General features: G+C 65.6%; 198 protein-coding genes, 2 pseudogenes and 1 riboswitch. Of the genes and pseudogenes, 123 read left to right on the forward strand and 77 right to left on the reverse strand.

The features are described 5' to 3' along the window. Nucleotides 1-12: 12 nt before the first annotated feature. From arsC to ligD, 9 genes are all read right to left on the reverse strand, one after another. Nucleotides 13-432 carry an arsenate reductase (glutaredoxin) gene (gene arsC, locus HN018_RS01710; protein WP_171836135.1) on the reverse strand — a complete coding sequence of 140 codons (420 nt, stop codon included), beginning with the start codon at nucleotides 430-432 and terminating at the stop codon, nucleotides 13-15. A gap of 8 nt (nucleotides 433-440) precedes the next feature. Beyond that, nucleotides 441-794: an ArsR/SmtB family transcription factor gene (locus HN018_RS01715; RefSeq protein ID WP_171836134.1), complete on the reverse strand. Its 354-nt coding sequence runs from the start codon at nucleotides 792-794 to the stop codon at nucleotides 441-443. Nucleotides 795-966: 172 nt separating this feature from the next. Next, nucleotides 967-2181, reverse strand: a complete 1215-nt coding sequence (locus tag HN018_RS01720; RefSeq protein WP_171836133.1) for an acetate/propionate family kinase — start codon at nucleotides 2179-2181, stop codon at nucleotides 967-969. Further along, nucleotides 2178-4538: a phosphoketolase family protein gene (locus HN018_RS01725; RefSeq protein ID WP_239478938.1), complete on the reverse strand. Its 2361-nt coding sequence runs from the start codon at nucleotides 4536-4538 to the stop codon at nucleotides 2178-2180. Before HN018_RS01725 ends, HN018_RS01720 begins: the two co-directional genes overlap by 4 nt. A gap of 139 nt (nucleotides 4539-4677) precedes the next feature. Beyond that, nucleotides 4678-5103, reverse strand: coding sequence for a hypothetical protein (locus HN018_RS01730; RefSeq protein WP_171836131.1), 426 nt, complete (start codon nucleotides 5101-5103; stop codon nucleotides 4678-4680). A gap of 539 nt (nucleotides 5104-5642) precedes the next feature. Then, nucleotides 5643-6311, reverse strand: a complete 669-nt coding sequence (locus HN018_RS01735) for a hypothetical protein (protein WP_171836130.1) — start codon at nucleotides 6309-6311, stop codon at nucleotides 5643-5645. Then, nucleotides 6311-7621, reverse strand: coding sequence for a hypothetical protein (locus HN018_RS01740; protein ID WP_171836129.1), 1311 nt, complete (start codon nucleotides 7619-7621; stop codon nucleotides 6311-6313). Before HN018_RS01740 ends, HN018_RS01735 begins: the two co-directional genes overlap by 1 nt. Nucleotides 7622-7774: 153 nt before the next feature. Further along, nucleotides 7775-8668 (reverse strand): non-homologous end joining protein Ku, encoded by an 894-nt coding sequence (gene ku / locus HN018_RS01745; protein ID WP_171836128.1) that lies wholly within the window; start codon nucleotides 8666-8668, stop codon nucleotides 7775-7777. A 4-nt stretch (nucleotides 8669-8672) separates the two neighbouring features. After that, the gene (gene ligD, locus HN018_RS01750) at nucleotides 8673-11219 is read right to left on the reverse strand and encodes a DNA ligase D (protein ID WP_171836127.1); all 2547 of its coding nucleotides are present in this window, start codon (nucleotides 11217-11219) and stop codon (nucleotides 8673-8675) included. A gap of 181 nt (nucleotides 11220-11400) precedes the next feature. Between ligD and HN018_RS01755 the strand changes: the two genes are divergently transcribed. From HN018_RS01755 to HN018_RS01765, 3 genes are all read left to right on the forward strand, one after another. Further along, nucleotides 11401-13617 (forward strand): amylo-alpha-1,6-glucosidase, encoded by a 2217-nt coding sequence (locus tag HN018_RS01755; RefSeq protein WP_239478939.1) that lies wholly within the window; start codon nucleotides 11401-11403, stop codon nucleotides 13615-13617. Nucleotides 13618-13966: 349 nt separating this feature from the next. Beyond that, complete coding sequence (locus HN018_RS01760; protein WP_171836126.1) at nucleotides 13967-14215, forward strand: type II toxin-antitoxin system CcdA family antitoxin; 249 nt, start codon at nucleotides 13967-13969, stop codon at nucleotides 14213-14215. Further along, on the forward strand, nucleotides 14215-14517 hold the full coding sequence (locus HN018_RS01765; RefSeq protein WP_171836125.1) for a CcdB family protein: 303 nt from the start codon (nucleotides 14215-14217) through the stop codon (nucleotides 14515-14517). The genes HN018_RS01760 and HN018_RS01765 overlap by 1 nt, the downstream gene beginning before the upstream one ends. A gap of 1200 nt (nucleotides 14518-15717) precedes the next feature. On the opposite strand, the gene HN018_RS01770 is transcribed toward HN018_RS01765, so the two are convergent. Beyond that, nucleotides 15718-17454 (reverse strand): bifunctional protein-serine/threonine kinase/phosphatase, encoded by a 1737-nt coding sequence (locus HN018_RS01770; RefSeq protein ID WP_171836124.1) that lies wholly within the window; start codon nucleotides 17452-17454, stop codon nucleotides 15718-15720. A 152-nt stretch (nucleotides 17455-17606) separates the two neighbouring features. Between HN018_RS01770 and HN018_RS01775 the strand changes: the two genes are divergently transcribed. The 9 genes from HN018_RS01775 (at nucleotide 17607) to cyoB (ending at nucleotide 30147) form a co-directional block, all read left to right on the forward strand. Next, a complete protein-coding gene (locus HN018_RS01775) occupies nucleotides 17607-18818 on the forward strand; it encodes a nitrate/nitrite transporter (RefSeq protein ID WP_171836123.1) in 1212 nt (403 codons plus the stop codon). Beyond that, nucleotides 18818-20971 carry a molybdopterin oxidoreductase family protein gene (locus HN018_RS01780; RefSeq protein ID WP_171836122.1) on the forward strand — a complete coding sequence of 718 codons (2154 nt, stop codon included), beginning with the start codon at nucleotides 18818-18820 and terminating at the stop codon, nucleotides 20969-20971. Before HN018_RS01775 ends, HN018_RS01780 begins: the two co-directional genes overlap by 1 nt. A 27-nt stretch (nucleotides 20972-20998) precedes the next feature. Next, the gene (locus HN018_RS01785; protein WP_204259638.1) at nucleotides 20999-21349 is read left to right on the forward strand and encodes a hypothetical protein; all 351 of its coding nucleotides are present in this window, start codon (nucleotides 20999-21001) and stop codon (nucleotides 21347-21349) included. Nucleotides 21350-21360: 11 nt separating this feature from the next. Continuing rightward, nucleotides 21361-23823, forward strand: a complete 2463-nt coding sequence (nirB, locus tag HN018_RS01790; protein WP_171836121.1) for a nitrite reductase large subunit NirB — start codon at nucleotides 21361-21363, stop codon at nucleotides 23821-23823. Further along, nucleotides 23823-24131 carry a Rieske 2Fe-2S domain-containing protein gene (locus tag HN018_RS01795; RefSeq protein WP_171836120.1) on the forward strand — a complete coding sequence of 103 codons (309 nt, stop codon included), beginning with the start codon at nucleotides 23823-23825 and terminating at the stop codon, nucleotides 24129-24131. The genes nirB and HN018_RS01795 overlap by 1 nt, the downstream gene beginning before the upstream one ends. Before the next feature lie 241 nt (nucleotides 24132-24372). Continuing rightward, nucleotides 24373-26067: an Hsp70 family protein gene (locus tag HN018_RS01800; RefSeq protein WP_171836119.1), complete on the forward strand. Its 1695-nt coding sequence runs from the start codon at nucleotides 24373-24375 to the stop codon at nucleotides 26065-26067. Next, nucleotides 26064-27311 carry a J domain-containing protein gene (locus HN018_RS01805; protein WP_171836118.1) on the forward strand — a complete coding sequence of 416 codons (1248 nt, stop codon included), beginning with the start codon at nucleotides 26064-26066 and terminating at the stop codon, nucleotides 27309-27311. The genes HN018_RS01800 and HN018_RS01805 overlap by 4 nt, the downstream gene beginning before the upstream one ends. Further along, nucleotides 27308-28075, forward strand: a complete 768-nt coding sequence (locus HN018_RS01810; protein ID WP_171836117.1) for a DUF1266 domain-containing protein — start codon at nucleotides 27308-27310, stop codon at nucleotides 28073-28075. The genes HN018_RS01805 and HN018_RS01810 overlap by 4 nt, the downstream gene beginning before the upstream one ends. 83 nt (nucleotides 28076-28158) lie before the next feature. Then, on the forward strand, nucleotides 28159-30147 hold the full coding sequence (cyoB, locus tag HN018_RS01815) for a cytochrome o ubiquinol oxidase subunit I (protein ID WP_171836116.1): 1989 nt from the start codon (nucleotides 28159-28161) through the stop codon (nucleotides 30145-30147). Here the strand turns inward: cyoB and HN018_RS01820 are convergent. Further along, nucleotides 30127-30873: a Crp/Fnr family transcriptional regulator gene (locus HN018_RS01820; protein WP_171836115.1), complete on the reverse strand. Its 747-nt coding sequence runs from the start codon at nucleotides 30871-30873 to the stop codon at nucleotides 30127-30129. The two genes, cyoB and HN018_RS01820, sit on opposite strands and share 21 nt — an antisense overlap. 158 nt (nucleotides 30874-31031) lie before the next feature. Here HN018_RS01820 and HN018_RS01825 point away from each other — a divergent pair, with 158 nt between their 5' ends. Beyond that, complete coding sequence (locus HN018_RS01825) at nucleotides 31032-31700, forward strand: OmpW/AlkL family protein (RefSeq protein WP_171836114.1); 669 nt, start codon at nucleotides 31032-31034, stop codon at nucleotides 31698-31700. Between the two features lies 1 nt (nucleotide 31701). Then, nucleotides 31702-32400 carry a 2OG-Fe(II) oxygenase gene (locus HN018_RS01830; protein ID WP_171836113.1) on the forward strand — a complete coding sequence of 233 codons (699 nt, stop codon included), beginning with the start codon at nucleotides 31702-31704 and terminating at the stop codon, nucleotides 32398-32400. Here HN018_RS01830 and HN018_RS01835 read toward each other — a convergent pair. Together HN018_RS01835 and HN018_RS01840 are read right to left on the reverse strand one after the other, a co-directional pair. Then, nucleotides 32360-33187, reverse strand: coding sequence for an ABC transporter ATP-binding protein (locus tag HN018_RS01835; protein ID WP_171836112.1), 828 nt, complete (start codon nucleotides 33185-33187; stop codon nucleotides 32360-32362). The two genes, HN018_RS01830 and HN018_RS01835, sit on opposite strands and share 41 nt — an antisense overlap. A 4-nt stretch (nucleotides 33188-33191) precedes the next feature. After that, entirely contained in the window at nucleotides 33192-34175 is a 984-nt protein-coding gene (locus HN018_RS01840) for an ABC transporter permease (protein WP_239478940.1), read from the reverse strand. Between the two features lie 224 nt (nucleotides 34176-34399). On the opposite strand from HN018_RS01840, the gene HN018_RS01845 reads away from it, so the two are divergent. After that, the gene (locus HN018_RS01845; protein ID WP_171836111.1) at nucleotides 34400-35971 is read left to right on the forward strand and encodes a lytic transglycosylase domain-containing protein; all 1572 of its coding nucleotides are present in this window, start codon (nucleotides 34400-34402) and stop codon (nucleotides 35969-35971) included. Next, nucleotides 35958-36521, forward strand: a complete 564-nt coding sequence (locus HN018_RS01850) for a peroxiredoxin (RefSeq protein ID WP_171836110.1) — start codon at nucleotides 35958-35960, stop codon at nucleotides 36519-36521. The genes HN018_RS01845 and HN018_RS01850 overlap by 14 nt, the downstream gene beginning before the upstream one ends. 345 nt (nucleotides 36522-36866) lie before the next feature. Here the strand turns inward: HN018_RS01850 and HN018_RS01855 are convergent, their stop codons facing one another. Next, the gene (locus tag HN018_RS01855; RefSeq protein WP_239478942.1) at nucleotides 36867-37055 is read right to left on the reverse strand and encodes an entericidin; all 189 of its coding nucleotides are present in this window, start codon (nucleotides 37053-37055) and stop codon (nucleotides 36867-36869) included. A 266-nt stretch (nucleotides 37056-37321) separates the two neighbouring features. Here HN018_RS01855 and HN018_RS01860 point away from each other — a divergent pair, with 266 nt between their 5' ends. From HN018_RS01860 to HN018_RS01895, 8 genes are all read left to right on the forward strand, one after another. After that, a complete protein-coding gene (locus HN018_RS01860) occupies nucleotides 37322-38347 on the forward strand; it encodes an iron ABC transporter substrate-binding protein (protein WP_171836109.1) in 1026 nt (341 codons plus the stop codon). A 30-nt stretch (nucleotides 38348-38377) separates the two neighbouring features. Further along, complete coding sequence (locus HN018_RS01865) at nucleotides 38378-39973, forward strand: ABC transporter permease (RefSeq protein ID WP_171836108.1); 1596 nt, start codon at nucleotides 38378-38380, stop codon at nucleotides 39971-39973. An 8-nt stretch (nucleotides 39974-39981) separates the two neighbouring features. Further along, nucleotides 39982-41034 carry an ABC transporter ATP-binding protein gene (locus HN018_RS01870; protein WP_171836107.1) on the forward strand — a complete coding sequence of 351 codons (1053 nt, stop codon included), beginning with the start codon at nucleotides 39982-39984 and terminating at the stop codon, nucleotides 41032-41034. Nucleotides 41035-41342: 308 nt separating this feature from the next. Beyond that, complete coding sequence (locus HN018_RS01875) at nucleotides 41343-42704, forward strand: sensor histidine kinase (protein ID WP_171836106.1); 1362 nt, start codon at nucleotides 41343-41345, stop codon at nucleotides 42702-42704. A gap of 34 nt (nucleotides 42705-42738) precedes the next feature. Continuing rightward, on the forward strand, nucleotides 42739-43140 hold the full coding sequence (locus HN018_RS01880; protein WP_204259639.1) for a response regulator: 402 nt from the start codon (nucleotides 42739-42741) through the stop codon (nucleotides 43138-43140). Nucleotides 43141-43242: 102 nt separating this feature from the next. Beyond that, nucleotides 43243-44025: a hypothetical protein gene (locus tag HN018_RS01885; protein WP_171836105.1), complete on the forward strand. Its 783-nt coding sequence runs from the start codon at nucleotides 43243-43245 to the stop codon at nucleotides 44023-44025. A 25-nt stretch (nucleotides 44026-44050) separates the two neighbouring features. Beyond that, the gene (locus tag HN018_RS01890) at nucleotides 44051-44812 is read left to right on the forward strand and encodes a DUF72 domain-containing protein (protein WP_171836104.1); all 762 of its coding nucleotides are present in this window, start codon (nucleotides 44051-44053) and stop codon (nucleotides 44810-44812) included. 146 nt (nucleotides 44813-44958) lie between these two features. Continuing rightward, on the forward strand, nucleotides 44959-47127 hold the full coding sequence (locus HN018_RS01895) for a TonB-dependent receptor (protein ID WP_171836103.1): 2169 nt from the start codon (nucleotides 44959-44961) through the stop codon (nucleotides 47125-47127). A gap of 112 nt (nucleotides 47128-47239) precedes the next feature. Here the strand turns inward: HN018_RS01895 and HN018_RS01900 are convergent, their stop codons facing one another. Next, on the reverse strand, nucleotides 47240-48346 hold the full coding sequence (locus HN018_RS01900) for an LLM class flavin-dependent oxidoreductase (protein ID WP_171836102.1): 1107 nt from the start codon (nucleotides 48344-48346) through the stop codon (nucleotides 47240-47242). 192 nt (nucleotides 48347-48538) lie between these two features. Further along, the gene (locus tag HN018_RS01905; RefSeq protein ID WP_171836101.1) at nucleotides 48539-49162 is read right to left on the reverse strand and encodes a riboflavin synthase subunit alpha; all 624 of its coding nucleotides are present in this window, start codon (nucleotides 49160-49162) and stop codon (nucleotides 48539-48541) included. A 307-nt stretch (nucleotides 49163-49469) separates the two neighbouring features. Beyond that, nucleotides 49470-49637: riboswitch (FMN riboswitch) on the forward strand. An 85-nt stretch (nucleotides 49638-49722) separates the two neighbouring features. Between HN018_RS01905 and ribD the strand changes: the two genes are divergently transcribed. From ribD to HN018_RS01935, 6 genes are all read left to right on the forward strand, one after another. Continuing rightward, entirely contained in the window at nucleotides 49723-50820 is a 1098-nt protein-coding gene (gene ribD, locus HN018_RS01910; RefSeq protein WP_171836192.1) for a bifunctional diaminohydroxyphosphoribosylaminopyrimidine deaminase/5-amino-6-(5-phosphoribosylamino)uracil reductase RibD, read from the forward strand. Continuing rightward, nucleotides 50817-52094 (forward strand): 3,4-dihydroxy-2-butanone-4-phosphate synthase, encoded by a 1278-nt coding sequence (gene ribB / locus HN018_RS01915; protein ID WP_275434167.1) that lies wholly within the window; start codon nucleotides 50817-50819, stop codon nucleotides 52092-52094. The genes ribD and ribB overlap by 4 nt, the downstream gene beginning before the upstream one ends. Nucleotides 52095-52104: 10 nt before the next feature. Beyond that, nucleotides 52105-52587: a 6,7-dimethyl-8-ribityllumazine synthase gene (ribH, locus tag HN018_RS01920; RefSeq protein WP_171836100.1), complete on the forward strand. Its 483-nt coding sequence runs from the start codon at nucleotides 52105-52107 to the stop codon at nucleotides 52585-52587. A 125-nt stretch (nucleotides 52588-52712) separates the two neighbouring features. After that, a complete protein-coding gene (locus HN018_RS01925; protein ID WP_171836099.1) occupies nucleotides 52713-52856 on the forward strand; it encodes a hypothetical protein in 144 nt (47 codons plus the stop codon). A 177-nt stretch (nucleotides 52857-53033) separates the two neighbouring features. Next, nucleotides 53034-53270 carry a hypothetical protein gene (locus HN018_RS01930; RefSeq protein WP_171836098.1) on the forward strand — a complete coding sequence of 79 codons (237 nt, stop codon included), beginning with the start codon at nucleotides 53034-53036 and terminating at the stop codon, nucleotides 53268-53270. Further along, a complete protein-coding gene (locus HN018_RS01935; protein ID WP_275434318.1) occupies nucleotides 53267-53776 on the forward strand; it encodes a GGDEF domain-containing protein in 510 nt (169 codons plus the stop codon). The genes HN018_RS01930 and HN018_RS01935 overlap by 4 nt, the downstream gene beginning before the upstream one ends. 22 nt (nucleotides 53777-53798) lie before the next feature. Here HN018_RS01935 and HN018_RS01940 read toward each other — a convergent pair whose 3' ends face one another. Further along, nucleotides 53799-55421, reverse strand: coding sequence for a S53 family peptidase (locus HN018_RS01940; protein WP_171836097.1), 1623 nt, complete (start codon nucleotides 55419-55421; stop codon nucleotides 53799-53801). Between the two features lie 306 nt (nucleotides 55422-55727). Here HN018_RS01940 and HN018_RS01945 point away from each other — a divergent pair, with 306 nt between their 5' ends. The 5 genes from HN018_RS01945 to HN018_RS01965 all read left to right on the forward strand — a co-directional run bounded on the left by HN018_RS01945 (nucleotide 55728) and on the right by HN018_RS01965 (nucleotide 61464). Continuing rightward, entirely contained in the window at nucleotides 55728-56966 is a 1239-nt protein-coding gene (locus HN018_RS01945; RefSeq protein ID WP_171836096.1) for an MFS transporter, read from the forward strand. A gap of 139 nt (nucleotides 56967-57105) precedes the next feature. Next, nucleotides 57106-58815, forward strand: a complete 1710-nt coding sequence (gene treF, locus HN018_RS01950) for an alpha,alpha-trehalase TreF (protein WP_171836095.1) — start codon at nucleotides 57106-57108, stop codon at nucleotides 58813-58815. Between the two features lie 141 nt (nucleotides 58816-58956). Beyond that, nucleotides 58957-60066: a YihY/virulence factor BrkB family protein gene (locus tag HN018_RS01955; RefSeq protein ID WP_171836094.1), complete on the forward strand. Its 1110-nt coding sequence runs from the start codon at nucleotides 58957-58959 to the stop codon at nucleotides 60064-60066. Between the two features lie 101 nt (nucleotides 60067-60167). Beyond that, a complete protein-coding gene (locus HN018_RS01960; protein WP_172443420.1) occupies nucleotides 60168-60596 on the forward strand; it encodes a DUF2382 domain-containing protein in 429 nt (142 codons plus the stop codon). Then, on the forward strand, nucleotides 60589-61464 hold the full coding sequence (locus HN018_RS01965) for a YsnF/AvaK domain-containing protein (protein ID WP_171836092.1): 876 nt from the start codon (nucleotides 60589-60591) through the stop codon (nucleotides 61462-61464). The genes HN018_RS01960 and HN018_RS01965 overlap by 8 nt, the downstream gene beginning before the upstream one ends. A gap of 65 nt (nucleotides 61465-61529) precedes the next feature. Here HN018_RS01965 and HN018_RS01970 read toward each other — a convergent pair whose 3' ends face one another. Next, a complete protein-coding gene (locus HN018_RS01970; protein WP_275434168.1) occupies nucleotides 61530-62636 on the reverse strand; it encodes a 2-aminoethylphosphonate--pyruvate transaminase in 1107 nt (368 codons plus the stop codon). A gap of 119 nt (nucleotides 62637-62755) precedes the next feature. On the opposite strand from HN018_RS01970, the gene HN018_RS01975 reads away from it, so the two are divergent. Genes HN018_RS01975 through HN018_RS01990 form a run of 4 tightly spaced genes read left to right on the forward strand, consistent with a single transcriptional unit; the run spans nucleotide 62756 to nucleotide 68162 of the window. Further along, complete coding sequence (locus HN018_RS01975; protein WP_171836091.1) at nucleotides 62756-63847, forward strand: lysylphosphatidylglycerol synthase domain-containing protein; 1092 nt, start codon at nucleotides 62756-62758, stop codon at nucleotides 63845-63847. After that, a complete protein-coding gene (locus HN018_RS01980; protein WP_171836090.1) occupies nucleotides 63844-64488 on the forward strand; it encodes a CDP-alcohol phosphatidyltransferase family protein in 645 nt (214 codons plus the stop codon). Before HN018_RS01975 ends, HN018_RS01980 begins: the two co-directional genes overlap by 4 nt. Before the next feature lie 6 nt (nucleotides 64489-64494). Beyond that, on the forward strand, nucleotides 64495-67089 hold the full coding sequence (locus HN018_RS01985; RefSeq protein WP_171836089.1) for an MMPL family transporter: 2595 nt from the start codon (nucleotides 64495-64497) through the stop codon (nucleotides 67087-67089). After that, nucleotides 67089-68162: a purine nucleoside permease gene (locus HN018_RS01990; protein WP_171836188.1), complete on the forward strand. Its 1074-nt coding sequence runs from the start codon at nucleotides 67089-67091 to the stop codon at nucleotides 68160-68162. Before HN018_RS01985 ends, HN018_RS01990 begins: the two co-directional genes overlap by 1 nt. Here HN018_RS01990 and HN018_RS01995 read toward each other — a convergent pair. Further along, a complete protein-coding gene (locus HN018_RS01995; protein WP_171836088.1) occupies nucleotides 68126-68362 on the reverse strand; it encodes a hypothetical protein in 237 nt (78 codons plus the stop codon). The two genes, HN018_RS01990 and HN018_RS01995, sit on opposite strands and share 37 nt — an antisense overlap. Nucleotides 68363-68456: 94 nt before the next feature. Next, nucleotides 68457-69716: a PepSY-associated TM helix domain-containing protein gene (locus tag HN018_RS02000; RefSeq protein ID WP_171836087.1), complete on the reverse strand. Its 1260-nt coding sequence runs from the start codon at nucleotides 69714-69716 to the stop codon at nucleotides 68457-68459. 26 nt (nucleotides 69717-69742) lie between these two features. On the opposite strand from HN018_RS02000, the gene HN018_RS02005 reads away from it, so the two are divergent. Further along, nucleotides 69743-70945, forward strand: a complete 1203-nt coding sequence (locus HN018_RS02005; RefSeq protein WP_171836086.1) for a multidrug effflux MFS transporter — start codon at nucleotides 69743-69745, stop codon at nucleotides 70943-70945. A 25-nt stretch (nucleotides 70946-70970) separates the two neighbouring features. Here HN018_RS02005 and HN018_RS02010 read toward each other — a convergent pair whose 3' ends face one another. The 3 genes from HN018_RS02010 to HN018_RS02020 are packed head-to-tail and all read right to left on the reverse strand — an operon-like array spanning nucleotide 70971 to nucleotide 74579. Continuing rightward, nucleotides 70971-71867 carry an alpha/beta fold hydrolase gene (locus HN018_RS02010; RefSeq protein WP_171836085.1) on the reverse strand — a complete coding sequence of 299 codons (897 nt, stop codon included), beginning with the start codon at nucleotides 71865-71867 and terminating at the stop codon, nucleotides 70971-70973. Then, nucleotides 71864-73342 (reverse strand): UdgX family uracil-DNA binding protein, encoded by a 1479-nt coding sequence (locus HN018_RS02015; protein WP_171836084.1) that lies wholly within the window; start codon nucleotides 73340-73342, stop codon nucleotides 71864-71866. Before HN018_RS02015 ends, HN018_RS02010 begins: the two co-directional genes overlap by 4 nt. 7 nt (nucleotides 73343-73349) lie before the next feature. Then, complete coding sequence (locus HN018_RS02020; protein ID WP_171836187.1) at nucleotides 73350-74579, reverse strand: putative DNA modification/repair radical SAM protein; 1230 nt, start codon at nucleotides 74577-74579, stop codon at nucleotides 73350-73352. Nucleotides 74580-74777: 198 nt separating this feature from the next. On the opposite strand from HN018_RS02020, the gene HN018_RS02025 reads away from it, so the two are divergent. Next, the gene (locus tag HN018_RS02025) at nucleotides 74778-75920 is read left to right on the forward strand and encodes an AGE family epimerase/isomerase (protein ID WP_171836083.1); all 1143 of its coding nucleotides are present in this window, start codon (nucleotides 74778-74780) and stop codon (nucleotides 75918-75920) included. Here the strand turns inward: HN018_RS02025 and HN018_RS02030 are convergent, their stop codons facing one another. Further along, nucleotides 75921-76520, reverse strand: a complete 600-nt coding sequence (locus HN018_RS02030; RefSeq protein WP_171836082.1) for a DUF2939 domain-containing protein — start codon at nucleotides 76518-76520, stop codon at nucleotides 75921-75923. Between the two features lie 173 nt (nucleotides 76521-76693). Here HN018_RS02030 and moeB point away from each other — a divergent pair, with 173 nt between their 5' ends. From moeB to HN018_RS02060, 6 genes are all read left to right on the forward strand, one after another. Beyond that, nucleotides 76694-77485 (forward strand): molybdopterin-synthase adenylyltransferase MoeB, encoded by a 792-nt coding sequence (moeB, locus tag HN018_RS02035; RefSeq protein WP_171836081.1) that lies wholly within the window; start codon nucleotides 76694-76696, stop codon nucleotides 77483-77485. Between the two features lie 10 nt (nucleotides 77486-77495). Further along, entirely contained in the window at nucleotides 77496-77873 is a 378-nt protein-coding gene (locus HN018_RS02040; RefSeq protein ID WP_171836080.1) for a hypothetical protein, read from the forward strand. A gap of 77 nt (nucleotides 77874-77950) precedes the next feature. After that, nucleotides 77951-78829, forward strand: coding sequence for an SH3 domain-containing protein (locus HN018_RS02045; protein WP_171836079.1), 879 nt, complete (start codon nucleotides 77951-77953; stop codon nucleotides 78827-78829). 71 nt (nucleotides 78830-78900) lie between these two features. Continuing rightward, nucleotides 78901-80331, forward strand: coding sequence for a pyruvate kinase (pyk, locus tag HN018_RS02050; protein WP_171836078.1), 1431 nt, complete (start codon nucleotides 78901-78903; stop codon nucleotides 80329-80331). Next, nucleotides 80331-80774 carry a hypothetical protein gene (locus tag HN018_RS02055; protein WP_171836077.1) on the forward strand — a complete coding sequence of 148 codons (444 nt, stop codon included), beginning with the start codon at nucleotides 80331-80333 and terminating at the stop codon, nucleotides 80772-80774. Before pyk ends, HN018_RS02055 begins: the two co-directional genes overlap by 1 nt. 132 nt (nucleotides 80775-80906) lie before the next feature. Then, entirely contained in the window at nucleotides 80907-83336 is a 2430-nt protein-coding gene (locus HN018_RS02060; RefSeq protein WP_171836076.1) for a hypothetical protein, read from the forward strand. Here HN018_RS02060 and HN018_RS02065 read toward each other — a convergent pair. Genes HN018_RS02065 through HN018_RS02080 form a run of 4 tightly spaced genes read right to left on the reverse strand, consistent with a single transcriptional unit; the run spans nucleotide 83324 to nucleotide 87431 of the window. Continuing rightward, complete coding sequence (locus HN018_RS02065; protein WP_171836075.1) at nucleotides 83324-84580, reverse strand: D-amino acid dehydrogenase; 1257 nt, start codon at nucleotides 84578-84580, stop codon at nucleotides 83324-83326. The two genes, HN018_RS02060 and HN018_RS02065, sit on opposite strands and share 13 nt — an antisense overlap. Nucleotides 84581-84626: 46 nt before the next feature. Further along, nucleotides 84627-85259, reverse strand: coding sequence for a glutathione S-transferase family protein (locus tag HN018_RS02070; protein ID WP_171836074.1), 633 nt, complete (start codon nucleotides 85257-85259; stop codon nucleotides 84627-84629). Nucleotides 85260-85290: 31 nt separating this feature from the next. Then, complete coding sequence (gene alr / locus HN018_RS02075; RefSeq protein ID WP_171836073.1) at nucleotides 85291-86421, reverse strand: alanine racemase; 1131 nt, start codon at nucleotides 86419-86421, stop codon at nucleotides 85291-85293. After that, nucleotides 86418-87431, reverse strand: coding sequence for an NAD(P)/FAD-dependent oxidoreductase (locus HN018_RS02080; protein WP_171836072.1), 1014 nt, complete (start codon nucleotides 87429-87431; stop codon nucleotides 86418-86420). The genes alr and HN018_RS02080 overlap by 4 nt, the downstream gene beginning before the upstream one ends. Before the next feature lie 93 nt (nucleotides 87432-87524). Here HN018_RS02080 and tsaE point away from each other — a divergent pair, with 93 nt between their 5' ends. From tsaE to trxA, 5 genes are all read left to right on the forward strand, one after another. After that, nucleotides 87525-88031, forward strand: coding sequence for a tRNA (adenosine(37)-N6)-threonylcarbamoyltransferase complex ATPase subunit type 1 TsaE (tsaE, locus tag HN018_RS02085; protein WP_171836071.1), 507 nt, complete (start codon nucleotides 87525-87527; stop codon nucleotides 88029-88031). Continuing rightward, a complete protein-coding gene (locus HN018_RS02090; RefSeq protein ID WP_239478946.1) occupies nucleotides 88028-88786 on the forward strand; it encodes a nucleotidyltransferase family protein in 759 nt (252 codons plus the stop codon). Before tsaE ends, HN018_RS02090 begins: the two co-directional genes overlap by 4 nt. Nucleotides 88787-88798: 12 nt before the next feature. Next, nucleotides 88799-91774, forward strand: a complete 2976-nt coding sequence (addB, locus tag HN018_RS02095) for a double-strand break repair protein AddB (protein ID WP_171836070.1) — start codon at nucleotides 88799-88801, stop codon at nucleotides 91772-91774. After that, nucleotides 91771-95427 (forward strand): double-strand break repair helicase AddA, encoded by a 3657-nt coding sequence (gene addA, locus HN018_RS02100; RefSeq protein ID WP_171836069.1) that lies wholly within the window; start codon nucleotides 91771-91773, stop codon nucleotides 95425-95427. The genes addB and addA overlap by 4 nt, the downstream gene beginning before the upstream one ends. A gap of 91 nt (nucleotides 95428-95518) precedes the next feature. Next, entirely contained in the window at nucleotides 95519-95863 is a 345-nt protein-coding gene (gene trxA, locus HN018_RS02105; protein WP_171836068.1) for a thioredoxin TrxA, read from the forward strand. A 15-nt stretch (nucleotides 95864-95878) separates the two neighbouring features. On the opposite strand, the gene HN018_RS02110 is transcribed toward trxA, so the two are convergent. From HN018_RS02110 to dxs, 7 genes are all read right to left on the reverse strand, one after another. Beyond that, on the reverse strand, nucleotides 95879-96712 hold the full coding sequence (locus HN018_RS02110) for a CHAD domain-containing protein (RefSeq protein WP_171836067.1): 834 nt from the start codon (nucleotides 96710-96712) through the stop codon (nucleotides 95879-95881). Between the two features lie 198 nt (nucleotides 96713-96910). Continuing rightward, nucleotides 96911-97261, reverse strand: coding sequence for a VOC family protein (locus tag HN018_RS02115; protein WP_171836066.1), 351 nt, complete (start codon nucleotides 97259-97261; stop codon nucleotides 96911-96913). Nucleotides 97262-97366: 105 nt separating this feature from the next. Beyond that, complete coding sequence (gene hpnK / locus HN018_RS02120) at nucleotides 97367-98200, reverse strand: hopanoid biosynthesis-associated protein HpnK (protein ID WP_171836065.1); 834 nt, start codon at nucleotides 98198-98200, stop codon at nucleotides 97367-97369. A gap of 36 nt (nucleotides 98201-98236) precedes the next feature. Next, nucleotides 98237-99661 carry a hopanoid biosynthesis associated radical SAM protein HpnJ gene (hpnJ, locus tag HN018_RS02125; protein ID WP_171836064.1) on the reverse strand — a complete coding sequence of 475 codons (1425 nt, stop codon included), beginning with the start codon at nucleotides 99659-99661 and terminating at the stop codon, nucleotides 98237-98239. 115 nt (nucleotides 99662-99776) lie between these two features. Beyond that, the gene (gene hpnI / locus HN018_RS02130) at nucleotides 99777-100994 is read right to left on the reverse strand and encodes a bacteriohopanetetrol glucosamine biosynthesis glycosyltransferase HpnI (RefSeq protein ID WP_171836063.1); all 1218 of its coding nucleotides are present in this window, start codon (nucleotides 100992-100994) and stop codon (nucleotides 99777-99779) included. Nucleotides 100995-101046: 52 nt separating this feature from the next. Then, nucleotides 101047-101697 carry an ABC transporter substrate-binding protein gene (locus tag HN018_RS02135; protein ID WP_171836062.1) on the reverse strand — a complete coding sequence of 217 codons (651 nt, stop codon included), beginning with the start codon at nucleotides 101695-101697 and terminating at the stop codon, nucleotides 101047-101049. 5 nt (nucleotides 101698-101702) lie between these two features. Beyond that, complete coding sequence (gene dxs / locus HN018_RS02140; protein WP_408886739.1) at nucleotides 101703-103727, reverse strand: 1-deoxy-D-xylulose-5-phosphate synthase; 2025 nt, start codon at nucleotides 103725-103727, stop codon at nucleotides 101703-101705. Between the two features lie 420 nt (nucleotides 103728-104147). Here dxs and hpnH point away from each other — a divergent pair, with 420 nt between their 5' ends. Then, entirely contained in the window at nucleotides 104148-105302 is a 1155-nt protein-coding gene (hpnH, locus tag HN018_RS02145) for an adenosyl-hopene transferase HpnH (RefSeq protein ID WP_171836733.1), read from the forward strand. Nucleotides 105303-105350: 48 nt separating this feature from the next. Here the strand turns inward: hpnH and HN018_RS02150 are convergent, their stop codons facing one another. After that, the gene (locus HN018_RS02150) at nucleotides 105351-106244 is read right to left on the reverse strand and encodes an NAD(P)-dependent oxidoreductase (RefSeq protein ID WP_171836734.1); all 894 of its coding nucleotides are present in this window, start codon (nucleotides 106242-106244) and stop codon (nucleotides 105351-105353) included. 36 nt (nucleotides 106245-106280) lie between these two features. Continuing rightward, on the reverse strand, nucleotides 106281-107315 hold the full coding sequence (locus tag HN018_RS02155) for a LacI family DNA-binding transcriptional regulator (RefSeq protein ID WP_171836735.1): 1035 nt from the start codon (nucleotides 107313-107315) through the stop codon (nucleotides 106281-106283). Between the two features lie 186 nt (nucleotides 107316-107501). On the opposite strand from HN018_RS02155, the gene HN018_RS02160 reads away from it, so the two are divergent. Genes HN018_RS02160 through HN018_RS02185 form a run of 6 tightly spaced genes read left to right on the forward strand, consistent with a single transcriptional unit; the run spans nucleotide 107502 to nucleotide 113814 of the window. Further along, the gene (locus tag HN018_RS02160; protein WP_171836736.1) at nucleotides 107502-109058 is read left to right on the forward strand and encodes a sugar ABC transporter ATP-binding protein; all 1557 of its coding nucleotides are present in this window, start codon (nucleotides 107502-107504) and stop codon (nucleotides 109056-109058) included. Then, complete coding sequence (locus HN018_RS02165; RefSeq protein WP_171836737.1) at nucleotides 109055-110086, forward strand: ABC transporter permease; 1032 nt, start codon at nucleotides 109055-109057, stop codon at nucleotides 110084-110086. Before HN018_RS02160 ends, HN018_RS02165 begins: the two co-directional genes overlap by 4 nt. Further along, nucleotides 110083-111120, forward strand: a complete 1038-nt coding sequence (locus HN018_RS02170) for an ABC transporter permease (RefSeq protein ID WP_171836738.1) — start codon at nucleotides 110083-110085, stop codon at nucleotides 111118-111120. The genes HN018_RS02165 and HN018_RS02170 overlap by 4 nt, the downstream gene beginning before the upstream one ends. 39 nt (nucleotides 111121-111159) lie before the next feature. Then, nucleotides 111160-112173, forward strand: coding sequence for an autoinducer 2 ABC transporter substrate-binding protein (locus tag HN018_RS02175; RefSeq protein ID WP_171836739.1), 1014 nt, complete (start codon nucleotides 111160-111162; stop codon nucleotides 112171-112173). A 20-nt stretch (nucleotides 112174-112193) separates the two neighbouring features. Beyond that, nucleotides 112194-113090, forward strand: a complete 897-nt coding sequence (locus tag HN018_RS02180) for an NAD-dependent epimerase/dehydratase family protein (protein WP_171836740.1) — start codon at nucleotides 112194-112196, stop codon at nucleotides 113088-113090. A gap of 31 nt (nucleotides 113091-113121) precedes the next feature. Then, entirely contained in the window at nucleotides 113122-113814 is a 693-nt protein-coding gene (locus HN018_RS02185; protein ID WP_171836741.1) for an aspartate/glutamate racemase family protein, read from the forward strand. Nucleotides 113815-114043: 229 nt separating this feature from the next. Here HN018_RS02185 and otnC read toward each other — a convergent pair whose 3' ends face one another. Continuing rightward, a complete protein-coding gene (otnC, locus tag HN018_RS02190) occupies nucleotides 114044-114679 on the reverse strand; it encodes a 3-oxo-tetronate 4-phosphate decarboxylase (protein WP_171836742.1) in 636 nt (211 codons plus the stop codon). A 119-nt stretch (nucleotides 114680-114798) separates the two neighbouring features. Here otnC and ltnD point away from each other — a divergent pair, with 119 nt between their 5' ends. Genes ltnD through otnK form a run of 3 tightly spaced genes read left to right on the forward strand, consistent with a single transcriptional unit; the run spans nucleotide 114799 to nucleotide 117821 of the window. Next, nucleotides 114799-115719 carry an L-threonate dehydrogenase gene (gene ltnD, locus HN018_RS02195; protein WP_171836743.1) on the forward strand — a complete coding sequence of 307 codons (921 nt, stop codon included), beginning with the start codon at nucleotides 114799-114801 and terminating at the stop codon, nucleotides 115717-115719. A 9-nt stretch (nucleotides 115720-115728) separates the two neighbouring features. Then, on the forward strand, nucleotides 115729-116532 hold the full coding sequence (gene otnI, locus HN018_RS02200) for a 2-oxo-tetronate isomerase (protein WP_171836744.1): 804 nt from the start codon (nucleotides 115729-115731) through the stop codon (nucleotides 116530-116532). Then, on the forward strand, nucleotides 116529-117821 hold the full coding sequence (gene otnK, locus HN018_RS02205) for a 3-oxo-tetronate kinase (RefSeq protein ID WP_171836745.1): 1293 nt from the start codon (nucleotides 116529-116531) through the stop codon (nucleotides 117819-117821). Before otnI ends, otnK begins: the two co-directional genes overlap by 4 nt. A 373-nt stretch (nucleotides 117822-118194) precedes the next feature. On the opposite strand, the gene HN018_RS02210 is transcribed toward otnK, so the two are convergent. From HN018_RS02210 to HN018_RS02270, 13 genes are all read right to left on the reverse strand, one after another. After that, a complete protein-coding gene (locus HN018_RS02210; RefSeq protein ID WP_171836746.1) occupies nucleotides 118195-119391 on the reverse strand; it encodes a TadE/TadG family type IV pilus assembly protein in 1197 nt (398 codons plus the stop codon). 7 nt (nucleotides 119392-119398) lie between these two features. Further along, a complete protein-coding gene (locus HN018_RS02215; protein WP_275434170.1) occupies nucleotides 119399-119914 on the reverse strand; it encodes a hypothetical protein in 516 nt (171 codons plus the stop codon). Nucleotides 119915-119982: 68 nt separating this feature from the next. Continuing rightward, nucleotides 119983-120525 (reverse strand): TadE/TadG family type IV pilus assembly protein, encoded by a 543-nt coding sequence (locus HN018_RS02220; RefSeq protein ID WP_275434171.1) that lies wholly within the window; start codon nucleotides 120523-120525, stop codon nucleotides 119983-119985. Next, nucleotides 120515-121351, reverse strand: coding sequence for a tetratricopeptide repeat protein (locus HN018_RS02225; protein ID WP_171836749.1), 837 nt, complete (start codon nucleotides 121349-121351; stop codon nucleotides 120515-120517). The genes HN018_RS02220 and HN018_RS02225 overlap by 11 nt, the downstream gene beginning before the upstream one ends. Further along, nucleotides 121351-122301, reverse strand: coding sequence for a type II secretion system F family protein (locus tag HN018_RS02230; RefSeq protein WP_171836750.1), 951 nt, complete (start codon nucleotides 122299-122301; stop codon nucleotides 121351-121353). The genes HN018_RS02225 and HN018_RS02230 overlap by 1 nt, the downstream gene beginning before the upstream one ends. Then, the gene (locus tag HN018_RS02235) at nucleotides 122298-123260 is read right to left on the reverse strand and encodes a type II secretion system F family protein (RefSeq protein WP_171836751.1); all 963 of its coding nucleotides are present in this window, start codon (nucleotides 123258-123260) and stop codon (nucleotides 122298-122300) included. The genes HN018_RS02230 and HN018_RS02235 overlap by 4 nt, the downstream gene beginning before the upstream one ends. After that, entirely contained in the window at nucleotides 123257-124741 is a 1485-nt protein-coding gene (locus HN018_RS02240; protein ID WP_171836752.1) for a CpaF family protein, read from the reverse strand. Before HN018_RS02240 ends, HN018_RS02235 begins: the two co-directional genes overlap by 4 nt. Then, nucleotides 124738-126087 (reverse strand): AAA family ATPase, encoded by a 1350-nt coding sequence (locus tag HN018_RS02245; protein ID WP_171836753.1) that lies wholly within the window; start codon nucleotides 126085-126087, stop codon nucleotides 124738-124740. Before HN018_RS02245 ends, HN018_RS02240 begins: the two co-directional genes overlap by 4 nt. Further along, a complete protein-coding gene (locus tag HN018_RS02250) occupies nucleotides 126084-126386 on the reverse strand; it encodes a hypothetical protein (RefSeq protein ID WP_171836754.1) in 303 nt (100 codons plus the stop codon). The genes HN018_RS02245 and HN018_RS02250 overlap by 4 nt, the downstream gene beginning before the upstream one ends. Further along, entirely contained in the window at nucleotides 126383-127744 is a 1362-nt protein-coding gene (locus HN018_RS02255; RefSeq protein ID WP_171836755.1) for a type II and III secretion system protein family protein, read from the reverse strand. The genes HN018_RS02250 and HN018_RS02255 overlap by 4 nt, the downstream gene beginning before the upstream one ends. Further along, nucleotides 127744-128628, reverse strand: coding sequence for a Flp pilus assembly protein CpaB (gene cpaB, locus HN018_RS02260; protein WP_171836756.1), 885 nt, complete (start codon nucleotides 128626-128628; stop codon nucleotides 127744-127746). The genes HN018_RS02255 and cpaB overlap by 1 nt, the downstream gene beginning before the upstream one ends. Beyond that, nucleotides 128625-129125, reverse strand: a complete 501-nt coding sequence (locus tag HN018_RS02265) for an A24 family peptidase (protein WP_171836757.1) — start codon at nucleotides 129123-129125, stop codon at nucleotides 128625-128627. The genes cpaB and HN018_RS02265 overlap by 4 nt, the downstream gene beginning before the upstream one ends. Before the next feature lie 94 nt (nucleotides 129126-129219). Next, the gene (locus HN018_RS02270) at nucleotides 129220-129411 is read right to left on the reverse strand and encodes a Flp family type IVb pilin (RefSeq protein WP_171836758.1); all 192 of its coding nucleotides are present in this window, start codon (nucleotides 129409-129411) and stop codon (nucleotides 129220-129222) included. A 236-nt stretch (nucleotides 129412-129647) separates the two neighbouring features. On the opposite strand from HN018_RS02270, the gene HN018_RS02275 reads away from it, so the two are divergent. Then, the gene (locus tag HN018_RS02275) at nucleotides 129648-130982 is read left to right on the forward strand and encodes a glycosyltransferase family 87 protein (RefSeq protein ID WP_171836759.1); all 1335 of its coding nucleotides are present in this window, start codon (nucleotides 129648-129650) and stop codon (nucleotides 130980-130982) included. Here HN018_RS02275 and HN018_RS02280 read toward each other — a convergent pair. Further along, nucleotides 130972-131598 (reverse strand): transglycosylase SLT domain-containing protein, encoded by a 627-nt coding sequence (locus HN018_RS02280; protein ID WP_171836760.1) that lies wholly within the window; start codon nucleotides 131596-131598, stop codon nucleotides 130972-130974. The two genes, HN018_RS02275 and HN018_RS02280, sit on opposite strands and share 11 nt — an antisense overlap. 262 nt (nucleotides 131599-131860) lie before the next feature. Between HN018_RS02280 and HN018_RS02285 the strand changes: the two genes are divergently transcribed. After that, nucleotides 131861-132205 (forward strand): hypothetical protein, encoded by a 345-nt coding sequence (locus HN018_RS02285; protein ID WP_171836761.1) that lies wholly within the window; start codon nucleotides 131861-131863, stop codon nucleotides 132203-132205. A gap of 237 nt (nucleotides 132206-132442) precedes the next feature. Here HN018_RS02285 and HN018_RS02290 read toward each other — a convergent pair whose 3' ends face one another. The 3 genes from HN018_RS02290 to ccmA form a co-directional block, all read right to left on the reverse strand. Then, entirely contained in the window at nucleotides 132443-132874 is a 432-nt protein-coding gene (locus HN018_RS02290) for a CBS domain-containing protein (RefSeq protein ID WP_171836762.1), read from the reverse strand. A gap of 133 nt (nucleotides 132875-133007) precedes the next feature. Next, on the reverse strand, nucleotides 133008-133676 hold the full coding sequence (ccmB, locus tag HN018_RS02295) for a heme exporter protein CcmB (protein WP_171836834.1): 669 nt from the start codon (nucleotides 133674-133676) through the stop codon (nucleotides 133008-133010). Nucleotides 133677-133690: 14 nt separating this feature from the next. Further along, the gene (gene ccmA / locus HN018_RS02300; protein WP_408886779.1) at nucleotides 133691-134368 is read right to left on the reverse strand and encodes a heme ABC exporter ATP-binding protein CcmA; all 678 of its coding nucleotides are present in this window, start codon (nucleotides 134366-134368) and stop codon (nucleotides 133691-133693) included. 115 nt (nucleotides 134369-134483) lie between these two features. Here ccmA and acnA point away from each other — a divergent pair, with 115 nt between their 5' ends. The 3 genes from acnA (at nucleotide 134484) to HN018_RS02315 (ending at nucleotide 139535) form a co-directional block, all read left to right on the forward strand. Beyond that, a complete protein-coding gene (gene acnA, locus HN018_RS02305; protein ID WP_171836764.1) occupies nucleotides 134484-137177 on the forward strand; it encodes an aconitate hydratase AcnA in 2694 nt (897 codons plus the stop codon). 118 nt (nucleotides 137178-137295) lie between these two features. Next, the gene (locus HN018_RS02310) at nucleotides 137296-138039 is read left to right on the forward strand and encodes an amino acid ABC transporter ATP-binding protein (RefSeq protein WP_204259640.1); all 744 of its coding nucleotides are present in this window, start codon (nucleotides 137296-137298) and stop codon (nucleotides 138037-138039) included. A gap of 29 nt (nucleotides 138040-138068) precedes the next feature. Next, on the forward strand, nucleotides 138069-139535 hold the full coding sequence (locus HN018_RS02315) for an ABC transporter substrate-binding protein/permease (RefSeq protein ID WP_171836835.1): 1467 nt from the start codon (nucleotides 138069-138071) through the stop codon (nucleotides 139533-139535). 94 nt (nucleotides 139536-139629) lie between these two features. Here HN018_RS02315 and HN018_RS02320 read toward each other — a convergent pair whose 3' ends face one another. Further along, nucleotides 139630-140079 carry a MarR family winged helix-turn-helix transcriptional regulator gene (locus HN018_RS02320; RefSeq protein WP_171836765.1) on the reverse strand — a complete coding sequence of 150 codons (450 nt, stop codon included), beginning with the start codon at nucleotides 140077-140079 and terminating at the stop codon, nucleotides 139630-139632. 169 nt (nucleotides 140080-140248) lie between these two features. Between HN018_RS02320 and HN018_RS02325 the strand changes: the two genes are divergently transcribed. Further along, nucleotides 140249-140674 carry an organic hydroperoxide resistance protein gene (locus HN018_RS02325; RefSeq protein WP_171836766.1) on the forward strand — a complete coding sequence of 142 codons (426 nt, stop codon included), beginning with the start codon at nucleotides 140249-140251 and terminating at the stop codon, nucleotides 140672-140674. Nucleotides 140675-140728: 54 nt separating this feature from the next. On the opposite strand, the gene HN018_RS02330 is transcribed toward HN018_RS02325, so the two are convergent. The 4 genes from HN018_RS02330 to HN018_RS02345 form a co-directional block, all read right to left on the reverse strand. Beyond that, on the reverse strand, nucleotides 140729-142192 hold the full coding sequence (locus tag HN018_RS02330; RefSeq protein WP_171836767.1) for a flippase: 1464 nt from the start codon (nucleotides 142190-142192) through the stop codon (nucleotides 140729-140731). Between the two features lie 243 nt (nucleotides 142193-142435). After that, nucleotides 142436-143485: an SDR family oxidoreductase gene (locus tag HN018_RS02335; RefSeq protein ID WP_171836768.1), complete on the reverse strand. Its 1050-nt coding sequence runs from the start codon at nucleotides 143483-143485 to the stop codon at nucleotides 142436-142438. A 4-nt stretch (nucleotides 143486-143489) separates the two neighbouring features. Next, nucleotides 143490-144890, reverse strand: a complete 1401-nt coding sequence (locus HN018_RS02340) for an NAD-dependent succinate-semialdehyde dehydrogenase (protein ID WP_171836769.1) — start codon at nucleotides 144888-144890, stop codon at nucleotides 143490-143492. Between the two features lie 51 nt (nucleotides 144891-144941). Continuing rightward, complete coding sequence (locus HN018_RS02345) at nucleotides 144942-145430, reverse strand: GFA family protein (protein WP_171836770.1); 489 nt, start codon at nucleotides 145428-145430, stop codon at nucleotides 144942-144944. A gap of 116 nt (nucleotides 145431-145546) precedes the next feature. Here HN018_RS02345 and HN018_RS02350 point away from each other — a divergent pair, with 116 nt between their 5' ends. The 16 genes from HN018_RS02350 to HN018_RS02425 all read left to right on the forward strand — a co-directional run bounded on the left by HN018_RS02350 (nucleotide 145547) and on the right by HN018_RS02425 (nucleotide 166313). Beyond that, nucleotides 145547-146479: a 2-hydroxyacid dehydrogenase gene (locus HN018_RS02350; protein WP_171836771.1), complete on the forward strand. Its 933-nt coding sequence runs from the start codon at nucleotides 145547-145549 to the stop codon at nucleotides 146477-146479. A gap of 95 nt (nucleotides 146480-146574) precedes the next feature. Continuing rightward, nucleotides 146575-147285: a ribosome maturation factor RimP gene (gene rimP, locus HN018_RS28535; protein ID WP_171836772.1), complete on the forward strand. Its 711-nt coding sequence runs from the start codon at nucleotides 146575-146577 to the stop codon at nucleotides 147283-147285. A gap of 31 nt (nucleotides 147286-147316) precedes the next feature. Next, on the forward strand, nucleotides 147317-148939 hold the full coding sequence (nusA, locus tag HN018_RS02360; protein ID WP_171836773.1) for a transcription termination factor NusA: 1623 nt from the start codon (nucleotides 147317-147319) through the stop codon (nucleotides 148937-148939). A gap of 40 nt (nucleotides 148940-148979) precedes the next feature. After that, nucleotides 148980-149660, forward strand: coding sequence for an RNA-binding protein (locus HN018_RS02365; RefSeq protein ID WP_408886740.1), 681 nt, complete (start codon nucleotides 148980-148982; stop codon nucleotides 149658-149660). After that, nucleotides 149657-152344, forward strand: a complete 2688-nt coding sequence (gene infB / locus HN018_RS02370; protein WP_171836775.1) for a translation initiation factor IF-2 — start codon at nucleotides 149657-149659, stop codon at nucleotides 152342-152344. Before HN018_RS02365 ends, infB begins: the two co-directional genes overlap by 4 nt. Beyond that, nucleotides 152341-152814 (forward strand): 30S ribosome-binding factor RbfA, encoded by a 474-nt coding sequence (gene rbfA / locus HN018_RS02375; protein WP_171836776.1) that lies wholly within the window; start codon nucleotides 152341-152343, stop codon nucleotides 152812-152814. The genes infB and rbfA overlap by 4 nt, the downstream gene beginning before the upstream one ends. A 216-nt stretch (nucleotides 152815-153030) precedes the next feature. Next, nucleotides 153031-153900 carry an alpha/beta fold hydrolase gene (locus tag HN018_RS02380; RefSeq protein ID WP_204259641.1) on the forward strand — a complete coding sequence of 290 codons (870 nt, stop codon included), beginning with the start codon at nucleotides 153031-153033 and terminating at the stop codon, nucleotides 153898-153900. 439 nt (nucleotides 153901-154339) lie between these two features. Continuing rightward, nucleotides 154340-155677, forward strand: a complete 1338-nt coding sequence (locus HN018_RS02385) for an alpha/beta hydrolase (protein WP_171836777.1) — start codon at nucleotides 154340-154342, stop codon at nucleotides 155675-155677. Between the two features lie 1222 nt (nucleotides 155678-156899). Next, on the forward strand, nucleotides 156900-158177 hold the full coding sequence (locus HN018_RS02390; protein ID WP_171836778.1) for an L-fuconate dehydratase: 1278 nt from the start codon (nucleotides 156900-156902) through the stop codon (nucleotides 158175-158177). 15 nt (nucleotides 158178-158192) lie between these two features. Then, complete coding sequence (locus HN018_RS02395) at nucleotides 158193-158969, forward strand: L-fucose dehydrogenase (RefSeq protein ID WP_171836779.1); 777 nt, start codon at nucleotides 158193-158195, stop codon at nucleotides 158967-158969. Nucleotides 158970-159049: 80 nt separating this feature from the next. Continuing rightward, the gene (locus HN018_RS02400; protein ID WP_171836780.1) at nucleotides 159050-160639 is read left to right on the forward strand and encodes a sugar ABC transporter ATP-binding protein; all 1590 of its coding nucleotides are present in this window, start codon (nucleotides 159050-159052) and stop codon (nucleotides 160637-160639) included. Then, nucleotides 160636-161622: an ABC transporter permease gene (locus tag HN018_RS02405; RefSeq protein WP_171836781.1), complete on the forward strand. Its 987-nt coding sequence runs from the start codon at nucleotides 160636-160638 to the stop codon at nucleotides 161620-161622. Before HN018_RS02400 ends, HN018_RS02405 begins: the two co-directional genes overlap by 4 nt. 76 nt (nucleotides 161623-161698) lie before the next feature. Next, on the forward strand, nucleotides 161699-162652 hold the full coding sequence (locus HN018_RS02410; RefSeq protein WP_171836782.1) for an ABC transporter substrate-binding protein: 954 nt from the start codon (nucleotides 161699-161701) through the stop codon (nucleotides 162650-162652). Between the two features lie 41 nt (nucleotides 162653-162693). Continuing rightward, nucleotides 162694-163509, forward strand: a complete 816-nt coding sequence (locus HN018_RS02415; protein WP_171836783.1) for an amidohydrolase family protein — start codon at nucleotides 162694-162696, stop codon at nucleotides 163507-163509. A 72-nt stretch (nucleotides 163510-163581) separates the two neighbouring features. After that, nucleotides 163582-164007 carry an RbsD/FucU family protein gene (locus HN018_RS02420; RefSeq protein ID WP_171836784.1) on the forward strand — a complete coding sequence of 142 codons (426 nt, stop codon included), beginning with the start codon at nucleotides 163582-163584 and terminating at the stop codon, nucleotides 164005-164007. 182 nt (nucleotides 164008-164189) lie between these two features. Further along, nucleotides 164190-166313, forward strand: coding sequence for a M3 family metallopeptidase (locus HN018_RS02425; protein ID WP_171836785.1), 2124 nt, complete (start codon nucleotides 164190-164192; stop codon nucleotides 166311-166313). A gap of 52 nt (nucleotides 166314-166365) precedes the next feature. Here the strand turns inward: HN018_RS02425 and HN018_RS02430 are convergent, their stop codons facing one another. Next, nucleotides 166366-166863 carry a hypothetical protein gene (locus tag HN018_RS02430; RefSeq protein WP_171836786.1) on the reverse strand — a complete coding sequence of 166 codons (498 nt, stop codon included), beginning with the start codon at nucleotides 166861-166863 and terminating at the stop codon, nucleotides 166366-166368. 308 nt (nucleotides 166864-167171) lie between these two features. Between HN018_RS02430 and HN018_RS02435 the strand changes: the two genes are divergently transcribed. Beyond that, the gene (locus HN018_RS02435; RefSeq protein ID WP_239478947.1) at nucleotides 167172-167387 is read left to right on the forward strand and encodes a hypothetical protein; all 216 of its coding nucleotides are present in this window, start codon (nucleotides 167172-167174) and stop codon (nucleotides 167385-167387) included. A gap of 117 nt (nucleotides 167388-167504) precedes the next feature. Here HN018_RS02435 and HN018_RS02440 read toward each other — a convergent pair whose 3' ends face one another. Next, on the reverse strand, nucleotides 167505-168980 hold the full coding sequence (locus HN018_RS02440) for a peptide MFS transporter (RefSeq protein ID WP_171836787.1): 1476 nt from the start codon (nucleotides 168978-168980) through the stop codon (nucleotides 167505-167507). A gap of 163 nt (nucleotides 168981-169143) precedes the next feature. Here HN018_RS02440 and HN018_RS02445 point away from each other — a divergent pair, with 163 nt between their 5' ends. The 17 genes from HN018_RS02445 to HN018_RS02525 all read left to right on the forward strand — a co-directional run bounded on the left by HN018_RS02445 (nucleotide 169144) and on the right by HN018_RS02525 (nucleotide 192848). After that, nucleotides 169144-169590, forward strand: a complete 447-nt coding sequence (locus HN018_RS02445; protein WP_171836788.1) for a hypothetical protein — start codon at nucleotides 169144-169146, stop codon at nucleotides 169588-169590. A 63-nt stretch (nucleotides 169591-169653) separates the two neighbouring features. Beyond that, nucleotides 169654-171921, forward strand: coding sequence for a TonB-dependent receptor family protein (locus HN018_RS02450; RefSeq protein WP_239478948.1), 2268 nt, complete (start codon nucleotides 169654-169656; stop codon nucleotides 171919-171921). Next, complete coding sequence (locus tag HN018_RS02455) at nucleotides 171921-173387, forward strand: PepSY-associated TM helix domain-containing protein (protein ID WP_204259642.1); 1467 nt, start codon at nucleotides 171921-171923, stop codon at nucleotides 173385-173387. Before HN018_RS02450 ends, HN018_RS02455 begins: the two co-directional genes overlap by 1 nt. Nucleotides 173388-174001: 614 nt before the next feature. Next, nucleotides 174002-174616, forward strand: coding sequence for a GGDEF domain-containing protein (locus tag HN018_RS02460; protein ID WP_171836790.1), 615 nt, complete (start codon nucleotides 174002-174004; stop codon nucleotides 174614-174616). Between the two features lie 1064 nt (nucleotides 174617-175680). After that, nucleotides 175681-176583 carry an aldo/keto reductase gene (locus HN018_RS02465; protein WP_171836791.1) on the forward strand — a complete coding sequence of 301 codons (903 nt, stop codon included), beginning with the start codon at nucleotides 175681-175683 and terminating at the stop codon, nucleotides 176581-176583. A gap of 271 nt (nucleotides 176584-176854) precedes the next feature. Beyond that, on the forward strand, nucleotides 176855-179467 hold the full coding sequence (locus HN018_RS02470; protein ID WP_239478949.1) for a penicillin-binding protein 1A: 2613 nt from the start codon (nucleotides 176855-176857) through the stop codon (nucleotides 179465-179467). Nucleotides 179468-179526: 59 nt separating this feature from the next. Then, a protein-coding gene (prfB, locus tag HN018_RS02475) for a peptide chain release factor 2 (protein WP_171836793.1) occupies nucleotides 179527-180658 on the forward strand; the annotation gives its coding sequence in 2 pieces (ribosomal slippage) (nucleotides 179527-179595 and nucleotides 179597-180658; 1131 coding nt in all). A 492-nt stretch (nucleotides 180659-181150) separates the two neighbouring features. Next, on the forward strand, nucleotides 181151-181777 hold the full coding sequence (locus HN018_RS02480) for an energy transducer TonB (protein WP_239478955.1): 627 nt from the start codon (nucleotides 181151-181153) through the stop codon (nucleotides 181775-181777). Between the two features lie 94 nt (nucleotides 181778-181871). Further along, complete coding sequence (locus HN018_RS02485) at nucleotides 181872-182963, forward strand: MotA/TolQ/ExbB proton channel family protein (protein ID WP_171836795.1); 1092 nt, start codon at nucleotides 181872-181874, stop codon at nucleotides 182961-182963. Nucleotides 182964-182966: 3 nt separating this feature from the next. Further along, nucleotides 182967-183395, forward strand: coding sequence for an ExbD/TolR family protein (locus HN018_RS02490; RefSeq protein ID WP_171836796.1), 429 nt, complete (start codon nucleotides 182967-182969; stop codon nucleotides 183393-183395). Nucleotides 183396-183525: 130 nt separating this feature from the next. Then, on the forward strand, nucleotides 183526-183963 hold the full coding sequence (locus HN018_RS02495) for an ExbD/TolR family protein (protein ID WP_171836797.1): 438 nt from the start codon (nucleotides 183526-183528) through the stop codon (nucleotides 183961-183963). A 4-nt stretch (nucleotides 183964-183967) separates the two neighbouring features. Further along, on the forward strand, nucleotides 183968-185233 hold the full coding sequence (locus tag HN018_RS02500; protein WP_239478956.1) for a hypothetical protein: 1266 nt from the start codon (nucleotides 183968-183970) through the stop codon (nucleotides 185231-185233). 76 nt (nucleotides 185234-185309) lie between these two features. After that, nucleotides 185310-186035, forward strand: a complete 726-nt coding sequence (locus HN018_RS02505; protein WP_171836798.1) for a response regulator transcription factor — start codon at nucleotides 185310-185312, stop codon at nucleotides 186033-186035. Nucleotides 186036-186053: 18 nt separating this feature from the next. Continuing rightward, entirely contained in the window at nucleotides 186054-187385 is a 1332-nt protein-coding gene (locus HN018_RS02510) for an ATP-binding protein (protein ID WP_171836799.1), read from the forward strand. Between the two features lie 130 nt (nucleotides 187386-187515). After that, entirely contained in the window at nucleotides 187516-190287 is a 2772-nt protein-coding gene (locus HN018_RS02515; RefSeq protein ID WP_239478958.1) for a TonB-dependent receptor, read from the forward strand. 294 nt (nucleotides 190288-190581) lie between these two features. After that, nucleotides 190582-191298 (forward strand): carbonic anhydrase, encoded by a 717-nt coding sequence (locus HN018_RS02520; protein ID WP_171836800.1) that lies wholly within the window; start codon nucleotides 190582-190584, stop codon nucleotides 191296-191298. Next, on the forward strand, nucleotides 191295-192848 hold the full coding sequence (locus tag HN018_RS02525) for a SulP family inorganic anion transporter (RefSeq protein WP_171836801.1): 1554 nt from the start codon (nucleotides 191295-191297) through the stop codon (nucleotides 192846-192848). Before HN018_RS02520 ends, HN018_RS02525 begins: the two co-directional genes overlap by 4 nt. Nucleotides 192849-192899: 51 nt before the next feature. Here HN018_RS02525 and HN018_RS02530 read toward each other — a convergent pair whose 3' ends face one another. Further along, nucleotides 192900-193862 (reverse strand): SDR family NAD(P)-dependent oxidoreductase, encoded by a 963-nt coding sequence (locus HN018_RS02530; RefSeq protein WP_171836802.1) that lies wholly within the window; start codon nucleotides 193860-193862, stop codon nucleotides 192900-192902. Nucleotides 193863-194091: 229 nt separating this feature from the next. On the opposite strand from HN018_RS02530, the pseudogene HN018_RS28540 reads away from it, so the two are divergent. Continuing rightward, nucleotides 194092-194628: pseudogene (locus HN018_RS28540) on the forward strand (TetR/AcrR family transcriptional regulator); the annotation flags it as partial. A gap of 57 nt (nucleotides 194629-194685) precedes the next feature. Here HN018_RS28540 and HN018_RS02535 read toward each other — a convergent pair. Then, complete coding sequence (locus HN018_RS02535; protein WP_171836803.1) at nucleotides 194686-195669, reverse strand: YVTN family beta-propeller repeat protein; 984 nt, start codon at nucleotides 195667-195669, stop codon at nucleotides 194686-194688. A 246-nt stretch (nucleotides 195670-195915) separates the two neighbouring features. On the opposite strand from HN018_RS02535, the gene HN018_RS02540 reads away from it, so the two are divergent. From HN018_RS02540 to HN018_RS02555, 4 genes are read left to right on the forward strand one after another with little or no spacing between them, the layout of a single operon-like run. Continuing rightward, nucleotides 195916-196473, forward strand: a complete 558-nt coding sequence (locus tag HN018_RS02540; protein ID WP_171836804.1) for a NifU family protein — start codon at nucleotides 195916-195918, stop codon at nucleotides 196471-196473. A gap of 35 nt (nucleotides 196474-196508) precedes the next feature. Next, nucleotides 196509-197237, forward strand: coding sequence for a malonic semialdehyde reductase (locus HN018_RS02545; RefSeq protein WP_171836805.1), 729 nt, complete (start codon nucleotides 196509-196511; stop codon nucleotides 197235-197237). A 12-nt stretch (nucleotides 197238-197249) separates the two neighbouring features. Beyond that, nucleotides 197250-197945 carry a tRNA threonylcarbamoyladenosine biosynthesis protein TsaB gene (locus HN018_RS02550; RefSeq protein WP_171836806.1) on the forward strand — a complete coding sequence of 232 codons (696 nt, stop codon included), beginning with the start codon at nucleotides 197250-197252 and terminating at the stop codon, nucleotides 197943-197945. Beyond that, nucleotides 197942-198397 carry a GNAT family N-acetyltransferase gene (locus HN018_RS02555; RefSeq protein ID WP_239478963.1) on the forward strand — a complete coding sequence of 152 codons (456 nt, stop codon included), beginning with the start codon at nucleotides 197942-197944 and terminating at the stop codon, nucleotides 198395-198397. The genes HN018_RS02550 and HN018_RS02555 overlap by 4 nt, the downstream gene beginning before the upstream one ends. Here HN018_RS02555 and HN018_RS02560 read toward each other — a convergent pair. Beyond that, nucleotides 198384-198629 carry a sulfurtransferase TusA family protein gene (locus HN018_RS02560; protein WP_408886741.1) on the reverse strand — a complete coding sequence of 82 codons (246 nt, stop codon included), beginning with the start codon at nucleotides 198627-198629 and terminating at the stop codon, nucleotides 198384-198386. The two genes, HN018_RS02555 and HN018_RS02560, sit on opposite strands and share 14 nt — an antisense overlap. An 87-nt stretch (nucleotides 198630-198716) precedes the next feature. On the opposite strand from HN018_RS02560, the gene HN018_RS02565 reads away from it, so the two are divergent. From HN018_RS02565 to HN018_RS02585, 5 genes are all read left to right on the forward strand, one after another. Then, on the forward strand, nucleotides 198717-199121 hold the full coding sequence (locus HN018_RS02565) for a MucR family transcriptional regulator (RefSeq protein ID WP_171836807.1): 405 nt from the start codon (nucleotides 198717-198719) through the stop codon (nucleotides 199119-199121). A 126-nt stretch (nucleotides 199122-199247) separates the two neighbouring features. Continuing rightward, nucleotides 199248-199754: a Fur family transcriptional regulator gene (locus HN018_RS02570; RefSeq protein ID WP_171836808.1), complete on the forward strand. Its 507-nt coding sequence runs from the start codon at nucleotides 199248-199250 to the stop codon at nucleotides 199752-199754. A gap of 47 nt (nucleotides 199755-199801) precedes the next feature. After that, nucleotides 199802-200599, forward strand: a complete 798-nt coding sequence (locus tag HN018_RS02575) for a GNAT family N-acetyltransferase (protein ID WP_171836844.1) — start codon at nucleotides 199802-199804, stop codon at nucleotides 200597-200599. 137 nt (nucleotides 200600-200736) lie between these two features. Further along, nucleotides 200737-202272 (forward strand): apolipoprotein N-acyltransferase, encoded by a 1536-nt coding sequence (gene lnt, locus HN018_RS02580; RefSeq protein ID WP_171836809.1) that lies wholly within the window; start codon nucleotides 200737-200739, stop codon nucleotides 202270-202272. Between the two features lie 195 nt (nucleotides 202273-202467). Then, nucleotides 202468-202986, forward strand: coding sequence for a helix-turn-helix domain-containing protein (locus HN018_RS02585; RefSeq protein WP_171836810.1), 519 nt, complete (start codon nucleotides 202468-202470; stop codon nucleotides 202984-202986). 13 nt (nucleotides 202987-202999) lie between these two features. Here HN018_RS02585 and HN018_RS02590 read toward each other — a convergent pair whose 3' ends face one another. From HN018_RS02590 to HN018_RS02625, 8 genes are all read right to left on the reverse strand, one after another. Then, complete coding sequence (locus tag HN018_RS02590) at nucleotides 203000-203662, reverse strand: protein-tyrosine phosphatase family protein (protein WP_171836811.1); 663 nt, start codon at nucleotides 203660-203662, stop codon at nucleotides 203000-203002. 26 nt (nucleotides 203663-203688) lie between these two features. Then, the gene (locus HN018_RS02595; RefSeq protein WP_171836812.1) at nucleotides 203689-204471 is read right to left on the reverse strand and encodes a succinate dehydrogenase iron-sulfur subunit; all 783 of its coding nucleotides are present in this window, start codon (nucleotides 204469-204471) and stop codon (nucleotides 203689-203691) included. 128 nt (nucleotides 204472-204599) lie between these two features. Next, the gene (gene sdhA / locus HN018_RS02600) at nucleotides 204600-206411 is read right to left on the reverse strand and encodes a succinate dehydrogenase flavoprotein subunit (protein WP_171836813.1); all 1812 of its coding nucleotides are present in this window, start codon (nucleotides 206409-206411) and stop codon (nucleotides 204600-204602) included. Between the two features lie 81 nt (nucleotides 206412-206492). Beyond that, nucleotides 206493-206906: a succinate dehydrogenase, hydrophobic membrane anchor protein gene (sdhD, locus tag HN018_RS02605; RefSeq protein ID WP_171836814.1), complete on the reverse strand. Its 414-nt coding sequence runs from the start codon at nucleotides 206904-206906 to the stop codon at nucleotides 206493-206495. 4 nt (nucleotides 206907-206910) lie between these two features. Then, a complete protein-coding gene (gene sdhC / locus HN018_RS02610) occupies nucleotides 206911-207381 on the reverse strand; it encodes a succinate dehydrogenase, cytochrome b556 subunit (RefSeq protein ID WP_171836815.1) in 471 nt (156 codons plus the stop codon). A gap of 136 nt (nucleotides 207382-207517) precedes the next feature. Continuing rightward, nucleotides 207518-208861, reverse strand: a complete 1344-nt coding sequence (locus tag HN018_RS02615; protein ID WP_171836816.1) for a DNA-processing protein DprA — start codon at nucleotides 208859-208861, stop codon at nucleotides 207518-207520. 56 nt (nucleotides 208862-208917) lie between these two features. Further along, nucleotides 208918-209220 (reverse strand): hypothetical protein, encoded by a 303-nt coding sequence (locus HN018_RS02620; RefSeq protein ID WP_171836817.1) that lies wholly within the window; start codon nucleotides 209218-209220, stop codon nucleotides 208918-208920. Nucleotides 209221-209321: 101 nt separating this feature from the next. Beyond that, nucleotides 209322-210353, reverse strand: a complete 1032-nt coding sequence (locus tag HN018_RS02625) for an aspartate-semialdehyde dehydrogenase (protein WP_171836818.1) — start codon at nucleotides 210351-210353, stop codon at nucleotides 209322-209324. A 231-nt stretch (nucleotides 210354-210584) separates the two neighbouring features. Here HN018_RS02625 and HN018_RS02630 point away from each other — a divergent pair, with 231 nt between their 5' ends. Next, entirely contained in the window at nucleotides 210585-212804 is a 2220-nt protein-coding gene (locus HN018_RS02630) for a glucan 1,4-alpha-glucosidase (protein ID WP_171836819.1), read from the forward strand. A 54-nt stretch (nucleotides 212805-212858) separates the two neighbouring features. After that, the gene (zwf, locus tag HN018_RS02635) at nucleotides 212859-214403 is read left to right on the forward strand and encodes a glucose-6-phosphate dehydrogenase (RefSeq protein ID WP_171836820.1); all 1545 of its coding nucleotides are present in this window, start codon (nucleotides 212859-212861) and stop codon (nucleotides 214401-214403) included. A gap of 54 nt (nucleotides 214404-214457) precedes the next feature. Here zwf and HN018_RS02640 read toward each other — a convergent pair whose 3' ends face one another. Both HN018_RS02640 and HN018_RS02645 read right to left on the reverse strand, forming a co-directional pair. Next, nucleotides 214458-215126 (reverse strand): 2OG-Fe(II) oxygenase family protein, encoded by a 669-nt coding sequence (locus HN018_RS02640; protein ID WP_239478965.1) that lies wholly within the window; start codon nucleotides 215124-215126, stop codon nucleotides 214458-214460. Nucleotides 215127-215202: 76 nt separating this feature from the next. Further along, entirely contained in the window at nucleotides 215203-215475 is a 273-nt protein-coding gene (locus HN018_RS02645; protein ID WP_171836821.1) for a hypothetical protein, read from the reverse strand. 300 nt (nucleotides 215476-215775) lie between these two features. Between HN018_RS02645 and zapE the strand changes: the two genes are divergently transcribed. From zapE to HN018_RS02690, 9 genes are all read left to right on the forward strand, one after another. Next, nucleotides 215776-216936, forward strand: coding sequence for a cell division protein ZapE (gene zapE / locus HN018_RS02650; protein ID WP_408886780.1), 1161 nt, complete (start codon nucleotides 215776-215778; stop codon nucleotides 216934-216936). A 163-nt stretch (nucleotides 216937-217099) separates the two neighbouring features. Further along, nucleotides 217100-218053: a malate dehydrogenase gene (gene mdh, locus HN018_RS02655; protein WP_171836823.1), complete on the forward strand. Its 954-nt coding sequence runs from the start codon at nucleotides 217100-217102 to the stop codon at nucleotides 218051-218053. A 260-nt stretch (nucleotides 218054-218313) separates the two neighbouring features. Continuing rightward, nucleotides 218314-221271, forward strand: a complete 2958-nt coding sequence (locus HN018_RS02660; RefSeq protein ID WP_171836824.1) for a 2-oxoglutarate dehydrogenase E1 component — start codon at nucleotides 218314-218316, stop codon at nucleotides 221269-221271. A 148-nt stretch (nucleotides 221272-221419) separates the two neighbouring features. Further along, nucleotides 221420-222721, forward strand: coding sequence for a 2-oxoglutarate dehydrogenase complex dihydrolipoyllysine-residue succinyltransferase (odhB, locus tag HN018_RS02665; protein ID WP_171836825.1), 1302 nt, complete (start codon nucleotides 221420-221422; stop codon nucleotides 222719-222721). Nucleotides 222722-222773: 52 nt separating this feature from the next. Beyond that, the gene (lpdA, locus tag HN018_RS02670; RefSeq protein ID WP_171836826.1) at nucleotides 222774-224627 is read left to right on the forward strand and encodes a dihydrolipoyl dehydrogenase; all 1854 of its coding nucleotides are present in this window, start codon (nucleotides 222774-222776) and stop codon (nucleotides 224625-224627) included. A gap of 77 nt (nucleotides 224628-224704) precedes the next feature. Next, nucleotides 224705-225691, forward strand: a complete 987-nt coding sequence (gene pdxA / locus HN018_RS02675; protein WP_171836827.1) for a 4-hydroxythreonine-4-phosphate dehydrogenase PdxA — start codon at nucleotides 224705-224707, stop codon at nucleotides 225689-225691. A 5-nt stretch (nucleotides 225692-225696) separates the two neighbouring features. Then, nucleotides 225697-226410, forward strand: coding sequence for a pyridoxine 5'-phosphate synthase (locus HN018_RS02680; RefSeq protein ID WP_204259733.1), 714 nt, complete (start codon nucleotides 225697-225699; stop codon nucleotides 226408-226410). A gap of 16 nt (nucleotides 226411-226426) precedes the next feature. Further along, complete coding sequence (locus HN018_RS02685; protein ID WP_171836829.1) at nucleotides 226427-227407, forward strand: aldo/keto reductase; 981 nt, start codon at nucleotides 226427-226429, stop codon at nucleotides 227405-227407. A 39-nt stretch (nucleotides 227408-227446) separates the two neighbouring features. Beyond that, on the forward strand, nucleotides 227447-227941 hold the full coding sequence (locus HN018_RS02690; RefSeq protein WP_171836830.1) for a metallophosphoesterase: 495 nt from the start codon (nucleotides 227447-227449) through the stop codon (nucleotides 227939-227941). A gap of 6 nt (nucleotides 227942-227947) precedes the next feature. Here the strand turns inward: HN018_RS02690 and HN018_RS02695 are convergent, their stop codons facing one another. Next, entirely contained in the window at nucleotides 227948-229336 is a 1389-nt protein-coding gene (locus HN018_RS02695) for an MFS transporter (protein ID WP_171836831.1), read from the reverse strand. 121 nt (nucleotides 229337-229457) lie between these two features. Further along, nucleotides 229458-230627: pseudogene (locus HN018_RS02700) on the reverse strand (iron-containing alcohol dehydrogenase). Nucleotides 230628-230686: the final 59 nt, after the last annotated feature.

Below are 230686 nucleotides of genomic sequence, written 5' to 3' on the forward strand. Positions count from 1 at the left end.
TTCGGGCCGGGGTCAGGCCACCCGGTGGCCAGCCACGTCCGCGACCTGTTCGCCGTCCTCTTTTGCAAAGGCCCCCTGCTGGTCTGGCAGAATGTCGAGAACAACCTCCGATGGACGACACAACTTCACGCCGAGCGGTGTCACCACCAGTGGACGGTTGATGAGGATGGGATGCGCCATCATTGCGTCGATGAGCTGCTCGTCGGTGAGGCTTGGATCACCAAGACCCAGCACGGCATAAGGCGTACCCTTCTCGCGAAGCAGGGTCCTCGGCGTCAGTCCGGCACGCTCGATGAGCTGAAGCAGAAGCACCCGGGACGGCGGTGTCTTCAGGTATTCGATGACATGCGGCTCGATGCCCGCGTTGCGGATCATCGCCAGCGTGTTCCGCGACGTGCCGCAGTCCGGGTTGTGATAGATGACGGCGTCCATCTCGGCTCTCATGGCAGTGTTTTCTCGCCGGAACAGCAGGGGATCAGTTCGGCCACCAGCGGCGCGCACATTTCTGGACGGCTCCCGCAGCAGTCCTCAGCCAGGAACAGCATCATCTCGCGCAAGCCCTGCATTTCCGCACGGTAGATAATCGTCCGACTTTGACGTTCTGACCGTAACAGCCCCGCGCGGGCCAAGGTCGCCAGATGCGCCGACATCGTGTTTTGAGGGATGTCGAGTCGACGTGCGATCTCGCCGGCTGCGAGCCCAACCGGCTCATTGCGCACCAGCAGCCGGAACGTCTCCAGGCGCGTCGTCTGAGCCAGGGCACCAAGGGCAAGGATCGCCAGTGAACTATCCATATATCCAAGTTTACAGATACATTGAGGCTTGTCCATGGGCTGAGGGATCGGTCCCCCGCGATCTCTGAGCAGAAGGGGCAGATGTTATCGAACCGGTTGGGCAGTCCGGAGACGTCCAGTTGTGATCAAAAGGACAAACAGTCCTACGTTCATATGCCTCGATCGGGACGCCCTATATCCCGGCGCATAGGTCCAGAGTGTGATGGGCGATCATGCTTTCCTCGTCGGTCGGCACCACCCGGATCTCGACCCGGCTGTCGGCCGTGCTGATAATGTCCTTGCCGGCCTCGTTGGCCATGTCGTTCATCTCGGCGCCAAGCCATACCAGTCGTTCGCACACAAGGGCACGTACCTTCGCCGCGTGTTCGCCGATGCCGCCGGTGAACACGATGCCGTCGACGCCGCCGAGTGTGCTCGCCATCGCCCCGGCTTCGCGGGCGACGTGGTATACGAACAACTCGACCGCCTCCGCCGCCTTCGGGTCGTCGCTGTCGAGCAGGACGCGCATGTCGCTCGATAATCCGGACACGCCGAGCAGGCCGGAGCGGCGGTCGAGCAAATTCTCGACCTGATCCGCATCCATTCCCTGTTCGCGCAGCAGATACAGGATGGCGCCGGGATCGATGCTGCCGCAGCGTGTGCCCATCACCAGCCCGTCTAGCGGCGTGAAGCTCATCGTCGTGTCCTGGCTCTGCCCGTTCGCCATCGCGCACAGGCTGGCGCCGTTGCCGAGATGGGCGACGATCACCCGGCCTGCCGCGATGCCGGGCGACAACACTCGCAGGCGGCGAGTGATGTATTCGTAGGACAATCCATGAAACCCGTAGCGGCGCAGGCCCAGTGCCTCGAACTCGCGTGGCAGCGCGATCCGGGCAGCAACCATCGGCATGGCGTGGTGGAACGCGGTGTCGAAACACGCGACCTGGCTGAGCCCCGGCCGGATCGCCTCGACTGCGCGGATAGGCGCCAGATTATGCGGCTGGTGCAATGGCGCCAGCGGCACCAGGGCTTCGAGCGACGCCAGCAGGTCGGCCGTCACCAGCGCCGGCCGGTCATGGTCGCGGCCACCATGCACGACGCGATGACCGACCGCGACCAACCGGTCCGGTCCGAGATGCGCCACGATCCAGTCCAGCAGGAACTGGAGCAGATCCTCCTGGAACCGGGCGTCGTCGGTCCAGGCCTGTTCCCCCAGCCTGTTCCCCTCGGGATCCGCAGCCCGGAACCTGGGCGCCGTACCGATCCCGTCGATCTGGCCACGGACTGCGACCATGATATCCGCGTCCACGATCCGGAACAGGGCGAACTTGATGCTGGACGAGCCCGCGTTCAGGGTCAGGATCGCGTCCGCCGCTGGCGGTGAAGTCGGCCCGGCGGAGTGGCTCACGGCGCGCCGGCCTTCCAGCGCCAGCCCAAGACCTCCGGCATGTCGATGCCGTGCGTGGTGACGTAGCGCTGGTGCTCGACGAGCTTGTCGCGGATCGCCTGCTTGGCGTAGGCGGCAGCCGGCCCGAGCGACGGCACCCGGTCGATCACGTCCGCCATCAGGTGGTAGCGGTCGAGCCGGTTTCGCACCGCCATGTCGAACGGGGTGGTGGTGGAGCCTTCCTCGATGAAGCCGTGCACATGCATGTTGGCGTGGTTGGCACGACGATAGACCAGCCGGTGGATCAGGGTCGGATAGCCGTGGAACGCGAAGATCACCGGCCGGTCGAGGGTGAACAGCGTATCGAAATCGCTGTCCGACAGCCCGTGCGGATGCTCCGAGTTCGGCTGCAGCGTCATCAGGTCCACGACATTGACGACGCGTATCTTCAGCTGCGGCAGATGCCGGCGGAGCATGTCCACTGCCGCCATGGTCTCGAGCGTCGGCACGTCGCCGGCGCACGCCATCACCACGTCCGGCAGCCCGCCGCGATCGTTGCTGGCCCACTCCCAGATGCCGATGCCGGCGGTGCAGTGGGTGATCGCCGCATCCATGTCGAGCCATTGCAGCTCGGGCTGCTTGCCGGCGACGATGACGTTGATGCGGTCCCAGCTGCGCAGGCAATGGTCGGTCACCCAGAGCAGGGTGTTGGCGTCGGGCGGCAGATAGACGCGCGCTACGTCGGCCTTCTTGCTGACCACGTGATCGATGAAGCCCGGATCCTGGTGGCTGAAGCCGTTATGGTCCTGGCGCCACACATGCGAGGTGAGCAGGTAGTTCAGCGACGCGATCGGCCGGCGCCACGCGATCTCGCGGCTGGTCTTGAGCCATTTCGCATGCTGGTTGAGCATCGAGTCGACGATGTGGATGAACGCCTCGTAGCACGAGAACAGCCCGTGCCGGCCGGTGAGCAGGTAGCCCTCGAGCCAGCCCTGGCAGGTGTGCTCGGACAAAATCTCCATCACCCGTCCGTCCGGCGCGAGATGGTCGTCGTCGGGCAGGGTCTCGGTGTTCCAGGCGCGGTTGGTGACTTCCAGCACCGCGCCCAGCCGGTTCGAGTTGTTCTCGTCCGGCGAGAACACCCGGAAGTTCCGGGCGTCGGCGTTCAGCCGCATGACATCGCGCAGGAAGTTGCCCATCAGCCGGGTCGCTTCCGCGGTGATCGTGCCCGGCTCGGCGACCGGCGTCGCGTAGCTGGTAAAATTGGGCATGCGCAGTGGGCGCATCAACAGGCCGCCATTGGCATGCGGGTTGGCGCTCATCCGCTTGTCGCCGTGCGGTGCCAGGGCGGCTATTTCGGGCCGGAGCCGCCCTTCCGGGGTGAACAGCGTCTCGGGCCTATACGAATGCATCCACGTCTCGAGCAGGCCGAGATGCTCCGGCTTCTCCATGGTGAACGGCACCTGGTGCGAGCGCCACGACCCCTCGGTCTTGAGGCCGTCGACGGTCTTCGGCCCGGTCCAGCCTTTCGGGCTGCGCAGCACGATCATCGGCCAGCGCGGACGCTCGGTGACGCCGGACCGGGCGCGCTGCTGGATCGCCGCGATATCGGCGACCACATAATCCAGCGTGCGCGCCATGAGGTCGTGCATCTTCTCCGGGTCGTCGCCCTCGACGAAATAGGGCACGTAGCCGTAGCCCTCCATCAGGCTGCGCAACTCGTCGTTGCCGATGCGGGCCAGCACGGTCGGGTTGGCGATCTTGTAGCCGTTGAGATGCAGGATCGGCAGCACCGCCCCGTCGGTCGCGGCATCGATGAACTTGTTGCCGTGCCACGAGGTGGCCAGCGGGCCGGTCTCGGCCTCACCGTCGCCGACCACGCAGGCGACCAGCAGGTCCGGGTTGTCGAGCACCGCGCCGAACGAATGCGACAGCGAGTAGCCGAGCTCGCCACCCTCGTGGATCGAGCCGGGCGTATCCGGCGCGGCGTGGCTGGGGATACCGCCCGGAAAGGAGAACTGCCGGAACAGGCGGCGCATGCCCTCCCTGTCCTGCGACACCTCCGGATAGATTTCGCTGTAGGTGCCTTCGAGCCAGGTGTTGGCGACCAGCCCGGGCGCGCCATGGCCGGGCCCGGCAACGAAGACGATGTTGAGGTCGCGCTCGCGGATGACCCGGTTCAGATGGACGTAGACGAAGTTGAGGCCCGGCGTGGTGCCCCAGTGGCCGAGCAGGCGCGGCTTGACGTGCGATCGGGTAAGCGGCTCGTCCAGCAGTGGGTTGTCGAGCAGATAGACCTGTCCGACCGACAGGTAGTTAGCGGCATGCCACCAGGCATGCATCAGCGCGAGCTGCTCTCTGGGGATCTGACTATCCATTCCGGCACCTGCAACAGGATCATTCATGCTGGTGTTCTATCCCGTCTGGCAGACTGGCCTGTTGATCGAGATCAACAGGCCTCGACTTATCATGCCTACAACGTCAGGGCGTGCGGATTGCTGAATTTTGCATGACGGATCAGGCCCGCCGTAGCGCAAACCATGCGGCGACCGCGATCCCGGGCAGCAGCGTCACCGCCACCAGCTCGCCGCCGATACCGGCGGAGAGGCACCAGAGCAGTGCCACCAGCCACCAGCTTTTCCCCGGGCGCGGTCGCAGCAGCACCAGAATGAGTCCCCCCAGGCAAGGCGCCGACTGCAGCGCAGCATGCATTGCCACCGGCAGCGGCGCCATGACGATGGCGGAGTAGGGCGGCAATCCACTGCCGCCACCGGCCCGAAGCAGCGTGCTTGCCCAGGTCATGAGCATCCCAAACAGCACGAGCAGCCCGTGTGCAAGGCTGTCGAACAGCACCATCAGCAGCACGAGCAGCAACGGCAGCGCCAGGATCGACAGGGCGCCGAGCCCGGACAGGAAGGCGACGACGACCGCGACGGGGTGCATACGACTGTCTGATCGAGAAAGACGATCCGGAGCTTCCATCTATCCTTGCATGCCGATGCCTATCGCGCCTTTTTCAGGAAACCGGGTTGACCCAGACCTTCTTCACCTGGCCCGGTTTCAAACTGACACTTTCAGGGTTGAACGGCTCGACCTTCTCGAGAAACGCGGTGAAACCGGATGCGATTGCGGTCCGTGACGTTCATGATCAACGAAATAGATGTCGCCGATGGTTGGGCCGGATATCGCGATACCGATGTAGTTCCGCCCTCCGCATAGGCAATCGGGAGGATATCGTCGCCGATGTCCTGTCTGAGAAGGTCTCGCTCGTATATCAGGCGATCAGCGGTAATGAATGCACTGATCCCGGAATCGATGCTGTCTGAAACCTTGAAAATTCTAGATTCCAGCCTTCCGGCCTCGCGATTCGTGAGAATCTTAAGTAATCGCCCAATAGGGCATGTGGTAGAAGGGTCTAGATTTACTGATCTCTTTACCTGTACGTAATCTTTTTACATGACGTGCAGTTATTATCATGAACTTTAGGGGGATAGAGCAGCAAGCGCGTCAACCAGCGCTTGGAATCGCTTGAGATAAAATCCCTTATCAGAAGTCCGCATTATTTCTGTGTAGACGTCGACGAGATACTTGTAGTCAGCCCGTCCGACAAGTTTCGCGACGATCAGGCCAGTGGTGCAGCGAAAATAGGGGACACCACGATTGGAGTTGTATTCGAGCGGCTTGGTATTGAGCTCCCTATCTATCTCGGCCAAGACATCAAACCTTTTGAAATACGATAGAGCGAAATTAGAGAAGGCATCCAAGATTAAGCTGCACACCTGGGGAACTTCATCTATCGAATTGACTGGAAATTCAGATTCGTCGCGACTGACACCTGTCAGATAATTCAGAGAACTTCCGATAGTCGCCGTGTCCGACTGATATTTTTGGTCAAAATTAGACGTCTGGTGGAAAATTTCCTCCACCTTCTCGACGCGGACTGCGATGCTCAGCTTGATACGCCAGCCTGGCTTGTCGTCTATCTTGTTGTCGAGGAAGATGAGCTGGAACATGTCGGTCACGCCGTCATGCTGCCGTCGGAAGGTTTCCTTCGCTGCTTTCAGCTTGAAGCCATGGTCGACGAGCTGCGGTTTCAGATGCTCGAAAATCTCGAGCTTCAACCGCTTTTGTTCGGTGATCTTAATCAGCATCAGAAGTCTCCCGGCCGAAGAACGTCGACGTTTGTTGGCGGGATTTGAAAACCTGCCGGGTAATCTGCACCACCCCCGTTTCCGACGACCTGCCCGCCATTATTACCGAGAAGCGGGTAGCCTGTGGTCTGCCTGGGCGTCAAGCCTGCTGATTCGGACGATTTGAAGTCAGTTAGCCGGAGGGTATTAGTGTCGTCCCGGCTGATCGCATCCAGCCTTACACGGTAATCAGCTAGATCACCGTTATCCAAATACGGGCGGACGCTGACTTGGTCTTGGATGTTTGTCTGGGTAGTCTCCAGATGCTCCAACCCCTGAGCCTCGAAGGCCTTTCCCTTCGCCGCGTTCTCGGTCACCGTCGGACCCCTGGCGGCTTTTCCGCCGACGCCTTGCCCCCGGTTGGGATTGACCGTCTGCTCAGGAGGCTCGTCGGGCGCACCGCCGCCTGACGCTTCACCGCCGCCACTGGTAGCCCGCTTGGCCATTTTGGTGATCAGCATCGTCACGAACAGCACGCCAAGGACGGCAAGTGCTTCGGCGGCGCTGTCGGCGGCGGCATCCAGCGTGGCGTCGCTGGTGGCGCGCGCTGCCTTGACGCAGGCGCCGCTGAGCTCGACCAGGGCGATCATTCCGCTCCAGCCGGCGGCCCGGATCGCCATCGCCACCAGAACCGCATCGACGACCTCGCCGACGCCGAACCCTTGAGCGATGATGAGTGCCAGCAGCCCGGCATCCAGCAGCAGGAGGTTCTCCGGGGTCAGCATGCCCTGGATCTGGCGGCCTACCTCGCCCGGGATCCGCTTGAAGGCGCGCCCGGCCATCGTGGTGAGCCGTTTCCGGGTGCTCCAGTGACCGACATCCGCTGCCACCCCGACCGGCTGCGGCTTCGCCGCAACTTTGGCGCCCGGTCCGGCGTCCCGAGGTGCCGCCGCCGCGTGCGATCCGCCCGCGGTCAGGGTGAGCTGGGCCGGATGCGGCGTCATGACGTCGCAGGCGATCATGCCGAGCCGATGCTCGACGAGGGACCGGCGCAGCGCCTCGATGATGGCGGTATCGGTCAGCGGTCCCATCGCACCGGCCACATGGTGGCGAGCCAGGTAGCCGCGCAACGCGTTCATTTGACCGGCATCGCGTGACACCCAGCCGAGTGCCGCCCGGGCCTGCATGTCTGCCGCTTGCTCGAAATGACCTCCAAGCACGGTAAGCGTGCGCAAGGACGCTAAGCCGCGATCGTCCAGCGGTCCGAGAAACAGCGTGGTCATCGGCGTGCGCAGCGTCAGCACATCCGCCGGCATCTGTGCCTGCCCCACCTCGTTCCCCCACGCCCGGAACCGCGCGCCGCACGGTGCAGGCCGGGCGCCGACAAGGTCAAGCGGTCGTGACCATCCACGCGGCTGGCGGCTCTGCGGGATTGTCCGTCACTGGCCGCCAATCCCGACGCGTTTCTGGTCGTGCGCCCCGCTTCAGGCGGTCTTGCGCCTGGGTGCTGGCTTCTTCGGCGGTGCTTTTCCGGCGGCTTGCTTCTTCGCCAGCTTGTCATCCGATGCAGTTTTTCCCCCGGTCGCCCCCTTGGGTTCGCCGAGGCTCTTGCGCAGCGCGCTCATCAGGTCGACCACGTTGTCGCGCTCGGGTTCCTCGGACGGCGCCTGCACATCCTCGCCGGCAAGCTTGGCGTCGATCACCTCGCGCAACCGTGCCTCGTAACGATCTTCCATGTCGCCCGGCTGGAATTTTGCGGTCTGCCTGTCGATCAGCTGCACCGCCAGCGCCACCATTTCCGTGTCGGCGGGCGCGTCCGAAATATCCTCGAACAGCTTGTCCGGTGCGGTGATCTCGCGCGTGTCGTTCAGCGTGTGCAGCACGATGCCGCGTCCCATGGGCATCAACGCGACCGCCCGCTCGCGACGCGACATCACCAGGCGGGACAGCGCTACCCGGCCTGTCTTGGCGATCGCCTCGCGCAGCACTACGAACACGTCGTCGGCGGCATCGCGGCCGCTGCCATCCGGAACCAGGTAATAACTGCTGTCGAAATAGATCGGATCGATGCTGTCGGCGCGAACGAACTTGTCGATCGATAGCACCGACGAGCTGTCGATCCGGGCCCGTTCGAAATCCTCGTCGTCGAGCAGGACGTAATGGTCCTTCTTGAACTCGTAGCCGCGCTGCAGATCCTTGCGCGACAGCTCCTCGTCGGTCTCGGAATCCTGCGTCACCATGCGCACGCGGTTTCCGGTCTTCGGATTGATGAAGTGGAAATGCAACTCCTGGCTTGGCTGTCGCACGCTGTAGAGCGCGATCGGGCAGGAGACGAGGGCGAGGCGGAGCTGCCCGCGCCAGATTGGACGATCGGCCATTTTTTCAGCTCTTCTTCTTGCGGGCGGGTTTATCGGAAATCCCCGGCAGGTCGCGCGCCTCGTCGGCGAAACCTTCCCAGGGATCGGCTTTCTGCCTGGCCAACCGGGCCGGGATCGTGCGCAGGTTGAACACCTGCGGATCGAGCGTCTCGGTCACTTCGCGCCAGGCCAGCGGCGTGGCGACGCCGGCTCCCGGGCGCGCACGTGGTGAGAACGAGGCGATCGCCGTCGAGCCGAGCCCGTTGCGCAACCAGTCGACCAGGATCTTGCCGTCGCGGTCCTTCTTGCGGGTGGTGGAGATGAACCGGCCCGGCGCATCTGCTTCCATCGCCTCCGCGAATGCCCGGCACCAGGCCCGCACCTGGTCCCAGCCTGCCTTGGTTCGCACCGGCGCCACCACATGCAGCCCCTTGCCGCCGGAGGTGCGGCAGAACGCGGCAAGGCCGGCTGCCTCGAGGCGCTGCTTCACCTCGCGGGCCGCCTGCACGATGGTCGGCATGGTCACCCCGTCGCCGGGATCGAGGTCGAATACCAGCCGATCGGCATGGACCGGATCGGCCTCGCTCGATCCCCAGCTATGCAACTCGACCGCAGCGATCTGTGCTGCCGCGACGAGCCCCGACGCGTCGGCGAACGCCACGTAGGGCGCCCCATCCGCTTCCGCCTCGTGCAGCGCTTCGGGCATGCCGCGCCCCAGATGCTTCTGGAAGAACTGCTCGCCGCCGATCCCGTCCGGGCAGCGCACGAAGGCCAATGGACGGCCGACGATGCCGGGCGCAGCCTGTTCGCCGACCGTCTGCCAATACAGTGCCAGATCTTGCTTGGTCAGCGCGGGACCATTCGCATCTTCCGGCCAGAGCGGCCGGTCGGCATGGCTGATCCGGACACCGCCGATCTCGGCGGCACCGCGCTCGGTCTTGCGTGCGACGACGATGGTGGCGCGGCTGGCGGTGGGCTTCGGGTCGGCCTTGCTCTCTCTCGACGGCCCCGGCTGCTTTTCTGCAGTCCCAAGCTGGGTCCGCTTGGCATCGGAGGGTGGGATCGGCCGCACCACCTCGTCGGCCGGCTTGTCCTCGCGCAGCCCCTGGAAGCTCGCGTGCCGCAACATCCCGCCACCAGTAAAGCCCGCATACGTCAGCTCGGCCACCAGCTCCGGCTTTACCCAAATCGTGTCGCGCTGCGGCTTCTCGGTGCCGAGCATGCTCAAGGGCGTGTCGATCCGCAGCACCTCAAGCCGTTCGGTCAGCGTGCGCAGGATGCGCGCGGAAAATCCGGTGCCGCAGCCGCCGATGAAATAGAGCTGGCCGCCATCGTCGCGAAACCCGAGCTGCAACGACCCAAGCCCCTGGCGCGAGCCGGCCGGCGGCGTGTAGCCGAGGATGATGAACTCCTCGCGGTTCTCGCACTTGACCTTGACCCAGTCGCCACCGCGACCGGGCCGGTATGGCGCATCGAGCCGTTTGCAGATGATCCCTTCCAGTCCGATCGCGCACACCTCCTGCTTCACCCGCGCGGTGTCCGACTCCAGATGCTCGCTGAACCGCAGCGGCCCCGCCTTGGGCACGTCCTGCATCAGCTGCTCGAGCGCCGTGCGACGTGCCGAAAGCGGCTGCGGCCGAAGATCGGTCCCGTCCAGATGCAGCAGGTCGAACACGTAGTAGGACAAGGACCTGGTCCGTCCGGTCGAGAACGCGTCCTGCAGCCCGGCGAAGCTGGAGATGCCGTTCTTGCCGAGTGCGACCAATTCGCCGTCCAGCATCAGCGTCCGGGGTTCCATCGCGGCAACGGCGGCGGCCAGGTCGGGCAGGCGTTCGGTCCAGTCGAGGCCATTACGCGTGATGATTCGCACCTGGTCGCCGTCCTTGCGCGCCAGCATTCGATAGCCGTCGAACTTGACCTCGCTGACCCAGCCTTCGCCGGCGGGTGGGGTGCGCACCAGCTGGGCGAGCTGTGGCGCCTGGGTCTCCGGAAGCTCGGCATCCCCCTTGCGTTTCGCGGGTGCCTTCTTCTTCGACGCTCTCGCCGGTTTGGCAGCACCGAGCTTGCGTTCTTCCAATGCGGCGGCATCCGCTCCCTCGCGCTCGAACTCGTCGTGCTCCTTGATGAGCAGCCAGCTTTCGGACTTCTCGCGCGGCCGGGGCTTCAGCCTGATCAGCACGAAGCCACCCTGGAGGCGCTCGCCGTCCAGCCGGAACTTGAACTCGCCCTTGGCGAGCGCCGCCTCGGCATCACCGTTGATCGGCGCCCAGGTGCCGCGATCCCAGATCTCGACCGTGCCGGCGCCGTAGTTGCCCTTCGGGATGGTGCCCTCGAACGCCGCGTAGTCGACCGGATGATCCTCGACATGCATCGCCAGCCGTTTGTGGTGCGGGTCCAGCGACGGACCTTTCGGCACCGCCCAGCTCCACAGCACGCCGCCATGCTCCAGCCGGAAGTCCCAGTGCAGGCGGCTCGCGTCGTGCTTCTGCACCACGAACAACGGTTTACCCTCTGCGGATGCCCCCTTCGAAGGCCCCGGACCCGGCTCCGGGGTGCGCGTGAAGTCGCGCATCTCCCCATAGACTCGTTTCGATTGGGTTGTGTCGCTCGCCCGATCTGCCATCACCCGACGCAACGTGCTCGCCTATCGGCCGGTTGCGGACTTGCGGAGGGTGGAGTTCTCTCTGGATAGAGCCACCTGAGCATGCTCGCTCGCACAGGCCCGGGCATGATCGCCCGCAAAGGATAGTCGCTTGGATAACCAGCCGGACCTACCGACCGCACAGCCCGCATCCGACGCCGTATCCGACCCGGCGGCCCCGCAGGACGGCTATCCGGTCTCCGCCAGCTCGGTCATGGCTGTGCGACGGCTGCATACGCTGAAATACGGCGACCTTTTCGGGGTGTTCGACCAGAACGGCAACATCCTGTCCGGACCCGGCATCGCCGACGGGCTCTATTATCTCGATACGCGCCATCTCTCGTCTCTATCGTTGTCGATCAACGGCACCCAGCCGATCCTGCTGAGCGCCACCCTGCGTGAGAACAACGCGACTCTGTCCTGCGACCTCACCAACTCCGACATCCAGATCGACGGCAAGACCCTGGATCACGACCTGTTGCATCTGCGCCGGACAGTGTTCCTGCGCGAGCAGACCTCCTACGAGCGGCTGCAGGTACGGAACTATGACGTCATCGCCCGCACCGTGGTCATCGAGCTGTCGTTCAAGGCCGACTTTGCCGACCTGTTCGAGGCCCGCGGGACGAAGCGGCTGCGTCACGGCACCCTGCGGGCCCCGACGGTCAGCGACGATACCGTCCTGATCGCCTATGACGGGCTCGACAACCGGCTGCGCACCACCCGGCTGCGCTTCGGGCCCAAGCCGGACCGCCTCACCGCGACCAGCGCCCGCTTCACCCTCACGCTGCAGCCCGGCCAGCGCCAGCTGATCCATATCGAGACCGCCTGCGACCCGACCGATACCCCGGAACGCCCGGTGTCCGAGGCGTACCTGGTGGCGATGGTGGAGGCACGACGCAGCCTGCGGCATGCCTCCTCGCGGGCGGCCGGCATCGCCTCGTCGAACGAGATCTTCAACGAGGCGATCCGTCGCTGCATCTGCGACATCTATATGCTGCTGACCGACAAGCCGGACGGGCCGTATCCGTATGCCGGCGTCCCCTGGTACAGCACCGCGTTCGGCCGCGACGCGCTGATCACCGCGATGCAGACGCTCTGGCTGGACCCGGCGATCGCCCGCGGCGTGCTGGGCTACCTGGCCCGTCACCAGGCCGAGACCGAGGATCCGGTCGCCGATGCCGAGCCGGGCAAGATCCTGCACGAAGTACGCCACGGCGAGATGGCCGAGCTTGGCGAGGTGCCGTTCCGCCACTATTACGGCAGCGTCGATTCAACGCCGCTGTTCGTCATGCTGGCAGGCGAATACCTGGACCGCACCGGCGACGTGTCGATGATCGCGCGCCTGTGGCCGAACATCGAGCGGGCGATCGAGTGGATCGACAAGTACGGCGACCGCGATGCGGACGGCTTCGTCGAGTATGGCCGGCGCAACGAGAACGGTTTGGTCAACCAGGGCTGGAAGGACAGCTTCGACTCGATCTTCCATGCCGACGGCACGCTGGCGGAAGGCCCGATCGCGCTGTGCGAAGTGCAGGGCTACGTGTATGCCGCCAAGCGCGCCGCCGCGATGATCGGCCGCCGGCTCGGTCATGCCGTGTTCGCCGAACGCATGGACGAGGAAGCCGAGGCGCTGCGCGCAGCGTTCAACACTGCCTTCTGGGTCGAGGAACTCGGCACCTACGCGATCGCGCTGGACGGCAAGAAGCGCCCTTGCAAGGTGCGCTCCTCCAATGCAGGCCAATTGCTCATGTCGGGGATCGTCCCGCACGACCGGGCGGCCCGGATCGTCGCCGGCCTGATGAGCCGCACCTTCTTCACCGGCTGGGGCATCCGCACCATTCCGGCCGGCGAAGCCCGCTACAATCCGATGGCGTATCATAACGGGTCGGTCTGGCCGCACGACAACGCCCTGATCGCCATCGGCATGGCCCGCTACGGCTTCAAGGACGAAGCCGCGCGCGTGTTCACCGGCCTGTTCGACGCGTCGCTCTATGCCGACCTGCGTCGTCTGCCCGAGCTGTTCTGCGGCTTTGCTCGCCAGCGTGGCGAGGGTCCGGTGCGTTATCCGGTCGCCTGCAGCCCGCAGGCCTGGGCCGCCGCCACTATCCCGTCGCTGATCCAGTCGACGCTGGGTCTGCGCTTCGATCCCGCGACCGCAACCGTGCATTTCGAAAGGCCGCAACTGCCGGCGTTCCTCGATGAGCTGACCCTGTTCAACCTCGAGATCGCCGGCGGCCGCGCCACCGTCCATCTGCAACGTCTCGGCACCGAGGTCGCGCTGAACGTGATCGAGCGTCATGGGCCGATCAAGGTGCAGCTGACGAGCTAGCGAGCCGACATATTGAACGAGCAGTTGATTATTGTCGGAAATGCATGTGTTCGGCTTACGGTTCGTGATCTCAACCTTCGATCATGAACCGGCGCATGTTCATCTCAACCGATGCCGGTTGGGCAAAGATCGACAAGTCGGACATCATAAGCGGCGCGGTCCGATGCACGTTGGATGGTAGCATGACAGCCGCGTGCTCAGCTTGTGAAACGTCACCCCGAAGAATTCAGAGCGCCGCGAAGCCGGCTCCAGAAGGGCGCTCAGCTAGCCGCAGGCTCCAGAGTAGCCTGTGTACCTTGCATGCGCATACACTATGGGCATATGGTCGGGGGTATTGATGGAGATCTCGATGCCGCGATCTATCGCACCTGCTTCCGGATCCCGGCGCGCTACAAACGTGACGTTGCCTGAGACACTGCTGCGGGAGGCACGCGATCTTGGGATCAACCTGTCGCAAGCCTGTGAGCGCGGCCTGGCTGCAGAGGTTGCTTCCCTTAGAAGACAGCGCTGGCTCGAGCAGAACCAAGACGCCATCCAGTCTTACAATGAACAGGTTGCGCAGAACGGTCTGCCACTTGCTGCTTATAGGCAGTTCTGATGGCGCGCCTGGACGTACATCCGATGCCGGGTGAGGGCGAAGGGTATGTCGTCGACGTTCAAGCCGAATTGCTTGCCCATCTTAGTACTCGGGTTGTCGTGCCACTGATGCCTGAAGAAAAGGCAACCCGACCGATCAGCGAGCTAAACCCAATCTTCGAGATCAAGGGCAAGCCGCACGTCATGGTGACGCAGGCACTCAGCGCCGTTTCCGGCCGTGAGTTGAAGCGTGCCGTTGCATCACTCGATGCGCAGCACGATAGAATCACTCGCGCGCTCGACCTGCTGCTCGTGGGGTTCTAACGGGCTTGACCTGACCTAGAGCGACTATCCATTTTCGCGGTGACGACCTAACGATGAGGACGAGGGCGATTGCCTGATGACGTCTTCAAAAGATCGTAGTTCGCTGTTTTTTTATTAAAACCATTATGTGCTGGTCGAGACGGCGATGCTGGTCATCGCGGGCTTAGGCTGGAAATGGCGGGTCAGCCAAGCCAAGCGGTAGGCCCCGCGTAGATCCGGATGCCGATCAGGATCGCCCCGAGCCCAAGAGTAACGACGCTCAACAGGATTGCCGAACCGCGTTTGCGCGGGTAGCCGACGAGCGAGCCGGCCCATAGAAGTATCTGGGCTTAGGCGAATGCGACGACGCACCCGACGATGTCGAGCGGCAGACTGTATTCAGCCAGACCGGTCACCAGGGCGCAAGTTCCAAGGGCTATCAAGGCATACGCTCAAGTCTTAGTTGTCGCTGTCGTCGTCATCTCTGAATCGCCCGGCGCTTAACTTCGATCTGATATCGTCGCCATTGCTCCGTATCATGTGCCGCATCACTCGCTGAGGCTCTAGAGAGGCTGCCCGGAATTGCAGAGCCAGCGGCCGCAAGTCCGGCTCCGACAACGGCTTTGCCGATAATTTTGACGCGGACTGCGTTAGTGCTTTGCTGGCGACGCGTGTTGCTGCAAGCGCTACGGCTCCTTCAACAAGTTCTTTCGGGAGAGCCACCGCCACCGCTGCGCCGAAGACGATTGGAGCAACAAGCTTGGCGACGTCGCGCCCCAACGCATGCCAATAGCCGGGCGGCTAATAAGTCGTCTACCCAATCAGGCGACGAAATGTGCGCGCTGAGCATCCGGCCAGTACGCGGGCGATAGGCAAATACGGTCAACGTGAGCGCGGTTCAAAAACATTTAACTAAATCAAGGTTTTACAAAACGACTACCCGCCACTCGCTGCATGGTGGCAATTCAATCCCACCGAATGCGGAGACTCTGAAAGAAACGACGGATAGCCGGTGATCTCGCTGTCGAACTCCTCCCGCGCGTCAGGTCATTCCAGCCTTGGTCATCAATGCGGCTTCTGGACCAACGTCGGCGTCAAGCGGGTCTTGAGCGGCAAGATGATTGGATGAGGTTGGTCAATCGTGGCGTGCCACAGCCATCAATCAATTCTCGCTGCCCTGCGGTAGAAGCTTGCCGGATAGGTTCAGCAAGATATCGACAATCACCAGTCTGCCTGCCTCAACACAAGGCTCAACAAAACCAGGACCAGCAGCAACGATACCGCCTGCCAGAACCGCACCGGATTGCGCGTCAGCAACGTCAGGCGGTCGTGCAGGAACACCCCAGGCATTTCGGCGCCGTGTTCCAGTTCCAGGATCAGTTCGATCACATCGTCCTGGCGGTCTTCCGGACGCACCGCGACTGCACGGGTGAGCACCGCGCCGAGCCAGCGCGGCAGGTCCGGCCGATACGTCGCCAGCGGGGTCGGGCGCCCGAACTGCGGTCGCTGGAACGGCTCGATCTCGCCATACGGCCAGGCGCCCGACCAGGCCCGATACAGCGTGACCCCTAGCGCGAACAGATCGCTGCGTGCATCACCGGAGCTGCTTCCGGCCAGTAGCTCGGGCGCCATGTAGCTGGCCGTCCCCGGCACGCCTGGTGAACTTCCGTCTCGTGCGGTCTGATCCGCCAATCCGCTCACCAGCGCCACGCCCAGATCGAGCAGCCTGACCCCGCCGCTGAGGTCGAGTTGCACGTTCTCCGGCTTAATATCACGATGGATCACGCCTGCGCGGTGCAGCGTCGCGACCGCCTTGCCGAGCTTTGTAGCGATCGCCAGCCCGGCGCCGAGCGACAGCGGCGGTGATCGCCGCAGCCTTTGGTCGAGCGTTCCGCCGGAATGGTACGCCTGCACGGCATAGAGCATCGTTCGCCGATCCGCCGGCAGCGGAACAGGCGCCGCCAGCCACGGCGAACGCACCCGTAGCCCGATCCATTCCTCCCGAAGCACCATCCGGCGCGCCGTCTCGTCCGGTCCCGCCGGGAACTTCAGCACGACGTCGCCGAACTCCCCGAGCAGGTCCAGCGCCACGAACACCCATGCGTGGCGGCCACGTGCCAGCAACCGCACCAGCCGGAAGCCGTCCACCTCCTGTCCGGCCTGCGGATCGGCCAGCCTGTCCAGGCCGGACAGTGCCAGGATCAGCTCGTCCTGCTGCACCGGTGGCAGCGCCTCGACGTCCAACACCGCGACGCTGACATTGTCGGTGCTGCGGGCGCCAAGCGCTGCCTGCACCAGCCGCTCCGCCGCCAGTGCCGGGTCACCCCGGGTCAGCACCGCCACGATCTCGGTATCCGACAGCACCCCGTGCACCCCATCCGTGCACAGCAGGAACCGGTCGTGCACGTGAACCGGCTCGGTGGCGGTGGCGATCGCCAGCTCGTTCGACAGCCCGATCGCGCGGGTCAGCATATGCGTCTGGCCCGGCCGCTCAGATGCGTGATCCGTGGTCAGGCGGAACAGCCGCCCATCCCGCAGGCAATAAAGCCGGCTGTCTCCGACATGTACGATATGCGCGACCCGGCCAAGCATGATCAGTCCGGTGAAGGTGGTGGCCATCCCGTCCAGCGCCTCGTCGGTCCGGCCGACTGCGTGGATCCACTGGTTCATCGCGTTCAGCGCCAGGGCTGCGCGTTCACGCATACTCCGCAATGGGCTCTGGCTGCTCTGTGCATCGATGAAGCCACGCACCGTGGTTTCGGCAGCTTCGCGACCGCCCAGATGCCCGCCGACACCATCCGCAATAGCTGCCACGAAACCTTGATCCGCAAGCATGGCGATGTCGCCGCCGCGAAACGCGACGAAATCCTCGTTGCGTCCACGTCGTCCCTGGACGCTGCACCAGCCGAAGGCGAGTGCAGGGACAGCCGTCCCGTCGCCGCAACGCTCCGTCTGCATCAACTCCGCCTATTCCGCAGCAGCCCGGAATTATAACTTAAATAATATGCCTTTTTTGACATCATCAAGAGCGTAGGGGCTGACACCGGCTCAGTATTTGCACAGGATGCGCGCTTATGGGGCGGTTGGTCTCGAACCTGGAAGGGTGATTGATGATCAATAGGGCATTTCTCAAGGCGGGCCATCTTCCGACCCTGTTCTCGGCCTTCTTCTATTTCGACATGGCGTTCATGGTCTGGGTGCTGCTCGGCCCGCTCGGCGTGCAGATCGCCCACGCCCTTCACCTCAACCCGGCGCAGAAGGGCCTGATGGTCGCGGTGCCGATCCTGTCCGGCGCGCTGCTTCGTGTGGTTGCCGGATTACTGGTCGATCGTTTGCGTCCGAAGCGTACCGGCATCATCGCCCAGTGCATCGTCCTGGTGACGCTGCTTGCAGTCTGGCTGTTCGGCATCCCGTCCTACTCCGCGGTGCTGATCCTCGGCATGCTGCTCGGCGTGGCCGGCGCTTCCTTTGCCGTTGCCCTGCCGCTGGCATCCCGGTGGTATCCCCCGCAATACCAGGGTATCGCACTCGGCATCGCCGGGGCCGGTAATTCGGGCACGGTGTTCGCCGCCTTGTTCGCACCGCTGCTTGCCGCCAGGTTCGGCTGGACCACGGTGTTCGGCCTGGCCGCCATCCCTGTGGCGATCGCTTTCGTGACCTACCTGGTCCTGGCCCGCGACGCGCCGAACCCGCCGGCCCCGCGCCACCTGCATCAATATGCCGACGTGCTGCGCGACCGCGACGCCTGGTGGTTCATGCTGTTCTATGGCGTGACCTTCGGCGGCTTCTCCGGCCTGGCCTCCTCGCTCACCATCTATTTCAACGCCGATTACGGGCTCGGTCCGGTGCTCGCCGGCGAATGCACCGCCGCCTGCGTGTTCGCCGGCTCGATGGTCCGTCCGCTGGGCGGGGCCCTTGCCGACCGGATCGGCGGCATCCGGTCCCTGTCGGTCATGTATGGCGTGGCAGCGGTCGCGCTGCTCATCGTGTCCACCCACCTGCCGACGCTGGGTGCGGCACTGGTCGTGTTCATCGTCGCCATGCTGGCGTTCGGCATGGGCAATGGTGCGGTGTTCCAGCTGGTCCCGCAGCGTTTCGCGCGCGAGATCGGCGTGATGACCGGGCTTGTCGGCATGGCCGGTGGTGTCGGCGGATTCCTGCTTGCCTTCTCGCTCGGCACCGCCCGCCAGTATGCCGGCGCCTACGGGCCCGGCTTCCTGATCTTCGCGGTGCTGGCCCTGGTCGCCCTGTTCGGACTGATGTCCGTGAAAAGCCGCTGGCGCACCACCTGGGGCGCTCTTCCCGGCGTCGCCCGGATCTGATGGCGGATAGCGCCGCCCTCGATCGTGTGATCACGGCGCCCTTGAGCAGCGTGACGGCCGGAACCGCGACGCACTGCCCATACTGCGCCCTGCAGTGCGGGATGATGCTGAACCAGGACCGGGACGGCGCCTGGAGCGTGTCGGCGCGCGACTTCCCGACCAACAAGGGCGGCCTGTGCCGCAAGGGCTGGACTTCGGCGGCACTGCTCGATCACCCCGAGCGCCTGACCACGCCGCTGGTCCGTGACAGCAAGGGCGGCCCGTTGCGCCCGGCGAGCTGGGACGAGGCGCTGGACCGGATCGTCGCCGGCATCCAGCGCATCCAGTCTGCGCACGGCGCCAATGCCATGGCGGTTTTCGGCGGTGGCGGCCTCACCAACGAGAAGGCGTACCTGCTCGGCAAGTTCGCGCGCCTCGCCCTGCGCACCGGCAACATCGACTATAATGGCCGCTTCTGCATGGCCTCGGCAGCGGCCGCCGGGCTGCGCGCATTCGGTGTCGATCGCGGCCTGCCGTTCCCGCTCGAGGACATCCCCGGCGCCGAGACGATCCTGATCGCCGGCTCCAACCCGGCCGAAACCATGCCGCCGATCATGCAGTATTTCGAGGCGCAGCGGGCGCGTGGCGGCAAGCTGATCGTGTCGGACCCACGACGCACCGCAACCGCCAAGCTCGCCGACCTGCATCTGGCGCTGACCCCCGGGACCGATGCGGCGCTGGCCAACGGCATCCTGAACGCCGCGATCCATGCCAAGCTGATCGACCCGATCTTCATCGACGAGCGCACCACCGGCTGGCCCGCCACCCGCCGCTCCGTCGCGTCCTACTGGCCCGATCGCGTCGAGCGCCTGACCGGCGTGCCCGCCCGCGATATCGAGCGCGCTGCCCACATGCTCGGCGAGGCCGCCACCGCGATGATCCTGAGCGGCCGCGGTCCGGAACAGCAGAGCCAGGGCACCAACAACGCGCTGGCGTTCATCAATCTCGCGCTGGCGCTTGGGCAGGCCGGCCGCAAGCATTGCGGCTGGGGCTGCATGACCGGGCAGGGCAACGGCCAGGGCGGCCGCGAACACGGCCAGAAGAACGACCAGCTCCCCGGCTATCGCAAGCTCGACGATCCCGGCCACCGTGCCGCCGTGGCCAGGGTCTGGGGCGTCGATCCCGATACGCTGCCGATGCCCGGCATGCCGGCAGTCGCGATGCTGAGATCGCTTGGCCAGCCTGGCGGCGTACAGGGATTGCTGGTCGCCGCGAGCAACCTCGTCGTTTCCGCACCCGATGCCGCCAGTCTGTCCGCCCGACTGTCGGGCCTGGACATGTTCGTGGCCCTCGACCTGTTCCTGACCGAGACCTCCTCCCTCGCGGACATCGTGCTGCCGGTGCCGCAATGGGCGGAGGAGGGCGGCACCATGACCAACCTCGAGGGCCGGGTGATCCAGCGCGTCCAAGCCCGCACTCCGCCGCCTGGCGTGTGGTCGGAGCCGCGGATCCTGTCCGAACTGGCGTCCCGGCTCGGGTGCACGGCAGCATTTCCGTCCGAGCCGGCCGAGGTGTTCACCGAACTCAGGCGTGCCAGCGCCGGCGGCGTCGCCGACTATGCCGGCATGGCGCCCGATCGGCTTGCCGCGCGGGACGGCCTGTTCTGGCCCTGTCCAGACGAGAGTCATCCCGGCACGCCGCGGCTGTTCCTGGACCGCTTCGGCCATCCGGACGGCCGCGCCCGCTTCCATCCGGTCGAACGGCGCCTGTCCGCCGAGGAGCCCGACGATGCCTATCCGCTCTACCTCACCACCGGCCGCGTGCTGACCCACTACCAGAGCGGTGCGCAGACCAGGCGCGTGGCCGAACTGCAGGATGCCGAGCCGGCGGCGTTCGTCGAACTGCATCCCGATGCTGCGCGACCGCTCGGCATCCGTCCGGGCATGCTGGTCCAGGTCAGTACCCGTCGCGGCAGCGTGACGCTGGCGGCCCGCGTCACCGCCGACATCAGGCGCGACACGCTGTTCGTGCCGTTCCATTGGGGCGACGCATCCAACGCCAACCTGCTCACCATCGATGCCGTCGACCCGATCTCGCGCATGCCGGAACTGAAGATCTGCGCCGCCCGGATCGCCGTCGCACCCGCCGAAGCCGCGCCGGTCGCGGCATCATGACCCACCCACCATGAGGATTATTGCCCCATGATCGAAAGCACGCCGCGCATCATCACCGGAACGTTCGCTTTCATTGGCGCCGGACTGCAGCAACCCACCGCACTGGCCGGTGCGCCGACCTACACCGTGCCGGCCGACCGCCGCGCACAACTGATCTATCTGCGGGCCGGCAACTCGGCCGATGCGCTGGTGACGCTGGTCCTGCTGCGCGACGGCAAGCCGATGCGCCTGTTCCCGCTCGGCGCCAGGTCCGGCCAGCACGTGCCGCTTTCGGTGGTCGAGGATTTGTTCCCGGAGACCGTGATCGAGGTGCAGGTCGCCGCACCCGAAGGCATCGCCGGATACGTGGTGCTCGACATGGGCCTGATGGAAGTCTGAGGAGCATGACCATGTCAGATATCATTCGCACGAAACAGACGCTCGTCGTCATCGGCAACGGCATGGCCGGTGCGCGGGCCGTCGAGGAGGTGCTCGCACGCGGCGGCGCCGAGATGTTCGACATCGTCATGTTCGGAGACGAGCCCTACGGCAACTACAACCGGATCATGCTGTCCAACGTGCTGTGCGGCGTGCAGGACCCCGGCGACATCTACATCAACCCGCTCGACTGGTACACCGACAACGACATCCGCCTGCATAGCGGTGCGCGGGTCACCACCATCGACCGCACCGCACGCGTGGTGACCGCCGAGAACGGCGTGCAGGAGCGCTACGACGTGCTGCTGATCGCCACCGGCAGCCGATCCTTCATTCCGCCGATGGACAACATCCGAGACGAGACCCGAGAACTTCGCCGCGGCGTGTTCGGCTTCCGTACGCTGGACGATTGCAACGCCATGGCCGCCATGGCCAAGGACAGCACCAACGTGGTCGTGCTCGGTGGCGGATTGCTCGGGCTCGAGGCCGCGCGCGGGCTGATGACGCACGGGCCGTCCGTGCATGTCGTGCATCTGGCGCAGCATCTGATGAACGCCCAGCTCGACATCGAGGGCGGCGCGATCCTGCGCAGCGCCATGGAGGCGATGGGCGTCACCATCCATGGCGGGCAGCGCTCCACCGGTATCGAACTGGATCCGAATGGCCACGTCGCCGGTGTGCGCTTCAAGGACGACAGCGTCATCGCCTGCCAGATGGTGGTAGTGGCCGCCGGCATCCGCCCGAATGTCGAGCTGGCCCAGCGTGCCGGCCTGACCGTCGAGCGTGCCATCGTGGTCGACAATCACATGCGCTGCCTCGACGACCGCCGCATCTTCGTGGTCGGCGAGTGCGCACAGCATCGCGGCCAGGTCTATGGGCTGGTGGCGCCGCTCTGGGACCAGGCCAAGGTGTTCGCCGACCACGTCACCGAGCGCAATATCGAAAGCGCCTATCACGGCTCCAAGCTCGCCACGAAGCTCAAGGTCATGGGTGTCGAGCTCGCCTCCATGGGTATCACCGAGCCGCAGGAGGAGCGCGACGAGGTCATTCGTTTTACCGAAACCCGCAACGGCACCTACAAGAAACTCATCGTGCGCGATGGCCGCCTGGTCGGTGGGATCCTGATGGGCGACATCTCCAAGGCTGCCTACCTGATGCAGGCGTTCGACCGCGACAGCCCGTTGCCCGAGGAACGCCTGTCGCTGCTGTTCGATCTCGGCACCCCGTCGCAGAAGATCACCCTCGACGAGATGCCGGCCGACACCCAGGTCTGCAACGGCGTCACCAAGGGCGCGATCGGCGCCTGCGTCACCGCCGGAAAACGCACCACCAAGTCGGTCATGGACGCGACGCGGGCCGGCATGGGCTGCGGTTCCTGCAAGACCCTGGTCGGCGAAGTGGTCGAGTGGTTCTGCGGTGGGGCAGTCGAGGAAGACCCGTCGATCCACTACTACGTGCCCACCATCCCGATGGCCAAGCCCGAGCTGGTCGCAGCGGTGAAAACACAGGGGCTGCGGTCGGTATCGTCGGTGTTCGCGGCCCTCGGCGGCGGTCACGAGGATGCGGGCTCCAAGCCGGCGCTCGCCTCGCTGCTGGTCACCATATGGGCGGACGAATACATCGACGAGCGCGACGCCCGCTTCATCAACGATCGTGTGCACGCCAACATCCAGAAGGACGGCACCTTCTCGGTCATTCCGGAGATGCCCGGTGGCGTCACCACCCCGGCCGACCTGATCCGCATTGCCCAGGTGGCGATCAAGTACAATGTGCCGCTGGTCAAGCTCACCGGCGGCCAGCGCATCGATCTGGTCGGCGTGTCCAAGGAGGACCTGCCGAAAATGTGGGCCGACCTCGGCATGCCGTCCGGCCATGCCTACGGAAAAAGCTATCGCACCTGCAAGAGCTGCATCGGCACCGAGTATTGCCGCTTTGGCCTCGGCGACTCGATGGGCCTTGCCGCGCAGATCGAGAAGCGGTTCCGCGGCGTCGACAGTCCGGCCAAGCTCAAGCTCGCCACCGCCGGCTGCCCGCGCAACTGTTCAGAGGCGCTCGTCAAGGATATCGGCGCCGTCGCGATCGGCAACGACAAGTGGGAAATCTACATTGGCGGCGCGGCCGGTGCGCACATCCGCAAGGGCGACCTGCTCTGCACCGTCGACGGCGAGGCGGCCGTGATGACCATCACCGCGCGCTTCATGCAGTACTACCGCGAGAACGCGAAATGGAAGGAGCGCACCTACACCTTCGTTCCGCGCGTCGGACTGGAGCGCATCCGCGCCATTGTGGTCGAGGACAGCGACGGCATCGTGGCAGACCTAGATGCAGCCATGGAGAAATCCATCGCCGCCGCCTACGACCCCTGGCAGGAAGCCAACACGCCCAAAACCGCCAACCAGTTCGCGGACATCGTTGTCCCGGAAGGAGTGTCGTGATGATCGACAGCCACAGCATCGGTCCGCTGAGCCAGATCCCCGTCGGCGAAGGCCGCAACATGGTCGTCGGCGACCGTACCCTGGCCGTGTTCCACCTGCATGGCGGCGAGGTGTATGCGACCCAGCCGACCTGCCCGCACCGGGGCGGCCCGCTAGCGGACGGACTGACCGGAACCCATACAATCATGTGCCCGCTGCACGACCGGGTGTTCGACCTGCGTACCGGGGCCGGGCCGGACTGCTCGATCACCGTCGTGCCGGTCAGGGTGCAGGACGGGATGATGGTCGTCGAGATGGCGATGGCATAGGAGGCATAAATCGAGACGCGGATCGCCGCATGATGTCCGTGGCTGGTTCCTGAGCCACGCCCGACCGGACACGCGGCGGAGAAGCCAGGCCGGCAAATGACGATAGGCGTCACGACATGGCAGGCACTGAAGCGTTATCCTGCCGATAATGTCGAGTAGCATGGTATGTCTCTCGCTAGGGAGACGTTGCAATGCAAAGGAATCCAGGCACCCGGGATCGCTTAACGGTGTCTAGAACACGATGATCGTCGGCATCGATCTTGGAACGACTAACAGCCTGGCGTCGGTCTGGCAGGACGGGCGAGCGACGCTGGTGCCCAATTCACTCGGCAGGTTCCTGACCCCATCGGTGGTCAGCCTCGATACGACCGGGGAGATACTGGTCGGGGAACCGGCCCGGGAACGCCTGGCGAGCCACCCCCTGTCCACTGTGGCAGCGTTCAAGCGAAGCATGGGCACGGGTCGCTCGATGATGCTGGGCGACCGGTCGTTCAGGCCGGAAGAATTGTCGTCCTTCGTGCTGCGGGCGTTGAAGGCGGATGCGGAAGCATTTCTCGGCATCCCGGTCGATGAGGCGGTCATTACCGTTCCGGCTTATTTCAGTGATTCCCAACGACAGGCTACGCGGGTCGCAGGTGAGCTAGCCGATCTGCGCGTCGAACGGCTGCTGAACGAACCCACTGCGGCAGCCCTTGCCTACGGCCTGCACGAGCACAAGGAGGGGCGTGAGGGCGAAATCCTCGTGTTCGATCTCGGCGGCGGTACTTTCGACGTGTCGGTGATCGACCTGTTCGATGGTGTCATCGAGGTTCGGGCAACCGCCGGCGATAATTTCCTGGGCGGCGAGGATTTCGACACGGCGATCATGGCATGGTTTGCAAGAACCACTGGATTGCCATTGCCGGATGCCACCGATCCCGCGCTCGCGCCGCTCTCGGCGCGGCTGCGAAACCAGGTGGAAGCCGCGCGGCGCGGTCTTTCCGTTTCGGATCAAGTGGAGCTCCGGATCGACAGCGGCGGCCGAAGCTTCAGCGCGACGCTCGACGCCGAAGCCTTCATGGCCGTCGGCAAGCCGCTGTTCGACAGGCTCCGCCAGCCCGTGGCGCGTGCGCTCGCCGATAGCCGGATCAGGGCGGAAAACCTGGCAGCCGTGGTCCTGGTCGGAGGTGCGACGCGCATGCCGAGCGTGCGGCGTCTTGCGGCCACCTTGTTCGGGCGCCTGCCGCTGCAGACGATCGATCCCGATCAGGCGGTCGCACTTGGCGCTGCCGTACAGGCCGGTCTGAAGATGCGGGACTCCGCGCTCGACGATGTTGTGTTGACGGATGTCGCTCCCTACACCCTTGGCATCGAGGTGGTGGAGGGAAGCGGGGCCGGCCGTCTGCTGCCGGTCATCGAACGCAACACTGTTGTTCCGGTCAGCCGCACCCAGACGGTGTCGCCGGTTGCCGATTTCCAGCGTCGTGTCGTGGTCCGGATCTACCAGGGGGAAAGCCGGCTGGTGAAAGACAACATCCGGCTCGGCGACCTGACCCTCGAGCTCGCGCCGCGCAAGTCCCGGGACCAGGAAATCGAGGTGCGGTTCACCTACGACATCAACGGTCTGCTGGAAGTTACGGCCCGAAGCGTCGTCGACAACGTCATGGAGCGCGTGGTGATCGAGCAGCATGCTGGCGTGCTGAATGCCGAGCAGGTGAAGGAACATTTGCTGGCTCTTGCACCGCTAAAGCTCGCGCCGCGCGACGCGATGGGGAACCGCCTGCTGCTGGCGCGCGCCGAGCGGCTGCATGAGGCCTCCCTTGGAACCGTGCGAAAGGGGCTGGCCGAGGCCACCGCCGCATTCGACGCGGCATTGGCGAGCCAGGATAGCGGGAGGATCCTGACTACGGCTGCAGCACTTGCCCATGAGGTGGCGGCCGCGGAAAACCCGACATGACGAACCCTACGATGGAAGCGTCCTGGAGCCGGCTCGGCATCGAACCGACGGACGATACGGTGGCAATACGCAAGGCCTACGCCAGGGCCTTGAGGGCAGCCGATCCGGAACGCGACCCTGAAGGCTTCCAGATCCTTAGGCGCGCATTCGAGACGCTTATGGAAGCACGTTCTGCAGCGGCGGGGCCGAATAATGCGCACGGCGATGATGCGGAAAATCGTGCCGACGCCTTCGAACAGGCGTTGCGCGCACATCGTGTGGCCGGCGACGGACCGGGTGCGATCGCTCTCGTCGATCGGTTGTTCGACGATCATCTTCCCGGGTCCGCGGTCATCGAGGCGGCGGACAGTATGCTGTTCCAAAAGGTCGCGCTTGATCGGGCGCTCGGCGCGGCCCTGTTCAACCACCTGGCCACGCGGTTCGACTGGCGCGACGCAACCGGGCCGTCGGCGCGTGCCGATCCGGAGAAGCACGCGATCCTCTCTGCCCGGATCGCTGCCGAGGATTGGCTTGCGAACCTGCAGGTTGCGGCAGACATACCCGGTTCGATCGCAGCATCGTTGCTGCGCTCGGGTCCGCAGCCGCCGGTGCCGCTGCTCGATCCTGCCGGCAAGGACGAGGCCCGCGCCCTGATGCAGGCGCTGCTCCTGCATGGCCAGTTCGTGCTCGACCGCTTCGATGCGCGCAGCCTTGCCGCTGTGCGCGAAGGCGTGGAGGGCGAACCGCTCGTTGTCCGCCAACCGGCTCCCGTTCCGCAGGCACCCTCTAACTCCGCCCCCAAGCCTGCTTGGGGATGGCGGCGTCAGGCAGTGCGGCTGACCCGTCGAACACGCACGTTCGCCATGCTGATCGGTGCCGGTGGTGCTTCCCTGGTTCTTGCCTATCAGACACTGACCGCGCCGCCGGCTCCGGTACCAGGCTTGATCGAGGCGCGCGAGGTGCTGGATACCACTGAAGATCGATGGATCATGCTGCAACGCGCAGATGGCCACCTGTCGGTAGATTTCTCCAGGCTGATCGGCAGCGACGTTGCACTGAAGTCCGTGCATTACGGTCTGGACGATGCGCCGCTGACGCAGGAGTTTCCGCTACCGCACATTCGTGCCTATCCCCAACCGATCCAGCCGGAGACGGTGAGGACAATCGAAGTTCCGGAAACGTTGAAAACCATTACCGTACAGCTGACCTATGCCGACGGATCGATGTCGCCGGTGCAGAGCTACAGCGTCGAGGAGGGTAAGTGACGGCGCTGAAACCCCACATGGCAGCGTCCTACTCGATCATATCGAAAAAGGATCCGGCGTGGAGCGACGTCCGGCAATGGGCATACGCGATCGGTGCGCCATACCACGTGCAACACCGACTACCTGTAGACTCGATCCCGATCGATGCCGAACAACGGCTGAGCGCGACGAAGCTGTGCAACCAGGCATGGGGGATCGAGACCGCCCGGGAGCTTGCCGCCTCGCTCGACGGTCTGGCCAGCGGTGGGCACCGCACTCCGTTCCGGTATCGCATCCGACAATACAGCCTGATGCGACGCCCGGCGATTGCGGCCCGGCGAGAGGAACTTCGGGAGGCCGGGCCGGAAAATCCCTCGGCATTGAACGAGTTGTGGCGGCTCGATGCGGTGCAGTCCGATTGGCACGGCATCCGTGGCGGCAACCTTCTGGCATTCGACGCCGCCCGGGCCGTGATGCTGGTACGGTGCGGGCTGGTGCTCGACTGGCTGTGCCAGGACGACGCATGGCGGTACCTCACCGATATGGCTGCCGATGTTCAGCGTAGTTTCGGGTCATGGGTCGATTTTGCAACCGATTATAAATTGTCGCGCGCCGTCTGGGCGGGTGACGGCCTGCACGACCAGACTGATGACATCGTGACGCAGCTTCTTGAAGAAGCATCCAGTCCGTGGCGCAGGCTTTCCTGGACAATCGGCGGCCTCGAGGTCCCCAGACCGGTCGCTCAGCCGGTAGCCGGGGCGCCGGTCTGGTCGCTGGAGCGCTGACGGCGGGCTCTCTGGTCCGGTGTTGATCTGGATCAAGGCGCACATTGAGCCAGCATGGTTCACCTCCCCGACAGGAGTGGACCATGCTCGGCAAGCTTACCCTTTCGGATGTTCCCTACGACCAGCCCATCATCATGGGCGCGGCGGTCTTCATGGGCCTGCTTGTCGCCGCCGTGCTGGCGGCGATCACCTGGTTCCGCCAGTGGCGCTACCTCTGGACCGAGTGGATCACCTCGGTGGACCACAAGCGCATCGGCGTGATGTACATCATCGTCGCGATCCTGATGCTGGTGCGTGGCTTTTCCGACGCCATCATGATGCGCATGCAGCAGGCCATGGCGCACGACGGCGCCCCAGGCTTCCTGCCGCCGCATCATTACGACCAGATATTCACCGCACACGGCACAATCATGATCTTCTTCATGGCGATGCCGTTCATGATCGGGCTGATGAACGTCGCCATGCCGCTGCAGATCGGCGCCCGCGACGTCGCATTCCCATTCCTCAATTCGCTGTCGTTCTGGCTGACCGCGGCCGGCGCGATCCTGGTCAACGTGTCGCTGGTGATCGGCGAGTTCGGCCAGGTCGGCTGGCTCGCCTATCCACCGCTGTCCGAACTGAAGTTCAGCCCGGGGGTCGGCGTAGATTATTATTTGTGGAGCCTGCAGCTCACCGGCCTCGGCACGTTGCTGACCGGCGTGAACTTCTTTGTCACCATCGTGAAGATGCGCGCACCCGGCATGACCTGGATGCGCATGCCGGTCTTCACCTGGACCACCTTCTGCTCGGTCATCCTGATCCTGGCGACGTTTCCGATCCTGACCGCCACCTTTGCGATGCTCGCCCTCGACCGCTATCTCGGCATGCACTTCTTTACCAATGATCTTGGCGGCAACCCGATGATGTACGTCAACCTCATCTGGGCCTGGGGCCATCCCGAGGTGTACATCCTGGTCCTGCCGGCCTTCGGCATCTATTCCGAGATCGTCCCGACCTTCAGTCGCAAGCGTCTGTTCGGCTACAAGGCGATGGTCTACGCGACCATCTCGATCACCGTATTGTCGCTGATCGTCTGGCTGCACCATTTCTTCACGATGGGGTCGGGCGCCAACGTAAATGCGTTCTTCGGGATCACCACCATGATGATCGCCATCCCGACCGGGGTGAAGATCTTCAACTGGCTGTTCACCATGTATCGCGGCAGCATCCGCTATAACTCCATGATGCTCTGGGTGCTCGGCTTCATGGTGACCTTCACCATCGGCGGCATGACCGGCGTCATGCTGGCGATCCCGGCCTCGGACTTCGTGCTGCATAACAGCCTGTTCCTGATCGCCCACTTCCATAACGTCATCATCGGCGGCGTAGTGTTCGGCTACCTCGCGGGCCTCACCTACTGGTTTCCCAAGGTGTTCGGTTTCAAGCTGCACGAGGGCTGGGGCAAGGCCACCTTCTGGTGCTGGCTGATCGGCTTCACGGTCGCCTTCATGCCGCTCTATGCGCTCGGCTTCATGGGCATGACGCGCCGCATGAACCATTACGACAACCCGGCCTGGACGCCCTACCTGCAGGTAGCCCTGGTCGGCGCTGTAATCGTGGCGTGCGGCATCCTGTGCACCGTCATCGGACTGGTGGTGAGCATCATCGAGCGCAACAGCAACCTCGACATCACCGGCGATCCCTGGGACGGCCGCACGCTGGAATGGTCGACCTCCTCCCCGCCGCCTTTCTACAACTTCGCCGTATTGCCGAGGATCAGCGGGCTGGACGCGTTCAACGAGGTCAAGAAGCGCGGCCTGGAGGCTCGCGAAACCCCGGTCTATGCGGACATCCACATGCCCCGAAACACGCCCGCCGGCTTCATCATCGGGGTGCTGCTGGGATTCACCGGGTTCGGCCTCGTCTGGAACATCTGGTGGATGGTGGCGCTGACCCTGTTCGCCGCCATCGCGACCTTCATCGTCCGGTCCTGCAACGACGATATCGGCTACATCGTGCCGAAGGCGGAGGTTGCCCGCATCGAGCGGCGGCATCGCCTGCGCGTGATGGCGCTAGCCCCGGTCGGTGAGTGAAGACGATGCTGAGCCCGCGCCGGACGCGATCGAGTCCAGCCGGTTGCGCTGCAGGATGGTCAGGCTGTGATCGGCATGGACCTCGATAAGCCCGTCGCCGCGCAGGCGGGTCAGCGTCCGGCTGACCGTCTCGATCGTCAGCCCGAGATAATCGGCAATGTCGGCGCGTGTCATCGGCAGCGCCACCCGGTCGGTCGGCGCCGGGCAGTTGGCCACGATGTCCGCCCGCATCGACAGGAAGCTCGCCACACGCTCGCGCGCGGTCTTGCGCCCGAGCAGCAGCATCTGTTCCTGCGCCGTGACGAGTTCGCTGGAGGCAGCTTCCAGCAGCCGCTCTTCCATCTGCGGTGCATCCTGCATGAAGGTCCGCAGCCGGGTTCGTGAGAAACGGCAGGCGGTCACGTCGTCGATCGCTTCCGCGCTGAACCCGTAGTTCTTCCCGGCGGCGAGACCTAGGAAAAGTCCGGCGTCTGCAAAGCCGGTGATTTGTCGCCGGCCATCGGCCAGCAGCTTGAACAGTTTGACCGTACCGGACGTGATGTTGAAGAAGTCGCTCGCCGGTTCGCCTTCACCGATGAAACTCTGGCCGGCCGGGATCTTCGTCGCCACGGCGAGTGCCGCCAACCGCGTCAGGTCGTGCTCCTCGATCGCGCTGCAGACGCTGACGAGGCGCGTCTCGCAGGCATGACACGCCCCGAGCCGGCCGATCGGTATGATAACGGCCATCCGTCGCAGCAAAGCTGTTCCTGGCACTGAACTTCTCCGATCCCGTTCGGAGGATAGCGCATCCGTGATCGTCGGCGTTAGCGTCTTGGCTTGATCCAGGTCAACGCATCCGCACGCCGTCGATGATCTGTTCCGGATGTGTTCCGAAAGATCAATCGATGTCCTGCCGATCCGTTCTGCTCTCGATGGCGTTGCTCTCCGCTGTCATTACCGGGCTGTCTAGTTTGGTCCATGCAGCCGACCTGAACGACCCCGCGCCGATCGGCAAGCACGCCGGCACTTTCATGGTCCGGCTGCGTGCGATCGGCGTGCTGCCCGAAAACCTTTCCAGCGCCACCAGTCTCGGCGGCTCCGTGCATGCCAGCAACCAGGTTGCCCCGGAGGTGGACCTCTCCTACTTCCTGACCGACCACCTGGCGCTCGAACTGATCGCCGCCAGCACCCGCCACGAGGTGTCGGCGTCGGCCACGGTGCTCGGGCATGTCGATGTCGGCAGCACCTATGTCCTGCCGCCGACGCTGACCCTGCAATACCACTTCATGCCGCACGGCCGCTTCAGCCCGTATGTCGGTGCCGGCCTGACCGTGGCCTGGTTCTACGACACGTCGCCGTCGCGTCCGACCGTCGCCAAGGTCGGGTTCGAGACCACCGTCGGTCCCACTGTGCAGATCGGCGCCGACTACAACCTGACCGGGCACTGGTTCCTGAATGTCGATGCCAAGCAGATGTTCCTGAACACCCGTGCGCGGATCAACGGCGGCGCGATCCGTGCGCGGACGTCGCTGGATCCGACGGTCGTCGGCGTGGGCATCGGCTACCGGTTCTGACATGTCCATCGCCCTGACGCTGACCAGCGCCGACCGCATCGCCGCGGCGATCGCGCAGTCGGAACCGCGACCGTATCCCTTCCGGCATTGGCTTTTGACCGAGATCCTGCCGCCGGATCTCTGCCGCCATTTCGCCGCGTGGCCGCAGGCTCACGATGCTCCGGTCGCGAGCGGCCGGCGCGAAACGGTGAACCCTACGCGGCAATTCCTCGACATGGCCGCAATGGCGCGCGATCCCTGCGCCGCCGACCTGGGCCGTGCCTTCGAGAGCGCATATACCCGGTCCGCGATCGCCAGCCTGTCCGGCGCCAAGCTCGACGGTACCCATCTGCGGATCGAGCATGCGATCGACCGCGACGGCTTCTGGCTGGAGCCGCATACCGACATCGGCGCCAAGCGGCTGACCCTGCTGGTGTTCCTGTCCGACGCCCCGGGTTGCACGAACTGGGGTACGGACCTGTACGACGGTAGAGGCCGCCCGGTCGCCCGTGCCGATGCCCGGGTGAATAGCGGCCTGTTGTTCGTCCCCGGCAAGGACACCTGGCACGGGTTCGAGAAACGTCCGATCCGCGGCATGCGCCGGACCCTGATCGTCAACTACGTGGATGATACCTGGAAGGCCCGGCATGAGTTGCTGCATGGCGCGATAGGGGCAGGCGTCAGAGAGCAGGCACCGCGGCGGCTGCATACCGCTCCATGATCTCGTCGACCGGACCGTCTGCCACGATGCGCCCGGCCTGGAGCCAGATCAGCCGGGTACACCAGGTTTTCAGCACCGACGGCATGTGCGAGGTCAGCACCATGATCTCGGCGCCGCGCACCACGGTCTCGAGCCTGGAATGCGCCTTGTCACGGAAGCGGGCATCGCCAGCCATGAACCATTCGTCCATCAGCAGTACCTGCGGTGCGATTGCCGTTGCCAGCCCGAACCCGAGCCTGACCACCATCCCGGAAGAATAGACCCGGACCGGGAGCTCGAGGAACGGACCGAGTGCCGCGAACGCCTCGACGTCCGCTTCCAGCGCTCGCATGCCCTCGCGCGACAGCCCGACGTAGCGGCCGCGCAACGCGATGTTCTCGCGCCCGGTCAGATCAAGGTTCATCCCGAAATTGGTGTCGAGCAGCGTGTTGATGCTGCCGCCGACATGCACCTGTCCCGCGACCGGCTCGTAGATGCCGCCGAGCACGCGCAACAGGCTCGACTTGCCGGCGCCGTTGTGACCGACGATGCCGAGCCGCTCGCCGGAGGTCAGCCGGAAGGTGATGTTCCGAAGCGCCTGCACCACGACGCGGTGGCTGCGGTCCTCGCCGACCTTGCCGCCGGTGGTGCCGGCCACCCGCTTGGATGCCATCGACAGCATGGTCTTTTTCAGCGAGCGGGCGCCGCCGTGATAGAGCGGAAAGTCCAGCGACAGATCGTCCACATGGATGAACGCGTCGGCAAGCGGCTGCTTCAGGCCCGCCGGGTTCACAGCAACCACGTCCATCGCCCTAGACCCAGAACGCGATGCGGGATCGCGCCCGCACGAAGATCATCCACGCGACGATCCACAAAACCGCGCTGTAACCGAGTGCCGTTCCCCAGATCAGCAGGGTCGGGACCTGCCCGAGCAACGGTTCGCGAACCACCTCGAGCAATGGATAGAAGGGGTTGAGCGGCAGCCACCAGCCGCGTGCTCCGAGCTGCGACGGCTTCCAGATGACCGGGGTGATGTAATAGGCGATCTGCATCACCGAGCCGATGATCGGCGGTATGTCGCGGAACCGGGCGCATACGCTGCCGAGCAGGTAGCAGGCGGCCGCGCCGTCCAGCAGCCACAACGCCAGGCCGGGCAGGGATATCAAGGCGTGGAAGCCGGGCCAGGCGCCGAAAATCGCGAACACCGCCAGCGGCACCACCACGTTGTGGCCGAGCACGATGACGTTGCTGACCACTGTACGCAGCACCTGCACGGTGAACGGCATGCGCATCGACCGGATGGTCTGCTCGGCATTCAGGAAGCTGTTGCAGGCCTCGCTTGCCACGGCCCCGATTCCGGCTTGCCAGAGGATCACCGACACCGCCAGGAACGGCAGGTAGTCGCGCAGCACCGTGTGGAACAGCATGCTGTAGATGTAGCCCATCGAGCCGATCATCACGGCGCTCGACAGGGTCAGCCAGAATGGCCCAAGGGCGGAACCACGGTAGCGCAGCTTGATGTCGAGCCAGCCAAGCGACAGCGCCAGCCGCCACAGTCGCAGCCCGTCGCGTATGTCGGCCCGTGCCGCGGAGGAACGCGATGAGCGACCGGTGCGGGCATCGAGCAGCAGGTCGTGGGGCAGGTTCCGGAATGCCTCGGTCGTTCGGCCGGTCCATGACCGGTCGGTGGCCGCGCGTTCCGCTTCCTGGTCCAGACGCTCCGACGCAGGCGGGAGGGCGTTCATTCGGGCGGCGTAGCCGATCCGGCTGGTTGCGGCAACTCGATTGGGTTCCACGGTGCGCAGATCCAGTGCAGGATCCGGTTCATGTTGCGGCAGAGATGGATGCGCGGTAATGACTTAGGGGAGGTTCCTGCGTGAGTGTCTGAGGTTCCGCCTCAATCCGACTGTCGAGCCGAATGCGGCTTGCTTACCGGCATGATGGTGGGGCCCGATGGCCGAGGCAGCACCCTCGATCTGACCGCCTGGTCCCGACCAGGCACGCCGGAGATATGCGACTTATGACGCTGTGCGCCGATACCCAAGACGACAACCCTGGCGAGCCGATCCGGCCAGTCGTCGCTGTCAGCGTTCGTTCGCTGGCGGGTATCCTATCCTCGGCGTCGTTACTGACCCTGCTGGCCGCCTGCGCCGGAACGCCCAACCGTCCCGATATCCCGGTCGCGCAGGAAGCTGCGGTCTATCGCTCCCATGCGCGCACCTACTACGCCCCGCCGGGCCCCGCCGACGATCCGTGGCGTCCGTATATCAATGAGGCGTCCAGGCGCTTCGATGTGCCGGATGCGTGGATCCGTGCGGTGATGCACCAGGAGTCGGGCGGCCACCAGTTCATTGCCGGCACCCTGACGACGTCGCCGGTCGGAGCGATGGGGCTGATGCAGCTCATGCCGCCGACCTACGACGACATGCGTGTCCAGTATAGCCTCGGTCCAGACGCGTTCGAGCCGCACGACAACATCATGGCCGGCACCGCCTACGTCCGGCAGATGTACGACATCTACGGATCGCCCGGCTTTCTCGCCGCCTACAATACCGGTCCGGGACGCCTCGACGACTTCCTGACCCGGAACCGTCCGCTGCCCCGGGAGACACGGCAGTACGTGTCGATCATCGGACCGCAGATCGCCGGGATCTGGCCGAGCAACCGGTCGCAGACCGATCTGCTGGTCGCCAGCCATGCCGGTAATTCCGGCGTCATGTATGCTTCCACGCAAAGCACCGACCAGACCCATTCGGTCCAGATGGCCTGGACGCAGCGTCGTGACCTGAACCAGGGCGCCGACCAGCCGGTGCAGGTCGCGGAAGCTCCCGCGAGCGGTGCCGCCATGCCGGCACCAGCCTACACCCAGGCCTGGAATAGCGTGCCGATCGCCCGTCCTGCCGATCCGACACCCGAGGCGATCGCTGCCGCCAGGGCGCGTCCGGTCCTGCCGCCCGCACCGATTGCTATGGCTCAGGCCGACCCGGCACCGCTTGCTTCCAGCGTCAGTGCCGCCTGGGCTGCCCGTAACGGAACCGCGCCCGATCCGTCGTCCGCCGCAGCGCCGATGGCAGCCCCGGTCGCCGTGGCCGCACTGGTCCCGATCCAGCGCTGGACGCCGGCCCCAACGCCGATCCAGGCTGGTGGCGCGCTGCCCGACCCTATCCCGGCAACCGTGGCGGCTCCGGCTCCGAACCCTGTGGCGGAAGCTCCTGCCCCGGTGCAGGTCGCCTCGGTCGCCGCTCCCGTTCGGCGCCACGAGCGCTTCCACCTGATCCGCCCGGCCATGGCCGAGACGGCACCGTTGTTGAGCGACGCCGGACGCGTCAGCGCCGCACGCAACTGGTCGATCCAGGTCGGTGCGTTCGGCACCGAGGCGCAAGCGAACCAGGCGGCCGACGCCGCACAATCGCACGCGCCGAGCCTGTCGCATGCCCGCGCTGAAATCGCCGGCGTCAAGCAACAGCGCGGCGGCAAGGTCTATCGTGCAAGGCTGATCGGTCTATCCCGTGGCGATGCGCAGCTGGCATGCGAGCGCCTGAGCCTCGGCCGAGGCGATTGCATGGTGGTATCGCCCGATGCGCGTTCATAAATCCTTCGCCTGCCTGGCTCTTGGGCTAGGACTGCTTGGCGTATCCTCGGCGCAGGCGGCACTTGCACCCGGTGCGCGAGCGCCGGACTTCAGCGCTCGTGCAACGCTGGGCGGCAAGGAGTTCGACGCATCGCTGGCCGCGATGCTGAAGAAGGGTCCGGTCGTGGTGTATTTCTACCCGGCCGCCTTCACCAGCGGATGCACGGTCGAGGCGCACGACTTTGCCGAGGCGGTCCCCGAGTTCGAGAAGCTGGGCGCCCACGTGATCGGCGTGTCCGAGGACGGGATCGCCAAGCTCGACAAGTTTTCGGTGAGCGCCTGCCAGAGCAAGTTCCCGGTCGCTTCGGATGCGGATGGCACCATCGCACATGCTTACGATGCCGCAATGATGCTGTTGCCCGGCCATGCCAGTCGCACGTCTTATGCAATCGCACCGAACGGCACGATCCTGGCCGCCTATAATGCGATGGATCCGGACGGGCATGTCTCGCGCATGCTGGATGCCGTGAAGGCCTGGGCATCGACGGCGGCGCACGCCAACCAGGGCTGACGGCGCCGCCTGTTCAAGATCAGGACGAGCCGGTGCCGGGATTCGTGGTCGACGATGAGGTGTGAGGCGATTTTCGGTTCTGTTGTCTGGGCACGACGGGCCTGACCTGAACACGTTGCGTCGCGCGCAGCGGCTTGTAGTTCTCAGTCGCGTTGTTCTCGCCGAACTGGCCGTGATTGCCAGGCAGTTGATGGCCCGAACTCTGGGCTGGACGTCGCATTGTCAGCTCCGGTGTTTGTGGTTCCCCCACGCACTACCATGCGCCTGACTGCCGCTCGGTTCCAGCCTTTCAGCAGATACCAGGCCCGAATTCCGCCGGAGCTTCGGCTCCGGCGGAGAACAGGATTAGTGGGTGGCGAGACCGGTGTTGCTGGTCACGGCATTCTGGGTGGCGCCTGCGCCTTTCGAGACGTCGTGTCCGACGGCAGCGGCGTCCTGGCCCATGCCACTGACGGTGTTGCAGGCGGACAAGCCAACTGTAGCCGCCATCAGGAACCCGACAGTGGCAATGACGCGGGAGGGAACGGAAATCATCTTCTTCATCTCCAGGAGGTTTCGCCCACAACGGACGGTGGCGTCAAACGGTTGCACTCTAATGTCACTCTCGCAGTTCCTTGTGGCGATCCTGCCACTCCCGCCGGCTCATGGCGGATGCACGGTGACGAGTCTGCCTGATCAATAACCGAACGAAACAACGTTGCCGGCAGTCTGGTTTGACGCGCGTTCCGCTTGAAGTTAAGAACAAGTCGCAATTCGATCCACGCCGTGTTCGTCGCGGCCCGTTCATAGGACCAGGTTCCATGCGTCTACCGTCGACCAAGGCCTCCTCACCGCTCATGTGCGCCTTGCTGGCATCGATAGCCCTCGGCACGCTCGGCGGCGGAGTTGCCCTGGCCGAGACGCTCACGCTCTACAGCGCGCAGCACGAGCAGATGGTCAACCAGATCACCGATGCCTTCACCAAGCAGACCGGCATCAAGGTCCGTACCCGCTTCGGCGAGGCGCCCGAGATCGCCAGCCAGATCGTGCAGGAGGGCAAGGCCTCGCCGGCCGATATCTACTTTACCGAGAACTCGCCCGAACTGGTGCTGCTCGATGGAAAGAACCTGCTGTCGCCTGTCGATGCCACAACGCTCGCCGACATGCCGAGCCGCTATAATGCGGAGACCGGGCACTGGCTCGGTGTGCTCGTGCGCGAGAACGTGCTGGCGTTCAACCCATCGATGATCGCTGCCGACAAGCTGCCGGTCTCTCTGCTCGATCTGGCTCGTCCGGCCTGGAAAGGCCGTGTCGCGATCGCGCCGGCGGACGCCGACTTCCTGCCCCTGGTCGAGGCCATCGTGAAGCTGAAGAACCGTGCCACCGCCCTGGCCTGGCTCAAGGCGCTCAAGGTCAACGCCCAGGTGTTCGACGATGACGAGGCCGTGGTCGCCGCCGTCGATCGTGGCGCAGTGGCGACCGGGATCATCAACAACTACTACTGGGCGCGCCTGCACCAGGAGAAGGGTGCGGCTACCAAGAGCGAGATCCATCACTTCGCCGGCGGCGATGTCGGTGCGCTGATCAACGTGTCCGGCGCGGCCGTACTCAAGACCTCGAAGCACCAGGCAGCTTCCCAGAAGTTCCTGGCGTTCCTGATCAGCAAGCCGATCCAGACCATGCTCGGCAGCGGCAATGTCGATTTCGAATATCCGCTGGCCAAGGGCGTGAAGGCAAACCCGATCCTGAAGCCGTTCGACCAGCTCCAGCCGCCCGCCATCTCGATTAAGGATCTCGGCGACGACCAGGATGCGGCGCTGCTGCTGCGTGAGGCCGGCCTGCTCTAGACAGCGGTCCGACCCGGCACGTCGGGCACGATGCATCGACTTATCCTTGGCGCGGCACTGCGGCGGCGGCGGCAGGGCCTTCGTCGCGCACCGGCGCTGCTTCTGGCCTGCGCCACCGTCGGTGCTCTGCTCGTCCTGCTGCCGCTGGCGGTCACGGTGCTGGAAGCAACCGGCGTCGCGGGGTCCGAAGCGGTCTCGCTCCTGTGGCGACCGCTGGTCGGCGAGCTGCTGCTCAACACGATCGGGCTCGTGTTTGCGTCGGTGGTGGTCACGTCGGTGGTCGGCGTGACCTGCGCCTGGCTGGTCGAGCGCACCGACCTGCCGGGACGGCGTGCCTTCGCGGTGCTGGCGGCGGTGCCGCTGGCGATCCCGCCCTTCATCACCAGCTACGCCTGGGTGTCGCTCAGCTCGAACCTGCAGGATTTCACCGGCGCGCTTCTGGTAGTGGGGTCGGCCTACATGCCGCTGGTCTATCTTCCGGTCGCCGCCGCGCTGCGCGGCATGGACCCGGCGATCGAGGAGAGTGGCCGCGTGCTGGGCCTGGGTCCCTGGCGCTGCTTCATCCGCCTGGTCATGCCGCAGCTGCGGCCGGCGCTGCTTGGCGGCATGCTGCTGGTGGCCCTGAACGTGCTGGTGGAGTTCGGTGCCTTCGCGCTGCTCCGCTACCGGACCTTCACCACCCAGCTCTACGCCCAATATCGGACCGGCCTGGCCGGTCCCAGTTCGGCGTTGCTGGCGACGGTCCTGATCCTGCTGTGCCTGCTGTGCCTCGCGCTGGAGCTGAAGGTGCGCGGTGGCAGCACCTACGCATCGCTCACCCGCGGCGCACGCCGGTCGCCATCCCGCTACCATCTGGGGTGGACCATGCTGCCGGCCTTGCTGTTCTTCGTGGCGCTGGCCTTCGCCACGATCGGTGTGCCGCTCGGCATGATCGTGTTCTGGCTGACCCAGCATAATTCGGCAGCAACCTCGGCTGCCGGCGTCTCCTGGCCGTTGCTGCTGCAGGCGACCGCCGGCTCGCTGTCGCTGGCCCTGGCGGGAGCGGCGCTGACCCTCCTCCTCGCATTGCCGCTCGGCTTCCTGTCGGTGCGCTATCCCGGCCGTGCCGCGACCGTTCTGGAACGCATCGCCTATCTCGGCCAGGGCGTGCCGGGGATCGTGGTGGCGCTGGCGCTGGTGACGCTGGCGATCAACCTGCTGCAACCGCTGTATCAGAGCGCGCCGCTGCTGGTCGTGGCCTACGCGATCCTGTTCCTGCCGCTGGCGCTGGTCAGCGTAAGGGCGGCATTCACCCAGGCGCAATCCAGGCTGGAGGATGCCGGCCGGGTGCTCGGGCTCGGACCGTTCGCTGTGGCCCGGCGTATCGTGCTGCCGCTGGCCGCACCCGGCCTCGGGGCGGCCGGCGCGCTGGTGTTCGTGGCGATCGTCACCGAGCTGACCACCACCCTGCTGCTATCGCCGATCGGCACCCAGACCCTGGCGACGCAGGTCTGGGCCGACACCACCACGCTCGCCTTCGCGGCCGCGGCACCCTATGCGGCGACGATGGTGGCACTCTCGCTGATCTCGACCTGGATCCTGGCGCGTCGGTTCGGCAGAAGTGCCGGCATTATCCCGGTGGGATAGGGTCGCCCATGTCCGCGCTCGCGATCCGGGGCCTGTCCAAATCGTTCGGCGACGTGCCGGTTCTGCACCAGCTCGAGCTCGAGGTGGAGCAGGGCAGCCTGGTTGCCATCCTGGGTGCATCCGGTGGCGGCAAGACCACGCTGCTGCGGCTGATCTGCGGCTTCGAGCGCCAGGATGCAGGCACCATCTCGATCGGCGGCCAGTTGGCGTCCGGCCCGGATCTGCATCGCCGGCCGGAGCAGCGGCTCATCGGCTATGTGGCGCAGGACGGCGCCTTGTTCCCGCATCTGTCGGTGGGCCGCAACATCCTGTTCGGGCTCGACCGGAACGCCCGTCGCGAACACCGCCGGGCCGAGGCGCTGCTCGAGCTGGTGGGCCTGCCGATTTCCTATGCCGCGCGGCCGCCGCAGGAATTGTCCGGTGGCGAGCAGCAGCGGGTGGCACTGGCCCGGGCGCTGGCGCCGGCACCCAGCCTGGTCCTGCTCGACGAACCGTTCTCGGCGCTCGATGCCGCCTTGAGGGCCGGCACCCGGCGCGCGGTCGCCGATGCGCTGTCCCGCGCCGGTGCCACCGCGCTGCTGGTGACGCACGACCAGTCCGAGGCGCTGTCGATGGGCGACCGGGTCGGCGTGCTGCGACACGGGCGACTTGTGCAGATTGCTGCCCCGTCCGAGCTCTATTGCCATCCGGTCGACGCCGAACTGGCTCGTTTCGTTGGCGAAGCCGTGCTGATGGAGGGTCATGTCACCGGACCCAGTGTCGCGTGCGCGCTCGGTCGCCTGGTCCTGGCTTCGGCCACGCCGGATGGCCCGGTCATGGTCATGGTGCGGCCGGAACAGATCGTCGTCGGCCCGCTATCCGGTTCCGGCTGCGACGCACGCATCGCGTCGGTTTCCTATTACGGTCACGATGCCAGCCTCGGCCTCGTGCTGCCGATGCTAGAGACGCCGTTGCTGGCCCGGGTCGGCGGTGCGCAGGCGCTGTCATTCCGGGATGGCGATGCGGTGCGCCTGTCGGTCGAGGGTACGGTGGTGGCGTTCCCGCGAACCCCTGGACAGTGATGGTCCGGTACTCCGGCGCTTGGTCGGTCCGGAACGCTGCTTGAAGTCATCACGAAATAATTGATCCGGTCGTTCAAGTCGTCATGAACCGGCTCAAGATCTCCGGCCGAACAGGTGATGTAATTCCCATCATCGTGATGACGGCATCTGGTTGTAGGGGGCCGTTCTGCGGCTACAGTGCGCCGACGCCAGGCCCATCGCATCTGGAGCGCTCCCTTTGGCGCTCACGCCGGTTCGAAGGCACCGCTGCGCCGGAGACGCCACGAAACCAGCGATCAGGTGAACGAACCAGGATGCGGCCTCCCGATATGCGCGAATCGTTCGAGTGCGTTGCCGACAGCGTCACTGCGTTTGCGATCTTCACACAGGACCGGGCCGGCATCGTCACAAGCTGGAATATGGGTGCCGAGCGCCTAACCGGCTATCGGGATGCGGAAATCCTGGGCCGGATCTCGAACGTGATCTTCACGCCGGAAGATAATGCTGCCGGCATACCGGAGGCCGAGCGGGCCCAGGCCATGCTGGACGGGCGGGCCGAGGATGAGCGCTGGCATTTGCGCAAGAACGGCTCGCGCTTCTGGGGATCAGGGCTGCTGATCCCGCTCGCCGGTCCGGATGCCGGCTTCGTCAAGATCCTGCGCGATCTGACCGAGCGGCACGTCACGGCAAAGCGGCTGCGCGAGAACGAGGAATTGTTCCGCGTGCTTGCGACCAACGTGCCGCAACTGGTGTTCCGAACCCGGACAACGGGCGATCGCACCTGGGGCAGCCCGCAATGGATCGAGTTTACCGGACTGGACCTCGAGCACAGCCTGAAGTTCGGCTGGCTGAGCGCGATTCACCCGGACGATCGCGAGGCGACGGTCGCCGCCTGGAGTGCAGCGCAGGAAGGCGGCGACTACAGTATCGAGCACCGTATTCGCCGGGCAGTCGACGGTGCGTATCGCTGGCACCAGACCCGAGCGAGGCAGATCGAAAGTGGCGATGCCGTCGCCGGTGAAATGGTCGGCACGTCCACCGATATCCACGATATGCGGAACCTCCGCGAGCGGCAGGAAATTCTGCTGGCCGAGCTTCAGCATCGCACGCGCAACCTGCTGGCCGTGGTGCGCTCGATCGCCGGGCAGACGCTGCGTGCGAGCGCCTCGCTTCAGGAATTCGATGCCGAATTCGGCGAGAGGCTGGCAGCGCTCGGTCGGGTGCAGGGCCTGCTTGCGCGGACCGACCATCAGGCCCTGGACCTGGGCACGTTGGTCGAAGCCGAACTCGCGGCTCATGCCGATGGCCGCCGGGCCGCGGACAAGGTACATATCGAGGGGCCCCCGGCGGTCGTGTCGGCCGGAGCGGCGCAGGCGCTCACACTGGCCCTGCACGAGCTTGCCACCAATGCGGTGAAGTATGGCGCGCTGGGGCAGCCATCGGGACAGCTCTCGGTCACATGGCGCACGGAGGGAGTCGACGCGAAACGGATCGTGCTCGACTGGCGCGAGAGCGGCGTCGTCATGCCGGCCGGCGAGCCACGAAGGAAAGGTTATGGCAGCGAATTGATCGAGCGCGCGCTGCCCTACCAGTTGCGGGCCCACACGAGACTGCAGTTTGGCCCGGACGGCGTTCACTGCCATATCTCTGTACCGGTTGCAGCGACCGGGACGGGGGCGGGCCTTGACTGAACCGGCAAGCTCACTCCTTTCGGGTCGCCGGCTGATGGTCGTCGAGGACGACTACCTGGTCGCTATCGAGGTCGCCGGCGCGCTCGAGGATTGCGGCGCCCAGATCGTGGGAATGGCGGGCTCCATCAAGGATGCGCAGGCGCTGATCGCCGCCGAACATCATCGGCTGGACGGCGCGGTGCTCGACGTGAACCTCGACGGCGACCGTGTCTATCCGGTTGCCGACACGCTGATGGAACTGGGGATTCCGTTCGTTTTCGCCACCGGCTATGATTTGTGGATCATCCCCGACACCTATGCCGCCATTCCCCGGTGCGAGAAGCCGATCCGCGTGGCGGCCCTGACGCGCCTGCTTGCCGCGCAGATCGCCAAATCACACCTGCCCGTGGCGCGATCGACCCTGCCTCCGATCACATCGGGCACGGAGAGGGTCTGACAGCGACACCGGGCGCCACGACCGCCGGGAACACCCGACCGGGTTGCACATCGAAACATCGCGCCGATTGCCTGCGTGCCGGGCGGCTTCTACAGCATCTCCATGTCGTCACGCCTCACCCCGTTCGCGGGCCGCCGCCGCGTTGCGCAGGCGGCCATACTAGCGCTCGTCCTTCTTGAAACCACCGCCAATACCGCAAGCGATCCGGCCTGGGGCCAGACACCCTCGACCAGCCAGGCCCCGGCAGGGGGCGTGACCCTGAGCGTTCCGGTCGAGGGCGGTTACGATTTCCATTCGTCCGGTCCGCCATCGCCGGCAAGTCGGCTCAGGAATGCACCGCTGCCCGATCCGTCGACCGTTCCCAAGGTCGACAACAGCCTGCATGACCCCAATACCGGTGCCGACACCACCGCGTTCGGCAGCGCCTACTCCTATCCCAATCCGAATTTTGGCACCGCTGCGGGTGAAAACTCGGTCGGCAATGCCGCCAGCAAATCGGCCAACGTGCCACAGCGGACCGGCTTCGGGCTCGTGCTGTTCGAGTGGGGCTATCCGCCGAAGCCGATGCCGAAGGTGCCCGGCGAGGACCTTACCGCGGCACCGCCGCCGGTTCCCCTGATGCGGCTGGCCGTGCAGGCGAACGACGAGACCGTGCTCGATCCGAAGTCGCTTTGGGTCGTCCAGCGGGCGGTGCAGGCCTACGGCCGCGTCGGCCTCATCGAGATCGCCATCGAACTGCCGGCGGACCGGCCCGGCTGCTGCAAGCGCTTCCCCGACCTGCTGAGGACGGAGCTGATCCGAAGCGGCCTGGGTCCCGGTACGCGCGGAATGCTGGATGGCCACAGGATCAGGCTGGTGCTGGCGGGGCTGCCCGGATCAAGATGAGTTCGAACGCGAAGCGAGGCCCGGTATGGCGAAGAATGCGAACAAGGCCGGCACGGTCCGGACCGGCATTGGTGGCTGGGTCTATCCGGCGTGGCGGGAGACCTTCTACCCGCCCTCGGTGAAGCCCGCCGAGCAGCTTGCCTATGCGTCCTCGAACCTCGCCACGATCGAGATCAACGGGACGTTCTACCGGACCCAGACACCTGCGAGCTTCGCGAAATGGCGGGATGAAACACCGGACGGGTTCTTGTTCTCGGTGAAGGCGGCGCGCGGTGCGGCGCAGCGCAAGGACCCGGCCGAGGCCGCGCCCTCGATCACCCGGTTCCTGGAGTCGGGCCTTACCGAACTGGGCGACAAGCTTGGCCCGATCCTGTGGCAGCTGCCGCCCACGCGGGTTTTCGATGCTGGGGTCGTCGCGCAGTATCTCGATCTGTTGCCGGAAACGCTCGGCGGGCTGCGTCTGCGCCACGTGATCGAGGCGCAGCACGCGAGCTTCGCGTCGCCCGAGGCGCTGGCACTTCTGACCGAGCGGGGTATCGCGCGCGCGATGGTCGAGACGAGCAAGAGCGACCTGGTCGAGGCCATCACCGCCGGGTTCGTCTATCTGCGGCTGGAACGCACCGAGGATGCCGAGCCGGCCGGTTACGCGCCGGCCGACCTGGATCGCTGGGCCAGCCGCCTGGCCGACTTCTCCGCCGATGGGCGCGACGTGTTCGCCTATGTCATTTCCGGCGCCAAGCATCGCGCACCGGCTGCCGCGATGGCGCTCGCGGAGCGGCTCGCCTGACGACCTCGCGTAATCGGCGTGGCGACGACCGACGATAACCGGTCCCGGCGCCGATCGGTCGCGCATGTCGAAACCCCGCGCAAAATGCGGCGGAATCATCAAACCATCACATGGCGAACCATCGGCTCCGGGATAAAGCCTCGGCGATGCAGACCTCGCTCCTGGCCGCCGGCATCCTCCTGACGACCATCGGGACGGCCGCGCTGCAGCTTTCCCCCGCCTCTGCCGATGAACCCACCGAAATCGTCATGGTGCACCCGGACGATGCCGGCGCTGCGGCCATCGATGTCCCGAGCATGCAGAAGGCGGATGCGAGCGAACCCGCTTCCGTGGTCGGCCGCGCGGCGCTCGATCGCTACGTCGCCCCGACCGGCAACTACGCCGATGCGGTCCGGCTGACGCCTTCGGTCATGGATGTCTCCCCCAATGGTCCCGGACTCGGAGAGGCGCAGATCCTGACGATACGCGGTTTTACCGACGGCCAGTACAACGTGACCTACGACGGCATCCCGTTCGCCGACAGCGACGATTTCACCCATCATAGTTCGGCCTATTTCACGATGCGCGACTTATCCAGCGTCACGGTCGATCGCGGGCCGGGCGATGCCGCGACGATCGGCGATGCGACGTTCGGCGGCACCGTCGCGCTCCGCTCGCTGGGCACGTCCGGCCCAGGCACGATCGCGCCCGCCGGGTCCCTCGGATCTTTCGCTACACGGACCGGCGGCCTGTTGCTGAAGTCGGGAGCGGGGAGCCTGCCTGGCGGCGCGTCGGGCGTGTTCGATGTCGAGGCAGTGCAGAGCAAGGGTGCGCTCGACGGCGCTGCGCAACGGCGCGCCACCGTGTTCGGGAAGCTCGTCGTGCCGCTGGCGCCATCGGTCACGCTGACGCTCGTCGGCAATGCCGGCCGTACGGTCCAGAACGAGCCGCCCGGTGCGACGCGCGAGCAGATCGCGGTATTCGGGCCGGCTACGGCGCTGAACGACGATCCGCGGTCGCAGGCCTATGGGGGCTATAGCGGCTCGGCGTATCGCACCGACATGTCCTATGCGGCACTCGATGTCGCGCTGCCGGACGGGTCCACCCTGACCGATACGCTCTACAGCTACGGTCTCGACCGACATCTCGGCCATGGGCTCGATCCGAACGGCGAGACGCCGAACGGCACCGCGCTCGGGATCGACCACGTGCCCGGGCAGATGGGCCGCATCGGGTTGCGTGCCTGGGGCGACGTGCTCCATGCGACCAGGAGGCTTTCGACCGGCCTGTCGCTGGATGCGGGTGCCTGGATCGAGCGGCAGACCAATGCCCGCAGTCTGGTCGAGGTCGACGAGACCGAAGGCGGCGCGCTCAACCCGGTGCTGGCGGTCGTTCGGGGTGTGCCGGGTTCGGGCGCGATCGACCGGATGCAGCGGGAAACGCTTCTCACGCTGCAACCCTATGCCCAGCTCGACTGGCAGGTGCGCCGATGGCTCGACATCACGGCCGGCCTCAAAGGCGCATGGTTCGATCGTGATATTGCGGCAGACGTCATGCAGGGTACCCGCCAGCCGACCCGGGTCGACCGTGCGTTCGGTGCGGTCCTGCCATCCGTCACCGCACGGGCTCGCCTCGACCCGGAACTGAGCCTTTACGCGCAGGTGGCAAGGGGATTCCTGGCGCCGCAACTCCAGCTGTTCGATGTCAGCAACCCGCGGACGGCGGCTATATCGCCGGAGAATACCTGGAATTTCCAGGTCGGCGCGACGTGGTCCGGACCGGGACTGGCGATCGCGGCCGACCTCTACGAGATCGTTTTCGACAATGCCGTGGGCGTACGGACTGTGGGCGGAGAGAGCGAGGATTTCGCGGAAGGGCGCATCGTCTATCGCGGCATCGAGGCGGAGGGCTCCCGTCAGCTCGGGTTCGGACTGAGCCTGTATGGAAGCGGTTCGCTCAACCAGGCACATCAATCTGCGAGCGCCGGCGGTGTCTCGGGTCCGGCGCCGACGACACCCCAGGCAACGCTTGCCGCCGGATTGACCTATGCCCGCAACGGGGTGAGCGCGTCGGTCATCGATCGCTGGGTCGGCGGCTCCTATGGCGATGTCGGGCGTGCGCAATGGATCGACCCCACCAACCAGCTCGATATTTCCGCCGCCACGACCCTGGCTCGCCGGGGTGCCGCACCGATCGAGATCAAGGCACAGATTTTCAACCTGCTCGACAGCCGCAGGATCAATGGTCTGGCGGGCTACACTGTCGCCGCCAACATGCCGTTGTTCTGGACGCAGCCCGAACGCTCGATATTCCTAGGTGCCGGAGTCAAGTTCTAGAACGGAATTGCTTCGAAGATCGGAGACCGAAGAAGGGATCTTATTAAACTGCCGACCATTCCGATCATGTAATCGAACGACAGGGTGCAGGGGGGGCGCATCAGGCTTCCAGTCATTGACCGAACCGGGCATGCAGCGCCGGCAGGATCGTGGCGCCGAAGCGGGCGAGCCCGTCCAGGTAGTCCGGAAAGATCAGCATCATGCCGTCCAGGTCGCAATGCTCGATCAGCTCGGTCATACGGCGGGTGATCGTCTCAGGGCTGCCCGCGGCATGCGGCGCGGTGATGCCGGTGCGGGCCCGCGCGGTGAACGCGTTCTCGCGGCCGATCTCGGCGTCGATCATGCCGTAGGAGCGCATCATCCCGTAGAATGCTTCTTCGTCGAAGCCGTCGCGGAACCGGGCGATGGTCGCCTCCGCTTCGGCATCGCTATCCTCGATCACCAGGATCAGCATGGCGTAGGTGCGCAGCCGGCGGCCGGCTTCATGCGCCATTTCCTTGGCGCGCAGGCTGGTCGCGCGGAGCTCGTCATCGTCGCGGCCGCCGATGAAGATCGCATCGGTTTCCTCGATCGCGAACCGCATGCCGCGCTCGGACATTCCGGCGGCTACGATGAACGGCCGTGGCGACTGCACCGGCTTTGGATCGGAGTGGCAATCCTCGAGATTGAAGTACCGCCCGCGTTGCGTCGTCGAAGGCTGGGTCCACAGGCTCTTGACCGCCCGCAGCCATTCGCTGGCAAGCTCGTAGCGGTCGTCATGATTCACGTTATCGGGCCAGGCGCCCATCTGCGCGAACTCGCCCTTGAAGGCGCCCGGAACCACGTTGAGCCCGGCGCGGCCATGGCTCACCTGGTCGAGGGTCGCAATCATCTTGGCGGCAACCGCGGGGTTCTGCAGCAGGGTGTGGAAGGTGGTCCAGATTTTTACCCGGCTGGTCTGTGCCGCAAGCGCCGACATCAGCACCGTGCTGTCGAGGGAGGTGCGCCAATGATCGGTCCTGCCGCCGTAGCCACGAAACTTCGCCATCGACATGACGAAGTCGAGGCCGATCGCTTCGGCCAGCAATGCGGCCCTGCGGTTGTATTCGTACGATCCGTCGATGACCGGCGTGGTGGAGGACAGGATCCACCCACCGTTGGCAACCGGCAGGAACAGGCCGAAATCCTTCGCCCCCGTATCGGAGGGCAGTCCGAACCGGGTCGGCTGGGGGATGTTCATGGCGCGCGGGTCCCGTGATGCTCGCGAAGAGTCGGCGTGATTTCGGCCTGCTGGTCGACATTCCGACATATCTAGCGTGGACAGGCCATCGTCACCGATCCCGGCCGCGACGAGACCCGTTCGGTCCGTAGAGCAGCAGGAACCGCCGGGAGGCCGTCCGGGACTGTGCCAGGCGCGCGAAAGAGCGGTTCGTCAGCTGCGCTGGAGCGACTGGCGGATGCACCGCTCGATCGTGTCGACCATGATCTGGGTCTGCAGTTCGATCTCGTAGTTGATGCGATCGCCCACCCGGTAGTCGGCCAGGCTGGTTTGGCGCACCGTCTCCGGGATCAGGTTGATCTTCACTTCGCCGGTGGCCTCGTCAGCCTCGGCAACCGTCAGGCTGCAGCCGTTAAGCGCCAGGTAACCCCGCACGAACACGTATTTGCGGTGCGCCTCCGGGATCGCGACCCGCAGATACAGCGCCCCGGTGCCGGTATTGATGCCGGTAATCGGAGCGGTGCCGGTGATATGGCCGGTTACCGCATGGCCGCCATTCTCCTCGCCACTCTTCAGCGAGCGTTCGACGTTGACCCGGCTGCCGACGGCGCGGTCACCCAGGTTGGTGATCGCCATGGTGCCGTCGGAGACGTCGAACGAAACCAGGTCATGGTCGATGGTGACCGCACTCAGGCAGACCCCGTCGATGTTGACGCTGGCGCCGAGCTTCAATCCCTCAAGCAACGGCTCGGGCAGGCGCAGCACGTAGCTGGTGCTGCCGTCGCCGGGCGTACGCTCCATCACCGGAACCACGGCCTGTGAAATCCCGCTATACATCCGGCCTGCTCTCCACCATCGCGGCTAAATCCGGTCCGTCCGCATACGAACATGCGCCATCGGCCTGCACCCGACAGGACATGGTGGCGCCGGCACCGATCCGCCAGCGGTCGACCTTGTCGCCTTGCAGGCCCGACAGGCACGCGCGCCCGGATCATTGTCAGGGACGCCACGCCGTCCGCGACCGCTGCCGCAGCGAGATCGTCCCGTTGGAGAGGCTGATCCCGGTCCCGCGGTCCCAGCGCCTACACGCGGGAGTAGGTGGCCCACTTGGCGATCGGCGCCGGACTATCCATAATCGCACCAGAGATGTTCTCAGGGCGGGGTGAAATTCCCCACCGGCGGTATTTGAAGGCAGGCGGTCTGACCGTTTGTTTCATCAGCCCGCGAGCGCCTGCTGGGCTACGCAGCAGGGTCGAGCAGATCCGGTGAGATCCCGGAGCCGACGGTATAGTCCGGATGGGAGAGAACGCTGACGAGACTGCCGTTCCGGCAACGGAGTGGCATGACCGGAAAGCTGTGCCCTGAGTCACGTCCGTCAGGACGGGATTCGATTGATTATGCTTGCGGCGCCGCTGTCACGACCTCCACCGCTAGGCCCGGGTTCGGATGCCTCGCAACGACCACCTGGAGTCGAAGCCGGCTTCCGGGCGGCGATAGAGGCGGCGTGCGCGTTCATCGGTGCCACCACGCCCAATCCGCCGGTCGGCTGCGCCATCCTGGATGCGACCGGCCGCGTCCTGGTGGCAGCCGCACATCAGCGTGCCGGCGGTTCCCATGCCGAGGCCCAGGCGCTGCGCCTGCTCGAACAGGCCGGCCTGACGGCGCAGGCGGCCGCGCTCGTTGTCACGCTCGAGCCCTGCAATCATACCGGCCGCACCGGTCCATGCACCGAGGCCATCCTCGCCAGCCCGGTCCGCACCGTCTGGATCGGCAGCGCCGACCCCAATCCGTTGGTGACCGGCCATGGTGCCGAACGGCTGCGCGATGCCGGCATCGCCGTCCACATGCTGAACGGTCCGGACGATGCGCTGTCCCGTGCCTGCCAGGCCCTCATCGCGCCGTTCCGGTGCCGTGCGATCACCGGCCACCCCTGGATCACCGTCAAGCAGGCGCTCGACGCGTCGGGAAGCATGATCCCTCCGCGCGGCGCCAGCACCTTCACCTCGTCGGCCTCGCTGCGTCTGGCGCATCGGCTGCGTCGCTGCACCGATGCGATCATCACCGGCACCGGCACCATCCTCGCCGACGATCCATCCTTTACCGTTCGCCATCTGCCCGACCACCCCGGCCGGCGCCGGATCCTGGCGATACTCGGGCGCGGCGACCGGGTGTCCGCCGAGACCATCCAGGCGGCCGGCGCGCGTGGCTTCGACGTGCGGTCGATCCGCTCGCTCGATGAAGTGCTGCCGACGCTGGGCGAGGCCGGCGTGATGTGGGCGATGGTCGAGGCCGGCCCATCCGTGCTGGCCAGCCTGCGCGAAGCCGGGCTCTGGGACGACTGGCTGACGATCACCCAGGCGGACCCGACCCGGCATGATCCGGTCGACCGGCTCGATGTCAGCCTGTCGCCCCGGCGGGCAGGCGAGGTGTCGCCGCTGTCGCTGCTGCCCGAGCTTTCAGATACTTCGAACACCCAGTGGGATGATGACGCATGACCTCGAAACCCCTGACACCGTCCATCGAAGCGGCCATCGAGGCGCTGCGTGCCGGCCGCATGGTCATCATGACCGACGACCTGGATCGCGAGAACGAGGGCGACCTGGTCATCGCGGCGGAGTTCGCGACCCCGGAGGCCATCAACTTCATGGTCACCCATGCCCGCGGACTGGTCTGCCTGGCGCTCGAAGAGGCTCGGGTCGAGCAGCTTGCCCTGCCGATGATGGTCGTCGACAACCGGGCGCCCCGGACCACCGCCTTCACCGTCTCGATCGAAGCCACCGAAGGCGTCACCACCGGCATCTCCGCGCATGACCGCGCCCGCACCATCCAGGCGGCGGTCGCAGCCGAGGCCGTGCCGGGCGACCTGATCTCGCCCGGTCACGTGTTCCCGTTGCGCGCCGTGAAGGGGGGGGTGCTGGCCCGGACCGGCCACACCGAGGGCTCGATCGACCTGGCGCGCCTGGCAGGATTGCGGCCGGCGGCGGTGATCTGCGAGGTCATGAGCGCCGGCGGCGACATGGCGCGGATGCCCGAGCTACGCGCGTTCGGCATCGAGCATGGCATGCCGATCGTGACCATCGCCGAACTCGTCGAATATCTGTCCGAGCCGGTCGTTACCCATATCGCCACCACCAGCCTGCCGGTCGGGTCGTTCGGGACCGATGGTACCGCCGTCTTCGAGATGCATGCGTTCCGCGATACGGCCGGCGCCGAGCATCTGGCGCTGGTCAAGGGCAATCCCGGCCAGGCTCCGGCCACTCGCCCGCCGCTGGTCCGGCTGCACTCCGAGTGCGTGACCGGCGACGTGTTCGGCTCGCTCCGGTGTGACTGCGGATCGCAACTGCATGCGGCGATGGACCGCATCTCCAGCGCCGACTCCGGCGTGCTGGTCTATCTGCGCGACCAGGAAGGCCGGGGCATCGGCCTCGCCAACAAGGTCCGTGCCTATGAGCTGCAGGATCAGGGCCTGGACACGATCGAGGCCAACCATCGGCTGGGCTTCGCGGCCGACGCACGCGACTGGACGGTCGCCGCCGCGATCCTGCGTCACCTCGGGGTGCAGACGCTGGCCCTGCTGACCAACAACCCTGCCAAGATCACCGCTCTCGAGGAACGCGGCTTCACCGTCGCCGCAAGTCCGTCGCTCGAAACCGCGCCCACCGCCTACAACCAGGCCTATCTGCGGACCAAGCGCGACCGGATGGGACACACACTGCATGCGGAGATGTCATCCGCTGCACAGAACGACCTCCCGCACGCAGCCGAATAGAGTCCGCGCCATGAGCACCAATGCCCCCGCCGCCCTGCCTGATTTCCGGTTCGCCACCCCACCGCGGATCGCCCTCGTGGTCAGTCGGTTCAACGAAGACATCACCGGCGGCCTCCGCAAGGGCGCGCTGGAATGGCTCGGCGAGCATGCGATCAGCGTCGCCGACGCCGACCTGATCGCCGCTCCTGGCGCGTTCGAGCTGCCCTTGATCGCCCAGGCGCTGGCCCGGACCGGCCGCTACCACGGGGTGATCTGCCTCGGCTGCGTCATCAAGGGCGACACCGCGCATTTCGAATTCATCAGCCTGGGCGCAGCAACCGGTCTGATGCAGGCCTCGCTGGCAACCGGCGTGCCTATCGCGTTCGGCATCCTCACCACCTACACCGAGGAGCAGGCCATCGTCCGCTCACGCCCCGATGCCCACAACAAGGGACGCGAGGCCGCCGCCGCCTGCGTCGAGAGCATCGCCATCCTGCAAGCGATCGCTTCTTGATATAACAACAGAAAATCGAGACGGAGCGCACTTTCCAACCTACCCGGCGTTATCCCTGCATCGTAAGGAGTTCTTCGCCGAAATTGTTCGGCGGAATCCCGGGCGCGATGGGGAAGGGCGGTTCGATGGTCGACGAAATCCTGACCTTTGCCGTCGCGCATTACGTGCTGTTCGGTCTGATCGCGTTATCCGCCGGGATCGGCCTCAACCTACTCGTGAGCTGCGGTCCGGACCTGATCGAGGCGATCCGCCATCCGCGACTGCACTGAGTGGTGATCCGGCCAGTTTTTCACGCTTCGGCTTGCTTATAATTTGGCCAGTATCTCATTAACCTGCCCAACGCTGAATTCTCTTGAGCGCAGTTCATCACCGTTGCAAACACCGCCATCGCCGACATCTCGAGCGACCGTCTTCTGACGCATCGTCTCGAGCTCGAAAGTAGTTTGATGCTGGCGAGGCACCTCCCTCGCCAGGCCCGTTATCTTGCCGAGACCATGCTGACGATCGGGAACCGCATCGGCAACCACGAAAGCGTCGTGGGTGGATACCTCACGCTTTCGATGGTTCATGAACAGATCGGCGCATTCGAGCAGGCTCTCGGCTGCTTCAGGCAGTATCATGTCTTGCAGGCGCAGTTCGCCGCCGAGATCGTGAAATCGTTCGAACTGCTGGAGCGGCGCTGACCGAGGACACGCCGCGCGACGCACTGATCGGTATCGGCAACCGCCGTCACCTCGATGACAGCTTGCGGACTCTCGGTATGCTGGACAGCCGGGAATACGTGATCGTCATGATCGACTTGGACCATTTCAAATCGATCAACGACCGCTTTTTCCATGTCGTCGGCAACAAGGTTCTGGTCAGGATCGCACAGGAGATTGTCGCGGGCAGCCGGCCCGGCGATCTGGCGGCGCGCTACAGTGGCGAGGAGTTCGTCCTGGTGATGTCCGACATCGACGACACGGCAGCCCGGACCGTCTGCGACCGGATCTGCCGCGCCATCCATGTCATCGATTGGAGCTTCTATTCATCGGACCTTACGCTGACCGCGAGCCTTGGCTTGGCGTCCTCCACCGAGGTATCCGGCGGTCCGCTCGACGTTCTGTCTCTTGCCGACCGCTACCTCTACCTCGCCAAGCAGGCCGGCCGGGATTGCGTCATGGGAGCCGACCCGCGACCTGCGTCGTGACCCGGCCCCGGCGCCCGAGGCCTCAGACGGTCGCGGTTGCAGTTCGTGCGGTCAGTGCGGCAAACAATGCCTTGCCGTCCGGCCGGCCGAGCCCGGTGCAGGCGTTCCAGACCGGACCGGCCGCGTAGCCGAGCGCCGAGCCCTCGGGCTTGTTGTCGCCTGTGGTGATCTCCACCGTCAGCGCCTTGCCTGCCTTCACCTGCGGATACAGGAAGTCCGGCAGGAAGCCGACCGGCACCCTCGCCTTCTGGTTGATCAGCGCGGTCAGTCCGGCCCAGAGCGGAGCCACCGCGCTGGTGCCGCCGACCACCTCTTTTTTGCCGCCGACCACCACCAGGTAGCCGCTGCCGGGTGCCGCATCGCCGGCCACGTCCGGGACGCCGCGCCCCTTGCGCCCGCCATTCACGCTGGCGGGAAGGGCGATCCCGGCCTGGAAGGTGGGGATGTCGAACAGGTCGCTGATGCCGCCACCGGTTCCGCCGCCGCCGGCCGCGCCGTCGTTCCACACCACCTCGCTGCTGACCGCGCTGCCGCTGACGTCGATGTGGGTGCCGCCGCAGCCGATCGCGTATGGCGAGGATGCCGGGAAATCGACATGCGCCTTGCCGTCATCGACCCCGTCGGTCGCCAGGCTATCGCCGGACGCGACATAGACCGAGATACCGAGCCCGCTCGCGTCCTGCAGCACCGAATTCATGGTGGCGACCGACTGCGAGGTCCAGCTGCTTTCGGGCCCGCCCCACGAGATCGAGATCACCGACGGCTTGTTGGTGGTGTCGTGCACCGCCTGGCTGATCGCGTCGGAAAACCCGGCATCGGTGTTGGGTGCGAAATAGACCGCGAGTTCGGCGCCCGGGGCCAGACCGCCGGCGACCTGGATATCGAGCGCCACCTCGCCATCCGCATCGGAGCCGGTGGTGTTGAGGCCGCCATCGACCGAGACCGCGATCACCCGCGGCACCTTCAGCCCCATCGCCTTGAACGCGGCGGTATTATCCGATGCGCTGAAGCCGCCGCCGAGCTCGATCAGCGCAATGGTCACGCCGGTGCCGTCCACCCCGGTCGGAAAATCGTACAGCACCGCGAGCTTGTTCGGCTCCAGCCCGTTCGGCTGCGCCTGATGCGGACGCACGATCCTTGTGTGCGCGACGGCACGGCTGTCCAGCCCCAGCACGGATTCGACCAGCGCATGCAGATGCTCGGGAAGCTGGATATCGCCGTCATGGCCACGGAACTCGGTGCTGCCGTTCCGGTACAGCGACAGCTTGGTGCCGAACGCCGCCTCGATCGCCGAGGGGCTGCCGGCGACCCTGATCAGCCGTCTGGCTGGAGCCAGCAGGGTCACGGTCAGGCCGTGCAAGGTCGCATAGTCCGACACCTCCCGCATGTCGCCGCGGTAGAGCTCGGTGCGCGCATCGGACAGCGCGCTCCGGCGTGCGTCCGGATCGGCGATGGCGGCGAGCCTGGCGGTGATTGCTGCTTCGTCGCGCGGCTGCAGATAGATGCTGGCCTCGATAATATGGTCCGCCGGAACGTCGCCGGCGTGCTGGCTACCCTCCGGCAATGCGCGGCAACTGCCGTTTATAGTGCGGAAACCGGTCCGGGCGGCACGGCCGGTTGAAGCGGAGTGTCTGGTCTCGGTCATCGCACCCTCGGCAATCTGTCGGAAAAACCTACCGGGAAGACTGGCCTGCTCAGGCGGTTCCGTCCAGCAGCCTAGGCAGCAACATCCGTGCCTCCGCAGTGGTACCGGGTCGGAGGTTTGCCGGCTTGGCGGTGCCTGGCTGCTGTGGGGATACGGGATCAGCCTCAGCATCGCGCTGCTGATGCAGCACCGCCGGGGTCGGGTAACCACCGCGGCCATGGAGCCGGGCTGACGGTTGGCCCGACCTGTGCTTGTCGTCCCGGGCTGCCGTTCTCCGAAGGTCGGCGGTGCCGGGGGAAGATACTCATGGATCGCAGCTCCGACGCGTCGCGGACGGTGGTGGGTTGCCTGCTCGCCACGGTGGTGAGCAGCACGCCGGTGGTGAACGCCACCTTCGGCGTGTTCCTGGTGCCGATCTCGCGCGACTTGCACTGGCCCCGCGCACGCGTGTCGCTGGTGCTGATCATCATGGCGGTGCTCTGTGCGGCAACCTATCCGCTGGTCGGCCGGCTGGCAGACCGGATCGGCGTGCGCCGCGTGGCACTGGTGGGCAACCTGCTGTTCGCTGCCAGCGTGGCGTCGCTCTCCTTCACCGGCGGCAGCGCGTTTCGCACCTACATGCTGTTCGCTCTGCTCGGCATCGCCTCGGCGATCCCGAGCGCCATGCTCTACGCCAAGCTGGTCTCCGCGTGGTTCAGCCAGCGACGCGGCCTCCTGCTCGGCCTGGTCGGCGGCGTCGGCAATGGCGTCGGCTGCACACTGATGCCGATGCTGGCAGGTGCGGCGGTCGCCGGATGGGGCTGGCGCAATGCCTACCTGGCGCTCGGCCTCGTGGTGCTGTGCGTCGGCCTGCCGGCGATCGTGCTGCTCCTGCGCGACCCGCCGGCAGGCCCGGCCGCAACATCCGGCCCGTCGCCCGAGGCGGACGGGCTGACCCTGGCCCGATCGATGCGCACCGTGCGGTTCTGGTCGATCCTGGGGGTCATGGCGCTGGGAGCCGGATCGCTGACCGCGGTGTTCACCCATGTGGTCGCAATGCTCACCGATCGCGGCATCGGCCTGCCGATCGCCACGCTGTCGGTCGGCGTCATCGCCATGACCGGATCGTTCTGGCAACTCGTGCTCGGTACCGTGCTGGACCGCACCGGCAGCCCGCGCATCATGGCGCCGTTCTTTCTGCTGGCGGCAGCCGGGCTCGCGATCCTCGGCACCGCGATCAGTCCTGCAGCGCTGCTGGCCGGCGCGTTCCTGATCGGGCTCGGCATCGGCACCGACTATGGCGCCATCCCCTACCTGGTCGGCCGATATTTCGGACTGCGCGCGTATGGCGCGATCTGCGGCATGATCTTCGGGATCAATGTGATCGTGCTGGGCATCTCGCCGTTCCTGACCGACTTGGTCTATGACCGCACCGGCTCCTATACCCTCGCCCTCCTGGCAATCGGCGCATGCCTGGTGCTATGTGCCGCACTCTGCCTGACCTTGCCGCGCTACGGGCAGGCGCGCCGGATGCCGACGCTCCGGGTTCAGGAACTGCACTGCTGATCGGGGCCGCCATCCGAAATCCCGGTCGACAGGGCGCCATCGCCCGTCGGGGCGTGCCGGGCAATGCCGGGCCGTTTCCCGCCAAACGTGATCGCCGCGATCGCGTTCCGTCCACCGAACCATGGTTAGGAGCCCTTGTATGGCAGGCCAGGTCGCGCACCGCTTCCGCCTCTTCGCCGGTGGCTACCTGCCATACGCCGCAATCCTGTGCGTCTCCCTGCTGTGTGGCACAGCAATCGCGGAAACCGTATCGCGCGTCCCGGCGCATACCGCGACAGCGCCGGCGCCGGTCGTGCTGCAACCGCCGTCGATCCTGTTCGGCGAACTCTATCGCGAGGTCGAGATGCAGCGCGTGTTCCCCGACCAGAAGACCTTTGCCGACGCGATCCCGCGACGGGCGCCCGATGCGATCATGGCCGACTACCGTGCCGAGAGCACAAAGCCCGGCTTCACGCTGACTTCGTTCGTCGCGGCGAATTTCAGCCTGCCGCGTCTGCGACAAATCGGGTTCCGGCCGCAGGTCATGCAGCCGATCACCGACTATATATCCGAGATGTGGGCGGTGCTGACGCGCACGCCGGATGCCACGGAACCGTTCTCGTCGCTGCTGCCGCTCCGTTATCCCTATGTCGTTCCCGGCGGACGTTTCACCGAGATCTATTACTGGGACAGCTACTTCACCATGCTTGGGCTCGAGCAGGACGGCCGGCACGACATCGCCACCGACATGATCCGCAACATGGCGTCGCTGATCGACCGCTACGGCCACATCCCGAACGGCAACCGCACCTATTACCTGAGCCGGTCCGAGCCGCCCTTCTTCGCCTGCATGATCGACCTCATGGCGGTGCATGACGGCAACCAGGCCTACCTCACCTATCTGCCGGAGTTGCAGCGCGAGTACGACTACTGGATGGAAGGCGAGGCAACGTTGCGTCCGGGCGAGGCGCACCGTCATCTGGTGAGGCTCGCCGACGGCACGTTGCTCAATCGCTACTGGGACGATCGCGACGTGCCGAGGGACGAATCCTATCGCGAGGATGTCGAGACGGCCAAGGCAAGCGGACGCCCGCCTGCCGAAATTTACCGCGAGCTGCGCGCCGGCGGCGAGACCGGCTGGGACTTCAGTTCGCGCTGGCTGGGCGACGGCAAGACGCTGGCGACCATACGCGTGACCCATCTGCTGCCGATCGATCTCAACAGCCTGATCGCGCATATGGAACAGACCCTTTCCTATGCCTATGCGCTGAAGGGCGACGCGGCCGCGTCGGCCCGCTACGAGACCCGTGCGGACACGCGTATCGCCGCGATCCGGCGCCTGATGTGGGACGAGCAGTCCGGGACGTTCACCGACTATGACTGGACCCAGGCAAAACGCACCGGGCAGGTCACCGCGGCAATGACGGTGCCGCTGTTCTTCCATCTCGCCACCGCCGCGCAGGGCCGGCGAATCGCCGACCTGATCCGCGCGCAGTTGCTGAAGCCGGGCGGACTGACCACGAGCCTGGAGCGGAACGGCCAGCAATGGGACAGTCCGAATGGCTGGGCGCCGATGCAGTGGATGACGGTGATGGGCCTGCGCGGTTATGGCGAAAACGAGCTGGCGGGCATGATCGCGCAGCGCTGGATCGAGCGCGAGGTCGCGGCCTACGCGCAGTCGGGCGTACTGCTCGAGAAGTATAACGTCCGGACGGTCGAGGCCGACGCGACTGCCGGTGGAGGGGGTGAGTATCCATTGCAGGTCGGCTTCGGCTGGACCAACGGCGTGCTCGTGAGCCTGATGCATCTGTATCCGCGAAACACGCAGGCAAGTCTGGACGCGCATCCCAAGGCTGCCGTCCGACCCTGAAGGACGGCTCGCTGCGCCGTCCATGCCCACCGGTCGCGATGCGATCAACAGGTCGAAGCGATGGTGGGTTCGTCCGGGGCGCGAGAAACCCCGAAGGGCTGTTTGCGCTAGCGTACACCGCGGACGAAGGTACGGCTCTCCATGAAGCAGGCGACCCGACCGAACGTATTCCTGCTTGCCGCCCTGGCGGCTGCCGGTACCATGCTCCCGGATCAGCGGTCACGGGAGATACGGCGGACGCAATCCCAGCCTGAGCCGCTTGCAGCCCGGCCTCCACCTGGCGAGAAGAAAGCGCCGTCCGCCAACGACCCTGCTGTCGAGCAGCCCGGGGCTTCGGCCGAAAGCCCGGGCGAGATCCCGCTCAAGGGCTGGTGGAATGTGCTCAAGCGCGCGGGCGCCGGGTTCAGCGAGGACCGCGTCATGGCGGAGGCGGCCGGTGTCACCTTCTACGGTCTGCTCGCCCTGTTCCCGGCGATCGCAAGTCTGATCTCGCTGTATGGGTTGTTCAGCAATCCGGCCACCCTGAACGATCAGCTCGAGGGGCTGGGCGGGATCGTTCCCGGAGGCGGGCTTGACATCATCAAGGCACAGATCGGCGCACTGACCGCAAGCGGCCACAAGGCGCTCGGCTTCGGCGCGGTCGCCGGTGTCGCGACCTCGATCTGGAGTGCGAATGCCGGCATGAAGTCGCTCTTCGACGCGCTGAACGTGGTTTATCATGAGCATGAAAAACGCAGCTTCGTGCGGCTGACGGTGACGTCGCTGACCTTCACGCTGGGCGCCTTCGGCTTCATCATCATTGCCCTGCTCGCGGTGGTGGTGGTTCCCCTGGTGCTGAACTTCGTGGGCTTCGGTGGTGCGACAGACATGCTGCTGGACCTGGCGCGGTGGCCGTTCATGCTGATCGTGCTGATGGGCGCGCTGGCGTTGATCTATCGCTACGGTCCCAGCCGAAACAACGCGCGCTGGGCCTGGGTAAGCTGGGGAAGTGTCGCGGCCGCCATCCTATGGGTGCTCGTGTCCCTCGGCTTTTCCTACTACGTCTCCAATTTTGGCAACTACAACAAGACATACGGCTCGCTGGGCGCGGTGATCGGCTTCATGACCTGGATCTGGATATCCAGCATCGTCGTGCTCATGGGAGCCGAGCTGAACGCCGAACTCGAGCAGCAGACGGAGCGGGATACTACGGTCGGCCCCGATAAGCCGAGAGGAAGCCGTGGCGCCTACAAGGCGGACACGAAACCTTGAGTTAAGGTTTGTCGCATTCGGGAACTGTCTTCCGCCCAACGCATTCACCCGCCACGTGACGCACCTTCCATACTGGCGGTAGATCTTTGACTGATGATTTATTGACGCTGCCATCGGACATCGAAATTCTTCGGCTCCATGCCGAAAAACTCGAGGTTGGCAAGCGGGTTCGGGAAACCGGCCGTGTCACCGTATCGACCGTCACCCATACGCGCGATCAGCTCGTCGAGGAGTTGGTGTCCAACGAACGTGTCGAGATCGAGCATCTCGTCATCGACCGCATGGTCGACGAGATGCCGGCGGTTCGTGAGGAAGGTGACACCATCATTATTCCGATCGTGGAGGAGGTCGTCGTCGTAGAGCGACGCCTCATGCTCAGGAAGGAAGTGCGTATCACCCGGGTCAGAAGCACCCATCACTACCATGAAGTGGTGCAGCTTCGCTCCCAGGAAGCCGTCGTTTCCAGAACGGCAGCAGACGTGCCGACCGATCATGTCCAAGTCAAACCCAAGGAAGATCACGATGCCTAGTGAAACGATTGTAGCCGTTTTCGATACGGCCGCCCACGCCGATGCGGCGATCAGGGACCTGATGACCGCCGGCATCCCGGCCAGCTCGATCGAGCATTACGCCCAGGACTCGAAGGCTGCAGGCGTCAACACTGCAGACGCGAGTGTCGGCGCAAACGAGCATCGCGGGTTCTGGGGCTGGCTGACCGGCGGGGACGACGCAACGACTGATCATCACGCTCTCTACGACCAGAGCATACAGTCCGGCGGTACGGTCGTTACGGTCATTGCCAACAATGCCGATGTCGAAGGGATCAACGAGATCCTCGACCGTCACGACCCGATCGACATGGATGAGCGCCATTCGCAATACAGCTCGTCCGGTTCCTACGGTGCCGCCACGGCACCGGCCGTCGCCACGTCGGGCACGGTTGCGCCATCCGCACAGGTCACGACAGCCGGAGGTGCCACCGAGGAAGTCATCTCGCTGTCCGAGGAGACCCTGGCGGTCGGCAAGCGTGAGGTCGATCGCGGCACAACGCGGGTGCGCCGTTATGTCGTCGAGCGTCCGATCGAGGAGCAGGTCAGGCTGCGGAACGAGACCGTGTCGGTGTTCCGCCGCCCGGTGACCGGCGGTGCCGCGGTCGGCGCCGATGCGTTCACCAACCGCGAAATCACCATGACCGAGACCGACGAGGAGGCGGTTATCGCCAAGAGCGCGCACGTCGTCGAGGAAGTCGTCGTGCAGAAAGGCGTCGAGGAGCGGGTCGAGACGATCAAGGACACGCTGCGTCGCGAGGAAGTCGAGATCGACGGCCCGAACTCCGGGACCGCGACCACCAGCACCGGAGCGACCGGCGCCGACAGGACCCGGATGCCCGGTATCTGACCAGGCCGTTCGGCCCGGCGATCTGACCAAGCGGCGGCCTCATGCAAATGGGGCCGCCGTCGTTTCTACTGCCTGCAGTGCTGTCCGATGACCGTCAGAGCCCGCCGCATGTCGTCCTCGGTGATCGCACCGATGCAGCCGATGCGAAAACTGGGCGCCCTGGTCAGTTTGCCCGGATAGATCACGATGCCCGCACGCTGCAGCGCGTCGTAGAAGGGCTCGAATTCGAACGGCGGACCCGGATCCTTGAAGGTGACGATGATCGGGGCCTGCAGCTCCGGCGACAGGTAGGTCTCGAAGCCGAGCGTCCGCATTCCGTCGACAAGCATGGCATGCAGGCGGCGATAGCGCGCACCCCGCGCCGCCACCCCGCCTTCCGCGTCGAACTGGTCGAGGGCCGCATCGAGTGCTGCGGCAACCTGCACCGGCGGCGTGAAACGCCACTGGCCGTTGCGCCGGAACCCTTCCGCCTGGTCGTACAAATCGAGGCTGAGGCTGGTGGAGTTGCCTGCGCAGCCAGCCAGGTGCGCACTGTCCACCACCACGAAGCCGACGCCCGGCACGCCTTCCAGCCCCTTGTTGGACGATGCCATGACCGCGGTCAGGTGCATTGCGGACGCGTCGATCGGCAAGGCCCCGAAGCTGCTCATCGCATCCACCAGCATCCGCCGGCCGTGACGGTTCACGACCGCAGCCACCGCCTCGATCGGGTTGAGCAGCCCGCTGGTGGTTTCGCAATGGACCACGGCGACATCGGTGATGGACGCGTCCGCCATCAGCATTCGGTCGAGCTCGCCTGCATCGACCTGCTCGTCCTCGGCCCACTCGCGAACCACATGCAAGCGACCGATCCGGCGCAGCATCTCGGCCATGCGCCGTCCGTAAGCGCCATTCACCAGCAGCAGCACCAGCCCGTCACGCGGCACTAGGCTCTGCAGCGCCGCCTCGACCGCAAAGGTGCCGCTACCGGGCAGCAGCACCGTCTCGTGCGTGCCGGTGCCGCCGGCGATGGCGGTCAGGCGCAGGCGCAGGCGCGTCGTGAGCTCGATGAAGTCGGTGTCCCGCGACCCCCAGTCCCGGTCCAGAACGGCGCGGGTCGGGTCGCTGGTGGTCAACGGTCCCGGGGTCAGAAGGAGCCTGCGTGGAGCGTCTGCGTGGATCGTGGTTCTCAAGGCCGGGCGTGTCCGTTACATGAGGCGGCGACTACCGGCCCAGCGGCCAGCGTCGTGGATGCCGGCCGGAGCGGCCGCTGTCCTGAGATGTAGCCTAACATGCTCGACTGGATTTCCTGATGAAGCTGCTCACCCTGATCGGCGGCGCGCTCGGCGCGGGTTTGGCGATCTGGCTGCTGACGCGCTTCGGCCTCGGCCATGTTCTGGCACTGCTGCGCGAGGCGGGCTGGGGCATCGTGGCGGTCATGGCGGTCCATCTGGTCCAGATGCTGTTCTCCGCCCTGGGCTGGCACGCGATCGTCGGCCATGCCCGGCCTCGCCCGTCGGTCCGCGATTTCGTGCTGCTCCGCTGGGTGCGCGAGGGGGTGAACAACCTCCTCCCGGTGGCCCAGGTCGGCGGCGAGTTTGCGGCGGTGCGGCTGCTGCGCCGGCGTGGCGTATCGCTGGTGCAGGCGACGGCCGGCACGGTCTGCGACCTCACCATCGAGATGGTGACCCAGATCCTGTTCACCATCACAGGCCTGTTGCTGCTGCTGTATCTGCTCGGACGCAGCCAGGTTACGGACGAGGTGGTGGGCGGCATCGGCATCGCGGTGCTGGTCGGCGTGGTGTTCCTGGTCAGCCAATGGTTCGGCCTCGCCCGCCTGGTCGAGACCGGACTGATGAAGCTCGCCGGCCATTTCGGCTGGCAGGGCATGGACGAGATCAAGGGCCTGCATCACAGGCTGCTGTCCCTCTACAAGTCGCCGCGCCAGGTTACGCTCTCCGTCGTGTTCCAGTCGGTATCCTGGCTGCTTGGCGCCTTCGAGGTATGCCTCGCGCTGCACTACCTGGGTCACGACCGCAGCCTGGCCACCGGCCTAGTGATCGAGAGTCTCGGCCAGGCGGTCAAGGCGGCGGGCTTCGTGGTCCCCGGTGCGCTCGGCGTGTCCGAGGGCGGGTTCGTGGTGATCGGCTCGCTGTTCGGCCTGCCGCCGGCGGTGTCGATCGCGCTGGCCCTGATCAAGCGCCTGCGCGAGATGGCGTTCGGTCTGCCCGCACTTGCCGCCTGGCAATGGCTGGAGCGGCGCTGGCGGCCCCTGCAAGGTGCGGTCCTGCAGGGCCCCGGCGACACCGTTGATCCGACGGCCCAAAATCACCCCGTTTCACCGTCAACCCTGCCTCGCGAGACCGCCTCGGCGACGGCCCGCGCGTATGGAGATGTGTCTTGAACAACGACACCTGGACGCATCGCCTGGCGAGGTTCGTCATTCGCCCGATGCTCGGAACACGCGTCAGGCCGAACCACCTGACCACGCTGCGACTGCTGACCGGCCTTGCCGCCTGCCTGTGCCTGGCCGTGGGCCCGCATCAGATGCAATCGGGGGCGTTCATCTTCTGGGGCGGCATGTTCTGGCTGGTGTCCGCCTTCCTCGATCGCATGGACGGGGAGCTGGCACGGGTCGGCAACATGATGAGCCCGGGTGGCCATCGTTACGACTACCTGGTCGATAACGGCCTGAACTGCCTGTTCTTCCTGTGCGTGGGCATCGGCCTCACCCATACGAGCTATGCCGGCTATCCGCTGCATGACTGGCCGCTGGTGCTGGGGATCGTCGCGTCGGTCGCGATGTTCCTCTGCAACACCATGGCCGAACGCTACGAGGAACAGGTTCCCGGCGAGCGGATCATCGCCGGCGCCTGGGGTTTCCATGCCGACGACGCGCTCTACCTGCTGGCACCGGCCGCCTGGTTCGGCCTGCTGCCGCCGATCCTGATCGGTGCGGCGATCGGCACCAGCATCATCGCCCTGTCGTTCGCGGTCCGGCTTCTCCGGCTGCCGCGCCGGCCCTCCACGCGTCAGACGGCCTGAGCCGGCATGTTGTCCGGTCCATTGGGACGCCTTGCGGCGTTCTGTTCCCGGCGTGCGCTTGCCGTGACGCTGCTGGCGTTGCTGCTCGGGCTCGGCGCCGTCCTCACCACGCGCACCTGGCTGCAGGTCACCACCGATACCGGTGGCCTGTTCTCCTCCAAGCTGGTCTGGAAAAAGCGCCAGAAACAGCTCCAGATGGACTTCCCGCATGGCGAGGACCAGCTCGTCGCCGTCGTGCAGGGCGATATCCCCGAGGAGGCGGAGGTCACTGCGCGCCAGCTTGCCGAGCGCCTGCAGGTGGACACCGCGCACTTCAAGCTGGTCCGCACGCCGGACCAGGTGCCGTATCTGGAAAAGAACGGGCTGCTGTTCCTCGACCAGAAGCCGCTTGGCGAATTGCTGGAAAAGACCATCGACGCGCAGCCGTTCCTGGGCCAGCTCGCCACCGATCCGTCGGCCCGTGGATTGTTCGGCGCCCTGTCGATGATCGGCGAGGGGGTGAAGCGCGGCCAGGCCAACCTGACCAGCTTCGCAGCCTCGCTCGACGGGTTCGCCGATAACCTGGAGCAGGCCGCTGCCGGCCATCCGGCACCGCTCTCCTGGCAGCGGCTGATTTCCGGCAAGCTCAGCGAGCTGGGCGGCCACTACAAGTTCGTGGTTACCCAGCCGCGTCTCGATTACGGATCGTTCCAGCCCGGCGGGGCCGCTACCGCGGTCATGAAGCAGGCGATATCCGAGCTCGAGTTCGTCCGCTCCGGCCACGCGCATGTCTACCTGACCGGACAGGTCGCGCTGGACGACGAGGAGTTTGCGACCGTGGCACAGGGCATGGTCGCCGGCCTGATCGGCAGCCTGGTGCTGGTGAGCCTGTGGCTTATCCTGGCCGTGCGCACCTGGCGGGTGATCCTGCCGATCCTGGTCACGCTCATGCTCGGCCTGCTGTTCACCACCGGGTTTGCCGCCATAGCGGTCGGGACGCTGAACCTGATCTCGGTGGCGTTCGCCGTGCTGTTCGTCGGCATCGCGGTCGATTTCGGCATCCAGTTCTCGGTCCGCTTCCGCGCCCAGACCCTGGCCGACGGAACCCGGCCCGACCTCGAGACCGCCCTGTCGATGACCGGCCGCGAAACCGGCGCGCAGATCCTGATCGCGTCGCTGGCGACCGCCGCCGGCTTCCTCGCCTTCACTCCCACGGCGTTCGTCGGCGTGGCCCAGCTCGGCCTGATCGCCGGCTTCGGGATGCTGATCGCCTTCGCCTGCACCCTCACCGTGCTGCCGGCGATGCTGACCCTATGCCGCCCGAAGCCGCTGGCCGGCGAGATGGGGTTTGCCTGGGCGCGGCCGCTCGATGCGATCATCCACCGCCGGCGCATCCCGATCCTGGCAGGGTTCGGCGTGCTCGCCGCCATCGGCATCTTCTGTGTTCCGCTGCTGCATTTCGACGGCGACCCGCTGCACACCAAGAGCCCGAATTCGGAATCCATGCAGACTTTGCACCTGCTGATGGCCGATCCGACCACCTCGCCCTACAGCGCCGAGATCCTGACCCCGGACATGGCGAGCGCACGCGCGCTGGTGCCGAAGCTGGAAGCGCTGCCGCTCGTGCACGACGTGCTGTATCTGGACAGCTTCGTGCCGACCGACCAGCCGGCCAAGCTGGAGCTGATCCAGGATGCGGCGCAGATCCTGCTGCCGACCCTGATCGTGCCGGCACCGCTGGCCAAGCCGGACGCGGCGGCGATCCGGGCGAGCGCCGTGAAGACCGTGGACGATCTCGATCCGGTGGTGAAGACGCTGGCTCCGACCGACCCGCTGACGCGCATCGTGACGGCGCTCCGTACTCTCTCGACTGCGCCGGATGCTGCCTTGATTGCGGCCGATGCGGCATTGAGCCGGTTCCTGCCGATGCAACTCGACCAGTTGCGCACGGTGCTCTCGGTCAGCAGGCCGGCCGTCGAGGCGGACATCCCGGAGCAGATCCGCGAGAACTACCTGCTGCCGAATGGGCAGGCGCACATGGAAGTGCACCCCAAGGGCGCGCTGAACGACAATGCCGTGCTGCACGAGTTCGTCCGCCAGGTGCGCTCGGTGTGGCCGGATGCCGCCGGTGCCGCCGTCACCATCGTCGAGAGCGCCAACACCATCGTGCGTGCCTTCGCGATCGCCGCGATCAGCGCCCTGGTGATGATCGCGCTGATCCTGTTCGCCTTCCTGCGCCGGCTGTCGCACGTGCTGCTGGTGCTGGCGCCGCTGATGTTATCCGCCCTGCTCACGGTGATCCTGGTGGTGCTGATCCCCGAGCCGCTGAATTTCGCCAACATTATCGCGCTGCCGCTGCTGCTCGGCGTCGGCGTGTCGTTCAACATCTATTTCGTCATGAACTGGCGTCGCGGGCTGACCGGCCCGCTCGGGTCGCCGACGGCGCGGGCGGTGCTGTTCTCGGCCCTCACCACCGCGACCGCCTTCGGATCGCTCGCCGCCTCGCATCACCCGGGCACCGCCAGCATGGGCCGCCTGCTGCTGCTGAGCCTCGCTTGCACGCTTATTGCAACCATGATCTTCGAACCGGCGCTACTGCCGGAGCGTCGAAAGAACCCGTGATGCGTCTCACATTTTCCGCCGTGCTCCTGGCCGCCACCATGATGGCCGGAGCCGCAGGTGCCGCGGACCGCATCCCGATCAAGGTGGTGGTGGTCACCACTTTCGAACTTGGCCACGACACCGGCGACAAGGCCGGCGAGTTCCAGGAGTGGGTCGAGAAGCTGCCGCTTGCCGACATCGTGCCGTTCCCGGCTGGCTACCGCGATCTGCGCCTCAACCGCGCCATGGGCGTGCTCGGCATCGTCACCGGCGAAGGCCCGACCCGGGCGGCGGCGTCGATCGAGGCGCTCGGCAACGACCCGCGCTTCGATCTGAGCCACGCCTATTTCCTGCTTGCCGGCATCGCCGGCGTCGATCCGAATGTCGCCTCGCCCGGTTCGGCGGTCTGGGCGAAGCATGTGGTGGATGGCGACCTTGCGCATGAGATCGATGCCCGCGAAATTCCCTCCGACTGGAAGACCGGCTACGTGCCGTTGCAGCGCACCCGCCCCTACGAGCAGCCGGTGCCGCAGCCGCAGTCCATCTCGGGCAGCAGCGTGTTCACCCTCGATGCCGGTTTGGTGGATTGGGCGTATGGGCTGACCAGGGACATCGTCCTGCCGGACACCCCGGTGCTGCAAGCCATCCGCACCCGCTATACCGGCTTCCCCGCCGGCCAGAAGCCTGCAGTCGTGATGATCGGCGACACGCTCTCGGCCGGCACGTTCTGGGTCGGCGCCCGCATGAACGCGTGGGCCGAGGACTGGGTCGGCTACTGGACCAAGGGCACCGGCCGGTTCGCGACCACGGCCGAGGAGGATGCCGGCTTCATGCAGTCGATGACCTTCCTGGCCCAGGTGCACAAGGTCGACCTGAACCGCGTGCTTGTGCTGCGCACCGCCAGCAACTTCGACATGCCGCCGCCCGGCCAGACCCCGGCCGAACTGCTTGCCGCAGAAGCCAAGGAGGGCAGCTACACCGGCTTCGTTCCGGCCGTCGATGCCGCCTACGCGGTCGGCAGCGTCGTGGTGCGCAACCTGGTCGATCACTGGTCCGTCTACGGCAAGACCCGTCCGGGCGCCTCCGCGCGGTGATCGCGCCCGAGTTGGTCGTCCAGGGCCAGCTCGACGCCTACAACGCGCGCGACATCGACCGCTTCATGGCGTTCCCGTCGCAGCTTCTGGCCCGCGGTCTCGACGAGGTCCGTCGCCGCCACATCGAGCGGTTCGAGGAGCCCAACCTGTTCGGCTGGCTGCTGGGCCGGATGGTGGTCGGCAACCTGGTCGTGGACCACGAGACCGTCACCCGCATGTTCCCCGACGGCCCGGGGCAGGTCGGCGTCATCGCGATGTACGAGATCGAGGCCGGCAGGATCGCCCGGGCCTGGTTCAGGATGGGACCAGTATCGTCGTCCTGGACGCGTCCGATCCGACCAGGGCGGCGACGCGTTGCCTTTCGATCCGTAGCGCGTTCCGGCGCTTGCGCAGCCACAGCAGCAGGCCGCTCACGAACAGCGCAGGCAGGGACAAGCCCCCCAGGAACACCAGGATCCGCCCGGTCAAGCCGAACATCGAGCCGTTATGCAGCCAGAGCTGCATGTCCATGAACCGTTCGCCTGCGGTCTCGGCCACGGCGGACCGATCGGCGACGATGGCGCCGGTCCAGGGGTCGATCCAGATCCGGCCGGCCAGCTGGTTTGCGGCACTTGCCGTCTGCCAGCGCAGCCCGATCGTCCAGACATGATCTGGCTTCGCGGGCGGGGCGATGATGCTCACCCTTTCGCCGGGTGCGGCGCTCAGGGCGATGGCGATGGCCCGGTCCGCATCGATGGAAAACGGTCGCCGGCGATCGGGAACCGCCGGGCGAGGGTTGGTCGCGACCGGTGAGGCCAGCCGCACCACAGGCCGGATCAGGCCGGGAAACACCACGCCGACGCCGGTCACGGATACCAGCAACAGGGCCGAGCCGCCCCAGACTCCGAACAGGGCATGCAGGTCGTGATACAGGATGTGCCTAGGCCGGGTGCGCAAGCGGATCAGCGTTTTCCAGAAGCCCTTGGGCGGCCACCATAGGACCAGACCGCTGATGGCCATGGTCAGCAGCATCAGGCCCAGGACCCCGACCATCTGCTTGCCCCACCAGCGACGCAGCAGCAGCTCGGAATGCAGCCTGTAGACGACGCGCGTGAACGAGGCGTCCATGTCCTGTGTGCCGAGGACCGCCCCGGTTCCGGGATCGATTTGGATCGTCCAGAGATCCCCGTGTCTGCGGAACATGCCGATCCAGACCCGCACGATGCCGTCCGGAGCCCTGATGAACCGGATCGGCTCGGGAACGGAAGCGGCGGCGATGCGCAGGGCGGCAGTGGCTCCGATCGGTGCGGCGGTCACGGTCGCCGCATACAGCGCGGGGTGCAGCGCCACGTCCAGCTCGCGGCCGAAGACGTTGATGCTGCCGGTCAGCCCGACCAGCGCGAGAACGGCACCCAGGCCGAGGCCGATCCAGCGATGTACCAGCCGCCACGCCCGCGGACCCGCCCCGACTGGACGACGAACGACGATCGGCGGTGCATCGTGTAGGGTCGAGCCGATGCTGCACCATTCATTTGCGAATGGATCGCATCTACCAGAGGAAGATGCTTGTTGCAACGATTCTCATTCGCAACTGGTAGATCATGCGTATAGATCCCGCCTCGTTCGCCTTTACCCTGCTGCTGGCATCGATCAGCGCCCTGTCGCCGCTGGCGATCGACATGGGACTGCCGGCGCTCTCGGCGATCGGCCTAAGCCTCGAGACCCGTCCGGCGATCGCCGGGCTGACGCTCAGCATGTACATGGCGGGTTTCGCGATCGGGCCGCTGGCGGCTGGACCGTTGTCGGACCGGCTCGGGCGCAAGCGGTTGCTGCTGGGCGGGTTGATCGTGTTCGCGATCGGGGGCCTGGCGGCCGCATTCGCGCCGACGATCGGCTGGCTGCTGGCAGCGCGAGCGCTGCAGGGGATCGGGGGCGGGACCAACGCCACCCTCGCCTACGCCATCATCCGCGACCTGTTCCAGGGACGCGACGCGCACCGTCGGATCGCGTCGGTCGCGGTGGTCTCCATGACCGCGCCGATGATCGCACCGACGCTTGGAGCCCTGATCCTGGTCGTCGCCGGCTGGCGGACGATCTATGGGCTGCCCGCCATTCTGGCGGCGCTGGTCGTGGGCATGGTCGTGTTCGGCCTGCCGGAGACGCTTGCCCCTTCGGGCCGGTCGCGCGGGTTGCTGCTGCCGCAACTGGTCGAGGACGTGATGAAGCTGAACGCCAATCGAACGTATCTGCTGTGCAGCGCCATCAACGCGCTCGGCTTCGCAGCGCTGTTTTGCTACGTCAGCGGCTCGCCACTGATCGTGCTGGGCGTGCTCAAGCAACCGCAGGCGACGTTCGCCGTGCTGTTCGCGACCACCAGTCTCGCCATCACCGCCGGCGCCTTCATCAACGGCCGCCTCGCCACCCGGATGGCAGTGCCGGCCCGCCTGCTCGGGATCGGCACGGTGCTGGTGCTGGTCGCCGATCTCGCGCTGGTCGCCCTGACGCTGGCGGATGCGGTCACCTTGCCACGGCTGGTTCCGCTGCTGCTGCTCGCCAATTTCGCGTTTGGCCTGACGGCTCCCAGCGCGGCGCACGGCGCGCTCGAGCCGGTGCCGCGACAGGCCGGAGTGGCCGCCGGCCTGCTGACCACGACGCAGATGGTGTGCGGGGCACTCGGCAGCTTCATCGTCTCGGCGCTGTTCCCGCATCTCGGCATCCTGGCAGTGACCGGGACGATGACGGTGTTCGCATTCCTGGCAGTGCTGGCCTGGCTGGGACTGGCGCGCGATACCGCCCCGGCCTGATCGAGCGATCCGCCCGGCGACGAGCCTATCGCCGGCAGGTATCTTGCAGGAACGGGAGCAGCAGGCCCAAAACCAGCTCCGGCTGCTGACGCTGCGGAAAGTGCCCGATGCCGTCGAGCACATGCCGATCGTATCGGCCGGAGAACAGCTCCTCCTTGCCTTCGGAACTGGCCGGATCGGCGCAGGTGTCGGCTGCTCCCTGCAGCATCAGGGTCGGGACCGCGATGGTGGAACTGTCCGACACAAGTTTTTCCAGCGCTGCATAGACCGGGTTTTTCGCAGCCAGCTCCCAGCGTACGCGATACGAGTGCAACGTGATGTCGGCCCAGTCGGGATTGTCGAACGATGCAGCGGTCGCCTCGAACATGTCGTCCGGCACATCCCAGCCCGGGTTCCAGATCGACCAGATATACCGCGTGTAGGAGCGGCGATCGTTGCGCACCAGATCGGCACCGCGATCGAGTGCCATCAGCCACTGGTACCAATAGTTTTGCGACTGGTGCAGCGAGATCGGCTGGCTCGGATCGTTCCGGTTCCAGCCGACAGAGAGTGCGGCGATGGCAATGACGCGTTCCGGCGCCACGCAGGCGGCGGTATAGGCGATCCGCGCGCCCCAATCATGGCCGACGATCGCGAACCGCTCCAGCTTCAGTGCGTCGGCCAGGTCGAACATGTCCTGTGTCAGCGCCGTAATTTCGCCGGAACGCATCGTCGCGCCGTCATGGAAGCGGGTCGGCCCGTGACCGCGGAGGAACGGCACGATGGTGCGGCAGCCGGCCTGGTGCAGGGCCGGCAGCATCGCGTCCCAGGTCAGGGCATCGTCCGGCCACCCATGCAGCAGCATGAGCGGCAGTCCGGCATCCGGGCCCGAGATGGTGCAGCCGATCGCGAGCGTCGGCGTATCGATGACGACGAAGCTCATGGTTCGAGCAGGCTCCTTGCCAACCGCAGGTCTGCAACGAAGGCGGCGTACTCACGCTGCTTCGCCTCCTCGTCGGGTAGGCGCAGCAGGTAGGACGGATGCACCGTGACCAAGCCCTGGCTGTTGCCGCCGAACGTCTCGGGCAGTGCGATCGGCCTGGATCGCTCGCGCGAGATGGTGACCGTGCGCCCCAGCACCGCACGGGCCGCGGTGGCGCCGAGCATCACCAGCAAGGCCGGCTTCACCGCACGGCGTTCCTCGGCGAGCCACACCGAGCAGGCGCCGATCTCGGTGAGATCCGGCTTGGCGTGGATGCGTCGCTTGCCGCGCGCCTCGAACTTGAAGTGCTTGACCGAATTGGTGACGTAGACCGTCGAGCGCTCGATCCCGGCTTCCTTCATCGCCTGGTCCAGCAGCCGTCCGGCCGGTCCCACGAACGGCCGGCCGGCAAGATCCTCCTGATCGCCCGGCTGTTCGCCGACCATCATCATGCGGGCATCCTGCGGCCCTTCGCCGAACACTACCTGGGTCGCCGGCTCCCACAGATGGCAACGCCGGCATTCGGTAGCAGCCTGCGCCAGTTCGGCCAGCGAACCCGGATGCACCGGTCCGTATTCCTGCTCGAGCTTCAGGGCCGGGGCAGGGGTCGGCTTGATCTTGGTCTCGGTCGGCGCCACGGGGCGTGCCTCCAGCATGGTCTCGGTGCGTTGCGTCGCACTTCGGATCAGCTCAGGGATCGCCGCCGCCTCGGGAAGGTTGCGCCAGTATTTCTTCGGCATTTCCGATGTCATGGCCGAGATCTTCAGCCGTGCCGGATTGAAGATCGCCCTGAAATAGGCGCGCCAGTAGCGCTCGAGCGCATCGTCGTCGGGCACCTGGGCCGGATCGGCGCCCGGGCCGAATTCAAGCGTGCTGCCGGTCCAGTGCACGCTGCGGTATGGCGTCAGGATCGAGAACACCATGGTGGCGAACCGGCGCACAAAGAAGTCCGCATTCGCCTCGACGATATAGTGCTCAGGCTCGAACCAGGCGACGTAGCGGGTGGCGTCTGGTTCGGGCACTTCGCGGAACCGCAGGAAGGCACGCATCTTGTGGGTGTCGCGACGCACCGATTGCGCCAGCCGGATCGCCCGCTGCACCGCGGCGTCGGTGACCACCTCGACGATGCGTCGCTCGCCGTGCTGCGCCCGCCAGACCAGGCTGTAGAGCAGATCGAACCGTTCCGGTTCACGCGCCTGGATGACCGTCTGTGCCAGTTCCATCAGCGCGCGAGACACGGTGAACCCGCCTGGAGCAGGAGCCGCGGCCGGCGGGGGTGCCCCAACGGGCTCGTCATGTCCTTGCGCGAACAGGTCGTCCGGCATCCCGACCGAGAAATGCACCTGTTCGGGTGCGACGTTGTCGATGGCCAGCCGGCGGGCGGCGTCGCGCCAGCCGGCGAAGTCTACCTCATGGGCAAGAATGACGCTCTGCATGGAGCACTCAAAGCAGGGCGAGCTGCTTGGGTTGCGGCGCCAGCCGTTGCGACAGGCGTGCGCTGTCGAGTTCGTGCGCGGGCTTGTGGTCGGCGGTGATCACGAACACCGCGAGCTTGGCCAGCGACAGTCGCAGCCGCGCTAGATCGTCCATGCGCAGGCGCTTGTGCCGCCGCACCTGCAGGATGCGATCCACCGACTTCACGCCGAGGCCGGGCACACGCAGCAGCAACTCGCGATCGGCGGTGTTGACGTCGACCGGGAACATGGCCCGGTTTTCCAGCGCCCAGGCGAGCTTCGGGTCGTGCACCAGGTCGAGATTGCCGTCCGCATCTGTTGCCAGTTCCTCGACGCCGAAGCCGTAGAAGCGCAGCAGCCAATCCGCCTGGTAGAGCCGGTGCTCGCGCATCAACGGCGCCGGCTTCAACGGCAGCGCCGACGAGGCATCCGGGATCGGACTGAACGCCGAGTAGTAAACTCGGCGCAGGCCGTATGAGCCGTACAGGTTGCTGCTCATGCGCAGGATGGTGCGGTCCGGGCTCTGGTCGGCCCCGACGATCACCTGCGTGCTTTGCCCAGCCGGTGCGAAGCGCGGAGGCTTGGCCCCACCCGGCCTGGTCTTCTCGCGCGCAGCATCGATACCGAGCCGCATCCGGCCCATCGAGCGGCGGATACCGGCCATGTCCTTTTCCGGCGCGTAGTCCTTGAGTGCCGCTTCGGTCGGCAGCTCCACGTTGATCGAAAGCCGGTCGGCCCATTTCCCGGCTTCCTCGAGCAGCAACGGATCGGCGTCGGGGATGGTCTTCAGGTGGATGTAGCCACGGAACCCGTGCTCGACCCGAAGGGTGCGGGCGACGCCGATCACCTGCTCCATGGTGTAGTCCGGCGAGCGGATGATGCCCGACGACAGGAACAATCCCTCGATGCAGTTGCGCCGATAGAAGCCGAGCGTCAGCTGCACCACCTCGTCGACCGTGAAGCGGGCCCGCTTCACCGAGGAGGAAGCCCGGTTGATGCAGTAGGCGCACTCGTAGAGGCAGAAATTGGTGAGCAGTATCTTCAGCAGCGAGATGCATCGCCCGTCCGGGGCATATGCGTGGCAGATGCCCATGCCCTCGGTCGAGCCGATCCCCTTGGTCGCGCCGATGCTGTCCCGCTTCTCCGTGCCGCTCGAAGCGCAGGAGGCGTCGTATTTCGCGGCATCCGCGAGGATCTCGAGCTTGGCGAGCAGGTCCATCATTAGTTCCTGTTTCGTTCTAATCCGCCCTGGACGGTGAGGCAAGCCGCCGTAACCGATGTCGCCGGTATCTCCGGAGCGTTTTGCAGAAGTGGTTTGCAAGCTGGCACAGGTGGAGGGGCGATCAGCCTTGACCGGCCTCGGCGACAGAAGGCAGGAAATACGCAACGCGTGGCTTGGCAGAAGGATCAACGGCCCATGTCCGACACCGGTATGCTGATGCAGGCAGCGGATCGCATCGAGGCATGGTTTGCCGACACATGGCCGGTCTGGATCGAACGGGGGCTGGACCGGAACGGGCTGTTCTATGAGCAGTTCGACGCGTCGGGCCGGCCCGACGACCTCGCGCCGCGTCGCATGCGGGTGCAGGGGCGGCAGCTCTATTCGCTCTCGCGCGCGGTCGCGGCCGGCTACGACTCGGCCAAGCCTGTGCTCGACCGTGCCCTGGTATCGATCGAGGCCCATTGCTGGGGTGCAGTCGGCAACCAGGGGTGGATCCACCTCATGGCGCCCGACGGAACGCCGCTCGACACCCTGCGCGATACCTACGACCAGGCCTTCATGCTGTTCGGCCTATGCGGCGCGTCCGAGGCCGGGCTGCCGTATGCCCGTGTTTTAGCCGACCGCACCCTTGCCTTCATCGATGCCGAACTGCTGGATGCCCGCGACGGCAGTTATCGCGAGGGCGCGCCGGCCAGCCTGCCGCGGCGCGCCAACCCGCACATGCACCTGTTCGAGGCGATGCTCGCCTGGTTCGCCCATACCGGCGAACGACAATTCCTCGACCGGGCGAACCGGATCGCCGGCCTGTTCGAGACCGCGTTCCTCGACCGCGGCAACGGGACGCTGACCGAGTTCTTCACCGAGGATCTTCGACCCGCGCCAACGCCGGCCGGTGACGTGGTCGAACCGGGGCATCACTTCGAATGGTCGTGGCTGTTGCATCGGCTGGCGACGCTGGGTGGTCGCGACCTGCTCGACGAGGCCGGCATCCTGCATCGATGGGCCGTCCAGCACGGTCTCGACCACGGTCTTCTTGCGGTCGACGAATGCGATCGCCTGGGGCGGCAGATCCGAAAGACCCGTCGCATCTGGCCGCAGACCGAACTTATCAAGAGCCGGCTTGCGAACGACGAGCCCGAGATCGCCGCCACCGTGGCGATCGCAATGCTCGATACCTATCTGGCAACCGACACGAAGGGGATGTGGATCGACCAGTTCGACCATGCCGGAATGCCGTGCGACACGGTCGTGCCCGCGAGCACGCTCTATCATCTGGTCGTCGCGTTCGAGGATCTTCTGAGAGTGGCCGGCAGGCCTAAACGCGTGTCGTCGGCCTGATCAGGTGCGTGCGCCCACGTGCTGGCTCAGGAACTGGTCCGGCATCTGGATGCGGGTGATCTTCCACTGCCACTTCTCGATCCGCATCGACACCGTCACCGGAACCGACTTCGGATCGTCGTCCAGCCGGACCGAGGCCTCGAACTGGCTCGGGCCGATGAAGCGCACATGGTCCACCCGTCCCAGCATCGACAACGCCCCGGAACCGGTCGCATGAGCGGCCCGGTCGGCAGGGCCTGCATGGACCAGCATCGCCACCAGATGCTCGGGGGTGATGACATCATCCACGACGTGGGAAACGATGGTGGTGGCGAACGACGTGCCGAAGTCCGGAAGCTCGTCCTGTGCGGCCGCCACATGGGTGGAACTGGCCAGGCTCACCGTCGCGCCAGGACCGAGATCGCTCTTGAGCCCGCTCCGGACCGTGCGCCAGTCGAGCGCCCCCTGGACCGTGGTGACATCATGGTTCTGGAGCGCGGAAGCGACCGACCACAGGGTCACGAATGGCGATGCCGCATACAGGCTTAGCGACGCGACCAGGCAGGCGAACGGGATGCGGGTCGTGCGCAGGAGCCGGTTCCGGACGGATCGACGTGTCATCGCTTCGGCCCTTGCTGGATTTGAGGGTCTGCTATGTCGGACTATCTTCCAACCCGGATGTGGCGGTCAAGTAACATCGTGAAGACATTCGTGATTTGCATGTGCGGCTCCCGGATCAGCCGGTCGATCGTCCCGTAGCCGGCCACCGCTCCGGACAAGTCAGGAATGCCGCGATGAACCTCGATTTTACCGAAGACGAGATCAACCGCTATTCGCGTCATATCCTGCTCGGTGAAGTCGGCGGCATCGGCCAGGCGCAGCTTCGGGACGCGAAGGTGCTCGTGGTCGGGGCAGGCGGCCTCGGTGCACCGCTGGCGCTCTACCTTGCGGCCGCAGGTGTCGGCACCATCGGGCTCGTGGACGACGATGTCGTCGAGCTGTCGAACCTGCAGCGGCAGATCATCCATGCCACCGACCGGATCGGGCAGGGCAAGGTGGCCTCCGCGACGACGGCGCTGGCCGCACTCAATCCGCTGGTCGAAATCCGGCAGCATCCCTATCGGCTCGATGCGGCGAGCGTGGCCGCCGTGATCGACCAGTACGACATCATCTGCGACGGCAGCGACAATTTCCCGACCCGCTACCTGCTGGCGGATGCCTGCGTGCTCGGCCGGCGCACCCTGATCTCGGCATCGGTATCGCGCTTCGAGGGCCAGCTTTCCACCTTCAAGCCGCATCTCGGCGGCCCCTGCTACCGTTGCCTCTATCCCGCACCGCCGCCGCCGGGGACGGTCCAATCCTGTGCCGAAGCCGGCGTGCTCGGCGCAGTCACCGGGGTGATGGGCACGCTGCAGGCGACCGAGGTGATCAAGGAAATCGTCGGTCTCGGCGAGGGCCTGTCCGGACGCGTGCTGGCCTGGGACGCGCTGTCGGTGCGCTTCCATGTATTCCGGCTGAAGCCCGATCCGGACTGCCTGCTCTGCGGCACGCATCCAGGCATCCACGACCTGTCCGCGCATGCGTGAGGAACCCGCCATGCCGCCCGTCCTCGGCATCATGCTGATCAGCGGCGTCTACGATCGTGCCCATCATGCGCTCGTCATGGCGGTCAGTGCCGCATCCCTCGATCGCCCGGTGGTGCTGTTCGCGACGCATGGCGGCCTGCATGCGCTCTGCCGGGACTGGTCGGGACTCGTCGGTAGCGATGCCGACGCGATCTTCCGGGCCCGAGGCGTGGTCGGGTTCACGCCGCTGCAGGACAGCCTGGCGCCCCTCGGGGTGAGGCTGATGGCTTGCCAGGCCGGGCTGCTGGCGACGGCGCTGCCGGTGGCGATGTTGCTGGACGATGTCGAGCAGGTCGGCGTGCCGACCTTCCTCGCCGCCGTCGGCTACGGGCAAATGCTGTCGATCTGACCCTCGCGTGGCGGTGGGGTGCTTAAACCCCGACCGTGGGCCTTGCTCTCCGCAGCGTGTGTTGGCACGGATGGCAAATGCCTGTCGTTCGTACGCGCCGCCCGATCCGAAGCCCTGCCGGCGTCCCGAATCCCCGGCGGACGGTGAGCGGCGCGCTGCTCTCGATCGGCCTGCTGCTTCCGGCCGGCGCGGCCGCCCAATCGTCGCTCGGGACCCCGGCGGTGCTCCCGGCGCCTCATCACCTAGTGCTGCATCCCAAGCCGCCAGGGCATGCCGGGTCGCATCCCGGGTCGCACACCGAAACGCCGCACCGTGCCGCCCATCTAGCCCATGCGAAGCATCCGGCTCACAACGGGCATCCGGTCGCGGCCCATCCGGTCCGGCATCCACCGCCGCCGCCCGCACCGCCCCCGGTGCCGGTGGTGGCTGCACCCGTCGTGCCCCCGGTGGCCCTCAAGGGCACCAACACCGGGCTTCCGCTTCCGCGCTTCGCCTCGCTCAGGGCCGACGACGTCAACCTGCGCGGTGGGCCCGGCACGCGCTATCCGATCCAGTGGATCTACAAGCGGCGCGACCTGCCGGTGAAGATCGAGCGTGAGTTCGACGTCTGGCGGCTCGTCGAGGATTCCGACGGGGTCAAGGGATGGGTTCACCAGGCGACCCTGGTCGGCAGCCGCAGTTTCGTGGTGGTTGCAGCCACGATGGCACGGCCGGCATCGGAAACCGTCACCGCGTCCACGGAAATTTCGGCAGATGTCCGCAATCAGGTGCTACGAAGCGAACCGAAACCAGACGGTGCGGTGGTCGCGATCTTGAAGCCGGGTGTAATAGGCCGTATCCGCACCTGCCCTGCAGGCTCCGACTGGTGCAGGGTCAGTCTCAAGGCGTATTCAGGGTGGCTGCTGCGGAGTGCCTTCTGGGGCCTGCTCCCAGGCGAGACCATCCTGCCGCCCTGACCACACACCGCACCGCACAGCCCGAACATTGGACAGGAGGTTAATCCTTGTCGGCATACTCTTCATCATCGATGTCACTGCTGAGCAGACGTACCAAGATCGTGGCCACGCTCGGCCCGGTCTCCAGCTCGGAGGAGCGGATCGCGGCCCTGGCGGAAGCCGGCGCCGACCTGTTCCGGATCAACTTCTCCCATGGCCTCCACTCCGAGCACGGTGCCCGGATCGCCGCGGTCCGCGCGGTCGAGCAGAGCCGCGGCCGGCCGATCGGCATTCTGGCCGACGTGCAGGGGCCGAAACTGCGGGTCGGCCTGTTCGAAGGCGGGCGTGCCCCGCTGGTGCCTGGCGACGACTTCATCCTCGATCTCGACTCCGCGGTCGGCACCTCGCGTCGCGTGCAGTTGCCGCATCCGGAAATCATCCAGGCCGCGACGGTCGGCTCGTTCCTGCTGCTCGATGACGGGCGGTTGCGGCTGCGGGTTTCCAAGTGCTTCCCCGACCGGCTCGTGACCGAGATCGTCACCGGCGGGTTTCTGTCCGACCGCAAGGGCGTGAACGTGCCGGACGTCGTGCTGCCGATCCCGGCGCTGACGCTGAAGGACCGCGCCGACCTCGAATTCGCGTTGCAGCACGGCGTGGACTTCATCGGCCTGTCGTTCGTGCAGACGCCGGCGGATGTCGAGGAAGCCCGTTCGCTGATCCAAGGTCGCGCCTGGATCATGACCAAGGTCGAGAAGCCGCAGGCGCTCGACAATCTCGACGCGATTCTTCGCCTGTCGGATGCGGTGATGGTGGCGCGCGGCGATCTCGGCGTCGAGTTGCCGCCGGAGCGGGTTCCGCTCGAACAGAAGCGCATCGTCCGCGAGGCGCGCCTGCTCGGCCTTCCGGTGGTGGTGGCGACACAGATGCTGGAGAGCATGATCTCCGCGCCGGCTCCGACCCGTGCCGAGGCGTCCGACGTGGCGACCGCTGTGTTCGACGGCGCCGATGCGGTGATGCTGTCCGGTGAAACCGCGGTCGGCCAGTATCCGGTCGAAGCGGTCTCGATCATGAAGCGGATCGTGGCCCAGGTGGAAGCCGACGCGAGCTGGCAGGCGTTGCAGAAAACCACCCGCCCGGCTCCCGAGAACTCCACCTCGGACGCGATCGCCTTCGCGGCCCAGCAGGTGGCGGAAACCATCGGCGCCGCCGCGATCGTCGCCTACACCCTCTCCGGCCGGAGTGCCGTTCGCATCTCCCGCGAGCGTCCGGCCTGCCCAGTCCTGGGTATTGCCGGCAACGTCGCGGCGGCGCGCAGACTGTCGGTCGCCTGGGGCGTCCAGGCGATGGCGCTGGACCAGAGCGAGCCGAACGAGACCATCGAGCATGTGGTCGAGTCCGCGGTCGACATGGCCAAGCAGGCCGGTGTAGCCGGGGTTGGCGACCTGCTGGTCATTGTCGCAGGCGTCCCGTTTGGCCGTGCCGGCACGACCAACACCCTGCGCGTGGTGAAGGTCGGCGCCTGATGCGACCGGCGCGCCGCACTGCCATCCCGGTCCAGCCGACGCTGCTGCTTGCAGCGTTGCTGGCGGGGTGGGCAGGTGGCGCGCCAGCCCGCGCGGGCAGTCTGCAGGATGACAGCCTGCTGCGGGACCCGGGCTCCTATTCTCTCGAACCGCCATCGCTGCTGGCCGGCGGCGTCGTCAGCCAGTCGTTCGGCTCCGGCGGATACCGCAGCAGTGCGATCCGGATGGATAGCGGCCTGCTCGGCGGCAAGACCCGCGCCTTCGTCGAACTTGGCACCGGGCAGGGGCCACGCTGGCACGGAAGGCCCGTGGTCAGCGGCAGCAGCGTCGCCGTCGGCGTCGAGACCGAAATCGCCCGCCACATGACGCTGAGCATCACCGGCGGCGCGGAACGGGACCGTTTCGGCAACGCCGGCTATGGGAACCCGAACTTTCTTCCCTGACGCCGCCGCTGGCGGATCCTGGCCCGTCAGCTCGACAAATGACCGGATTTTGGCAAGCTTCGGAACCTGCAACGTTCCGGACCATCGCGCTGCATCGGCCAGCTGGTGCATGCCGTAGACTGGGACCCGACCATGCTGACCCGTGAACAGTTATCCCTGCTGGCGCCGGTCGTGGACGATGCGGTCGTGCTGCGGGACGACGTCTATCGTCTGTGCCTGATGCCGGGATACGACGTGCCGCTGGTCAACAGCGAGGGCCCCCTGAAAGCGTTCGCGGAGGGCTGGCGGCCCGGCCGGGTCCTGACCGTGCTGTGTCCGGTGCTGCTGCTGGAGTTCCTGCACGAGAACGGCCGGGCTGGCTTCTGGCTGCTCGATACCGATGGGGTGTTCATCGGCAACGATTTCGCCGCACTGCCCGCGCCCCTGTTCGAGACGGTCTGCCGGCGCGGCCGTCCGATCCTGAACTGGCTGCGCGCAATGGCCATGCCGGGCATCTCCTGCGTCCAGCCGGCATCGGTCACCGCGCTGCTGCTGGTTCATCTCGACATCAGGCGCGAGCTCGCCAGAACCATCTGCGCCGTCGACCTGACAGGCACGCTGTCCGATGCGGCGCTCGGGCCGGTCGAGGATCGTTCGCGGATCCTGCCGGACGCCGATGTTCGCAGGGCGCCGCCGGATGATTTCGCCATCACCCAGGGCGGCCGGCCCATCCAGGTCGGACCCGGCTGGCGGGTCGAGCGGGTCACCACGCTGTTCGCCCCGGTCATCGTGCTCGAACTGCTGCACGAGGATGGCGGCCAGGGCGTCTGGTACGTGGACCGGCAGATCGAGATGCTCGGCAACAGCGCGCTCCAGCTTGCGGGCGCGATGCGGCTGCATCTGCAGTGCCTGTGCATGCCCCTGTTCGACGAGCTCCGGGAGCGGGTGATCATGGCGCCCGCACTGCCGCTGACGGCGGAAACCCGGCATTTCCTGGACATGGCGCAGCTGTCCCGCGATGACCTGCTGAGTTTCTATTTCCTGTGTGCAGGCTTGAATGATCGGCTCCCGCATAGCTGGGCACTGACCGACCTGCCGCCACCGCCGATGAGCTATTCGGCGCCGGTGAGCAGTGGCGGCAAGGTTTTGATCGATCCGGACCACACGCGCCGGACCTGCCAGCGATTCCTGCGCGACGAGCTGCTCAGGCAGGTCGGCATCGGCACGATGATCTGGCCCTCTCCGGTCGATGGGCAGGACATCGCTGTCGTTCCGAAAACGTTTTATATCGACGATCTGTGTTTCGCCTATCAGCTGCATGACGAGCGATACGGCCTGACCTTCTATGTGTTCGGCCTCGAGGGGTTCTTCCGGAGTTTCGCGCTCTATTTTCCGTCCGCCGATCTCGTGGTCGGTGCCGACGCAGCGCAGCTCCAGGTCGCCCATCGCTACACCGAGAAGGCAGGGCAACTCCTGTTGCGGCATGTCACGCTCTATGGCCCCGACCTTGTGCAGAGCCTGCAACAGCCCCCGGCGGAGATCGTGCATGCCTTTCGCGGCTTGCACGCGATCCATCTCGGGCATTTCCTGTGGCAGGATCTGAGTGGCCTTTCCTACCTCGTCGATGCATTCCCGGCCGAGGACCTGCCGCGCTGCTATGTTTTCGACACCCTGCATCACCCGGAAATCTACGGGCCGATCGACGAGATATTTCCAGAGCTTGCAGGAAGAATCGTCAGGATCGCCGGATCGTTCGGCGCGCACATCCCGCAATTCTACCGGGACCGGCAAAGCGTCATCAAATCCACCGGGATCAGCGTGCCCGGCCAGGTCGGCCGCCGCATCATCGCCTCGCTGCGCCGGTCCGCACGGTGGCAGGAGCCCATCGCGCGCGCGGCGCAGGCCCGTGCCGAAGGGGCGGTCGTGGTCGTCGGGCTGCGGATCGGCAACCGCACGATCGAGGATATGGGCGGATTCACCGAACGCCTCGTGGACATGCTGGCGCACCGGCTCGGCACCGTGACCATCGTCATCGATGGCCATAACAGCATCGGCGACGAGCCCGGCCTGACCTATGCGAGCTTCGGCGATACGCTGGGCGGCGGCTCCAGCTTCATGCAGCGCGAACTGGCGATCGTGGACGGGCTGGAGCGCCGCTATCGCGAAACCGCCGTCACCATCGTCAACAATATCGACAGGCCGGTGCAGGAGAGCATTGTCTGGTGCAGCGAGGCGGATTTTTTCGTGGCACCCTGGGGCGCGGCGCTCGCCAAGTATCGCTGGGTCTGCAACACGCCGGGCCTCGCCACGGTCGGTCGCTGGAACCTGGAAAGACGGCACGATCTCGGGATCTACAACCACCCGGCGGCCATGGACGACCCGACGCCCATGCTGTTCAACCCGGTCGAGGCGGTGACCGACATCGCCGAGCCGGACGCGGCCGATGCCGATCGCAGCAACTACACGCTCGACGAAGCCATCGTGTTCGCGCAGATCCGGACGCTGGTCGCCGATCATGTCGAGCCACGCCTGAACCCGCGGGTGGCTGCCCCGGGCGAGCAGGCCGGCGTTCAGGCCGCGTAGCGGGACAACGCCAGATCCTCGTGCTCGATGTTCGGGCGCCGTTCCGAGATCAGGTCGGCGATCAGCCGGCCTGAGCCGCAGGCCATGGTCCAGCCCAGCGTGCCGTGGCCGGTGTTCAGCCACAGGTTCCGGTAGCGTCCGGAGCTGCCGACGATCGGGGTGCCGTCCGGCGTGTTCGGGCGCAGTCCGGTCCAGTAGGTGGCCCGGTCCAGGTCGCCGCCGCCAAACAGTTCCCCGAACGACAGCGCCAGCGTCTCCCGCCGCTCCGGTCGCAGCCGCAGATCGTAGCCGGCGAGCTCGGCGGTGCCACCGACCCGAATGCGGTCGCCGAGACGGGTCATGGCGACCTTGTAGGTCTCGTCGTTCACCGTCGATGTCGGTGCCCGCGACGCATCGGTCAGCGGGATGGTGAGCGAGTAGCCCTTCACCGGATAGACCGGCAGCCGCAGCCCGAGCGGTTGCAGCAGCTTCACGGTGTGCACGCCGGTCGCCGCGAGGTAGGCGTCGCCGGTGACGACGCCCTGGCTGGTCTGCACGCCGTCGATCAGGTCCGGCCCATGCAGCAGCCGCTCGATGCTGACCCCCAGCCGGAATCGGACCCCGGCCGCCGCCGCCATGTCGGCCAGCCGCCGTGTGAACAGATGCGCGTCGCCGGACTGGTCGCCGGGCAGGCGCAACCCGCCTTTCAGCAGATGGATCGAGTGTGCGAGCCCCGGCTCGTTCCGCACCACGCCCGCCTGGTCGAGCAGCTCGTGCGGCACGCCGCCGGCTGCCAGGATGCGCATGTCGTCCGCCGCGTGATCGAGCTGCGCCTGGGTGCGGAACAGCTGGATCAGCCCGGCCTGGCCATCGTCGTAGGTGATGCCGGTCTCGTGCCGCAGGTCGTCGAGGCAGTCGCGGCTGTACTCGGCCAGCCGCAGCATCCGGCTCTTGTTGCGCTCGTAGGCTTCCTCGGTGCAGTTCGCCAGCAGCTGGCCCATCCAGCGGATCATCGCGATATCGAGGCGTGCCCGGATCAGCAGCGGGCTGTGCTTGCGCAGCATCCAGCCGATCGCCTTGACCGGCAGGCCCGGCGCGGCCCACGGCGTCGAATAGCCCGGCGAGACCTGTCCCGCATTGGCGAAACTGGTTTCCATCGCCACGCCCGGCTGCCGGTCGATCAGCTCGACCTCGTGGCCGAGGCGCGCGAGATACCAGGCGGAGGTCACGCCGATCACGCCGCCGCCGAGCACCACGACCTTCATGCGCGACCTGACTTGGTCTGCATGTGCTGCATCATGTCCACCATTCTCAGGCCGGTATCTTCATGCCGGCCTTGACCGCCGGGCGATCGCCGACGCGGGCCAGCCAGTCATGGATCGCGGTCTTCTGGGCCAGGCTGTCGCCGAGCGCCGGCTGCATTCGTTCCATTGCCGCGGCCATCCATGGGAAGGTGGCCATGTCGGCGATCGTATAGTGCTCACCGCCGAGGTAGGGCGATGTCGAAAGCCGTCCCTCCAGCACGCCGAGCAGCCGCTCCACCTCGGTCCTGAAGCGATCGATCGCCGGCGGGACCTTCTTCTTCGACATCAGGGCGAAGAAGCCGAACTGGCCGAACATCGGGCCGAGGCCGCCGACCTGCCAGTAGAGCCATTCCAGCGTCTTGAATCGTTCGGCGCCGGTGGCGGCCAGGAAACGACCCCTCTTCTCGGCCAGGTAGGTCAGGATTGCCCCACTCTCGAATATCGGCAGCGGCCCACCGGGCGCACCGGTGTCCACGATCGCCGGGATCTTGTTGTTGGGCGAGACGGCCAGGAACCCCGGTGCGAACTGTTCTTCCTTGGAGATATCCACCGGATGCAGCCTGTACGGCTCGCCGAGCTCCTCCAGCATGATCGCGACCTTGCGGCCGTTCGGGGTCTTCCACGTATAGAACTCGATCATGGCGGGGTCCTTACCTGCGGGCCGGAGCAACTCAGCGACCAGCGTGCCAGCTTCGGTGATAGCGGTTGCCGAGCGACGTCAGCAGCTCATAGCCGATCGTGCCGGCGGCGTCCGCAGCGTCCTCGATCGGACGATGCGGCCCGATCAGGTCGAGCGGCATGCCCTCCCGGACCCTGTCGACCGGAACGCCGGTGACGTCGATTGCCAGGCAGTCCATCGAGATCCTCCCGATGATCGGCAGCATCGGGCCGCCATCCGGCAGGCTTGCCACGCCGCCGCTCGAGGCACGCAGGAACCCGTCCGCATAGCCGATCGCGACGGTGGCCACATCGGTCGGGCGTGTCGCCCTGAACATCGCGCCATACCCGACCCAGTCGCCCGGCTGAACCCGGCGCGTCTGCACGACACGCGCCTGCAGCCTGACCACCGGCCGCATCGGGTTGGGCCTGCGCGCGGTCGGCGGGACGCCATACAGGGCGACACCCGGCCGGACCAGGTCGAGATGATACCGGCTGCCCAGGAAGATGCCGGACGAGGCGGCAAGGCTTCGCGGCGCGGGCGGGAGCAGGGATGCCAGCCGCTCGAAGCTCGCCAGTTGCTCCTGGTTGGCCGGATGATCCGGGGTGTCGGCGCAGCCCAGGTGGCTCATCACCAGCCGGATCTCGATGCCGGCCAGTCCGTGCGCTTGTCCGGCCAACTCCACCACCTCATGCGGCGGCAGGCCGAAGCGCGACATGCCGGTGTCGATCTGCACCGAAGCGGCCAGGGGCCGCCCGGCCTCGAACGCAGCTGCGCGCCATTCGGCGATCTGGCCGATGCTGTTGAGCACCGGCAGCAGATCATGCGTCACGAATACCGGAGCGGTCCCGGGGGGAATGCCGTTCAGCACGAACACGGTCCGGCCGGGAGGCAGCAGCCGGCGCAGGGCGACCCCTTCCGCAAGATGAGCAACGAAGAAGGTGCGGCATCCGGCCCGGTCCAGGGCCGGTGCTACGTGCTCGATGCCGAGCCCGTAGGCGTCGGCCTTGACCACGGCGGCGCATTCGGCGGGCGCCGTCCGCTCCTGCAAGGCGCGCCAGTTGGCGGCGATCGCGTCCAGGTCGATCGAAAGCCATCCGCCGGCCCAGGCGGCCAACGACGCAGCGTCCTCCATCCTGTTCATGCGGCCGGCACGCCCCTGGAGGTGGAGTATTCGAAATGCAGCGCCTGCTCCGGCCGCACGATCGGATGGATCGCATGCGCCGCCATCGCGGCCTCGCTGAACCCCTGCAGGATCAGCTTGAGCTTGCCCGGATAGGTGGCCACGTCGCCGATCGCGAACACCCCGGGCAGGGTGGTTTCCAGCGTCGAGGGGGTGACCGGAACCAGGGTGTGCAGCCCGGTCTGCAGGCCCCAGTTGGCGATCGGCCCGAGGTCGGTCGAGAGGCCGAAGAACGGCAGCAGGCAGTCCGCGTCCAGCGTCCTGACCTCGCCGTCCAAGGTCGCCACCGACACGCCGGACAACACGCCATCCTCGCCGGACAATCCGTGCAGCTGGTAGGGCACCACCTTCTCGATCTCGCCACGACCCGCTGCCCGGTCGAGCTGTGCGAGGCTTTCCGGCGCGGAGCGGAAGCGGTCGCGGCGATGCACCAGCCAGACCTTGGCGGCGATGTCCCTGAGCGACAGCGCCCAGTCCACCGCGCTGTCGCCGCCACCGGCGATCACCACGCGCCGGCCGCGCAGCGCCTCGCGCCGGCGGATGAAATACATCACCCCGCCCTCGCGCTCGAACGCCTCGATCCCGGCCAGCGGCGGCCGGTTCGGACCGAATGCGCCGGCACCGGCGGCGATGATCACCGCCTTGGCGGCCACGCTGTCGCCCCGGTCGGTCCGCAGCCGGAAAGCACCGCGCGTGCCGGCCAGCGCCTCGACCCTGCGGTCCAGCAGCCGGCGAACGTGGAACGGCGCGATCTGGCGTTCCAGCGACGCGATCAGCGCGCCGGCCTCGACTGCCGGAAGGCCGGGGATGTCGTAGATCGGCTTCTCCGGATACAGCGCCGTGCACTGGCCGCCGATCTCGGACAACGCGTCGATCAGCACGCAGTCCAGGCGCAGCATGCCGCATTCGAAGGCCGCGAAAAGCCCGGCGGGGCCGGCACCGATGATCGCAACGTCGGTCTCGATCTCCATGGCGTCGGTCTCCGGCTTCCGTAATTATATGGGTCGGCGTGACCCGGACACCGCGCATTGTGGAGCATGGCAGGGCTACGGCAAGATGCTGGAATGGACTCCGGATTGACGTGCGACCTGCCCGACCTGGCGAGCACCGAGGCTCTCGGCCGAGCATTGGCGCGTCTGCTGCGTCCGGGCGATTCGATTCTGCTCGATGGCCCGCTCGGCGCCGGCAAGACGGCACTTGCCCGCGCCCTGCTGCGCGAAGCCTGCGGCCACGCCGAGATGGAGGTGCCGAGCCCGAGCTACACGCTGGTGCAGACCTATGAAGGAGCCGGATTCCCGATCGCCCATTTCGACCTCTGGCGCCTGGATGGCCCGGCCTCGGTCGAGGAGCTTGGGTGGGACGAGGCCCGGGCCGGGGTCGTGCTGGTGGAATGGCCGGACCGACTCGGCATGCTGGCGCCGGCGGACGCGCTGTGCCTGACCCTGGAACTGCTGCCCGATACTGGCGGCCATGCCGATTGCGCCGCCGATCCGCCGCGCCGCGTGCTGATCGAGGGCTGGCCGGACCGCCTCCTGGCCGGGCTCGCGACGCCGGGACCGGTTCGCGCGTGAGCACCGTGATCCGCCGTGCGATGATCCTGGCCGCGGGCCTGGGCACGCGCATGCAGCCGCTGACCGGAACCATGCCGAAGCCGCTGCTGTCGGTTGCCGGCCGATCGTTGCTGGATCATGCGCTCGACCGGCTGCGGGAGGCGGGCGTCGAGACGGTGGTGGTGAGCGCACACCATCATGCCGATCAGGTGACGGCCCGGTTGCGGGCGCGTACCGCCAAGGACGGTGGCAGGCCGGCCACCGTCCTGCAGTCCGAGCCGGTCCTGCTGGATACCGGGGGCGCGGTTCTCGAAGCGCTGAACTCCGGCGGACTGACGCGGGATGCGCCGTTCTTCGTAGTGAACGGCGACAGCTTCTGGCTGGATGGGCCGACGCCGGCCCTGCGCAGGCTGACCGGCGCGTTCGATGCGCAGGCGTGCGACGTGCTGCTGCTGGTGGCGCGCACCGCCACGGTCATCGGCGAGGTGGGCTCCGGCGATTTCGCGATCGACGAGGACAACCGGCTGCGCAGGCGCCACGAGAACGAGATCGTCCCGTACATGTTCGCCGGCGTGCAACTGGTGTCGCCGGCGCTGTTCCAGGGCATCCATCATGGTGCCTTCAGCATGAATTTGCTCTGGGACCAGGCCATCGCCGAGGGCCGCATCCGGGCCTTGGTGCATGACGGACCGTGGTTCCATCTGTCGCGTCCGTCCGACATCGCCGAAACCGAACGTGCGCTGCGCGACCCGCTCTTCGGCCCGGCGACGACCTGAAGCGGGACCCGGATGTCACTCAATCTCGCTCTCATCCCCCAGCACCTCCCGTTCCTCGACGTGCTCGCGGCGCGCTGGATCGCCCAGGCCGGCGGCGTGGACGACCCGCTGGCCCTGGCGCGTGGCACCATCCTGCTGCCGACCCGGCGTGCGGCGCGTGCGCTGTCCGACGCGTTCCTCCGGGTGGCCGATGGGCGGGTCATGCTGCTGCCGCGCATCGCCGCGATCGGTGCGCTGGATGAGGCACCCCTGGCACTCGGCGGCTGGCTCGACGCGCCGCCCGCGGTCGAGCCGATGCGCCGGCTGGCCCTGCTCAGCGGGCTGGTGCTGAAAGCCGGGCACCGGTTCGGCACCGCACCGACCCTGGACCAGGCCTGGCCGCTGGCGCAGGCGCTGGCCGACCTCATGGACGAGGCCGAGCGCGCAGATTGCGACCTCGCACGCACCCTGCCCGATGCCGCCGAAGGCTTCGCGCAGCACTGGCAGGACACGCTGGAGTTTCTGCGGATCGTCACCGCCGCCTGGCCGCAATGGCTGGCGGATTCCGGCCTCGCCAACCCGGTGGCGCGGCAGATGGCACTGCTGCGGGCGCAGGCGACGCTCTGGCACGAGGGCGGCGGCACCCATCACCCGATCTGGGCCGCCGGCTTCACCGCCGCGAATCCCGCGGTCGCGGCGTTGCTGCGATCGATCGCGAGCTTGCCGCACGGACAGGTCGTGCTCCACGGCATCGACGGCCGGCTGACCGACGATGAATGGGACGCGTTGCCCGACAGCCATCCGCAGGCCGGCCTTGCTACCCTGCTGGGCCGGCTCGAGGCCCGGCGCGACGACCTGCAGCGGTGGGATGGCCCCGAAGCGCCCACCTGTCCGGTCGGCCGGGTTCTTGCGCTGTCCCGGGCGCTGCTGCTGGAGCAGGCACTGGGAAACTGGCTCGAGGATCGCGGGCCGGTCGAGATCGGCGGCATAACCCGCCTGCAGACCAGCGACCAGCAGGAGGAAGCCGCCGCGATCGCCCTGGTCATGCGGTCCGCCCTGGAAGTGCCGGGCAAGCGAGCCGCCCTGGTTACCCCCGATCGCGCGCTGGCCAACCGGGTCGCGGTGGAACTCTCCCGCTGGGGCGTTGCGGTGGACGACAGTGCCGGCGAGCCCCTGATCTCGACGCCGCCATCAATGCTGCTGCGCCTTCTGGCCACTGCGGTGGCGGACGGGCTGGCGCCGGTTGCGCTGCTCTCGCTGTTGAAGCATCCCCTGGCTGCCGCCGGCCTGGCGCCTGTGGAATGCCGCAGGCAGGCCCGCCTGCTGGAGCTGCTGTGCCTGCGTGGTCCGGCGCCGACTCCCGGGCTCGACGGCCTGCGCGCCAGCGTGGCCGAGGCCGCGAAGGACCCGCGCAGCAGCCAGTTCCTCGAGCAGGTGGTGACCTGCCTGGCGCCGCTGCTGAACGCGTCGTCGGCGCGTGTCGTCTCGCCCCGGCTGCTGCTGCGCGCCCTGGTGCAGGCCGCCGAAGCCCTGGCCGGAACCGACGAGAAGTCCGGTGCCGCAATTCTCTGGTCGGGCGAGGAGGGCAATGCGCTGGCGCTGCACCTGGCCGAGCTGTCGAGCGCCTGCGACGGCCTGCCGGACCAGTCGCCGAACATCCTGACCGGCCTGCTCGAGGCCTCGATGCTCGGAATCGCCGTCCGCAGCCGGCGCGTGCTGCGTGGGCTGCCCGAGGGATCCGCCGAGCATCCGCGCCTGTTCATCTGGGGGCTGCTGGAGGCCCGGCTACAGACCGTCGAGCTGATGGTGCTGGGCGGGCTGGTCGAGACCGTCTGGCCGCAATCGGTCGATCCCGGGCCCTGGATGAGCCGGCCGATGCGCGTCCGGGTCGGCCTGCCATCACCCGAGGAAGCCGTGGGCCAGGCCGCGCACGACTTCCTGTCGGCTTGCTGCGGAGCGCCGGAGATCGTGCTGTCCTGTCCCGCACGCCGGGAAGGCGCTCCCGCAGTGCCGGCACGCTGGCTGGTCAGGCTGGAAGCGTTCCTCGCTGGCCGTGACATGAGCGTGCCGACCCATCCGGCCAGCGCCTGGTTGCGCCGTCTCGACCAGCCCGACGGCCCGGCGGTCCCGGTGCGTCCGCCGTCGCCAAGGCCGCCGGTGTCGCTGCGTCCGCGCCGCCTCAGCGTCACCGAGATCGAGACCTGGATGCGCGATCCGTATGCGGTGCATGCCAAGCACATCCTCCGACTTCGGCCCATCGCCGCCCTGGAGGAACCGGCGGACGCTGCCGACTACGGCATCATCGTGCACGAGGCGCTTGCCGGCTTCCTGCATGCCAACCCAGGCGACTGGCCGGCCAATGCGGCCGCTGCTTTGGAGCACGCATTCGATGCGGTGCTCGACGCCAGGGGGCTGAGACCGGCACTTGCGGCGTGGTGGCGGCCGCGGCTGGCGCGCATCGCCGAATGGGTCGCCCGTACCGAGGGCGAACGTCGCGCGCAGTCGCACCCGCTCGAGTTGCGCACGGAGATTTCCGGCAAGGTGGCGATCGCCGGCGCACCGGGCGGCGAGTTCGTGCTGAGCGGCCGGGCCGACCGGATCGAGAAGCGGGCCGACGGGCTGCTCGCCTTGTTCGACTACAAGACCGGAACGCTGCCGAGCCGGCTGGCGGTCCAGGCGGGCTGGTCCTCGCAACTGGTGCTGGAGGCCGCGATGGCCCTGCGTGGCGGTTTCGGTCCCGAGCTCCAGGCGCAGGCGGCCGAGATCGTCTACTGGAAGCTGTCCGGCGGCGCCAAGCCCGGCGAGGAATTGCAGCCGATCAAGAGCGAGGCACTGCAGGCCCTGGTCGAGCGAAGCTGGGACTCGCTCGCCGCCCTGGTCGCAGCCTACGACCAGCCCGACCAGCCCTATCTCTCGCACCCACGGCCCGACTGGGCTCCGCCCTATCCGGACTACGCACAGCTGGCGCGCGTGGCCGAATGGAGCGCTGCCCAGGAAGACGGCGCATGAGCGTTTCACTGGCCGGCAAAAGCCCGGGCGACGCCATCGACCTTGCCAACAAGCAGCAGGGCCAAGCCTCCGACCCGAACGCATCCGCCTTCGTGTCGGCGTCGGCCGGCAGCGGCAAGACCAAGCTGCTGATCGACCGGCTGCTTCGTCTGATGCTGCCGCGCCCGGCACCGGAGGATCCCGCGCAGGGTATCGTACCGGGAACCGATCCGGCACGGATCCAGTGCCTGACCTTCACCAAGGCGGCCGCCGCGGAGATGTCGATCCGGCTGCAGCGCGAGCTGGGCCGATGGGTGACGCTGGACGATACGGCGCTCGATGCAAGACTCACGGCGCTCGGCTGCGGCCATGGTCCGATGATGCGCAGGTCCGCCCGCGCCCTGTTTGCGCGTGTGCTGGACCTTCCCGGCGGCATGCGGATCGGCACCATCCACGCCTTCTGCCAGTCGCTGCTGCGCCGGTTCCCTGTCGAGGCGGCGATCAGCCCGCACTTCCGGCTGGTCGAGGAGACCGACAGCCGCATCGCCCTGAACCGCGCCTGGGAGGAGGTGCTGGCCTCCCGCGTCGGCTCAGCCGAGGGACGGGCGGCGCTGGCCCTGCTGGCCGGGCAGGTGAACGCCCAGGAGGTGACCAGGCTGGTTCGCAGGCTGCAGGAAAAGGCGCCGCTGCTGGGACCGATGCTGTCGCTGCTGGAACAGGACCCGGACGAGGTGCAGGCGCAGCTGCGGCAAGTCGCCGGCATCGTGCATGCGGACGAGGAAGCCTGCATCCTTGCCGCCACAAGCCTGCCGGACGAAGCAGCGATGCTGCGGCTGCTGCGGCTGGCGATCGAAGTCGGACCGCCCGGGCTGAAGGCGACCGCGGCGCGGATCGCGGACTGGCTGACGAACGCTCATCCGAACCGGCATCAGGCCTGGCATGCCTGGCGGGAGTTGTTCCTGACCGCCGCCGGCGAACCGCGCGCGGCCGGCGGTTTCGTCAAGGGCAAGGTCGCCACGTCGCATCCAGAGATCGCCGACGCCCTGGTGGCCGAAGCCGAGCGGGTCGCAGCGGTCGACGATGTCTGCCGGGCCATCAGGATGGTGTCGCTGACCATGGCGCTGCTGCGCATGGCGGGTCCGGTGCTGCGCCGCTACGCCGGCACCAAGCGCGAGCGCGGCCTGCTCGATTACGACGACCTGATCGCCCGCACGCTCGACCTGCTGCGCGAGCCGGGATCGGCCTGGGTGCTCTACAAGCTGGATGGCGGCATCGACCATCTGCTGCTCGACGAGGTGCAGGACACCTCGGAGCTGCAATGGCGCATCGCCGGCGCCCTCACCGAGGATTTCTTCGTTGGTGGCGGTGCGGGGACCGAACGGGCGTCGCCGCGCACGGTGTTCGCGGTCGGCGACTACAAGCAGTCGATCTACTCGTTCCAGGGTGCCGACCCGAAGGCGTTCCATGAATGGCACGAGCGGTTCCGGAGCCGGGTGCGCGACGGCGGCGAGGATTGGCGCGAGCCCGAGCTGAACGTGTCGTTCCGATCGGTGGAGCCGGTGCTGACGCTGGTGGACGCGGTGTTCGCCAGCCCCGACGCCGCCGCCGGCGTGGTCGAGCCCGGCAGCGCCGTCGCCGTGCATCACTACTCGGCCCGCCCCGACGCGCCCGGCTGCGTCGAGCTGTGGCCACTGGTGCCGGCCTCCCTGGAGGCGCCCGACCCGCTGGATGGGGATGCCGGGCCGGTTCCGGAGCCGGTGTCCGATGATCCATGGTCCGCACCGGCGCGCAATCGCGGGCAGGTCTCGGCGCCGCAGCGCCTGGCGGAGGCGCTGGCGCGGTGGATCGCCGGGGAGATCGGGCGTCCGCACGCGACCGGCGGTGCGCCACTGACCGCCGGTGACGTGCTGGTCCTGGTGCCGAGACGCAGCGCATTCGTGCGCGCACTGATCCGTGCGCTGAAGGCCGAGGGCGTGCCGGTGGCGACGCTGGTGCGCACCGGCCTGGTCGACCAGATCGCGGTGCAGGACCTGATGGCGCTGTGCGACGTGCTGCTGCTGCCGCAGGACAACCTGACCCTGGGGTGCGTGCTGACCAGCCCGCTCGGCGGCCTGTCCGACGACAGCCTGATGGAACTGGCGATCGGTCGCGAGGGCACGCTCTGGGACCAGCTGCGCGATCGGTCCGAGGAGCGGCCCGACTGGCGGCGCGCCTGGGGAATGCTGTCGACCCTGTTCGGCCGGGTGGACTTCGTCTCGCCGCACGCGTTGCTGAGCGAGGCGCTCGGCCGGCTCGGTGGGCGCGCCAGGCTGCTGGCGCGGCTCGGGCCGGAAGCCGTCGAACCGGTGGACGAACTGCTGTCGGCGGCGCTTCGCCATGCCGAAACGCATCCGCCGTCGCTGCAGGGCTTCCTGCACTGGCTCCGGCGGTCGGAGGAAACCATCAAGCGCGAACCCGATGCCGCCGGCGATGCGGTCCGGGTGATGACGGCGCATGGCGCGAAGGGCCTGCAGGCTCGGCTGGTGGTGCTGCCGGACACCACGTCGATCGCACCGACCGACGAGAACCTGCTCTGGAGCAAAGAGAGCGGCCTGATGCTGCCGTTCTGGGTGCCGCGCGCGGACCTGGCCTCGGCGCCGACAAAACGCCTGCGCGACCGGATCAGGCAGGCGGCACAGGAGGAGAGCAACCGGCTGCTCTACGTCGCTCTGACCCGCGCCGCCGACCGGCTGGTGGTGTGCGGCTGGGAACCCGGCCGCAAGACGCCGGCCAAGCTGCCGCCGACCTGCTGGTACGAACTCTGCCGGCAAGGCTTCGAAACCGCGGAGGCGTCCGCCGAGCCGTTCGGCCTCGGCTGGCCCGGCGACCGGCTGTTGCTGGAGCAGCGCGCCGCAGTCGAGCCCGTACGGCGCAATCCCGTCATCGTCCCTCCGCCGGCGCCGAGCCTGCCCGCCTGGATGGGCCGGGCGCCGCTATGGCATCCGTTGCCGCCACCGGTCGAGCCCGCACTGCCGCGGCCGCTGGCGCCGAGCCGTCCCGACGATGTCGGGCTCGGGCCGGTACCGGAGCTGCGCTCGCCGCTCGATGCCGGCAACGACCCTGTGGAACGGCGCACGGGCGCACGCGCCGACGCGTTCCGCCGTGGGCGACTGGTGCATGCGCTGCTACAGCATCTGCCGGGCCTCGACCCCAGCAATCGCGATGCGGCGGCCAGGCGCTTCCTGCTTGCCGGGCCGGATGGGTTGCCACCCGACGAGGCCGGGCACCTTGCCACCCAGATCATGGCGTTGCTGTCCGATCCGGCGCTCGCACCCCTGTTCGAGCCCGACGCCCTGGCCGAGCAGCCGGTCTCGGGCCTGGTCGACGGCATCGTCATCAGCGGGCAGATCGACCGGCTGCGCGTCCTGGCCGACGAGATCCTGCTATGCGACTTCAAGACCAACCGCCGCACCCCGGCACGCCCCGAGGAGGTGCCGGTTCCATATCTCCGTCAGATGGCCGCGTATCGGGCTTTGCTGGCAGCACTGTATCCGGGCCGGCCGATCCGCTGCGCGCTGGTCTGGACCCAGGAGGCGGCGATCATGCACCTGCCGGACGCGGTATTGCTGCCACATGCGCCGGGCACATATCGGACGAGAGCCGAGGATGCGCGCGCGAGCCCGGGTGTGGCTTGACCGCCCGCGCCGTCCTGCCCATCTCGGGACTGAGTTTGATCGTGCCCGCACGGAGTCGCTGCGGACCGACTGTCCATTTCAGGAGAGCGTGATGAGCGAGAACACGGTGGCCGTGACCGACGAGACCTTCGATGCCGACGTGCTGAAGGCCAAGGGTGTCGTGCTGGTCGATTTCTGGGCGGAGTGGTGCGGTCCCTGCAAGATGATCGCACCGGCACTCGAGGAGATCGGCGCCGAGTTCAAGGACCAGCTTATCGTCGCAAAGGTGGACATCGACTCCAACCCGCTGACCCCGAACGCCTACGCCGTTCGCGGCATACCGACGATGATCATGTTCAGGGACGGCAAGCCGGCGGCGACCAAGGTCGGTGCGATGCCGAAGAGCCAGCTCAAGGAATGGGTCCGCCAGAACCTGGCAGCCACCGCAGCGGCCTGATCGATCGTACCCCGGCTACCAGAAGGCCGGGATTGCCTTGAACTGATGCCAGGCGGCGGGGAGCTCGATAAGGGCCTCCTGCCGCCGTTCGTTTGCCCAGGCTTCGATCACCAGTCTGCCGGGCTGATCGGGCAGGCGATGCACCAGTTCGACAGCTGCGATCGCATCGTTCAGGCGGCCGAGATCTTCCTGCAGGACTGAAAGAGCCTGCCGATAGGGTTTGGTGTTGCCGCGTCCATGCAGCGACTCCAGCATCTCGATCCCGTATCGCAGCGATTTCAGCGCCTTGCGCAAGCCATGCCGCTCCTCGTCATCTTGTTCCTCGAGCCCCGTCGCGCGCTTGCTTACGGATTTGGCCAGCCGGTCCAGCAGCGGCCCGGCCTCGTCGGCAATCAACTGTCTCGCTGCCTTGCGTGGAGAGAACGCGACCCGGTCGCCGCTCCAGCTTCCGAGGTCCTGCAGCATCGCATCGGTCTGCGGGGCTTCCAGCAGCGCCCGCACGGCAACATGCCCAAGCTCACGTTCGTGCTGGGCCGGTGCCACCAGTGCGCCCAGCGCCTCGGCTTGATCCGGGATCACGGCCATGACTGCCGGCACCGTTTCCAGCACGAACACGTCCCAGTCCCGGGCGGCGCCGAGAGTGCGCCCGAGCGCACGCAACGCATCGTTGAAGCCGTCGCGGGCCGAGGGGTTCAGGTGCCGCCGGAACAGCTTCAACGCGGATCGCAGACGGCGGAGTGCTACCCGCGCTTGATGGATGGCCTCGGGATCGCCGGCGAAGGCCCCGGCGCGATGCGCTTCCAGATGCTCGAGCCCTTCGCCGATTACCAGCCGCAGGCTGTTCGACACTGTGTCCCCACTGAAGAGGGGCGGTGGCTCGGCTTTGCGCAACGGATCACCCGATCTGGATTGTGGTCGTCGGACGGAGGGCACCGGACCCTGCCGGGAAGACATCATCCGCGGATTGAGGCTACAGCAAATTCAGCCAGCCGGACGAGCGACCCTGAAACATCACGCAGCTCGCGTCATGGCGTTCCCGCCCGATCCTCAGTCCGGCTTCATCGCCGCCAACTCGTTGCCGCTCGGGTCACGGAAGTGAAAGCGACGGCCACCGGGAAACGCGAAGATCGGCTTGGTGATCAGACCGCCGGCATCGGTCACCGCAGCCAGTGCGCGATCGATATCCGGAACGTCGATTACCGGTAGGGGCGCTTGGGTGGCCTCGCCGGCGTCGGCCTGAAGCCCGACATCGACGTCCCCGGTCAGGGTGCAGGCATAGGACGGGCCGAACGACGTCATGTTCCAGCCGAACACCCTGGCATAGAAGGCCCTGCCGGCAGCAAGGTCCTGGGTCGGCAGTTCGACGAAGCAGGGACGAGGCGGCTTGTTTGCGTCCATGATGCTCTCCCGAAGACGAAGGCGCGGCGGCTTGGCATATCCAGCTGATCACCGATCCGGCTCGCCGTCACTCGGCGGAATCACGTCGGTCGGGCCGGGACGATGCTACCGGGCGTCCTGCCAGGTTGCCGGCACGGCACCCGTCCTGAACAGCGCGCGCCGCACGCGCGGATCGCACAAAGCTGCCAGTTCCGCCTCGTGCTCGTAGCCGGGCATCAGCGCGTCCAGCAGCGGATCGCGGGAGGCAGCCGGATGGAAGTAGATCTCGCTGAACCCCTCGGGCAGGCGTCCCGCCAGCGTGATGAGGCGATCGGTCGTCATGTGGCCGCTCCAGGCCAGCCCGAAACATGCATCGTTGGTGGTCATGCCGGCACGGCGCAGCTGCGCCCGCAGCACCCGTGTCCAGGCGCGCAGGGCGCGGGCACCGATCGTATCCGGCTCGCCGACCGGCACGGGCGGCTCGATCGGCACCCGGATCGACTTCAGCCCATGACGCAGGCCGGCGCGCACCATCATCGCGCCCACGGTCGGATGCAGGTGCATGTGCTTGTGCGCATTGGCATGGTCGAGCGCCAGGCCGGTCCGGGCGAAGGCGTCGAACTGCGCCTGGACCTCGCATGCGAGCTGACGGCGGATATCGGGCCGGAAAAAATACCGGAGGCCGAGCTTGATCTGGTCGGACGGGAACCGGCCTTGCCGGTCAACCAGAAGCGGGATCTCGACAGGATCGAGAACGGCTGGACCCTCGATGACGACCAGATGAAGGCCGACCTTCAGATCCGGCATGCGCCTGGCGCGTTCGACTGCGTCCGCGACGGCGGCACCGGCGACCATCAGGCTCGCCGTGGTCAGGATGCCGTCGCGATGCGCCCGCTCGATGCCCTCGTTGACGCTTGGTGACAGCCCGAAATCATCGGCCGAGATCAGGAGCTGGCGCATCGGAGTGCCGGGGCGCTATGGCCCCGGCGTTACCGATCAGGCTGCGTGGCGGTCCTTGAGGAACTGGAAGAACTCCACTCCCTCACGCAGGCGACGCTTCATCATCTGCGGACTGCGCACCATCTCACCGACGATCGAAGCGATCTTTGGGGCCCGGAAATAGAACTTCCGGTAGAAGGTCTCGACGCTCTCGAAGATCTCGGTATGCGACAGATGCGGGTAGTGCAGCGGCGCCATCTGCACGCCGTTCTCGTCGATCAGCTCGGCATGGCTCTCGTCCAGCCAGCCATTCTCGGTCGCCTGCTTGTGCAGGAAGGTGCCGGGATAGGGAGCGGCCAGGCTGACCTGCATGGTGTGCGGGTTGATCTCCTTGGCGAAGGTGATCGTCTCCTGGATGGTCTCCTTGGTCTCGCCGGGAAGGCCCAGGATGAAGGTCCCGTGGATCTTGATGCCGAGCTCGTGGCAATCCTTGGTGAACTGCCGGGCGACCTCGATCCTGAGGCCCTTCTTGATGTTGTGAAGGATCTGCTGGTTGCCGCTCTCGTAGCCGACCAGCAACAGGCGCAGCCCGTTATCCTTCAGCACCTTCAGGGTCGAGCGCGGCACGTTCGCCTTCGCGTTGCAGGACCAGGTGACCCCCAGCTTGCCGAGTTCCTTGGCGATCAGTTCCGCCCGCGGCAGGTCGTCGGTGAAGGTATCGTCGTCGAAGAAGAATTCCTTCACCTGCGGGAAATACTTCATCGCCAGACGGATTTCCTCGGCGACATGGCCGGGGGTACGGGTGCGATAGACGTGCCCGCCGACGGTCTGCGGCCAGAGGCAGAAGGTGCAGCGCGATTTGCAGCCGCGACCGGTGTAGATCGAGATGTACGGGTGCATCAGGTACCCGATGAAGTAGTCCTCGATGTGCAGGTCGCGCTTGTAGACCTCCGTCACGAACGGCAGCGAGTCCATGTCGTGGATCATCTCGCGATCCCGGTTATGGACGATCACGCCATCGTTATTGCGCCAGCTGATCCCGTCGACGCTCTTGAGGTCGCGGCCCTCGGCGATCTCCTTGACGGTGAAATCGAACTCGTTGCGGGCGACCCAGTCGATCGGCAGGCCCTTGAGCAGGCTCTCCTCGGGCTGGACCGCGACCTTGGCGCCGACCATGCCGATCTTCAGGCTCGGCTTGGCGTCCTTCAGCATCTGCGCGACCTTCACGTCCGATGCGAAGGACGGGGTCGAGGTGTGCAGCACCACCATGTCGCGGTCGGCGATGTCGGCTAGCACCGGCTCCATGCCCAGGCGGGCCGGCGGTGCATCGATCAGGCGGCTATCCGGGATCAGCGCCGCCGGCTGGGCCAGCCAGGTCGGATACCAGAACGACTTGATCTCGCGCTTGGCCTGGTAGCGCGAACCGGCGCCACCATCGAAGCCATCGAACGAGGGAGGCTGAAGGAACAAGGTCTTCATCATCGGGAGAGGCGTCCTCGGATCGAGCAAAAAGCCGATATGGGGTCGAACGGGCAGCCGGGCTCAATACGCCTGGCCGTGGTGTACGTCATCATAATCCTGCACGCCAAGATCGTCGTCAGTCGCCGGCATCGATCACGGGTGCCAGGGCCGGTGCCATCCGGGAATGGACGGTCGTCACGACCGCCTGGTCCGGAAGACGCATGGTTTGGCCGCGCCATGCTACGCGGCGCCCGGTAAAGCTTCCGAGCATGACTACCGCCGACAGCCAGTCACGCACCGGCAGCAGCATGATCGGCAGCGTCGCTGCCTGACCAAGTGCCCGATCGATCAGCGCCGCAGACAGGAAGCGGACCATCCAGACGAAGGCAAGCGCCAGCCAGGCCGACACCGATTCCGGCAGTAGCACGACTGCGAGCGTAGCCCAGAACAGCGGCAACTGGATCGCAGAAAGCGCATATCCCAGCGGCTCGACACTGCGGACGGTGCGACCCCAGCGCAGTTCGTGCGCGAACAGGTCGCTGAAACCGACCTCGGCGGTCGTGGTCATGGTCATGGCGTTGGCGATCGCGATCGACTGGCCGTTCGCACGCACCAGCTGCCCGAGCGCCGAATCGTCCGCGATGTGGGGCGACAATGCAGGCAGGCCGCCGATCGCCTCCAGGGTGTACCGATCCAGTGCCATCGTGGATCCCAGGCAATCCTGGCGGCCAAGCAGGCGCGACATCAGGACGCCAGGCAGGAAACTATGGTTGATCTGCCCGGCCGCCAGCCTGCGTGCCAGGGTGGGGCTGGCCGTTCGCCCCCCGTACAGCGTGGTCACCAATCCGACGCCCGGCTCCGCCAACGCCGCGACGACATGGCGCAGGTAGCTGGGCCCGGCATGGATGTCCGAGTCCGATATCACCAGCACATCATGGCGGGCACTTGGCAGCATATTGATGAGGTTGGCGACCTTATAATTGTCGCCATGTGGCGTCGGATCGACCACCAGTCTGAGGTCGAGCAGGGGGAAGCGCGCCTGCAGCCGGCGCACGACCGGGATTGCCGAGTCGCCGCGGCTTTGCACGCCGAACACGATCTGCATATCCGGGTAGTCCTGCAGGCAGAAGCTGGCGAGCGCGTCCTCGAGAAGCGGCTCGTCGCCGCAAAGCGGTTTCAGGACTGTGACCGCAGGCAACGGCGTTAGGCGAGCCGGCACGGCGACGGAGCCGCGCCGGTTCGTGCCGAAGCGATGAAGCAGCACGGCGCCCACAGCTGCCTGCACGCAGCCGAGTGCAGCCACGAAATCGGCAGCGACACTCATGACGGCAAGCGGATTATGCTGAAGCATCATGGGGGTGGCTGGTGCCCTTGGCCGGCAGTCGGCGTTCAATGTTCGAGGTCGGTCAGCCCTCCGAGAAGGCCTGGGTCTTCTTCTTCAGGCTGTCTATCAGCGGAGTCGCATCACCGGTGCTGAAGCTGGATCCAAAGTCGGCACGCTGAACCGCAACCTGGCTGATGTTACCGTTCAGTAGCACGTCCACCACCTGCCAACCCCCAGGACCTTGACGCATCACGTAATTGACATCGGTGGTGGAGCCACTGGGCGACACGATACTCGTATGCACGATCTGGTCGCCGGCAATCGGCGAAGCGGTCGGGGTCGGGTCAACCTTGAAGACATCCGTCGAACCGGCGGCGAAGTTCGAGACGTAGCGTGCCACGGTGAACTGGCGGAACTGCTCCAGAAGCTGCTGCTTCTGCGTGTCCGGCAGGCTGCGGTAGCGCAGACCGAGCGAGTTCTGCAGCACGGTCTGTAGGTTAAAGACCTGGTCGACAACCGGCGCCAGGAGCTGCGCACGCTGCGAGAAAGCGGCTGTGGACCGCTCGGTCTGGGTAAGACGCGCATACAGCGCCGTGACCGAAGCGACGGGCGAGCCGGGCTGGGAGGAAGCTCCAGAGCCGGCCTGCGTCGCCTGTGCGAGACTGCCGGACGAAAGGGTAGCCGTGCCTAGGAGTGCCAGGCACAGCCCTAATATGAGCTTGGATGAACGCATGCGTTTCACGATGTCGGTGCGATACGGCTCAACGGCAAGTCCCCGGCCAACGCATCCCTGCCAACGTCCGGCACACCGAGGGCCTGGAGTGCGGTCTGGACGATGTGGCTGGCGGACAATCCGGCGTGGATGATCTGTGCGGCGGGGGTATCGTGGTCGATGAAGCGGTCCGGCAGTGTCAGCGGCCGGACCTTGACGTGGTCGAGCAGGCCGGTGAGCGCCAGGTGGTGCATCACGATCGACCCGAAGCCGCCGGCAGCCCCTTCCTCGATGGTGATCAGCACCGCGTGGTTGCGGGCCAGCTGCTCGATCAGCGCGGTGTCGATCGGCTTGGCGAAGCGCGCATCCACCACCGTCGGCGGCAGCCCGCGTGCGGCCAGCTCGTCCGCGGCCTTGAGCGTCTCGCCGAGGCGCGAGCCCAGGCTGAGCAGCGCGATGCCGCCCTGCTCGCGGCCCTGCTGGCGTCCGGCCTCGCGCACGATGCGCCCACGCCCGATCTCCAGGAGGCTGCCGCGTGCCGGCAGCGCCTGCAGCCCGAGCCCGTTGCCGCGCGGGTAGCGCAGCGCGATCGGACCGGCATCGAATGCCGCCGCCGTCGCGGTCATGTGCAGCAGCTCGATCTCGTCGGACGGCGCCATGATGGTCATGCCCGGCAGGCAGCCGAGATAGTTCAGGTCGAACGCACCGGCGTGCGTGGCGCCGTCAGCGCCGACCAGCCCGGCCCGGTCGATCGCGAACCGAACCGGCAGGTTCTGCAGCACCACGTCGTGCACCACCTGGTCGTAGGCGCGCTGCAGGAAGGTCGAGTAGATCGCCACGAACGGACGCAGGCCCTCGGTCGCCATGCCGGCGGCAAAGGTCACCGCATGCTGCTCGGCGATGCCGACATCGAAGAACCGGTCCGGATAGGCCTTGGCGAATGCGTCCAGCCCGGTGCCGGACGGCATCGCGGCGGTGATCGCCACGATGCTCTCGTCGTCGCCGGCGCACGCGGTCAGCTCGCGGCCGAACACCGCGGTGAAGGTCGGCGGCCCCGGCGGCGTCTTGGCCTGCTCGCCGGTGACCACGTTGAACTTGGCGACCGCGTGATACTTGTCGCCGGACGCCTCGGCGGGCGCGTAGCCGCGACCCTTCTGGGTGATCACGTGCAGCAGCACCGGGCCGGCCTCGTCGGCATCGCGCAGGTTGCGCAGCACCGGCATCAGGTGGTCGAGGTTATGGCCGTCGATCGGGCCGATATAGTAGAAGCCCAGCTCCTCGAACAACGTGCCGCCGGTCAGCAGGCCACGCGCATACTCGTCCGCCCGCTTGGCGGTGCGCTCGATGCCGCTGGGCAGCCGCCTGGCCACCTTGCCGGCGAGGTCGCGCAGGCTGAGGAACTTCTGGCTCGACATCAGCCGCGACAGGTAGGCCGACATCGCGCCGACCGGCGGGGCGATCGACATCTCGTTGTCGTTCAGCACCACGATCAGCCGGGCCTTGGACGAGCCGGCATTGTTCATCGCCTCGTAGGCCATGCCGGCCGAGATGGCGCCGTCGCCGATCACCGCGATCACATGGCGGTCGCGCACCGTGGCGCGGCCCTGGCTCTCCAGGATGTCGTGCGCCACCGCCATGCCGAGGCCGGCCGAGATCGAGGTCGACGAGTGCGCCGCACCGAACGGGTCGTAGGCGCTCTCGGAGCGCCGGGTGAAGCCGGACAGGCCGCCGGGCTGGCGCAGGGTGCGGATGCGCTCGCGCCGCTCGGTCAGGATCTTGTGCGGATAGGTCTGGTGGCCGACATCCCAGATCAGCCGGTCGTCGGGGGTGTCGAACACCGCATGCAGCGCCACCGTCAGCTCGACCACGCCGAGCGAGGCGCCCAGGTGCCCGCCGGTGGTCGACACCGTGTCCAGCGTCTCCCCACGCAGCTCGTCCGCCACCTGCCGCAACTGCTCGATCGACAGGTTGCGCAGGTCGCGCGGTGACCGAACACGGTCGAGGAGGGGGTATTTCGAAGGCGTCACGCCCGGGGAGTCCAACTCGTCCATGTCCACCGATGTGTCCATTCGCGCCGGCTGCGTCGGGTTGGTCTTCGCCCCGCGATCCGGTCTGGTTACAAGCACCCACCCCATCGTCTGGTCCTGGGTCTGCTCTGTGCAGCACTCCTTAGAGCCAACATGATGGGTTCGACAGGGGCATCGATGCACCTGTGGCAGAAATACCATGGGTGGCGGGGCCATGAGATTGCTGCAGCAACCACTTTTGTCGTATAGGTATCGATCTATTCAATTCATTCACGTCACCAGAGCTGTCTTCCGTCCTGTTCTCGTACCCGTGATTGTTGGAGCTTCCGACCCATCTCCATCATTCTCCAGTGTGTCCATGATGGATGCGCTGGCAACGAGGCCGTTCCCACGACCAGCAGATGACCCGGCTCGCGAGCCGGAGCTTTAGGAGAACACGTTCGCATGGCCGTTCCGATCATGCAGGCTGTCCGAGTCGGCGCCTACGTCGTCAAGCAGCACCTCAAGCGCCGCCAGCGTTATCCGCTGGTGTTGATGCTCGAGCCGTTGTTCCGCTGCAATCTGGCATGCGCCGGCTGCGGCAAGATCGACTATCCGGCGCCGATCCTGAACCAACGCCTGACAGTGCAGGAGTGCCTGGACGCCGATACCGAGTGCGGCGCTCCGGTGATCGCGGTCGCCGGTGGCGAGCCGCTGCTGCACAAGGAGATGCCGGAGATCATCGAGAAGCTCCTGGCACGCCGGAAGTATGTCTATCTCTGCACCAATGCGTTGCTGCTCGAGAAGAAGCTCGACGATTACAAGCCCAACCCGTTCTTTTCCTGGGACGTGCATCTGGACGGCGACCAGGAGACGCATGACGCCTCCGTCTGCCAGGACGGGGTCTATGACCGGGCGGTCGCGGCGATCCGCAAGGCCAAGGAGCGTGGCTTCCGCGTCTCGATCAACTGCACCGTGTTCGACGGCGCCAAGCCGGAGCGGCTGGCGAAATTCTTCGACGATGTGATGGCCATGGGCGTGGACGGCATCATGACCGCGCCGGGCTATGCCTACGAGCGCGCACCGGACCAGGCCCACTTCCTGAACCGCCAGAAGACCAAGCAGCTGTTCCGCGACGTGTTCCGTCTCGGCAAGGGCAAGAAGTGGCGCTTCACCCAGTCGCCGCTGTTCCTGAACTTCCTGGCCGGTAACGAGACCTATCACTGCACCCCGTGGGGCAAGCCGCTCCGCAACGTGTTCGGCTGGCAGAAGCCCTGCTACCTGCTGGGCGAGGGCTATGCCGCGACCTTCAAGGAGCTGATGGAAGACACGGCCTGGGAGCAGTACGGCACCGGCAACTACGAGAAGTGCGCCGACTGCATGGTGCATTCCGGCTACGAGTCGTCAGCAGTGATCGATGCGGTGAAGCGGCCGCTGCACATCCTGAAGGTGGCGCTCCGCGGGCCGCAGACCGAAGGCGAGATGGCGCCCGAGATCTCGCTCGAGAACCAGCGCCCGGCGACCTACAACTACACCGAGCACGTCGACTCCCGGATGAAGGAAATCGCTGCGAAGAAGGCCGCAACCCGCAAGGTCGTGGTCAACGAGCCGGCCGAGTAAAGCGATCTCCGGGGGCTATTTTGCCCCCGGGGGCCATCCGGCGTCTCGTTATTTGGCAGCCTGGACGCCGCTCACCTGGGCGACGATGTCGGTCAGGGTCGGCACATAGCCATCGCCATGTCCCATCCCGACCGCCAGCGCGAAGCTGTTGCGCACCGCGGCGCTGACCGGGTTCGGGGTCGCCGAGGTTCCGGCGAAGCTCGCAAGGTAAGTCAGGTCCTTGAGCGCGTTCGACAGCGTGAACTTGTGCGCTTCCGGATTGCCACCGACCACGTATTCGAAGAACGTCTGGAAGAACAGGCAGTCCATCCTGCCGCCGCGGATGACGTCGTGGAACACCTGTGAGCTGACCCCGGCCTTTGCGCCGAGTGCCAGCGCTTCGGCGTAGAGCGACGCGTAGCCGAGAGAGACGAAGTTGTTCAGCAACTTCATCATGTGCGCGGTCCCGGTCGGCCCGGTCTCGACGATCCTGCCGGCGAAGGCCTCAAGCACCGGCCTCGCCCGGGCGACGTCCGCAGGATCCCCGCCCACCATCACGTCCAGCGTGCCGGCCCAGGCCTCCTTGGGGGTGCGGCTGAGTGGCGCGTCGATCAGGGTGATGCCGGCAGGCTTCAGGCTCTCGGCCAGGGCGGTGGTCACCGCCGGCTCGGAGGTCGAGCAGTCGATCACCAGCAGGGGCTTGCCCGCGGCTTCCAGCCCATCCGGACCCTGCACCAGTGCACGGACCTGCGGGCTGCCGGTGACGCACAGCACGACGATGTCGCTGGCCTCGCCGAGGGCGCGGGCGGAGGTGGCCTCGGTCGCCCCGCGTGCCAGCAGGTCCTCGACCGCATCGCGCTTGCGGTGCCCGAGCACGGTCAGGCCGAACCCCTTTTCGAGCAGGTTCTTGGCCATGCCGTGGCCCATCAGGCCGACGCCGGCGAAGCCGATTGTCTGTGTCATGCGACTTGTTCTCCGATTCGGCCGCAGCCGGTTGGTTCAGGTGCTCTCGCGGATCGCCAGATGGCAGCCTACATCCACGCGGTCCGGTCCGGACGAGGTTCCCGCAACGCGGGCAAGCAGCTTGCGTGCCGCCGTCTCGCCGATCAGGCAGCGCGGTGAAACGATGGTTGTCAGCGACGGGCGGGTGAGGGCGCTGATGCCGAGCCCGTTGAAGCCGGCGATCGCGATCCGCCCGGGTACGGCGATACCGGCATGCGCCGCTCGCAGCAGCGCCCCGACCGCCAGGTCGTCATTGGCAAAGAACAGCGCATCGAGCTCCGGTGCCTGCGCCATGACCGCCAGCAACTGGTCGCCGCCGATCTCGGGACTGGAGCCGCCGGCAAAGGTGAAGGGGGGGCGGCGCTCCAGCCCGGCTGCGGCCAGCGCCCGGTCGAGCCCGCGGAAACGCTGCATCGCCCGATAATCACCGTCGAGCCAGCCGCCGACAAAGCCGATCCGCCTGTAGCCCCGGGCGATCAGGTGTTCCCCCATCATCGTGCCGGCCCTGGAATGCGACAAGCCGACATTCATGTCGATTGGCCGGGTGCCCAGCTCCATGATTTCCACCACGGGCCGGCCGCAACCGCGCAGCAGCGCGCGTGTGCGTTCGGCGTGGCGCAGACCCGCGACGATGATACCGGCCGGAGACCAGCCGAGCAGGGTGGAGACAAGCGCCGTCTCGCGTTCGAGATCATACTGGGTGTTGCCCAGCAGCAGCTGGTACCCTTCCGCCTCCAGTATGGCCTGGATGCCCTCGATCACCTCGATGAAGACCGCGTTCGACAGCGACGGCACGATGACCGGAATGATGCGGCTCTCCGCCGAGGCGAGGGCGCCGGCGAACCGGTTCGGGACGTAGCCCAGCTCGGCGACCGCCACGTCGATCAGCGCCCGGAGCGACGGGGATACGCTGTCCGGTGAATTGATCGCACGCGAAACAGTGATCGGGGCCACGCCGGCCCGTTCGGCCACGTCTTTCAGGGTCACTGCGCTGGTGCGGACGCGGCGGCGCAAGGGGATTGGCGGGTTCATGTCCGCCAATCCTACAAGCGCACGCGCCCGGCCGCCACCGCTGGTATGCGACGGTGATTAATTGAATGGTTGCGCTACCATTCGCGGCGTGATTATGGTTGCCCCGAAGGATGCCGGTGTTTGTCGTGAATACGCGACGGGCGAGAAGCAAGCCGCACACAGGAAGATCTCTAGGAGCACCGCGCAATGTCGCGACAGTCGAGCGAGCGTGGGCAGGCCGTGACCGGTCATTACCGGGCGAGCGATATCACCAAGAGCTATGGCAGCGTTTCGGTTCTGCGCGGGATCAGCGTGTCGCTCGAACCCGGTCGTATCCATACGATGATGGGCGAGAACGGCGCCGGCAAATCCACCCTGTTCAAGGTGATGTCGGGGATCGTGCGTCCGAATACCGGCAGGCTCACGCTCGACGATCGGTCGATCGCCTTCGCGTCGCCGCACGAGGCGCATGCGCACGGGATTTACCTGGTGCCCCAGGAGCCGGCGCTGATGCCGGAGCTCAGCGTCGCCGAAACCATGTTCGTTGGCCAGCTGCCGACCACGGGCAAGCTGGTGCGGCGCGTCGACTGGACCACGATGAAGATGCGGGCCCGGGCCGCGCTGGATACGTTGGGGCTCGACATCGCCGTGGATGCGCCCGCCCGGCTGCTGTCGATCGCCCAGCAGCAACAGGTGGAGTGCGCGAAGGCACTGCTGCGCGGCTGCCGGGTGATCCTGTTCGACGAACCGACCTCGCCGCTGACCACGCACGAGGTGCAGCATCTGTTCGCGACGATGCGTCGGTTGCGCGACGAAGGCTACACGCTCGCCTTCATCAGCCACCGCATGGACGAGGTTCTGGAGATATCCGACGATATCAGCGTGCTGCGCGACGGAGTTCTGGTCGACAGCGTTCGGCACGAGCAGTTCGACCGCACCAGGTTGCTGTCGCAGATGGTCGGCCGTGAAATGCGCACGATCCCCCGTCGCTCGTGGTCGTGTGCCACCGACCAGCCAGCCCTGACGGTCTCGAACCTGGGCCGGGCCGGAACTTTCAGCGACGTCAGCTTCACCCTGCATCGTGGCGAAATTCTGGGTCTGGCCGGACTTGTCGGCGCCGGGCGGACCGAGATCGCCGAAGCGATCTTTGCGTTGCGCCCGCACGATTCCGGTACCGTAACGCTGAACGGCGAGATGATTTCCGACCTTCCGACCGACGAGATCATCCGCAAGGGTCTGGTGTATGCACCGGAGGATCGCGCACGCCATGGCGCGATCCTGCAGATGACCATCGCCGAGAACGTCACGTCCGGCCTGATCGAGCGGGTGCGTCACCGCTTGGGCCTGATGGATCGAGCCGACGAGGACAGGATCGGCGCCGATACGGTGCAGCGTTATCGCGTACGCTGTGCCGGCACGGACCAGACCCTGCGTCAGCTTTCCGGTGGTAACCAGCAGAAGGTCGTGTTCGGGAAATGGATGGGCCTGTCGCCGACGGTGGCGATCCTCGACGAACCGACCCGCGGCGTCGATGTCGGCGCCAAGGAAGAGATCTACGAACTCATCGAGTCCCTGGCGAAGGACGGCATCGCGATCCTGGTCATATCGTCCGAGATGGAGGAACTGGTGCGTCTCTGCGACCGGATCGTTTCGGTCTATGAGGGCCGCATCGTCGCCGAGTTGAGTGGTGATGCGATCACGCCCGAGCGCGTCGCACGCTCCTATCTCAGTCACGCGGGCGATGTGCAGGACATCGCCGCATGAACGCCCCGCTTCTATCCCAATCGGTAACGCAACCGGGGGCGTTGCAAGGCGTGCCCGTTGTCCAGCGCTCCCGGGTTGCCGCCAGCGCGGGGCGCGATGTTCGCTCGATCGCACTCGCTGCCGTGACGATCGCGACCGTGCTGCTGGTCGGCGCGTTCAACCACGGGTTCATGTCGCTGCAAAACCTGCACTTCATGCTGCTGAACTGCGTCGTTCTGTCCTTGTTGGCACTGGGCCAGACCCTGGTCATCGCCACCCGCGGCATCGACCTCTCCGTGGCGCCGGTACTCGGACTTACCGCCATGGTGACCGGGCTCATGGCGCAGGGCGGCGGATTGCCGCTTGCCGGCGCGTTCGGCATTGCTCTTGCGATCGGGCTGGTGCTGGGCACCATCAACGGCCTTCTGGTCGCGAAGCTCGCAATCCCGCCGATCATCACCACGCTCGGCACCTACAGCCTCTATAGCGGCCTGATTTTCCTGTATTCGAACGGGACCCAGGTCGACTCCGTGCCGCACGCCTATGCCACGCTCGGCAACGGCGTCGTTTCCGACGTGCTGCCATTGCCGATCCCGGTGCTGGTGCTGGCTGTCGTGTTGCTGCTGGTCTGGTTCGTCCTCGGCCATACCAGGTTCGGACGCGCTATCCTGGCGATCGGCAACAACCAGGCCGCGGCCTACAATGCCGGTATTCCGGTCACCGCGACCCAAGTCGGCGCCTATACGGCGTCCGGTGTTCTGGCAGCCCTCGCCGGCCTGATGTTCCTGTCCTACACCGGCTCCGCCACCGTCACGACCGGCACCGGCGATCATATGGAACTGCAATCCATCGCCGTTGCGCTGATCGGCGGTACCGCCATCGCCGGAGGCCGCGGCAATGCGCTCGGTGCCGTTCTCGGTGCCCTGTTCCTGAGCGTGATCCTGACTGCCCTGGTCTTCGTTCATGTTCCGCCGATCTGGTACTCGGCGGGGGAAGGGCTGATGATTCTCGTCGCGGTCACCGCCGGCGCCAAGAGGGTTGCACGATGACCGGCGCCAACGAGGTTACCGCCGCGCGCGGCAAGACCAGCCGCTTCCCGCTCGGCACCTGGGAACGATCCCTGCTGTTGCTGCTGCTGTTCCTGACAGTCGGACTGATTGCGGGCGTGCCTGGGTTCTATCCGGGTTTTGCCGGCTTCCTGGCGCTGTCCGAGAACTTCCTGCCCTTCGGTCTGGTGGCGCTCGGCCTCACCACCGTCATCCTGACCGGGGGCATTGACCTGTCGGTCGGCGCGACCGCCGGCCTCTCGGCAATCGTCATGGCCGAGCTATGGAGCGGGCTGCACATCTCGATCTGGCTGGCGGCTCTCGTGGGCGTCATCGCCGGCGGACTGCTCGGCCTAGTCAACGGCCTGATCATCACCCGCCTGCGGACGGAGCCGCTGATCGCCACCCTGGCGACCAGCTTCATCTACGGCAGCATCGCCACGGCGCTCGCCGGCGACACGCCGCCCTCCGGTTTCCCGGACAGCTTCAACCGCCTCGGCACCGGCGCCTTCGGCGACATCGTGCCGTTCCAGATCCTGCTGTTCGCGGTTGCAGCGTTGCTGTTCTCGCTGCTGATCTCGCGCTCTATCTTCGGCCGGAAGATCATCATGATCGGGTACAACGTGGAGGCCGCACGATATTCCGGCATCCGCGTGGACCGCATCGTGACGTCCGCCTATGTCATCAGCGGCGTGATGGCCGGCCTCGCCGGCATCGTGCTGGCTGCCTACTACAGCGCGGTTCGTCCCGACATGGGCGACCTGCTGCTGCTCAGCACCATCACCATCGTCGTGCTCGGCGGCGTCAGCATCTTCGGTGGCGACGGGACCATCTCGGGCGTGGTCATCGCCGTTCTGCTGCTCGGCGTCCTGCGCCAGGGCATGCTGATCGCCGGCTTCTCCGACATGGTCACCACCATGCTCACCGGCGCGATCCTGCTGGCCGCGATCGCCATCAAGAACGTGTTTGCCGGGCGCGGCGGCTTTCTCCCGATGCTGCTTGCCCGGTTCCGGCCGGGCACGGTCTCGTCAAACTGACTCAACCATAAACAAACAATGGAAACGGATATCAACATCATGGCTCATACAGAACGTCGGACGTCCACGCTCCGTGCAGCTCTCGCGGCACTGCCGCTGATGCTCGCGGCCGGGCTCACCGCCCAGGCCGCCGACATCGACACCTCGAAGCGCATCAAGGTCGCGATGGTGCCGAAGCTGGTCGGGCTATCGGTGTTCAAGGCGAACCAGCAGGGTGCTGAAACTGCCGCAAAGGCACTCAATATCGACTTCCTGTACACCGGTCCGGTCACCGCCTCGGCGCAGGGCCAGGTCGACGTGTTCAACAGCCTGATCGCCCGTCGCTTCAACGCCATCACCACCACGTCGAACAACCCGACCCAGCTGGCACCGGCACTGCGCCGCGCGCGCAAGCAGGGCATCAAAGTCGTCTCCTACGACAGCGACGTTGCGGCCGATGCCCGCGACTTCTTTATCCAGAACACCGACTATGCCGCCTTCGGCAAGGCGCTGGTCGAATCGGTCGCGAAATATGCAGGGCCGACCGCGAAGGTGGCCATCCTGTCCTCGACGCCCGATGCCACGATCCAGAACGAATGGATCAACGCGCTCAAGAAATACATGACCGCGACCTACCCCAAGATGCAGATTGTCACCACCCAATATGGCCAGTCGAGCCCGTCGCAATCCCTGACGGCCGGCCTGAACATTCTGCAGGCCAACGCCGATGTGACAGGCATCATCGCCCCGGACGGCGCCGCCGAGGTGGGTGCCGCGGCCGCGGTCGAGAAACTGGGCCGCACCGGCAAGGTGTTCGTGACTGGCTGCAGCGATCCGAACGCGATCCGTCAGTACGTGAAGTCCGGGATCATCAAGGAAAGCCCGTTGTGGGATGAGGTCAAGGAAGGCGAACTGGTCATGTATGTTGCCCGCCTGGCCGTCAACAACGCGATCCAGCGCAACGGCGACTTCACCGCCGGCGATCTCGGCTCGTTCACGGCAAAGGATGGCGTCATCGTGTTTAGCGAACCGCTGATCTTCAATGCCGCAAATATCGATCAGTATCAGTTCTGAAAAATCGGAGATTTGAGAGCATGAAGCGCATTCTGTTTACCGGCGGCAGCGGCAAGGCCGGTCGTCATGTGGTTGAGTACCTGATCGACCAGGGCTACGAGGTGTTGAATATCGACACCAAGCCGCTGAACCACCCGAAGGTGCGGACACTGATCGCCGACATTACCGATGCCGGTCAAGTCTTCAACGCGTTCTCGGCCTACACCGGCCTGCACGAGTTCGACCTGGACCTGAGCCCGCCGCATATCGACGCGGTGGTGCACTTCGCCGCCATCCCGCGGATCATGATCGTGCCGGACAACGAGGTCTATCGCGTCAACGTGATGGGCACCTACAACGTGCTCGACGCGGCCACCAAGCTCGGCATCAAGAAGGTGATTATCGCGTCCAGCGAAACCACCTACGGCATCGTGTTCGCGCACGGCCATCGCGATCCGGAATATTTTCCGCTCGACGAGGATTACCCCGTCAAGCCGATGGACAGCTACGCCACGTCCAAGATCTGCAACGAGCGCACCGCGGAGGCGTTCGCGCTGCGTACCAGAACCGACATCTATGCGCTGCGGATCGGCAACGTGGTGGAGCCCAGCGAATATGCCCTGTTCCCGGGCTGGTTCGCCAAGCCGGAATTCCGCAAGCGTATCGCCTGGAGCTACATCGATGCGCGGGACCTTGGCGAGTTGGTCAAGCTCGGCATCGAGACCGATGGGCTCGGCTACCAGGTGTTCAACGCGGTGAACGACCACTCGTCGTCCGACCTGCCGACCGCCGAGCTGGTTCGTCGCTACTATCCCAACGTGCCGGTTAAGGGCGAGATGGGCGAGTTCGAGAGCCTGCTGTCGAACAAGAAGGCCAAGGCGATGCTCGGCTTCCGCGAGAATCACAACTGGCGCTCCTATGTGAAGACCGAAGGCTGACCCGGCCGAAACGAGCGTGAAGGATACCATCATGCAGAAGCAGCAGATCGTGGTCGCGGTACATACCGGGCCGGTGACAGTCGCACCGTTGAACGCGCTGGCGCCGGAACTCATCCCGGGCGTCCGGCTGGTCAATCTCGTGGATGACAGCCTGCTTAAGGACACCATGGCGGCCGGACAGGTAACGCCGGCCGTGATCCGGCGGCTGGCCCAGTACATGACGATCGGGCAGGAGATGGGGGCCGACATGATCCTCAACTGCTGCTCCTCCGTTGGCGAAGCGGCGGAAGTGGCGGCGCAGCTGCTCGACATCCCGATGCTCAAGATCGACGTCGCGATGGCCGAGGAAGCCGTGCGGCGCGCCACGCGCATCGGTGTTGCCGCGACGGTGCAGACGACGCTCGATCCGACCGCGCGCCTGATCGAGCAGACCGCCCGGGCTTCCGGCAAGGAGCTGCAGGTGACGAAGCGGCTCTGTGTCGGTGCGTTCGATGCGCTCCTGGCTGGAAACACCGCCGAGCATGATGCCATCGTGTCGCGCGAGCTGGTGAGCCTGGCCAGCGAGGTCGACCTGATCGTGCTGGCGCAGGTGTCGATGGGACGGGTCGCGGACTCACTCGGCGACGCGGTTGCCTGTCCGGTGCTGACCAGCCCGCGTCTCGGAATGGAACGGTTGGCTAAACATCTGGCGCAGCTGGGCGAGCCGGTGCGTACGGCGGCCTGATCCATCGGGCCTGGTTGTCGTTCCTGTCGGTTCGTCAGCCGGGTCCTGTTCCGCGTTGATGATCGTGTGCTCCGTCCCTGATGGCAGCGACGAGCCTGGAACGCTGCAGCAGCTCCCGCACTCGTGCGGGTGTCAGCAAACAAGGGTTAGCACGGCATCGAGATCGATGGGTTCACCTACGCCAGGCGGAGTATAACCACCCCGCCTGGCAGCCTGATCGAACCGCGTTTCACAGCTTGAAGTGATCCACCAGATCCTCGACCTGTTCCTGCGACAACAGGCGCGGGTTCAGGCCACGGAGCAGGAGATAAAGGCGGGCGGTTTCTTCCAGCTCCTCGATCGAGTTGATGGCGGCCTGCAACGTCCGGCCGGCCACCACCGGCCCATGATTGGCCAGCAATACCGCAGTGTGCTTGCCATGCAGGTTCCGGATCGCATCCGCCACCGCCGGGTCGCCGGGTCGGTAATACGGGATCAGGGCGGTATGGCCGACGCGCATCACCGAATAGGCGGTGAGCGGGGGCAGTACCGAATGCGGATCGATTTCCGGCAGCATCGACACAGCCACCGAATGCGTCGAGTGCAGATGGACAATGGCGCCCGCTCCGTTCCGGGTTTCGTAGAGCGCCTGATGCAGCGGCAGTTCCTTGGTCGGCTTGTCGCCGGACAGCACATGCCCGGCCGCATCGAGCCGGGTCAGCCGGGCCGGGTCCAGGAAGCCCAGGGAACTATCGGTCGGCGTCGTCAGGAAACCACCATCCTCCAGCCGGATGCTGACGTTGCCCGAGGATCCCGAAGTCAGTCCGCGCTCGAACAGCGATCGGGAAAACAGGCAGATCTGATCACGCAACTTTGTTTCGCTCATCGAAATTCTACCCAGCTTTTACATCGCCCCGTTGAAACAGCTCTTTATCATGCGGCCGATACACGGCATCCTGGCAATGGTAGCGCAACCATGCAAGGCGTTCCACCTCAGGAGGAAACATGACGGACGGGAACGCGAACACGACCCTGCGTTGCGCGGTCATCGGGCTCGGCTCGATGGGCGGTGGGATGGCTGCGTCGCTGATGAGGGCGGGTTTCGAGGTCTCCGGCTACGACGTGAACCAGGATGCCTGCACACGTCTCGCGGCCGAGGGCGCCAGGATCGGTGCCACGCCGGCCGATGCCGCCGCCGGCGCCGACTGTGTCATCGCCGTGGTGGTCAATGCCGACCAGACCGAGACGGTGTTGTTCGGCCCGGATGGATGTGCCGCCACCATGAAGCCGGGCGGCGTATTCGTGTCGTCGGCGACCATGGCGCCGGAACGCGCGCGTGCGTTCGCCGCACGTCTCGAGGCGACCGGCCGGCATTATCTCGATGCGCCGATGAGCGGCGGCGCCGCGCGGGCAGCGGATGGCCAGCTGACCATGCTGGCCTCGGGCAGCAAGGCAGCGTTCGACGCCGCCAGGCCAGCCCTGCAGGCGATGACCGGGACATTGTACGAGCTCGGCGACGAGGCCGGGCTCGGCGCCGCATTCAAGATGGTCAACCAGCTCCTGGCTGGCGTGCATATCGCCGCCGCCTGCGAGGCGATCGCGTTCGCAGCCCACCAGGGTCTCGACCTGCGCCGGGTTTATGAGGTGATCACCAAGTCGGCCGGCAATAGCTGGATGTTCGAGAACCGGGTCCCGCACGTGCTCGATGGCGACTACACGCCGCGCAGTGCGGTCAACATCTTCACGAAGGATCTCGGGATCGTCCTCGACATGGCCAGGGCCGGCCAGTTTCCGGTTCCGGTGGCCGGTGCGGCGCTGCAGATGTACCTGATGACCGCGGCCGCCGGGATGGGCAAGGACGACGATGCCTCGGTTGCCCGCCTCTACGCACAGATATCCGGATTGTCGTTGCCCCAGCCTGTTTAAGGACACGCCATGCCACGCTTTGCCGCCAACCTGACGATGATGTTCAACGAGGTGCCGTTCGCCGACCGCTTCGACGCGGCAGCCGCTGCCGGGTTCACCGCCGTCGAGTGCCTGTTCCCCTACGCGCTCGAGCCCGGAGCCGTGGCCAAGCGGCTGCAGCGCAACGGCCTGGAAATCGCGCTGTTCAACATGCCGCCCGGCGACTGGGACGCGGGCGACCGGGGATTTGCCGCTCTCCCGGCACGCGCCTCCGAACTCGACGCGGCACTGGCCACCACCTTGCGTTATGCCGAGGCGACCGGTGTTCGCCGGGTGCATCTGATGGCCGGCATTGCCGACCGGTCGGACGAGGCGGCGCTACGTGCCTATCGCGATGCCGTCCGGCGCTGTGCCGATGCGCTCGGCGGACACGGGCTCGACCTGGTTCTGGAGCCGATCAACGGGCGCGACATGCCCGGATATTTCCTAAACGATTTCGAGTGGACCGCCAATTTCATCAACGCGATGAGCGTGTCCAACGTGAAGCTGCAGTTCGACCTCTATCACCGCCAGATCCTGCATGGCGACGCGACGATGGCGCTGCGGCGGATGCTGCCGATGATCGGCCATATCCAGATCGCCAGCGTCCCGTCGCGCAACGAGCCCGACGGCGAGGAACTGAACTTCCCGTTCCTGTTCGAGGAGCTCGACCGGCTCGGCTATGACGGCTTCGTCGGCTGCGAGTACCGCCCGCGCGCCGGGACGCAGGATGGCCTCGGCTGGTTCGCGCCCTATGCCGGCCGCCGCCACGCCGAGGAAGGAACGCGCTCGTGAGCATTCGCCTCGGTTGTATCGCCGACGATTATACCGGCGCCTCGGACCTCGCCAACATGCTGCGGCAGAACGGGCTGCGCACGGTGCAGACCATCGGCGTGCCGAGACCGTCGCTGGAGCTTCCGGATGTCGATGCCGTGGTGGTGTCGCTGAAGAGCCGCTCGATCGCAGCCGATCGCGCGGTTACGCTGTCGCTCGAGGCGGAGACATGGCTGCGTGACCGGGGTGCCGAGCATGTGCTGTTCAAGATCTGCTCGACGTTCGACTCGACCGACGAGGGCAATATCGGACCGGTGATCGACGCCCTGCGGGAGCGTGCCGGCGGTGCCACGGTGCTGGTCAACCCGGCCTTTCCGGAAACCGGCCGTAGCGTGTTCGAGGGATACCTGTTCGTGAACGGGGTGCCGCTGCACGAGAGCCCGCTCAAGGATCATCCGCTCAACCCGATGCGCGATTCCAACCTGGTGCGGGTGCTCGGCAGGCAGAGCGCCACCCCGGTCGCACTGATCCCGTTCGCCGTCGTCGAGCAGGGGGTCGAGGCCGTACGCGAAGCGCTCGCGAAGGCCCGGACGGCGGGTGCGGGTGCAGCGATCGCCGATGCGGTTGCGGCCCGCCATCTCGACGTGCTGGGACAGGCGGCACTCAGCGGCCCGGTTTCAGCCGGCGCCTCCGGCCTCGGAGCCGGGCTGGCCCGGGCGCTGGTTGCTCGCGACGGTCCGTCCGGACCGGCTCAACCCAGCGATGCCACGCGCCCCCGTCCGACATCCGGCCGTGCCGCGATCCTTGCCGGCAGCTGCTCGACTGCGACCCGGCAGCAGATCGCGGTCGCCGAAACATCCGGCATCGCCTGTCTGCGCCTCGACGTCGCCCGCATGCTCGACTCCGGCATCGATCAGGTCGTGTCGGACGCGCTGGACTGGGCACGCGCCAGGATCGAGCTGGGGCCGGTGCTCATCGCCAGCAGCGACCACCCGGATGCGGTAAAGGCGATGCAGAGCAGCCATGGCGGTCTGGCGGTCGGCCATGTGGTCGAGCAGGCGCTCGCCGCGATTGCCGAGGGTCTGGTGGCGGCCGGCGTCGATCAGCTGGTGATCGCCGGCGGCGAGACGTCCGGTGCGGTGGTGGACCGGCTCGGCCTCGAGGCATTCCTGGTCGGAGAAGAAATCGCGCCCGGCGTGCCGGTGTTGCGGGTCACCGGCGCCCAACATGCCGATCTGTCGATGGCGCTCAAATCGGGCAACTTCGGTGGCGAGCAATTCTTTACGCGTGCGTTGTCGATGCTCGGGTAGCGAAATTGGGTGCGGCTCTTCCGTAGACTCTGTGGTCTATGCCGAAACTTCCATTATAATGAAAAGGAATTGAAGAACCTGGTATAAGTCGGCAAGGATGATGTTCGAACGGTTGGTGACTTCATCAGCCGGCAAGAAAGTTTGCATGCGAGTGTCATTCCTTGGTCGGATCCACTGAAACCTGTGCACCGTTCCGTCCGGCAAACGCCGTATGGTTCAGCAGCGGTAGATCTTCCGTTTGCGTGGTGTTCATGGTGTTGTGAGGGCCGTTAATCTGAGTCATCGGCTCGAGATAGTACTCCGTACAACAAAACTTCACTGCTACTGAGTAAAATTGACAACTAATTCCTGATTGTTCAAGATTATAAGCATGTCAATCTACTAACGTTACCGAGTTGGGCTGCGGAATGGCAGTGCCGGCTGTCGAGGTCGGCACGCAGGTCACCGTATAGTTTGCGTCTTGATAGTCGTAGTCGTCGACGCCACCGCCCATGTCGTTCCACGCGAAGAGGAGCGGCGTCGCCTGTAATTGGAGGCAGGTCCTTGTCGCGGTTGCGGGCGTCGAGCAGGCATTATTATTACCAACGACCAAGTTATTCTGTAGCACGACACCGTTGTCGAGCGTCGTGCAGGGATGCGCGTTACAATTCTGGATCTTGGTGCCATTGGCAATGCCGGTAACGTAGTCGGTGACTGTCGTTTTTATTGCGGTGTTAGTACAGGTCGTGGTCGAAGTTGTATGGCCGTTCTTGGATGTCGTGGTCGTCTTCGTCTTTCCGGTCGTGAACGTAGGCTGTGGCTTGTACTCAAGCGAACTCGGTGTAGACAGACTGGAATAAAAATAATGTGTTGAACCCGCACGTGCTCCATAACCATTCGGACTATAGTTTTGACGGGCCGCCGTCTTGTTGATCAGTGCAAAGCCGACGCTGTCGTTAGGACCGACCTGAATCGCCTTAGGTTTTGTGTTATCGACTTGATAATCCGGATCGACTGCCGGATCATTTGTAAACAACAACTTCAGACTGGTCGAGCTCGGCACCGTGTTGCCCGACACCTTATAGAAATAAATGCTGTTGCCATCATAAGCTTGTGCATCAAAGCCGCCGGTCTTTGTTACCTGCAGCTGGTAGCCTGGCCCCTTTGCAGATGCCGTAATCGGCACGGATAGACCGCTTCCGACAAGGTTCATGAAGCTGTATTGCAGCGTCGCGGAAGCTACGACCGTGACCTGGATCGTACTTGGGATGGTGACGGTCGGACTACTCACTGTGGCGGTGGTGGCTAACGAGGCCACACCTTTATTGTAATATGCAGTCGCAACCGTAATCGCGCTGCTTGATCCGGTTGGCAGGCTCAAGGCGCTGGCGCCGGCGAGCGCCGCTCCGTCGACGACAGATTGCAGCGACGTCTTCAGAATCTCCAGACGTGCGAAATCGACGGCCGCCCCCGTTGCCAGGATCATCGGGATCATCATCACGGCGAACATCACCGCAACCGCGCCGCGCTTCGCTGTTCGAAATACCGTCAGTGCGGATTGCAGGGAATTCATGATGCGCGATGGGGTCATCGGACTCTCAACAGTTTCCGGTCAGACCGGCGGGGGAGGTATTCGGTCCGGATATACTGCCGGTGTTGCGTGGCCTGCCGAAAGTAACCTGGGTGAGAAGGTAATTCTTGCCCAGCATGTAGGACAGGACAGGCGTGTAGGCGTAGGTGGTCGTGACAACGATCACGCTGTCGCTGCCAAGGCTCATCCTCGCTGCCAAAGTGCAGGCAGCCGACTTGGTCATTCCGGTGGCATTGCCCTCCAGCATCTGCCAGGCAACCGTATTCGCTGCTCCAGATGAGTTGAAGGTAACACTGGCGATTGCAGCCGTCAGGCCGGCGCCCGTGAATGGCGCCATGACCAGCTGACCACCGGAGTAAGCAATTTTGAGCGTGCTTGCGGTCGCACTGTTCTGGCTGGCTACCATGTCCTGGATGACCTGGGCCGCCAGTGCCATCTTGGTCTTGACCCGGATCAACTGCGTTATCTCGAACGTGCCGAGGAACAGCATCACCAAAGCCGGCGACAACAGCGCCATTTCCACAGCCGCGACACCGCGGCGATCATGCCACAGATGCTTCCAATTATGCAGCCGCCTCGCTCCCGGGCCACTCAATTACCAGCATCCAACTTCGGTTCGTTCTGAAAAGCCTGCGTCGAGAGCAGGACCCATGAGGCACCGCCCAGGCTGATCACCCAGGGTGCGACGAAGGCCCGATTATAGGCGACCTCGGCCAGCACGTAATCGCCCCGGCTTCCGACGGAAAAAGTCTTGCTGGCGAACGCCCCGCTTGTCGATGGGGTCACGGGGGCGGGGAATGCGCCCGGCGAGGTGGTGACGTAGAAATTGAGATTTGCGCAATCGAGAAACGTCGACATGTTCGAGCACACTGCCGAGCGGAACGTATCGCTCGTCGTAACCGTGCCGATCTGGATCTGGCGCGTCGCCATGACGGTGGCGTTATCCAGCACGGCCTGGGCGAAAAGCATCAGTCCGTTTTCGATGATGATGAACACCAGTGTCAGCAACAGCGGGGCTACAAGTGCGAATTCCAGCGCCGTTGTGCCACGTCGCGACTGTATGAAATGCCTCAGCAACGCGTCAGGCCCGCTCCGACGCACTGCATGTGCGGCTGGCCGCACGTCAGGAGCCATCGCCGGGCGGTGGTGGCGGCGGCGTCGCGTCTTCGCGCAATGCCTGATAGCCGGACATGGCACTACGGGCCTGGCTCTGGCTCATCTGCGTCAGCAGCAGGCGAGCCGCGTCGTCCGCACGATCGTCGAGCGCCAACGCCATTGCCAGGTCCTGGCGGACGCGTGGGCTTGCGTCCGGCGATGAGGCGATCGGCTGCAGGATGCGGACGGCGGCCGCCGGCTGGCCGCTGATCGCCATCGAGACCGCGAGGTCGACCTGTGTTGCCGCCAATGCCCCGCTGTCTGCGCCGACCTCGATGCCACGCGCGGCGTCCGCATGAGCGAGCGCAATCGCTCGCCGGTAGTCGTCCTGCGCTTCCGCGTGCAGTCCGGACAGGTCCAGTGCAACACCCCGGTTCGACATGGCTGCCTGGTTCGTGGGCTCCAGGGCAAGAACCTCGCTGAAGCGGGCGCTGGCCTCCGCAGGGCTGGTCGCCAGCGCCACGCGGCCTAGGCCCATCAGTGCCGGGACGCTGCGCACGTGCAGTGTCAGCGCCTGCCGGTAGCTAGCGGCCGCCCTGGGATAGTCGCCGAGCTGATAATAGGCATCGCCGCGACGCAGCAGTGCAGGCACGTCGTTCGGGTTGCGTGCCAGCACTGCTTTCGACACCTGCAGCGCAAGACTGGGCGCGCCTCCCGCAAGCGCACTATCCGCAAGTCCGAGGCCAAGTCGGCCGGCTGCCGGCTGCCTACCTCCGTTGGCACAACCGGTCAGCGCCAGCATGCCGAGGAAGACGCAGGACGATGCAAGCGGGCGGAAGCGGAAATAGGACATGGGCGAGACCATCAGTGCTTCATTGCCTTCAGCACCTGCACGGCGATCGGGCCGGCGACGATGAGGAAGACGCAGGGGAGGATGAACAGGATCATCGGGATGGTGAGCAGCACGGGCAGTCTTGCCGCGCGCTCCTCGAAACGAGTCAGCGTTTCCTGACGGAGTTCCGTCGCCAGCGTCCGTAGCGCGAGGCTCAGCGGAGTGCCGTACTGGATCGACTGCACCAGCGTAGTGCCAAGACGCCTGAGGCTGACAAGTCCGGTACGCTCGCCCATGTTGACGAGCGCGGTGCGCGTATCCGATCCCAAAGTGAGCTCGTTGTATGTGATGGTCAGTTCGGTGGCGAGCTTCGGATGCGCATGCACCACCTCGACGCTGACCCGCTGGATCGTGGACTCCAGCGCAAGCCCCGCCTCCGCGCAAATGACCATCATGTCGAGCCCGTCCGCGAGGCCCTTCTCGATCGCTGCGAGGTAGGTCTTGCGACGTTGCCCGATGATCATGTTGGGCAGCATCAGTCCGACTATGGCAGCGGCGGCGACAAGCCCAAACAACAGGATCGGTCTCATCGCGGCATGACGCAGCAGCGCGAACGCGCCGACCGGCGCCCCGATCGCGAGCAGTATCTTGGCACCCACGAACAGTTCGAAATTATGCGACGTCATCATCCCGCCGGCGCGGAGGGTCTGTTCGAGCTCTGCCCGTGTTTTGACCGACAGCAGGCCGCTCGCCGTGATGACGCTGCCCAGCGCCGCGATCATGGCCGCAATCGGGCGCGGACGATCCTCCGGCTCCTCGGTGAGCATGCCCATCGCCCGGTTGCGCGCGTCCTTGATGCGCACCCTGATCCTGTTTGTTGCCAGCCGCCGGTCGATCGCCACCGTGCCACCGGCCAGCAGCAATCCGGCAAACAGAGAGACCGCGGCCTCCAGGCCCCCGGAAATGGAGGCATCCTGGATCATGAAAGGCTCTTCTGGATCATCATGCGCATCGACAGGACCCCGAGGCCGAGCAATCCAAGGGTGAAACCCAGGATGATATGCCCGGTCGGTTCGGTCAGTAGTGTCATCACGTAGCGCGGGTTCATGAACCAGAGCGCTATGAACAGCAGGACCGGCAACACCGTCAGCACATTGGCGCTGGTACGCGCCTCGGCTGCCAGGGCATAGCCGCGCGAGCGGGCCGCAACGCGCTTGCGGATGGTGTCGGCCAGCCCCTCCAGGGTTTCGCCGAGATTGCCGCCGGTCTGGCTCTGCAGGCTGAGTGCGGTGGCGAAAAAGCGGTATTCCGGCAGTCCGTTGCGCTCTCCCATCATGCGCAGTGCCTCGTCCAGCGGCAGGCCGATCGCCAGTTGGTCCACCACGAGGCCGAACTCGATCGCTGTAGGGGGCGGGCCGTCTCGCGACACCGAGGCGATCGCATCGCCGACCGGAATGCCGACCCGCACCCCGCGCACCACCATCGCCAGCGCATCGGGAAACTGCTCGAACAGCGTCGAGGCACGCTTGCGCTTCCAGCGTCCGAACAACATCCTCGCGGCGATAGGCCAGAGCGGCACGGTCAGCAACAGACCGGCCCGTCCGGCCACGAGAGTCGTGGCGCCTGCCACCAGCGCCGCCAGCGGCAGCGCGATGCCGACGACCGTCACCGGATGCAGTGGATAAAGGTCCAGCCGCTGCGCATCGTAGCCGAATACCCGGCTGATCGGGGAGGCACGCGTGTCCCGGGCGGGTTTGGTCGCAAGGCCGTCCGATTCCACCAGGTCGACGAAGGACATGCGCTCGTGCCGATCGAGTGCGGCCCGGAACCGCTCGTTGCGCCTCTTAACCAGCTGTCTTGATCGTGCCGCGACGTGCAGGCCCAGTGCCGCCGCAAACAGCAGCAGGAAGGAGCAGGGCAGCAGCAGGCTCGCCGCGTTCATCGAGCCGCCTCGTCGAGAGCTGCCATCCAGGCGCGGTCGAGACCGAAATATGACAGCCGCTCGTGATATTTCGGACGTATGCGGCTGACCTTGTAGCGGCCGATCAGGCGCCCGCTGGGATCCTCGCCGATGATCTCCAGGCGGAAGACGTCGTTGAGGGTAACGATGTCGCCTTCCATGCCGATCACCTCGGTTACCTGGGTGACGCGCCGACCGCCATCGCGCTGACGCTCGACCTGCACCACGAGATCGACCGCGCTGGTGATTTGCTGGCGAATCGCGCGGGACGGCAGGCCGGTATTGCCCATCTGCACCATGTTCTCGATGCGGATCATCGCGTCGCGCGCGGTGTTGGCATGGATCGTCGACATCGATCCGTCATGGCCGGTGTTCATCGCCTGCAGCATGTCGAACGCCTCGCCCCCCCGCACTTCACCGATGATCACGCGGTCGGGGCGCATGCGCAGCGCGTTTCGCACCAGGTCGCGCTGCGTTATCTCCCCACGCCCCTCCAGGCTGGATGGCCGCGTTTCCAGTCGCACCACGTGAGGCTGCTGCAGCTGCAGTTCGGCCGCATCCTCGATGGTCACGATCCGCTCGCCATGGTCGATCATGCGCGAAATCGCGTTCATCATCGTGGTCTTGCCGGAGCCGGTGCCGCCGGAGATGACGATGTTCAGCCGCGCACGGCCGGCGATTTCCAGGATGCGGGCTACCGGTGCGGTCAAGGCGCCGAAGCCGATCAGCTTCGCGAAGTCGATCGGCTTCTTGCCGAATTTCCGGATCGAGATATACGGCCCGTCGAGAGCCAGCGGCGGCAGGACGATGTTCACCCGCGAACCGTCCTTGAGCCGTGCATCGACCATCGGACTCGATTCATCGACCCGCCTGCCGACACCGGCGGCAATGCGCTGACAGATCCCGATGACGTGCGACGCGTCCCGGAACCGGACATCGGTCCTCACCACCTTGCCGCCGCGCTCGACGAACACGCAGTCCGGACCATTGACCATGATGTCGGCGATGCTGTCGTCGTCGAGCAGCGGCTGCAATGGGCCCATGCCCAGCATGTCATCGACCAGCTCCTCTGCCAGCTGGCGCTGCTCGCGGCCGTTTAGCTGAATGCGGTTGGAGGTCGCGATCTCGGATACCAGCCGTTCGATATCGATCCGCAATCGTTCCGGTGTGGTGTTGATAATAGCGCTTGGTTCGATCCGCGTGAGGCACAGCCGACGAAGCTCGCGCACCGCCTCGCTATGGGAGCTCGGCATACCACGCGATGGCGGGGCCGCGAGGATGCGTATCGCCGATCCCGGAACGACTACAGCTTTAAGATCGGCTGGCGGTGTCACGACTGTCCCGGGTTGCGGATCCTGCAGCGGCACGGAAAGAACGACCGGGCCTTCCGCCTCCGGTCTTTCAAGCGATGCGGGACTGTCCTCCTGCGCTGATCGTCGGCCAAAAATAGGGCTCTGGATCATCCGCGTGCTCCAAGTCGAAGACGACCGCGGCCCGGCCGCCCGCCGCCCGGCCGGGCTTCCGGCGGCTGGTCGGCTCGCCGCCGTTTGAACATGTCGGTTTGGGTCCCCGGGCTGTCGAGCAACCGCTCGAATGCCGCGTACTTAGCAAGCTCCAGTATGGCGTCGCGAAACTTCCCACGCAGAGCTGCTTCCGGCAGGCCAAGCGTCGCAGCCGGACCAAGCTGCTTCGGCATGTCGGGGATCGTCACCTCCGGAACAATTCCCAGGCCCTCCTCCACCTGTCGCCGGGTAAGCCCACCAAGTTGGCCGATACGGTTCAGCACAATGATCGGCCGTTCCGACTGCATCGGTCCACTCGGCAGCGCCAGCATGCGCAGCGTGTCACGGATCGAAACCAGCGTAGGCTCCATCACGAAAATACGTCGGTGCGCCAGTTTCATGAAGTCGAGCATGTGCGGCTCCTGCTGTAGCGGAACGTCGCCGACGATCACCGTGTAACGGCGCTGCATCATGCCAATGAGTTTCGCTGCCGCTCCAGGCTCGTAGAAGAGCGGCTCGGTAAGACGTTCTTCGCTTGCCAGTACAGAAAGCCGGTTCGCGGCAACGTTGGTGTCGAGGATTTGCGCCGTGCGCTCGATGAACAACTCGTCGACACGCTCGGGTGTTTCCATGGCCGTGCGCAGGCCGCCGGTGACGCGGACGCCGAGCAGCATTGCCGCATTGCCGCGGTGCAGGTCGGTGTCCAGCAGCGCCGTGTGCTGGCGCCTGTCGACGGCGAAATGCCAGGCCAGATAGGCGGCGATCGTGGTGGCGCCGGCGCCTCCGCGGACGCCGGTGACGGCTAGAAAGCGAGCGGCCTGTGTTGATCTGGACGCCGTATTCTGGCCGGATACCAGTGGTGCGAAATGGCGCAGCACCATGTCCCGGGTGAGTGGTTTCGGCAGGTAGTCGACGCTGCCGAGGCCGCGGGTGATCTGGCGGTAGAAATCGAGGTCGCCCCGGTCCCCGACCACCAGCACCTGGACATCCGGCTCCAGCACGTCCGCCAGCTCGGAAAGTGCCGATAGCGGCTGCGCCTCGCCGCCCACATCGATAATGAGGGTGCGTGGTGTGGCGATCCGGCGCAACGCCGCGGTTGCGGTGCGAATACCGCCGCGCCGGATCTCCAGCGTGTCCCCTAATGTCTCCGACAGCCCTTCGCGCAACGCGGCTTCGGTAGCGGAATCGGCGGCATAGGCAATGAGGACCGGCCGGTCGTGACGGGCCGGCTTGGTCGTACCATCGGAGTTGCCCTCGCCCGACGCTTGTTGCTTCCCATGTTCCGGCTGCGGGACGTTGTCGCTCATTGCGATGCGTTTCCCCCGGTGCTCGCTCCGCTTCCCCCGGACGTTGACTCCATTTTCAGCGGCTTGGTCTTGTCGGTATGCAAACGCAGCACCGCGGCGGCATCCAATATACCGTCCGAGCCGGGAGTTCCGTGACCCGCGACGGTGTCGGTCTTGTCGATCGCTTCGGCATCGAGGTTCATCTGGTTGACGCCTGTCGCATGCCAGGTGCCGGGCTGGTCGAATGGATTGCAGCCGCCGAGCAGAAGCGTTCCGAGCAGAAGCGGGACGTACGGCCGGGCCGAGCGATACGGGCTCATCGAATGATAAATCCGGCATCGCCCGGTATCGGTGCCGGCCGGCCGCGACCGCGCTGACGCAGCAGCAACACGCGCTCCAGGTCGTTGGGCGGGGCATAGTTTCCGCCCGCATCGTGCAGCATATTCGGATCACTGGCCGAGCCCACGATGTACGGCGTCACGATAATTACCAGTTCGGTCTGATTATGCTGGTAGCTGTCTGAGCGGAACAACGCGCCCAGGATCGGAATCTCGCCAAGGCCCGGGGTGAAGTTGTTCGCCTGCGTCGAGCTGTCCTGCAGCAGTCCGGCGATGGCGAAGCTCTGCCCCGAACCGAGCTCGATCGTGGTCTCCGCGCGCCTGACCGTAAGCGCCGGGATCGACAGGCTGCCGTTGCCTTCCGCGAGCGTGATGGCACCTGCCGAGGCGGCTGTCGCCAACTGGCTGACCTCTGGCCGTACATGAAGGCTGATGCGTCCCGAACTTAATACGGTCGGAACGAACGACAACGACACGCCGAATTGCTTGTATTCGATCGAGATGCCGCCATTGCCGCCGCCCGAATTCTGGAAGACAGGTATTGGATACTCACCACCAACCAGGAAGCTGGCACTTTCGCCGCTCCGGGCTGTCAGGTTTGGTTCCGCCAGGACGCGGACGAGATTATCCGTCGCCAGCGCCTCGATCACTGTGTCGACGCTGAGCCCCTTGCCGGTATAGACGCTTTTCAGCGTGCTGCCGACGCCGTTGGTGGTCGCGAAGTTGAGCGCGAACTTGCCGATCGTGCCCAGCGCCGACCAGTCGACGCCGAGATCCCGGGTGACCTGCCGGGTCATCTCGGTAATCCGGACTTTCAGCCCGACCGTGACCGAACTGTTGACGTTCAGCGCGTCGACAGCCTTTTCGCCGCTCGGCAGGTTCAGCGACGCTGCAACTTCCGCTCGCTCGGCATGGATCGGGTCCGGCACGGTCCCGCTGAGCGTGACGCCGCCCGCCTCCGGGCGCACGGTGACCTGCCCCGCAGGACCCGCCAGATCCGAGGACGAGGCGGCGATCGAGCGGGCGATGACCTTTGCGTCGTTGGTATTGGTGCCCACGACCACGTCGTAGAGCGCGACGGTCTGTCCGTCGGAATCGAGTGCGGCCACCGTCGTGTGACCCTGTTTCAGGCCAAACAGGAACAGCGACTGCGCGCTGGCCGGCCGGACTTCCACCACCTTGGGATCGGCTACGAAGATGTTCGCAGCCGTCCGTAGCAGTTTCACGATACGACCGGTGCCCGCTTCCAGTGACAGGCCTTGAAGGTTACGTGCTGCCGCTGGAGGCGCGGCCGCCAGGCAAGCCAGCGCAAGAACCGCGATGGTCCATTCGCAACGCATCAGAATTTATATTCCTTGTCGGCATTGCCCTCGAACACGTGAACCGAGACGGCGGGCGGTGGCTGCAGGCCATCGAGCGAATGCATGACGGCACCCGCCCACGTCGTGCTTCCAGGAGTGGGTATCGTGAGGGGCGGTTGGTTCGGTGCCTTGTCCGCCATGCCGGGGATGGCGGAGCGTATCGCGAATGCCACCTTGCCGAGCCGCAGTGCGACCGCGAGCCGTTCCGCGTCCGCTGGGGAGACTTCAACCGTCACGGAAGCGCTCGGCGGAGCATCGTTGCTTCCCGACCGCTTGTCATCGGTCGTCTGCGGCTGCACGAGTTGCCGGTCGATTGCCAGAACGCGCAGGTCGACCAGCACCGTTTCCGCCGAGACCTGGCGGTCGAGAGGCACCGTACCCGGCATCTGCTGCGTCAGGATCAGGTCGAGCCGGTCGCCCGGCCAGATCAGTCCGGCATCGGATACGATCTGGTCGTGCGAGATGGTGAAGGCCCGCATCCCCGGCGTCAGGATCGCGGCCAGGAATCCGTGTTCGCCGGACAGGAGCAGGTCGTCGGGATCGAGCACGGCCTCGTGCGGAATCGGCCGGCGTATCAGGGCTCCGAGCAGTTGAGCACGGGCGGCGGGCGTATCGCGCCGTGCGTTCGGCGGTGCCGCGTCCTCGGCAACCGACGCGCTGGAAAGATCCTCCGGACGCAGGAATGATCCGGCTACCAGGTCATGGGCTGCGATCAGCAGCTTGAGCATGACCGGCGTCACCTTGGGTGTGGCCAGAGCGGCCTGCGGCAAGGAAGCCGGCGGATGGATGGCGCGCCATCCGAAGGTGCCGAACCCGGCAAGCCCGATTCCCATCAGGCCGAACAGGAACAGACGCAGGATCACGAGAGCAGTCCCTTACCAAGCACGTAGAAAGTCCCGATCGAGATCGCGACAGCGTAGGGCAATGAAAAACCGCGGCAGATCCGGTGCCGCTCGACACGCAGGATGCGCCGGAACGGATTGGCGGGCGGGGACGTCGTCGGCCTGGACAACAGGTGCATCATTGTCCAGTACGACACGCCAAGCACGCCACCGGCGAGAGCAATGGCGAGCACCAGCATCGGGACCGCAGCCGGGTGCACCAGGAGAGCGGTAGCCGCGAACAGTTTCACATCGCCACCGCCCATGATGCCGTGGCGCCAGCAGATCAGGGCCGGAATGAAGACGGCAAGCATCGCGAGGATAGAGACGGGAAGTGTATGTGCCACGGTCTGCATCGCCACGCCGTCCACGCCGAGCGCGAGGCACACTCGGTTTGATACCATGCGTGCCGTGAGATCGCTGGCAGAGGCGGCCAACAGGAGCGGAATGGCGATCAATACGCACGAACCGGCACTCATCTCAGTAACAGTCAAGTTGTTCTGTAATCGTTATACGTATGTAAACTGATGCAGGTGGTAAGGCGGCTGCCCGACCACCTGCCATCGCGTGTATTTAGCCGGTGACCGCTGCGGTGCCGAGGGTTGTACCGATGCTAGTGAAGACACCAGAGAGTTTGCTACCGAATGTACCGACGGCGGCGACAAGGACAACGGAGATGAGGCCCGCGATGAGTGCATACTCGAGAGCCGTCACCGCGCGCTGGTCATGCTTCAGGCTCCAGTAAGTTTTCAGGTATTCGATCATGTGGGATTGCCCTGCTATTAACGTCAGTAGGTGAGAGCCGGATGGCAATTCGGCTTCTACTCCAAGACTTTCTATCTCTCAATGACATTCGTTTAACGCAATGGATTATTTGAAAAACATTGCAGATAAGCATCAAACATAATTTAGCCGGCTCCTACCTTCTAGTAAAAGACACATCTCATAGGGAAATATCATTTTAGACACATGCGGGTAACTATCTTATCAATAGCCGGCCGATGTATTGTATCGATAACAAAACGGCCTACAATCTTATTATGGATTTGAGTGCTGCGGGCGTTCGATTGGAGCAGCAGGGGGAGCAGTCGGAGCCGCCGCTCAGCCCTGTCCAGGATCTGGACGGATGGTCCGTCTCCAGTCGTCCGGTCCGGTACCTATACTTTACCGTCGTGACTCTCTGCGCGCTCCTGACGCTCTTGGGCGTGCTCAGCTGTCGCACCCAGCCGTACGAAGCCAACGACTTTTTCGCCTTTAATTCCTTCTCGCACTTCATTCGGCAGCATCCGCCGATGCTGATCTATGACCAGGATCTACTACGTCGGTTTCAGGATCTGCCTCACAACAAGGTGTTCCCGTTCCTGTACCATCCGGGCATGATGCTGCTGTTGTGGCCGCTGGCGTATCTTCCGTTTGATGTTGGCTACGTGCTCTGGATCGGCCTCGGCCTCGTTGCCTGCTGCGTCGCCATTGCAGGCTCTCGAGACGGGTGGCCACTCGCGCTGCTTGTCGTCGTTGCGCCGTCGACGTTATGGACGGCGTTCGTAGGCCAGAGCACCCTTCTCCTGGCGGCACTGCTGATCGGCGGTCTGTCCTTGTCGCCGCGTCGTCCGCTGCTGGCCGGCCTTTTGATCGGGCTTGCTACGTACAAGCCGCAACTCGGGCTTCTTGTGCCGGTGGCTCTGGTCGCAGCCGGGCAATGGCGAACCATGTCGGCCGCATGCGCAACCGCGCTGTGTGTTATTCTGCTCAGCACACTGGCATTCGGAATGCCGGTGTGGCTGGCTTGGTTTCATCATCTTTCTTCGATCATCGATATGCGCTCCTCTCAGGTTACGATCTGGGCACCGGCCCAGGCAACGGTGGCATCTAACCTGATGACGGCAGGTGTTGGCTGGCGTCTCGCCAACATTGCGCAAGTCGCTACTTGCCTCTTTAGTGTGCTCAGCGTTTGGTATTGCTTCCGACGACCGACCCAGGACCATAGCAGAAATAGCAGTGTCCGGCTCGAGGTTGCGGCCCTCAGTGCCGCTACCTTTTTGGCTGCTCCGTATGCTTTTACCTACGATTTGCCCCTGTTTACCGGTGCCGTACTTCTGTTCGTTGACGAGCGCCGCCGCGCAGATGGCACTTTTATGTTTCGAGAGGTGCTTGCGATCATCGCGAGCATGATGGTGCCCTGCTTCATCCTGTCCAACTGGCTGCATAGCTGCAGCAGCCTCGTGATAATGGTCATGCTCTGTACGATTCTGCACCGGATCTGGGATTTGCGACGCGAGCAGAAGCAGCGCACCGGGCTGGCTTATCTGCCGCTGCCGGCTCTGTTCAGGGCGTAATGATCCTCGGTAAGACGTGCGCACCGCCGCGCGCCGGTTTCGCAGTCGAACCGCCCATGCCGGGACCCCAGACCGCGATATCGAACGAAGATGAGACCCTGTGGACGCTGTAGGAGTCAGGTTCTGGCAGCCGGGCAGAGCCGTTCAGGCTGGAGCCGCCCCCCTCCCAGGCATTCATCACCAGATGCAGGTACGACTGACCGAGGTTCGGATCGGCGGAGTGGTAGAGCGCGACCGCCCGGCTCCAGTCGCCGGTGCGTTCGTGCAGCCGGCTCAGGATGCCTGCCGCTGCCTGGGCGTTGAGGTCACTGTCGAACGCGTCCTGCCACTGCTGGAACACGTCCTCATGATAAAGCAGGTCTATCTGGAAACAGCCAAGATCGATCATCCGCTTCCCGGAGGCGAGCAGGCCTTGCGCATAGAACTCGGCTTCCTCGGCGCTATCGAAGCGGCGGCCGGGCTCGGTATCGTTGCCGTTGACGCTCCAACTCCAGCTGCCGCTTTCCACCCTGCCGATCGCCGTCAGTAAACCGGACGGAATTCCATTGCGCAGTTCGGCCGAGCGTGCGGCGTCAAGGCAGTCCGACGCCCGTGCAGTTGAGATGAAGGGCAACATGATCACCGCAATGCGCGACCACGACGTTGTCCGCCTCTGGCGTAGCCGTGCTTGCGATAGGCGGGCAGAGCGCCGCGTCGTTGAGTGCGCTGTGTCCAAGGTGTGCTTTCGTCCCGGTCCAGAACTTCCGTAGTCGGTCGCCGCGAGAGGTGCTTCAATCCCACTACTTCGACAATGCGAAACGCGCAAACCTTGCTCATGAGGCTTGCGTTGCGTCAGGATCGATACGAATAAGAAAGATTATGATGTTACGGACGATGCGATGAGCTTCAAGGCAAACACCGCGGTGCGGCTGCGTGCGACCAGCGAGTTGCTGCTTATCGACGTTATCGATGACGAGACCGCAACTGCGTTTTGCCGGCGGTTCGGAGTTGGTGGTCCCGAAGGTGCCGCGCAGCCGTTTCCGCTCGATAGTCTCCGGGAAAACGTAGTGCGCTCGCGCGGACCATCGGAACAAGTCTCAAAAATGTCGCTGATTAGCCTGTTGCGATGCCGAATCGGCTTGCATCATTGGCAAAAGAAATCGTTTCACAGCCGCCCACTGCTTGGCGATATCAATGGCCTGGTGTGCACGCGTTGCGGCGAGATCCGCCTGACGGACCTCTGAAACACGGCGGCAGGCTCAGTAGACGCTCGTATTCCCACGCTCTTTTCAGACCAGGCTTTATCGAGCCAGCTACCCAATTGTTACAGCTATAGGTCAGGTGATTTGGCGGAAGGGACAAGTTCGCGGGAAACCAAGCCCCTCTGGCTCATCGCAGCCGCCCGAACCGTGCCGGCTTGAGGGCAAGGGCGACTGTCGGACCCTGATAATCAGGACGCGGCTCCCGGGAGCCGCTCCAATTCAGCCATGCATGCGCGAGATGTCGAGCAGGATCGCGGCTTCGAGTTCTTTCTCCTCGAGCCGGTGACGGACCAGGTCGCGGATGCTGATCATGCCCTTGAGGCTGGTCCCGTCCATCACTGGCATGTGCCGGATATGGCGCTGGGTCATCATCGCCATCACCTGATCGAGGCGGTCTTCGGCGCGGCAGGTCACCACCGGCGAGGTCATCGACGTCTGCACCGCCCGGTCGAGCGCCACATGTCCGTCGCGCGCCAGCACCTTGACCAGGTCGCGCTCGGAAAAGATGCCGACGACCGTGCCGCGGTCGGCGATCACCACCGCACCGATCCGGCGCTCGGCCATCAGGGCGACCGCCGCCGAGACCGCCTGCTCCGGCCTCAGGGTGGCGACGTCATGTCCCTTGGTCTTCAGGATCGTCTCGATCAGCATGGGTCGCTATCCTCTGTTGCACTATCGACGTGGGCACGCCGGCCCGGCTTGCACGACTGTATCGGCTCTACGCCCGATGAAGTTGGCGGCAAATCCTTAACCTTTTGTTTAGGATTTGCCGGGAGCAGAGGGCTCATTCCACCGCCATCCTGAGGGCGGCACCGGCGGCCAGCGGACAGAGCGGGATGGCGACGGCAAGGAACGCCCCGAGCAGCAGCAGGTCCGGATGCCAGTCCAGCCCGACCTGCGCCGCATCGACGGCGGCGGCCCCGAAAATCAGCGCCGGCGTGGCCAGCGGCAGCACCAGCAGCGGCAGCAGCACGCTGCTGCGCCGGGCGCCGCAAACGATCGCCGCCGCCATGCCGCCGATCAGAGAGAGCACGGCCGTGCCGAGCAGCAGGCCGGCGAGCAGAACCGGGATCGCATCGGCGGGCAGGCCCAGCATGACCGCCAGCGGGCCCGCGGCCAGCAGCAGCGGCAGCCCGGTGCTCAGCCAGTGGGCGCAGATCTTGGCGAACGCGACCGCCGGGGCGGGGAGGCCGCACAGCATCAGTTGATCGAGAGACCCGTCATCGAGTTCGGCGCCGAACAGCCGGTCGAGCGGCAGCAGCGCCGCCAGCAGCGCGCATACCCAGATGATCCCGGGGGCCATCCGGCGCAGCAGGTCGGGGGACGGCCCAAGCGCCAGCGGGAACAGCGCACCGGCAAGCAGGAAGAACAGCACCGCCGCGAGCGTGTCCGAGGCATGGCGCAGCGACAGCAGCAGGTCCCGCCCCAGGATCAGCCGGAACCGGGCGAGCATGCCGGCCCGCTCGCTCACGCCGCCAGATCCAGCACGGCTGCGTCCGGCAGCGGCAGGCCGACATGGGTGGTGGCAATGACCATGCCGCCAGCATCCCGGTGCCGGGCCAGCACGACGCCCAGCCGCACCAGCGCCGCGCTATCGAGCCCGAGCGAGGGCTCGTCCAGCAGCCAGAGCGGCACGTCGGCGAGCAGCACCCGCGCCAGGGCGGCGCGGCGTCGCTGGCCGGCGGACAGCAGGCGCACCGGCAGGGCGGCCAGCTCCTCGAGCCCGAAGGCAGCCAGCGCCGCGACCGTATCGCCGCCGCCGGTCCGGGCGGTGAGATGCAGGTTCTCTCGCAGGCTGAGGCCGGGCTTCAGCGCGTCCTGGTGGCCGAGATAGGCAAGCCGGCCCGCATGCTCGGTGGGGGCGTCGCGTGTATCGATGCCGTCCCACTCGATCCGCCCGGCAGCCAGCGGGCAGAGGCCGGCCAGCGCGCGCAGGAGGGTCGATTTGCCGGCGCCGTTCGGGCCGGTCAGCAGCAGGGCTCCGCCGCGGCCGAGCTCCAGTTCCACGCCGTCCAGCACCAGCCGGTCGGACCGCAGCACGACCAGGCCGACGGCACGCAGGGTGGCCTCGGAGGCAGGTGTCATGTGCAGGCCTCTTGGGTGCCGGTGCGTGGCTGCGCTTGTTTCGGCGGCTCGTGTCGGTATGTTCTAGCCCCATTGGGAATTCAAGCTGTCCGCCCGTATGCCTCGGCGCCGTTCGATCGGTCGTCCGCACTGCCGGCCGACGCTGTGGACGCAGACGATCTCGGGGTAGAACAACATGAAGTCGGTCGGCCAGGATAATCTCGGAACCCGCAAGACGCTCGATGTCGAGGGCAAGACCTACCATTATTTCTCGATCCCGGAGGCCGCCAAACAAATCGGCGACGTCAGCCGCCTGCCGGTGAGCCTCAAGGTGCTGCTCGAGAACGTGCTGCGGTTCGAGGATAACCGCTCCTACAAGATCGAGGACGCGAGGTCGGTCGCCGGCTGGCTCGAGACCGGCCAGAGCGTGCGCGAGGTGCCGTTCAAGCCGGCCCGCATCCTGATGCAGGACTTCACCGGCGTCCCGGGCGTGGTCGACCTCGCCGCCATGCGCGACGGCATCACCCTGCTGAACGGCGACCCGCAGAAGGTAAACCCGCTGGTCCCGGTCGATCTGGTGATCGACCATTCGGTGATGGTGGACGTGTCCGGCACCCCGGACGCGCTGCAGCGCAACGTCGAGATCGAGTTCGAGCGCAACGGCGAGCGCTATGCGTTCCTGCGCTGGGGCCAGGAAGCGTTCGAGAACTTCTCCGTGGTGCCGCCCGGTGCGGGCATCTGCCACCAGGTGAACCTCGAATACATCGCCCAGGCGGTCTGGACCGCGACGATCGGCGACGAGACCTTCGCCTACCCGGACACGCTGTACGGCACCGACAGCCACACCACGATGGTCAACGGCATGGGCGTGCTCGGCTGGGGCGTCGGCGGCATCGAGGCCGAGGCCGCCATGCTCGGCCAGCCGATCGCCATGCTCATCCCGGACGTGATCGGCTTCAAGCTGACCGGCCGCATGCCCGAGGGCGCCACCGCCACCGACCTCGTGCTGACCGTCACCCAGATGCTCCGCAAGAAGGGCGTGGTCGGCAAGTTCGTCGAGTTCTACGGCCCGGCGCTGGACACCCTGCCGGTCGCGGATCGCGCCACCATCGGCAACATGGCGCCGGAATACGGCGCCACCTGCGGCTTCTTCCCGGTCGATGCGCTGACATTGGAATACCTGCATCAGACCGGCCGCGACGAGCATCGCATCAAGCTGGTCGAGGCCTACCTCAAGGCACAAGGCATGTTCCGCGAGAGCGACACGCCGGACCCGGTGTTCACCGATACGCTCGAGCTGGACCTGTCGACCGTCGAGCCGTCGCTGGCCGGCCCGAAGCGTCCGCAGGATCGCGTCGTGCTGAAGAACGCGGCGACCTCATTCAACACCGAGATGACCAAGAGCCTCGGCGTTCCCGCCAACGACGTCGACAAGAAGATCGCCGTCGCCGGCACCAACTACGAGATCGGCCATGGCGACGTGGTGATCGCCGCCATCACCTCGTGCACCAACACCTCCAACCCGGCAGTGCTGATCGCGGCCGGCCTGGTAGCGCGCAAGGCACGTGCGCTCGGCCTGACGCCGAAGCCCTGGGTCAAGACCTCGCTGGCGCCCGGTTCGCAGGTGGTCACCGAATATCTCGACAAGGCCGGCCTGTCCGAGGATCTCGACGCGCTCGGCTTCAACACGGTCGGCTATGGCTGCACCACCTGCATCGGCAACTCGGGTCCGATCGCCGACAACCTCGTCGACGCGATCGAGAACAACCAGCTGGTCGCGGTGTCGGTGCTGTCCGGCAACCGCAACTTCGAGGGCCGCATCAGCCCGAACGTGCGCGCCAACTACCTGGCGAGCCCGCCGCTGGTGGTCGCCTACTCGATCCTGGGCACGATCCGCGAGGACATCACCACGGTACCGCTCGGCACCTCCAGCGAGGGCAAGCCGGTCTATCTCAAGGACATCTGGCCGACCAACAAGGAGATCGCCGACCTGATGGCGACCTCGATCAATCGCCAGCAGTTCATCGAGCGCTATGCCCTGGTCAGCAAGGGCACGCCGGAATGGCAGGCGCTGCAGGTCGCGACCGGGTCCGAGACCTTCAAGTGGGACTCCGGCTCCACCTACGTGCAGAACCCGCCCTATTTCGAGGGCATCACCATGGAGCCGGTCGACAAGGGCGACATCCTCGGTGCCCGCGTGCTGGCGCTGCTCGGCGACAACATCACCACCGACCACATCTCGCCGGCCGGTTCGATCAAGAAAAGCTCGCCGGCGGGTGCATACCTCTCCGAGCATCAGGTCGCGCAAAAGGACTTCAACTCGTACGGGTCGCGTCGCGGCAACCACGAGGTCATGATGCGCGGCACCTTCGCCAACATCCGCATCAAGAACGAGATGGTGCCGGGCGTCGAAGGCGGCATCTCCAAGCACTACCCGGACGGCGAGCAGGGCGCGATCTACGATGTCGCCGAGCGCTACAAGGCCGAGGGCGTACCGCTGATCGTGTTCGGCGGCAAGGAATACGGCATGGGCTCGTCGCGCGACTGGGCGGCGAAGGGCACCGTGCTGCTCGGCATCCGCGCCGTGGTGGCCGAGACCTTCGAGCGCATCCATCGCTCGAACCTGGTCGGCATGGGCGTGCTGCCGCTGCTGTTCAACGAGGGCACCACGCGCGAAACGCTGGAGCTGGTCGGTGACGAGCTCATCGACATCGTCGGCCTCGACAAGCTGAGCCCGCGCATGACGCTGACGCTAGCGATCACCCGCGCCGATGGCTCCAAGCTGGATGTGCCGGTGATCTGCCGCGTCGATACGGTCGACGAGGTCGAATACTACCGTCACGGCGGTATCCTGCAGTACGTGCTGCGCGGGATGGCGAAGGCTGCCTGACGCAACAACCGCACCTCGTCCCCATGGAACGCCTGCACTGAGCGTTTTTCCTATCGATCGTGTTTCGAACGCCGGCCCGGGATCTCCCGGGTCGGCGTTCGGCGTTCCGGAACCGGTCGTGCTGGTGCGCGACCTGCGCAAGAGCTTCGACGGACAGGTGGTGCTGGACGGGATCTCGCTCGAGGTCGGGAGCGGCGAACTGGTCTCGATCATCGGACCGTCCGGGTGCGGCAAATCGACGCTGCTGCGGTGCCTCAACTTCCTGGAGGTGCCGGATTCCGGCGAGGTCCGGCTGGCGGGGCACGGGTTGTCGCGGAATGGCGGAAGCTGGCGCCGTGCGGACGAGGCGGCGGCGCACGGACTGCGCTCGCAGGTCGGCATGGTGTTCCAGAGCTTCAACCTGTTTCCGCACCGGACCGTGCTGGACAATTTGATGCTGGCACCGCGCGCGGTGAAGCGGACCGACCGCGTCGTGCTGGAACGAGATGCGCGGGCCCTGCTGGACAAGGTGGGGCTCGGATCGGTGGCGGGGCGCTACCCGGCGACCCTGTCGGGCGGCCAGCAGCAGCGGGCGGCGATCGCGCGAGCGCTGGCGATGGCCCCGCGGGTGATGCTGTACGACGAGCCGACCTCGGCGCTCGATCCGGAACTGGCCGAGGAGGTGCTGGGGGTGATGCGGACGCTGGATGCCGAGGGAATGACGCAGCTGGTGGTGACGCACGAGATGCGGTTCGCGCGCGCGGCATCCGACCGGATCGTGTTCATGGAGGCAGGCCGGATCGTCGAGATCGCGGAACCGGACGTTCTGTTCTCGTCGCCATCCGATCCCCGCACCCGGCGGTTCCTGAGGCAGTTCCTGTGAGGCTCCTGCACGCGGCGGCCCTGCTGTTCATGGTCAGCATGTCCGGTATGGCGTCTGCCGAGCCGCTGCGCTGGGCATCCGACAGCCAGTCGGGCGCGCCCTTCGTGTTCCACGACCCCGCCGACCAGTCGAAGCTGACCGGTTTCGAAACCGACCTGATCCAGGCTCTGGCAAAACAGATCGGGCGAGAGCAGGTGTTCGTGCAGAACGACTGGGACGGGTTGATTCCCGGCCTGCAGCGCGGGCTATACGACGTGGTGATCGACGGAATCGAAATCACGCCCGAGCATCGCGCCGCGGTGGATTTCTCGACGCCGTACTACCGCACCTTTGAGCAGATCGCGGTGCGCAAGGATGCGGTCGGGCTCGACAGCGTCGATGCATTGCGCGGGCATGTGGTGGGCACGCTTAAGGACACGCTGAGCCAGCGCCTGCTGGAAAAAGCTGGTGGTATCTCGCTGCGCTCCTACACCGACGAGACCAACGCTTATTCCGACCTGGTCAACGGGCGCCTGGATGCGGTGATGCTGGATGCGCCGATCGCGCTGTACTACGCCGTCCCGGACCCGAGGCTGAAGCTGGTCGGCGCGCCGATCGGCGGACTATCCTACGGGATCGCGCTGGCCAAGGGGCGCGACGTCCTGCGCGCGCAACTCGATGCCGGGCTGGAGGCGATGCGCAGGGATGGCGAGCTGCGCCGGATCCTGGCGCGCTGGAACATGTGGACGCCGGAAATGGCTTCCTTTACCGGCGACACCACCACCGAGGCGATCGCGCCGACCGCGTGGCAGCACTGGCTGCTGGCGACCCGCCCGGCCGCGACCTGGCGGGACCGGCTGGCGCGCTATGCCAGCTTCCTGCCGCTGATCGGCCGCGCCGCACTGATGACGGTGGCGGTCTCGGCCTGCGCGATGGTGCTGGCCGTGGCGTGGGGCCTGGTCCTGGCGCTGGCCCGGCGATACGGGCGCTGGCCGTTCCGGATGGCGGCGACCGGCTACATCGAGATCGTTCGCGGCACGCCGCTGCTGATCCAGATCCTGTTCATCTTCTACGGGCTGCCATCGGTCGGGATCAGGCTCGATCCGTTCGTGGCCGGGGTGGTGGCACTCGGTCTGAACTACGCTGCCTACGAGGCCGAGAATTACCGCGCCGGGCTGCAGTCGGTGCCGCATGGACAGATGGAAGCGGCGCTGGCGCTGAACATGACGCAGTTCCAGGCGGTACGGCATGTGGTGGTGCCGCAGGCGTTCCGGTTCGTGGTGCCGGTGATGACCAACGATTTCATCTCGCTCCTGAAAGACTCATCCCTGGTCAGCGTGATTACCCTGACCGAGCTGACCCAGGCGTATGTCCGCCTGTCGACGACCTACTACGATTACTTCGGCACGGGCCTGTTGATCGGTTGTGCGTATCTGCTGCTGGGCCTGCCATTCGTGCGGCTGGCGCGCATGGCGGAACGACGGCTTTCGGTCGGGGTCGCTCAGGCCAGGCGATAGGTCGATACAGGACGGTGGACGCGGGTGTCGTTCCACCGGCGGCACCGATGACCTGATCTTGTTCGCCATGAGCGGACCGGGTTGCACGATGGACTTAGGGGCCTGCCTCCGCTCGGCTCAAGGCGCTGCGCAGGCGGGTAATTTCGCGGGTCAGGCGCATCAGGTTCTCGACGTCGGTCAGGCCGGTGGCTTCCTGCACGCAGCCGGGAACGGACGCCGCCTTCTCCTGCAGCGCACGGCCATTTTCGGTGAGGAGGATACGAACCTGTCGTTCGTCGGCGGTATCACGCTCCCGGCGCAGCAATCCCGCCGCTTCCATGCGCTTCAGCAGCGGTGTCAGGGTGCTGGATTCGAGAAAGAGCGCGGCGCTGAGCGTGCCAACAGTGCACCCGTCCGCCTCCCACAGCACGATCATCACGAGGTATTGCGGATAGGTCAGCCCCAGCGCGTCGAGCAGCGGCTTATAGACTCGGGTAAAGGCATGTCCGGCCGAGTAGATGGCGAAACAGAGTTGCTGGTCGATCCTCAGGGTCCTGTCCGTCATCAAGGTATCCTCCCGGACCTCATTTTATACCGTGCCGCGTTCAATCGTGCGCGACTGATTGCATCGCAGCCATGTGCCAAATAAGGTCGCCAGCGAAAATATCGTGCGCGATAGATCTTCATGCCGACTACAGGAACGACGCATTGTGCCGGCGAACAAGGAGAAGACCATGTCTGTGAATGTCATCTACCAGACCACTGCCCATGCGACGGGCGGCCGTGATGGCCAGGCCGCGACCGAGGATGGCACGTTCAACGTCAAGCTGAGCACCCCCAAGGAGATGGGCGGCGCCGGCGGCACCGGAAACAATCCAGAGCAGCTGTTCGCGGCCGGCTACTCCGCCTGCTTCATCGGCGCGATGAAATTCGTGTCGTCGCAGGGTGGTCCGAAGGTCCCGGCCAACGCGAAGGTCACCACCACCGTCGGGATCGGCGCACGGTCGGAAGGCGGCTTCGGCCTTGAGATCGCGCTTGCGGTTTCCCTACCCGGCCTCGACCATGCCGAGGCCGAGACACTGGTGCACAAGGCGCACGAGGTCTGCCCGTATTCGAATGCGACACGCGGCAACATCGATGTGAAGCTCAGCGTCGTCTGAAGACCTGCCGGCAGCGAGACAAACTCGCTGCCGGCATCGATCCAGGCGGCCCGATTACCGGCTCCGGAGCAGTTTCCGCCCGATACGCTGGCTGGTCGTACGCAGGGTCGGGTCAAGCACATAGGTCATGACGGCGAACATGAGCCCGACAATCGCTGCCGCGATGGCAGCAGTCGCGATCGACATCGGGACGAGCAGGGCGACGATGAGCGAAGCCAGCATGAGCACGATGCCTGGGACCAGCATAAGGGTTTCGCGCCCGACGGCGCCGCTCAGGACGAACAGCAGGATACAGTTGATGCTGACCCGCAACGTCCACGCCAGGGCGGCTCCGGGCAGGCCAAAGCGTTCGATCGCCAACCAGAGCACGGCAAAGAACGGAATGACCTCGAACAGTCCGACCGTTGCAGTGATATGCGGGCGACCCCGCGCCTGCAGGAAAGAATAGGGCAGGAACGCAACGCCGTTCGTCCAGGCGCCGAACATCAGTATCTGGGCGACCGCCTGGGATGTCGCCTGGAAATGCGGTCCGATCCAGATCCGCAGGAACGCTCCGGAAAACAGGATCGCCGGTCCGCACACCATGCCGAAGCCATAGGCGAGAGAGCGTGTCGCACGCTGCATGCTGTCCAGGGCCTCCACGTGGCTCAGGCGGGACAGGCGCGGGAACAGCGTTCGCGAAAGTGCGGTGGCGACAACCTGTGTCCGCATCGCCAGCGTCATCGGCACCGAATATCCCGCGACCGCGGCAACGCCGAGCGTCGCTCCGACGATCAACTGGTTGGACGTGTCCAGGATCGGGTTGAGCAGGCTCGAGATGCTGACCCAGGAGCCGTAGCCGAACAGCTTCCGCAGCCATGTCATGTCGAAATCGAGCAGACGCAGCGGCCATTCGAGCCGGATGACGATGCCGTAGGTGAGCACCACCACCACAAGCCGGGTGATCAGCGTCGCAGGAATGACCACATCGAGGCGCGGTCCGATGACGTAGCAGCAGATCAGCGGCAGCACCTGGCCGGCCATCGCTCCGAACGAGCCGAGGGTGTTCGAGAGCAGAAACTTCTCGCGTGATTCGAGAGCGCCGGTGGTAATGCCGGCAAGCATGCCGAGCGGAAGCATCGCAGCCATCCAGGGAAATGCCTGCCTGGTCTCCGGGAGAAGATCTCCGGGTATTTTTACCAGATGCAGCAACACCAGATAGCCGATGCCGTACATGACGACCCCGGCAACGAGTCCCAGGCAAAGATTGCAGTAGAACGCGGTCATCAACACCGGAGACCGTTCGCGCGGTGTCGCATGCCCCAGCTTTGCCAGGGCGTTCGCCGTCGCCCGGGACAGCCCGAAATCGAGAAATCCGAAATAGCCGAGCAGCACCCAGCTTATGGTGACGACGCCGTATCGTGCCAGGCCGATCTGCTGGATGTAGAAAGGAACCGTCCCGAGAGAGACGATGATCGGCAGCAGGGCCCCCACTATATTGTATAGAAAATTCCTGGAGAAGGTCGTCCTGCTGCTCACACGTCAGTTCCTCGGCCTCGATCGATCTAGCTATCGATTTTCACCGATTCCAGCAATCTATCCCTGTCCGGCGTAACGTTCTGGTGGCACGTCATTGGCGATGAACCGGGTGGTTTGTGTATGAGAGTGGCGGGCCGTTCGCTGCGTCTTTCGGGACCAACAGGTTTTACCGGGTAACGATCCTGCAAGGCGCCACACTATTGCGCATGGTCCAGGCAGAAGAGCGTGCATGACCGGCAATCTCTAGAACGCCGGTAGAACCTTCCTGTCCTGCAGGCTCCTGATCGCCGCCAGCACGGCGGCAGCATTGTCGATCGTCTCGTTGAATCCGGCGTGCCGGATCTTGCCCATGTCCGAGATCATGTCGAACTCGGTGTTGAAGATGAAATCGCCGAAGCCCCAGCCGACCAGCTTCCCGTAGGGCATGTCCTGCAGCCCATGCTCCTGCACCAGCTTTGCCCAGAGCGGCCCCTTGTCGGCCATCTGTTTCGCCAGCGTCATCCGCATCGGCGGCCCGACTTCGAGACCGAGCCCCTCGCCAATCCGGTTCCAGATCCGGTGCCAGCGGAACGGCTCGTGGACATAGTTGAACGCCTGGTTGCGGCCAGCGTCGCTGGTGGCGCTCCACAGGCTTGCGCGTCCAAGCAGGCGGGCATCGGTGAACTGGGCGAACACGCCGTCATAGACTTTCGTCGAGCCCGGGAAGCGGAACGGGGTGCCCGTTGCCTTGCAGATCGCCGCGAACGTTCCGATGACCATGGCGATGTTCATCGCATTGCCGGCGACGTCGCCGACGACAACGTCCGGCCGCAGGATCGTCCAGTCGAACTCGCCCAGGCCGGACCGCCGTCGCAACGTGTCTTCCTGCGTGTAGTAGAAGTTCGGCGGTATGTGCCGGATATCGTCCTCGTAGAACGGTGCGACGACAGGCCCGAGATGAACGCCGTAGACCTTGGCGCCCTGGTAGAGCACCACGCGTTGCAGCCGGGCGCCGGCCTGCTTCAGCCCGTCGAGAAGGTTTTCCAGCATCGGCCCGTTCGCGCTGACCTCGGACGCGAAGTCCGGCTGCGGCTTGTAGGCGGCATAGAACAGGTGCGTGACGTCGGACGCGCCATCCAGTGCCGCGATCGTTGCCCCGGCATCGAGCAGATCGACGGCAATGGTCTCCAGTCCGGGAAGCGGTCGGGTCGCAAGCGCCCGGATGCCCCACTCCGGGCGCGACCGCAGTTCCTCGATTACGCCGTTCCCGATGATGCCGCTCGCGCCTGCGACCAGGGCAATGTTCCGTGTCATGATTTTAACCCGCCTTGGTCCAGACCGTCTGCGCGTTGGTGAATTCGCGTAGGCCGAAATGCGAAAGCTCGCGACCGTAGCCGCTTTTCTTGACGCCGCCGACCGGGGTGCGCGGGTTCGAGGCGGTGAACCCGTTGATGAACACGCCGCCGGTCTCGAGCCGGCGCGCGGTGCGACGTGCGGTCTCGGTGTCCGAGGTCCAGAGATTGCCGCTCAATCCATAGTCGCTGGTGTTGGCGAGCTCGATCGCATGCTCGGCATCGCGTGCGATCACCATGGCGGCGACCGGGCCGAACACCTCCTCGTCGAACGCGGCCATGCCCGGCTTCACGCCGCCCAGCACCGTCGGCTCATAGAAAAAGCCGGGCCCCTCGATCTTGTGTCCGCCCAGCAGCAACTCGGCACCCGAGGCGATCGATCGCTCGACCTGGTCGTGCACGCCGTCGCGCAGGTCGTCGCGGGCGATCGGTCCCATCGACGTCGCCTCGTCGAGCGGGTCGCCGGCCTTGAGCGTGCGGGCGATCTCGAGGAACTGCGCGATGAAGCAATCAGCGATCGGCGCCTCGAGAATGAAGCGCTTGGCCGCGAGACACACCTGGCCGCAATTGCTGAAGCGGCCGGCGATTGCCGATTTCACCGCCTTGTCGATGTCGGCATCCGCCAGCACGATGAACGGGTCGATCCCGCCCAGCTCCAGCACCGACTTCTTCAGGTTCTTGCCGGCCAGCGCCGCGACGGCGGAGCCTGCGCGCATGCTGCCGGTCAGCGTCGCTCCGGCGATCCTTCCATCCTCGATGACCGCCTCGATCCCATCGGTGTCGACATTAAGGATACCGAACAACCCCTTCGGCAGGCCGCTCGCCTCCCACGCCTCCTGCATCATGGTGGCTGAGCGCATCACGTTCGGCGCGTGCTTCAGGACGAACGCGTTGCCGGACAGCATGATCGGAACGGCGGCGCGGATGGTCTGCCATAGCGGGAAATTCCACGGCATGATGCCGAGGATGGTGCCGATCGGCAGGTACGACACATGCACCTGGTCGGTTCCCTCGACGCTGGTCGGCTCGTCGGCGAGCAACGCGGGTCCATGCTTGGCATACCACTCGGCGGTGGCGGCGCACTTCTCGACTTCCGCACGGGCCTCCCGCGTGATTTTTCCCATCTCGCGGGTAATCGCCGCTGCGATCTCGTCGGTTCGGTCCCGCAGCGTCGTCGCCAGCCGGGCATAGACGGCGGCACGGTCGGCCACCGGTTGCTCGCGCCAGATCCTGAACGCTGTGTCGGCGCTGCTCAGGACCTGCTCGATTTCCGCGGGGGACTGGAACGGGAACCGCTCGATCTCCTTGCCGGTGGCTGGATTGCGTGAAACGGCGGATCGGTCGGCGATCGAGGCATTGGTCGGCATGTCTCTTGCTCCGTGTGTCTGCCCATGGTTCCGGACCGTCGTATCAGGACGTCAGGTGCGACGGGGCCGAATGCCGCCGGCGGCAAAAGCCTGTTCCAGAGGGCTCGTGTCGGAGAACTCGGTGTCGTAGCTGAACTGCAACGGCATCAGGGCCCAGGGGAGCGCGCTGCGGGTGAAGATCTGCGCGACCGGCCGGACCCAGCGATGATCGTGCAGCGTGCTGGTCCGCACGATGACGATGTCCGGCGCATTCTCGGTGATGGTGTGGGTCCAGCCGGCGCAGGTCGGGCAGGTGAATTGCCGGCTCCAGCCGCCGCTGTCGGACATCTTCTCCCAGCAATGCGCTTCGCCGTGCAGCTCGAAACCGTCGCTGGGGACGGCCATGCCGAGCGAGAACGCGCTGGACGTCAGCTGCTGGCAGTCGGTGCAGTGGCAGGCGAAGGTGAACCGCGGCTCCTGCACGACGCGATACTGGATGTGGCCGCAACGGCACTGGCCGGCGAGCGGTACCGGGACTGGAACTTGATCCTGTGTGCTCATGACGAAGGTCTCCATCTGCCGCATGTCGGGCGATACGAGCGCCCGTGGTACGGCGAAGTCCGCGGACCGGTAATACATTTTTCGGTGTGGGCAGCCGCCTCGCCACGGAGATCGAGATGAGCGTGCTGCTGGTGACAGGCGAGGCCGAAACATCCGGCGCATGGATGCACACCATCGCGGCAGCGCTGCCGGAGGAGCGGGTGGTGCAGCCGGGGCCCGGTCTCGATCGGGCCGGGGTGACGGTGGCGATCGTCGCGGCACCACCGGCCGGCTCGCTGCAGGACCTGCCCAACCTGGCCTTCATCCAAAGCCTGCGGGCCGGCGTGGACGGGCTGATGGCCGATCCGACGGTGCCGGCGCATGTCCCGGTGGCGCGGCTGGTCGATCCGGCGCTGACCGCGATGATGGTGGAGAGCGTGCTGCTGCATGTGCTGTCGCTGCACAGGCAGATGCCGGCCTATCGCGCGTTCCAGGCGGCCGGCGCCTGGCAATTCCTCGCCCAGAAGCCGGCGGCGGAGCGGCAGGTCGGCGTGCTTGGCCTCGGCGTGCTGGGGCAGGCTGCCTGCACCGCCCTGGCCGGACTGGGGTTCGTGGTGTCGGGCTGGAGCAGGTCGCCGCGACAGGTCGCCGGCATCCGCTGCCTGCATGGCGATGGCGGGCTGGAGGCAGTGCTGGCGAGCAGCGAGATCCTGGTGAACCTGCTGCCGCTGACCCCGCGGACCGAGGGAATACTGGACGCACGGGCATTCTCGCAGCTGCCGCGTGGCGCCGGCCTAATCAACATGGCGCATAGGTGGCACCTGGTCGAGGCGGACCTGCTGGCGGCGCTCGAAACCGGGCAGATCGATCACGCGGTGCTCGACGTGCTGGTGGTCGAGCCGGCGCCGGCGGACCACCCGTTCTGGAGGCACGAGCGGATTACCCTGACCCCGCATGTGGCGGCGGCGACCGATCCTGCCAGCGCGGCAGCGATCGCGGCGCAGGCGGTGCGCGACCTGCGGGCCGGGCGGCCGATCCGGAACCTGGTGCACCGCGCCCAGGCGTACTGATGCTTGCGGGAGAGGGGGTTGAGGACTAGGTTGTGCTTCTTCCTACATCTTCCGCTCTTTTGGGAGGTGGCCTTCGCGGGCCGCCTTTTTTGGCTTTGGATACTGATCTCCTTCAACTTGTCGGCCTCGAGGCACGCATCGCCGGAATGGTCGGACCGACCTTGCTGGACATGGGCTACGAGCTCGTGCGTGTTTCCGTGCTCGGCCGCGACATGCCGACCATCCAGATCATGGCCGACCGGACCGATGGCTCGCTGATCGGCGTGGCCGACTGCGAGGCGATCAGCCATGCGGTCGGGGCCGTGCTGGATGTGGATGATCCGATCCCCGGTGCCTGGAACCTCGAGGTCAGCTCGGCCGGCATCGACCGGCCGTTGACGCGGGAAAAGGACTGGAACCGGTTTTCCGGCCACCTGGCCCGGGTCGAGGTGAATATTCCGGTCAATGGACGCAAGCGTTTCGCCGGGATCGTGCTGGGTGCCGGCGACGGCTATGGCCGGATGCGTGCCGATGACGGGTCCGAGGTGGCGCTGCCGCTGGCGGAGATCCGAAAGGCGCGGCTGGTCCTGACCGACGCGCTGATCGAGGCCTCGGCGCAGATGATGGGCGTGGTCCACGAGGCCGAGGACGATCCCGAGGCGCCGCAGGTTCCGAAAATGAACCCGGACAAGCCGATCACCCGCCAGGCGGATGGCCGTGCCACCGGCGCCAAGGTCGGCGGCGCCAAGGTCGGCGGCGGCAAGACGGCCAAGGCGCCCGGCAACAAGGGCAGCGGTGCCGGCAAGCCTAGCCGGAAAACGCACTAGCTTCGTTATCGACGAGCATTAGAGGGTTATCATGGACACTGCCGTCTCACGTCCCGAGCTGCTGCTGGTCGCCGATGCGGTCGCGCGCGAGAAGTCGATCGACCGCGAGGAAGTTCTCGAGGCGATGGAACAGGCCATCCAGAAGGCCGGCCGCGCCAAGTACGGCCACGAGAAGGACATCCGCGCCACCATCGATCGCCGCACCGGCGACGTGCGACTGTCGCGCTGGACCGAGGCGGTCGAGGTCGTCGAGAACGAGGAGACCCAGATCCCGGTCCATATCGCCCGCAAGTTCAAGGCGGAGATCCAGGTCGGCGAGCATCTGATCGATCCGCTGCCGCCGATCGATTTCGGCCGCATCGCCGCGCAGACCGCCAAGCAGGTGATCGTGCAGCGGGTGCGCGAGTACGAGCGCAAGCGCCAGTACGACGAGTTCAAGGATCGCATCGGCGAGATCGTCAACGGCACCGTCAAGCGCACCGAGTACGGCAACCTGATGGTCGAGATCGGCACTGCGGAAGCGCTGCTGCGTCGTGACGAGCTGATCCCGCGCGAGAGCTTCCGCAACTCGGACCGTGTGCGCGCCTACATCTATGACGTCCGCGACGAGCCGCGCGGGCCCCAGATCTTTCTGTCGCGGACACACCCGACTTTTCTTGCCAAGCTTTTCGCGCAGGAAGTGCCGGAGATCTACGACGGCATCATCGAGATCAAGGCGGTCGCCCGCGATCCAGGCTCTCGCGCCAAGATGGCGGTGCTGTCGCGTGACAGCTCGATCGATCCGGTCGGCGCCTGCGTCGGCATGCGCGGTTCGCGCGTGCAGGCCGTGGTGCAGGAGCTGCAGGGCGAGAAGATCGACATCATTCCCTGGAGCCCGCAGGCCGCGACCTTCGTGGTCAACGCTTTGGCTCCGGCCGAAGTGTCGAAAGTGGTGATGGACGAGGAGGCCGGCCGCGTCGAAGTGGTGGTGCCGGACGAGCAGCTGTCGCTGGCGATCGGACGTCGTGGCCAGAACGTGCGTCTTGCGTCGCAGCTGACTCGCTGGGACATCGACATCCTGACCGAGGCCGAGGAAAGCGAGCGGCGCCAGGAGGAATTCCGTCGCCGCACCGGCACCTTCGTCGAGGCGCTGGACGTGGACGACGTGATCGCCGGGCTGCTGGTGACCGAGGGCTTCAACACCGTCGAGGAACTGGCCTACGTGCCGCTCGAGGAGCTGTCCGAGATCGAGGGCTTCGACGAGACCGTTGCCGAGGAACTGATCCGTCGCGCCGAGGGCTTCCTGGGTCGTCGCGAGGAGGCGCTGGCCGAGAAGCATCGCGAGCTGGGCGTCACCGACGAGCTGATCGCGCTCGAGGTGTTCTCGAACCAGATGCTGGTGGCGCTCGGCGAGAAGGGCGTGAAGACGCTCGACGACCTGGCCGACCTGGCCGGCGACGAGCTGGTCGAGATCCTGGGCTCCGAGGGACTCGACGAGGAAGCCGCCAACGAGATCATCATGAGCGCACGCGCGCATTGGTTCGAAGCCGAGGATGGTGCGGCCGCCGGTGGGTCGGAAGGCGATGCGGACGAGGAAGTTGCGGCCGAAGCCGAGCCTGGTGCCGAGACCGAAACGGTTGCTCATGCCGAAGAGGGGGAGACCCCTCACGTCTGAGCCATCCGACATTCCGGCGGAGCTTGCGGCCGAGCTGGAGGTGCCCGATCCGGGGCCGGATGTGGACGAGCCCGAGCTCGGTCCGATCCGGCGCTGCATCGTCACGCGCGAGCGGGCATCCAAGGAACGGATGATCCGTTTCGTGGTGTCGCCCGATCGCGTACTGACCCCTGATCTTGCAGCACGTCTGCCCGGACGGGGAATCTGGTTGAGTGCGAATAGGGATGTGCTAGAAACCGCCCGGACGCGTGGAGCGTTCGCACGGGCTGCTCGTGGACAGGTCACCATACCTCCCGATCTGCCTATGCTGCTTCAGGATGGATTGCTCCGCCGTATTGCCGATCTTCTCGGCCTTGCACGCCGTGCCGGACAGGTGGTGTGCGGCTATTCGAAGGCTCGCGAGTGGATCACCGAAGGTCGTGCGGTGGTCATCGTGCAGGCGACGGACGGAAGTCCGGACGAACGTTCCCGATTATTGTCGGGAGCACGGAATTTACCGGTCGTGGCAGTCATGTCCGGAACGAGACTGGCCGCGGCTTTCGGCCGGGACCATGTAGTGCATGCGGCGCTGTCGCGAGGGGCCTTGGCCGATCGCCTGATAGCGGAAAGTGAACGATTTGCGGGGTTGGCCGGTTTGGCCGCTCCGATCCGACGGGGCCATGGGTCTGACAACGGTCAGGTGGTCGATCCGGCGGATGGGTTAGAACAGGCGGGTGTATGAGCGAAGGTAGCGATCAGGATCAGGGCAAGGGGCGTCTCTCCCTCAGGCCGGCGGCACGTCTCGAAGTGGGACGTACTGTCGATGCCGGGTCGGTGCGACAGAGCTTCAGCCATGGCCGTTCGAAAGTGGTCCAGGTCGAGGTCCGCAAGAAGCGTGGACCGACACCGCTCCCCGGTGCAGGTCCTGCAGGCGGCGCGACACGCCCCGGCAGCGCGCCTGGCGCACGTCCGGCTGGTGCCGGCCGCGCCCTGACGGCATCCGAATTGGCGACACGCCAGCGGGTGCTCGAGGAGCAGCAGAAGGATGCTGCCCGCCGTGACGCTGAGCGTCGCGAGCAGGAAAAGATTTCCATCCTCTCCGCCGCCGAGGAAGCCCGTCGTCGCGACGACGAGGCCCGCAAGGCTGCCGAGGAAGCTGCACGTGCAGCCGTTGCCGATCAGGCGCGTGCGCGTGCCGAGGCCGAAACGCGTCGTGCCGAGGAAGAGGCTCCCGCCGCTTCGGTCGCCGAGACGCCGGTGCGTGCCGCCACAGCAGCCGCCCCGATCAGTGGCGCGCAGGAAGTTCTGCGCACCATCGCATCGCGTGCCATCGGTCATGCGCCGGTCGTCAACACCCGTCCGGGTGCCGCCGCGCCGAGTGCCGCTCCTGCCGAGACGTTGCGCCTTCGTACCGCTCGTCCGGAAGAGGATGATCGTCGTGGTGGTCCGGTTCGTCGTCCGGGTGGCGCTGCCGCATTGCCGGCTCGCAAGACACCGCTCGTCGCACCGAAGAAGGTCGGCGATCGCAGGGTAACCGGTCGCGTCGACGTCCAGGCCGCGATAGAGGGTGACGACGACAAGACGCGTTCGCTCGCATCGGTTCGCCGTCAGCGCGATCGCGAGCGTCGCCAGGCCGAGCTCGAGCGTCTGCGTGCCGACCAGGTGCGCGTCGTTCGCGACGTGATCCTGCCGGAAACCATCAGCGTGGCCGAACTCGCCAATCGTATGGCGACGCGCGTTCCGGACGTGATCAAGGCGCTCATGAAGATGGGCGTCATGGCCAACATGTCGCAGATCCTCGACGCCGATACGGCCGAGCTGGTGATCCAGGAATTCGGTCATCGCGTACGTCGCGTCTCGGAGAGCGATGTCGAGATCGGTATTGAGGGCGACCTCGACGAGGATCTCGACCGGCTGCCGCGTGCGCCTGTCGTCACCATCATGGGCCATGTCGACCACGGCAAGACCTCGCTGCTGGATGCGTTGCGCTCGACCGATGTTGCAGCGGGCGAGGCCGGCGGCATCACCCAGCATATCGGTGCCTACCAGGTCGAGACTCCGGCCGGCTCGCGCATCACCTTCATCGACACCCCCGGTCACGAGGCGTTCACCGCCATGCGTGCCCGCGGCGCCTCGGTGACCGACGTGGTGATCCTGGTCGTTGCCGCGGATGATGGCGTCATGCCGCAGACCATCGAGGCGATCCGTCATGCGAAGGCGGCCAATGCGCCGATCATCGTGGCGATCAACAAGATGGATAAGCCCGGCGCCAACCCGAACCGGGTTCGCCAGGAACTGCTGCAGTACGAGATCGTCGTCGAGGAACTCGGTGGCGAGACGCAGGATGTCGAAGTGTCGGCGATCAAGCGTACCGGCCTCGACAAGCTCGAGGAGGCGATCCTGCTGCAGGCCGAGATCCTCGACCTGCGCGCCAATCCGGAACGTGCGGCCGAGGGCACCGTGGTCGAGAGCCGTCTCGATCGTGGACGTGGCCCGGTTGCGACCGTGCTGGTCCAGAAGGGCACGCTCGCCCAGGGCGACATCATCGTGGCCGGCGCCGAGTGGGGCCGGGTGCGTGCGATGCTCGACGACAAGAACCGGCCGATCAAGACCGCCGGCCCGTCGTCGCCTGTCGAGGTGCTGGGACTGTCGTCTGTTCCCGGTGCCGGCGAGCCGTTCGTCGTGGTGGAGAACGAGAATCGCGCTCGTGAGATTTCCGAGTTCCGCCAGCGCCGCATCAAGGAGAAGCAGGCCGCCGGCATTACCGCCGCGCGTGGCACGCTCGACCAGATGCTCGCCCGCATCCAGGCAGGCGCGCAGAAGGAAGTCGCGATCCTGATCAAGGCGGACATGCAGGGTTCGGCCGAGGCGATCCAGTCCACGGTGCTCAAGCTCGAGCACGAGGAGGTCAAGGTCCGCGTGCTGATCGCGGGCGTCGGCCAGATCACCGAAAGCGACATCCAGCTGGCGCGGGCGTCGGATGCGGTCATCGTCGCGTTCAACGTACGTGCGACCACCCAGGCGCGTGAACTCGCGACCCGGGATGGTGTGGATATCCGCTACTACTCGATCATCTATCAGGTGGCTGATGACATCGAGCAGCTCGTGAAGGGCAAGATCGCGCCGAAGCACCGGGAGAAGTTCCTGGGCTACGCCGAGATCCGCAAGGTGTTCAACATCACCAAGACCGGCATGGTCGCCGGTTGCTACATCACCGAAGGCGTGGTCAAGCGCGGCTGCGGGGTTCGCCTGCTGCGCGACAACGTGGTCATCCACCAGGGCGACCTCAGCCAGCTCAAGCGCTTCAAGGACGATGTCCGCGAAGTGGCGCGCGGCTACGAGTGCGGCCTGTCGTTCGCCGGCTACAACGACCTCAAGGAAGGCGATGTGGTCGAGTGCTACGAGATGGAGCTCGTTCCGGCGTGAGTCGGAACGCGTCCAGAGGCAAGACCGAGACGAAAGGGCCGGCAGGGCAATCTGCCGGTCCTCGTGCATCGGGCTCCCGTCGCGCCGGTCCGGCCGCCGGCCCGTCGCAGCGGCAGCTTCGTGTGGCGGAGGAGGTCCGGCACGTGCTGGCCGAACTGTTCACCCGGGTCGAATTTCGCGATCCGGTGCTGGCCGGCGTGAAGATTACCGTGACCGAAGTCCGGATCAGTCCCGATCTGCGTCATGCGACCGCGTTCATCGCGCGTCTTGGACAGAGTGACGTCGAGGTCTTTCTGCCGGCGCTCCGGCGGGCGACCCCTTTCCTGCGCAGCCAGCTCAGCCACGCCGTCAAGCTTCGCGGTGTGCCGGACCTGCATTTCCAGCCCGATACCGCGCTCGATTACGCGATGGAAATCGACGCGCTGCTGCGCTCGCCGATCGTCGCCAAGGATCTCGGGCCGCAGGAGTGACCTGCGGCCGCTTTCCGGCGCGCGTTATACCCTGTCCATTACGGCCCGATGCGAACACCATGAGGTCGTGACCCACCACCCGGGTGCGGGACGATAAGGTCTCGTTCCGGTACGTGTTCGCGGGTAGGCGTTCTCGTGTCGGACGACGATGATAGTCATGGTCGGTCGCGCTGAGCGGAATGACCATCCAGCATTCTTGTTCCTGGAGGACTTTGCTTGCGCGCTGCCAGCCGAATCCGACATCTCGTGCTGGGTGCGCTGGCGCTTCTGCCGCTGTTGAGCCAGCCGGCACGTGCAGCCCCCCCGGCCCCCTGGAGCCTATTGCCGCCGATGCCGTCGCTGCCGGTCACGGCGCGTTCCGGCTACAAGTCGGTCAACGGCATCCGCATGTGGTACGCCGAGTATGGGGCGGGTAAGCCGGTGTTGTTGCTGCATGGCGGCCTCGCCAACTCGAACTACTGGGGCAACCTGATACCGTTCCTGGTGGCACATCATCGGCTGGTGATCGTGACGGACAGCCGGGGTCACGGGCGCAGCAGCCGGACCCGTCAGCCATTCGGCTACGACCTGATGGCATCGGATGTGCTCGCATTGCTGGACCAGCTCGGCATGACGCGTGTCGATCTGGTCGGCTGGAGCGACGGCGGCATTATCGGGCTCGACCTGGCAATGCATGACCCGAACCGTGTCGACCGTCTGTTCGCGTTCGGCGCCAACACCGATCCGTCCGGCCTACGCCGGAATTTCGATCGCACTCCGGTGTTTGGCGGCTTCATCGCGCGCACGCGCGCCGAGTATCAGGCGCTGTCTCCGACGCCCGACCAGTATGACCTGTTCGTGCGCCAGATCAGCCACATGTGGCAGAGTGAGCCGCACTGGACGCGGTCCGATCTCGCGACGATCACCATACCGACTACCATCGCCGACGGTGACCATGACGAGGCGATCAGGCAGGCACATGATCGCTTCATGGCCACCGCCATCCCCGGCGCGAAGCTGGTGATACTGCCGGAGGTGAGCCATTTTGCGATGCTCCAGGCACCTGGCCCGTTCAACCAGGCGGTGCTCGAGGCAATCACGCCCTGAGGCTCGGAAGGCGCTTGCGATAAGCGAGGCGGCCAAGCCCGTGGCTCCGGGGACGGTGGCATCTCCTGGGCGCGATCGACTGGCCCACGCGGAAATCAGATCGGACTGCCTCCTGGGAATGCTGCCCGCAGATAGGCGTGCGCCTCTCGATGAGTAAGGCGTCGGCCAGGGCAGTTGCGCGAGGGAGCTGGACGGCACCGCACCACGATCCACCGGACTTGGGATGCCTTCACAGGGAGATATGCGGCTGTCGATCCTTACCCAGGGCTGGCAAAGCTCCATGCTCAATTTCCGAACGGTAGTCGGTCCGCCGACGCGCCCTTGGGAAGCTTTGCTTAATCACCAACAGGCAACCGTCAGTAAGTCGCCCCGGGTTGCGCATCGCCGATCCTCGACCGATCGGCTTCGATGTTGTCAGATGATGCAGGGAGAAAAAACAATGAAGACACTTCAAAGTATCATGCTGAGTATCGTCATCGGTGGTGCCGTTACTTCGGCGGCGGTCGCTGCGACCGGCGGGGCCTGCCCTCATGATAACCAGGGCGTGCCACCAGAAGCGAACAGCACCGACAAGACGAAGCCATTCTTCATCGACACGACCGGGCTCGATCTCAAGACCGCGCCGCCGACACGCGATCCGGCGAACCCCGCCTACCCGGCCGCAACCACGCTCGCCGACGGGACGCTGCCGTCAGTCACCCGGAACGGCAACTTCATCATCGGCCCGACGCATCCCGTGGCCTCCGACACGCTTGCCCATGCCGGCATCCCGCACGGGACCGTCCACACCTTCACGATGTCCTCGACGGACAGCGTGCGCTATCGCCCCGGCATGGTGCGTGATGACGCACCCGATTGCCGCAACAGCGCACTGGAACATGCGACGACCGCGCCCGGCGACCGGTCCGACATGATCGTCACGACGAGCCATCCCGGAAGCTGGACACGAAGCGTCGATGTCTATGTGCCCGCCGGCTACATCCCCGGGAAGACCACGCCCTTCCTAATATTCGGCGATGGCGGGCGGGATGGCTTTACCAACGAGACCCAACTCTTCACCACGCTCGACAACCTGATCCATGCCGGCCGGATCCCCCCGATCGTGGCGATCGGGGTCGGCTCGGGCGGCCAGGACGCGCAGGGCTCGGAGCGTGGTCGTGAATATGACACCGTTTCCGGCACCTACGCCGAATGGGTGGAGCACGAGGTGCTGCCGCTGGTCGAACGTAACGCGCATGTGCGACTAACCCGCGACCCGAACGGCCGCGCCACGATGGGCATCAGCTCGAGCGGTGTCGCCGCCCTTACCATGGCGTGGTTCCATCCTGAGCTTTATGGACGCGTGCTTGCATATTCTCCGACGTTGGTGAACCAGCAGTGGCCGCATGACACCGCACTGCCGGGCGGGGCATGGCAATATCACAGTGCCTGGTCCGGCACTCCCCGGCCCAACCTTCTCGTCCATGGCGTCACCTTCGAGGCGACCACGCAATCCGACGGCCTGCCACTGATCCCGAACACTCCCCGCAAGCCGATCCGGTTCTGGTTCGAGACGGGCGACCGCGACCTGTTCTATCCGGCCGCCGCAATTCCGGATGGCATGCATGACTGGACACTGGCTAACGAGAACATGGCACGTGCGCTCGCCGCCAAGAACTACACCTACCAGTTCGTGTTCGCGCGGAATGCGGGACACGTCGACAAGGGCGTCGTCGCACAAACCTTGCCCGCCGCGCTCGAATGGGTCTGGAACGGCTACGTGCCGGTCAAGCGTTGATCGAGGTCGCGGGGTAAAAATTAGAGCCTCGTTGTCGCGCAGGTGGCAATCTGCCGGTTGAGTTCCAGGAGCATCCGCAGCGACGCGGTGAACAATACCGCGTTCGTTCCGGATGCTTCTACTCTGCGAACTGAAGATAGCGCGACGATCGGATCTATGAATTATGCGCGCGTCGAAGTCTCTGGATTGTCGCCGGGGCTCGATGCGCTCACGATGAGGTCCGGAGCGGCGGTCGTCGGGGTCATGCGTTGGCTTCCCGATCCGCCTGAAGTCGACTTATCAGCGTGACCAGGCCGATGACGATGATCCACTGGTGTGCGGATTGCATCTATTACGTGCGCGATCGTGATATCGCCGACCATCGATAACAACGCACGGCGTGCAGCCTGCAAACCGGGGTGATCTGCGGGCACCAAGGCACAGTGGCGATGGCGTTTACAATGGTGTCCACTTTCCCATCTGTTGCTGGCTGCGTGGTCGCAGCTCTGCCCGGTTTCGGTCATCCTTTTTGGGCAAGCTGCAGCGTCCGCTAAATCCTGATCACCCTCTCGGCAATGTCCTGCACTCTTGCTTCAAGTGCCGGTCGCCGGCCCGACGAGCAGCCGAGCCTGCACCATCTAGAGAAGCAGGATGTCCAATGGGCGGCATCGCGAGGAAGCGCGTCGAACCCACGCCAATATGGCGCGCGATTTCATGCTCGGCGCAGGATGGTTCGTCGCGGTTTGTCGGCGCTCGCAACCCTGTCCAGGATCGCCATCGTAACGGCCCGGGCAGAGCTGGCGGTTCGCGGTAGCGATCGGGAAGGCCTTTGCGATCCGTCCGATGAACCGGGGCATCGGCTCACGCGACCGCTGCAGTCGCTAAATTGGTCAGACCACTGGACACCGACCAAGGCTCACGACTACGATCCAGCCAACAAGAACGAACTTTTTTGGGGGGCGACGATGCGGCTTGCGAGAAAGCATGGGCTCGCGACAGCTGCAGCACAGGAGAGTGGTCGGGCCACTGCGAGTGCGGCGATCTGTGAGAAGCACAGGATCCGTGCCGCGAACAGCACGATCTCGGCTTTCGCCTCGAACGCGCCTCGTTCGTCCCGGCGTTATCCTGCAGCGGCCCAGACGCTGTCGGAACGACCACGACTTATGGATGTAGTGATTGCTCGCGGTCGCACGGTGCGCAGCACCGGGTTCGGCCCAGCGAACCAGCCGGCCATCGCGGTTCGATGACCCGTATTACCGGGCTGCGAACCCTCGATATCCGTTTTCCCACATCGCAGAAACTCGACGGCTCGGACGCGATGAATCCCGATCCCGACTATTCTGCGGCTTACGTCGTTCTGGAGACCGACACGCCGGGGCTCGAGGGTCATGGCCTGACCTTCACCATCGGCCGTGGCAACGAGATCTGCTGCCGCGCGATCGAGGCGCTGGCGCATAACGTGGTCGGCCTGGAGCTGGACTGGATCCGGGAGAACCCGGGCCGCTTCTGGCGTCATGTCACCAGCGATAGCCAGCTTCGCTGGATCGGTCCGGACAAGGGGGCGATCCACCTGGCGACGGGCGCAGTCGTCAACGCCGTATGGGATCTTTGGGGCAAGGCGGTCGGCAAGCCGGTCTGGAAGATCGTCGGCGACATGGGCCCGCAGGAGATCGTGCGGGCGATCGACTTTCGCTACATCACCGATTGCATCGGGCCGGAGGAAGCGCTGGAGCGGCTGCAGGACGCGGCAACCGGCAAGGCGGAGCGGCTGCAGCGCCTGCTCGATGGTGGCTACCCCTGCTACACGACGTCGGCGGGGTGGCTCGGCTACGAGGACGACAAGCTGCGCCGGTTGTGCCGCGATGCGGTCGATGCCGGTTTCAACCATGTGAAGCTTAAGGTCGGACGCGACCTGGACGACGATATAAGGCGCCTGCGCATTGCGCGCGAGGAGATCGGACCGGATCGTCGGCTGATGATCGACGCCAACCAGGTCTGGGAAGTCGGGCAGGCCATTGAGTGGGTGAAGGCGCTGGCGTTTGCCAAGCCCTGGTTCATCGAGGAGCCGACCAGCCCGGACGATGTCGAGGGGCACCGGACGATCCGGCAGGCGATAGCGCCGGTCGGGGTAGCGACCGGCGAGATGTGCCAGAATCGGATCGTGTTCAAGCAGTTCCTCATGCGCGGCGCCATCGACGTCGCGCAGATCGATAGTTGCCGGCTCGGTGGCGTCAACGAGATCCTGGCGGTCATGCTGATGGCAGCAAAATACGACGTTCCGGTATGCCCGCATGCCGGTGGCGTCGGACTCTGCGAATACGTCCAGCATCTCTCGATGATCGACTACCTTTGCATCTCGGGCAGCATGGAAAATCGCGTGATCGAGTATGTCGATCATCTGCACGAGCATTTCGTCGATCCGTGCATCATTCGCGATGCCGCCTACATGCCGCCGCAGGCACCGGGGTTTTCGATCACGATGAAACCGGAAAGCCTCCACACCTATCGGTTCCGCGGCTGATACAGGAGACACGTGGTGGATCTCAATCTTCGCGGAAAGATCGTCATCGTGACGGGCGGGGCGTCCGGCATCGGTGCTGCCATCTCGCAGATGCTGGCGGAGGAGGGCGCCGTCCCGGCGATCCTGGCACGCGATCCTCCGGCGCCCGCGTTTCTCGATGCGTTGCGCGCGGTCCAGCCGGCGTCGACGTTCCATCGCGTCGAACTGACGGACGAGCATGCCTGCCGCGGCGCGATCGCGGACATCGTCGACACGCATGGCGGGCTGCATGGCCTGGTGAACAATGCGGGCCGCAATGATTCCGTTGGTCTCGAAGCCGGACCGGAAGCCTTCCGTATATCGGTGAAGGACAACCTCCTGCACTATTATACGATGGCGCATTATGCATTGCCGCATTTGCGCCGTTCCCGCGGCGCCATCGTCAACATCTCCTCCAAGACTGCTTTGACCGGCCAGGGTGGGAACAGCGGGTATACGGCGGCTAAAGGCGCGCAACTGTCGCTGACACGCGAATGGGCGGTTTCGCTGCTCGGTGATGGCATCCGGGTCAATGCGGTCATTCCGGCCGAAGTCATGACGCCGCTCTATGAAACATGGCTGTCGCAATTCGATAATCCCGCGGAGCGGCTGAACACGATCACGGCACGCGTGCCACTCGGCCACCGCTTCACGACCGCACGCGAGATCGCCAGCACCGTGGTGTTCCTGCTGTCGGACGCCGCGTCGCACACGACCGGCCAGTGGCTCGTTGTCGACGGTGGATACACACATCTGGATCGCGCACTGACGTGAACGGTGCCTGGCCACGCAACGCAGTCCGCCCCGTGCCTGATTGGCAAGAGGCTGGCGTGGTGTGCGAGAGGAAAACTTAGATGAGCGCTGCCGCCCGCTTCGAATCTGGCACGGATGACGGGCGGTCTGGCCACTCGATCGATCCGGCCGTCATCCTGTCGCTCGAGGGCGTCTCCAAGCGTTTCCCGGGTGTCCTGGCGCTGGACAATGTGAGCCTCACGCTTCATCCGGGCGAGGTTCACGCGATCTGCGGTGAGAACGGCGCCGGCAAGTCCACTCTCATGAAAATCGTCAGCGGCGTGTTCCAGCCCGATGAAGGGACCATTATCTACAAGGGCCTCGAACGTCGCTTTCTCTCGACGCTCGAGGCGCAGGCCGTCGGCATCACCATCATTCACCAGGAACTCAACCTCATCCCGCATCTGACCGTTGCGGAGAACGTGTTCCTGGCACGCGAACCGCGTCATGGTCCGTTCGTCGATCGCCGGAAACTGCTGGCCGACACCGCCAAGTGCCTGCAACGCCTCGGTGTCGATATCGATCCCGGCGCGTCCGTGCGCAGCCTGTCGGTGGCGCAACAGCAGATGGTCGAAATCGCCAAGGCGCTCTCCACCGACGCCGATGTGCTGATCATGGACGAGCCGACCTCGTCGCTCACCGAGTCCGAGACCACGCTCCTGTTCAGGGTCATCCACGAGCTTAAGCGGACCGGGGTCGGGATCATCTATATTTCGCACCGGCTCGACGAGATGGCCGAGATCGTCGATCGGGTCACCATCCTCCGCGACGGCCGCTATGTCTCGACCCACAACTTCTCCGAGACCAGCGTGGATGCGATCGTATCGCTGATGGTCGGCCGCGATCTGGAGGACAAGTTTCCACCCCCGACCCGGCGCCCTGACGATCATGTCCTGCTGAGCGTGGACCGGTTGACGCGCAACAAGGTCTTTCACGATGTGAGCTTCACGTTGCGCAGGGGCGAGATCCTGGGGTTCGCAGGCCTGATCGGAGCCGGGCGTACCGAGGTCGCGCGCGCCATCTTCGGGGCTGACCCGTTCGATTCCGGCGAGATCATGTTCGACGGCAAGGCGCTCTCCATCGGATCGCCGCGGGATGGGATCGCCCAGGGCCTCGCCTATCTGTCGGAAGATCGTAAGACCACAGGCCTCGCCACCAAGATGTCGGTTGCCTCCAACATCACGCTCGCGAATATCGAGGATGTGTCCAGCCGCTTCGGTATCCTCGACTTCAGGAAGGAGGCGGATGCGGCGCGTCGATATGTCGACCTGCTCAACATCCGGACGCCGTCGATCCACCAGCTGGTGCGCCTGCTTTCAGGCGGCAACCAGCAGAAGATCATCATCGCGAAATGGCTGTTCCGGCAATCGCGGCTGCTGTTTTTCGATGAGCCGACACGCGGGATCGATGTCGGTGCGAAGTTCGCGATCTACCAGATCATGGACGAGCTGGCCGCACGCGGGATCGGCGTCATCCTGATCAGTTCGGAGCTTCCCGAGATCCTTGGCCTGACCGATCGTGTGGCCGTGTTCCACCAGGGCCAGCTGACCCGTATTCTGGAAACCCGGAACACCAACCAGGAAGAAATCATGCATTACGCATCCGGCCATTCAAGGCCGGGCCAGGATCCGGCCTCCGGGACAGCGCCATGACCGAGAGGCAGAAGGACCTGATCCAGAAGTTCGCCGCCTTCGGTGGGTTGGTTATCCTGGTGATCGTGTTCTCGATCACCAGCCCAGCCTTCTTCACCGTCGGAAACGGACTGACCGTCGCCTTGCAGGTCACGTCGATCGCGATCCTGGGCATCGGGGCCACCTGCGTCATCATCACCGGCGGCATCGACCTGTCGGTCGGGTCGATCCTGGCACTGTCCGGCGTGGTCGCCGCGCTGGCGGTAAAAAATGGCGGTTTCCCGGTCTGGCTCGGCATGTTCGTGGGAATCCTCGTCGGTACCCTGTGCGGCTTCATCAACGGCATTGCGGTCACCCGGCTGCGGCTGCCACCGTTCATCGCCACACTGGGCATGATGATGGTCGCGCGCGGCGTGGCGTTGCAGATCACCGGCGCCCGCGCGGTATCCGGCCTGGGCGAGGGTTTCGGCGTCCTGGGCAACGGCGCCCTGTTTCGTGTCGAACGGATCGGCGACGATGGATTTCCGAACGTCACTTTCCCGGGCATTCCCTATCCGGTGGTCCTGATGATCGTGCTGGCGATCGTCGTGTCGCTGATGCTGACGCGAACCGTGCTGGGCCGTCATATCTATTCGGTCGGATCCAACGCGGAGGCGGCCCGGCTTTCCGGCGTCAACGTCACCCGGGTCACCCTGTTCACCTACATGCTGTCGGGAACCATGGCCGGACTGACCGGCTGCATCCTGATGTCGCGGCTGGTGACCGGGCAGCCGAACGAGGGCATCATGTACGAGCTGGACGCGATCGCCAGCGCAGTCATCGGCGGGACGTCGCTGATCGGCGGCGTCGGAACCATCTCGGGCACCGCGATCGGAGCGTTCGTCATCGGGATCATGCGCAACGGGCTCAACATGAACGGTGTCTCGGCCTTCACGCAGCAGATCATCATCGGCCTGGTGATCCTGCTGACGGTGTGGATCGATCAGCTCCGCAACCGGCGGTAATCGGGCCTTCCGCCGGAATACAACAGAAAAGCCGGGCAAACCGGTAACGGCCTTAACAACCAAAGGGAGAAACAAGATGAAAAGCATTGGATTCTGCAAGGTCGTTGCGTTGATCGCATCGACGGCCATCGTCTCGTCGGCGAGCATGGCATCGGCACGGGAGATCGCGGTGATCGTCAAGACCGTGAACTCCACCTACTGGCAGAATGTGCAGAAAGGTGCGCAGTCGGCGCTGAAGGATGCGCCGGGCGACCAGCTGACGTTCCAGGGCCCCGCCTCGGAGTCCGCCATCGCCGATCAGGTCAACATGGTCGAGAACGCGGTCAACCGGCACGTCGCCGGGATCGTGCTGGCGCCATCCGATCCGGACGCGCTGGTACCGGTCGTCAAGAAGGCGTGGGAAGCGCATATTCCGGTGGTGGTGATCGACTCTCCGCTTGCTGACAGCGGAAAAGGTTTCTACCAGGCGCTGCTCTCGACCGATAACGTCAAGGCCGGACAACTCTGCGCCAAGGCGCTGATCGACCGGATAGGCTCTACCGGAAGCATCGCGGTGATGTCCTACATCGCCGGTGCCGGTTCGGAGATCGGCCGCGTCGGCGGCTTTACCGACTACATTAAAGCGCATTCGAGCCTGTCGATTGTCGGGCCGTTCTATTCGCAGTCGCAGATGGCCACCGCACTCAACCAGACGACCGACGTGTTGACCTCGCACCCCGATCTCAAGGGAATCTTCGGCGCGAATGAGCCGACGGCGATCGGGATGGGACGCGCTTTGGAGCAGTCCGGACGAGCAGGCAAAGTGGTGGCTGTGGGCTTCGACGGCAACGAGGATCTGCAGAACTTCGTCAAGAACGGCACGCTCGCCGCCATCGCGGTCCAGGGCTCGTTCCAGATGGGCAAGCTCGGCCTGGAGACGGTGGTGAAACTCATCGATCACCAGAAGGTCGCCAAGCAGATCGATACCGGCGTGGTCCTCGTGACCAAGAAGAACATCGACTCGGTCGATGCGAAGAACGTCCTGTATTGAGACCGGTGGCCGACTGAGGGACGGGTTAGGCTCTTGTCGCGATGATCGATGCACATCAGCATTTCTGGCGTCTGTCGGACCATGCGGGACAATGGCCGCCGCCGGACCTGGTTGCGATCCATCGGGATTTCGCCCCCGATGATCTGCAGCCGGTGCTTTCGTCGAGCGGCGTGACCGGGACCATACTGGTGCAGTCGCTGCCGGCCCCGGCGGATACGAGCTACCTGCTCGATCTGGCCGACCGGCACGCCTTCATCCTGGGCGTGGTCGGATGGGCCGACCTGAAGGCGGCGGAAGCGGCTTCCGTCATTTCGGATCTGGCCCGGCAACCAAAGCTGAGGGCGCTTCGGCCGATGCTGCAGGATATCGCCGATCCGAACTGGATCGACGATCCTGCTCTCGATCCGGCGATCGAGGCCATGGTGTCGAACGGTCTGTGCTTCGACGCCCTGGTCAAACCCCGGCATTTGCCGGCACTCCATGCATTCGCGTTGAGGCACGCCGACCTGCCGATCGTGATCGACCACGCCGCCAAGCCCGATATCGCGCGGAACATGTTCGGCGAGTGGCGACGGGATATGGAGGCGCTCTCGGCTCTCGGGAACGTTCAGGTGAAGTTGTCCGGCCTGTTGACCGAGGCCGGGGATCGCGCCGACCTTCCGGCACTTCGGCCCTATGTCGAGACATTGATCGAGCTGTTCGGTTTCGAGAGGCTGCTGTGGGGAAGCGACTGGCCCGTGCTGCTGCTTGCAGGCGACTATGGGTCATGGTTGTCCATGTGCCTGGAGCTCATACCCGAGAGCGAACAGACGAAAGTTTTCGGCGGTAATGCGAGCAGGTTCTACCGGCTCGGCTAGGGCGTCATCCGTGATACGAAAAAACGCCGCCGGAACCCGGACATTCAACGAACACTGAAAAGGACCAGTCGCATGCTACGCGGAATCGACCCCATCCTGACCCCGGATCTGCTCTACACGCTGGCTCTCATGGGGCACGGCGATACGATCGCGATCGTGGACGCCAATTTCCCGGCGGCTGCCTGCAGCACGCGTGTGCATCGCCTGCATGGGCTCGGTGCGGCACCGGTCCTGGAGGCTGTGCTGTCGCTGCTTCCGCTCGACACATTCATTCCGAACCCCGCCGTCACCATGCAGGCGGTCGGCGATGCCGGGACGACACCGCCGGCGGTCGCCGACCTGAATGCCGTTCTGGTCCGGCATGGTGCCGCCGCGGCCGCAACGCTGGAGCGCTTCGCGTTCTACGACGCAACCCGGGCCGCCTTCGCGATCATCCAGACGGGCGAGGCGCGTGCGTACGGCAACATCATCCTGACCAAGGGCGTCCTCGGCTTCTAGCTGCCGATCTCGCCTGTTCTGCCGAACCCTCGGCAGGGCAGGCGTTGTCGCCGGCAGCAGGCACGGACCAGCGCCTTGTGACCGGGCTCGTTCCCGGCTGATGTCATAACGGCTTGACCCGAACCTGACAGCGTTCCACCGATGCATCCGAGTGCCGAACGACCGGCTACGAAGGATGCTTCATGAATCGCAGGACCTGGATCACCACGACAGCCGCCATCACGTGCTGTGCCGCATGGGCCGGACCCGGCAGGGCCGCTACCAACCCGTTCGCCACCGAAAGCACGCTGCCGTTCCATGCCCCGCGCTTCGACCTCATCAAGGATGCCGACTACGGTCCCGCCCTCGAGCAGGGCATGGCCGAGCAGATCGTCGAGATCGGCCGCATCGCCGACAATCAAGCGGCCCCGACCTTCGACAACACGCTCGTCGCGATGGAGCGGTCCGGCCGCATGCTGGACCGGGTCGAGCAGGCCTTCTTCGGCGTCGTGCAGGCCAATACGGACGATGCGCTGGCCGAAGTGCAGAAGGTCGAGGCGCCCAAGCTTGCCCAGCATCAGGACGCGATCTACCTCAACCCGAAGCTGTTCGCGCGCGTCCAGGCGATCTATACCGCGCGCGACACGTTGAAGCTCGATCCCGAGCAGCGCCAGCTGCTCGAGATCGAGCACCAGCAGTTCATCCATGCCGGCGCGCAGTTGTCGGAGTCCGACAAGGCCAAGCTGCGCATCCTGAACACGCAGCTGTCGACGCTCGAGACCACCTTCCAGCAGAAACTGCTCGCCGCCGGCAAGAACGGTGCGCTCGTCGTATCCGACAGGGCAGCACTCGCCGGGCTGGACGCCGCGCAGATCGCCGCCGCCGCACGCACCGCCCATGACCGCAAGCTCGACGGCAAATGGGTGCTGACGCTGCAGAACACGACGCAGCAGCCGGCGCTGCAGTCGCTCGAGAACCGCGCGACGCGCCAGGCGCTGTTCGAGCAGAGCTGGAACCGGGCGGAAAAGAAAGACGCCGACGACACGCGCGACACCATCGCCACGATGGCGCAGCTGCGTGCGCAGAAGGCGGCGCTGCTCGGCTACCCGAACTATGCCGCCTACGTGCTGTTCGACCAGATGGCAAAGACGCCTGATTCCGTGCAGCGCTTCATGGCCCAGCTCGTTCCTGCCACGCTCGTCGAGCAGAAGCGCGAAGCGGCCGACATCCAGGCCATGATCGACAAGGATGGAAAGGGCTTCAGGCTCGCGCCCTGGGACTGGCAGCATTACGCCGAGCAGGTTCGGCGCGCGAAGTACGACCTCGACGAGAATGCGGTGAAGCCGTATTTCGAGCTCGATACCGTGCTGACGGACGGCGTGTTCTTTGCCGCCAACAAGCTCTACGGCATCACCTTCAAGAAGCGGACCGACATTCCGGTCTATAATCCCGACATCCGCACCTTCGAGGTGTTCGACAAGGATGGCTCGCCGCTCGGGCTTGCCTATTTCGACTACTTCAAGCGCGACAACAAAACCGGCGGCGCCTGGATGTCGACCTTTGTCGGACAGTCGAAGCTGCTCGGCACCAGGCCGGTGATCTACAACGTCGCGAACTTCCCCAAGCCCGCACCCGGCCAGCCCGCTCTCATCAGCTTCGAGGACGTCACCACGATGTTCCACGAATTCGGCCACGGGCTGCACGGCCTGTTCGCGAACCAGACCTATCCGAGCCTGTCGGGCACCAATGTCGCGCGCGACTTCGTCGAGTTCCCGTCGCAGTTCAACGAGCATTGGGCGCTCGATCCGACGGTGTTCGCGCACTATGCCCGCAACTACAAGACCGGCGCTGCAATGCCGCAGGCGCTGGTGGACAAGATCAAAAAGTCCGCGAAGTTCAACCAGGGCTATGCGCTCGGCGAGGTCATCGCCGCAGCCGAACTGGACATGGACTGGCATGCGTTGCCGGCCAGCGCGCCGAAACAGGATGTCGACCGGTTCGAGACCGATGCGCTTGCCAAGAGCGGCCTCGACACGACCGAAATCCCGCCACGCTACCGGTCGAGCTATTTCCTGCATATCTGGTCGAACGGCTATGCCGCCGGCTATTATGCCTATCTCTGGACCGAGATGCTCGACGACGCCGCCTTCGCCTGGTTCGGATCGCATGGCGGCCTGACCCGTGCCAACGGCCAGCATTTCCGTGACACGATCCTGTCGCGTGGCCACACGGCGGATTACGGCACGATGTTTCGCGCCTTCTATGGCAAGGATGCCGACATCCAGCCGATGCTCCGTCATCGCGGCCTGATTGCCGGGGAGGACTGAGCCCGGCAGTCCGACAGGGTCCCGGACAGCTTCCGCTTCCGCTTGCGGGGACCTAGTGCATAAAATCCCGTGCTCCGGACGGGACGGAGGCTGACGGGCGTATTGATTGTGTTTCGGCCCGGTGCGCCTGCTCGGGCCGATAATATCCAGCCTCCTGAAGCTGGAACGCAACGCGGAGAGCACAATCGGCTGCGAGCAGGGCGGCTCGCTCGCAGGCGATATCGCGTAGCAGCGCCTCTGCGTCCTCGACATGATCCGTGACGAGAAGCGAAAAGATATTCAGCAGGCAAGCCTCGTCACGGGTGACCTGCGTTTCGCAAGTGCAATTGATCCACAGGGTGCGGGTGAGGCCCTGGCTTAGCACCCACAGGAAGCCTTCCAGGGCCGGAGCCGTATCGGCCGCGCCGATATGGCGGAATACGGATCCGATCTTGAAGCTCATATCCTCGCCCAGTCGGCGGCCGATGACCCAGGTGCGAATGGCCCACAGCAAGGATTGTTCGATGCGCGGAAGCTCGGGCAGGGTGGCGTGTTCACGTGCTCGCAGCATGATCATCTCCAGCCGGAAAACTTCCAGCCAGCTTAGTGATAATGAGAGTCATTCTCATCATCAAGCAGATTATGCTGGTGGGGTGTGCTTAAGCCGGCCGATCGTGGATTTGCTGCGCCGTCATGATCAGGCTCGGCAGCTGAATTCTTTACCATTGCTCGCAAGTGCAAGTCAGTCGCATCGGCACTACATGCAAGTAATTCGCATTGCCTGAAGTATTCGCGCTTATTTGTTTGTTGTTCTGCAACCCGGATCACCAGGAGGCGTCCTGACTTGGTAACCATCAGTGCCACCATGGAGACAATGCCATGTCGATGACCCAGACCCAGGACGCAGCCTGCACCAAGTGCAAGTTCTTCGACGATCATAGTGCGAAGCCGCAGGCGGATGACGGTCTGTGCCGCTATAACCCGCCCGTGACGCAGCCCAGCGCCGAGGCTCACGGCCTTTGGCCGGTTGTCTCGTCCAATGACTGGTGCGGACATTTCAGGCTGGACACCTTGGCGGCAGGGAACGCGGACTAGCCTGCGCAACGGGCCTGGCGTGCTCCGAGTTCGGGCCGGGATGTAGGCGTCCCAGGGACACGGTGACTCGCTCAGGCCGACCGCGGTTCGATTACTGGTCCAGGCTCGGGCGAGGCCTCAGCTTTCGCGCAGGCGGTGATGTGCCTGGTCGAGCCGCCGAAGTACCGGCAGCAGTGCCGCGCATGCGGCCACGATTGCCATCGCCAGCAGGAACAGCCTGAAGAACAACGCGTGGTAGATCGGCAGGCTGTCTGCAGGATCCAGGGCGCCGAGGCCCTTCGGGATCGCCGCCCAGTTCGCGATCATACCGCCCAGATAGAGCGCCACGCCGGCCGCCACCGAATAGGCACCCATCATCAGCGCGCCGGTCCGCTTCGGCACGTAGCGCGCGACCATCGCGAAGCCGAGGCCATTGGTGAGCAGTTCGCCGAGCGACACCAGCCCGTAGCCTACCACCATGGTCCAGGGCGAGACGATCGGATGGGCGGTGTCGCCGGAGGTCGCGAACCAGACCAGGCATCCGGCGCCGATCGCCAGGTAGCCGATCAGGAACTTCACCGCGACGGGCAGGTCGCGTCCCGAGCGACCGAGCCGGCTGTAGCCGTACGCCAGCACCGGGCTGAGTATCATGACCCAGATCGGATTGAGCGCCTGGAACTGGCCCGCCGACAGCGAGAACAAGGTCGTGCCGCCGATCCGGAAATGCGTGTCGACGTTGCGCAGCGCGAACAAGGTCAGCGACGTGGCTTGCTGCTGGTAGAAGATGAAGAACATCATCGCCTGCAGCGTCAGGATGTACATCGCCGCCAGGCCGGGTCGCTCGGCGCCGCTGGCACGCGCGAACAGGCCGCCGGCAAAAACCACCACGCCGGCAGCGGCGAGCCAGACGCAGGTGCGCGCCACGACGGGATGCTGCAGCACGATCGCCATGGCCAGCGACGCCAGCAAGACGCCGCCCAGGATCGCCATGCCGCGGCCTGGATGCAACGGTGCCTGGTCGGGGGCGCTGCCAATGCCGTCGAGCCGCCGCTTCAGCATCGAGTAGCCGGCAATGGCCGCGACCAGGCCGGCACAGCAGACCGCGAAGGCCGGATGCCACCCGAACCGGTCCTTGATCCAGGGGGTGAGGAGGATCGACACGGTCGAACCGATATTGACCGACATGTAGTAGAGGGTGAACGCGGCATCGAGGCGGCTGTCGTCGCCGGCGAAGATGTTGCGCACCAGGTTGGCGGCGTTCGGCTTGAACAGGCCGGTGCCGATGACGATCGCACCCATCGCGACATAGAGCAGCACGGTGGTGTCGCTCGGCAGCGACATCAGCAGGTAGCCGGTCGCCAGCACTGCCGCCCCGAGGATCATGCAGCGTCGCGAACCCAGGATGGTGTCGCCGAGCCAGCCGCCGATCACCGGCGCACAATAGAGCAGCGCGGTGAAGGCGCCCCAGAGCAGGTTCGCCTGGGCGTCGCCAAGTCCCAGCCGCTGCACCATGAACAGCAGCAGCAGTGCCTGCATTCCGTAGAAGCCGAACCGCTCCCATAACTCGACGAGCAGGACGACGGAGAAACGTTGGGCGTGCGTGGGTGTCGGCATGGGATGTTCGTCTAGCGCCAGCGGACCGTGTCGTCGATGCCGCGCGGCCGGCTATACCGGCTGATGCGGAACGCCCGGCATGGACCTTGGCACCCGGTCTGGTAGAGACATCTCGCGACCCTGGCCCCGGGCGCCGCCACAGGAACGGGAGGCCGACCTACCGATGCGTTCGTGTCCGGCTTCTTCTCCGCAAGGAACGCTCGCGACCGCGAGCAGTGCACGCTTCAGGGCGACGCTGCATACGGTACTGGTCCTGCTGACCGGGTTGACGCTGTTCGGCCATCTGATGCTCGCCACCCTGGTACCGCCGGTCCGGCAGACTGCGACAGCGATGGATCGGGTCGCCGAGGTGTCGGTGCTCTGCCAGGCCGGAAACCCCGGCACGCCGCATCGTCACCCGCCGGGCCATCGCCGGTCCGACGGACATCCCGGCATCTGCAAATCCGCCGACGCCCTCGCGATCGCCGTCATGATCCTGCCGGGCCAGGCGGCCATCCCTGTCTTCACGCTGCTCGCCGGCGCCGGCTTCGCCCTGCGTCCGCCACTGCGCGGCCCCCCGCGCCCACCCGCCTTCGATGACCAGCCACGTGGGCCACCCGCCTCCGCCTGACGACGATCGGCCCGGCTTCCTGCCGGCATGGCCTCGCTCCTCATCAGCCGGACACCACCCACCATGAGTTCTCCTTCCCGTGCCTATGCCGCGCGCCGCCGGCACTTGCTGCTGGCCCTGCTCGTGCCCGTTCCCGCCTGCTTCCCGCCGGGCCCCGCGATGGCGCAGGAGGCGCCGGAACGGATCACCGTCACCGGCATCTCGAAGGCGCCTGCACCGGTGAGGCCGGCCGGGCAGACCGTCTACAGCACCTCGCGCGCGACCTACGCGAACACGCCCGCCCTCAGTGTCGCGGACATGCTGGTCACGGTGCCGGGCGTCTCGGCCGTGACCGGCAACGGCCCGCGCGATGTCGCGATCTCGATCCGCGGTTCGGATGACCGGCAGACCTACGGGCTGCGCAACATCCAGGTCCTGGAAGACGGCTTCCCGATGACCCAGCCGGACGGCCTCGCCCGCGCGGACCTGATCGACCCGCATGCCTATGCCGGCGCGGACGTGGTCCAGGGGCCGGCCTCGACCGTGTATGGAAACTACGCGGTCGACGGCGCCATCCTGTTCCACACCCGCGACGGCGCGGACCTGCAGGGAGTCGAGCTCGGGTCGGACTTCGGCAGCTACGGCCTGTCCAACCAGTACATCACCGCGGGCGTGGCCGGACGCGGCTACGATCTGATGGTGTTCGGCAGCGACGTGCGCGGCGACGGCTTCATTGCCAACAGCCGCTACGATACCTCGACCGAGAACGTGAAGCTGCGCATCGATCTCGGGCCGCGTGACAGGCTCGTGTTCAAGGTGGTGAACAACGTCACCGACACGCGCCTGCCGGTGCGGCTGTCCCTCGACCAGTATGGCCGGAACCCGTACCAGAAGGGCTGTTCCAACCTCGGGCAAGCCGGTTGCGGCAGTGTCTCGCTCTATCGCAACGGTGCGTATGGCCCGGTACAGGCAGTCAGCCCGCAGGCGGCCGGGCTGGGGCGTTTCGACCGCCGCACGATCGTGGGCCTGCGCTGGGAGCACGATCTCGACAGGAGCACCGTCTGGCGGACGCAGTTCACCTACGACGAACGCGACATCGACCAGCCGACCTCGTCCACCAGCTATGTCGGCCCCTACGATTCCTACGATGTCAGCAGCGACGTGACCCGGAACGGCCAGATGTTCGGTTTGCCGGTGACATCGTTCGCAGGCGTGAACTGGAACTATCTGGATTACGGATCGCAGGTCTATAACCTGACCCCGCTCGGCGGGGCCACTCTCGGCAGCCTGTCGCAGACCGCCTATGGACATCAGTGGAATGGCGGCGCCCGGTTCCAGGAAGAAATCCGCTTCGCGCCGCACTGGAAAGGCGTGGTCGGACTCGGTGGCGAATATTCCGATCTGGGCGCGACCGAGACGATCTTTTCCGACACGGCGACCGGTTCGTCGCGACGGTTCATCACCGGCAACCGGTTCTATTTCAACCTGGCTCCGGAAGGCGCGCTGATCTACACGCCCTCTTCGGACTGGACCCTGCACGGCCGCGTCGGGACCGGCTACGGAACGCCGCAGACGAGCAACCTGTTCGTGACGCCACAAGGGCTGTTCGGAAACAACACCAAGCTGAACTCGCAGAGCAATGTCGGTGTCGATCTCGGAGCGGAATGGCACCCGTCGGCTGACCTGACGCTCCAGGCGACCGGCTTCTACGAGTTTTTCCGGAACGAGCTCGTCAGCCAGACCGCCGGCGTCAACCTGCAGAGCTATACCTTCAACGCACCGGCCTCGGAGCATCGCGGCGTCGAACTCGGCGCCGACTGGACGCCGCTGCCACGCTTCGTGCCGGGCGCGCGGTTGCTGCTGACCTATACCTACGACAACCAGATCTACACCAACTACACCGAGGCGCTTGCCAACAGCACCACCTCGCGCAGCTTCAGCCGGAACGGCAACGCGATCCCGGGCGTCGTGCCGAACGTGCTGGACGTGCGCCTTGTCTATGACCGGGCGTCGGGCGGTTTCGAAGGCGTCGGGGGATTTCTCGAATTCAGCTTCCGGGACGGTTTCTGGCTCGACAATGCGAACCTGCTCAAGGCGCCGGGCGTCGGACTGTTCAACCTCGACCTGCATTACGATCCGCCCAGGCGCATGAAGCTGCTGCACCGGTTCCATATTTTCTTCGAGATCCAGAATCTCGCTGACCGGACCTATGTCGCCTCGGCGTCGAACCTGTCGGACTCGCTGACGAGCGCCGGGGTCCAGGCCGGAGCGTCGGTCATCGCCGCCAAGACCGGTTCGATCTATGCGGGCGCGCCTCGCTCCTTTTTCGGCGGCGTGCGGGTGAAGTTCTGATGGCACGGTCCAGCTCGGCGCGGCCGGAGATGAAGCGGGGCTGGCCCGGCTACCGCACGATCTGGCGCTGGCATTTCTATGCCGGCGTGTTCTGCATCCCGTTCGTGCTGCTGCTGTCGCTGACCGGGATGATCTATCTGTTCAAGCCGCAGATCGACGACCTGATCGACTGGCGCTACGAGCACCTGGCCGTTGCGGCACATGTCGCCGGACCCACCGCCGAAACCCGGGTAGCCCTTGCCGCCGTGCCCGGCAGTACGCTGCTGGCCTACGAACTGCCGCGAACCACGCACAGTGCCGCACGGGTGATCGTGCTCCGGCATGGCGAGGCGATCCGCGTCTATGTCGATCCCGCCCGCCTCGCCGTGCTGAAGACGGTTCCGGAGGAGTGGCGCTTCGAGCGGATCGTGTTCAACCTGCATGGCCAGTTGCTGCTGGGCAATGCGGGCTCGCTGATGGTGGAGCTGGTGGCCTCCTGGACCATCGTCATGCTCCTGACCGGCCTGTGCCTATGGTGGCCGAGGCCTTCGGCCGGGAGGTCCGGCGCGGCCGGGTTGCTCTATCCACGGCTCCGCTCCAGTGGCCGGGTCTTCTGGCGCGACCTGCATGGTGTCAGCGCGCTCTGGGCCTCGATGTTCACGCTGTTCCTGCTGATCTCCGGGCTGCCCTGGGCGTACGGCTGGGGCAACTACCTCCGGGTCATCCGCTCGATCTCGAGCGTCTCGTCGGGCTCGCCGGCGGGGTCGGCGGACTGGCAGGTCGGCCATGTGCCGGCGCGCGACCAGATCGCCGTCGCTTCGCCGCCAGCGGCGGGATCGATGCCCGACATGCCGGAGATGGGCGGCATGGCCGCACCTGCGGTCCCGGCGGCCGTCTTGCCTGCGAAGGCACTGGACCGGATTGTCGCGACCCTGCGGCCGCTCGATCTGGCCTATCCGGTCCTGGTGACCCCGCCCGGGCCGCGATCATCCATCTGGACGGCCCGGTCGGACGCGGAAAATCGTCTGCGTCGGACGACGATCACGCTCTCCGCCGACGGCCGCATTCTCCGGCGGGCCGATTTCGGCCAGAAGCCTTTGCTCGACCGCATCATCGGCATCGGCGTGACCGCGCATGAGGGACGGTTGTTCGGCTGGGCGAACGTCGTGCTCAACGCGTTCACCGCACTCTCGATGATACTGGTCAGCGTCACCGCCATGACGATGTGGCTCGGGCGCCGGCCGCGCCGGTCGCTTGGAGCCCCGGTGATCCTGGCGCCCCGGCTGCTGACCGGGGCCTTCCTGCTCCTGGTTCTGGCACTCGCGCTGGCGCTTCCGTTGTTCGGTCTTTCGGTTGTGCTGGTCGCGCTCGTCGAGCGGTTGCTGCTGCGGCGCACGAGACGGCTCGGACCATGGCTTGGCTTGGACGGTAGCGGGAAGGAAGCGATCATAGGATTACGGGAACCAAGCCGTCCAAGCGCCGACTGACCTGCGATACGCTCGACCGTTCCGTTCCCGTCTTCGCCGACGGTACGATCATCCGGACCTCGATCACGCGGCGCGGATCGTGGACCGGCTGGCCGTCCAGGGTGCGGAGTCAAGCTTAGCGAGCGGCATTAGGCCATGTTCATGGATGTCACCCGTCCGTTGAACTATCTCAACGAGACGTAAAACGTATCTTGAAAAGCATCATCAAAGCGAGCGATGGAGCGGTAATAGGTTCGACTAGATGTTAAAGATCTTTGTTTCTCAAAACGAAGATTCATTCGAGATCGCTATACAGTCTTCTTTGACCGTATTCATTAATACTACCGAAATCCTCAAAGTCACTTTATCGTGCTATAATGTGTGCGATATCGTAGCTTGAAGAAGTCTTTATTTACTATTTATTTCAGAGAGTAGATTTGAAAGGGGGCTGATACGATGCCATGCTTGACAGGTTTCTAAGCATCCTCCCAAGAATTAGACTAAGAGACGAACATGAACTTGCCGTCTACGTTTTTCGTACGACGGCTCTATGTGTCGCTGCCGCACTCGCATTCGACGTCGTCAACCAGTTGGTGTTCTTTCAAAGTCGATGGATTGCGATTCGATCATGGCTTATGACGATCGTCATCGTCATTGCGATTGCGGCGCCGGTTTCCCGAACGATTGGCAAAGCACAGGTTGCGCTCTATCGGGCAAGTATCACCGATGCACTGACCGGGCTGCTTAACAGAGGCGCTCTACTGGATGGAGTGAATGGGTCTGCGATGTTTGTCGGGCTGGGTATTGTCGACGTTGACCACTTCAAGGACGTCAACGACAAGTATGGTCATTGGTTTGGCGATCAGGTTCTTCGTCTAGTAGCTGATTCGATGATGCAGTCGCTGGGCGAATTCGGGCGGGTCGGACGGCTTGGAGGCGAGGAGTTTGCTCTGCTGGCGTTCAATGAGGATGGATCTATTCTTCTCCGTGAGTTCGAACGCTTCCGAATAAGAATTGCAGAAACTCCCATCCTGAATGATAAAATCTCAGTCTCAGTTACAATTTCAGCTGGAATAGCCATGCAGGGTCGCAATCAAACGTTCGAGCAATTGTTCGCCCGCGCTGACCGGGCTCTCTACGCGGCCAAGGCCTCAGGTCGGAACAAGGTCGTGTTTGCTGACGAGCTCGATCCGGTCGTAAACGCATCCGAACAAAAATCCAGCAGGCGGCAGTCGAGACAGTCTTCTTGAGTGCCAGACCGGCTGCGACTGCAGATATTCCGCAGATCGCGGTTGGGTCGCCAAGGTAGCTGCGCAAGAGGCCATGACCGACGAGGTCGAGGCATCCTCTGACAACGCTACGGCAGCATGATCTTCGTAATCGCCCAGTCGTCGTGTCGTTACAGCTTCCGTAGCCAGGATTGTAGCACCGGGTGGTGGACATTCCGAAACCCGAAAGACCGACCTCAAGCAATAAGAGCCTTAACCCAGCCGGAAGGCATGCTCCCCGCTCCCGGCCCGTCGCCCTACGGACGCAGAAGCAATATCGTGTCGCGGTTACAGCACTCGCCTGCTGACCGGTATCGTTCAAAGGGCCCGAGAACGCCTTTGGTGCTTAATCGCAAGAAACGTACAAATGAACCGGCTATGCTATCATTACGATAGAAACCGCCAACGTAAATTCTCCAAGTTTTGCTCATCAAAGCAGAGTAGGGACTACCCACAGGATGCCGGTTGCGCAACGACATGCAGCGCCAGCTTCTACCCGCGTTGGCCACATCCTCGGAAAGGCCGATACGCTTGTAGGGGATGAGCTTCAGCAGCGTCTTGCCGGCCTCTTCATTGATTTCCCTGGTGTTGATAGAGGTGCGGATCGTCCCGTTTCGTGAACCGACGAATTGCTGAGCGTATAGTCACAAATTGTCCGGTCAGCTTGGCGTCGATCACTCGCTTCCAGTCGGCCAGGCTCATCTAGGCGGAGGGTGCGTCCTTCTGCATGCGCAAATTCGCGAGCACGATATCGACGGTACCTCATCGCTCGATGGTGGCCGCGAACAGCGCCTTGACTGCATCCTCGCCCGAAACGTCGGCGTGCAGGGCGGTTGCCCGTCGCCCGAGTTCTCGACCTCGGTCCCGAGCGCCCCGGCTCCGGTGACGATCGCGATCTGGTCGTCGAGGCGGCAATCCATCGATGGTCTCCCGAGGCCGGTCGGCTTGCGACGACTGGGCGTCCCGGACGCGGCGATCGCGCTGTGGTTTGCCCATCGCCCCCATGCGTCCCATGTGAGAACGACTTCGGGAAACAGGAGACATCCATGACCGACCCACACGGCACCGACCTGGACGCCGGCCGATCGGGCCAGTTCACCATCGGCGGCGATCTGACAGTGACCCGGCTCGGCTTCGGCGCGATGCGTATTACCGGCCCGGGCATCTGGGGTCCGCCCGTGAACATCGAGGCTGCCAGGCAGACCCTTCGGCGCCTGGTCGAGCTCGGCGTCGACTTCATCGACACCGCCGACAGCTACGGTCCGTACGTGAGCGAGGATCTCATCGCCGAGGTTCTCAAGCCTTACAAGGGCCTCACGATCGCCACCAAGGGTGGCCTGACACGGCACGGGCCGAACATCTGGGCGCCGGTCGGCCGTCCCGAATATCTGCGCCAGTGCGTCCTGATGAGCCTGCGCCGCCTCGGGCTGGAGCGCATCGATCTGTGGCAGCTGCACCGCGTCGACGCCAAGGTGCCGCAGGACGAGCAGTTCGGTGCGATCGCCGAGATGCAGCGCGAGGGGCTGATCCGCCATGTCGGACTGAGCGAGGTCTCGGTCGAGACCATGAAGGCCGCGGGACGCTTCTTTCCCGTGGTCAGCGTGCAGAACCGGTTCAACCTGGTCGACCGCAAGAGCGAGGACGTGCTGGATTACTGTGAGCAGCAGGGCATCGGCTTCATCCCCTGGGCGCCGCTCGATGGCGGTGCGCTCGCTCGGGAAGGCTCGGCCCTGACCGACATCGCCCGCGATCGTGGTGTTGGACCCGGCCAGGTCGCGCTGGCCTGGATGCTGCGCCGGTCGCCGGTGATGCTGCCGATCCCCGGCACCGGCAGCCCGGCGCATCTCGAGGAGAACGTCGCTGCCGCGGCACTCACCCTCAGCGACGAGGAGGCGGCGATCCTGGATCGCCAGGGTGCCCAGGCGTCGGCGAAAGCAGGCGGCCGGTAAACGTCGCCGGCGCCTGGCGTTTCAATAAGACGGTGAAGCCTTGGGGGAAGGGGCGACGGACGCTTGCGCCGATGGTAAGGAACGCCGCATGAGCGGCCCGTACGATCGTCCGACCCAACCCAGCCCCAACGCTGGACGTCCTGTTTTGGATGGTCGCACGCCGACGTCCTCAGATCCGCGGCCGGTGGGCCGTGGCCCCGGCGGCCCCGGGAGCCGGGGCCCTGGTGGCCGCGGACCCGGCGGGCCGGCGCCTCGGCGTCCGCGGTACCGGGTGGTGCGCAAGCTGGCCGGCGCATCGCTGGCTCTGTTGCTTTTGGTGGGCGGCACGTCGTCGCTGATCGTCTGGCGCAAATATGAGCTGCTGGTCGCCGACCTGCCGACCGTCGGCGTGCTGCGGAACTACCAGCCGCCGGTGATGAGCCGTATCTACTCCGGCGACGGCCGGGTGATTGCCGAGCTTGCCGCCGAGCGGCGCCTCTTTGTTCCCTACAGCGCGATTCCGGAGAAGGTGAAGGCGGCCTTCATCTCGACCGAGGACCAGAACTTCTACACCCATGGCGGCGTCGATCCGCTGGCTATCCTGCGGGCTGCGTTCACCGACCTGGAAATGATGCACAAGCGGCGTCCGCTCGGAGCCTCGACCATCACCCAGCAGGTCGCACGGATCATGCTGCTCGGCTCCAACGCCCGCACCTTCGAGCGCAAGGCGAAGGAAGCGGTGCTCGCCATCCGGATCGAGCAGACGCTGTCCAAGGACCGCATCCTCGAGATCTACCTGAACGAGATCTACCTGGGTGCAGGCGCTTACGGCATCACGGCCGCCGCCCAGACCTATTTCAACAAGCCGCTGGACCAGCTCGACACCGCCGAAGCGGCCTTCCTGGGCGCGCTTCCGAAATCGCCGACCAACTACAACCCGTACCACTATCCGGATGCTGCCAAGGCCAGGCGCAACTTCGTGCTGGACCGCATGGCCGACACCCACTCGATCACCGTGGCCGATGCGGAGGCGGGGAAACTTGAGCCGCTCATCCCGACCGGCTTCACCCGGCCCGGTCCGGTCCCCGGCTCCGAATGGTTCTCCGAGGAGGTGCGACGCCAGCTGGTCGATCGCTACGGCCAGAACCAGACCATGCAGGGCGGGCTGGTGGTGCAGACCAGCCTCGACCCGAAACTGCAGGACGAGGCGACCCAGGACCTGCGCGGCGGCCTGATGAAATACGATCGCGCGCATGGCGGCTGGCGCGGCGCGGTGACGCACCTGGAGGGCATCGGCAACATCCGGGCAAGCCGGCCACGCAAGGGACATCCCGACTCATCGCCCACGGTGAACTGGGAAACCGTGCTTGCGACCGTCGCCCGGCCCGCCGGCATGCTGCCGGAGTGGCGCATGGCGGTGGTGATCTCGCCCTCTCTCGGCACCGTCGGCTGGCTGGACGACGACGAGAGCGCCGCTGGCGGCCTCGGCGCGCCGCATAACGGCACGCTCAACGGCGACGACATGGCGTGGATGCGGACCTACAAGTCGATCAAGCCCGGCGACGTGCTGATGGTCGAACCGACGCGTACGGATACCGGCAAGCCCGGCTCGACTGTCAGGATCCGGCAGATCCCCCAGGTCGAGGGCGCGCTGGTGAGCATGGACCCGACGACCGGGCGGGTGCTGGCCCTGGTCGGTGGCTGGAGCTTCGAGAGCAGCCAGTTCAACCGCGCAACCCAGGCGCTGCGCCAGCCCGGGTCCTCGTTCAAGCCGATCGTCTACCTGGCCGGCATGATGCAGGGCATCTCGCCCAGCCAGAAATTCGCCGACGCGCCCTACTCGAACGGCAACTGGCATCCGAACAACTACGAGATGACGTTTGGCGGCCCGACCTCGCTGCACGACGCACTGCGCAAGTCGCTCAACCTGGTGACGATCCGGCTGGCGGCGCATATCGGCATGAGCACCGTGGCCAAGCTGGCGATCGAGCTGCACGAGGTCGACGCGATGCCAAAGGTGCTGCCGGCGGCCCTGGGCGCCGTCGAAACCACCGTGCTGCGCGAATCCGGGGCGTATGCGTCGATCGCGTCGGGCGGCAAGGAAGTGCTGCCGAGCCTGATCGACGACGTGCAGGATCGCGATGGCCATGTGATCTGGCGTCCAGCCGGTCTCGGCGTGCAGGCCGGGTCGGACCCGAACCAGCCGCCGGTCCTGACCGACACACGCAAGCAGATCGCCGATCCGGCCTCGGCCTTCCAGGTCGTGCAGATGATGGAAGCGGTGCTGAAACCGGGCGGCACCGGACGGCAGGCGGGAGCGGGCATCGACAACCAGATCGCCGGCAAGACCGGCACGACGTCGGATTTCCGCGATGCCTGGTTTGCCGGCTTCGCGCCGAACCTGCTGACCGTTGTCTGGGTCGGCTACGACAATCCGCAAAGTCTCGGCGAGAAACAGGATGGCGACACCGTGGCCGGGCCGATCTGGAACCGGTTCATGAAGGCTGCCCTGGCCGACCGGCCGAAGGTCGACTTCCGCGTGCCGGACGGCGTGACGGTCATGCGCTACGGCGACACCATCGACGCGTTCAAGCCCGGGCAGGAGCCGGGCGCCAGTCGCAACCTGTTCGCCGCCAAGACGGTCGTCGAGGAGCTGGGCGCCGGCGATACCGGGGCCGAGAACCTGCCGGATGCCGAGTCCGACATGGGCAACGGGGCCAGCCTTGCGCCGATCGGTCCGGGCGCCTCGCTCGACGATACCGGCCGCGAGCTCGGGTCGCCTGCAAACCCGGCGCAGCCCGGCGTCACGCCGGCGGGCCAGCCCGGCGTCCTGGCGGCAGGATCGCCCAACAAGGCTGCGGCGGCCGCCAGCGGGGGTGACATCGGCATGGGCGGCTTGTATTGAGCCTGCCCGCCGTTTCCGAGTTTGCAGCCTAACGCCGCCAAGACATCTGGATCAGTGCCATGTCCGCCGAGATCGAAGCCCTCAACGAACAGATCAAGCAGTCGGTCGCGCTGCTGAGGAGGCATCTTTGACTGGGATGTTGCCCTCGACCGCCTCGCGGACCTGAATAACCGGGTCGAAGATCCCGACCTCTGGAACGATGCCGCCGCGGCGCAGGAGCTGATGCGCGAGCGCACCACCCTTGCCGGGCGGATGGAGGGCGTGCAGCGTCTCGAGACCGAGGTACGCGACGCCATGGACCTGGCCGAGATGGCCGAGGCCGAGGGCGACCAGGCGATGGTGGCCGATGCGATCGCCAGCCTGAAGGCGTCCGCGGCCGATGCCAAGCGTCGTGAACTGGAAAGCCTGCTGTCGGGTGAAGCCGATTTCAACGACGCCTTCATCGAGGTCAATGCCGGTGCCGGCGGCACCGAGGCCCAGGATTGGGCCGAGATGCTGCTGCGCATGTACTCCAGGTGGGCCGAACAGCACGGCTACAAGATCCAGCTGATGGAAAGCTCCGAGGGCGAGCAGGCCGGGCTGAAATCGGCAACGATGCAGGTTACCGGGCCGAACGCCTATGGCTGGCTCAAGACCGAGGCCGGGGTGCACCGCCTGGTCCGGATCAGCCCGTTCGACTCCGCGGCGCGGCGGCAGACCTCGTTCGCCAGCGTCTGGGTCTACCCGGTGGTCGATGACACCATCGAGATCGAGATCAACGACGCGGATCTGAAGGTGGACACCTTCCGCGCCTCGGGCGCCGGTGGCCAGCACGTCAACAAGACCGAGTCGGCGATCCGTATCACCCACATCCCGTCCGGCATCGTCGTTGCCTGCCAGACCGACCGTTCGCAGCACCGCAACCGTGCGACCGCGATGGGAATGCTCAAGGCGCGCATGTACGAGGCCGAACTCCAGAAACGCGAAGCGGCGGCCGCCATAACCGAGGCCGGCAAGACCGAGATCGGCTGGGGACACCAGATCCGCTCCTACGTCCTGGCGCCCTACCAGATGGTGAAGGACCTCCGTACCGGGGTCGAGAAGGGCAATCCGGACGCCGTTCTGGATGGCGGTCTTGACGACTTCATGGCGGCCTCGCTTGCTGCAAGGGTGAGTGCAACGCGCAGCGAGGCAAGTGCTTCGGCACAATAAAGGTCCGCACGTCACACACCACCGGCAGCGATACATCGACGGGTCTGCAGCCTGAATCGACCGGACTACGCGGAGTTGATGTCTCCGGAAGAGACCGTGGATGATTATTTATTAGACGCGTGGACGATATTTCAGGCGTCCAATCACGGCGCACGCTGCCCAAGACATGTGCATGGAGCGGAGAATGCCGCCCGCATCAACAGCTTCGGGGTCGCGTGTCCGTGGTGCGTCGCACAAAAACACGGCAGCCTAAAATTTGGGCATTCCTGACCAAAATGCACTGAGAACAGCCTTGTTCGAATGGCTGGACAACGTTCTTGACATGACACTCGGGGGAACCGTTTCTAGGCCCCGAAAGACACGTCCGACGGGTGTTCACCGACCGCGTGGCTGCATGCGTGCCGGCAGAACGTGCGCAGGCATGGCGAAAGATCGTCCCTCGGGGACGGAGGAGTTTGCGGAATGAACTACGCGCAACAGCAACGAAATCCGATGCGCCACATCATTGGCATCGGTATCGTCGTCCTGCTGCACATCGTCCTGATCTACGCGCTGCTCAACGGCCTGGGCCGTGCCGTCATCGACGTCATCAAGCCGCCGATCACCACCAAAATCGTCAAGGAAGTCCCGCCGCCACCGCCGCCGCCGCCGCCGCCGCCGCCACCGGTACTGACGTCGCCGCCGCCGCCATACATTCCGCCGCCGGACATCCAGATCCAGCAGCCGCCGCCGCCGCATGCGATCCAGACGGTCACCCATACCCCGCCGCCGACCCCGAACCCGGCACCGTTCGTCGCCGCCAAGGCGCCGCCCGGACCGTCCGTTCCGGACCGTTCGGCCGGCGTGTCGCCGCTGAACAACGTGCATCCGACGTTCCCGCCGGACATGGAGGAAGCGGGCCGCGAGGGAAAGGTGACCATGGCCTGCGACATCCAGCCGGACGGAACCACCAGCAACTGCGCCGTGGTCAACGTCGTCGGGGGTCAATCCTTCGCCCGGAGCGCGCTCGACTATGTCCGTCGCGCCCGTTTCCAGCCCGCGGTCCATAACGGTGTTGCCGTCGCCCAGCCCCACCACGTCTGGAGCATCAACTTCGCCCTCGCCGACTCGGATCAGTAGATCCGGGGTGCAGAACCCGACCGATACCCTTCAGCGCCGCCTTGCGCCGGTGTGGGCCAATCCCGCCCCCCGGCCGTCACTAAAGGAACTCTTGATGACCAGACTGCATCGCCTTCCCGTTCTTGCAGCCCCGGCCCTGGCGATGGCTTTGGGTATGGCGGCACCCGCGTTCGCCACCTCCGCCTACGCCCAGACCACCCCGCCCGCAGCCGATGCGCCGGCGGCGACTCCCGCACCGGTCGCGGCACCCGATGCCGCGGCGACCCCGCCCGCGGCGGTTGCCCCCGGTGCCGCACCGGCTGCTCCCGGAGCGGCACCCGACGCTGCCGCGACCGCAGCGCCCGGCACAGCCCCTGCCGTCTCGCCGACCGCCCCTGGCGCGCCCGGCTCGCCGGATGCGGCGGCCACTCCCGCCCCCGCAGCCGGCGCGGTTGCGGAAGCACCGGTCAAGACCGCAGTCGTCGAGAACCCGTATGGACTGAACGCGCTCTGGAACGGCGGTGATTTCATCTCCCGTTCGGTACTCATCATCCTGACGATCATGTCGCTTGGCACTTGGTACATCATGATCACCAAGTATTTCGAGCAGGCGCGCCTGTTCAGCGCCAGCCGCATCGCGTCGAAGGAATTCTGGACCAAGCCGACCGTCCGCGATGGCGCGCAGTCTCTCAAGGAGACCTCGCCGTTCCGATACATCGCCGATACCGGCATTTCCGCGACCGAGCATCATGAAGGCACGCTCACCGAGAGCATCGACCTGAACGAGTGGGTCACCATGTCGATCCAGCGTGCGGTCGAGACCATCCAGTCGCGCCTGCAAGGCGGCCTGGCCTTCCTCGCCACCGTCGGCTCGACCGCTCCGTTTGTCGGATTGTTCGGCACGGTCTGGGGCATCTATCATGCGCTGACCGCCATCGGCATCGCCGGACAGGCTTCGATCGACAAGGTCGCCGGCCCGGTCGGCGAGGCGCTGATCATGACCGCGATCGGTCTGGCCACCGCCGTCCCCGCCGTGCTCGGCTACAACTGGCTGGTTCGTCGCAACAAGGGCGCGGTCGAGCGGGTTCGCAACTTCTCGTCGGATCTTCATTCGATCCTGCTGGGCGGCGTGCGCGTCGGCAGCCAGTCCACCGCAGTGCCGGCCGTGTCCAACACGGTGACGTCCGGCGTGACCCGGGTCGCCTGATCCATGAGCATGAATGTCGGGTCGCCGGACGACGAGGACGAGGTCGTTTCGGCAATCAACACCACGCCGCTGGTCGACGTGATGTTGGTGCTGCTGATCATCTTCCTGATCACCATTCCGGTGGTCACCCACACGGTGAAAGTCAGCCTGCCGAAGGACGCCAACCAGGAGGCCCAGACCAAGCCCGAGAACGTCACCATCGCGGTGAACGAGCAGGGCACGATCTTCTGGGATTCGACCCCGCTTACCGGCACCAAGGATCTTCTCCACCGTCTCGAGGCAGTGGCGGTGAAGAAGCCGCAGCCCGAGGTGCAGATCCGTGGCGATGCGATGTCGCGTTACGAAAGCGTCGGCAAGGTCGTGTTTGCGTGCCAGCAGGCCGGTATCTCGAAGGTCGGCTTCATTACCCAGCCTCCGCCGCACGGCGGCTGAACCAGCACGATAAGGCCGGCCGGGGTGCTCCGCAGCCTGGCCGTCTTGTCATGCTTCCCATCATCCGCAAGCTGTCATCGGGCAACGAGCCTGGTCCGCAGCAGCGAACGCCAGTCAGGGACCAACCGCCATGTCGATGAATGTCGGATCCGAGAATTCCAGTGGTGATCCGGACGTCATTGTAGACGTCAACACCACGCCGCTGATCGACGTGATGCTGGTGCTGCTGATCATGCTGATCATCACCATCCCGATCCAGACGCACGCGGTGAAGCTCGACCTGCCGCAGGGCAACCCGCCACCGCCGCTGACGCCACCGACCGTGGTGACGATCGACGTCGATTTCGATGGGCAGATTGCCTGGAACGGCCAGCCGATGACGAACGAGGCCGACCTGGTCTCCCACTTCCAGAGTGCGGCAGCCTTGCCGGATCAGCCGGAAATCCATCTCCGCCCGAACAAGCTCGCCAATTATAAATATGTCGCCCACGTTCTGGCCGATGCGCAGCGCCTCGGCATGACCAAGCTCGGCATCGTCGGCAACGAACAGTTCATCGGACAAGATTGATCACATGAAGGTTCGCCTCCTTACCGCCGGCCTGCTCACCGGGCTGCTTTCCGGTTCTGCTCTCGCAGGCGTCGCCGGCTTCGCCACGTCCGTTATGATGCCGGGTACCGCCCAGGCCGAGGCCCAGGAGGCGCTCCGTCCTGCCGTCGGCAAGCCGCTGCAGCAGGCACAGGCCGCGTTGCGCAAGAAGGCATTTCCGCAGGCGATGGCCGCCGTCAATGCCGCCGATGCCGTCAGTGGCAAGAGCGCCTACGAGAGCTACGTCATTGCGCAGATGCGCGCCGCCGTGGCGCAGTCCTCCGGCAATGCCACGGAGTCGATCGCAGCAGACGATGTGCTGATCGCGTCGTCGCGCACGCCGGGACCGGAGAAGGTCAGGCTGCTGATGGCGGAAGCCGGTCTTGCCTATACCGCGCATGATTATCCGCGTTCGATTACCGCGCTGCAGCGCTACTTCAAGGCGGGAGGCACCGATGCGTCCATGCAGACGCTGCTGATCCAGGCCTACTACCTGCAGAAGGACTACCCGAACGCCGCCAAAGCGCAGGCCAGTCAGATCGCCGCCGAGGTAAAAGCCGGTCAGAAGCCGGCCGAGAACCAGCTTAACCTGCTCGCCGCCGTGCAGCAGCAGAGCAACGACCTCGACGGCTTCAACGCCACCATGGTGAAGCTCGTCCAGTATTATCCCAAGCCGCAATACTGGGCCCAGCTGGTGCATGGGCTGCGCACCAACCCCAACATTCCCGAACGCCTGCTTTACGATGTGGACCGGATCAGGCTCGCCGTCGGCCTGCTGACCTCCACCGCCGACCTGATGGACATGACCGAGCTTGCGGTGCAGGCGGGCTACCCGGCCCTGGCGCAGCAGGTGATGGCATTCGGTTACGCCGGCGGCGGCCTGGGCAAGGATGCCGGGGCAGCGCGCGAGGCGCGCCTGAAGGCGCTGGTCGACCAGACAGCGGCGGCCAAGAAAGCCAGCCTGCCCACCGACGAGAAGGCGGCACAGGCCGCGTCCAGCGGCGATGCGCTGCTGGCGGTCGGCTACAACTACGTCTCGTTCGGTCAGGCCGACCATGGGCTGGCGCTGATGCAGGCCGGGATCGCGCGCGGCAAGCTGGTGTCGGAGGACGATGCCAAGCTGCATCTGGGCCTGGCCTACATGGATGCAGGCCGGAAGCCCGACGCGATCAAGGTGCTCAAGACGGTCGGTGGCACCGATGGCGCCGCCCAGCTGGCCGAGCTCTGGATCCTGCAGATCGGCAAGAAATAGCCACCTGCCGGATCGCTGCTTCAAGACATATTTTGAAATCGCCATGATGCCCCGAACCGGGGCATCATGAGCATCGATGTCTGATCACGATCCTCTCCCCCGAATCCTCGTCGTCGAGGATGATCCGGGCATGCGCATGTTGATCCTGCGTGTGCTGCAGTCCAACGGCTACGCCGTACGCGGTGCGCAGGATGGCCGCGAGATGTGGGAGGCGTTCGGCGCATCGCCGTTCGACCTGGTCATTCTCGACGTGATGCTGCCCGGAACCAACGGCCTCGACCTCTGCCGCGACCTCCGTGCCACGAGCCAGGTGCCCGTCATCATGGTCAGCGCCCGCGGCGAGGAACTCGATCGCGTGCTCGGCCTCGAGCTCGGTGCCGACGATTACGTCGCCAAGCCGTTCGGCCAGAAGGAGCTGCTCGCCCGGGTGAGGGCGGTGCTCCGCCGGGGAGTGCCCGCCGGGGTACGTGCCGGGGTCGAGCCGCGTCGCGAGATGTTCCGGTTTGCCGGCTGGAGCCTGGATCTGCGCCGGCGCGAGCTGAGCGATCCCGAAGGTGCCGCGGTGGAATTGTCCGGCGCCGAACATGATCTGCTGGCAAGCTTCCTCGAGAACCCGCAGCGGGTGATCGGTCGCGACCGGCTGCTGGAGCTGTCCCGGACCCGGCTGGGCGATGTCTCCGACCGGAGCGTGGATGTTCTGGTGAGCCGGCTCCGACGCAAGCTGGGCGTGGAATCCGATGCCCTGATCCGGACCGTGCGCGGGCTCGGCTACATTTTTACCGCCGCCGTCGAACGCGTCTGACGCGGCGTCGCGATCGACATGCCGACCCTGAGCAAACGGGTCCAGCTATGGCCGCGCGGACTGGTCGGGCGCGTGACCCTGGTATTGCTGGCGGCGGTGTTGCTGGAATTCACTGGCAGCACGGTGTTCTACGAGCAGGCCGAGACCTACAGCGCCGACGATGCTCATCTCGCCCGCACTGCCGAACAGCTCAGTACCGACCTCAAGCTGCTATCGATTACCCCACCTGACCGCCGCACCACGATCGCCTCGATGCTGTCCACCTCCGACCTCCGGCTGAGCTGGCTCACCACCGGCGACCTCGAGCCGGAGATGTCGAAGATGCATCCGCTGCATCGTCGCCTCGGGAACCAGCTGCTGATGTTCGGCCAGGGCGGCCTGCGGCTCAGGCGCCCGGTCCAGGCCGGCGACGTCAGCGGCGTCCTGCCGCTGGCCGATGGGAGTATCCTGGATTTCACCGCCCCGGGCATGCTTGCCCGTCATACCGTCACGCGCGGGCTGCTCTCCGCTGCGATCCTTGCCGGCTGCGTACTGCTGACGGCGTCGATGCTGGTACGGACGCTCAGCCTGCCGCTCCGGGCGCTGGCGCGTGCGGCGGATGCGATCGGGCATGGTCCGCAGGTTCCCGTGGTGGAGGGCGGCCCACGCGAGGTGCGCCTGCTGGCACGCGCGATGAATGCGATGCAGGGCCGCATCAACCGGCTGATCGCCGATCGGACCGAGGCGCTTGCGGCCGTTTCGCACGATCTGCGCACGCCGCTATCCCGGTTGCGGCTGCGAGCGGGCTTCCTGGACGATACCGAGGCGCAGGGCGCGATCGAGTCCGATGTGGATGAAATGGAGGCAATGGTCGGGTCGGTGCTCTCCTATCTTGCGGGCGAGGATAACGCCGAACCGATGCGCCCGATCGATCTGGCGGCGCTTCTTGCGACATTGGTCAATGAAGCCAGCGATGCCGGACGCGATGCCCGCTACGTCGGACCGGACCACGCATCGGTCAGGCTGCAGCCGCTGGCGATGAAACGGGTGTTCGCCAATCTGGTAGCGAACGCGCTGGCCTATGCCGGCAACGTGGTGGTGACCCTCTCGCACAAGCCCGACGGGGTGCATGTCCGGGTCGAGGATGACGGTCCCGGTATTCCGGAAAGCGAGCTGGACCGTGTCCTGACCCCGTTCTACCGCGTCGAGGCGTCACGTGGACGTGCCACCGGCGGTCTTGGGCTGGGGCTGGCGATCGTGCAGCGCGAGGTCATGCGCGGCGGTGGACGGCTGAACCTGGCGAACCGTCCGGAGCGTGGGCTGTGCGTCACGATCGTGATGCCGGACCGAAACGGGTCAGAAACGGTCTAATCCGACCAGTGTGTTATATCAAGCACGGTGGTTCTCGAAGCGGCGAAGGGCGTCTATAGTTTGACATAAATGGCCTGAAGCTTGCGTGGATCGCTCCAACCCAGGTCCGGAAGGACCGCTTGGAGCGCGTATGATGCAGACACCAAAATCGCCTAGCCACAGGCGGTTGCTACATGGCGCCACCGCCATGATCGTCATCGGCCTGTCCAGTACGGCTGCCAGGTCGCAGGTACCGGCCACGACGACCCCTTCCGGCATCCGGCCGGATGCGGGCAGTCAGGCCCCGAACACCCAGAACGGCAACACCGCAGGCAACGTCGAAAGCGTCACTGTACGCGCGCAGCGTCGCCTCTTGCGTGAAAAAGACGCGCCAAGCGCCGTAACCGAGCTCGGCACCGCCCAGATCTCGCAGACCAGCGTCGGCGGCAGCGTGGCGACGCTGCTTCGCGCCGCACCATCGGTCTACGTCTACCAGCAGGGTATCGGTAATAATGAGCCGGTGCTGACCGTACGCGGCGTACGTGGCCTCGAAGTCGCGCAGACCCTCGACGGCGTGCCGATGCAGGATCTGCTGAGCGGCGGATCCGGATCGTACCTGAGCGGCATTCTCGGCGGCCACTTCAACCTCGACCAGATCGGCGGCGTCTCGGTCTATCCAGGCGTGGCCTATCCCGACAAGAGCACGTTCGGAACGATCGGCGGCACGATCGCCTACACCAGCCTGCGTCCGGAGAACAAGGCGGGCGCTGACCTGTTCGGGTCGATCGGCTCCTTCGGCACTTGGAATGAGGGCTTCGACGTCAACTCCGGCCGCATGGACGGCATCCTCGGCACAGGTGTCGATGCGCCGAAGATGATGCTCAAATATTCGAACCTGCAGACCAAGGGCTTCGTCGACTATACCCCGGCGCGCTACAACAACATGTCGTTCGCATTCGACAAGCCGTACGACCAGGGACAGTCGCTGTTCCAGACCACCGTGAACTACAATACCGGCAGCGGCCTGACCACGCCCGAGCCTTTGCCGCTTCCGTATCTTCAGCAGAACGGCGATTTCAGCAACTACTCGCCGGATCAGCAGTTCCAGCGCCAGTACAACGACTACTTCACGCTCATCATGAAGAACGACACATACATAAACGACTATATCAGTGCCGGAGTGACCGGCTCCTACCTGTATTCCGACACGTACAGCTCGACCTACGGTAACCCGTCCATCTTCGCGCCGAACGGGGAGCCGGGATCCGTCGCCGTCGGCGGCGCCAATCCGTTCAACCAGACCATTGCAGGCTTCGGCGAACAGAGCGCCCAGGGCTTCGGGAATCCGAACTACGATCCGACCGCCTATCCGTATAATCCCGACCAGACCAAGAATTGCCCTGCCGCGACGACGGCGCAGTTCGCTGCCGCCGGCGCCACCAGCCCATGCGGCTACAACTCGAGCTATACGAAGCTCCACAGCGACAGCTACATCCTGCAGCCGCGCGTGACGATCACGCCGCCGCGCATCTGGGGCATCGACAACACCATCAAGATCGGCGGTCTCCTGGCCAAGGAAACCGAGGCCGGCGCACCGAACGGTAGTGTGACCGCCGGACAGACCTATTACGGAACGACGTCGGAGTTTGCCCATACTCCGGCAAACCTGACCGCCGGTTTCGATGGCGGCGTCCAGCGTACGATCTATGAAGGCTATGCCCAGGACAAGATCGACTTTCTCGACAACACGCTGCATTTCACCCCGGGTGTCACGCTGCAGACCAGCGATACCAGCCTGCGCGGCAGCAAGGTTCTGGGTGGGACACCGACCGCTGCGGACGCATCGTCGGATTACTGCCTGACGTTCGGCTGCAGCTATGGGTCCTACAAGATCCACAAATGGGATCGCACTTGGCTGCCGTTCGCCAACGTTTCCTACGATCTGGACAAGATCCTGCCGCCGCTGCGGGGCGTTTCGCTATATGCGAGCTATGGCACCTCGGCGATCTTCGCGCCGGTCCAGGATTACGGTGTAAATGCTGCACCCGGAGCCGGACCGCCGAACGCATCCATCGTGCATATGTACGAGGCCGGCGTGAAGTACAACCGCAGGAACCTCAGTCTCTCGATCGATTATTTCTATCAGCACATAACACGGGATTTCGGGTTCTTTCAGAACCAGGAAGTCGGATCGCCGGGCTATAACACCGAGATCTATTCCAATGACGGCCAGCGCGAAATGAAGGGTTTCGAAGCCGCCGGCATCTGGCAGGTATCGCCGGATTTCCAGTTGTTCGGTAACGTGTCCTACACGCTGGCGAAATACCTGAAGACGACGATCGCGTCGGTGACGGCCCAGGAAGACCAGTTCGGCCTTGCCGTCCGCGGCAGCCCGATCACCGGCATCCCCGACTGGATTTCGACATTCGGCGTCGACTACGACCATCACAGCATGCTGCTGTCCGGCGACGAGTTCAATGCGCGCTTCGAAGGCCAATATACCGGCAAGCAGCAGACCACCATCGATCTCGACGGCTTCACCAACATCGGTCCGATCCCGGGACTTCCGGCGGCTTTCGGCAGCTATCAGTATTACAACAACACCACTGGCCAGACGACCTACAACAAGAATGGCGGGATCTCGCCCTTCGCCATCTTCAATCTCGACCTGAACTACAAGATGCCGGTGCATGGAGCCGGTCCGCTGACACTGGTCGATTTCGATCTCAACGTGCTCAACATCTTCAACACGCGCTACTTCCAGTATTTCTATAACCAGGTGTCCCCGGCCGCCTGCGGCAAGTTCACGAGCGGCCCCTTCAAGGGCCAGCAGATCAACAGCTACGGCTGCTCGACGGCCTTCAACGACGCACTGCCTGGCGAACCCGCCGCCATCACCTTCTCAGTTCGCGCTCACTTCTGATTGGGGCCGAACAGGATTTTCTGCGTTTTCAGGAACCGAGGGCGTCGCCCTCGGGATCCGTGAAGTGATACTCTAACCACTTTCGCTTCTGGCGATGAGCTGCACCAAAGCCAGTAAGCTCCGGTTATAAAATTGCTTTATCAACAAGAGTTAATGATCAAGTAAGTAACAGATAGGCTGCGACGGCAGAGACATAATTTGTCTTTGCCGGTTCGCACGCCAGCAAGACCAACCTGCCATCTTCGATCCTGTGCTCCGGTCTCTTAGGGGCGGTGTGATTTCGAGGATCAGCTCATGGATGATCGATTTTTTACGGGCATGGCACGCTTCCGGTCCGATGTGTTTCCCAAGCAGATGCCCCTTTATCGTCAGCTCGTACGCGACGGACAGCAGCCGAAAGCCCTGGTGATCTCCTGCGGGGACAGCCGGGTCATTCCGGAGCTGATCATGCAATGCGGGCCAGGCGAACTGTTCGTCTGCCGCAACGCCGGCAACATCGTGCCGCCGGGCGAGCAGGCCACCGGTGGTGTGTCGGCCACGATCGAATATGCGGTGATGGCGCTGGACGTGCGCGACATCGTCATCTGCGGGCATTCCGATTGCGGTGCGATGAAGGGCCTGCTGCATCCCGAGCAGCTCGAAGCGATGCCCAACGTCAAGACCTGGTTGCGACATAGCCATGCCGCCGTCAGCGTCTTTGCCGAAATGCATGCGGGGCAGAACCTGTCGCCTGCGGAAGCCAGCCGCGCCATGGCACAGGAAAATGTCATCGCCCAGCTGCAGAACCTGCGCACGCATCCCTGTGTCGCGGCGCGACTCGCCAATCGCCGGCTGCGGCTGCATGGCTGGTTCTTCGATCTCGAGACCGGCCTGATGCACGCCCTCGATGGCGAGAGCGGCGAGTTCTGGCCGATCGACGATGACGAGACCATGCCGATAGCAGTGCCCGGCCGGAGCGGTGGGTCGGTGATCCCGCTCGGTGCCGGAATCATGCAGCAGCCGGCGCGATGACCAAAACGGCAGCGCCTGTCGTGATTACGAAGCCGGCCAAGGGCTTCATCGCCACGCTGGCGCGCGACCTGCCGGCGTCACTGGTGGTGTTCCTGGTGGCCCTGCCGCTTTGCATGGGAATTGCGGTGGCCTCCGGATTGCCACCGGAGAAAGGGATCCTCACCGGAATAATCGGCGGCGTCGTGGTCGGCTTCCTCGCCGGCTCGCCGTTGCAGGTAAGCGGGCCGGCCGCCGGCCTCGCGGTGATCGTGTTCGACCTCGTTCGCCAGCAAGGCGTCGGCGCACTCGGGCCGATCCTGCTGCTGGCCGGGCTGATCCAGATCGTAGCCGGCACGGTGCGTCTGGGCGGCTGGTTCCGTGCGGTCTCGCCAGCCGTGGTGCATGGCATGCTCGCCGGCATCGGCGTGCTGATCGTCGCCGGTCAGGTCCACGTGCTGCTGGACAACAAGCCGCTTCCGGACGGGCTCGGGAACCTGATGGCGATCCCGGCCGCCTACTCCGGCTTGCTGCCGTTCGACGGCAAGGCGCCGCAGATGGCGCTGATGGTCGGGCTGGTCACGATCGGCTGCATGATCGGCTGGGAGAAACTCAGGCCGAAGCGTCTGCGCCTGGTGCCGGGCGCGCTGGTCGGGGTGGCCGCCGGCACCATCCTGGCAGCCGTGGCGGCGTTGCCGATCAAGTTCGTGGCGGTCCCGGACTCCTTCCTCGGCGGCATCGGCGTGATCGATCTCGGCATCCTCGCCACACCGGCGGTCTTCGGCCTGCTGCCGACGGCGCTCGCGGTTGCGTTCATCGCCAGCGCCGAGACATTGCTGTCCGCCGCCGCCGTCGACCGGATGCATGACGGCCCGCGCACCCAGTACAATCGCGAGCTCTCGGCGCAGGGCGTCGGCAACCTGCTGTGCGGCCTGTTGGGCGCGCTGCCGATGACCGGGGTGATCGTGCGGTCCTCTGCCAACGTCCAGGCCGGTGCCGTATCCAGGATGTCGGCCATCCTGCACGGGGTGTGGCTGCTGGCGCTGGTCGTGGCGGCACCCTGGCTTTTGCGGCTGGTGCCGATGGCCGCCCTCGCCGGCGTGCTGGTGGTGACCGGCTACCGGCTGGTGAGCCTGCAGCACGTGCGCCACCTGTTCGATCGCTACGGCATCCTACCGGCAATCATCTGGGCGGTGACGTTCGTGACCGTGGTCTCGACCGACCTGCTGACCGGCGTGCTGGTCGGGCTCGGGCTGGTCGTGCTCGAAACCATCCCGCATCTGACCAGGCTGCGGCTGCGCGTCCGGCATCGCTCGCTCGGGGACGGCATCACCGAAGTCCGCCTTGCTGGCCGGGCCACCTTCCTGATGCTGCCACAGCTTCAGAAGGCACTGGACGAGGTGCCGCCCACCCCGGTGCTGCGGGTGCGTTCGAAGGCGCTGCGCCACATCGACCACACCTGCATGGAGGCCCTGTCGGAATGGGCCGCCGCACGGCGCAGGCAGGGTTCGGAGGTGGAAATCGTGTCGGATGCCGAGCCGCGCCTGGCCCGGACCCTGGCTTTCGCCGCCTGATCCGGTTTGGCCCGATGAGCCTGTCTGCTTATCGGGCCAAACCGGGCGGTCTCAGAACCGCTCGTTGACCATCTCTTCGCTTCTGGCCCAGAGCGCCTTCGCGCGCTCCGGATCGACGGCATAGGCGTGCACGCCGCTGCGGATATCGGTGGCCTCCGATAAATCGGCGACGTGGCAATCCTCGCAGTAGCGGCCGCCGACCATATCGCCAGCAGCGACAATCCCGCTCCAGACCGTCGTCGCAGCCCCTTGTGGAATGGTCTTGAGAACGAAGGGTGGCCTGCCTGCCTCGGCGTTCGCGACGTTGATCTGGTCGACCATTTCCTGGAAAACGCTTCCATCCATGTGGCGGGTAAGCTCTGTCCGGATCCCGCCCGGATGCACGGCGGTCGCGCGCACGCCTCGTGCCGCATGCCTGCGGTCGAATTCGACGGCGAACAGGATGTTGGCGGTCTTCGAGCGGCCATAGGCGACGAACTCACTGTAGGGCGTGCGGTCGAAGTTCGGATCGTCGAGATCCACGTCGGAAAACCGGTGACCGGCCGAGGACAGGTTCACCAGGCGCGAACCGGCCCTCATCAGCGTGGCCAGGCGGTTCACCAGCACGAAATGGCCCAGATGGTTGGTGCCGAACTGGGTCTCGAACCCGTCGGACGTGCGGCCTTCCGGACAGGCCATGATCCCCGCGTTGGCGATGATCAGGTCGAACGGCCTGCCGTCGGCGAGTAAAGCATCGGCACAGGAGCGCACACTGGCCAGCGATGCCAGGTCGAGTTCGACCAGCTCTAGGCTGCCGCCGCCGGAAGCCTGGGCGCGGACCTGCCCGGTTGCTTCCCGAGCCTTGTCGAGGTTGCGTGCCGCGCCGACCACATGCGCGCCGCGGGCGGCCAGGACACGGGCGGTTTCGACGCCGAGTCCGGCCGAAACGCCGGTCACCAGGATGCGCCGGCCAGCCAGATCGACACCTTCGAGAACATCATCCGTGGTGGATGTGGCACCGAATAATTGAGTCATAGGCGTCTCCACGGCGCTGTTCGCTTGAGGACTGCTTGGTCCAGGCTCCGACCAGGGTGGCGCCGGGCCAGGTCATTGCCATTCGGCCATTCTCCCGATAAGCGGAGGGTATCCCCACATAACATACGGAGGGACCCTCCGCTTATCAAGAGGTGTAATGCGAGCAGACGGTGAGGGACGATCGATCGTGCAGGCACCACCAGAACCGCCGAACGACATGATCAGGCCGATGCGTAAACCGCGGGCGGACGGGCAGCGGAACCGTGAACGGCTGCTGCAGGCGGCCAAGCTGGCATTCACCGAACTCGGGACCGACATCGGCCTGGATGAGATCGCCCGGCGGGCGGATGTCGGGATCGGCACGCTGTACCGGCATTTTCCGACCCGGGATGCCATCGTCGAGGCGGTCTACCGTCGCGAGGTCGAGCAGCTTGCCGGCGCGGCGGAAAGCCTGCTCGCCTCGATGTCTGCGGGCGATGCGCTTCAGGCCTGGATGCGGCTCTGCATCGATTACGTGGCGACCAAGACGCTGATGGCGTCGGCCCTTGCCGCCACGGTCGGCGGGGGCAACGAGCTGCGTGAAAAATCGGGTAGGCGGATCATCGATGCGATGCTGCTGCTCGTGGACCGGGCCATGGCCGGCGGTGATATCCGCAGGGATGTCGAACCGGCCGACCTGCTAAGGGCATTGCGGGGTTTCACCCATGACGGTGCAGGCCCGCATTGGCAGGCCAGCGTTCATCGCCTTGTCGACATCCTGATGGATGGGCTGAGAGTACGTCGCGACGAACAGGCCACATCCGGGCCATCGCGCACGCGGGCGTCAGCGCGCGCTGAGCTTCTGGGGGGTGTAGCTGGTGTTCAACCAGATCCCGTGCGGGCTGCGACCGGTCGCGATGTAGCTGATCGGGCCGCCGGCGGGATCGATGATGGCGACCTTCTGGCGCCAGCGCAGCGTGGCCCATAGCTTGCCGTCCGGAGCAATGACGATGTCGTCCGGGCCGCCGGGCACGTGCCAGCTGCGGACGATGCCGAGATTGTCCCAGTCGAGCTGCTCGATCGTGCCGGAAACCCGGCAGGTGACGTACAGCAGGTGCCGGCTCGGCGAGACGAACAGGTTATGCGGGCCGGGCGCCATCTCGAGCTTGCGGTCGACATGTCCATCTGCCGGATCGACCACCGCCACGTAGGTGGTGCCCATGACGCCGACCAGGATCTTGCCGTTGTGCCAGAGCACACCGGCCGGAGTGCTGCCGACCTTTGTCGTCCACAGCACATGGCCGGTCTTGGTCTCGATCGCCATCAGCTCGCCGGTCGCCTGCAGGCTGACATAGGCCACCGACGAGTCGGGCGCATAGTTGATATGGCTCGGCATCGACGCCGCCGGGATGCGATGCAGCAGCGCCAGGGTCGCCGCGTCGTAGATGTCCACCTGGTCGCGGGCCAGGCCGGCGACCGTCAGGTAGCGACCATCCGGGCTGTATTGCAGCTGGTACGGATCGCTCATGGTGATGTGGCGCTGCAGTTCGCCGGTCTGCGCATCGAGGAAGAAGGCCGCGTTGCCGGAGGTGTCGCCGACCACCAGCGATCGGCCGTCCGGGGTCATCGCCATGTGGTGCGGCTCGCGCAGCACCGGGATGCGGCGGATCTCCTTATGGGTATCGATGTCGAACTCGCTGATCGAGGCGTCGGCCGAGTTCAGCACGAACGCGATCCGGGCCGCCTTTGCCGGGGCTGCAACGAGTGCGGTTCCGGCACCGACCGCAAGGAAGGCGGCGAGCGTCCTGGAGAGCAAGCTTCTGTTCATCTGTCGCACCAACTCGTTCCGCTAAAGCCAAGTTCGGCCACGGTTTCCAGCACGACAACGCGCGCCGTATCCGGTCAATGCATGGCCAGAGACGCCCGCCTCCTGTCAATGAAATTCCGGCACCGGTGGCTGCCCTGCCGCACCGGCCCTTGCCTCTGGCGCGCCTCTTGCCACATGTGGGCGAAAGAACCGGCCCGTCGGATCGTTGCCGGCATCGGCTCTGCAGACCTTGAGGACCGAACCATCATGTTCATCGAGACCGAGGACACCCCGAATCCCGCTACCCTGAAGTTCCTGCCCGGACGCGACGTCATGGGCGTCGGCACGGCGGATTTCACGTCGGCCGAGATCGCCGGCCGATCGTCGCTGGCAACCGCGCTCTTTGCCGAGCCCGGCGTCGCGCGCGTGTTCCTGGGTGCCGACTTCATCGCGGTGACCAAGTCCGACGACGTGGCGTGGAGCGAGCTGAAGCCGCTGGTGCTGTCGGTGATCGTGGACCAGTTCGTGTCGGGACGGCCGATCATCGAGGGCGAGGCCGACGAGGCGGACGAGGACGTGGCCCCCGAGGACCGCGAGATCGTCGACCAGATCAAGGAGCTGCTGGACACTCGCGTCCGTCCGGCCGTCGCGAGCGATGGCGGCGATATCGTGTTCCGCGGCTACCGCGATGGCGTCGTGCGCCTTCACATGCAGGGCGCCTGCTCGGGCTGCCCATCCTCGCGGGCGACGCTCAAGCATGGCGTCGAGAACATGCTCCGGCATTACGTTCCGGAAGTGACCAGCGTAGAACAGGTCGACGCCTGAGTGCCTGCGTCTATAACCAGATGACGCCAGAGACCATGACAACCGAACAGACGGCACAAGAGATCGAGGTTCCGGCGTATCTGGCCCATCCCGAGGTGACGCAGCCGGATCCGGTGGTTCCGGTCGCGGCGCCATTGGATGTCACGCCTGACGCCTCGACGCCGGGGCAAGAGATCGCCGGTGCGCTGGACCAGGCCTCCCTGGACAGTCTGTTCCGCACTGCCCGCACACCTATGGCCTGGAGCGAGGCGCCGGTTTCCGAAGAAACGCTACACGCGCTCTACGACATGGTGAAGCTCGCCCCCACCTCCGGGAACTGCTCGCCCGGGCGGTTCGTGTTCCTGGCCAGCCGCGACAGTCGCGAGCGTCTTCGGCCCGCCCTGTCCGCGGGCAACGTCGAGCGGGCCATGAGCGCCGCGGTTACCGTGATCGTGGCGCAGGACCCACTGTTCTTCGAGAACCTGCCCCGATTGTATCCGTCGGAGGAGGCACGCTCCTGGTTCGCCGCCGATCATGGCCTTGCGGAGGAGACGGCGTTCCGCAACGCCACGCTCCAGGGTGGCTATCTGATCCTTGCAGCCCGCGCGCTCGGCCTCGATGTCGCGCCGATGTCGGGTTTCGACAACCAGATGGTGGATGACATCTTTCTTGCCGGCAGTGGCTGGAGATCGAATTTCCTGGTCAATCTCGGTTATGGCACCGGTGTGCAGGCTCAGCCGCGAGCGCCCCGGCTGACCTTCGATGAAGCCTGCATGCTGCTCTAGGCGGTGTCCTCGATGAGGATGCTGGTGCTGAACGGCGCCTCCGGAGCGACCGGGGCATCGTTCGGGCTTCTGACGCGGAACGGCGTCGAGCTCATGCTGGTCTCCGAAGGGCTGGCTGCAGGGCAGGGCGGGGCGGAGCGTCTGCCTCTGCTGCTTGCCGACCGATTGGAAGAAGCCGGCTGGGCCGCCCGGACGATCGGCCTGCTCGCGGTCGTGGTCGGGCCCGGCAGCTTTACCGGCTTGCGTGCGAGCCTGGCGCTCGCACACGGCGTGGCGCTCGGCAGCACTGCCCCGGTCGTCGGCGTCACGATCGGCGAGGCCCTCGGACCCGCGCTGCAGGACATCGCAGGCAGCCTCGGCATCGCGGGCATCTGGTGCGTCAGCCAGGCGCGTCGTGACCGCGTGTTCATCGAGCGTCCGAGCGGCCCCGGCTGGCACGCCGACGCAGCCATGCTCGACCGGTTGCCCCCGGCGGGGGCGTCGGTTCTGCTCGGCGGGGATGCGGCACATCTGGTGGCCGGCCGATTGCAAGGAACGGGCATCATCGTGCACCAGTCGGGCCTGTCGGCCCCGTCCGCGATCGCGATCGCGGAAGCGGCGATCGCCCGTCATGCCGGGATGCTGTCGCCGCTCTATCCGCAACCGCTCTATGTCGATCCGCCGGAAGCGAAGCTGCCGCAGGTCCGGGTGTCGCAGGCGCCGGGTTGATCCTGTCGGGCCCGGCCGCGGCGGAACTGCTGGCGGCGCTGCACGCACAATGCTTTCCGCCCGGCGAGCGCTGGGACCAGGCGGCGATGACCGGCCTGCTGGCCGTCCCCGGCTGCTTCGCATGTGTTGCCGCAGGCGGTCCCCGGGGTCGACCGTCCGGGATGGCCCTTATACGCGTGGCGGCCGACGAGGCGGAGCTGCTGACCATCGGCGTCGTTCCGGACTCGCGACGGCGGGGCATTGCGAACGGGCTGCTGATCGAGCTGGCTGCTGCGGCGGCCGCACGCGGTGCGATGCGGCTGTTCCTGGAGGTATCGGTCGCCAATGCCGCCGCGCTGGCGCTCTACCGCGATCGCGGCTTCGAGGAAGTGGGGCGCCGCCGACGCTACTATCCCGACGACAGCGATGCCGTGGTCATGGCAGGCAATCCCACGGTGATCAGCGCCGCCTGATGTCCACGACCGTCGATCCGTCGTCGAGCGTGCGGGTGGCGAGCAGCGAATGTCCGAGGGCAACCGCGTTGGCGCACACGTTGCGCAGCGGCTCCTCGCCACGCAGATGAACCTGAAGCAAAGCACCGGAGGCGAGCCGGTCAAGTGCCAGTCGTGTTCTAACGAAGGTCATTGGGCATACCTCGCCAGTGATGTCCAGGCGTTCGACTGTCAAAATCTGGTCCATATCCATGCAATTCAGCGTCCGACGGAATACAGGTTGCGGGAAACGGGTCGCTCTTACTATAAACGTCCAAATAATGTTGCTCAGGAACCCGGCATGGCTGACCACGCAGGCGGAGCGGACGTGCTGGAACTCACTGCCCAGATTGTCTCCGCACACGTTTCCAACAACCCGGTGGATTCCGAATCCCTGCCGGCGCTGATCCAGGACGTGTTCCGCACCCTGGCCGAAATCGGCCGTGACCCGGTCCCGGTCGACAAGCCGCAGCCGGCCGTGGCTGTCAAGAAATCCGTATTCCCGGACTACATCATCTGTCTCGAGGACGGGAAGAAGCTCAAGATGCTGAAGCGGCATCTCAAGACCGCCTACGACATGACCCCCGAGGCCTACCGTGAGCGCTGGGGCCTGCCGTCCGACTACCCGATGGTCGCACCGACCTATGCCAGCCACCGCTCGTCCCTTGCCAAGAAGATCGGCCTGGGCCGGAAGCCGCGCGGCTAGTCGCCTTCGTGCGGCCTGCCCGCGTGCCCGCCATTGCGCGAACCGGAACCTGCATCGTGGCGCCTCTGCAACAGTTGCCGACAGCCGATTGGACAATCCCCATATTGATCGGCTACGCCGCCCTACATGGTCACCGTTGGTGAAGCGATGGAATCGCGCATAGAGCGCTTGTGCATCGACCGCGGGCTCAAGATGACCGGGCAGCGGCGGGTCATCGCCCGTGTTCTGTCCGATGCCGAGGATCATCCTGACGTCGAGGAGTTGTACCGGCGCGCTACTGCGCTCGACAGCCGGATCTCGGTTGCGACCGTCTACCGGACCGTCAGGCTGCTCGAGGAAAAGGGCATTCTTGAACGCCGCGACTTCGGTGGCGGGCGCGCCCGCTACGAGGCGACCGAGCATGGCCATCATTATCATCTCATCGACATCGATACCGGCAAAGTCATCGAATTCGAGGACGCGGAACATGAGCACTTGATGCGCCAGATCGCTGTCCGCCTCGGTTTCGACCTGGTGTCGCACCGCATGGAGTTGTTCGGGCGACGACGCTCCGAGGTGGCGGGGGCTCCCCGTACGGCATCATCCGCGCCGCCAGCCGACGAGCCGATCGACGGCGGAGGCAAGAGCCGGTGACGATCAACAAGCCGATTCTGGCACCGGAGCTTGGTTCCGCCATTCCCATGACCGGCATCGGCGAACTGCGTGCCGGGAATCTCGGTGTCCGCATCGCCATCACCGATGCCGAGCGGGACGCGGCCCAGGCGCTCCGCTACCGGATCTTCTACAACGAGATGGGCGCCCGGCCCGACGACCACGCGCGCCGCGTGCAACGCGACATCGATATCTTCGATGACGTCGCCGACCATCTGCTGGTGGTGGACCATGCGGTCAGTTCCGGCCCGAAGGGCATCATCGGCACCTACCGGCTGGTGCAGAACGAGGCGGCGGACCAGATCGGCCGGTTCTACACGTCGGCGGAATACGACATCAGCACGATCACCGGCTTCCCCGGGCGGCTGCTCGAACTGGGCCGCTCCTGCATCGATCGCGAGTATCGCGGCCGTGCCGCGATGCAGCTGCTCTGGCGCGGTATCGCCGCCTACGTGTTCCTGCACCGGATCGACGTCATGTTCGGCTGTGCCAGCCTGCCCGGTACCGATCCGGAGAAGCTGGAGAGCGAGCTCACCTATCTGTATCATAATCATCTGGCGCCTCCGGCCCTGCGGCTCAGGGCGATCCCGTCGCGCTACGTCGAGATGCACCGGATCGACCCGACCAGCTTCGATCACCGGCGCACGCAGCAGACGTTGCCACCGCTGATCAAGGGATACCTCCGGCTCGGCGGCTTCATCGGCGACGGGGCGGTGATCGATCATCAGTTCAACACCACCGACGTCGCGGTCGTGGTGAAGACAGACCTCATCACCGATAAATACTACCGGCATTACGAGCGCCAGCTTCGGGAAGCCATCTACTGAGCCGCGCCTTCGAGTTGTGCTTCCGGCCGTGAGGCCTCCCGACCCTCGAATATCATGACGGACCCCGCTGAAGCGGGCGCTGTCGCCAGGCACACCACATTCCCGAACGGCCGCTGCCGTTTCACCGAGGCTTATTGATGCGGCGATTCAGGAACGATGGGCTGGCGGTGTTGCTCGGGGCGATTTCGGCGCTGGCCTTGCCGCCGTCGCACCTGGTGTTCGTGCTGCTGCTGACCGTGCCGATGCTGCTGAGGCTGGTCGGACGGGCGCGCAACTGGAAGGTGGCACTCCGCTACGGCTTCGTGTTCGGGATGGGGCTGCACACTGCTGGCCTCTACTGGCTGACCGACGCCGTACTGGTCCGGGCCGACGAGTTCTGGTGGCTGGTCCCGCTCGCAGCGCCCCTGGGCGCGGTTCCACTGGCGTGTTTCACCGCCCTCCCATGCGCGTTCGCGCGCCTGGTGCCGGAAGGCTGGCGGCGGGTGGTGCTGTTTGCCGCGGTGTGGACGCTGTCCGATCTCGGCAGGCAGTTCGTGCTGTCCGGCTTCCCGTGGAACCTCTGGGGCAGCATCTGGGAGTTTCCCGGCCTGGCGGGAGACGTGATGATCCAGCCGGCTGCCTGGATATCGATCCACGGGCTGACCCTGTTCACGCTGCTTCTGGCTGCGACCCCGGTGCTGGGGCGCAGGGGCATGCTGGCGGGCCTCGCCATGCTCCTGGTCTGGGTTGCCGCCGGATCGGCGCGGCTCATCTGGCCGCCGGCAGTCGGTGCTCCGGGACCGTGGGTCGTGCTGGTGCAGGGGAATGTCCCCGAGACCGACAAGCAGAACCAGGACGCGGCCCTCGGCATCTACCGCCGCTATGTCGCCCTGACCCAGTCGGGCGTGGCCGACGCGGCGGCCCGGCAGAAGCAGGCCGAGGCCCACGGCGCCGCTGCACGGCCGATCGTGTTCGCGTGGCCGGAAAGTGCCTTCCCCGGTCTGCTCGAGCGCGACCGGACAGCGCGTGAAGTCCTGATGCAGGCGGCGCCGGACGCTGCGGTCGGGTTGATCGGCAGCGTCCGCTACGGCAGCGACCAGCGTCCGCGGAACAGCCTCATCGCGGTGATGCCGGATGCGCGGGTCGGGGCGGTCTTCGACAAGGCGCATCTGGTGCCGTTCGGCGAATACCAGCCACCGTTCCTGCCGGTGCAGATCGTGCCGGGCGGTGGTTTCGAGGCCGGTCCCGGGGTGCGGTCGCTGAACCTGCCGGGCCTGGCGCCGATCGGGCCGTTGATCTGCTATGAGGTCATATTCCCCGGGCAGGTGGTGCAGGCGAGCGATCGTCCGGCCTGGCTGCTCAACATCACCAACGATGCCTGGTACGGCAACACGTCGGGCCCGCGCCAGCATCTTGCGGCCGCCAGGATGCGCGCCGTCGAGGAAGGCCTGCCGCTGGCACGTGCTGCCAACACCGGCATCTCCGGAGCCTTCGATGGACAGGGCCGGCCGCTGGCCCGACTGGGCTGGGGAATCGCCGGTTCGCTGGTAGTCGCCTTGCCGGGACCGTTGCCTCCAACCGTGTTCGCACGATTCGGACTACCGATCCCGCTGCTGCTCTGCCTTCTATGCGTGCTCGTTGCACTGGCACCTTCCGTGCGAAGGCTGCATCGAACGATCACAATCTCAAAATAAAAGCCCGCCGGCGCGAAATGAGATTTGTATCACACCTTAAGATTGTTATGCTGGGGTCGTAACATCCGCTCACGCGGCATGCCGACCGATCTTGCTGATGTCGTTTTCTTGTCGAGAGCGCGAACAAGCGAGGCTTCATTGACAATTTGAGGTTGTAAAACTATGATGGATACATCAAATGGGCGAACAGTCTCAATGGTGAAAACCTCCTCCGCCAAAAAGCTGGAGAGTGCAGGTCAATCGAAGTCGCCGAACGAAGCTGTCTCCGGTGAGCGTGAGTCGCGTCCAAGTCCGATCGATGTCCATGTTGGCGGACGGATCCGGTTGCGCCGCACGCTGCTGCAGATGTCGCAGGAACGACTTGGCGATGCGCTGGGCCTGACTTTCCAGCAGGTCCAGAAATACGAACGCGGCGCCAATCGGGTCGGTGCGTCCAGGCTGTTCGACCTCTCCCGCGTGCTCGACGTTCCCGTCAGCTTCTTCTTCGACGATCTGCCAGCAGCCTATGGCAGCGGCGGCGGTGCTCGCAGCAATTCGGTTCAGGCCGGCGGCTTTGCCGAGGCCCAGGATGGCTTCGGTGCGCCTGACGATCTGTTCAGCCGCAAGGAGACCGTCGACCTCGTGCGTGCCTACTACCGGATCATCGAGCAGCCGGTGCGCAAGCGCGTGCTTGACCTGATCAAGTCGATGGGCCCCGAGCGCGTGACCGAATAGGGCACGTGCGGGCCTATTCGCGCCGGAGCACCGTATCTGTCAGGAAACTCGACAGACGGCCGGCGACGAAGTCCCGTTTCAGCGCCACCTCGTCGTATTCATCCCGCACCCAGTCCATGAATGGCAGGCGTCCTTCCGCTTCGGCTCGATAGCGCCAGAAGAACGCGTCAAGTATGCCGGTGCGGGAGCGGTTGAAGTGGCCGAAGCGCCAGGACAACTGCTTCAGTGCCTCGTGCGTGGTACCGCCTTCGAACATCACGACCAGCGCCGATGCCAGTCCGGCACGATCGGCTCCCGACTTGCAGTGCATCAGCATCGGGAAGGCAATCTCGCGATACAGCCCGGCAAACCGCAGGATGCGGTCGCGGTGGGGTGCGCCACGGCTCTCGAACGCCATGTCCACGTGCGCCAGCCCGATCCTCGGCGCTGCATCGCGCGATAGCGCATCGGAGCCGCACTGACGGTGGCCGCGCAGGTTCACCAGCGTACGCAGACGGCGTTGCCTGGCGAAGCGGGCGAGGTGGAACGGTGTCGGGTGGTTGGCGCGATACACGCGACCAGGTACTACCTCGGCGAAGTTCGTCCATACGGCACGGAAGATCGCGTGATCGACGAACAGGCTATCCCGCCAGGCGGCCCATCGGGCCGGCCTGGTGGTCAAGGGGCGATCGAACATGGGAGTTCAGGCTGGCCCTGGCCGGATCAGCCTTTCCGCTCGAGCTGAAGCTGCTTGATCTTGCCGATCGCCTCGGCCGGATTGAGGCCCTTGGGGCAGGTCTGCGTGCAGTTCATGATGGTGCGGCAGCCATACAGCTTCAGCGGGTCCTCCAGCGCATCGAGGCGTGCGCCGGTATACTCGTCGCGGCTGTCGGCGATCCAGCGATACGCGGCGAGCAGGGTTGCCGGGCCCAGATACTTGTCGCCGTTCCACCAGTAGCTCGGGCACGCGGTCGTGCAGCAGAAGCACAGGATGCATTCCCACATGCCGTCGAGCTTGGAACGTTCCTCCATGCTCTGCTTGCGCTCGGCATCAGGCGGCGCATTGGTGTCGGTCTTCAGCCATGGCTCGATCGAACGAAGCTGGGCGTAGGCGGCGGTCAGGTCCGGGATCAGGTCCTTCACCACCGGCATGTGCGGCAGCGGATAGATCGCCACCGCCTTCTTCACGTCCTCGATCGGCTTCAGGCAGGCCAGCGTATTGCTGCCGTCGATGTTCATCGAGCATGACCCGCAGATGCCCTCCCGGCAGGACCGGCGGAAGGTCAGCGTCTGGTCGACCTCGTTCTTGATGTAGATCAGCGCGTCCAGCACCATCGGCCCGACCCGTTCGAGGTCGATCTCATAGGTGTCCAGGACGGGATTCTGCCCATCGTCCGGGTTCCAGCGATAGATCTTGAATTCCTTGATCTTCTTGGCATCGGGAGCTGCCTTGAAGATCCGGCCCTTGCCGATCTTGCTGTTCTTGGGAAGCGTGAACTGGACCATGATGTGGTTCCTTCATCAGGGGGCCAGGGCGCTGCCCTGGACCCGCCAAGGGCCAAAGCCCCTGGATCCCGATTTGAGGTCTCCAGAGGACGACTGTCCTCCGGCGGTCAGGGCTGAGCCCTGCTGGATCAATAAACGCGCTTCTTCGGCGGAAACACCGACACTTCGTTGGTCATGGTCTGCATCCGCACCGGACGATACGACATCGAGACCTCGCCGTTGTCGCCCAGATACGAGACCGAGTGCTTCATCCATTCGGCATCGTCGCGATCCGGGTAATCGTCATGCGCCTGGGCGCCCCGGCTTTCCTTGCGCGCTTCGGCACTGGCCATGGTGACGGTGCCATTGGCGATGAGGTTCTCGAGCTCGAGCGCCTCCATCAGGTCGCTGTTCCAGATCAGCGACCGGTCGGACACGTTGATGTCGCGAAGCCCACCCCAGAGACGGTCGATCTTTTCCACACCCTCGCTCAGGCTGGCGGAACTGCGGAACACGGCGGCATGCGCCTGCATGGTCCGCTGCAGGTCCTCGCGCATGGTGGCCACACGGGTGCCGCCCTGCGCATGACGCAGCTTGTCGAGCCGGTCGAGCGAGCCCTCGCCGGCACGATCCGGCATCGGTGCGATCTTGTCGCCCGGCTTGATGATTTCGGACGCACGGTTGGCGGCGGCACGGCCGAACACAACGAGATCGAGCAGTGAGTTGGTGCCGAGACGGTTGGCGCCATGCACGGATACGCAGGCTGCTTCGCCCACCGCCATCAGCCCGGGCACGATCGCATCCAGGTTGGACGGCGTCGGGCGAAGCACCTCGCCGTGATAGTTCGTGGGGATGCCGCCCATGTTGTAGTGGACGGTCGGCAGCACCGGGACCGGGTCCTTGGTGACGTCGATACCCGCGAACACCCGCGCTGTCTCGGAAATCCCGGGCAGGCGCTCATGCAGCAGGTCGGCGCCGATATGCTCGAGATGCATCATGATATGATCCTTGTTCGGACCACAGCCACGGCCTTCGTTGATCTCGATGGTCATCGAACGTGACACCACGTCGCGGGACGCAAGGTCCTTCGCGGTCGGTGCATAGCGCTCCATGAAGCGCTCGCCTTCTGAATTGGTCAGGTAACCGCCTTCGCCACGGCAGCCTTCGGTCAACAGGCAACCGGCCGGGAAGATGCCGGTGGGATGGAACTGGACGAACTCCATGTCCTGGGTCGGCACGCCGGCGCGCATGGCCATGCCGCCGCCGTCACCCGTGCAGGTGTGAGCCGATGTGCAGGACATGTAGGCGCGGCCATAGCCGCCGGTGGCCAGCACCACCATGTTGGCGCGGAACCGGTGCATGGTACCGTCCTCGAGACACCAGGCCATGACGCCGCGGCAGGTGCCGTCCTCGTCCATGATCAGGTCGAGCGCAAAATATTCGACGAAGAACTCGACGTTGTGCTTCAGGCTCTGCTGATAAAGCGTATGCAGGATGGCATGGCCGGTTCGGTCCGCGGCAGCGCAGGCGCGTGCCACAGGAGCCTTGCCGTAATCCGACATGTGGCCGCCGAACGGCCGCTGGTAGATGCGTCCATCCTCGGTGCGCGAAAACGGCACGCCGAAATGTTCGAGCTCCTGGATCGCCGGCACCGCCTCGCGGCACATGTACTCGATGGCATCCTGGTCGCCGAGCCAGTCCGATCCCTTGACGGTATCGTACATGTGCCAGCGCCAGTTATCCTCGGCCATGTTGCCAAGCGATGCGCCGATGCCGCCCTGTGCCGCGACCGTATGGCTGCGTGTGGGGAACACCTTGGTGATGCAGGCGGTCTTGAGGCCTGAAGCGCCCATGCCCAGCGTCGAGCGAAGCCCGGAGCCACCGGCTCCGACGACCACTACGTCATAGGCATGATCCACGATGGTGTAGGCACGGGTGGAGGGCAGCGTGATCGCGTTCATCTATCACTCATTCCAATCGGCCGTTCGTCAGCCGGCCTGGCAACACAGCATTCGGGATCTTGGCCCAACCTACATTGGGTCTCAGACTGCCGTTGGCCAGAAGGCCATCTTCAGGATTGCAACAATTGCAAACAGGGCAAGCAGCAAGGCTGCGCCCTTGTTCAGCAGCGAGACCGCCAGGTGCGAGCGGGTGTCGTTGACGTAGTCGTCGATCACCACCTGCAGTCCGAGCTGCATGTGGTGGAACGTCATGATCACCAGCGCGAGCAGCAGGACGGTGTTCACCGGCCGTCCGGCCCAGTGGACCACCGCAAGCTGTTGGGCACCCAGCAGGGTCAGCACCGACACCACGAACCAGATGGTCAGCGGTATCAGCGCGATCGACGTCAGCCGCTCGACCCACCAATGCTCGACGCCGGACTTGGATGCGCCGAGGCCGCGCACCTGTCCCAGCTGCGACCGCATGGTTTCGACGTGAAAGGGCTTGTCCGCCATCGTCTCAGTTTCCCGACACGGCAGCGGCGACCGGCGCCGCATGCGTCCAGAGGCTGAGCCCGATCGCCCAGATCAGCAGGGTCAGGATCACGGTCGCCGCTATAGTGATCAGCGCGGTCTTGTGGAACACCGGTTTGGCGAAACCATAGCCTGCATCCCAGGCAAGGTGACGCAGGCTGGCGGCGAAATGAAAGACCAGTGCCGCAGTCCAGCCGAACAGCACGATCATGCCGAGCGGATTGCCGACCACGCGCTGGACGGTGTCGAACCCGACGGGGCCACTCGCCGCAGCGACCAGCCACCAGACCAGGAGCAGCGTTCCCAGCGAACTGACGATGCCCGAAATCCGGTTCGCGCCCGAGAGCACCATCGTCAGCTGCAGGCGGTAGACCTGCAGGTGCGGAGACATCGGGCGGCGCACCAGGGTGCCGTCGCTTCGTTGCGCCACGAACAGCGCGTCACGGACATCCTTCATGGGAGTACGGGATACTTCCTTGATGTGGCTCCGGAATATCCGGAATCCTCTTTGGGCCGATTGGTCCTACGCCCCGCCGAACAGACGGTCAACGCAGTTACTGTGCAGTGCAACATAATGATCGAAGACCGTTTCTTCAGCGAATACACAGGCGATAGAGACGATTCCTCAAGTCCAGCCGGACAAGTCCCGCCTGTTCTGCACGCGATAGCCAGGCCTGTGCCTGCGCCGGCATGATCTCCAACGCATGGGCCACTGCTTCGGGTGTGTGCGGCCCGCTTGCCAGCAATGCATGCAGCTGCACGCTGAACGCGTCGAACAATGCCGCATGTCCTACCGGTGTCGGCGGCGCAGCCGGCTCGGCCGTCCTGGTGGAGGGAACCAGGCGCAAGGGCGTCCGGACCGGGGCGATCGCATCGCCTGCGGGCCGGTCGCGCAGAGGTGAAGACGCCTGCGGCTCGGCGAACCCGACCAGGCTAGGGCCCGGCGCTCGCGTCGACACCAGCCCCGCGTGATCGAAGCCGGACGGGTCGGTTGCGAACGGTCGCGGTTCGGTCATGGCAGGCGCGGCTCCGGGGGCCGACAGCAGCGTGCGGGGGCTGATGGTTCCGGGCGGCAAGGCATGCGCGCCGACACGCATAAGCCGGCGGGCATCATGGTCGGCATCGCGGACCCAGATCGGCACCCAGCTTCGCTCCAGGGCCTCGATCGCACCGGCCCAGCGGTCGCCGTCGCGGCCGACCCCGACCAGCACCGCAGCATCCGAAAGACCATAGAGGCAGCGTTCGGCCGAAGAGGCCGACGATACGGCAGGCACCGCTTCCGGCTCCCGGTCCGACACCAATGCCAGGGAACCGGTCATGGCCGGATCGGCGGGTTGCCGACCGATCAGGTTCAGCAGGGCGTCGGCCACGACCATGATCGTCGCCCCGCCACGAGCTCGCCCGGCGAGCATCGCCTTGCCCTCGATGCCGCGTCCGGCGGAGATGGTGGACAGGCCGGCCGTCGCGGCCTGCTCGGCAAGACGCGTGGCGAAGCCGCCCGCATCGGCGGTGGCCTCGTCGCCGGCGATCAGCGCGATGCCGCCCCGGTTGAGCAGCGCACGATCGCCGACACCGAACAGGACCGGCGGTGCATCGCCCCGCAGGCGACGCTTCAGGCGTTTCGGATAATCGGGATCGGCCCGTCCGATCGCCCAGATCCCAGCGATCCGCCAGCGCTCGAGACAGGCTGACAGTGCCGCGTGCCGGCCCAGCAGGTCGACAATCCGGCCAGCCGGAACTGTATCGTGCCAGCCGTCCAGATACCGGTCCGGATCCCGCAGGAGGTCGCCGGGTTGGAGCTGGCGCTTCTTGAGCCAGCCTGCGAGCCGGCCCCATTGGGTATCGTCGAGCGGTTCATGCGTGGCTGCCGCGAGGGCGCCACCGCCGAAACGGCCGGTCAGGAGCAGCAATGCCTGCGTCTGCAACGTGATGGACATTTTGTCCTCATGTGAACCGGCGGCCGGTTTTCCGGCACTCGACCGTCGAATGAACCCTACCCGCTATGGGCTGGTCCTCTTGTCGAAGTCGGCGGACCGAGCGCCGGCGGCGGTAGGTCGATGACCGGCGGAACGATCAGCGTCGGCGCCGTCAGCGCGGGTGCGCCCGGCGATTTTGGAATACCGGTTGGGCCGTGCACCACATCGACCGGCACCAGGGTCGGCCATGGCAGGGACGTGACATGAACCGGATGATGTAGGTCCGCCCAGGCCGGACGGTACGCCGTCGCCAGGTGGCGCAGTGCCAGGTAGAGCGCCACCTGGGCCAGGATGGCGACGACGACGCCGAGGAGGCGCACGAACGGTGCGCGCGGCGGGCGTGGCGGCGCGGCGCCCGGCCGCCAGACGTAGAACGGCTCCGGCGGGCGCCTTGCCAGTCCGAGCCGGGCGAGAAGCGGGCTCAGGCGACTTTCTCTGCCAACAGATCGAGGGCGATCAACGCCTCGGCGATCTGCACGGCATTCAGGGCCGCACCCTTGCGAAGGTTATCCGACACGCACCAGAACGCCAGCCCGTTCGGCACGGTTGGGTCGATGCGCAGCCGGCTGACATAGACCGCGTCCTCGCCGGCGCAGTCGATCGGGGTCACGTAGCCGCCATCCTCGCGATGGTCGTGCAGCACCACGCCGGGCGCATCGCGCAGAAGCTGGCGGGCGCGTTCCAGGTCCACCGGCTCCTCGAACTCGACCACGATCGATTCCGAGTGGCCGATGAACACCGGCACCCGCACGCAGGTGGCGATCACCGCGATGTCGGGATCGAGGATCTTGCGTGTCTCGACCGCCATCTTCCATTCCTCCTTGGTCGCGCCGTCGTCCATGAAGCGGTCGATATGCGGGATCACGTTGAAGGCGATCTGCTTGGTGAACTGCTCCGAGGTCGGCGGATCGCCGACGAAGCTGCCCTTGGACTGCACGAACAGCTCGTCCATGCCTTCCTTGCCGGCGCCGGACACGGCCTGATAGGTCGAGACCACCACGCGCTTGGCGGTGAACTCGTCGTGCAGCGGCTTCAGCGCCACCACCATCTGGATCGTCGAGCAGTTCGGATTGGCGATGATGCGACGCTTGGTGAAGCGCTTCAGTGCGTCGGCGTTCACCTCCGGCACCACCAGCGGCACGTCGTGATCCATGCGGAACTGGCTGGTGTTGTCGATCACGATGCAGCCGGCGGCGGCGGCGCGAGGCGCATGCACGGCCGAGATCGCGGCACCGGGGCTGAACAGGGCCAGGTCCCAGCCGGTGAAATCGAATGTCTCCAGGTTCTGCACCTTGAGCACGCGCTTCTCGCCGAAGGAAATTTCGTGCCCGACCGAGCGGTGCGATGCCAGGATGGCGATCTCGTCGATCGGGAAGTTGCGCTCGGCAAGGGTCTTGATAATCTCGCGTCCGACCGCTCCGGTGGCTCCTACGACGGCGACGCGATAACCCATGGTCCTGGTCCTTGGCTCCTCGAGCGGGCAGGCTCCGAGGTCGGTTCCAGCCGGCGAGGCGATGTGGGAGAAGGGTCTGCTAGCGCGTCGGGACGGTATCGCGCAACAAATGACCGAGCAGCCGAGACCTGCACCGTATCTGGTGGCAGGCGTCGGTTGCGACGGAACCGCGTCTTTCCAGGTCGCGTTCCGGCCACACTTGAAATCGAACCAGTCGGGGGACTGCGCTGAATGGCGGATGCGCCTGGAGAACCGGGGCAGCCGCCGCGCTGGCAGCCGATCGGCAAGAACGGCATCGGCCGCAGCCTGGCCGATGATGCGCGCGTGTGGTTCACGCTCGGCAACGGCATCCTGAACGAGATCGCCTATCCGCGGATCGAGCAGACCGCGGTGCGCGACTTCGGCCTGATCGTGACCGACGGGGAGACCTTGTTCGCCGAGGAGCGGCGGCACTGCACGACCGAGATCGAGCCGATCCGGCCGGGCGTGCCCGCATACCGCCTTACCGGCACCCATGAGGGCGGGCGGTTCCGGCTGCACAAGCGGATCATCGCCGATCCACGTCGTCCGGCGGTGCTGCAGCATGTGCGGCTCGAGGATTTGGCGCCTGCGGACGCCGATCGCGGACGCAAGCTGCGGCTGCACGCACTGCTGGCGCCGCACCTGGTCAATGTCACCGGCATGGGGACGGCCTGGGTCGGCGACTACAAGGGCCAGGACATGCTGTTCGCCGAGGCCCAGGGTACAGCAGTGGCGCTCGCGGCCAGCTGCGGCTGGCGGGCCCGGTCGGCGGGGTATGCCGGCATCAGCGATGGGTGGCAGGACCTGTCGCGCCATCGCCGGATGACCTGGGAATACGAGCGCGCGATCAACGGCAACGTCGCCCTGACCGGTGAACTGGATCTCGACGAGGACCAGCCGGACCTGGTGATCTCGATGGCGTTCGGCCGGATCTGGACCGAGGCCGCGATGCGCGCCCGTGCCGGCCTGCTCGAGCCGTTCGATGCGCTCGAAGCCGAATACGTCGCAGGCTGGAGCGGCTGGCTCGGGAAGACCCGCCCGGTCGCCGATGAGTTGCTCGGCGCCTACCGCACCAGCCTGATGGTGATCCGCACGCATGAATGCCCGTCCGTGGCCGGTGCCCGGATTGCCAGCCTCGGCGTACCGTGGGCCGCATTGCAGAGCAACGACTACCCTGCGGCATGCCATCTGGTCCGGGCCCGGGACGTGGTCGCGGCGGCGACTGCGTTGCTGGCCGCTGGCGACAGCAGCTCGATGATGGCGTCGCTCACGTACCTGCACACCGTCCAGGAACCGGACGGGCACTGGCCGCAGAATTTCTGGCTCGACGGCATGTCGGCCTGGCAGGGAACCCAACTCGACGAGACTTCGGAGCCTGTGCTGTTGGCCGACCTGGCCTGGCGGCACGGGGTTTTCGACGAGGACGGCTTCAGGCAGGTCTGGCCGATGGTCAGGGCGGCCGCCCTGGCGCTGGCCCGGCACGACCCGATGGACGGGCAGGATCGCTGGGGTCGTCCCGATGGGCTGAAGCTGCACACCCTCGGCGCCGAGATCGCCGCACTGCTGATCGGCTCGCACTGGGCGGCCCATGCCGGCGAGCCTGATCTGCACGGCTTCCTGCTCGATACCGCCGACGCCGTCCATGAATTCCTGGTGACGCTGCTCGACGAGCCCGGCTCACCGGCGTCCGAGGATGGGCCGGAGGCCGACCCGGACATCATCTCGCTGGTGCTGTTCGGGCTCATGACGGTCGATGATCCCCGTCTGGTCCGGGCACTCGCCACCATCGACGCGAGCCTGAAGGTCGAGTTGCCGGGCGGCCCTGCCTGGTGCCGGCGTGGCGACGAGGGATTGCCGCCGAGGCTGGTGCTGACCGCCGAGCGTGCCCTGCTCGCCGTAGAGGCCGGCCGTCTGGACGAGGCGGACCGTCTGGTCCGGAGCCTGCAGGCCTGTGCCGGGGATGGTGGCATGCTGCCCGAGCGGGTCGACAACGAGAATGGCCGGGGCGGGATGGTGATGCCGCATCTCTGGACCCATTCGAAGCACGTCAAGCTGCTCCGCTCGATCGACGACGCCCAGGATTTCGGGCGGCTGCCCAAGGTTCGGGAGCGGTATGCGGGCAAGAGCGCGATCGCCTCGCGGATCGCGCGCTGGCGGCACGACCACGAGTTGCGCGAAATGCCGCAAGGGCGTGTGCTGCGGGTCGAACTGCCGGTGGCGGCCGATGTGCATTGGAGCGACGATGGCTGGGTCAGGATCCAGGACACGCCGGTTGCGGAGATCGGTCCGGGAATCTTCGTGGCCGAACTGCCGACGGCCGGGCTCGAGGCCGGCAGCATGGTCGTGTTCACCTGGCGCGAGCATGGCAGCGGCGCCTGGGTCGGGGTCGACCACCATATCGCCGTGGTGACGGCGCCGGGCCTTTCGTAAGCCGCCCGGGCGAGTACCGGGTCATCCAATCAACCTTGCATCAGGAGCCTCCCCATGGATCCAGTCGGAGAAGTATCGTCGTCGGCCAAGTCGAAGGAGAAGCTGGCGGCGCCCGCAAGCGCCAAGGCTCCTCCCTGCACCCTGGTGATTTTCGGCGCGCATGGCGACCTGACCAAGCGGTTGCTGATGCCGGCCCTGTACAACCTCACTGGTGCCGGACAGCTCAATGACGATTTCAAGGTCATCGGCGTCGATCGTGTCGAAGGGTCGGACCAGTCCTGGCGCGACGAACTCGGCAAGACCATGCAGGAGTTCACCACCGATCCGAATGCGGAGTTCTACACGCCCGAGATCAACAAGGACTGGTGGGGCGGCCTGACCTCCCGCTTCGAATACATGCAGGCCGACTTCACCAACCTCGACCAGCTTGGCCAGCTGAAGCAGAAGGTGACCGGCAACGCCGTGTTCTACCTGGCCGTGGCCGGGCGTTTCTTCGGAACCATCGTGGAGAATCTCGGCCATGTCGGCCTGATCACCCAGGCGGACAACGCGTTCCGTCGGGTGGTGATCGAGAAGCCGTTCGGGTCCGACCTGGAGAGTGCCAAGGAGCTGAACGCCCGCATCCTCAAGGTGCTGGACGAAGGCCAAGTCTACCGGATCGACCATTTCCTCGGCAAGGAGACGGTCCAGAACATCCTGGCCATGCGGTTCGGCAACGGCGTGTTCGAACCGCTCTGGCGGCGGGAATATGTCGACAGCGTGCAGATCACCGCCTGCGAGACGGTCGGTGTCGAAGGCCGCGGCGCATTCTACGAGCCGACCGGCGCGCTGCGCGACATGATCCCGAACCACCTGTTCCAGCTGCTGGCGATGGTGGCGATGGAGCCGCCCAACTCGTTCTCGGCGGAAACCGTGCGGAACGCCAAGGAGCAGCTGTTCGAGGCGATTAGGACGATCACTCCGGAAAACGCGATCCGTGGGCAGTATACGGCAGGCAAGGTCCAGGGCAGGGACGTGCTGGCCTATCGCGACAGCCCCGGCGTGGCAAAGGACAGCAACACCGAGACCTATGTCGCGCTGAAGCTCGACATCGACAACTGGCGCTGGTCGGGCGTGCCGTTCTACATGCGCACCGGCAAGTCGCTGACCGGCCGCCTTACCGAAGTCGTGGTGCATTTCAAGCAGGCGCCGTTCGCGATCTTCCAGGATACGCCGGTGGACAAGTTGTCCCCCAACAACCTGACGCTGAACATCCAGCCGACCCAGGGTGTTACCCTGGGGATCAGTGCCAAGATCCCGGGACCGAAGATGGACCTCGGCGGCGTCGAGATGAGGTTCCGCTACGAGGACGCCTTCAAGCTGACCCCGAATGTCGGCTACGAGACGCTGCTCTATGACTGCCTGACCGGCGACGAGACGCTGTTCCAGCGTGCCGACAACATCGAGGCTGCATGGCGTGTGGTCGATCCGGCTCTCAAGGCTTGGGCCGCCGATGCCTCGGGGCCGGAGCTCTACGAAGCCGGAACGTCGGGGCCGAAGGGTGCGGACGATCTGCTGGCCAGGGATGGCCATGCCTGGATGCCGCTGAACCGCGACTAGGTCCGGGATCTCGGTGGCCGGTATCGCTCGGCGATGCCGGCCTGCCCGGGGATTTCAGGCCGGGGTGAACCGCTTCACCAGCGCGGACAGCTTGTGGCGGCGCAGTTCGTGGCGGGCCTTGGCACCCGATGCCATGTAGTTGAGCTGGATCGCGTAGCGCCGGCCGACGAAGGTGCGGTGGCCGTGATAGGTCGTCGGACCGTTCGGGAACGCGAGCAGGGTGCCATCGACCGGCGGCACCTCGACGGCATAATCCTCCAGGTCGTCCGGTCCGCGCAGCAGGCGCAGGCAGCCATCCTGCTTCGCCCAGTCGGCCGTTGCCGGGTTCAGATAGAGCAGGATGGTGACCAACTTGGCGGTCGAGTCGGTGTGGATCTGGCCATCCTTCTCCCGCGTGCGGCCACGCATCGTCAGCATGGTCAGGCTGTCGTCGAGGTCGAGGTCGAAGCGGGTCGCGATCGCCTGCCGCAGCATCGGCCCTTCGAGCTCACGGATCAGCTCGGCCGCCGCCCCGCGCAGTCTCAGTGCCGAAGGAGGATAGGATCCGCCACCCGGGATATCCGGCAACGACGCGAGCACAGCCTGCAGGCTGGCGGGCGGTACGAAGCGCGGGATGACGATGTGGGGGAACGGGTCGGTCGCGACGGGCCGGGCGAAACCGGCATAATCCAGGCTGAGCGATACGATCGCGGTGTCCTGCATCGGCGTAAGGCTGTCTGGCATCGTCTGCTGTCCGGATCAGAAGTCCGGTAGTTAGGTCCGGGTAGGCCGGTGTTGCAAGCTGGGGGGTGCCGGACGCCTAGCCGCGGAGCGGATGGCTGGGATGCAGGATCGTGGTGGTCGACAGGAACTGCGCGCAACCGAGTTGGCCGTCGCAGCAGGGCAGCGGCGCGTCGTCGGCGTCGACGGCAAGCTTGTAGTCGCCAGCCCTGTAAGAAGCATGCAGCAACAAGCGACCATGACCTTCACAGGTAAAGTGCGGCTTCTCGACAGTCATGCGTAGTTCCGAAGCTTGCGCACCGGCTGTCATGACTGCCAGGAACAGCGGCAGAGCCAGGATGGTCTTGGTCATTCTTCGGCTCCGATCTTTGGACAGACTGTCGCAGGATCAATGAATAAACCGCTGGAAAGGTTACATCGCTCGCTTTTCGTTGAAGCGGCTACGAAATGAGATAGTCAGCGGGTGCGAAACGGAGATGGCGCCTTCTGGTCAGAATTGAGCACCCGCGATTTTTGCAATGCGGCATAAACTATTGATCAGGTCGGGCGCTGGCTGTATCGCCGGATCATGTCGTTGCCCCAGACCACGCAGCCCTCCAACGATCCGGCGCCGATCACCAGGCCGGCGATTGCCTCGTCCGGCCCGCTGAAACTGCGCGACCCCGGCACTCCCGACGGTCAATCGCTGCCCAACCGATCCATCGGTCCGCTTGCCCTATACCGCCTGTATGTAACGCAAGGACGACTGGACGAGGATCCGGAGCAACTTCGGGCGGCGGCGCGTCTCGACCAGCTTTGGCAGGCGCTGATCGATCGGGCCAACGGTCCCGGGCCATCGAGATCGATGCTTGGGCGGCTGCTTGGGCGATTTCCGCGTTCCACCGCACCGCGTGGCGTCTATCTGGTCGGGCAGGTGGGTCGGGGCAAGTCGATGCTGATGGACCTGTTCTTCGAGCAGGCTCCCGGCACGTCCAAGCGACGGGTGCATTTCCACCGCTTCATGCAGGAGGCGCACGCGCGGGTTCATGCCTTGAAGCAGGCGCAGCCGGATCTTGCCGATCCGATCCCGGTGCTGGCGGATGCGATTGCGTCCGAGACGATGCTGCTGTGTTTCGACGAGTTCCAGGTCAACGATATCGCCGACGCGATGATCCTGGGCCGGCTGTTCGATGCGTTGTTCCTGCGCGGCGTGGTGGTGGTGACGACCTCCAATACCTCGCCCGGCCAGTTGTTCCAGAATCGCCCTGGCGCCGACGCCTTCAAGCCGTTCATCACCCGCCTCGACCAGGAACTGGACACCGTCCTGCTGGACAGCCCCCGGGATTACCGGCGTGGCGGCATTCGCGGCGTGGCGACGTGGCATGCGCCTGCCGACCAGCGCGCGGAACAGGCACTGGATGCGGCGTTCGAGCGTCTGTCCAATGGCAAGGCGACGCATGCGGAGACGGTCGAGGTGATGGGGCGGCATGTGCCGGTCCCGATCGCGGCGGATGGTATCGCCAGGTTCGACTTCGAAGCGCTGTGCGCACAAGCGCTCGGCGCCGGCGATTATCTGGCGCTGGCGCGCCGCTACCCGACGATGATCATCGACGGGATTCCGCGGCTCGGGCCTGAGAATTTCGACGTGGCCCGGCGCTTTATCGTCCTGGTCGACGCGCTGTACGAAGCCAAGGTGAAGCTGGTCGCATCGGCCGCCGACCAGCCCGACCGGATCTACGAGCATGGCGAAGGAGCGACCGCGTTCGAGCGCACGGCGTCCCGCCTCGAGGAGATGCAGACCGAGGCCTATCTGGCACTGCCGCATCTGGATTAGCCAACCTGTCGCAGGCCTGGATCGCCTCGAACACACGGCATCCATGACTGGCACACACTTGTCGCGATCAAGGCGAAGGATTAGCACGATCCGCCTTCCGGCTGGTTTTTCCGGGTTTCTCCGGCGGGCTTTACTGCTCTAATCCGTGATTATCGGGGAACGCATGGCTCGTAAAAAGATTGCCCTCATCGGCGCCGGCAACATCGGTGGCACGCTCGCTCACCTCATCGGCCTGAAGGAGTTGGGCGACGTCGTGATGTTCGACGTGTTCGGTGGCGTTGCGGCCGGCAAGGCGCTCGATCTGGCACAATCTTCCCCGGTCGACGATTTCGACTGTGCCTATAGCGGTGGCTCCGACTACGCGGCGATTGCCGGGTCCGACGTCGTCATCGTCACGGCCGGCTTTCCCCGCATGGCGGGAATGTCCCGCGACGACCTGCTGACCAAGAATGCCGAGGTCATCGGCCAGGTCGCGGACGGGATCCGCACGCATGCGCCGAACGCCTTCGTCATCGTCATCACCAATCCACTCGATGTGATGGTCGCCGTGATGCAGGAGAAGTCAGGCCTGCCTGCCAACATGGTGGTCGGAATGGCCGGCGTGCTGGATAGCGCCCGCTTCCGCCTGTTCCTGGCCCGCGAGTTCGACGTATCCGTCGAGGACGTGACCGCGTTCGTGCTGGGCGGCCACGGCGACACCATGGTGCCGCTGACCCGCTATTCGACCGTGGCCGGCGTGCCGGTGCCCGACCTGATCAAGATGGGCTGGACCACGCAGGACAAGATCGACGCGATCGTGAAGCGCACGGCGAACGGCGGCGGCGAGATCGTCAAGCTGCTCGAGCGTGGGTCGGCCTTCTATGCCCCGGCCGCCGCGGCCGTGGCGATGGCCGAGAGCTTCCTGAAGGACAAGAAGCGCGTCCTGCCCTGTGCCGTGAAGCTGAACGGCGAATATGGCCAGTCGGACTTCTATGTCGGCGTGCCGGTGGTGATCGGGGCCGGGGGCGCCGAGCGGGTGCTCGAGGTCGCGTTCACGCCGGAGGAGAAGGCTGCCTTCGACGCCTCGTGCGACGCGGTGAAGAAGCTGCTCGCCGACTTCCGCGCGATCGGCGCCTGACATGACCGACATCGTGATGCCCCGTGCAGCGCGGTGTCGTTCGCAACCAGGCCGGGCAACTGGCCTGGTAATTGCTAACGTCCGGGTAGTAAGCCTGTGCTGCTCTGCGTTCCGGCCATCAATTCGGCGCAAACCATGCGTTTAAAGCATTCCTGGGGGCGTGGATTGAACGCGTCGCTGGATCGTTCGAAACGTTATGTCGGGCATCGGGATGTTCAGGTTCGAGCGGCGTGATGCACCGGACCGACTAAGGAGAGCTCATGGCGGGCGTCGATATTCTGGCAACGGCCTTCAGTGGCGGTAACGCTGCCTTCCTGGCCGACCTTTATGCACGCTGGGTTTCCGACCCGGGCAGTGTGGATCCCAGCTTCGTTACCTTGTTCGCCGCTTTGGACGACGAGGCGGTGTCGGTCCTGCAGGATGCCTCCGGTGCATCCTGGTCGCCGCGGCATTTCGAGGTCGAACGCCCCGACGCGCCTGTTCCGGCGGCTGCGAAACCAGCGTCCGGCAAGGACGGTTCATCCAGCAAGGCCGCTGCCGCTGCTCCGGCTGCCGCGGCTGCGGACCAGATCCGGGCCAGCGCCGACGACAGCCTCCGGGCGATGCAACTGATCCGTGCCTATCGCGTGCGAGGCCATCTCGAGGCGCGCCTCGATCCGCTCGGGCTGCAGATCCCGAAATCCCATGCTGATCTCGACCCCGCGACATATGGCTTCACCGCCGCGGACCTGGACCGGCCGATCTATCTCGGACGCGCCATGGGGCTGCTGCTCCGGAGCGAGGTCGCCACCATTCGCGAGATCCTCGTTGCGATCCGGTCCGCCTATTGCGGTCCGATCGGCGCAGAGTTCATGCACGTCCAGGATCCTGCCCAGCGCGGCTGGTTGCAGGCCCAGATCGAGGACCGGAACTGGCGCGAGGCGTTCGCGCCGGACCAGAAGAAAACCATCCTGCGGCAGCTCGACGAGGCGGAGGGTTTCGAAGCCTTCTGCCAGAAGCGCTATGTCGGCACCAAGCGGTTCGGGCTCGAGGGCGGCGAGGTGGCGATCCCGGCGCTGCACACCATCATCCAGCAGGCCGCCCGCGACGGGGTTCGCTCGGTCGCCATCGGCATGCCGCACCGCGGCCGCCTGAACACGCTGGTGAACGTGGTGCGCAAGCCGTACACCGCGGTGTTCAGCGAGTTCGCCGGCGCCAGTTTCAAGCCCGACGACGTCCAGGGCTCGGGCGACGTGAAGTATCATCTCGGCACCTCCACCGACCTCGAGATCGAGGGGCGGCAGGTGCATATCTCGCTGCAGCCGAACCCGTCGCATCTCGAGGCGGTCGATCCGGTGGTGATCGGCAAGATCCGTGCAGGCCAGGATGCGTCCGGCGACACCGCCACGCGTCGTAGCGGCCTCGGCATCCTGATGCATGGCGATGCGGCATTTGCCGGCCAGGGGCTGGTATACGAGACCATGGCGATGAGCCAGCTGATCGGCTACCGCACCGGCGGCACCATCCATGTCGTGGTGAACAACCAGATCGGCTTCACGACGGTTTCGGCGCACGCGTATTCCGGCCTCTATTGCACCGATATCGCCAAGGCCGTGCAGTCGGCGATCCTGCATGTGAACGGCGACGAGCCGGAAGCGGTGGTGTTCTGCGCACGTCTCTGCGCCGAATTCAGGCAGAAGTTCGCGGCCGACATCGTGCTCGACATCGTCTGCTATCGCCGTCACGGCCACAACGAGAGCGACGAGCCGGCCTTCACGCAGCCGACCATGTACAAGGCGATCCGCGGGCGCCCGACCACGCGTACGCTCTACGCCGACCGACTGGTGCGCGAAGGCGTGCTGACCGTCGAGGAAGAGCAGGCCGGCTGGAGCGCGTTCCAGGCGCAGCTCGAGAACGACTACAAGGCGTCGCAATCCTATCGGCCGAACAAGGCCGACTGGCTCGAGGGCGTGTGGACCGGCATGAAGCAGTCCGGCGAGAACGGCCAGTCGTCCGACCAGCCGACCGGCCTGCCGATCGAGATGCTGAAGCAGATCGGCCTGGCACTCGGCACGGTGCCGAAGGACTTCAACGCGCACTCGAAGATCGTTCGCCAGCTCGAAGCCAAGCTGGCGATGTTCGAGAGCGGGCAGGGGATCGACTGGGCCACCGGCGAGGCGCTGGCGTTCGGCGGACTGCTGCTGGACGGCCATCGCGTCCGTCTGTCCGGCGAGGATTGCCAGCGCGGCACCTTCAGCCAGCGTCATGCCGTGCTGATCGACCAGACCAACCAGAACGAATACGTGCCGCTGAACAACATCCGCTCTGCCGATGCCGGTGGCCAGGCGGGCATCGAGATCTACAACTCGCTGCTGTCCGAGTTCGGCGTGCTCGGCTTCGAGTATGGATATACCCTCGCCGATCCGAGGACGCTGGTGTTGTGGGAGGCGCAGTTCGGCGACTTCGCGAACGGTGCGCAGGTCATTATCGACCAGTTCATCGCGTCCGGCGAAACCAAGTGGCTGCGCATGTCCGGACTGGTGATGCTGCTGCCGCACGGCTACGAGGGCCAGGGGCCGGAGCATTCGTCCGCGCGCCTGGAACGCTATCTGCAGCTCTGCGCCGAGAACAACATGCAGGTCTGCAACATCACCACGCCGGCCAATTATTATCATGCGCTGCGTCGCCAGATGAAGCGCAACTACCGCAAGCCGCTGATCGTCATGACGCCGAAATCGCTGCTGCGTCACAAGCTGGCGGTCAGCCCGCTTTCCGACATGGAGGCTGGAACCTGGTTCAAGCCGGTCATCGAGGAAACCGATGCGATCGGACCGGCGGCCAAGGTGAAGCGCGTCGTGCTGTGCTCGGGCAAGGTCTATTACGATCTGCTGGCCGAGCGTCGGGAGCGGCAACTGCAGGACGTCGCGATCCTGCGTCTCGAGCAGATCTATCCGTTTCCGGACGAGGAGCTTGGACGGGCCCTGGCACCCTACAAGAATGCCGAGATCATCTGGTGCCAGGAAGAGCCGGAGAATGCCGGAGGCTGGACCTTCGTCGATCGCCGGATCGAGGCGGTGCTGAAGCGGCTGGGGCTCAAGGTGAACCGCCCCGCCTATGCCGGGCGCATCGCCGCGGCTAGTCCGGCGACCGGATTGGCGCGGACCCATGGCACACAGCAGGCAACGCTGGTGCGCGATGCACTGGGCGTCCAGGCGACGGCCGACGAGAAGGCCGCCTGAGCGATCCACTACGCGAACCGGAGCGTCTGGCCACTCTCCGGCATGAACGATACAAATGAGCCGCTGCGCCGCGGCGACCCTTTGGACGGTCTGGCCGACCGTCCGGGTCGGCCGTGACCTGATGCCAGAGATAGACTGAAGGAAGCCGATGTCTGCCGAAATCAAGGTGCCGACGCTTGGTGAAAGCGTGACGAGCGCAACCATCGCCCGCTGGCTGAAGCAGCCCGGCGAGACGGTCTCGGTGGATGAGGCCGTCGTCGAGCTGGAGACCGACAAGGTCAGTGTCGAGGTCTCGGCACCCGAGGCTGGCGTGCTGGGTCCGCATGAAGTCGCTGAAGGTGCCGAGGTCGAGGTCGGCGCGTTGCTGACGGTGGTCGAGGCGGCCGGTGCGGGGTCAGCGGCAGCGTCTCCGGCTGCGAAGCCGGCTCCCGCTCCGGCTCCCGCTGTTCCGGCAGCAGCCGCACCGGCTCCCGCTGGCCAGACCGGTGGCATCCAGCCGCCGCGTCCGACCAGCGGTCCGGTCGCACGGCCTGCGACGCCGCCATCAGATGTGCAGCGTCCGGCTCACGATCCGCTCCCGGCCGCCCAGAAGATGATGACCGAGAAGAGCGTCGAGGCGTCCACGGTCGGCGAGGGCACCGGCAAGGACGGCCGCATCACCAAGGGCGACGTGCTGGCATTCCTGGAGCGTCCGGCGCAACCGGCCGAAAAGCCCGCGCCTGCCAAGGCTCCGGCGCGCACCGACGATCCGCGCGAGGAGCGGGTCAAGATGACCCGTTTGCGCAAGACTATCGCCAGCCGGCTGAAGGATGCGCAGAATACCGCGGCGATCCTGACCACCTTCAACGAGGTGGATATGTCCGCTGCGATGAAGATGCGCACCGACTACAAGGAAGCCTTCGAGAAGAAGCACAACGGTGCGCGTCTCGGCTTCATGTCGATCTTCGTGCGTGCCTGCATCTCGGCACTCAAGGAGTTTCCGGCGGTCAATGCGCAGATCGACGGCGACGACATCGTCTATCGCAACTTCGTGCACATGGGCATTGCCGTCGGCGGCCCGAGTGGCCTCGTCGTGCCGGTGCTGCGCGATGCCGACCAGATGGGTTTCGCGGAAATCGAGCGGTCGATCGCCGGCTTCGGCAAGCGGGCCCGCGATGGTGCGCTGAAGCTCGACGAGCTGACCGGCGGCACCTTCTCGATCACCAACGGCGGCATCTACGGCTCGCTGATGTCGACGCCGATTTTGAACCCGCCGCAATCCGCGATCCTGGGCATGCACAAGATCATGGACCGTCCGATCGCGGTGGCCGGCCAGGTGGTGATCCGGCCGATGATGTACGTGGCGTTGTCGTACGACCATCGTGTCGTCGACGGAAAGGAGGCGGTGAGCTTCCTCGTCCGCCTCAAGGAAAGCGTGGAGGATCCGCGCCGCCTGCTGCTTGAACTCTGAGCACTGCAGCGGCCGACCGGGTTCTGACACCAAGCCAAGCGAGACCATGACGATGTCGATCGAGATCAAGGTACCAACGCTGGGTGAAAGCGTCACCACCGCGATCGTGGCGAAGTGGCTGAAGCAGCCCGGCGAGCAGGTCGCGGCGGATGAGGCCGTGGTCGAGCTCGAGACCGACAAGGTCAGTGTCGAGGTCTCGTCGCCATCGGCCGGCGTGCTGGGCGCACAGGCCGTTGCGGAAGGCGCGGAAGTCGAGGTCGGCGCCGTGCTGGCGACTGTCGAGGCGGGCTCCGGCACCGCTCCGGTCGCTGCCGCGGCCCCCGCTTCGGCTCCGGCACCTACCCCGGACACGGCGTCCTCGACCGGCAGCTACCTGCCGCAGCCGGCGAGCGCGTCCGCGAACGCATCGGTCCAGGCAGACGTGCCGGCCTCGTCGGCACAGGTCGCGAAACCGGCCCCGCCCGCACCGACCGGCGCGCCGGCAGCGGCGGCGGGCGAGGTGGGCGAGACGGACTACGACCTCATCATCATCGGCTCTGGGCCGGGTGGCTATGTGTGTGCGCTGCGTGCGGCACAGCTCGGGCTCAAGGTGGCCTGTGTCGAGAAGCGGGCGACTCTCGGCGGCACATGCCTCAATATCGGCTGCATTCCGTCCAAGGCGCTGCTGCAGAGTTCCGAGAACTTCCATGAAGCGGCCACGGGTTTTGCCGCGCACGGCATCATCATCGGCGAGGTGAAGCTCGACCTCGCGCGGATGCACGCGCGCAAGGCCGAAGTGGTCGGTGCCAACGTCAAGGGCGTCGAGTTCCTGTTCAAGAAGAACGGCGTCACCTGGCTCAAGGGGGCCGGCCGCATCTCCGCCGCGAACACTGTCGAGGTGTCGGGCGAGGGCGGCGCCAAGAGCTTCCGGGCGAAGAGCATCGTCATCGCCACCGGCAGCGACAGCATCTCGCTGCCCGGCCTTGCCATCGACGAGAAGCAAATCGTGAGCTCGACCGGCGCGCTGGAGCTGGAGAGCGTGCCGAAGCATCTCGTGGTCATCGGCGGCGGCGTGATCGGACTGGAGCTCGGCAGCGTGTGGATGCGCCTCGGCGCCAAGGTTACGGTGATCGAGTATCTGGATCGCCTGGTGCCGGGCATCGACGGCGAAGTGGCCAAGGCGTTCGAGCGGGTCCTGTCGAAGCAGGGCATGAAGTTCAAGCTCGGGCACAAGGTCATCAAGGTCGAGACGAGCGATGCCGGCGCTGTCGTCACCGTGGAGAAGGCCAAGGGCGGGACGTCGGAGACGATCGAGGCCGATATCGTGCTGGTCGCGGTTGGCCGGCGTGCGGTGACGGACGGGCTTGGTCTTGCCGAGATCGGCGTGGCGCTGGACGAAAAGGGCCGGGTCAAGACCGACGGGCATTATGCGACCAGCGTCGCGGGTATCTATGCGATCGGCGATGTGATCGACGGGCCGATGCTGGCGCACAAGGCCGAGGACGAGGGCGTGGCGCTGGCCGAGATGCTGGTGGGCCAGGCCGGGCACGTCAATTACGGGGTGATCCCGGCGGTGATCTACACCTGGCCGGAAGTGGCGGGGATCGGCCGGATCGAAGAGGATCTGAAGGCGGAAGGTGTCGACTACAAGGTCGGCAAGTTCCCGTTCAGTGCGAACGGCCGCGCGCGCGCGATGAACTCGACCGACGGGTTCGTGAAGATACTCGCCGATCGCAAGACCGACCGGCTACTCGGCGCGCATATTCTCGGGCCGGATGCCGGGACGCTGATCGCCGAGCTCGCGACCGCGATGGAGTTCGGGGCAAGTGCCGAGGACGTAGCGCGGATTTGCCATGCGCACCCGACCCTGAACGAAGCGGTGAAGGAAGCCGCCCTGGCAACCGAAGGCCGCGCACTCCACGTATAAATGGATTGCAAAGGCCTCGCCTTTGACGGGGTCCAGGGGCAGCGCCCCTGGCCTGCTTCCATAATCCGGAGATCCCCATGCTGGCGCTGACGATGGGAGACCCGGCCGGCGTCGGTCCGGAGATCACGCTCTGGGCTTGGCACGCCCTGCGGCGCAGCGGCCCAAGCTTCGTATTGTTGGCAGACCCCGACTGGATCGCATCGATCGCGCATGGCGTTGCCACGATCCGGCCGGTGGCATCGATTGCCGAAGCACGCGCCGTGTTCCATGAGGCTCTGCCGGTCATGGCGGTGTCTGCTCCACTGGGCAGCACGCCGGTGCCCGGACATCCCGATCCCGGGAATGCAGGTGCCATCACCGCCAGCATTGCCGATGCCGTTCGGCTGGCGATGGCGGGCGACGTCGATGGGGTCGTGACCAATCCGATTGCGAAGGCAGTCCTGAAGCAGGCGGGCTTTCCCTATCCGGGCCACACCGAATATCTGGCGGCGCTGACCGATGCGTCGGGCCGCGAGGTGATGATGCTGGCCGGGCCGAGCCTGCGGGTGGTTCCGGTGACCATTCACGTGTCGCTGCGCGAGGCGATCGAGCGTCTGTCGACCGACGAGATCGTGCGGGTTTCGCTCACCACGGTTGCCAGCCTGAGCCGTGATTTCGGGATCGCCCGGCCACGGCTGGCGGTGGCCGGGTTGAATCCGCATGCCGGGGAGGATGGGCACATGGGCGCCGAGGACATCGACATCATCAGGCCGGCGATCGAGCGGCTGCGTGGACAGGGGATCGACGTGGTCGGACCGATGCCGCCGGATACGATGTTCACCGCACCCGCCCGGGCACGTTACGACGTCGCGGTCTGCATGTATCACGATCAGGCCCTGATCCCGCTCAAGACGCTCGACATGGCGCAGGGCGTGAACGTCACGCTCGGCCTCGACCTGGTGCGGACGTCTCCGGACCACGGCACTGCGTTCGACATTGCGGGACAGGGTGTGGCCGATCCGGCCAGCCTGATCGCGGCGTTGCGCCTGGCAGGCAGTATTGCGGAACATCGGAAGACAGCGTGATGGCAATGGCACCAATACGATTGGGCGTGAACATCGACCACGTCGCGACGGTCCGGAATGCGCGTGGCGGCCGTCATCCGGACCCGCTCGAGGCGGCCCTGGCCGCGGTGGAGGCGGGAGCGGATGGCATCACCCTGCACCTGCGGGAGGATCGCCGGCATATCCGTGACGATGACGTGGAACGTATCCTGGCTGCGCTGACGGCGCCGATCAATCTGGAGATGGCGGCAACCGACGAGATGGTCGGGATCGCCCTGCGCCATGCCCCGCATGCCTGCTGCATCGTGCCCGAGCGACGGGCCGAGGTGACCACCGAGGGCGGGCTGGACGCGGCCGGGCAGATCGAGGCGCTGGCGCCGAAGGTCGCGGCCCTGCGTGATGCCGGCATACGAGTGTCGTTGTTCATCGATCCGGATCCGGTGCAGATCGAGGCTGCGGCGAAGCTCGGCGCTCCGGTTGTGGAACTGCACACCGGCGCCTATGCCGAGGAGCGTCGCGGAGAGTTGGCCAGGCTTCGGTTCGGCGCGGCGCTGGCAGCGTTGCGCGGCATCGAGGTGCATGCGGGCCACGGGTTGACCTACGCCAACGTTTCCCCGGTTGCGGCGATCGAGCAGATCGCCGAGCTAAATATCGGTCACTTCCTGATCGGGCAGGCGATCCTCGACGGGTTGCCGCAGGTTGTCCGCCACATGAAGGCGTTGATCGACGCCGCACGCTGAAAACGGAGATCATACGATGGAATACGCAAGACTTGGCCGCACCGGCCTGAAGGTATCGCGTCTTTGCCTCGGCTGCATGACCTATGGCGAGCCCAATCGGGGCAACCATGAGTGGACGCTGGGCGAGGAGCAGAGCCGCCCGTTCATTCGCGAGGCGCTCGAGGCGGGCATCAACTTCTTCGATACCGCCAACGTCTATTCCGATGGGTCGAGCGAAGAGATCGTCGGCCGAGCGCTGCACGATTTCGGCAAGCGCGACGAGATCGTGCTTGCCACCAAGGTGCACGGCGTCATGCGGAAGGACCCGAACGGCGGCGGCCTCTCGCGCAAGGCGATCCTGGCCGAGATCGACAACAGCCTCAGGCGGCTCGGCACCGACTATGTCGATCTCTACCAGATCCACCGCTTCGACCACGAGACGCCGATCGAGGAGACGCTGGAAGCGCTGCATGACGTCGTGAAGGCGGGCAAGGCGCGGTACATCGGCGCATCGTCGATGTATGCGTGGGAGTTTGCCAAGGCGTTGTACCTGGCCGACCAGCATGGCTGGACCCGGTTCGTCAGCATGCAGAACCACATGAACCTGCTGTATCGCGAGGAGGAGCGCGAGATGCTCGGCCTGTGCATCGAGGAGGGGATCGGGGTCATTCCCTGGAGCCCGCTCGCACGCGGCAAGCTGGCCCGGCCGAACGGCGACGGCGGCACCGACCGCTCCCGTACCGATGCGTTCCAGCGCAAGCTGTATGACGCGACGGTGGATGCGGACGGCCGCGTGGTCGATGCGGTCGGTGAAGTCGCCGAGGCGCATGGGGCGACGCGGGCGGCGGTGTCCCTGGCGTGGCTGCTGGCTAAGCCCGGCATCACCGCGCCGATCATCGGGGCGTCCAAGCCGCATCACCTGCAGGATGCGCTGGCGGCCCTGACGCTGTCGCTGAGCGCCGACGAGATCAAGCGGCTGGAAGCGGACTACGTGCCGCACGCCGTCGCCGGCTTCTGACGCGATTGCTGGCGCCGGCTGATCCCGGCGCCGGTTTCGATGGCAGTCTTCTTCACCGCCGACACGCATTTTGGTCATGGCGGCGCACGCGGGCTCTATCGCCGGCCGTTCGACAGCGTGCCTGCGATGGATGCGGCGATGACGTCGAACTGGAACGGCATCGTCGGTCCGGACGATGAGGTCTGGCATCTCGGGGATTTTGCCGTCGGCCCGACACCCGAGCGGGTCGAGGCGCTGCTGGATGGGCTCGCCGGTATCAAGCACCTGATCACCGGCAACAACGATCCGGATGCGGTGCGGTCATTGTCCGGCTGGCACAGCGTGCAGCCTTACGCCGAACTCATGCTGGACGGCGTCGGCTGCGTGCTCTGCCATTACGCGTTCCGGAGTTGGCGCAACATGCACCGTGGCTGGCTCAATCTTCATGGCCACTCGCACGGAAGGCTGAAGCCGGTGCCGCGGCAGTTCGACGTCGGCGTCGATTGCCGTGGCTTCCGGCCGGTCAGCCTGCGGGAGCTGACCGGTTCCTCGTAGATCGTGTCAGGACCGAAGTGGTCTTGCCGCGGCGTTATCCATGTGCGGGACGTCCAGGTCGGACAACTTGCGATGCGAGGTTTCGGGCAGGAAGAACAGCGTGATCACGAAGCCGACTGCGCAGAACGCCATCGGATAGATCAGGCCGGCATACGGATTGCCTGTCTCCGTCACCAGAGTCAGGCTCACGATCGGCAGGAAGCCGCCGAAGATGCCGTTGCCGACATGATACGGTATCGAGATCGAAGTGTAGCGCACCCGGCTCGGGAAGTTCTCGACGATGAAAGCGCCGTACGGTCCGTAGATCGCGGCACAGATCACGACCGCCGCGAACACCGCGATCGCGATCCTGATCCCATCGACGCCCGCCGGGGTGACCGCGCTGCGGATCGCCATGAAGATCGGCACGTAGAACAGGAGTGCCGCGGCCATTCCTGCGAGCATGAGCGGCTTGCGCCCGATCCGGTCGGACACGGTTCCGAACAGCACGAAGAACGGGCTGCCGATTGCGACCCCTGCGGCCACGGAAAGCGTTGCCGTCAGGAAATCGACCTTCAGGATGCTCTCGATATAATACAATGCATAGAAATGGGCGGTGTAGAAGGTGGTCGCCTGCGCGCATGCGGCCCCGAACAGGAACAGCAGGATGCGTCGGCGATTGATCGGGTCCGCGATCGCGTCGTGGACCGGCAGGCGGGCGACCTGGCCGGCTTCCTTCAGGCGCAGGAACACCGGGGATTCGGACAGGGACATCCGGATGCGGACCGAGACCACCACCAGCACCGTCGACAGCAGGAACGGGATGCGCCAGCCCCAGCGTTCGAATGCCTCCTGTCCGAAACCGAAGCGGCAGGCGATCACCACGATCAGCGACAGCAGGAAGCCGCCGGAGGCCATGGTCTGGATGTAGCTGGTCCAGCGCCCGCGTGCGCCATCCGGGGCATGCTCCGCGACATAGCTGTTGGCGCCGCCATATTCACCGCCTAGGGCGATGCCCTGGATCAGGCGAAGTAGAACCAGCAGCACCGGTGCCAGGTAGCCCGCGGTGGCAAAGGTCGGCAGCAGACCGATCGCCGCGGTCGATATGCCCATCACGACCAGCGTCACGAGGAACGTCGTCTTGCGTCCGAGACGATCGCCGACATGCCCGAAGATCACCGCACCCAGCGGCCGGACCGCGAAGCCGGTGGCGAACGCGGTAACGCTGACCAGCATCGCCGCCACCGGATCGTGCCCGGGATAGAACAGGCGGGAAAACACGATCGCCAGGCTGCCGTAGAGGAAAAAGTCGTACCATTCGATGATCGTGCCGACGCTGGATGCAAGCACGAGATAGCCGGGCGATATTCTGGTGCTTCGGCCGCCTGTGCCGTCGCGGTTCAGATTGGCATCCATGGTGTCTCTCCCTTTGGGGCACGGTCCGCTCTGATGGCAGCCTCGTGCGCAATTCTGGATTGCTGATGATGATGGCCCTACCGGGTGCTGCCTGCGGTTTCGGTAGCGGGCATGGGCGTAATCAAGCCGGTCCGGCCTTCCAGATCTCACGGTAGAGCGCGGTGATGTCGGACGATTCCGGGACGCGCGGATTGTTGCCGGGCGACCCCGAGGCCAGCGCCTGCTCCGCCATCAGCGGCAGAAGCGACGTCCAGCGGTCGGGCTCGATGCCGTAATCGCGCGGCGTCGGAACCTGCAGTTCCTCGTTCTTTGCTTTCAGGGCCGCGATCAACCTGTGGTTCGCTTCCGCGTCGCTCGTTGCGGGAGCGGCCAGGCCCATGGCCCGTGCGGCTTCGGCGTAGCGTGCGTCCGCGCCGGGGATCGACCATGCGGTGACGGCGGGCAGCAGCATGGCGTTGGAGAGGCCGTGCGCGACATGGAAGTGCGCGCCGATCGGACGGCTCATACCGTGCACGAGTGCCACGGAGGAGTTGGAGAACGCCATGCCCGCCTGCAACGCGCCGAGCATCATCGCCTCGCGCGCCGCATGGTTGGAGGGCTCGGTGCATGCGGTCGAGATATTGGGCCAGATCGCCCGTATCGCCGCGAGCGCCAGCCCATCGCTGAACGGGTTCGCCTGCTTCGAGACATAGGCTTCCAGCGCGTGCGTGAGCGCATCGAGCCCGGTATCTGCGGTCAGCCGCCAGGGCTTCGACAGGGTGAGTTCGTAATCGACGATCGCGATGCGGGGCAGGTAGGCCAGCCCGACGCACAGCATTTTCTCCTGTGTCTCCGCGTCGCTGATGATGGTGAAGCGGGTCGCTTCCGACCCCGTGCCGGCCGTGGTCGGCACCGCGATCACCGGCAGGCCGGCGGTGTCCTGCATATGCGGGAACCTGAGCTAGCGCGGCGTGGTCGCGTGCAATGCGAGAACCGCCACCATCTTGGCGGTGTCGATCGGGCTGCCGCCGCCCAGGCCGATGATGCAGTCCTGCATACCGCCGCGCAGGGTGTGCATTCCCGCCTGCACGGAGGCGACCGTCGGGTCCGGAACCACGTCCGCGAACACGCGTGGCGCCATTCCGGCATCGCGCAACAATGTGAGCACCCGGTCCAGCACGCCGCTTCCGGCCATAAAAGGATCGGTGACGATCAACGGTGCCGACAGTCCGAGTTGGGCGAGTGCGCCTGGCAGCTCGCGAACCGCACCGCCGCCGACACGGAGTGAACCCGGAAGATAGAGCGCTCTCATGGCCATTCCCCTTGCCGGCACGACGATAACCCTCCTGTTCGGAAGAGAACAACTCGCAG

It is taken from the genome of Lichenicola cladoniae, assembly GCF_013201075.1.
GTDB lineage: Bacteria > Pseudomonadota > Alphaproteobacteria > Acetobacterales > Acetobacteraceae > Lichenicola > Lichenicola cladoniae.

Coding starts and splice junctions, on each gene's coding strand:
- arsC (WP_171836135.1), bottom strand. CDS start 432: ATGGACGCCGTCATCTATCACAACCCGGACTGCGGCACGTCGCGGAAC.
- HN018_RS01715 (WP_171836134.1), bottom strand. CDS start 794: ATGGATAGTTCACTGGCGATCCTTGCCCTTGGTGCCCTGGCTCAGACG.
- HN018_RS01725 (WP_239478938.1), bottom strand. CDS start 4,538: ATGGATAGTCAGATCCCCAGAGAGCAGCTCGCGCTGATGCATGCCTGG.
- HN018_RS01730 (WP_171836131.1), bottom strand. CDS start 5,103: ATGCACCCCGTCGCGGTCGTCGTCGCCTTCCTGTCCGGGCTCGGCGCC.
- HN018_RS01735 (WP_171836130.1), bottom strand. CDS start 6,311: ATGCTGATTAAGATCACCGAACAAAAGCGGTTGAAGCTCGAGATTTTC.
- ku (WP_171836128.1), bottom strand. CDS start 8,668: ATGGCCGATCGTCCAATCTGGCGCGGGCAGCTCCGCCTCGCCCTCGTC.
- ligD (WP_171836127.1), bottom strand. CDS start 11,219: ATGCGCGACTTCACGCGCACCCCGGAGCCGGGTCCGGGGCCTTCGAAG.
- HN018_RS01760 (WP_171836126.1), top strand. CDS start 13,967: ATGCCGCGATCTATCGCACCTGCTTCCGGATCCCGGCGCGCTACAAAC.
- HN018_RS01765 (WP_171836125.1), top strand. CDS start 14,215: ATGGCGCGCCTGGACGTACATCCGATGCCGGGTGAGGGCGAAGGGTAT.
- HN018_RS01770 (WP_171836124.1), bottom strand. CDS start 17,454: ATGCAGACGGAGCGTTGCGGCGACGGGACGGCTGTCCCTGCACTCGCC.
- HN018_RS01775 (WP_171836123.1), top strand. CDS start 17,607: ATGATCAATAGGGCATTTCTCAAGGCGGGCCATCTTCCGACCCTGTTC.
- HN018_RS01780 (WP_171836122.1), top strand. CDS start 18,818: ATGGCGGATAGCGCCGCCCTCGATCGTGTGATCACGGCGCCCTTGAGC.
- HN018_RS01785 (WP_204259638.1), top strand. CDS start 20,999: ATGATCGAAAGCACGCCGCGCATCATCACCGGAACGTTCGCTTTCATT.
- nirB (WP_171836121.1), top strand. CDS start 21,361: ATGTCAGATATCATTCGCACGAAACAGACGCTCGTCGTCATCGGCAAC.
- HN018_RS01795 (WP_171836120.1), top strand. CDS start 23,823: ATGATCGACAGCCACAGCATCGGTCCGCTGAGCCAGATCCCCGTCGGC.
- HN018_RS01800 (WP_171836119.1), top strand. CDS start 24,373: ATGATCGTCGGCATCGATCTTGGAACGACTAACAGCCTGGCGTCGGTC.
- HN018_RS01805 (WP_171836118.1), top strand. CDS start 26,064: ATGACGAACCCTACGATGGAAGCGTCCTGGAGCCGGCTCGGCATCGAA.
- cyoB (WP_171836116.1), top strand. CDS start 28,159: ATGCTCGGCAAGCTTACCCTTTCGGATGTTCCCTACGACCAGCCCATC.
- HN018_RS01820 (WP_171836115.1), bottom strand. CDS start 30,873: ATGGCCGTTATCATACCGATCGGCCGGCTCGGGGCGTGTCATGCCTGC.
- HN018_RS01825 (WP_171836114.1), top strand. CDS start 31,032: ATGTCCTGCCGATCCGTTCTGCTCTCGATGGCGTTGCTCTCCGCTGTC.
- HN018_RS01830 (WP_171836113.1), top strand. CDS start 31,702: ATGTCCATCGCCCTGACGCTGACCAGCGCCGACCGCATCGCCGCGGCG.
- HN018_RS01835 (WP_171836112.1), bottom strand. CDS start 33,187: ATGGACGTGGTTGCTGTGAACCCGGCGGGCCTGAAGCAGCCGCTTGCC.
- HN018_RS01845 (WP_171836111.1), top strand. CDS start 34,400: ATGACGCTGTGCGCCGATACCCAAGACGACAACCCTGGCGAGCCGATC.
- HN018_RS01850 (WP_171836110.1), top strand. CDS start 35,958: ATGCGCGTTCATAAATCCTTCGCCTGCCTGGCTCTTGGGCTAGGACTG.
- HN018_RS01855 (WP_239478942.1), bottom strand. CDS start 37,055: ATGATTTCCGTTCCCTCCCGCGTCATTGCCACTGTCGGGTTCCTGATG.
- HN018_RS01860 (WP_171836109.1), top strand. CDS start 37,322: ATGCGTCTACCGTCGACCAAGGCCTCCTCACCGCTCATGTGCGCCTTG.
- HN018_RS01865 (WP_171836108.1), top strand. CDS start 38,378: ATGCATCGACTTATCCTTGGCGCGGCACTGCGGCGGCGGCGGCAGGGC.
- HN018_RS01870 (WP_171836107.1), top strand. CDS start 39,982: ATGTCCGCGCTCGCGATCCGGGGCCTGTCCAAATCGTTCGGCGACGTG.
- HN018_RS01875 (WP_171836106.1), top strand. CDS start 41,343: ATGCGCGAATCGTTCGAGTGCGTTGCCGACAGCGTCACTGCGTTTGCG.
- HN018_RS01880 (WP_204259639.1), top strand. CDS start 42,739: ATGGTCGTCGAGGACGACTACCTGGTCGCTATCGAGGTCGCCGGCGCG.
- HN018_RS01885 (WP_171836105.1), top strand. CDS start 43,243: ATGTCGTCACGCCTCACCCCGTTCGCGGGCCGCCGCCGCGTTGCGCAG.
- HN018_RS01890 (WP_171836104.1), top strand. CDS start 44,051: ATGGCGAAGAATGCGAACAAGGCCGGCACGGTCCGGACCGGCATTGGT.
- HN018_RS01895 (WP_171836103.1), top strand. CDS start 44,959: ATGCAGACCTCGCTCCTGGCCGCCGGCATCCTCCTGACGACCATCGGG.
- HN018_RS01900 (WP_171836102.1), bottom strand. CDS start 48,346: ATGAACATCCCCCAGCCGACCCGGTTCGGACTGCCCTCCGATACGGGG.
- HN018_RS01905 (WP_171836101.1), bottom strand. CDS start 49,162: ATGTATAGCGGGATTTCACAGGCCGTGGTTCCGGTGATGGAGCGTACG.
- ribD (WP_171836192.1), top strand. CDS start 49,723: ATGCTTGCGGCGCCGCTGTCACGACCTCCACCGCTAGGCCCGGGTTCG.
- ribB (WP_275434167.1), top strand. CDS start 50,817: ATGACCTCGAAACCCCTGACACCGTCCATCGAAGCGGCCATCGAGGCG.
- ribH (WP_171836100.1), top strand. CDS start 52,105: ATGAGCACCAATGCCCCCGCCGCCCTGCCTGATTTCCGGTTCGCCACC.
- HN018_RS01925 (WP_171836099.1), top strand. CDS start 52,713: ATGGTCGACGAAATCCTGACCTTTGCCGTCGCGCATTACGTGCTGTTC.
- HN018_RS01930 (WP_171836098.1), top strand. CDS start 53,034: ATGCTGGCGAGGCACCTCCCTCGCCAGGCCCGTTATCTTGCCGAGACC.
- HN018_RS01940 (WP_171836097.1), bottom strand. CDS start 55,421: ATGACCGAGACCAGACACTCCGCTTCAACCGGCCGTGCCGCCCGGACC.
- HN018_RS01945 (WP_171836096.1), top strand. CDS start 55,728: ATGGATCGCAGCTCCGACGCGTCGCGGACGGTGGTGGGTTGCCTGCTC.
- treF (WP_171836095.1), top strand. CDS start 57,106: ATGGCAGGCCAGGTCGCGCACCGCTTCCGCCTCTTCGCCGGTGGCTAC.
- HN018_RS01955 (WP_171836094.1), top strand. CDS start 58,957: ATGAAGCAGGCGACCCGACCGAACGTATTCCTGCTTGCCGCCCTGGCG.
- HN018_RS01965 (WP_171836092.1), top strand. CDS start 60,589: ATGCCTAGTGAAACGATTGTAGCCGTTTTCGATACGGCCGCCCACGCC.
- HN018_RS01975 (WP_171836091.1), top strand. CDS start 62,756: ATGAAGCTGCTCACCCTGATCGGCGGCGCGCTCGGCGCGGGTTTGGCG.
- HN018_RS01985 (WP_171836089.1), top strand. CDS start 64,495: ATGTTGTCCGGTCCATTGGGACGCCTTGCGGCGTTCTGTTCCCGGCGT.
- HN018_RS01990 (WP_171836188.1), top strand. CDS start 67,089: ATGCGTCTCACATTTTCCGCCGTGCTCCTGGCCGCCACCATGATGGCC.
- HN018_RS02005 (WP_171836086.1), top strand. CDS start 69,743: ATGCGTATAGATCCCGCCTCGTTCGCCTTTACCCTGCTGCTGGCATCG.
- HN018_RS02010 (WP_171836085.1), bottom strand. CDS start 71,867: ATGAGCTTCGTCGTCATCGATACGCCGACGCTCGCGATCGGCTGCACC.
- HN018_RS02015 (WP_171836084.1), bottom strand. CDS start 73,342: ATGCAGAGCGTCATTCTTGCCCATGAGGTAGACTTCGCCGGCTGGCGC.
- HN018_RS02020 (WP_171836187.1), bottom strand. CDS start 74,579: ATGGACCTGCTCGCCAAGCTCGAGATCCTCGCGGATGCCGCGAAATAC.
- HN018_RS02025 (WP_171836083.1), top strand. CDS start 74,778: ATGTCCGACACCGGTATGCTGATGCAGGCAGCGGATCGCATCGAGGCA.
- HN018_RS02030 (WP_171836082.1), bottom strand. CDS start 76,520: ATGACACGTCGATCCGTCCGGAACCGGCTCCTGCGCACGACCCGCATC.
- moeB (WP_171836081.1), top strand. CDS start 76,694: ATGAACCTCGATTTTACCGAAGACGAGATCAACCGCTATTCGCGTCAT.
- HN018_RS02040 (WP_171836080.1), top strand. CDS start 77,496: ATGCCGCCCGTCCTCGGCATCATGCTGATCAGCGGCGTCTACGATCGT.
- HN018_RS02045 (WP_171836079.1), top strand. CDS start 77,951: ATGCCTGTCGTTCGTACGCGCCGCCCGATCCGAAGCCCTGCCGGCGTC.
- pyk (WP_171836078.1), top strand. CDS start 78,901: ATGTCACTGCTGAGCAGACGTACCAAGATCGTGGCCACGCTCGGCCCG.
- HN018_RS02055 (WP_171836077.1), top strand. CDS start 80,331: ATGCGACCGGCGCGCCGCACTGCCATCCCGGTCCAGCCGACGCTGCTG.
- HN018_RS02060 (WP_171836076.1), top strand. CDS start 80,907: ATGCTGACCCGTGAACAGTTATCCCTGCTGGCGCCGGTCGTGGACGAT.
- HN018_RS02065 (WP_171836075.1), bottom strand. CDS start 84,580: ATGAAGGTCGTGGTGCTCGGCGGCGGCGTGATCGGCGTGACCTCCGCC.
- HN018_RS02070 (WP_171836074.1), bottom strand. CDS start 85,259: ATGATCGAGTTCTATACGTGGAAGACCCCGAACGGCCGCAAGGTCGCG.
- alr (WP_171836073.1), bottom strand. CDS start 86,421: ATGAACAGGATGGAGGACGCTGCGTCGTTGGCCGCCTGGGCCGGCGGA.
- HN018_RS02080 (WP_171836072.1), bottom strand. CDS start 87,431: ATGGAGATCGAGACCGACGTTGCGATCATCGGTGCCGGCCCCGCCGGG.
- tsaE (WP_171836071.1), top strand. CDS start 87,525: ATGGACTCCGGATTGACGTGCGACCTGCCCGACCTGGCGAGCACCGAG.
- addB (WP_171836070.1), top strand. CDS start 88,799: ATGTCACTCAATCTCGCTCTCATCCCCCAGCACCTCCCGTTCCTCGAC.
- addA (WP_171836069.1), top strand. CDS start 91,771: ATGAGCGTTTCACTGGCCGGCAAAAGCCCGGGCGACGCCATCGACCTT.
- trxA (WP_171836068.1), top strand. CDS start 95,519: ATGAGCGAGAACACGGTGGCCGTGACCGACGAGACCTTCGATGCCGAC.
- HN018_RS02115 (WP_171836066.1), bottom strand. CDS start 97,261: ATGGACGCAAACAAGCCGCCTCGTCCCTGCTTCGTCGAACTGCCGACC.
- hpnK (WP_171836065.1), bottom strand. CDS start 98,200: ATGCGCCAGCTCCTGATCTCGGCCGATGATTTCGGGCTGTCACCAAGC.
- hpnJ (WP_171836064.1), bottom strand. CDS start 99,661: ATGATGAAGACCTTGTTCCTTCAGCCTCCCTCGTTCGATGGCTTCGAT.
- hpnI (WP_171836063.1), bottom strand. CDS start 100,994: ATGATGCTTCAGCATAATCCGCTTGCCGTCATGAGTGTCGCTGCCGAT.
- HN018_RS02135 (WP_171836062.1), bottom strand. CDS start 101,697: ATGCGTTCATCCAAGCTCATATTAGGGCTGTGCCTGGCACTCCTAGGC.
- dxs (WP_408886739.1), bottom strand. CDS start 103,727: ATGGACGAGTTGGACTCCCCGGGCGTGACGCCTTCGAAATACCCCCTC.
- hpnH (WP_171836733.1), top strand. CDS start 104,148: ATGGCCGTTCCGATCATGCAGGCTGTCCGAGTCGGCGCCTACGTCGTC.
- HN018_RS02150 (WP_171836734.1), bottom strand. CDS start 106,244: ATGACACAGACAATCGGCTTCGCCGGCGTCGGCCTGATGGGCCACGGC.
- HN018_RS02155 (WP_171836735.1), bottom strand. CDS start 107,315: ATGAACCCGCCAATCCCCTTGCGCCGCCGCGTCCGCACCAGCGCAGTG.
- HN018_RS02160 (WP_171836736.1), top strand. CDS start 107,502: ATGTCGCGACAGTCGAGCGAGCGTGGGCAGGCCGTGACCGGTCATTAC.
- HN018_RS02165 (WP_171836737.1), top strand. CDS start 109,055: ATGAACGCCCCGCTTCTATCCCAATCGGTAACGCAACCGGGGGCGTTG.
- HN018_RS02170 (WP_171836738.1), top strand. CDS start 110,083: ATGACCGGCGCCAACGAGGTTACCGCCGCGCGCGGCAAGACCAGCCGC.
- HN018_RS02175 (WP_171836739.1), top strand. CDS start 111,160: ATGGCTCATACAGAACGTCGGACGTCCACGCTCCGTGCAGCTCTCGCG.
- HN018_RS02180 (WP_171836740.1), top strand. CDS start 112,194: ATGAAGCGCATTCTGTTTACCGGCGGCAGCGGCAAGGCCGGTCGTCAT.
- HN018_RS02185 (WP_171836741.1), top strand. CDS start 113,122: ATGCAGAAGCAGCAGATCGTGGTCGCGGTACATACCGGGCCGGTGACA.
- otnC (WP_171836742.1), bottom strand. CDS start 114,679: ATGAGCGAAACAAAGTTGCGTGATCAGATCTGCCTGTTTTCCCGATCG.
- ltnD (WP_171836743.1), top strand. CDS start 114,799: ATGACGGACGGGAACGCGAACACGACCCTGCGTTGCGCGGTCATCGGG.
- otnI (WP_171836744.1), top strand. CDS start 115,729: ATGCCACGCTTTGCCGCCAACCTGACGATGATGTTCAACGAGGTGCCG.
- HN018_RS02210 (WP_171836746.1), bottom strand. CDS start 119,391: ATGACCCCATCGCGCATCATGAATTCCCTGCAATCCGCACTGACGGTA.
- HN018_RS02220 (WP_275434171.1), bottom strand. CDS start 120,525: ATGGCTCCTGACGTGCGGCCAGCCGCACATGCAGTGCGTCGGAGCGGG.
- HN018_RS02225 (WP_171836749.1), bottom strand. CDS start 121,351: ATGGTCTCGCCCATGTCCTATTTCCGCTTCCGCCCGCTTGCATCGTCC.
- HN018_RS02230 (WP_171836750.1), bottom strand. CDS start 122,301: ATGATCCAGGATGCCTCCATTTCCGGGGGCCTGGAGGCCGCGGTCTCT.
- HN018_RS02235 (WP_171836751.1), bottom strand. CDS start 123,260: ATGAACGCGGCGAGCCTGCTGCTGCCCTGCTCCTTCCTGCTGCTGTTT.
- HN018_RS02240 (WP_171836752.1), bottom strand. CDS start 124,741: ATGATCCAGAGCCCTATTTTTGGCCGACGATCAGCGCAGGAGGACAGT.
- HN018_RS02245 (WP_171836753.1), bottom strand. CDS start 126,087: ATGAGCGACAACGTCCCGCAGCCGGAACATGGGAAGCAACAAGCGTCG.
- HN018_RS02250 (WP_171836754.1), bottom strand. CDS start 126,386: ATGAGCCCGTATCGCTCGGCCCGGCCGTACGTCCCGCTTCTGCTCGGA.
- HN018_RS02255 (WP_171836755.1), bottom strand. CDS start 127,744: ATGCGTTGCGAATGGACCATCGCGGTTCTTGCGCTGGCTTGCCTGGCG.
- HN018_RS02265 (WP_171836757.1), bottom strand. CDS start 129,125: ATGAGTGCCGGTTCGTGCGTATTGATCGCCATTCCGCTCCTGTTGGCC.
- HN018_RS02270 (WP_171836758.1), bottom strand. CDS start 129,411: ATGATCGAATACCTGAAAACTTACTGGAGCCTGAAGCATGACCAGCGC.
- HN018_RS02275 (WP_171836759.1), top strand. CDS start 129,648: ATGTATTGTATCGATAACAAAACGGCCTACAATCTTATTATGGATTTG.
- HN018_RS02280 (WP_171836760.1), bottom strand. CDS start 131,598: ATGTTGCCCTTCATCTCAACTGCACGGGCGTCGGACTGCCTTGACGCC.
- HN018_RS02285 (WP_171836761.1), top strand. CDS start 131,861: ATGAGCTTCAAGGCAAACACCGCGGTGCGGCTGCGTGCGACCAGCGAG.
- HN018_RS02290 (WP_171836762.1), bottom strand. CDS start 132,874: ATGCTGATCGAGACGATCCTGAAGACCAAGGGACATGACGTCGCCACC.
- ccmB (WP_171836834.1), bottom strand. CDS start 133,676: ATGCTCGCCCGGTTCCGGCTGATCCTGGGGCGGGACCTGCTGCTGTCG.
- acnA (WP_171836764.1), top strand. CDS start 134,484: ATGAAGTCGGTCGGCCAGGATAATCTCGGAACCCGCAAGACGCTCGAT.
- HN018_RS02315 (WP_171836835.1), top strand. CDS start 138,069: ATGGTCAGCATGTCCGGTATGGCGTCTGCCGAGCCGCTGCGCTGGGCA.
- HN018_RS02320 (WP_171836765.1), bottom strand. CDS start 140,079: ATGACGGACAGGACCCTGAGGATCGACCAGCAACTCTGTTTCGCCATC.
- HN018_RS02325 (WP_171836766.1), top strand. CDS start 140,249: ATGTCTGTGAATGTCATCTACCAGACCACTGCCCATGCGACGGGCGGC.
- HN018_RS02335 (WP_171836768.1), bottom strand. CDS start 143,485: ATGACACGGAACATTGCCCTGGTCGCAGGCGCGAGCGGCATCATCGGG.
- HN018_RS02340 (WP_171836769.1), bottom strand. CDS start 144,890: ATGCCGACCAATGCCTCGATCGCCGACCGATCCGCCGTTTCACGCAAT.
- HN018_RS02345 (WP_171836770.1), bottom strand. CDS start 145,430: ATGAGCACACAGGATCAAGTTCCAGTCCCGGTACCGCTCGCCGGCCAG.
- HN018_RS02350 (WP_171836771.1), top strand. CDS start 145,547: ATGAGCGTGCTGCTGGTGACAGGCGAGGCCGAAACATCCGGCGCATGG.
- nusA (WP_171836773.1), top strand. CDS start 147,317: ATGGACACTGCCGTCTCACGTCCCGAGCTGCTGCTGGTCGCCGATGCG.
- infB (WP_171836775.1), top strand. CDS start 149,657: ATGAGCGAAGGTAGCGATCAGGATCAGGGCAAGGGGCGTCTCTCCCTC.
- HN018_RS02385 (WP_171836777.1), top strand. CDS start 154,340: ATGAAGACACTTCAAAGTATCATGCTGAGTATCGTCATCGGTGGTGCC.
- HN018_RS02390 (WP_171836778.1), top strand. CDS start 156,900: ATGACCCGTATTACCGGGCTGCGAACCCTCGATATCCGTTTTCCCACA.
- HN018_RS02400 (WP_171836780.1), top strand. CDS start 159,050: ATGAGCGCTGCCGCCCGCTTCGAATCTGGCACGGATGACGGGCGGTCT.
- HN018_RS02405 (WP_171836781.1), top strand. CDS start 160,636: ATGACCGAGAGGCAGAAGGACCTGATCCAGAAGTTCGCCGCCTTCGGT.
- HN018_RS02410 (WP_171836782.1), top strand. CDS start 161,699: ATGAAAAGCATTGGATTCTGCAAGGTCGTTGCGTTGATCGCATCGACG.
- HN018_RS02415 (WP_171836783.1), top strand. CDS start 162,694: ATGATCGATGCACATCAGCATTTCTGGCGTCTGTCGGACCATGCGGGA.
- HN018_RS02420 (WP_171836784.1), top strand. CDS start 163,582: ATGCTACGCGGAATCGACCCCATCCTGACCCCGGATCTGCTCTACACG.
- HN018_RS02425 (WP_171836785.1), top strand. CDS start 164,190: ATGAATCGCAGGACCTGGATCACCACGACAGCCGCCATCACGTGCTGT.
- HN018_RS02430 (WP_171836786.1), bottom strand. CDS start 166,863: ATGCTGCGAGCACGTGAACACGCCACCCTGCCCGAGCTTCCGCGCATC.
- HN018_RS02435 (WP_239478947.1), top strand. CDS start 167,172: ATGTCGATGACCCAGACCCAGGACGCAGCCTGCACCAAGTGCAAGTTC.
- HN018_RS02440 (WP_171836787.1), bottom strand. CDS start 168,980: ATGCCGACACCCACGCACGCCCAACGTTTCTCCGTCGTCCTGCTCGTC.
- HN018_RS02445 (WP_171836788.1), top strand. CDS start 169,144: ATGCGTTCGTGTCCGGCTTCTTCTCCGCAAGGAACGCTCGCGACCGCG.
- HN018_RS02450 (WP_239478948.1), top strand. CDS start 169,654: ATGAGTTCTCCTTCCCGTGCCTATGCCGCGCGCCGCCGGCACTTGCTG.
- HN018_RS02455 (WP_204259642.1), top strand. CDS start 171,921: ATGGCACGGTCCAGCTCGGCGCGGCCGGAGATGAAGCGGGGCTGGCCC.
- HN018_RS02460 (WP_171836790.1), top strand. CDS start 174,002: ATGACGATCGTCATCGTCATTGCGATTGCGGCGCCGGTTTCCCGAACG.
- HN018_RS02465 (WP_171836791.1), top strand. CDS start 175,681: ATGACCGACCCACACGGCACCGACCTGGACGCCGGCCGATCGGGCCAG.
- HN018_RS02480 (WP_239478955.1), top strand. CDS start 181,151: ATGCGCCACATCATTGGCATCGGTATCGTCGTCCTGCTGCACATCGTC.
- HN018_RS02485 (WP_171836795.1), top strand. CDS start 181,872: ATGACCAGACTGCATCGCCTTCCCGTTCTTGCAGCCCCGGCCCTGGCG.
- HN018_RS02490 (WP_171836796.1), top strand. CDS start 182,967: ATGAGCATGAATGTCGGGTCGCCGGACGACGAGGACGAGGTCGTTTCG.
- HN018_RS02495 (WP_171836797.1), top strand. CDS start 183,526: ATGTCGATGAATGTCGGATCCGAGAATTCCAGTGGTGATCCGGACGTC.
- HN018_RS02500 (WP_239478956.1), top strand. CDS start 183,968: ATGAAGGTTCGCCTCCTTACCGCCGGCCTGCTCACCGGGCTGCTTTCC.
- HN018_RS02505 (WP_171836798.1), top strand. CDS start 185,310: ATGTCTGATCACGATCCTCTCCCCCGAATCCTCGTCGTCGAGGATGAT.
- HN018_RS02510 (WP_171836799.1), top strand. CDS start 186,054: ATGCCGACCCTGAGCAAACGGGTCCAGCTATGGCCGCGCGGACTGGTC.
- HN018_RS02515 (WP_239478958.1), top strand. CDS start 187,516: ATGATGCAGACACCAAAATCGCCTAGCCACAGGCGGTTGCTACATGGC.
- HN018_RS02520 (WP_171836800.1), top strand. CDS start 190,582: ATGGATGATCGATTTTTTACGGGCATGGCACGCTTCCGGTCCGATGTG.
- HN018_RS02525 (WP_171836801.1), top strand. CDS start 191,295: ATGACCAAAACGGCAGCGCCTGTCGTGATTACGAAGCCGGCCAAGGGC.
- HN018_RS02530 (WP_171836802.1), bottom strand. CDS start 193,862: ATGACTCAATTATTCGGTGCCACATCCACCACGGATGATGTTCTCGAA.
- HN018_RS02535 (WP_171836803.1), bottom strand. CDS start 195,669: ATGAACAGAAGCTTGCTCTCCAGGACGCTCGCCGCCTTCCTTGCGGTC.
- HN018_RS02540 (WP_171836804.1), top strand. CDS start 195,916: ATGTTCATCGAGACCGAGGACACCCCGAATCCCGCTACCCTGAAGTTC.
- HN018_RS02545 (WP_171836805.1), top strand. CDS start 196,509: ATGACAACCGAACAGACGGCACAAGAGATCGAGGTTCCGGCGTATCTG.
- HN018_RS02550 (WP_171836806.1), top strand. CDS start 197,250: ATGAGGATGCTGGTGCTGAACGGCGCCTCCGGAGCGACCGGGGCATCG.
- HN018_RS02560 (WP_408886741.1), bottom strand. CDS start 198,629: ATGGATATGGACCAGATTTTGACAGTCGAACGCCTGGACATCACTGGC.
- HN018_RS02565 (WP_171836807.1), top strand. CDS start 198,717: ATGGCTGACCACGCAGGCGGAGCGGACGTGCTGGAACTCACTGCCCAG.
- HN018_RS02570 (WP_171836808.1), top strand. CDS start 199,248: ATGGTCACCGTTGGTGAAGCGATGGAATCGCGCATAGAGCGCTTGTGC.
- HN018_RS02575 (WP_171836844.1), top strand. CDS start 199,802: ATGACCGGCATCGGCGAACTGCGTGCCGGGAATCTCGGTGTCCGCATC.
- lnt (WP_171836809.1), top strand. CDS start 200,737: ATGCGGCGATTCAGGAACGATGGGCTGGCGGTGTTGCTCGGGGCGATT.
- HN018_RS02585 (WP_171836810.1), top strand. CDS start 202,468: ATGGTGAAAACCTCCTCCGCCAAAAAGCTGGAGAGTGCAGGTCAATCG.
- HN018_RS02590 (WP_171836811.1), bottom strand. CDS start 203,662: ATGTTCGATCGCCCCTTGACCACCAGGCCGGCCCGATGGGCCGCCTGG.
- HN018_RS02595 (WP_171836812.1), bottom strand. CDS start 204,471: ATGGTCCAGTTCACGCTTCCCAAGAACAGCAAGATCGGCAAGGGCCGG.
- sdhA (WP_171836813.1), bottom strand. CDS start 206,411: ATGAACGCGATCACGCTGCCCTCCACCCGTGCCTACACCATCGTGGAT.
- sdhD (WP_171836814.1), bottom strand. CDS start 206,906: ATGGCGGACAAGCCCTTTCACGTCGAAACCATGCGGTCGCAGCTGGGA.
- sdhC (WP_171836815.1), bottom strand. CDS start 207,381: ATGAAGGATGTCCGTGACGCGCTGTTCGTGGCGCAACGAAGCGACGGC.
- HN018_RS02615 (WP_171836816.1), bottom strand. CDS start 208,861: ATGTCCATCACGTTGCAGACGCAGGCATTGCTGCTCCTGACCGGCCGT.
- HN018_RS02625 (WP_171836818.1), bottom strand. CDS start 210,353: ATGGGTTATCGCGTCGCCGTCGTAGGAGCCACCGGAGCGGTCGGACGC.
- HN018_RS02630 (WP_171836819.1), top strand. CDS start 210,585: ATGGCGGATGCGCCTGGAGAACCGGGGCAGCCGCCGCGCTGGCAGCCG.
- zwf (WP_171836820.1), top strand. CDS start 212,859: ATGGATCCAGTCGGAGAAGTATCGTCGTCGGCCAAGTCGAAGGAGAAG.
- HN018_RS02640 (WP_239478965.1), bottom strand. CDS start 215,126: ATGCCAGACAGCCTTACGCCGATGCAGGACACCGCGATCGTATCGCTC.
- HN018_RS02645 (WP_171836821.1), bottom strand. CDS start 215,475: ATGACCAAGACCATCCTGGCTCTGCCGCTGTTCCTGGCAGTCATGACA.
- mdh (WP_171836823.1), top strand. CDS start 217,100: ATGGCTCGTAAAAAGATTGCCCTCATCGGCGCCGGCAACATCGGTGGC.
- HN018_RS02660 (WP_171836824.1), top strand. CDS start 218,314: ATGGCGGGCGTCGATATTCTGGCAACGGCCTTCAGTGGCGGTAACGCT.
- odhB (WP_171836825.1), top strand. CDS start 221,420: ATGTCTGCCGAAATCAAGGTGCCGACGCTTGGTGAAAGCGTGACGAGC.
- lpdA (WP_171836826.1), top strand. CDS start 222,774: ATGTCGATCGAGATCAAGGTACCAACGCTGGGTGAAAGCGTCACCACC.
- pdxA (WP_171836827.1), top strand. CDS start 224,705: ATGCTGGCGCTGACGATGGGAGACCCGGCCGGCGTCGGTCCGGAGATC.
- HN018_RS02680 (WP_204259733.1), top strand. CDS start 225,697: ATGGCACCAATACGATTGGGCGTGAACATCGACCACGTCGCGACGGTC.
- HN018_RS02685 (WP_171836829.1), top strand. CDS start 226,427: ATGGAATACGCAAGACTTGGCCGCACCGGCCTGAAGGTATCGCGTCTT.
- HN018_RS02690 (WP_171836830.1), top strand. CDS start 227,447: ATGGCAGTCTTCTTCACCGCCGACACGCATTTTGGTCATGGCGGCGCA.
- HN018_RS02695 (WP_171836831.1), bottom strand. CDS start 229,336: ATGGATGCCAATCTGAACCGCGACGGCACAGGCGGCCGAAGCACCAGA.